This window comes from Flavobacterium sp. N1994, from assembly GCF_025947145.1.
In the GTDB taxonomy this organism is placed as follows: Bacteria; Bacteroidota; Bacteroidia; order Flavobacteriales; family Flavobacteriaceae; genus Flavobacterium.
This window is the reverse complement of sequence record NZ_CP109999.1, coordinates 1,902,111-2,132,796: the sequence shown is the minus strand read 5'-3', so window position 1 is coordinate 2,132,796 and position 230,686 is coordinate 1,902,111. Positions and strand designations below refer to the sequence as shown.

The following is a 230,686-nucleotide window of genomic DNA, read 5'->3' as shown; positions in this document are numbered from 1 at the left end:
CCTTTGATAACATCGTGCAGATAATTTTTATCGGCAGCCCAAGTAAAATCGTGCACGTTTGGAGCAATAAAATGCCAGGTTAGTGTTTTAGTATTTGGGTTCTTTTTTACTTCTTTTCCTTTTTCTTCATAACCAAAACCAATCTCATTCTTATTTTGTAGATAACCACTACCGCCAAGAATATAGTTTTTGTCGATAGTAATGTTTACATCAAAATCACCCCATACCCCATGAAATTCTCTTGCTATATATGGGTCAGCATGCCATCCTTCAAAATCAAATTCGGCCATTTTTGGATACCATTGCGCCATTGAAAGTTCGACCCCTTCAGAATTATTTCTACCAGAACGGCGAATTTGAACAGGAACTTGACCCTCAAAATCTAAAGTAAAAGTTGTTGATTTACCTGGAAGAATTGATTTTGCCAATGTCACTTCGAGAATAGTACTAACCTCTTTTGTAATAGCCGCAACGCCATCTTGTTTGAAGTTGGAAACTTTTAAATACCCAATTTCATTAGGTTGAAGCTTAGCAATTCTGCTTTCTTTTACATCTTTACCTTCGGCATTTTTTACTTTAACTGACATTCTAGCATCAGGATCGCTAATAGTTTGAACTCGGGCATCCATTTCGCTTCCAGGTTGAAAAGCATTATTGTATAAATGATAATACACACGGCGCAATGTGTCTGAAGAATTGTTAGTGTAAACTAGTTTTTGTTTTCCTTTATATTGATAAGTTTCAACGTTCATTGAAACGTCTATTTTGTAGTCTACTTTTTGTTGCCAATACCCCTTAGATTGGGCAAAAACACTAGAGATACTCATCAAAAGAAAACCAAATAAAATTCTGTTATTCATAGCTGTGATAAAATAAAAAGGAAGTTTTTAAACTTCCTTTTTGTGGTTATAATTTCGGATTATTTTTTATAGAGTTTGACATTTCCTCTGCCATTTTCAAAGCATTGTAAGCATTGACTATTCTTCCTGAAACACATGCATCAGTAAATGGAATTTTGATTTCTTTTTCATCTACCTTAACTTCAAGATTTAATGGTGTTCCTGATTGCATTAAAATTTGTTTTACTTGTGCTGCTTTCAAATTAGGGTAATACTCTCGAATTAAAACAGCAACGCCAGCAGCATTAGGTGAAGCCATTGATGTCCCTTGAAGGTATTTGTATTTGTTCCCCGGAACCGTTGCATAGATTTTCACTCCTGGTGCAAAAACATCCACATTTCTTTTTCCGTAGTTTGAGAAGCTGGCTACAACTTTTTCTCCATACTCGTAATTAAGTGCGCCAACTGTTAAAACATTGTCTGCAATTTCTTTTCCGTCAACATCATCCGTTGGAAAGTTAGGTTCAGTATCAATGTTTTTAGAATCATTTCCTGCAGCATGAACTATTAATACATCTTTGCTTGCAGCGTATTTTATAGCATCATAAACCCATTGTGCATGAGGAGAAAAATCTTTTCCAAAACTTCCATTGATAACTTTAGCACCATTATCCACCGCGTAACGAATGGCCAATGCAATATCTTTATCGTATTCATCACCATTTGGAACAGCACGAACGGGCATGATTTCCACATTATTTGCCACTCCATCACCACCAATTCCATTATTTCTGGTTTGGGCAATTATTCCAGCTACGTGAGTTCCGTGAAGGGAATCTTTTCTGTCTTTAGAGTAAACAATATTGTTTCCGTATTTTTTGTCATTAATGTCTTCTGGATTATCTCCTACTAGTTTTCTTGGGTTGAAATCTTTGTTTAAATTATAATCTATTTGGTCATAAACATAATCTTGATACGATTTTAAATCTTCGTGAAAAGAATCGCCTTTCTGGCTTGAATAGGACAACATAATTCTTTTGGCATCATACAATTCAAATTTAACCGAAGGCATGTCTTTAAGCTCTGAAATGGTATAATTGTCTTTTTTTAGAAACTCACGAACTTTTTTATCTGCATTCAGCAAAACATCTACATTTTCTTTGTATTCATTAGCTTCTTTCAACTTGGCATTGTAGTCGGATAAAGCTTTTTTATAGGTTTCTGAACCATCGTCTCCCTTTTTCAAAAGGCGGGTGAGCTCTAAGTTTTCATTGTTGGAGTTCCCTAAAAAATTCCAACCGTGAACATCATCTATAAATCCATTTTTATCATCATCTTTCCCGTTGTTTGGTATTTCTTTTTTATTTGTCCAGATGGAAGGTTTTAAATCTTCTTGATTGATATCTACTCCAGAATCGACAATACCTACAATTACTTTTACCCCTTTTTTGTTCTTCAATAATTCGGTATAAGCCTTGTCAACACTCATTCCGGGAATAGAATCTTTCTCTAAATCCAAATGACTCCAACGTTTAAGCTCTTGGTCTGTTAAAGGGGCCTTTTTGGTAAAATTTTGACTCGACTGTTGTGCGAAAACTGACAATGAAAACATTGACAACAGAATGATTTTTATGAATTTCATTTGTTTAAAATTTTAAGAATGTTTGTAAAAATAAACAGTTTTATTACGGAGACTGTTGTGATTAACACTATGTTAAGATTTCTTCGCAACTAAAAATTTCTTTTAGACGAATACCTTTCTCAGTATTTTCAACAGTTATAATTTGATTATGAGCTTCGTGTTCAAGCCACAAGTAATAATTATTGGCTACAGCTGCATTAAGAAATTTCGCTTTTTCAGGCATAGTCAATAGAGGTCGTGTGTCATAACCCATGATATATGGCAAAGGCAAATGACCCGCAGTTGGAATTAAATCAGCACAGAACACGATAGTTTTTTCTTGGTATTGAATGTGTGGTAACATCATTTTTTCGGTGTGACCATCAACATAAAAAATGCCAAATCCCAATTCTTCAGAAATGCCAAAATCACCTTCTGGTCTTTTGATGAAATTTAAATGTCCGCTTTCTTGCATAGGTAAAATGTTTTCCGAAAGGAATGACGCTTTTTCACGTACATTAGGTTTTGTCGCCCATTCCCAATGGTTATCATTAGTCCAGTATTTTGCATTTTTGAAAGCTACTTCATAACCAGTTTTGTCTTTGTTCCAATTCACACTTCCACCACAATGATCAAAATGTAAATGCGTCATAAAAACATCCGTAATATCATCACGATGAAAACCATATTTAGCTAAAGAACCGTCCAAAGAATGGGTTCCCCAAAGAGAATAAAACCCAAAAAACTTCTCAGATTGTTTGTTGCCCATTCCGGTATCAATTAAGATTAATCGGCTTCCATCTTCAATCAACATACATCTTGCAGCAATGTCAATCAAATTATTGTCATCTGCAGGATTGGTTTTGTTCCAAATGGTTTTGGGTACCACGCCAAACATAGCACCACCATCGAGTTTAAAATTTCCAGCTTCTATTGGGTATATTTTCATTTTCTAAATCTTTCTACAAATTTATAGAATTAAAAATCATTTTTTCCTATGCTCTTATTAGTTATAAAAATGTTACCAAGTGTAGCAAAAACAGATATTTGTGTTAACTTTGCCTGTTATTTAGACAAAATTAAAATAAGCTATGATCAAAGTTTCAGATACAGCAAGCAAAAAAATCATCGATATGATGAAAGATGACGGTTTTGACGCTGCCAAAGATTACGTTCGAGTGGGCGTGAAAAGTGGCGGTTGCTCTGGTTTGTCTTATGAATTAAAGTTCGACAAAGAACTAGGCGAAAACGACAAAGTTTTTGAAGATAACCATGTGAAAATTGCCGTTGAAAAAAAATCATTTTTATACTTAGCCGGAACTATTTTGGAATTTTCGGGAGGATTAAACGGAAAAGGATTTGTGTTTAATAATCCAAACGCTTCCAGAACTTGCGGATGCGGAGAGTCGTTTTCACTTTAATATTTAAACAAACAAAATGTCAAAATACACCGAAGACGATTTAAAAATTGAACTCGAAAACAAAGAATACGAGTACGGATTTTATACAAACATAGAGTCTGATACCTTTCCTATTGGCTTAAATGAAGATATTGTTCGAGCCATTTCTTTGAAAAAAGAAGAGCCACAATGGATGACCGATTGGCGAATTGAAGCCTTCCGCGCTTGGCAAGAAATGGTAGAGCCAAAATGGGCTAATGTGCATTATGAAAAACCAGACTTTCAAGCGATTTCGTATTATTCAGCTCCAAAAACAGTAGACCCTAATAAAACATTAGATGATGTTGATCCTGAGCTTTTAGTAATGTATAAAAAGTTGGGAATCTCCATCGATGAACAAAAAATGATGAATAATGTTGCCATGGACATCGTGGTCGATTCGGTTTCAGTGGCTACAACTTTCAAGAAAACATTAAATGAAAAAGGAATTATTTTTTGCCCAATATCGGAAGCTATAAAGGAGCATCCTGAATTAGTAAAAAAATATTTGGGAACCGTAGTGCCTCAAAAAGACAATTTTTATGCAGCATTGAACTCAGCGGTTTTCTCTGATGGCTCTTTCTGTTATATTCCAAAAGGGGTTCGTTGCCCAATGGAATTATCTACTTATTTCCGAATCAATCAAGCTGGGACAGGTCAATTTGAAAGAACACTTTTAATTGCCGATGAAGGAAGTTACGTTTCCTATCTGGAAGGATGTACAGCACCAAGTCGAGATGAAAATCAATTGCACGCAGCGGTTGTGGAATTGATAGCATTAGATAATGCAGAAATCAAATATTCAACAGTTCAGAACTGGTATCCTGGAAATAAAGAGGGTAAAGGAGGCGTTTTCAATTTTGTAACCAAAAGAGGATTGTGCGAAAAAAACGCAAAAATTTCATGGACACAAGTAGAAACAGGTTCGGCAATAACATGGAAATATCCATCAGTAATTTTAAAGGGAGATAATTCAATTGGTGAATTTTATTCAATAGCAGTGACCAATAATCATCAACAAGCTGATACAGGAACTAAGATGATTCACTTGGGAAAAAATTCTAAATCAACTATTATTTCAAAAGGAATATCTGCAGGAAAGTCACAAAATAGTTACCGAGGTTTGGTACAAATAAGTGCCCGAGCTGAAAATGCTAGAAATTTTTCGCAATGCGACTCTTTATTGATGGGCAACAATTGTGGTGCACATACGTTTCCGTATATAGAAAGCAAAAATTCATCAGCCATAATAGAACACGAAGCAACAACCTCAAAAATTGGAGAAGACCAAGTTTTCTATTGCAATCAAAGAGGAATTCCAACAGAAAAAGCCATTGCATTAATTGTTAACGGTTTCAGCAAAGATGTATTAAACAAACTACCAATGGAATTTGCTGTAGAAGCTCAAAAATTACTTGAAATCTCATTAGAAGGTTCAGTAGGATAATTATAATCAGAATAAAATACATTCAAAAAATGTTAAGCATAAAAAATTTACACGCAAGTGTTGAAGATAAAGGAATCTTAAAAGGAATCAATCTAGAAGTAAAAGCCGGAGAAGTTCATGCGATAATGGGACCGAACGGTGCTGGTAAAAGTACTTTGGCATCCATCATTGCTGGAAATGAAAATTATGAAGTCTCCGAAGGTCAAATTCTTTTGGACGGAGAAGATATTTCAGAATTAGCACCAGAAGAAAGAGCTCATAAAGGGGTTTTTCTTTCTTTTCAATATCCAGTGGAAATCCCAGGAGTTTCAGTTACCAATTTCATGAAAACGGCAATCAACGAAAGCAGAAAAGCTAACGGAAAAGAAGAGATGCCAGCTAACGAAATGCTGAAACTAATCCGTGAGAAATCAGAATTGTTAGAAATTGACAGAAAGTTTTTGTCACGTTCTTTAAATGAAGGTTTTTCTGGAGGAGAAAAGAAACGTAACGAAATCTTCCAAATGGCGATGTTAGAACCAAAATTAGCAATATTGGATGAAACAGATTCAGGTTTGGATATTGATGCCTTAAGAATTGTTGCCAATGGGGTTAATAAATTGAAAAGTAAAGACAATGCTGTGGTTGTTATCACACACTATCAAAGACTTTTAGATTATATCGTTCCTGATTTTGTTCACGTTTTGATGGATGGAAAAATCGTAAAATCGGGAGGAAAAGAATTGGCTTACGAGCTAGAAGAAAAAGGATACGACTGGATTAAAGCGGAATTAGAAGTTTAAAATGGAATTAAAAGAAAAATTAATCTCGTCTTTTATGGCGTTTGAAGAAAGCATCGATGTGCACAATGAACTGCATGACGTTCGTACTTCGGCTATAAAAAACTTTGAAAATAAAGGGTTCCCAACTAAAAAAGAGGAAGCTTGGAAATATACATCACTAAATGCCATTCTAAAAAATGATTATTCGGTGTTTCCAAAACATGAAAATGCCATTGAATTTAAAGAGGTAAAGAAATTTTTCTTGCATGAAATAGACACTCATAAAGTGATTTTTGTGGATGGAAAATTCGCTTCGTTTTTATCGGCAACCACTCATGATGGTTTAGATGTTTGTTTGATGTCTTCGGCTTTAACAAAACCAAAATACAAAATGGTAATTGATGAGTATTTCAATAAAATTGCCAGTAAAGACGAAACTTTGACCACTTTGAATACAGCTTTTGCCAATGAAGGAGCTTACATCAACATTCCTAAAAGCAAAGTGGTAGAAAAACCAATTGAAATAATTTATTTCTCCACTGGCGTTGAAAGCGCTTTGATGGTTCAGCCAAGAAATTTAGTAATTATTGGAGAAAATGCGCATGTTCAAATTATTGAAAGACATCAATCGTTAAATGAAAATCCAGTATTGACCAATTCGGTTACTGAAATTTTTGCTCAAAAACGCGCTATTGTTGATTACTATAAAATTCAAAATGATCTACAATCAGCCAACCTGATTGACAACACTTATATTTCTCAAAAACAAGAAAGTAGAGTATCCGTTCACACGTTTTCTTTTGGTGGCAACATCACAAGAAATAACCTGAATTTCTACCATTTTGGAGAAAGAATCGATTCTACTTTAAAAGGAATCACGATTATTGGAGACAAGCAACATGTTGATCATTATACTTTAGTAAATCATGCTACGCCTAATTGCGAAAGCCATCAGAATTACAAAACTATTCTGGCTGACAGCGCAACAGGAGTGTTTAATGGTAAAATTTATGTTGAAAAAGAAGCGCAAAAAACCGATGCTTTTCAACAGAACAACAATATTTTATTAGGAGACAAAGCAACAATCAATGCAAAACCACAACTAGAAATTTTTGCAGATGATGTAAAATGTTCACATGGTTGTACTATTGGTCAATTAGATGAAAGCGCTATGTTTTATATGCAACAACGAGGAATTCCAAAGAAAGAAGCCAAAGCGCTACTGATGTATGCCTTTTCTAATGAAGTCATTGAAAGCATTAAAATTCCAGAACTAAAAAAAAGAATTACCAAAATCATTGCCACAAAATTAGGAGTGAATTTAGGATTCGATTTATAATAACAAACCGCCTTTCTGGCGGTTTTTGTTTTTCTGTTATATTCTGTATATATTTGGTTATCATCAAAATATAACATCTTTGGAAAAACAATCGGAATTTTTCACGGAACAACTTGCCTCAAAAGGATTTGTTACTCCTGAACAACATAATGACATCAAGGAATACAGACAACGTGGAATTTTCTCTTTAAATAGCGAGTTGCTTTTTTTTGTTTATTTATCAGTACTTCTTTTTACGAGTGGTGTTGGGATATTTGTTTATAAAAACATAGACAGTATTGGACATCTTGCCATTTTGACTGCCAATTTTATATTGATGTTAGTCTGCTTTTATTTTAGTTTCAGAAAAGGCAAGGGATTTTCTAAAGAAGAAGTTTTTTTTGATAACCCGATGTATGATTATTTGGTTTTGACAGGAAGCATTTTAGCCTGCATTTTCGTTGGTTATATACAGTATCAATATGCTGTTTTTGGTAAAGATTACGGTCTTGTTTCATTATTTTCGGCAGTTTTGTGTTTTGGAGTGGCTTATTATTTTGATAATAAAAGTGTCCTTTCTATTGCTATTACTGCCTTGGCAACTTTTATAGGCATCACAATAACTCCTCAAACGCTATTACAAAACGAAATCTATTCTAATCCTAATCTTAGTTATTCCGGATTGGCATTAGGGGCGCTTTTAATTCTTTGGATGGAATATTCAGTAAGCCAAAATTTCAAAAAGCATTTTCAGCTTATCTATGTCACTTTTGCTCTGAATTTGGTTTGCATTTGTTGCATTGCAGGATTACTCGAAAATTATTGGTTCGTTTTTGTGCCTCTGATGGTAGCAGCAATATATTATTTCTATAAGTTGAGTTACCAAAAACATTCCACCTTTATCTTCGTTGTTTCACTGCTTTATGGGTACATTGGAATAAACATTTTCCTAGGAAGAGTAATCGGGTTACTTACTATTGGAGATCTTGTAAGCTTTCTGATTTTCTGTTCACCGTTTTACATTATTGGTTCTATAGTGTTGTTTATAAAGTTGGTTCAAAAATTTAATAAAGAAAAACATGCAAGCATACAATAGAGAAGTATTAGAAAACGGACTTCTTGTTATGGAAGCCAAGCGATTGTTTAAGATGAAATTTATTTCAAAGGAACAATTAACCAATGTAACTACAGCATTTTCACTTTTAAAATCAAGTAGCATTTTTATCCGATTTGGATTTTTTCTGTTGGGACTTTTTTTATTTTCATCCATAGGTGGTTTTTTGGCATTGGTTTTCGGACAACTTTTAAATGCCCATTATAGCATTATGTTTTATCTATATGCCATTATTGGTTTTAGTGGTTCCGAACTTTTAGCAAAAAGCGGTTATTACCGTCATGGTTTGGATGATGCTTTTATAATTTGCGCGCAAGCTACTTTTTGTGGTGCTATAGGCATGTCTTCCGAATCGTCTATTTTTGTTTTTTCGGTTATGTTTTTTATTGGTCTAGCGAGCTGTATCCGTTATGTCAATACTATTTCTGCTCTTATTTCTTGTGTTGGATTGGTTGGCTTTTTCTTTACTTTAATTACTGAATTGAAAGTCATCAGCAGCATGTATCTTCCTTTTATTGGACTAATTTTAGCGGTTACAATTTATTATGTTTTTTATAAATTAAACAACAGCGCTAAATGGTTAATCTATCAAAATCCATTACAAATCATAAAAATAGTTAGTCTTGTATTGGCTTATGCTTCTATAAATTATATGGTGGTTCGTGAACTTTCAGAAAGTTTGATGGGTATTGTGGTAGATAAAGAACATGATATTCCGCTGGCATTTTTGTTCTACGGATTGACTTTTCTTATTCCGTTGGGATATGTCTATTATTCCTTGCAAAGGAAAGACAGAACGATATTAATCGTTGGCTTGCTTTCTTTAAGTTACTCTTTTTTTACGATTCGGTTTTATTATAGTTTAATGCCTCTAGAAAGCGCCTTAGTATTGGCTGGGTTACTTTTGTTTGCGATATCTTTTTTTGCTATTAAGAAACTCCAAAATAAAACAACCGGTATTAATTTTCAACCTGATAGAGACACCAATAGCACTTTGATTTTAAATGCACAAGCATTGATTATTAATTCGCAAATAAGTACTAAACCTATTATAAATGACAGTAAAATGCCATTTGGTGGAGGCGGATTTAGCGGAGGTGGTTCTGGGGAAAGTTTTTAGTTATTTCTTAATACTTCCTATAACATTTTTTAAAAACCCATTAAAATCGAAGTCAGGTTCTTCGGTTAAACCCATCCGTACAATTACTAAATCTTGACTTGGGAATATAGCAACCATTTGTCCTTGATAGCCACTGCAATAAAACATGTCCTTTGGCACATCAGGGAAATAGTCTCCAGAGTTTAACCAAAACTGAGCCCCATATCTTCCATTGGAAGTATTAGTTGGAGTGGCTACATATTTAGCCCAACTTGGATCAAATATTTGCTCTCCGTTCCAATTTCCTTGATGTAAATACAGTAAGCCAAATTTTGCCCAATCTCTTGTTGTTGCCCAGCCATAAGAAGAGCCTACAAAATTCCCAGCCATATCGGTTTCAACCAAAGCGGAGTTCATACCAATCTTATCTAGTAAACTATTATACCAGAAATCAAGATATTCTTGGTGTGTTTTGAGCTGCTTTCTCAAAATACCGCTTAGTAAATTGGTTGTTCCAGAAGAGTAGTTCCAATGGGTATTTGGTTTAAATTGTGAGGGTTTTTCTAATTGAGAACGACTCATGTCTTCGGCTTGAAAGAGCATTTTAGTCACGTCGGAAATTTTGCCATAATCTTCTTCCCATGGTAAGCCTGAATTCATGTGAAGTAAATCATTGATGGTAATGTTTTTACGTTCATCATTTTTCCATTCCGCAATTGGAGCAGGTTTCATGATGTCTATTTTACCCTGTTTTTGAAGAATTCCGAAATAAGTTGCTGTTAAACTTTTGGTCATAGACCAGCCTAAAATTCTAGAGTTTTTGTTGAAACCATCAGCATATTTTTCAGCAATCAATTTTCCTTTGTATACAACAACAACGGAACGAGTGCGTTTTTTCTTTTCTCCTTTTCTATCAAAAGCATTAGCAACTGCCTCATTAAGTTTGGAGTAATCTATATTGGCAAAAACAGAATCTTTTGGCTCTAAATTTCCATATGGATAAGACAAATCGTTTTTTAGTTGCGTTCTTTTAGGAACTTCATAAGGCTTGTTTATATCAAAATCATCGTTGATTAATGTTGCCCCCAAACCTTCCCGATAAATAGCTTTGCGATCCTTTAGGCCGTGAACATTTGATGTAACCAATTTTTCAGTGTCATTTATTTCATTGGTTGCCCAATCCACCTTTGGAATATCATTATCGTTTTGTTGAATGGTTTCCAAATTCCGACCATCAATAAAATGCCCGGAAGCCACACTTTTTGCAGAAAACCCTGAAATCAAATCGAGTTGAGGATAAATAGCAATTCGTAAATACACTAATACAATCAGTAATAAGATAACAAGAACTTTAAGGGATTTTTTCATAGTAGCTAAGGAAATAAGTGGTTTAGTAAAAGTAAAAAAATAAAGTAATTATTAACAAGTGTTTGGTAAATTAACCGTTTCAATTTTATTACTTTTGTATTTAGAATTTTTCTAAATAATACAATGTTAGACATCCAAAAAATTAGAGCTGATTTCCCGATACTTTCCCAAAAAGTCAATGGCAAACCGCTCGTTTATTTTGATAACGGCGCTACTTCGCAAAAACCACAAGTGGTCATAGATGCAATATCGAAATATTACCAAGAAATCAATGCCAACATTCATCGTGGTGTGCATACGTTGAGTCAATTAGCAACAGACGCATATGAAGTTTCTAGAGTTAAAATTCAAAAACATATCAATGCTAAATACAGTCACGAAGTGATTTTCACTTCTGGAACCACTCACGGTGTTAATGCTGTCGCCAATGGATTTGCTTCTTTTTTAAAATCTGGAGATGAGGTTTTGGTTTCTGCCTTGGAACATCACAGTAATATTGTGCCTTGGCAAATGCTTTGTGAAAAAACAGGAGCTACTTTGAAAGTAATCCCAATGAACGAAGAAGGAGAGTTAATCATGTCTGAATTCGACAAATTACTTTCTACAAAAACAAAAATTGTAACAGTTAACCATATATCAAATGCTTTAGGAACCATCAATCCTATTAAGGAAATGATTGACAAAGCTCACGGAGTTGGTGCGGTGATTTTAATTGATGGCGCACAAGCAACTCCTCATCTGAAACCCGATGTTCAAGCATTAGATTGTGATTTTTATGTGTTTTCTGGACATAAAATTTGTGGGCCAACGGGTGTCGGAATTCTTTATGGTAAAGAAGAGTGGTTACGCAAATTACCACCTTATCAAGGAGGAGGAGAAATGATTGCCACGGTGACTTTCGAGAAAACCACTTATGCTGATTTGCCACATAAATTTGAAGCCGGAACACCCAACATTGAAGGAGGAATAGTTCTTGGAACAGCGATTGATTATTTGAATGAAGTTGGTTTTGACAATATTGCACAATACGAACACGAATTGTTAGAATATGCTACGTCAAAATTATTGGCTATAGATGGTTTAAAAATTTATGGAACGGCAAAAGCAAAAACTTCCGTAATTTCGTTTAATATTGGCACCATTCATCCGTATGACATTGGCACCATTATTGACAAACTGGGAATCGCAGTACGAACCGGACATCACTGTGCTCAACCTATAATGGATTTCTATAAAATACCAGGTACACTAAGAGCAAGTTTTGCTTTTTATAATACCAAAGAAGAAATCGACTTATTAGTTGAGGCATTAAAAAAAGCACAATTGATGTTATCTTAAATCTAAAGCATATGAAAGCAATCACAATGATTTTACTAACCCTTTTTTTAGGAAAAAGTTGTTCAAACCAAGCGCAAAATGATATTGCCAACTCGGTAATACAATACGTAGCCAATTCAAGAGGATATCATTTGAAGATTATAATAACGAATCAAGTAGCTACTATATCAAAAGGAAGAAGTATCGATAATCCATCGGAACAAATTAAAATTTCGGATACCGATTGGAAAGAATTAGTGGATGCCTTTGCTAATATTAAGTTGGAAGACATTCCCAACCTTAAAGACCCAACACAAAAGAGGTTTTATGATGGTGCAGCTATAGCTAATTTAAAGATTCGTTACCAAGATAAGAATTATGAAACCGTAGTTTTTGATCACGGATTTCCTCCAGCTGAAATAGAAAAACTAGTAAACAAAATGGTTTCCTTAGCGAAAGAAGAATAATGACAATACAAGAAATACAAGACGAAATCGTTGAAGAGTTTTCGATGTTTGACGATTGGATGGAACGTTACGAATATATTATTGAGCTAGGAAAAACTTTGCCGATAATTGACGAGCAGTATAAAACCGAAGACAATATTATCAAAGGCTGTCAATCAAAAGTTTGGGTTCATGCAGAACAGCAAGATGATCGAATTGTTTTCACCGCCGATAGCGATGCCATATTAACCAAAGGAATAATTGGAATTTTAATACGCGCGTTTTCCAATCAAAAGGCAAGTGACATTTTAGAGGCTAATACTGATTTTATTGACGAAATTGGTTTAAAAGAACATTTGTCTCCAACCAGAGCTAACGGCTTGGTTTCAATGATTAAAATGATTAAAATGTATGCTTTGGCATTCAATGCAAAAAATTAAAACTATGGAAGAATTTAAAGACGATATCAACTTAGGAGAGAATGTGGTGAAAACCTTAAAAGGTATTTACGACCCAGAGATTCCTGTAGATATTTATGAATTAGGATTAATCTACGATGTGATGATTAACGAAGACAACGAAGTAAAGGTCTTAATGACCTTGACGTCTCCAAACTGTCCTGTAGCAGAAACATTACCTCGCGAAGTAGAAGAAAAAATAACAAAAATAGACACCGTTAAATCCTGTGAAGTTGAAATCACTTTTGATCCGCCATGGAGTAAAGATTTGATGAGTGAAGAAGCCAAGTTAGAACTCGGAATGTTATAAAATGCAAGACGAAATTGTAAATAGAGTAGCCAATTCTGCCCTACAAGTGTTCGATTTGGAAGACTATTATCCCAATGGTATTAGGACACAAATTGACATTTCACAATGGCTGTTAGAAGGTTTTCTTTTGAAGGAAAAAGACTTTCGAGAGGCTTTGAAAAATCATGATTGGTCACAATATGAAAATCATTTTGTGGCGATTCATTGGTCAACAGATGCCATTGTTCCCGCTTGGGCAACGATTCTAGTTACTACTTATGTTGCTCCTTTTGCTAAAAAAGTGGTTTTAGGAGATTTAAATGATTTAGAAACTGCCTTATATCAGGAAATTTTACCCACTATAGATTACTCACTATACCATGATAAAGCGGTTATAATAAAAGGGTGTTCCAAAAAACCTGTTCCAGAAAGTGCTTATATTATTGCCGTTCAAAAGTTACAACCTTTTGCAAAAAGCATTATGTATGGTGAAGCTTGTTCCGCCGTTCCGCTATTTAAAAAGGCTAAGTAGTTAGTTTTCTAACTCTATTTGGATAAGCCAATAGTATTCTTACCTTTGCCCCCGAAAATTTTTAAATCTAAACAAAATGAAAAAAATTATTCTTACGATAGTTTTGGGATTTTCTATTAGTAGTGTTTTGGCTCAGGTAAATGAAAAAGAATTGCTAAAGAAAACCGAAGAAACAGTGGCTAAAATTAAAGAAGAGAAACCCAATGGATGGGAGAAAAAAGGCATGTTTACTTTCTTACTTAATCAAGCCAATTTTAATAACTGGTTAGCTGGAGGTCAAAGCAGTATCTCAGGGAATGCCGGGGTAAAATATGATTTCAATTATAAAAGTGATACTTGGACTTGGGATAACAAATTTTTTGCCAACTATGGTTTGACTAAACTACATGATCAAGCCCTTCAAAAAACGGATGACCGAATAGAATTCAATTCCCTTTTAGGTAAAAAAGCTTCAGGCGAATGGTATTATTCTGCCTTTTTCAACTTTAAAACGCAACTTGATTCAGGTTTTGATCCTGCAGATAATAGCGTTAAAATTTCTCATTTTTTCTCTCCGGCTTATTTCCAGTTTGGACCGGGTATGATGTGGAAGAAAAGTGATAATTTAAAAGTAAACATTGCTCCAGCAACCTCTAAATTGATTATGGTTCACAAACATTTTACAGATTTAGGCCCTTCTTTTGGTGTGGCACAAGGAGCAAGTTCGCGATATGAATTTGGAGCAGCATTAAATGCGTATTACAAATTTAATTTGATGGAAAATGTAACGGCTGAAAACATTTTTAATTCGTATACTAACTATCTACAAGATGCGCAAAATGTTGATATTGATTACACTTTGAATATCGTGATGAAAGTTAATAAATACATGTCGACCAATTTGTCATTTCAAACGATTTACGATGATAATGCTTTCGCTGGATTTCAAACGCGTGAGATTATTGGAATTGGCGTGAATTATGGTTTCTAACATAAATCAACATTAATAAAAAGAGCCGATTCATTGGGTTGAATCGGCTTTTTTATTAGTGTTAATTTTAAATCGGTATTCACATTTAAATACCAATTTTATCAGTTTGCTTTACTTCTTAAAGCGTTTACTCTTATACTCCATAGCATTTGTTTTAGATGCTTTAGAATACGAAGTAGAAGTTGTTTTCTGGTTTTTCTCCACTTTACTTGAACAGCCAAATTTGGATTCACTACTACCTAAACTTGATTCGTTTGGCAGTCTTGTGAAAGAAAAGGCTTTTGCGCTACATAATATTAGCAAAAAGAGGAACAGTTTAAGGGCGTCTTTTAGGGTAATTGTTTTCATAGGTTAAGTATTTGTTTTATACCATAAACCTACACAAACACAAATAAATAGTCGTCAAAACAATCAAAATAATCGACAAAAAGCATAAAAAACTTAAAAAAGCATAATTTTACTTACAAAATAAAATGTTTGTTTTTGTCGGATTTATAAAGAAACTCCGTCTTAAAATTTTAAGACGGAGTTTTTTGGTTTATCTAAAGGCTTGTTCTAAATCGGCTAATAAATCATCTATATCTTCTACGCCTACACTTAATCTAACTAAGTCATCGGTGATGCCAATTTCTTTTCTTTTTTCCTCTGGGATGGAAGCGTGTGTCATTAAGGCAGGATGATTCGCTAGTGATTCAACACCACCCAATGATTCTGCTAAGGTGAATACTTTTAAATTTTCTAGGAAGGCAATGGCGTCTTCTTTTTTTCCTGATTTGAAAGTGAAAGAAACCATACCACCAAAACCATTCATTTGTTTTTTGGCAATATCATGAAACGGATGACTTGGTAATCCAGGATAATATACTTTAGCAATTTTAGCATGATTCGCTAAAAAGGCAGCTACTTTTTCACCGTTCTCACAGTGACGTTGGACTCTTAAATGCAAGGTTTTGATCCCTCTTAATACTAAGAAACTGTCCATTGGGCCTAAGGTTCCTCCTGTGGCAAATTGCTTGAAATGTAGTTCATCGCCAAGTTCTTTGTCTTTTATGATCAATGCTCCAGCGATTACGTCAGAGTGACCTCCTAGATACTTGGTAGCTGAGTGCATTACGATATCTGCTCCTAAATCTAGAGGTTTTTGCAGGTAAGGTGTAGCAAAGGTGTTATCGACAGCAAAGAGGATGTTGTGTTTTTTGGTGATTTTAGCTATTTCGGCAATATCAGCTAATTTCATTAAGGGATTAGTTGGCGTTTCTACCCAAACCAACTTGGTATTTTCATTGATTAATGATTGAAATTTAGCGATATCATTCATGTCTACAAAGTGGAATTTGATACCACTATCTTTGTAAATACGAGTGAACATTCGGTACGTTCCCCCATACAAATCGTCCATGGCTATGATTTCGTCTCCAGCTTTGAACATACGAAGTAAACAATCGGTGGCGGCTAATCCTGAAGAGAATGCTAATCCGCGTGACCCATTTTCTATGGAGGCTAAAGCATCTTCTAAGGCTTGACGGGTTGGATTGGCAGCTCTAGAATATTCATAATCTCCAACTGGTTTTCCTGGAGAAACTTGAGCATAGGTTGAGGTTTGAAACACTGGGGGCATTACGGCTCCCGTAACTTCTTCATGGTGTTGATTACCATGTATGACTTTGGTATTGAATTTCATTTTAGAATAATTAGTCAGCAAATGTAGCAAGTTTATTTGAAACCCAATAGCGCATTTGATTGGATTTAACACTCTGTTGAGGGCGTTGTGAAAAGGGCTCTATTTAGGAAAAACCTAACTAGGTTTTGTTTGTTCCTAACACAATTTATGACGTTCCTAACTAGGTTTAGTTTGTTCCTAACACAATTTAGGATGTTCCTAACTGGGTTTTGTTTGTTCCTAACATAATTTAGGAGAAACCTAATAAAATTTAGGAAAAACCTAAATGATTTAAATAAACTTTCGGATTTGCATCATGATGCCGGTGTGTAGGGCTTCGTGGTAGTTGTTGAATTCCATGGCATCCATTGCGGTTTTCATGGTGTAGCCAGATAGGGTGGTGAACTCGGTGAAGTTTTTGAAGATGTTATTAGCGAAATCTTTTTTGGTTTGTTCTAGTGTAGCAAATAGCAAGGTTTTGATTTCATCTACTTCTTCTTGGGTAACGCTGTGTTCTGGTTTGGTACCGCGTTTGTATTTGGCTACCATATCGTCTGAAACCATTATGGGTAAGCCCGATAAGTTGTAGACTAACATTTGCTGCACCACGATAACGTGAGCGATGTTCCAAATAAGATTGTTGCTAAAGCCTTCTGGAATGGTGTTGAGTTGTTCTAAAGTATGGTTTTCTACAATTTTTGAAATGACGGTTCTGCTGGTTTGATTGATGTTGAAAGTTGTATCCATTGCGTTGATTTTTTTGATAAAATTACAGATTATAAGTGGAAATGGATTTCCTTTGTAAAAAGAAATTTCATGGTCAATACAATATACTATCTAGCCTCTTGCGATACTTGTCGTAAAATTATAAAATCACTTCCCAACTCCGATAAATTGCAATTTCACGACATTCGGCAAAATCCAATTACGGAACAAGAGTTGGAGGAACTGTATCAACTTTCAGGAAGTTATGAAGCTTTATTTAGCAAAAAAGCGCAGTTGTATAAGCAATTGGATTTGAAAAACAAAACGTTGACCGAAGTGGATTATAAGAAGTATTTGTTAGAACATTATACTTTTTTGAGTCGTCCTGTTTTCATTATTGATGAGAAAATCTACATTGGCAACAGCCAAAAAAATATCATTGAAGTTATAAAAGCATTGAGCTAATGTCAAAAAGAACTTGGGCACTCCTTGCCACCATGATGGTTTCGTTAATCTATGGTGTTTCGTTTACGATTGCTAAAGATGTGATGCCTACTTATGTGAAGCCTTTTGGGTTTATATTACTCCGAGTTTTTGGTGCTACGATTTTGTTTTGGTTGGTTTCCTTTTTGGGACCCAAAGAAAAGATTCAACTACAGGATTTTCCACGTATTATTGCGGCTGCTTTCTTTGGCGTGGCTTTGAATATGCTAACTTTTTTTAAAGGATTGAGTTTCACTTCTCCTATTTCGGCAGCGGTGATTATGGTGACGGCTCCTATTATTGTCATGATTTTATCGGCGATACTCATTAGAGAAAGAATAAAAACACGCAAGATTATTGGAATATTGCTGGGACTTTTCGGTACTGGTTTTTTAATTCTTTATGGTAAATCCGTGGGGAATGCTACTAATGCTTCTTTGGGCAATTTGTTGGTGTTTATTAATGCGGTTTCGTATGGTTTTTATTTGATTATTGTCAAAAAGTTGATGGATAAATACAATGCCTTTACTTTTGTGCCTTGGATTTACACTTTTGGGTTGTTGATGGTGTTGCCTTTTAGTTGGAGCGAATATCAGGCCATTCATTGGGAAACCATTCCAACGATGATACTATGGGAAATAGGTTTTGTAGTAGTGTTTACTACGTTTTTGACCTATCTGTTTAATTTAGTTTCGATGCGCGAATTGAATCCCACGACGGTAGCTGTTTTTATCTATCTGCAACCGCTTTTTGCCACTGTTTTTGCTATGAGTTTAGGGAAAGATCATTTGACATGGGTAAAAGTAGCTTCGGCTGTTTTGATATTTGTTGGGGTATTTCTCGTTACCAAAAAAGTGAAGAGTGACTAGTAACTAGTGATTAGTCTTGTTGAAGATGCTAATTACTATTCACTAATTACTAATTACTTTGCTTATATTTGAAGACTATTAAAATACACCAATGATACTATCGATGACTGGTTTTGGGAAAGCCACTTTGCAATTACCCACCAAAAAAATTACTGTAGAAATTAAATCGCTTAACAGCAAAGGATTGGATTTGAACACGCGTATGCCTTCTGTTTTTAGGGAAATGGAATTGGGATTACGCAACCAACTTTCGCAACGTTTAGAACGTGGAAAAATCGATTTTTCGTTATATGTTGAGGTTACTGGCGAAGAAACATCTTCTAAAATAAATGTGCCAATAGTCAAAGGTTATATCGCTCAAATGAAAGCGGTTATTCCGAATGCCGATGAAACCGAATTGATGAAAATGGCGGTTCGTATGCCCGATGCTTTAAAAACTGAGCGCGATGAAATTGACGAAAACGAATGGAAGCAAATCCAAACCGTGATTGATGAAGCTTTAGAGAATATGGTGCAGTTTCGTAAAGACGAAGGAGTTTCTTTGGAGAAAGAATTTTTGCATCGCATTGCCAATATTATGACGTTGATGAATAATGCGGTTTCGTATGATGCCGAAAGAGTGGAGACGGTAAAAACCCGTTTAAGAACTGCGCTTGATGAGTTAAAAGAAAATGTAGATGAGAATCGTTTTGAACAAGAATTGATTTTTTATTTGGAGAAATATGACATCACGGAAGAGAAAGTTCGTTTAGAAAATCACCTAAACTATTTCATAGAAACCTTAGCCGGAACAGAAGCCAACGGAAGAAAATTGGGTTTTATTACTCAGGAAATGGGAAGAGAAATTAATACTATGGGTTCGAAATCGAATCATTCAGAAATGCAGAAATTGGTGGTGATGATGAAGGATGAATTAGAGAAAATAAAAGAGCAGGTTTTAAATGTTTTGTAGATAATAATCATGAACAAAGGAAAATTATTAGTATTCTCAGCGCCGTCCGGCTCGGGAAAAACCACGATAGTACGGCATTTATTAGCACAACCAGAACTGAATTTAGAGTTTTCTATTTCGGCGGCTACGCGTGAACCTCGTGGAGAAGAAGTTCATGGGAAGGATTACTATTTTATCTCTATAGAAGAATTCAAAAAGCATATTAAAGCAGAGGATTTTATTGAATGGGAGGAAGTGTATCGCGATAACTTTTATGGCACTTTAAAGAGTGAAGTAGAGCGTATTTGGGCAAAAGGGAAGAACGTGATTTTTGATATTGATGTTGCGGGAGGTTTGCGTATAAAGTCTAAATTTCCTTTAGAGACTTTAGCGGTTTTTGTTAAGCCACCTAGCGTTGACGAACTGAAAAGACGTTTGAAAGAACGTTCCACCGAAAGTGATGATAAAATTAATATGCGTATTGCAAAAGCCCATGTTGAATTGGCTACAGCTCCTCAATTTGATATTATAATTAAGAATTATGATTTAGATGTGGCGAAGGCAGAGGCTTATGAGTTGGTGAAAGAGTTTGTTAAGAAATAGTAATTAGTAGTTACCAATAGAATGAAAATCGGATTGTATTTTGGCACTTTTAATCCCATTCATGTGGGGCATATGATTATTGCTAATCACATGGCAGAGCATTCCGATTTGAATCAGATTTGGATGGTGGTTACACCTCATAATCCGCACAAACAAAAGAGCACTTTATTGGATGATTATCAAAGGTTGCATATGGTCACTTTGGCTACGGATGCCTTTAACAAAATCAAAGCTTCTGATATTGAATTTAAGTTGCCACAGCCTAATTATACGGTGTCTACTTTGGCTCATTTGGAAGAAAAGTATCCTAAATACGAGTTTGCCTTAATCATGGGCGAAGACAATCTGAATTCGTTACACAAATGGAAAAACTACGAAGTGATTATAGCAAACCATGACATTTATGTTTATCCTAGACTTAATTCAGGAGAAATTGATGAGCAGTTTATCAATCACGATAAAATTCATCGTGTTGAAGCGCCAGTCATTGAGCTTTCTTCCACGTTTATTCGCGAAAGCATTAAAAACAAGAAGAATGTGATGCCAATGTTACCTCAAAAAGTTTGGGAATATATAGACAGCAGTGCGTTTTATAGAAAGTAATTTATTGCTTCAAAAAGCGAACCGTTTTCATGCCATTTCCGATAGTTATTTTAGCCAAATAACAACCTCTCTTTAATTCCGAAACCTCTACTTTAGCTTCTGAGGTTAAGTTGGTTTTTGAAAGCATTTCTTGTCCAAGAAGATTTACTATTTTAAGTTCAGTTATGTTTTCGGTAGTACTGATATTCAAAAATGATGTTACTGGATTTGGATAAATTTTTAAATCTGTACTAGTAAAATTTGACACACCAAGATCAGCAGTCACAGCAATATTTACAACATAAGAGCCTTCACCATCAAGATTAGAAGCCGTAACAGTATAATCAGTTGCAGGAGAGATGACACTTGGCGTTCCGCTAATCATTCCGGTTGTAGTATCAAAAGTTAATCCTGTTGGTAAAGCAGGAGCAATGGAGAAGCCATAGGTTTTGATTTTTCTAATCTTATGATTTCCATAATCACAAACAAAAATAGTATTGGAATGATCCACTGCGATTCCGGTTGACGAATTAAATTGCGCTACCGTTGCCACACCATCTGTAGCTCCAACGACCCCAGTTCCGGCGTAGGTTGAGACCATACCATCGGGAGTAATTTTTCTAATCTTATTGTTTTGTTCGTCGGTTATGAATAAATTATTGGCACTGTCAATCGCAACAATTGCGGGATAATAAAAAGTGGCAGCAGCACCCATTCCGTCATTAGAGCCAGCAGTTCCAGTTCCAGCCACAGTGGAAACCTCGCCAAGATTGTTGATTTTTCTAATTTTATTACTGTAATAATCGGCAACAAAAACATTTCCAGATGCATCTACACATACTCCAGTTGCACCATTAAATTGCGCTGTTAGTAGCGTTCCATCAGCCGAACCTGCCACACCAGTTCCTGCAAAAGTGGAAACGGTTCCATCAGTAGTAATTTTTCTGATTTTATTATTCCCATAATCGGCAACATAGATATTATCGTTAGCATCTACAGCCATTCCGGCAGGATAATAAAAGCGAGCGGTGTTTCCTGGCCCGTCAGTTGCTCCAATTACACCTGTTCCTGCAAAAGTAGAAACGGTTCCGTCGGGAGTTATTTTTCTAATTTTATGATTGCTTTGGTCGGATATAAAAAGATTGTCGTTAGAGTCAAAAACGGCACCATCAGGATATTTGAAGGTAGCGGCATTCCCAATTCCATCAGCAGACCCAATCGCACCAGAACCCGCAAAAGTAGTGACATCGCCTGCGGGGGTTATTTTTCTAATTTTATGATTGCTTCTGTCTACTACAAAAATATTTCCATGACTATCAATAGTAACCACCGTTGGTAAATTGAAACTTGCCGAGATTCCATTACCGTCTGCAGCTCCCACACTTCCAGAACCCGCAAAAGTGGAAACTAAAGTTTGAGCGATGATAGTTCCGCCACTATTTGTTGGAGTCAAAGCGCTTATACTTTGTCCAACAGTGAAAACATTTGGCGTTACATAGCTAATGTTTGGTGCTTGTGAATGCAGAAGATTTAGGGTAAGCAATAAACAAATTGTAATTTTATTCATGAGTTCTGATGGTTATTCTTGATACAAATGTAAATTAAAAAACACAAAAGATTGATTTATAAAGAGTAATAGATTTTGTTCGTGAAAAAGAGAATTATTTAGTTTAAAAATCAGTATTTTTGATAGCTATAAATGTGACTATTCATGAATAAATCTCCAAAATTTGCGGTGATTGGTGGCGGAAGTTGGGCTACAGCCATTGCAAAAATGCTTTGTGTCAATCTAGATGAAATTGCTTGGTATATGCGCAATGAATCAGCGATTGAACACATCAAAACCCACAAACACAATCCTAATTACTTGAGTTCTGTTGAGTTTGATATCAAGAAATTGAAGTTGACCAGCGATATTAATGAAGCAGTAGCTTATGCTGACTATATTATTTTTGCTATTCCATCGGCTTTCTTAAGTTCGGAATTGGAGAAGTTGACAGTGAGTTTAAAAGACAAAGTAATTTTCTCAGCCATCAAAGGAATTGTTCCTGAAACGTTCTTAATTGTTGGAGAACATTTCAATAAAAAATTTGATATTCCTTTTGAAAACATTGGCGTTATTACGGGTCCATGTCATGCGGAAGAAGTAGCATTGGAGCGACTTTCTTATTTAACTATTGCTTGTGGCGATTCTAATAAAGCAAGAGTAATGGCTGGTGTATTGGCGGGGAACTATATCAAAACCAAAATTTCTGACGACATTATTGGAACAGAATATGCAGCGATGCTCAAAAATATTTATGCTATTGCTGCTGGAATTGCACATGGTTTAGGTTATGGAGATAACTTCCAGTCGGTGATTATGAGTAATGCTATTCGCGAGATGAAAAAGTTTATCCGCAAAGTGCATAAGATGAAACGAAACATTAATAATTCTGCTTATTTGGGCGATTTATTAGTAACAGGATATTCTGTTTTTTCACGAAACCGGATGTTCGGGAATATGATTGGGAAAGGCTACACTGTAAAATCAGCCATGATGGAAATGAGTATGGTGGCTGAAGGCTATTATGCTGTAAAAAGTGCCTATAAATTAAATCAAGAATATAAAGCCAATACGCCTATCATTGATGCTGTCTATGAGATTTTGTACGAAGGGAAAGACGCCAAAAAAGTCTTTAAAAAGCTAACAGAAAAATTAGACTAGGATGAACGAAAGATGGACATATCAACTAAAAAAAGGGTTGCCATTTGGTATTATTATGCCGATTATTATCACTGCAATAGAAGGTTATGGGACTTCTTACACAGAAGCTTTTCTTTCTATAAAATTCCTAATAGAATTGGTTCTCTTTTTATTCGTTGGAATCTTTATAATAGGATATTCTAGTTGGAGAGAGAAAAGAAAAAATAATGAATACAATGACCAGAAGTAATTCGTTATCTCACAATAACACCATCTACAAATAAAATAGGCACTTCTTCAACATAATCAGGAGTGATTGATTGTGCTTTGAAGATGAATTTCTTATCGTATAAAGTACTTCCGATAAAGTAAGTTACCATAAACTCGTTGTTGAGCCTTAATACACTTTTTTCTACCATTTCTATTTTGACGACAGATACAGCAGGGACTTGCATAAATGCGTGGCGCAGGAGCGACGTTTTTTTCATTTCCCCATCAAGAGTACCAAAAGCTTGGGAAACGACCATTACCGAGTCTAAATCATAGTCAGAATCGTTTACTAAATAAACATACCAAACCTTTTCCATGAAGTCATCGCTCCATTCTTGCACAGCGGCTAGGAATACGTTTTCTACTTTTGGGATGGTAATGTCCGATTTCATTTTTAGATGCTAGATTTGAATTGCTCTAAGAAACGCACGTCGTTTTCATAGAACATTCTGATGTCACCAATTTGGTAAAGTAACATAGCAATACGTTCGATTCCCATACCGAAGGCAAAACCGTTGTATTCTTCAGGATTGATACCACAGTTTTTCAAAACGTTTGGGTCTACCATTCCGCAACCCATGATTTCTAACCAACCTGTACCTTTGGTGATACGATAATCCGTTTCGGTTTTTAAACCCCAGTAAATATCTACTTCAGCACTTGGCTCTGTAAAAGGGAAATAACTTGGTCTCAAGCGAATTTTAGATTTACCAAACATTTCTTTAGTGAAATATAAAAGGGTTTGCTTTAAGTCGGCAAAGGAAACGTCTTTATCAATATACAACCCTTCCACTTGATGGAAAATACAGTGAGAGCGCGAGGAAACGGCCTCGTTTCTAAAAACTCTTCCTGGAGAAATTGTTCTTATAGGCGGTTTGTTGTTTTCCATATAACGAACCTGGACGGATGAGGTGTGAGTTCTCAGCAAAACATCTGGATTGGTTTGGATGAAAAAGGTATCCTGCATATCTCTTGCCGGATGGTATTCTGGCAAGTTTAAGGCGGTGAAATTATGCCAATCGTCTTCTATTTCTGGACCTTCGGAAACGTTGAATCCGATGGTAGAAAAAATATCGATGATTTGATTTTTTACTAAGGAAATAGGGTGACGAGAACCAATAGTTACTGGTTCTGACGGACGAGATAAATCTCCATAAAAGCCTTTTACTTCTTCTTTGCTCTCGAGTTCTTCCTGAATGGCTCTAACTTTTTCTTCAGCCACCATTTTCAAAGTATTGATTACTTGCCCGAAGTCTTTTTTCTGGTCATTAGGAATGTTTTTGAACTCGGTAAAAAGCTCTTTTAGCAAGCCTTTACTGCCTAAATATTTGATACGGAAATTTTCTAAAGCTTCCTTATTTTTAGTGTTGAATGCTTTAGCTTCTTCTATGTGTTCTTTAATCTTGTCTATCATCGGTCTTTTATTTCATACAATTCGCCCAAAGGCTCGGGTCGTTGAAGGTGCAAATTTAGGGAAAAGTTGGAAGTTAGAAGTTGGAAGTTGGAAGTTTTTAATCAATCACTTCTCTTTCCACGAAATAATTCACAATGGCTTCTTTCATTAAGACTGATTGTTCTCCAGCTTTCAATGGAGGTAATTCTTCTTTGACTTTGTAATGAGGCCAACCTTCTTTGTCAAAAAAATCGAATTCATAGAAACCATAAGGTTCTAATAAACGGCAGATGGCAATGTGCATCAGATTGAGTTTTTCGTCTTTTTTGAAAGTTTGGTGTATTTTTCCTAACTCTTGAACTCCGATTAGATATATAATAGCGTCCAAATCCAATACATCTCCTTCAGCAAACTGATTAGAAAGGATTTCAACGACTTTGTCCCAGCGGTTTTTTAATTGTTCGTCTCTTGACATAATTTTGATAAAAGAAAAAAGAAGCAAGAGAAAAGACTTATGCTTCTTGATTTAAATTTTGGCAAAGATACTTTGTTATTTTGAAAGGCTAATTTTTAATTTCTTTAATTGTGCCATCCTCAATCCAACCTGTAGTTTCGTCGGTGAGTTCTACTTTTTTCCAGTTAGCAATGCTTTCTAGAATGTAGACTTTTGTTCCTTCGTGAAGTAAGGTTGCTTCTTGACCACTTGCTTTTGGTTCGCTTTTAAGGGGTGTGCTTTCAGCAAAAATTATAGCAGGTCTTTCGTTTTCATTTCTGCTTTTTTCATAGAATCCAGAAGCTGCACTCAGAAAAATCCCTAACAACCAAAAGAACATTCCAATAAAGAAAACACGTTTCAAAATGGTTTTCTGTGAAAAATAATAGCCCACAAAAAAGAGTAAAAACAAGAAAGCAAAAACAACTGCAATCCAAGCCCAAGTGTCGTAATGATACTTTGAAGTAAAGTCAGCTAGGAGTTTGTTGAAACCCACTTTTGGAATTACTTTGATATCGTCAATGGCCATTTTTCTAGCGAATTCTAGGTTGGTTTTTATTTCGTTGTCATTTGGACTCAACAATAAAGCTTTCTCATAATTGTATATCGCTGGAGCTACTTTGTGAATCTTATAATAACAATTTCCAAGATTAAAATACAATTCAGCCGATTGTTTGCCAGTATTTAAAACACTTTCAAAACTAGTAATGGCCGCTTGGTAATTTTCTTTTTGATAGAATTGATTTCCTTGATCAAAAGCAGATTGTGCCCAAAAAACTTGAGAAACGAACAATAATAAAATAAGTATCTTTTTCATCTCCGTTTTATTTTAATTGCTTTTCTAGTTCAGAAATAATTTCTACCGCCTTGTCATAATCTTGCTGAATAGCGGTTTCAGAAGATTGCGCATAACGGGCCAACTCACAGTTTTCGGTTAAGTGAATAAATTCAGCAACGGTTGTAACATTTGCTTTTCGCGAAAGCAATAATTCGCTTATTTTTTCTTTGCTCATCTCCGAAGTCTCGATGTTTAATTTGGCTTTTAAGAAGTTGTGCATGGCTTTTTCTAATGCAATATAAAATGGCTCTTTGTTACCCAAATGTTTTTTGGCGTCGCCCAAATATTTTTTAGCCAAAGCATTAGATTTTTTGATTTTGTTGCCAACAATGTCATTATCAGAAGCCTCTTTTCTCTTTTTACCCACTATAAAAAACGGGATGGCTAAAAACGGCAAAGCCATCAAGGAGTAAAACAATCCCGAGCCTAAGAAGCCGTCTTTTTTAATAGGTTCCAAATGAGCCACTTGTTTGTTGTAAGCAAACGTTTTAGCCACTTCTGGTTTGGATTTTGTTGTCTCGTTTGAATTTGTTTTTTCTGAATTGGCCACACCAGGACCATCTAAAACCGTAATAGTTATAGGTTTGGATGTTATGGTTTTATAACTTGAAGAACCCAAATCAAAATAGGTAAAACGCAGAGGTTTTATTTGATAGTTGCCTTTGTCTTGTGGAATTATAGTGTATTTATCAGAAATTCTTCCTGTCATTCCAGTAAGCGGAGTCGAAACATTTTCATCGTGAACAGGATCATACATTTCTAAAGCGGAAGGCATAACAGGTTTTGGTAGCGTGAATAGTTTTAGGTTTCCGGTACCAACCACACTAACATCCAAATCTAAAGATTCTCCGTTTTTCAATAGTGTTTTCGATGGTTTTACTTGAAAATCAAAATGACCCACAGCTCCCGAAAAATCCTCAGGTTTTCCAGATTCTGGTAAAGCTCTAACGTTGATTACTTTGCTTCCTGCAGAAACACGTTTACTGTCTTCAGTCATCAAGGGTTGTCCCCAAAAATTTCTTCTATTGGTTGGCACTTGACAATCAATATCAAGAGATAAAGGTTCGATTTCTAGTTTTCCTGATTTTTGTGGATATAATACCGTTTTTCTCAATACAACATAACGATAGCGTTCTCCTTTGAATGTGCCGTCTTGAGCAACTAATTGTTTGATGTCAATATTTTGGCTCCAAAAATCATTGTATTTTGGTTTGTTTAACTCGCGCCAGTTTGAGATACCGATGTTATAACTGAAGTATAATTTGTAAACAACTGTTATAGGTTCGTTGAGGTAAGGATTGGCTTTTGAAATATCGGCAACTAAATAAATATTGTCATCGGCGCTAATGGCTGGCGCTTCGTTGGGATCTTTGGGAATTTCAACAGCATTTGTCACATTGACTCTTACAGGAGATGTTTTATAAGTCTGACCATTAATTTCGATGGAAGCTTGTCTAATCGTTAATGCTCCTTTTTGCGTCGGTAGTAAAATGTAGATGTAGGATTTGTTAAACGAACTTCTCCCATTAATCCAGGATTGACTTACCGATTGACTTGGTCCGCCAACGACTTTAAAACCACAGGCTTCAAAATTAGGTGGCACAAAATTATCACCATCAGCATTCATCGTAAAATCAATACGAAGACGCTCATTTACTCCCAAAGAATTCTTGCTCACTTTTGCCTCAAATTGTACTTGGGCCAAAAGGGAATTTGTCACTAAAAACAATAATACTATGCTCCTTTTCATTTTTTCAAATTTTCAGTTAACTACCAATCTTTATCAGTTTTTTTAGGGTTGGCTTGTACTTTTTGTTTGTTTACTTTTTCCTGAATTTTTTTCTCCTCATTATTTACGGCATCCAATAAATTTTCTAAACGTTGTTTCGAAATTCCTCCTGGTTGAGGTTTAGGTTGACCATCGTTTTGATTTTTATCGTCTTTTTTGTCTTTATCCTTATCGCCTTCTTTTTTATCCTTGTCTTTATCTTTTCCGTCTTTCTTATCGTCGTCCTTTTTATCCTTGTCTTTGTCTTTACCGTCTTTTTTGTCGTCTTTCTTATCGTCCTTTTTGTCTTTATTTTTATTGCCGTCTTTTTTAGGCGGATTGTTTTTAAGATATTCTTTTGCTAAAGCGTAATTGTAACGCGTTTCTTCGTCAGCAGGATTATTGCGCAAAGCATTTTTATAAGCTTCAACAGCATTGGAATAATCTTTATCTTTCATAAAAGTGTTTCCTATATTATGAAATGCTTGATGTTTCTCTGCTCTTGTTTTGGCCATTTTCAATGCTTTGGCGTAATGATATTTAGCTTCGGCAGCTTGATTTTGGCGGTAAATGGCATTTCCTAGATTATAAGCAGCAATTGCTTTTTTTGGATTTTTAGCATCAGAAATTCTGTATTCTGCTTCAGCATCGGCATATTTTTTTTCTGCAAAAGAATCGTTTCCTTCAGGCAAATGGGTATCTTTTTCCTTGTCTTGGGCTTTTGCCAAAAAAGAAATCAGAACTAAACTATATAAAAACAACTTTTTCATTTATTCCTTTTCGTTAAATAAGTTCATCTTTTTCACCCATTTGGTTTTTTTATCCAACAAGAAAACATCTAAAAGCAATAAGAAAAATCCAAATCCTAAGAACCATTGAAATTGTGATTTAAAATCGGCCATTTGGGTGCTTTCAAATTCTGTTTTTTGAATATTATCTAATGCATTTTTCACATAACCTAGAACCTCTTTAGTAGAATTTCCATCAACATAGCCTCCTCCAGAGTTTTTAGCAATGGTTTTTAAAACTTCTGCATTTCGTTTGGTAATCACAACTTCCCCATTTTGGTCCCGTTGAAAACTCTCCACAACACCATTTCGTTTTAATGGAATAGTTCCTCCTTTTTCGGTTCCAACCCCAATTGTCAATATTTTCAACCCAACTTTTTTTGCTTCTTCAGCAGCATCTGCAGCGCTATCAGAATGATCTTCACCATCGGTAATGATGATTAAAAGTTTGTTAGTTTTATCCTTTTTATCCACGTACGTTGTGGCCAAATTTATCGCTTGATCAATGGATGTTCCTTGTGCCGAAATCATGCCGGGATTCATACTTTGCAAGAACATTTTAGCCACACCATAATCTGATGTAATAGGTAATACAGGGAAAGCACTACCAGAATAAGCAATAATTCCAATTCGGTCGCTACCTAAATTGTTGATGATTTGAGAAACCAATTGTTTGCTTTTTTCCAAACGACTTGGAGCCACATCTTCTGCCAACATACTTTTTGAAACGTCAACGGCAAAAATAATCTCTATTCCCTCACGTTTTACCGTTTCCATTTTGGTTCCCATTTTTGGATTTACCAAACCAATAATCAAACAAGTTAACGCTAATAAAATAACAACTAACTTCAATATTGGCTTAAAAACTGATTTTTCAGGACTTAGTTTTTTGATTAATTCTAAATCACCAAATTCGCGTTGTTTCTTTCTTTTCCAGAATTGGATATACAAGAAAAGCATTGCCATTACTGGAATGACAATCAAGAAATACAAATACCATTTTTCTTCTAACTCGTACATAATTCTTTAGATAAAACTTCTATAAATTGTGTTTCGTAAACCAAATTCAATCAAAACTAAAATTCCAGCAATCCAAACAAACGGTCTGTATTTTTCGTCGTAATCATAGAATTTCAACTCTTGAATTTCAGTGGTTTCTAGTTTGTTGATTTCGTTATAAATAGCTTCTAATTTACTATTACTACTAGCTCTAAAATATTTTCCACCAGTATTTTTAGCAATCGTTTGCAACAAATTCACATCAATTTCAACAGGCATCATTTTGAATAAAAAGCCACCACCAGGCGCATAAGCATAAGGGAACATCGCATTCCCATTGGTTCCAATTCCGATAGTGTACACTTTTATTCCATATTCACGTGCTATTTGAGAAGCGGTTTCTGGCTCTATAAATCCTGCATTGTTTACCCCATCGGTCAAAAGAATAATCACTTTACTTTTGGCTTTGCTATCCTTTAATCGATTAACCGCTGTGGTCAATCCCATCCCGATTCCCGTTCCATCTTGCAAAACATTATCATATTTGATACTTTGAATCGCTTGCTGAACTATGGCTTTATCACTTGTAACTGGAGTTTTGGTGTAAGCTTCAGAGGCATAAACCACAATTCCGATTCTATCATTAGGTCTTCCTTTAACAAAGTTTTCCGCCACACTTTTCAAAGCTTCCATTCGGTTTGGCTTTAAATCTTTAGCTAACATACTTCCCGAAACGTCAATCGCCATTACTATATCAATTCCTTTAGTGGATTTGGTTTGGCTACTGATATCTACCTTTCTTGGTCGAGCCATGGCAATAATCAAAGAGCTTAACGCTAATAATCTCAATACAAACAAAATGGGTTTCAATTTAGCTAACAAAGACTTTTGAGCTTTGAAACCTTTCACTGAGCTTATTTTTAAAGTAGCCGATTGCTGTTTTCTTTTCCAGATGTACCAAACAAGGGCAGCTGGAAGTACTAAAAACAACCAGAAAAATTCAGGATTTAAAAAGCTTACCTCTTTCATTATTTCGCTGTTTGTAATTCAACCGAGTTCAACATTCTCTCTGCAATTTGCTGACCGTATTTATCCTCTTCGCGATGCATTACTAGGATTTCTTGTAAACCATCATCTTGTCCGAATAGCAACAATTCATAATACATTTTGGTTGATTTCCCTTTTATTTTATTTAAAACAGTCATAGTTCCGTAGGCTTTTTTACCAGTAATTCCTTGTTGTGTATCAAAGTCTTCCGTCTTTACGATAATATTTTGAGCCCCTTGTGATTCCATTAGGTTCAGATAATTTTCGGCTGTTTTATCTAAATCCATTTTCATAGGTTGCTTGTAAGTTACGGTAGAAACCGTAATGCTAAAGTCTTCCAAAATACTACCGTAAACAAAAGTTTGCATCTCTTTTATAATAGCAGCGGCATCTTTTGGTAACATTTTCTCTGCATCAATTCTTTTCAAGACTTTTGGCGTTTCTACTTTAACTCCAGGATTTCCATATTCACTGTACACCCATTCTCCTTCTACTAAATCTTTGGTTGGATGTCCAAGAATATTATCCCTTAAGTATTCGGTTCCTTTGAAATATGCTACACCCAAGACAAAAATCAATAACATGCCCATTACAATTCCGATGGTGGTAATGATTCGAACTCGTTTTTGTTTTTTTAATTTTTGTAAACGCGCTAGTTCTTTTTGTTGTTCGTTCCATTGTGTCAACTCATCATCTTCTTCCACAATTTCTGGAATTGATTTGTGAATGGTTACTATAGAGCTAGAAATTCGTTTTTTGTCCTCTTCAATTTCAAAATCAAGCGGTTTAACTTTGGCAAATTTTACCAAATCGGCTTGTTTTAATACCTTTTCTAAATTCTCTACTGTTTCGTTGGAAAGCTTTAATTTCTTTTGTTTAGCAGCTTTTCGAAGCCCTTCAATAAGTTCGGAAGTAGTACTTTCCATGGCTGGAATATGAATTTCTTCTTCAATATAATTTCGAGCAATATCGGTGAGTTCCGAGTAATAATGTTTGATTTCTCCTTTTTGCCAAAGTTCTTTTCCTTCCAATTGCTGTAATAAAGTAGTAGCTTTTTCGATTGGAGATTTGAAAACAATTTCTTCTACTTTAGGTTGACTCTGTCTTTTTTTGATGAATTTGTAGATAAAAAATCCAATAACTCCAATAGCAATTAAAATCAAAAGATAAATCCACCAAGAGCCAAGAGGCTTATCTACAATCGCAATATCTTTAATGTCATACATTTTTTGTTTCAATGTATCGACTTTAACGTTGTTAACTTCTACTTTGATACTATCAGAAAACGATGGTTTACCATTTATCAACACAGGAATTCTTGGGATAACATATTTTCCTGAATCGAATTGTGTCAGTCCGTATTTTTTAATCAATTCATAACGTGCACCATTTTTAACGGTGTCAATTTTATAGGATTGAATTACTTCTAAAGCGCCAAAATTCTTAGCTTCTGGGAATTTAACTTTAGACAATGTATCGACATCCGTTTTCAAAGTTAATTTGAATTCGGCTCCGATTTTGTTTTTAGTAACATTGACAGAAGTTGTCACTTTAGGTTGTGCCCAAAGCGCCATCGACAATAAGAATAAAAATAAAGCAAATTTACTTTTCATGTTTCTTATCTCGATTTAAAATAACCTAATAATTTGGTAACATAACTTTCATCTACACGAGTATTCACAGTTCCAGAACCACATTTTGAAAAGATATCTTTGAAGTAACTCACTTTCTCGCGATACTGTTGTTCATAGCTCAATCGCGCTTTTTTAGAGCCAGTATTTACTACTAGAATTTCTCCAGTTTCCGCATCTTCCATTTCTACCATACCAATATTTGGCATCTTTTCTTCCCGGATGTCATAAACGCGAACGCCTGTTATATCGTGTTTTTTTCCAGCTATTTTCAAGGTTTTCTCGTAATCATCCTCTACCATGAAATCGGAAATAACAAATACAATGGCTTTCTTTTTTTGAGTTCCTGAAAGAAATTTCAAAGCTTGTGATAAATCGGTTTTTTTGCTTTTTGGCTGAAATTCTATTAGCTCGCGGATGATTCTTAATACGTGTGATTTTCCTTTTTTGGGCGGAATGTATAATTCGATTTGGTCTGAAAATAAAATCAGTCCAATTTTATCATTGTTTTGTGTCGCTGAAAAGGCCATTGTTGCTGCAATTTCCGTGACAATCTCGCTTTTCAATTGGTTTTTAGTTCCAAAACTTTCCGAACCCGAAATATCAACCATTAACATCATAGTCAATTCTCGTTCTTCTTCAAAAACTTTTACGTAAGGTTCGTTGTAACGCGCTGTTACATTCCAATCAATGGCACGAATATCATCGCCAAACTGGTATTGACGCACTTCCGAAAAAGTCATACCCCGTCCTTTAAACGACGTGTGGTATTCGCCCGAGAAGATATGATCACTCAATCTTCGGGTTTTGATTTCGATTTTACGAACTTTTTTGAGTAAGTCTTTAGTTTCCATTTCGCAAACAGTTTTCAGTTTCTACTAAGGAACTTCTATTTCGTTTACGATTTTGTTGATAATGTCAACCGATGTGATGTTTTCCGCTTCCGCTTCGTAGGTAACACCAATTCTGTGACGCAATACATCATGAACCACAGCTCTAACATCTTCCGGTATCACATAACCACGACGTTTGATGAAAGCATAACATTTGGCAGCAGTGGCTAAGTTGATACTTCCACGAGGAGAAGCTCCAAAACCGATAAGCGGTTTCAAACTTTCTAGTTTATATTTTTCAGGATAACGAGTAGCAAAGACAATGTCTAAAATATATTTTTCTATTTTTTCGTCCATGTATACCTCGCGAACGGCTTCTTGTGCTTTTAAAATTTGGTCAACAGTAACCACTGGATTCACTTTTTCAGTAGATCCTTTTAAATTTTGACGAATGACCATTCTTTCTTCATCCATTTTTGGATAATCAATTACGGTTTTTAGCATGAAACGATCTACTTGTGCTTCAGGCAAAGGATAAGTTCCTTCTTGTTCAATTGGATTTTGTGTTGCTAAAACTAAAAACGGTCTTTCTAATTTGAAGGTCGTGTCCCCAATAGTAACTTGTTTTTCCTGCATCGCTTCAAGCAAAGCGGATTGTACTTTGGCAGGAGCACGGTTTATCTCATCGGCCAAAATGAAGTTGGCGAAAATAGGGCCTTTTTTTATTGAAAACTCATTGGCTTTAATGTTATAAATCATGGTCCCTACAACATCAGCAGGTAATAAATCTGGCGTAAACTGAATACGGCTAAAGCTACCGTGAACTGCCTGTGACAAAGTATTTATGGCTAAGGTTTTTGCCAATCCAGGAACCCCTTCTAAAAGAATATGACCTTGTCCTAAAAGTCCAATTAACAATCTTTCTACCATGTGTTTTTGACCAACAATTACCTTGTTCATTTCCATGGTTAGTAAGTCGATAAAAGCACTTTCTCTTTCAATTTTTTCATTAATTGCTCTAATATCTAAAGCGGTACCATTTTCTTCCATAGTATTCTATTTAAACTAATGTTTGAGTGTTTTAATTTTAACATTTCAAAAGTGAAAATTTAATCCCTTACAAGATGTTAATAATGCGTTAAAACTTTTTAAAACATCCCTATTTTAAGGATGATTTATGATTTTCTTTTTATAATTTTAAGACCTAATCTGTTTTCAAGATTTTTCGGTTGGCAAAATAATAAAATTTTCAAAAACCCAAAAAAATCAAAAAGCAGATTTTAAATAAGTTTAATGATATACAAATGAAAACAAAACTCTCACCCATTATTGCCGGAACCATGAATTGGGGCATTTGGGACAAAAAATTGAACACTTCCGAAATGGAGCATCTGATACACCTTTGTATCGAAAATCAAATCACGACGTTTGACCATGCTGACATTTATGGAGATTATACTACAGAGGCTGATTTTGGAAAGGCTTTCGCCAAAAGTAAAATAGATCGAAAAAACTTCCAGTTAATTTCTAAGTGTGGGATTCAGCACACCAATGGGAGAAAAAACAAAATAAAACACTACGAATATTCCAAAGAATATATCATTTGGTCTGTCGAGAATTCATTAAAAAATCTAGAAACGGATTATTTGGATGTGTTGCTTCTACATCGTCCTAGCCCTTTAATGGTTGCCGACGAAATAGCTGAAGCAGTGGCAAAATTAAAAGCAGAAGGTAAAATTATTGATTTTGGAGTTTCCAATTTCACGCCTTCACAAACAGAATTAATTCGACAAAAAACAGAAATCAGTTATAACCAAGTTCAGTTTTCAGCCACACATCATGAAGCGATGTTAGACGGAAGTTTTGATTATATGCAGTTGCACAACATTCGTCCGATGTCTTGGAATCCTTTAGGAACCGTTTTTAGAGAAGATATTGAACAAACCAGACGACTGAAAAAACTATTAGTGCAATTGGTCGAAAAATATCGTTTTGGAGCTGATACCATTCTTTTGTCATGGATTTTAAAACATCCAGCAAAAGTAATCCCAGTGGCAGGAACAGTCAATATTGCCCGAATTCAAGCTTTGATGAAAGCTACAGAATTGCAATTAGAACAAGAAGATTGGTTTGCTATTTGGACAGAAAGCATGGGAAATAAAGTACCGTAAAACCAATGATCAACAAGCGTCTTCTTATCAAAAACCTTCTGGCTCACAACGATGAGTGTAGTTTTTATGATAAGAAGCGGCAGTTGAATTTGCATACCAAAGAAGGAAAAGCCAAGTTTTTGAAACACATTTGTGCCTTGTCTAATTCTAATCCTTCTAACAATTCCTATATAGTTGTTGGGGTTGAAGACCAAGATAACGAAATCATGGGCGATGATTTTTTTGACGATAGTAGGATTCAGAATTTAGTCAATGCTTATCTCGAGAATCCACCAAAAATTCAATATGAAAATGTACCGTTTCCTAATTTACCAAAAGACAGAGTGGTTGGTTTGGTAACCATAAAACCCAAACATAAAACATCTTTTTTTAAGAAAAACATTCATACTATTTTAGCCAACACTGTTTTTGTTAGAGTAGGCAGCAATTCGATGCCTACGGAAGAAAAGATTCCGTATTCTAAGCAAAATATAGAAACTGTAATTAGTATTGAAAACAGTTCGCGCAACAGTATAGCTTACACACTTGATGGGGTGATTGATTTTGTGAACAACCGGCACAAAGACATGACTTCAAAGTATCATGTTTTCAAAGAATTGTTTGTAATTTGCTGGGCTGGAATTCCCAAAAAGATTAGAGATACAACCTATCTTTCGAGAGTAGATATTGAGTTGATTAATGAACAAGTAAAGTTATTTTACTCTGCGCTTGATGTGGTTTCTATTCGTTTTGATGAGCAAACTTTTACCATTATAGAACACGTGGCTTTGGGGCTTAATGACAAAACTAGTTATTATCCTTTGGAACAAGTTACCATCCGTTTTTTTGATAACGGGTATTATAAAATGGAAACTCAAATGCTCTTTGAACCACCAGCGTACAACAAAAAAATGTTGCATCATATTTACAATGCAAATTCGGCGCTAATAAGTAAGTTGCAAAAAAACATTTTGCTCACAGATAGAGAAACCAAAGATTTGGAAAACCTATCTTCAACATTGATGATATGCTATTTGAATGGTTTTGAGGATGCAAAGCAAAAATTAATCGATGCCAAAGCCTTTTTGAAAATGCAAAAAAACCCTACGGTATATTTGAGTTTCAAAGAAGCTATGCGGATTTTAAGAAAAATGAAATACAACGAAAAGAATGAGTAGAACATTAGTAATTGGGGATATACACGGTGGATTAAGAGCGCTTCATCAAATTATGGAACGGGCCAAGGTCTCGACAAAAGACACCCTTATTTTCCTAGGCGATTATGTTGATGGCTGGAGTGAATCACCTCAAGTTTTAGATTATTTAATGAATTTGAGCACCAAACAACCCTGCATTTTTATACGGGGAAATCATGACGAATTATTGTTAGATTGGTTGATTGGAAATACCAAAAACTTTGATGAGAAAATGTGGTTCAAACACGGTGGGGAAGCCACAATTATTGCTTATGCTTCTGTTTCAGATAAAAAGAAGAAACAACATATAGATTTCTTAAAATCATTACAAGACTACTATTTAGACGAACAAAATAGGTTGTTTATTCATGCTGGATTTACCAATATGAATGGGGTTGATTATGAATATTTCCCCAAATTATTTTATTGGGACAGAACGCTATGGGAAGCAGCATTGGCTTTAGATGCATCCATTTCAAAAGACAGTTTTTTATATCCAAAACGATTGACATTATACAATGAAATTTATATTGGGCACACCCCAGTTACTCGAATAGAGCAAACCATTCCTGTCCAAAAAGCATGTGTTTGGAATGTGGATACTGGAGCAGCTTTTAAAGGACCATTAACCATCATGGATGTTGATACTAAAGAATTTTGGCAAAGTGAGCCTTTGAATACTTTGTATTTTAATGAAAAAGGAAGAAATTAATTTAATTACTTTTGCAACAAAATAAAATGATTTTAAAAAGAATTCGAAGATTCACGAATACAAAAAAATAAAACATGAGTAAAAAAATAATTACAGCGGTTGCTATTGTTATGGTAAGTTTAGTAAACGCACAAGCCTATAAAGGGAAAGGAGATATCAAAGCCCAAGTGGGAATGAATATTCAAAATCACGGAACAGGAATAAACATTTCTACCGATTTTGGAATTGGTGAAAACATGTCCTACGGATTTGTAGCGTCCTATCTGCTTTCAGTAGATGAAGCAGCAGGGATAAAACCAACATTTGGAGATAGAGCCGATTTCAAAGCTCGTTTCAATGCCAATTTAGGAAGTGTTTTTAAATTAGACAAAGCCATGGATATTTATCCAGGGTTGGATTTAGGGACAAGAAATTTTGGAGGACATTTAGGATTTAGATACTTCTTTACGGACGGTTTTGGAATATACACGGAAGCAGGAGTTCCCTTGGCAAGATACGATTCAAATACTGAAGGATTCAAGCAATATAATAACCAATTTGTATTTCAGATTGGAGCATCATTTAATTTATAAAAAAACAGTAAAACATGAGCGTTATCGAACAAAGATTAAATGAAAGAAGCGGTTCCCAATGTGAATTGTGTGGTTCAACGGAAGACTTAAGAATTCATCTAACCAAAGAAGAATCTATATCTCTTGACAACTCGGTATTGGTATGTACAACTTGCAAAAACCAAATCGAAAATACTACTACAACTGATCCAAATCATTGGAGATGTCTTAGTGATAGTATGTGGAATGAAAACAAACCAGTCCAAGTAGTAGCATGGCGAATGCTTAACAGATTACGAGGCGAGGGCTGGCCTCAGGACTTATTGGACATGATGTATCTTGATGAAGAAACTTTGGTTTGGGCAGCAGCTACAGGTGAAGGGGAAGATGAAGAAGGTAAAATTGTGCACAAAGACAGCAATGGAAATATACTTAAAGATGGCGACTCAGTAGTCTTAATCAAAGATTTAGATGTTAAAGGAGCGAATTTCACAGCAAAACGTGGAGCAGCAGTGCATAACATCAAATTAGTTTGGGATAATGCGGATCAAATAGAAGGAAGAGTAGAAGGACAGCATATTGTTATTTTAACCCAATTTGTTAAGAAAACGAAATAATTAGATTTCACCAAAAACGAAAATTGACTTAACGTACAATTAAATACTATTATGATAAAAAAACTAAGCCTAATTCTATTGCTATTATCTTCATATTGCTATAGCCAGGAAATAAATACTGATATTAGAGAGTATAAATCTTTTAAAGAAGGAACTACTTATTTTGTAATGTCTAGTGATAAAAAATACAATAAGATTGTTAATGACATTTTGACTAAATATTGGACAGTCAATAAATTTGAAATGATCAAATCAAATCAAATTGAAAATTTAAAAGGAGATGGTTCGTTTTTTGTGGATCAGGTTGAGTACAGTTTTTCGAGAACTGCTGGTACCACAGGAGCTTTAAATATGGCATATGGAGTGACGAAACTGGCAATGTTTAAAGATTTCAAAAAAAACACACCAAAAGACTTGATGTCGTTGGTACAAATAGATAAAATATCTCCATTGGAAATGCTTTTTTCAATACAGATGATGCAAAGCCAAATTAATTTTGTTTTTGATTTGAATAAAAAAAAGGATCTGGATATAAAAGATTATCTGGATGAAGTAAATGAAAGAAACAAGAAAAGGATACAAAGCAAAACACTTTATGTAACCCGTAATGGTATGAAAGATGAAATTGACCATGAAGAGGGTTTAAAAAAAATTTACAATTATAAATTTATTTTCACAACCCCTGAAGATATACAAAAAGCTATCGAAGATCAAAATGAAGATGTTGTGTTTACGAAAGTAATTAATTATAAAAATTTAAAGTTCGTACTTTTTATTTGTGCAAAAAATAGTGAGCTACTATATGGCAGAGTGATGACAGGATTTAATCAGCAGGAAATAGGGCCTAAATTTTTCAAAGATATCAATGATTAAGTAAGCAGTATTAGTAAACAAAAACTCCCAAGATGTCTTGGGAGTTTTTTGTTTAAAGTAATTTATCCTTCTTTACAAATCAAATTTAATTCCTTGTGCTAAAGGCAAACTTGTAGTGTAGTTGATAGTATTCGTTTGTCTTCTCATGTACACTTTCCATGCATCAGAACCCGATTCGCGTCCGCCACCGGTTTCTTTTTCACCACCAAAAGCACCGCCAATTTCAGCACCAGAAGTTCCAATGTTTACATTCGCAATTCCACAATCAGAACCTGCAACAGAAAGGAAGGCTTCTGCTTCACGCAAATTGTTAGTCATAATAGCTGATGATAATCCTTGAGCTACTCCATTTTGAACTTCAATAGCATTAGTTACATCGCCTGAATATTTTAATAAATATAAGACAGGAGCAAAAGTTTCATGTTGAACAATTTCAAAGGAATTATTAGCTTCGGCAATCGCTGGTTTTACATAGCAACCACTTTCATAACCTTCTCCTGAAAGAACGCCACCTTCTACTAATATTTTACCCCCTTCTGCAACTACTTTAGTTAAGGCGTTATTATACATTTCAACCGCATGTTTGTCAATAAGTGGTCCAACATGATTGTTTTGGTCTAATGGATTTCCGATTCTTAATTGACCGTAAGCACCCACAATAGCATCTCTTACCTTGTCATATATACTTTCGTGAATGATTAATCTACGAGTAGAAGTACAACGTTGTCCTGCTGTTCCAACTGCTCCAAAAACCGCTCCGATAACTGTCATTTTGATGTCAGCATCTGGAGTAACAATGATAGCATTGTTTCCACCTAATTCTAATAATGATTTTCCTAAACGAGCTGCACATGCTTGAGCAACAATTTTACCCATACGAGTTGAACCTGTTGCAGAAACTAGTGGAATTCTTTTGTCGTGAGTCATTAATTCCCCCACTTTATAATCCCCATTAATCAAACAAGAAATTCCTTCTGGAAGATTGTTTTCTTTCAATACTTCGGCAATGATATTTTGACAAGCGATTCCACATAGAGGTGTTTTTTCAGAAGGTTTCCAAACGCAAACATCTCCACATATCCAAGCTAGAGCTGTATTCCAAGCCCAAACAGCCACTGGAAAATTAAATGCAGAAATGATTCCGACAACTCCAAGGGGGTGATATTGCTCATACATTCTGTGACCAGGACGTTCTGAGTGCATCGTTAATCCGTGAAGTTGACGTGACAAACCTACTGCAAAGTCACAGATATCTATCATTTCTTGAACTTCTCCATAACCTTCTTGCAATGATTTTCCCATTTCATAAGAAACCAATTTCCCTAGAGCTTCTTTGTTTTTACGCAATTTTTCTCCAAACTGACGCACAATTTCTCCTCGTTGAGGCGCTGGCATTAGTCGGAATGTTTTGAAAGCTTCGGTTGCAGTTTGCATTACTTTTTCATAATCGGCAGCAGTAGAAGCTTTTACTTTTCCGATTAATTGGCCATCTACTGGCGAATGCGATTCAAATACTTCTCCGTTAGAAAACCAATTGTTTCCTGTGGAAGTTCCTTCGTTTATTTCTTTTACACCTAGTGCTTTAAGTGCTTCGGTCATGCCGAATTGTTGCGCAATTGTTGACATTATATTATAGTTTGTTTGTTTGTAAAATGTATTGACTGCAAAAGTAAATGATTATTTTGAATTTTAGCCCAGATAGGAACGGCATCCTTTTTATGATTGCTAAATCATAAAAAGATATAGTGGATAGCTGGAATAGCTTCTATAAATAAATTTTGATTGTTATTCTGGCGTAAATCTTGGGTCAGTTTCCATAATAGTACCACATTTAGAACAAGTTCTTAAGTGCTCAGAAGTATAGAAATGTTCAAAGTGCTGTAGAAAATCTTTTTCGATATCGGTCAATGGGAAATAGACTTCGTAGAGTTTGTGATTGCAACTATCACAGAACCAAAGCAAACCATCTTTTGCATCAGAGCCAACCCGTTTACGCTCTATGACTAATCCAATTGAACCTTCAGTTCTGCTAGGAGAATGTGGGGTTTTAGCAGGATGCAGATACATATCTCCTGCCGAAAGTGTCATAGCTTTCTTTTCACCATGGTCTTGAACATATACCGTAATGTCACCTTCCAACTGATAGAATAATTCTTCGGTTTCGTTGTAATGATAATCTTTTCGGGCATTAGGACCCGCAACCACCATAACGATATAATCTTCAGAATCAATATATAAATTTTTGTTCCCTACTGGCGGTTTTAGTAAGTGACGGTTTTCTTCAATCCATTTGTTGAGGTTGAACGGTTTTGCAATAGCCATGGTAAATTATTTTGACGAAATTACAAAATAAAAAAGTCCCAATATCATTGGGACTTTAAAAATTTATTTCGTTTCTTTTATCAGATAAATATAAGAAGGGAAGTGATCACTATATCCAACTTCTGTCATACTATGCCTTAGCGGATAGCCTTTATATTGACCGACGGTACTTATCATAAATGGCTTGTTGTAAATTCCAGCTTTCCAATAACGGAAACTTGAAAAATCTTTTTGAATTAAAGTTTCGGAAACCATAATTTGGTCAAAAATATCTCCAGCATCACGATAAAAAAGAGTCGCATTTCCTTTGTAGAACATTTCTTCAAACGGATTGTAAACACCAAATTGTTTCACCTCTTCTCTTTTACGCATAGCGCCAACACCTTCTTTTACACTTTTGTTGTATGTTCCGTCATTTAAATCTCCCATGTTGATGATTTTAGCATTTGGGTTGACTTTGTAAATGGAATCCATTATTTTTCGATCTAATCTACCAGCGGCCTCACGGAAAGGAGAACTTTTCTTTTCACCACCAGAACGAGAAGGCCAGTGGTTTACAATAATATTTATTTCATCTCCATCAAGTAAACCAGTTACCAATAATACATCTCTAGTAAAAACTCTATCTAAGTCTTTATCTACCTCAGATTTGTCATCGGCAGCATCGTCTTTGTCGTTTTTTTCTTTGACGTTATTCTTTAATTGGTTTTTGTATATCAACAAAGGAATGTTTTTATAACTAGTAGGCTTGAAATGTTTCTTTTGGTACAATAAAGCCACATCAATTCCTCTTTTATCAGGAGAATCAAAATGAACAATGCCATAATCTTTATTGATTAACAATGGTTCTTTTACCAAGTCCTCTAATACTCCACGGTTTTCAATTTCGGCACCACCAATCAATGTTGGAGAATTATTTGGATTCTCAGTGGTACCTATTTCAGATAAGACCCTAGCCAAATTTTGTAACTTTTGATGGTATTTTTTTGAAGTCCAGTTTTGAACGCCATTTGGTAACCACTCTTCATCCATGTTTGCTTCATTAATAGTGTCGAATAAGTTTTCAAAATTGTAGAAGGCAACTGTATGCACTATATACTTTTTTGCTTGGCCATTTGCGCCAAAAATTGCGAATAAAACAAAGAAAAGAGCTATAAACTTTTTAATTCTCATAAAATGTAGATTAATTAATTGTCAAGTTTTCTACAAACTTGATGCCAAATGTATATAATATTATTAAAAGATGTACATTTGTCAGCTTTAAGTTTTTATTAAGACTTAGGGTAAGGAAAAATTAATATAAATTTTATTTATGAAAAAACTTGTTATTAGTACTTTATTTGTAATGCAGGTGGTTTTTGTTTTTGCACAAACAACAACCGGAATTAAAGGGAAAGTTGTAGATACTAAGACCCAAAAAGCTCTACCAAATGTTGTTGCGACTATTCAAAACACAAATTTAACAACCTTAACAGATGCAACAGGTGCATTTACATTTAAAGAAGTACCGTCAGGTAGTCAATTAGTGCAAATTAAATCAGCAGGATACAAAGATCAGTTACTTTCAGTTGATGTTGAAGCAGGAAAAATGTTAGATTTAGGAGTTATAGTCTTAGAAGAAGATATTTCTGTAGATCAGCAAGTTGCATTAATAGCTATTACAGATAATGATTTAGGAGATGACAATAGTGGATCAGAAAGCACTTCTAGTTTATTACAAGCTTCTCGTGATGCCTTTCAACAAGCGGCCGCTTTTAATTGGGGGCAAGCTAGATACAGAATAAGAGGTCTTGATAGTGAATATGGAACTACCATGATAAATGGTATTATGATGAATAAAATTTATGACGGGAGACCACAATTTAGTAATTGGGGAGGTTTAAATGACGCTACTAGAAATCAGGAATATACTTTAGGTATGGCTCCATCTGATTATTCTTTTGGTGGAATTTTAGGAACCAATGAAATCAATACTAGAGCGTCATTGTATAGACCTGGGAATAGATTATCTGCAGGTGTTACCAATACAAATTACTCAGGTAGATTAATGGGAACTGTAGCTTCTGGTATGAGAAGAGACGGTTGGGCCTATGTAATTTCTGCTTCTAGACGTTTTACAAATGAAGGATTCTTTGAAGGAACTACCTACAATGCAAATTCCTTTTTTGCCAGTGTAGAAAAGAAAATAAACGACAAACACAGTTTGAACTTTACCTCAATTTTAGGACAAAATGTTAGAGGTAAAAATTCTCCAAACACACAAGAAGTTACCGATTTAAAAGGTGAAACATATAACTCTTATTGGGGTTGGCAAAATGGTCAACACAGAAATTCAAGAATTAAAACTGTTGAAGAACCAATATTAATATTAAGTCATTATTGGAAAGTAACTTCTAAAACTAATTTAAACACTAATATTTCGTATCAATTTGGTAAAGTTGGAAATACTAGACTTACATATCAAGGTGGTGATAATCCAGATCCAACCTATTATAAAAACTTACCGAGTTATGAAACTTCATACTATGATACCAATGGAAACTATTCTCCAGATTTCGCTGAAGCAGATTTAAAAAAGGCAGCTTTTTTAGCAGATGGACAAATCAATTGGGACGGTTTAGTATATGCTAATCAACATAGTGGAGACGGTCACAGTTACTACACCTTATATGAAGATAGAACGGATGACAAACAGTTTACAGCAAATACCGTTTTAAACTCTCAATTATCAGATCGTATTACCTTTAATGCAGGAGCAACTTATAGAAATTTGACTTCTCATAATTACCAAAAAATGCTTGACCTTTTAGGAGGTACGTATTTTAGAGATGTAACTCTTTTTGGGGTTGGGTTTAACCAACAACAATCAGATCTAAACAATCCAAATAGAACTGTTGTTGCTGGAGATACATTTGGTTACAATTACAATCTAACTTCAAACAATATAGACGCTTTCACGCAGTTCAAATTTGTTTACAAAAAAGTAGATTTCTTCTTAGCACAAACATACTCTCGCTCTGAATACCAAAGAGAAGGATTGTATAAAAACGGATATTATCCAACTAACTCATTTGGTACAAGTGACAAGGTTACTTTTGACAACTTCGGATTCAAAGGAGGTCTTACTTATAAAATTACTGGGAAACAATATTTTGTTGTTAACGCAGGGTACATGACAAAAGCGCCTAACTTGAGAAATACATTTAATAATGCAAGATTAAATAATAACACAACGCTTAATCTTAATAGCGAAACTATCACATCTGCAGACGCTAGCTACATTATTAATAGCCCAAAACTTAAAACAAGATTAACAGCTTATTACTCTTCTATTAAAAATCAAACGGAAACTTCTTTCTTCTTTGGAGATGGTGCCGGAATAGATGACCCAACTACAAATGCTAATGAAAGTAATGCATTCGTTGCCGAAACAGTTTCTAACATCAATAAAAGAAATATCGGTTTAGAGTTTGGTATGGAATATCCAATCCTTTCCATTTTAAAGGTAACAGCAAGTGCTGCTTATGGAGAGTTTATTTATGATAACAATCCAAATGTGTCTTTAAATATTGATGCATTAGCTTCGGGAACAAATACTTCTCCTGTTGTTAATTATGGTGAAGCAAAACTTAAAAACTACAAACAAGCTGGAACTCCACAAACTGCGGCTTCTGTAGGATTAGAATACAGAGACCCTAAATTCTGGTCTATTGGTGCTAATATAAATTATTTGGCAAACAACTATATTGATGTGGCTCCAATTACTAGAACAGCACGTTTATACGATGATCCAATTTTTTCTCCAGGAGTGCCAATCCCAGGGGCTTCAGAAACGATAGCAGCATCATTATTAAAACAAGAGAAATTTGATGATTTCGCTTTATTGAATCTTAATGGTGGAAAATCTTGGAAAGTGGGCAAAAACACTTTTGGATTTAATGCCAGCATAAGCAATGTATTAGATGTAAAATACAAAACAGGTGGTTTCGAACAAGCAAGAAACTCTAACTATACTCAATTAGTTCAAGACAATACGCCTCATGTTAATCCTAATAACCCAGGAGCTGGTGCAGTAGCTACTCCAGCTTTTGCTCCAAAATACTTTTATGGCTACGGAAGAACATTTTTCTTAAATTTATATATTAATTTTTAATAAAAAATACTATGAAAACAATGAAATGTAATGCAGTTCTTTTTGTTAGCATGATAGCTTTAGTGCTTTCAAGCTGTACAAAAGATAGTGATGTTGAAGTGCCATCTGCCAAAAAAACTATTTTTGCAGAAAACTTTGATGATAGTAATTTAGCAACTACTGGATGGAGTAGTTTTGCTCAAATAGGAACCAAACTTTGGTCACAAGGCTCATACAATAATGATGGATACGCTCAATTTAGCTCCTACCAATCAGGACAACCAGTTAACGTCTCTTGGTTAATTTCACCTCCTATCAATATGGATGCTCAAGAAGGAGAGAAATTATTTTTTCAATCATGTCAAGATGGTTTTGTTCGTAATATTGATAACTCAATTGAACTTTATGTTTCTACCGATTATGATGGAGTATCATTTAATAATGCAGGTTGGGAAAAAGTCTCTTTTACTTTTCCAACACAAAACACCAAAAAATATGTATATGTTGATTCAGGAATAATCGATTTGTCATCTTATAGAGGAACATTGTATTTTGCATTCAAAGTGAAAGGAACATCATCTCTAACAGGAGGTTATCAAGTTGATAACGTTAGAGTTTTTTATTAATAAATTATTTTAAATAAAATGAAAAAAAGCATATTAAAATTAAGCTTACTTGTTGTTCTTTTTGCAGCTTTTTCAAGTTGTACAAAAAGTGATACATTCGATAGTGTAAGCCAAGAGGTGCAAACGTATTCTTTTACACCAACAAAAACAGTTGCTCAAGTTATCGCTGCTGGTATATCTGCAACACCAACCGTATATACTGGTGATGATATTATTGAAGCTTATGTTACATCTACCGATGCTGCTGGAACTTTTTACAAGTCTATTTCTCTTCAAGATGTTCAAACTGCCGATGGAACTCCAATAGGATTTAGTGTAAGTGCTGACCAAACTATGCTTTTCCAAAGAGGTTTTTTTACGGGTAGAAAAATATATATCAAATTAAAAGGTCTTGCTATTGCAAAGGTAAATGGTTCAATGCAAATTGGTCTTGTTGATCCTGCTGATTCTACTCAGTTAACAGGAATTTCGGGAACAGTATTGGCCAACTATTTATTCCCTTCTGCTACTATTGTAGACGAAAGCAAATTGCTTAGACACATGTCATTAAGTGCAGCTGCCTCAGATGCAGTACAGAATACCTTAATTACTATAGATAATGTTCAGTTTGCAGATAATTCAATCGCAAGAACTTATTTCGATGTTGATTCAGGCGGCTATGCTACTAATCATGATATTGTTGATGCAACTTTAGGAGGAACTAGATATTTTTGTAGAATTAGTCAGTATGCCCCATTTTCAGTTAATAATGTTCCTACAGGTAGAGGAAGTATAACAGGAGTAATGACTAAATACTCATACGATTATCAATTCATTGTAAGAAGTGAAGCAGATTTTCATTTGACGAATCCAAGAACCTATAATTTTCCTGCAACTGTAAATGAAAATTTTTCTAGTTATCCAGCAACTTCCAACTATATTTATAAAACTTCTTTTTCCAATCCATTGGCAAGTTCATTGTCATTTGTATCCTTTCCAAAGTATATAAACTTTGCAAATGTTGGCACTACTAAGAAGTGGTTTGTTAAATCTGGAGGTTATTTAGAAATGTCCTCTTTTGGTGGTGAAGTTGAACAAAATAGAACCTATTTTATAGTTCCAGTTGATATGACAGCTGCCAGTACTTTTAAGTTTGACATCAAAGCAGGCTTTTATACAAATGGATTAGGACTTAAAATTTATCGAACTGTTGACTATGTGCTAGGAATGAAAATTTCTGATGCTACTCTTTATGATATTACAGGTAATTTTTCATTACCAACAGGTTCAACAACTACATTCTCTAGCTCAGGAGTTTATAACATTCCTGCTACTGTTACAGGAAACGGTTATTTTGTATTTGAATATACAGGGACTAACATTTCAACAGCACCCCCTGTTACCACAACTGTTGATATAGATAATATCGTTATTAATTAATCATATAGTACTTTAAATAAAAAAGAGTCCCGATCATTTCGGGACTCTTTTTTTATACACTTATTAGTGTTTAAAGCAAATGAATCACATAGCCAAAGACAAATCAAAATAACGCTAATTAAGAGCTTGTTTTATCACAACCCAACAATGTGACTTTATGTTCAATTTAACACATAAAAAAAGGCTTTAATTCGCCCGCAATCTCTTGCCTACAATAGTCGGACCCCCATTTCTTACATTCGCCTCCTGATTTGCTACATGCATCTCCTGACTTGCTACATTCACTTCCTGACTTGCTACATTCACTTCCTGATTAGCTACATTCACTTCCTGACTTGTTAAATTCACCTCCTGATTTACTACATTCACCTCCTGATCAGCTACATTCACTTCCTGACTTGTTAAATTCAACTCCTGATATAGTCATTTTAGTTCCTCACTTAACTCTTTCTTCTAAAAGAGCATCATCAATGCTTATAAACAAAAAAAATCCCGTTAAAATGAATTAACGGGACTTCTTGTTTTTTAATTATTTTGATCTTACTTCACAATCAAGAATTCAGAACGTCTGTTTTGTGCATGTTGTGCTTCAGTACAATCTTTTCCGCAATCTACTTTTGGTTCTAATTCACCCATTCCTTTTCCTGAAATTCTATCAGCAGCAATTCCTTTCGAAACAATGTATTGAACAGTAGATTTTGCTCTTCTATCAGAAAGTGATAAGTTGTATTTGTCGCTTCCTCTGTTATCGGTATGTGATTTTGCCATGATCACCATTTTATCATTGTTTTTCATCACCTGAACTAGTTTGTCTAACTCAAAAGCGCCTTCCTGTGTGATATTGCTTTTGTCAAATTCAAAGTAAATAGGCTTCAAAATAATTTCTGTTTCTGTTACAATAACGTCGATAGGTTGTAAAGCAGCAGCCACAGTAGCAGATGGCCCTTTACTTTTAGTCACTGCAAAAGTACTGCCTTCATACCCGTCTTTTGAAGCTTGCACTACATAAGCGCGGTCACATTCCACTCTATATTTTACTTCACCTTTAGCATTAGCCATTTCAGTAGCGATAACATTTTTCTTGTCATCCAATATAGAAACGCTAGCATTAGCTAAAATAGCCCCTGTTTTAGCGTCTGTAACTACAATTTGAACATCTACACCACAAATCGGACTTACAGCGAAGATATCGTCGTTTCCATTACGATTACTAGATAAGAAACCTGCTTTTTTACTTTCATTAAACGTGAAAGCAAAATCATCTTTCTCCGTATTTACTGGTTTACCCAAATTACTAGCTTCAGAACCATTAGATAAATCTATTTGATACACATCTAAGCCACCAAATCCTTGTTTACCACTCGAAGCAAAATATAATGTTTTGTTATCATCGGCTATAAAAGGAAAAGTCTCATTGCCTTCGGTATTTACTTTTACCCCTAAGTTTTGAGGTTCACCATACGTTCCGTCTGCATTAATAGCTACTTTCCAAATATCTGTTCCACCAACACTTGAAGGTCGGTTTGAAGAAAAGTACAATGTTTTACCATCACGACTTAAACTTGGATTACTGTTGGAAAAGGTTTTATCATTAAACGGTAAAGCCGTAATGTCTCCCCATTTATCTCCAGTTTTAACCGCTTTGAATAAGTACACTTGACTGAATTTAGCATTGGCTTTTTTATCTTTTTCCGATATTTTTTCTTTAAAACTCTCACTGGCAAAGTAAGCCGTATTTCCATCAGCACTAATAGTGATTGGACCATCATGCCATTTAGAATTTAAATCGGTTAGTGGAGAAGCATTGGTGATAGTGCCATCAGCATTGTAATCTGCTTTATAAATGTCTAAGAAAGGCTCATCTGTCCAACCATACGTTTTTCTAGCTCCGTTTCTAGCGCTAGCAAAATACAAACTGTTGTCGTAAAGCACCGCTCCAAAATCAGACTTATCGCTACTGATATCAGAAGGATTAACATTGTATAATTTGGTTTTATCCAATAATCTTGGAACGTAATTAGGATTTTCTTTAAATGCCTTAGCTCGAGAATCACTTGGAGCTGCAGCCGCAAACTTTTGCATTTGTTTGTTAGCATCCTCATATTTCCCATTAGCTTTTAGCATTTGAGCATAGCGGTAATATGTTTCGGCCTCTTGATTAGTCTCTGTAGCTTTGGCATACCATTTAACAGCTTCCGTAGAATTAAACATGTTGTAATAGGTATCGGCTAATTGTTTGTAAACGTAAGGGTCTGCTTTGCCGTTATCAACCAATTTTAGATATTCTTTGGCTGCATCAACATATTCAAATCTATTGAATAATTTATCAGCTGATTTAGTGTTTTTATTTTGCGCCGAAACAGTAAGACTGATGACCACAAAACTTAATGCTATATATAGATTTTTCATTTTTTAGAAGTACTTTAGGTTAGAAATATCTTGGTGAACGTGATACTTTTTTCGGGAAGTTCAAATCAAATAATAGCATGAACTCATGAGAAGCTGGTGCTACTACTTTTAAATCAGAGATGATGTGATCATAAGCATATCCGATTCTTAAACTTGGTGTAATGGCAAAATTCACCATAGCCCCAAAAGAGTCTTCCAATCTATAAGTTGCTCCTAACTCTAACTTATCATAAAACATAAAGTTTGTAGAAACATCAAAAGATGTTGGTGCGTTAACTGACGATTTTATCATGGCAAAAGGTTTGAATTTTAAATTCGGATTTAAATCAAACACATACCCTCCAGTTAAGAAATAATGTATGACATCCGTCCCGTATTGTCTTCCATTGAAATCTAAATATTTAGATCTTAACATGTTTGGAACAGAAAAAGCGATATAATATTTATTGGTATAGTAGAAAAGTCCTGAACCAATATTTAAAAACGTACTATTCGGATTTGATGCATAAAACGGATCACTCGTAGAAGGATTAGGCAACGTTGGGTAAATCGTTGCAAAATCAATTTTATGCATAGTAGCTCCCGCTTTTAAACCAAAGGCTAATCTATGTTCTCCTCCTAAATTTAGGGTGTATGAGAAATCACCATAAATGTTGTTTTCTTCAACAGGACCAATCTTATCTGAAATTACAGAAAGTCCCAAACCAACATTTCTACCCACAGGACTATGGAGAAAGAAGGTACCTGTTGTTGGCGCTCCTTCTATTCCAACCCATTGGGCTCTGTAAAGTAAACCTCCAGATAAACTTTCTTTTGAACCAGCATATGCCGGATTTATCACACTCATGTTATACATGTATTGCGTGTAATGCGGGTCTTGCTGTGCTTTTAACTCGGTAATCGCTAAAGCCAATATCGCAATGAAATATAGTTTCTTCATTTTGTGTTTGTTTTTATTTTGAATACAAATTATCTAATGTGTTATTGAGCTCTATTGATATAAATCCATCCCGTTTTGGTCTCGCCATTATTTCTGTCTATTACATAATAATACGTACCATCTGGAAGTTCATCACCATTGTCAGATTTACCACCCCATTCGTTTAAGTAGTTATCACGAGTGTAAACTTTCATACCTAATCGGTTAAAGATAGTAAGTTTTTTAACACCAAAACCAGTTAAATCAAAAGTGTCATTTAATCCATCATTGTTCACGGAAATACCTTTTTGTATAACACAAAATACGGTTTCTACATTAAAAGGTGGTGATTGGGTTGAACAACCGTCAACAGTAACGGTTACGGTATAGATACCAACGGTTAAAACAGTTATACTTTGTGTATTGCCAACGAGTGCACCATTGGAATCGTGCCAAGCATAAGTAGCTGTTAGAGGGTCAAAGGAACTATTTGTAGGATTAGCGGTTAAAACATAATTTATACTCTGACAACCACCAACAAGGTCAATCGTTACAGGAGGTATTATCATTACTTGTGCAGTATTACTTGAAGCCACTTGACAAGTTGATGTATTAGCAGGAACAGCGTAAGTTATAGTATATGTACCTGGTGTACTATTTGCAAGATCTATTACACCTGTAGTACTATCAATTGATAACCCTGTAGTTGAATTATATGTACCGCCAGTTGTAAATCCTGTTGTTAAAGAAGGTGATTGTAAATTAACACTATCATTAGAACAGAAAGGTGTGCTATAACTAAAACCAGTTACTGGAGTAATTACAGGATTGATTACAATATTAAATGTATTTGTACCACCAATCAAACAGGTCGGAGCATTTGGATTTGATGTATACGTTATTGTGTATGGACCAGGAGTACTAGTAGCTAAATTAATCACACCAGTAGTACCGTCTATTGATAATCCTGTTGATGAAGCAAATGTTCCTCCTGTCGTAAATCCAGCAACTAATGTTGGAGATAATGTAGCTTGTGCATTTGCACAAATAGGAGTTGTATAGGTAAACCCAAGTATTGGATTCACAATAGGATTTATAACAATTGTGAAACTTGAAGTACTAGCTAATTGACAAATTGTAGCATCCAATGGGACATTATACGTTATCACATAAGTTCCAGCAACTGTATTGACTAAATTAATCTCACCTGTAGTAGGATTTATATCAATGCCTGTTGCAGGATTAGAAGAGAATGTTCCACCAATAGTAAATCCTGTAGCAGAAGTATCTGGAATAGGATTAGTTGTTGCATTTTGACAAACAGGAGTTGTATAGCTAAATGTCGTAATTGGAGTTATCACAGGGTTGATAACTATATTAGAAGTAGCACTAGTAGCAAGAAGACAACTTGTTCCAGGAACTGTGTATGTAACGGTATATGCGCCCGCTGTGCTTGTGGATAAGTCTATCACACCAGTCGTTGTATCTATTGTCAAACCAGTTGTTGAACCAAAAGTTCCTCCAGTTGTAAATCCAGCATCTAATGTTGGAGATAAAGTGGCCTGAGCATTTTGACAAATAGGAGAAGTATAACTAAATCCTAACACAGGTGTTATAACATTAGTAATAACTACTGTAAATGTAGTAGTACTATACGATTGGCATGTTGTAGGATTAAATGCAAAAGTATAGGTAATATCATATGTTCCAGCCGTTGTATTAGCTAAATTGATTTCACCTGTTGTAGGATTAATATCGATTCCAGCTATTGGGTTAGAAGAAAATAGTCCACCAATAGTAAATCCTGTAGCAGAAGTATCTGGCAAAGGATTAGCAGTTGCGTTTTGGCAAATAGGTGTTGTATATGTAAACGTAGTTACTGATGGCGTAGCGTTAATAGCATCAATAAGTACATTAACAGGAGCTGATAAACAGCCAGTCACTAAATCCTTAACAATTAAAATGTGATTTCCAGCAGCTAAATTATTAAAAGTTAAACCAGCTTGAAAAGTTACTCCATTATCAATACTATATTGATAATTTGAAGTGGCTAAGGAATAAATTCCTACACCGCTATAATCTTCAGTAGTTGCTGTCCAATCGACAACCGTCCAATCTGCTGGATTAAATGTAGTACTAGGATGGGTTGACGAAGCTAATCTACTATAACTATATCCTGATTGATTCAATGGTGTAAATGCTACACCATCTGTTCTTCCCCAAACATCAATAACAGTATTGGATAAAGTTGTTAGTTTAATACAATCATCCTGATTTACTCCTGTACAACCTGCGAAAGTTTGATTAGGGACAACACCAGGTGCATTGGTGTTTCCACCAACAGCAACAACAAAAGTACTGTTGTTATTTACTATACCAGATAGTGTATTATCACAAACAGTAGTAACCGTAGACGAGCCATTATTAAATGTTCTTAATTTGTAATTACTCAAATTAACTGGTGCTCCTGTTCCATTGTAAATTTCAACATAGGTTAATGAACCAGTAGTGGCATCAGTAACTTGAGATATAAATAAATCCCCAGGAGTTGACCCAGTGGTTCCAATCGGGCTTAAAACAGTAACTGAACCAGTTGGAGTCGTACACGCGGATAGTGTAGGCGTTGAAAATGTAGGTGTTGGTACACTATTTATGGTCACTTGGAATGATTTTTCATTAATACAACCATTAGCTCCTTCAGCATAAATGAATACTGTTTGTGAACTTGTTAAAGGCACCGTAGGATCTATTGAACCTACTCCACCAGTTTGTGAAAAATAATTACCAACAGCCAATGCAGGAAGCGTGTAAGAATAACATGCCGCTACTGGCAAAGGTTGAACAATAGTAGGCAGTGCTAAAATTTCAACCTGAGTTGTTGGATCTCCTGTAGTACAAACAGAACCTGGAATACCATATTTTACAGTATATATACCAGGAGAACTCAAACTTGGATTAATGTCACCAGTTGTTGGATTAATACTTAAACCAATACTTGGTGTTGCAGAATAAGTTCCTCCTGGCGTTCCAGTTTGAGTAACAGTTTGAAGTGTTGTAATACTTTGACAATATGATGGAGCTGAATAGCTAATTGTAGCTGCTGTAGGTTCTACAATGCTAATAGAATAAGATTGTGATTTTGCTAAACAAGAACCTGATGCAGCAACAGTATTTGTAATCAAGTAGTTTCCTGGTGCACTTGCAGCTAAATCAACTTCCCCAGTAGCCGTATTAACAAATACTAAGCCAGGATTCAAAGTTGATGAGAAAACACCAGCTTGAGAACCAGCAGTAATTACTGCTATTGGATTAGAAGTTCCTGCTTGTTTACAATAGGAAACAGGAGAATAAGTAAAATACGCATTTGGACAACAGAAATAAACCCCTGCGCCAGGATCAGTAGAATTTGTTTGAGTTAAACTAACATAACCTGGATCATCAGAATAATTAGTAATTAAAATTACATAAACTTGTCCAGCAATGGCATTCACAATGTTTAAGTTTTCAATTGACGCAGCCGAAAAACTACAACCAGTTGTTAGACTTATAGGGACACCTATACCCGGTGCTAAAGTAGGAGGATTACCAATAGCCGCACAAGCAGTTGCGGTGTCAGTAAAAGGCCCCCATGCAGCATAATCAACATCAAGATTAGGAGTTCCACCTTGTGTAGTTGACTGTGTTAATAATAAATTAATTGGTCCACTCTGTTGAATGTTTATAGTATAATAAGTTGGGTTCGGTGAAGAGGATAAACAACCTATAGTTCCTTGACTAGTAATACCTGTTGTATTTTGATAACTTAAGTTCTGACATGCAGACTGAGAGGATATGCAGCTTGCAGGAGTAGAAATACACAAGTCAAATGTAGAGGTTTGAGGAGTATTTGCATTAGAATATACTCTTATATAATAAGTTTGGCCTATAGTCAATGCATTTACAACACCTGTAAGGTTATTGGCAGTGCTACAAAATATTCGTGTTAATGCACCACAACTACCTGAATATACTGCAAAGTTCAAATTGGTTGTTGATCCTTGAACATTCAGTAAAGAAACAGTTAAGAAAGGATTAGTAGCTACAAATTGGAACCAAGAGTCATCATCAGCAGTTCCAAGACATGGTGCAACTGCTCCAGCAGATGCAGTAGCCCCAGCAACTGTACCAGATGTAATTTGTTGACAAACAGAAGAAGAATTTACAGGAGCAAAAATAGCTCCAGCACACTCATCATTAATGATTAACGTCAAGAAATCTTTACCAGCAGACCAAGCACTATGGTCAGTAGAACTACATACGGCTCTAACATAAAATGTATATTTTGTCGCTGGATTTAAACCCGTTATTAAAGCTGGATTTGAAGAAACTATTATTCCTGTTGCTGTTGGCAAAGGTGCAGGTGAACCAAATGGTAAAACGAGAACTTCCCATTGAGAAGCAGGTACAATATTAGTATCAGACCAACCTAATAAGGCAGACGTAGCAGTGATATTTGAAGTAGTTAAAGTATTAGGTTTTAAACAAGTTGGCGGCGGTGCACAATTTACTGTAGAATTCCAACCTCCATTTTGTCCAAAACCATCACTTCTAAAAACAAAAGTTAAACAACCACTAGGGTTTGTTGCAGTAAATGGACCCGGTAAAGCACCTCCTGTTAAAGTACCCCAGTATGAACCAGCTAAACCTCCTGGAACATTTCCAGCCCCATTAGTACTTGGGAGTAAAGTTGCAGGATTCACAGTATTTCCATCATAAACATAAAGACCATCCCATGTTGCTTCAGTATCAAATAATGTAAATGTTACAGTAACGACATCTCCTGTGTTAGTAGGACATATAGTTGTTGTAATATTAGAATTGGCAGCATAAGGATTTGTTGTTCCACCAGCATCAACAAATGTACCTCCGCAAACAGGTGGAGCAATTAAAGTTGTTATAGTTTTAGGAGTACAAGGCCAAGCGCTAGTTGCTGAGCCACAATTAGCTCTTACATAAATATCATAACAAGTTGTTGGATTTAATCCAGTAAGAGTGTATGGTGGAGGTGTAGTAACATCAATATACCCAGTTGCTGCTGCTGTTGGTGCAGCTGAACCACAAGGTAATGCTAACACTTGCCAAGCAGAAGCTACAGAAGTATCAGGATTTACTGGTTGTGTCCAGTTTAGCACAACTGAATTGTGAGTAACTGTATTTGTGGTTATTGCAGTTGGTAGTCTACAAGGAGGAGGTGGTCCACAGGTTATATTGGATACCCATCCAGCATTTTGACCAGAACCATCACTTCTAAACACAAAAGTTAAACAACCATTAGGAGCCGAAGAAGTAAATGGACAAGGAATCGTTGTTCCCCAATATCCTCCAGCTAAGCCCCCTGGTACATTTCCAGCACCATTATTACTTGGAATTAAATTAGCTGGAACCACAGCATTTCCATTATAAACGTATAGGGCATCCCAAGTTGCTTCAGTATCAAATGATGTAAAAGTTACAGTTACAACATCTCCTGGATTAGTTGGACATATTGTCGTAGTAACATTTGAATTGGCAGCATAAGCATTAGTTGTTCCACCAGCATCTACAAAGTTACCACCACATATAGGTGGCGCAGCTAACGTTGTTATAGTTTTAGGAGTACAAGGCCAAGCGCTAGTTGCCGAACCACAATTAGCTCTAACATATATATCATAACACGTTGCAGGAGTTAACCCTGTAAGGTTGTATGGTGGAGGTGTAGTAACATCTATAAAACCAGTTGCTGCTGCTGTTGGAGCAGGTGAACCACAAGGCAATGCTAGTACTTGCCATGCAGAAGCTACCGAAGTATCCGGATTGGCTGGTTGTGTCCAGTTTAATGTAACCGAATTGAAAGTAAGTGCACTTGAAGCTATTGCAGTTGGTGTTCTACAAGGTGGAGGTGGCGCACAAGTAATATTGGCAATCCAACCATCACGTTGTCCAGAACCATCACTTCTAAAAACAAAAGTTAAACATCCGTTAGCATCTGAAGAAGTAAATGGACAAGGAATTGTTGTTCCCCAATAGCCACCAGCTAAACCACCTGGCACATTTCCAGCACCATTGCTACTAGGAATTAAATTTGCAGGCACAACAGCATTACCATTGTAAACGTATAAAGCATCCCATGTAGCTTCAGTATTAAATGCTGTAAAAGTTACCGTTACTACATCACCAGGATTAGTTGGGCATATGGTTGTAGTAACATTTGAATTGGCAGCATAAGGATTTGCTGCTCCACCAGCATCTACAAAATTACCTCCACAAACTGGAGGCGCAGTACCTGTGGTAAAAGGCGTTGATGCTGCAGACCATTCACTAGTGTAACCTGTAGAACATAATGCTCTAACATAATATTTATAGGTAGTGTTCGGAAGTAAACCAGTAACAATATAAGGTAATGTTCCATTGTAAATTGTACCCGTTCCAGTTGGAGCACCAGTACCTTGAACAATTTCTATTTCCCATGAAGTAGCACCACTTGGGTTAGCCCAGTTTAATGACGCCCCATTTTGTGTAATCCCAGTAGTAGCTGTAGGGGAAGGAACTAAACATTTTGAATTGATACTAACATTATCAACTAACCAACGATCACCGGCAGTAATGGTAGTTGGTTGAGTAATTATTTTTACAAAAGTCACATATACATTTTGACCAGCGAAAGCTGATAAATCAACTATTTTTTCTGTGTAAACATTAAAGTTAGTTACAGGTATAATTAAATCTGCTTCTGTCCATTGCTGGACTAAAGTTGTATAGGCAGCAGGATCTGAAGGAGTTGCTGTTGCTGGAGCCACTTTTATTTGATAAATAGTTCCCTGATCTCCACTAGTAAACATTCTAGTAAAAAAGTGCAACTCTCCATTGGTAGGAATGAGAACGGATGGAGTTGACAAATAATCTTCAGAAGTACTTCCTTGATTTATTTGTTCTCTATTTACATAAGCACAATTAGTTCCCTGATAAGGGAGTACTGTTGTAGAACCTGTGGGATTAAGACCCCAGCTTTGTCCAGAGCCGACATTGGTTGGCGTATTTTTTTCAAAAACAGACCATGTGCCTGTTCCTAATGCCCACGTTGTTGGGAGTGGTCCAGCGACTGGACCTGTTGTGTTTTCAAAACCTTCTAAAGCCAATTGGGAATAACCGCTAATAGAAATGAATAAAAACAATAATTGTAAAGTAAATTTTTTCATGAAATGAAAATTTTAGTTGTTTGTGGAAAAATTAAAATTTTGAAGTCCAAATTTAGCAAAATTTATGAAATAATTAGGAATATTAATTTTTTTGATAAAACAATTGGCATTTCAGCTCCAATTCTTATGGTATTAATATGATTTTTTAATTTTCAAATCCCTAATTTTGTCGGAGAATTAAATTAAAATGCTAGAAAAAGAAGTTATAAATTTTGAAAGAACTGTCGTTGTTGGTATCGTTACTCAAAATCAAAGTGAAGAAAAGTTAACGGAATATTTAGACGAACTAGAGTTCTTAACGTTTACTGCAGGAGGTGAGGTAATCAAAAGATTTTCTCAGAAATTAGAGAAACCTAATCCTAAAACTTTTTTAGGCACTGGTAAGATGGATGAAATTAGCCACTATATAAAAGAACATGCTATTTCAACCGTTATTTTTGACGATGAATTATCACCATCTCAACAAAAAAACATTTCCAAAATTTTAGACTGCAAAGTTCTTGACAGAACAAATTTGATTCTTGATATTTTTGCACAGCGAGCTGAAACTTCTTATGCCAGAACTCAGGTTGAATTGGCTCAATGCCAATATTTATTACCAAGACTTTCTGGAATGTGGACACACTTAGAGCGTCAAAAAGGAGGAATTGGACTAAGAGGTCCAGGAGAAACAGAAATCGAAACGGATAGAAGGATTGTTCGTGACCGAATTGCTTTGCTCAAAGAAAAAATAAAAACCATTGACAAACAAATGTCAGTTCAAAGAGGCAATCGTGGCGCCATGGTACGTGTTGCTCTTGTTGGTTATACCAATGTTGGAAAATCAACCTTAATGAATGTCATCAGTAAAAGTGAAGTTTTTGTTGAAAATAAATTATTTGCCACACTGGATACCACAGTTCGTAAAGTGGTTATCAAAAATCTTCCTTTTTTGCTTTCAGATACAGTTGGATTTATTAGAAAATTACCAACCCAATTAATCGAGTCTTTCAAAAGTACATTGGATGAAGTTCGAGAAGCGGATTTATTATTGCATGTTGTTGATATATCTCATCCCGATTTTGAAGAGCACATTGCTTCGGTTAATCAAATTTTGCAAGATATCAAAAGTAATGACAAGGCAACCATAATGGTTTTTAATAAAATTGATGCTTACAAGAATGAAGTGATTGAGGATGATGATTTAATTACAGAAAAAACAACAAAACATTACACGCTTGAGGAATGGAAAGCTACTTGGATGAGCAATGTTGGTAAAGAAAATGCCTTATTTATTTCTGCTACTAATAAAGAAAACTTCGAGGAATTCAGAGAAAAAGTATACGAAGCCGTAAGAAGCATTCATATTACAAGATTTCCGTATAATCAGTTTTTGTATCCAGATTACAAAGATGCCATTGAAAAAGGAGAGGAATAACTAACTACTAGTTAAGATAGTATATATATCCAAAATTAAGCCATACATTCCAATCGTTTGCTCTGTTTTCTGGATATCTAGTTGGGTCAGGATTCAAACCATCAACCCAATTCGAAAAGTAATATTGAAGTCTCATATCCAACATCAAATCGGATAATTCAGTCAATTTATATCGGCAACCAACACTCGAAACTATTGACCAAACAGTACCACCTTGATTAGTTGTAGCATTCATGTATTTAATAGGTGTAGATATCGGCGTGTTTAACGGACCTAATTCTGACCAAGCTTTAGGATCATAAAAACTGAATTGCCCTCCCAAACTTATAAATGGAGCTAACGAGCCAATTGTAGAGGTAAACTCTCTTACACTAAATGGGAAAAACTCTAATTGCATACCAATATTAGTTACCGCTGTACTTCCTCTCATCGCTCTCAATTGATCAGCAACTAAAGAGGTTCTACTTGGATCTACCCATTGACCATAGTGCTTAAGATTGGTTTTATTATAGGACAATTCACTTCTTAATTTAAAGTGGTCATTAAAATAAGTTTCAGGGGTATAACAATTACATTCTGCTCTATAAGAGAAATTCAAATAATGAATAATCCCAATACCATAACCGGTATTTCCCAAATTGGTTTTAAGATCATGTCTCTCCCCATAATCAGATTGAAAAGCAACAGGACCCACAATGGCGCCGATTTCATGAGAAAAGCCAAATTGAGCATTTGCGCTATTTGATAAACAAAATAACAACAATAAGGTTATGATAAATTTCTTGGGCATTTGCATACTAATTAGTTCAAATCTCGACAAATATATAAAAACATCAATCAGTTATAAAATAAAATAAAAAATACTTGATTTATATACGAAAAAATAATCAAATAGTTTTAAAGGTCATCAGTTTGATACCTTTATTTATGTTTTCATAACATAACCATAAAAACAAGTAGAATTTAAAAAAAATAACGCCTTTATTTGAATAAAATGTATATTTGTCCGATTTTACGAAATCGATTTCTTAAAAAACAGTAATAGTATAATTTATGTCACAAAGTATTAACGCATTTATGGAATTGGTTGCAAAAAGAAATGGTCATGAACCAGAATTTATGCAAGCAGTTATGGAAGTTGCTGAAACAGTAATTCCGTTTATTGAACAAAATAAAAAATACCAAAACAAAATGCTTTTGGAAAGAATGGTAGAGCCAGAAAGAGTAATCATGTTCCGCGTTTGTTGGATTGATGATGCTGGTACTACTCAAGTCAACCGTGGTTACAGAATTCAAATGAACTCGGCCATCGGACCTTACAAAGGAGGAATTCGTTTCCACCCTTCTGTAAACTTAAGCATCCTTAAATTCTTAGCTTTCGAGCAAACATTTAAAAACAGTTTAACTACATTACCAATGGGTGGTGGAAAAGGAGGTTCTGATTTTGATCCAAAAGGAAAATCGGATATCGAAATCATGAAATTCTGTCAAGCTTTTATGACGGAATTAGCTAAACACATCGGTGCTGACACTGACGTTCCTGCTGGAGATATTGGTGTTGGAGGAAGAGAAGTAGGTTACATGTTTGGTCAATATAAAAGATTAAGAAATGAATTCACCGGAGTATTAACCGGAAAAGGAATTACTTTTGGAGGTTCTTTGATTCGCCCAGAAGCAACAGGTTACGGAGATGTTTATTTCGCTCAAAATATGTTAGCCACAAAAGGAGAAAGCTTTGCAGGAAAAACAGTAGTAGTTTCAGGTTCTGGAAACGTAGCGCAATACGCTATAGAAAAAGCAACAGAATTAGGAGGTAAAGTAGTTACTGCTTCTGATTCTTCAGGATACATTTATGATGCAGATGGAATCAACGCTGAGAAATTGGCTTACATCATGGAAATCAAAAATGTAAACTACGGAAGAATCTCTGATTACGTTGCTAAATATCCTTCTGCAAAATTCGTAGCAGGAAAACGTCCTTGGGAAGTAAAATGTGATATCGCTTTACCATGTGCCACTCAAAACGAGTTAAACGGTGACGAAGCAAAAATGTTAATTGCTAACGGATGTACTTGTGTTGCGGAAGGAGCTAATATGCCTTCAACTCCAGAAGCAGTTACCGAATTCTTGAAAGCAAAAATACTTTTCGCTCCAGGAAAAGCTTCAAATGCTGGAGGTGTTGCCACATCTGGTCTTGAGATGTCTCAAAACTCTTTACGTTTAAGCTGGACTTCAGAAGAAGTAGATCAACGTTTAAAAGATATCATGAGTAACATTCATGCAGCTTGTGTAAAATACGGAACAGATGCTAACGGATATACTGATTACGTGAAAGGAGCTAATATTGCAGGTTTCGTAAAAGTAGCTGACGCAATGCTTGCTCAAGGAATCGTATAAAACCAAAAATAAAAACCAACCAAAACTAAAAAATGTCCTCAGCAATGAGGGCATTTTTTTATGCTCATACAACAAAAGGATAATTTTCCCGTTTATACTATATTTGTATGCAAATTGTTTTTTAATGAAAAAGTATTTTCTGTGGCTTCTGATACTCGCGTTTCAATTAGGCTTTTCCCAAAATCAAAATTGGAAAGGATACTTTTCCTATAATAAAATTAAGGATGTTTCCGAATCAACCACTAGAATTTATGCCGCCGCCGAAAATTCGCTGTTTTCCAAAAATTTAACTACCAATGAGCTTAAAACCACCAATACAATAGATGGTCTTTCTGGACAAACTATTTCTGCCATTTATCATAGTGAAACAACCAATAAAACAATTGTCGGCTATGAAAATGGGCTACTAATTGTTATCAATGATGCTGATGGAAGTATCTTAAAAGTAGTAGATATTATTAATAAAAACATTCCCGCTAATATCAAAAAAGTGAATCACTTTATGGAATACCAAGGGATTGTTTATGTGTCTTGTGATTTTGGAATCGTGCAATATAATCTAAACACTTTAGAGTTTGGAGACACTTATTTTATTGGGCCTAATGGATTGGAAATAAAGGTGTACCAAACTACTATTTTTAATGGTGATATTTATGCCAATACTCAATATTACGGCATTAGAAAAGCGGCGATAACCAACCCAAATTTGAATGATTTTGCACAATGGCAGGTTTTTGATAATGGCTATTTAACAGGAATTGTAACTTTTAACAATCAATTGATTGTGATGAGTACTAATAATAAACTTTACAAATATGTGGGCAATACCCAAGTTGAGATTGGTGATATGGGTCAGTCAGGTCTTGATATCAGAGTGTATGATAATTATTTGATTGTAACTACTGCCAACAATGTTTATGTTTACAACACTTCCTTAGCTCAAACGATACATATACAAACATCACAAATAACAAGCATTCCAGTAACATTTTCTTGTGCAACGGTCGTAAATAATACCCTGTACATAGGTACAAATGAAAACGGAATAGTTTCCAGTACCATTAGCAATCCAACCAATTTTGAATTTTTAATGCCTAATGGTCCAAAAATGAATAATATCTTCTCTTTAAATAGCTCTTCTTCAAATTTATGGGCCGTTTATGGAGGATATGATATAACCTACAACCCGTATACTTACATTGGATTTTCTCTTACTCAATTTGGAATAAGTAAATACAATGAGACCAATTTATGGACTTATATTCCCTATAGTGATCTTCCCAGCACTGAAGCATTAACAAGAATTACTGTAAACCCAAATGATGAAACAAAAGTATTTGCAAGTTCCTATAATAGAGGGTTATTAGAATTGGAATCAGACATTCCAACAACACTTTTTAATGAAAGTAATAGTAGCTTGAAATCGCTCGGCTCCCCTTCAACTACTGGTATAAGAATTTCGGCTTCGGCTTTTGATCGATCGGGGAATTTATGGGTTACCAATAGTCGTGTAAAAAATGGATTGAATGTCTTAAGACAAGGCGGTTCATGGCAAGCTTATGATATGTCAACTATTTTATCCGATTATAATAATGGTGATTTTTCTAGGATTGCGATTGATAAAAGTGGTACAAAATGGATGGCAACTTATCTTGATGGTGTTATTGCTTTTAATGAAAGTGATAATGTTTATAAAAAAATTACCGAAGGAGTAGACCTGGGGAACCTTCCCTCAGTTGACGTTAGAGCCTTAGCTATAGACAATCGAAGTCAAGTATGGATAGGAACAAACCGTGGATTAAGAGTTATTTCAAGTACCAGCAGTTATAATTCGACAGAACAAATAAAGGCTAATTCGATAATCATTTTAGAAAATGGTACCCCGAGTGAATTGTTAGGACAATTATATATAACCGATATTGCTGTAAATGGTTCCAATCAAAAATGGATAGCAACTGCCGATTCAGGAGTCTTTCTGGTTTCTTCCAATGGACAAGAAACGATTTATCATTTCACAACTGATAATTCGCCTTTACCCAGTGATATTGTAAATGATGTTGAAATCAATGCCACTACCGGAGAAGTTTTCTTTGCAACAGACAAAGGATTAGTTTCTTTTCAAGGAACTTCAACCAGACCAGCAGATAATCTGGATGCTGTTTATGTGTATCCAAATCCAGTCCGACCTGAATTTACAGGTACCGTTAAAATAGCTGGATTAATTTCAAAAGCCAATATCAAAATTGCTGATATCGAAGGGAATTTAGTATACGAAACCACTTCAGAAGGAGGAACCATTGAATGGGACACCACGGCTTTCGGAAAATACCAAGTAGCTTCGGGGGTTTACATGATTTTTATCGCAGCAGCGGATGGTTCAGAAACTGCCGTCAAAAAAGTGATGATTATCAGATAATGCTAGTCAAAACTAAAGCCATCGTCATTTCATCCATAAAATATCAGGAAAAAAGCTTGATTGTGAAATGCTTGACCCAATCTGATGGGCTAAAAAGTTATTTTGTACCCAATGCTTTTTCGGCTAAAAAATCAAACCAAAAGATTGCCTATTTTCAATCGCTGACCTTACTCGAAATAGAAGCCAATCATAAAAATAAAGGCACGCTTGAACATTTCAAAGAGATAAAATTGGCACATGCCTACCAAACTATCAGCAGCGATATTGTAAAAAGTACTATCGTTATGTTTCTCTCTGAAATCCTCCATCACAGTATCCACGAAGAAGAAAAAAACGAAAATCTCTATCTATTCTTAGAATCTGCTTTGCTTTGGCTTGACGCCCATGATGAAGTAGCCAATTTCCATTTAATATTGATGCTAGAGATGACTAAATTCCTCGGGTTTTACCCCGACGACACAGAAATTGATTTCAAGTTTTTTGACTTAAAAGAAGGCATATTTATTCCTTTTCAAGGAACAAGTTGCCTTAGCGAGCACGAAACTCATTTGTTCAAACGATTGCTTCAACTTAAATTTGATAGCAATCAAAAAGTCTTTGCTGGAATAGAAAGACAAATTCTTCTGAAAACACTTCTTTCCTATTATACCAATCATCTCGATGGCTTTAAAAACCCAAAATCACTAGAGGTTTTAAAAGAAATTTTTGCTTAAAGCTACCCAATTAATACCTTTCTAAAATCAACTTTTAGTAATTCTAAAAGGCCGTTTTCTTTTGAGCTAGTCCATACCTACTCCATAGCTACTCCATAGCTACTCCATAGTTTTTTAATTTTTTATGGACTCGATATGGATTTGCTATGGTATTGCTATGCTTTTACTAGGAAGCAAACGGTATTCAAAGGTTATGAATGTCAATTATTACAGATGTAAGCTAAGACAACTAACGCAAAAACTTATCACGCATCACGCATAACTCACAACTATTTATTACTTTCGCAAACTGATTAAAGAAAACGACAAAAATGAGTACTAAGTTTACTGAATACAAAGGACTTGACTTGCCTACTGTGGCTTCTGAAGTTCTTGATTTCTGGAAAAAAAATAATGTCTTTGAACAAAGCGTAACGTCTCGTGAAGGCGCTACACCATATGTGTTTTTTGAAGGACCACCATCAGCTAATGGTTTGCCTGGAATTCACCACGTGATGGCACGTGCGATTAAAGATATTTTTTGTCGTTATAAAACTCAAAAGGGATTCCAAGTGAAGCGTAAAGCGGGATGGGATACTCACGGATTGCCTGTTGAATTAGGTACCGAAAAAGAATTAGGCATCACCAAAGAAGATATCGGGAAAACCATTTCCATCGAAGAATACAACGAAGCTTGTAAACGAACCGTAATGCGTTATACTGACGTATGGAACGACCTTACCGAAAAAATGGGCTATTGGGTAGATATGGAAGATCCGTATGTGACCTACAAATCCAAATACATGGAAAGCGTTTGGTGGTTGTTGAAACAAATCTATGATAAAGGATTACTATACAAAGGGTACACCATCCAACCGTATTCTCCAAAAGCAGGAACTGGATTGTCTTCACACGAAGTAAACCAACCAGGAAGTTACAGAGATGTTACTGATACTACGGTGGTGGCACAATTCAAAACAAAACCAGAAACCTTACCAAGCTTTTTACAAGGCTTTGGTACTATTCATATTTTAGCTTGGACGACCACACCATGGACGCTGCCAAGTAATACCGCCTTGACGGTTGGTCCAAAAATAGAATACGTTTTAGTAAAGACTTTTAATCAATATACTTTTGAACCAGTCAATGTAATTTTGGCCAAAAACTTAGTGGGAAAACAATTTGCTGGAAAGTATTTTGTTGCCGAAAGTGATGCCGATTTTGCTAATTACAAAGCAGATGACAAGAAAATACCCTACCAAGTTTTAGCAGAAAGGAAAGGGACTGATTTAGTCGGAATCCGTTACGAGCAATTAATGCCTTTGGTATTACCTTATCAAAATCCTGAGAATGCTTTTAGAGTGATTTCGGGAGATTTTGTAACCACTGAAGACGGAACGGGAATTGTACATACGGCTCCAACGTTTGGTGCCGATGACGCTAAAGTAGCCAAAGAAGCTACACCTGAAGTTCCTCCAATGTTGGTTTTAGATGAAAATGGAAACCCAGTACCTTTAGTAGATTTACAAGGTAGATTTATCCAAGGATTAGGAGACTATTCAGGGAAATATGTAAAGAATGAATATTATGAGGCAAATGAAGCTCCAGAACGTTCAGCCGATGTAGAAATTGCTATTCAGTTAAAAGAAGAAAACAAAGCCTTCAAGGTAGAAAAATACGTTCACAGTTACCCACACAGTTGGAGAACAGATGAACCGTTGTTGTATTACCCATTAGATTCTTGGTTTATCAAAGTAACCGATGTCAAAGACCGCATGTTCGATTTGAATGACACCATCAACTGGAAGCCCAAAGCAACTGGTGAAGGACGTTTCGGAAACTGGTTGAAAAATGCTAACGATTGGAACTTATCCCGTTCAAGATATTGGGGAATTCCATTACCGATTTGGAGAACAGAAGACAAACAAGAAGAAGTGCTTATCGGTTCTGTTGAAGAATTGTATAACGCGATTGAAAAAGCCATCCAAGCTGGTGTAGAAACCGTAAATCCATTCAAAGGGTTTGAGGTTGGAAATATGAGTGAGGCCAATTATGATTTAGTAGATTTACACAAAAATGTAGTCGATACCATCACCTTAGTTTCTCCTTCAGGGAAACCGATGAAGCGGGAAACCGATTTGATTGACGTTTGGTTCGATAGTGGCGCCATGCCTTATGCACAATGGCATTATCCTTTTGAAAATAAAGATAAAATAGACGAAAACAAAGACTTCCCAGCCGATTTTATTGCGGAAGGAGTTGACCAAACAAGAGGTTGGTTTTATACCTTACATGCCATCGGAACCTTAGTTTTTGATAAAATCGCCTATAAAAATGTAGTGTCAAATGGATTGGTATTAGACAAAAACGGACAAAAAATGTCCAAACGTCTAGGTAACGCCGTTGACCCATTCACGACACTAGCAGAATACGGTCCTGATGCTACTCGTTGGTATATGATTTCCAATGCAAATCCTTGGGATAACTTAAAATTTGATATTGAAGGAGTTGCTGAAGTAAGACGTAAATTCTTTGGAACCTTATACAATACCTATTCGTTTTTTAGTTTGTATGCCAATATTGATGGATTCAAATACGCCGAAGCTGAAATTCCGTTAAACGAAAGACCAGAAATAGACCGTTGGATTCTATCGGAATTGCATACTTTGATAAAAACAGTAGATGAAGCTTACGCGGATTACGAACCCACTAGAGCAGCTCGAGCTATATCTGATTTTGTTCAGGAGAATTTAAGCAACTGGTACGTTCGTTTGTGCCGAAGAAGATTCTGGAAAGGCGAATATGGCACCGATAAAATTGCGGCTTACCAAACTTTATATACTTGTTTGTTAAACGTAGCAAAACTAGCAGCGCCTATCGCTCCGTTCTTTATGGACAAGTTATATCGTGATTTAGTTAATACCACTGGAAGCGAGGATTTTACTAGCGTTCACTTGGCCAAATTCCCTGTTTCGGTTGAAAACTTTGTTGATAAATCACTCGAGAGTAAAATGATGAAAGCACAGACGGTTTCGTCATTGGTTTTATCCCTTCGTAAAAAGGAAATGATTAAGGTGCGTCAACCTTTGCAAAAGGTAATGATTCCAATACTTGACGACAATCAACGTGCTGAAATCGAGGCGGTTTCTGACCTGATAAAAGCAGAAGTAAACGTTAAAGAAATTGAACTTTTAGACGATGCTTCAGGAGTATTAGTGAAACAAATTAAGCCTAATTTTAAGGCATTAGGTCCTCGTTTTGGTAAAGACATGGGATTGATTTCCAAAGAGATACAAAATTTAACTCCAGATCAGATAAATGAATTAGATACAAAAGGAGAACTATCGCTTGTTATTTCAGGAAAAAGTATAATTTTAACATCCGATGACGTTGAAATTTCTTCACAAGATATTCCAGGTTGGTTGGTAGCAAATGCTAATGGAATTACTGTAGCATTGGATATTACATTAACGGAGGAACTTATAAACGAAGGAATAGCTAGAGAATTGGTTAACCGAATTCAAAACCTTAGAAAAGACAGCGGATTTGAAGTGACCGATAAAATTAAAGTTCATTTACAGCATAATGCCGAATTAGAAACAGCGGTCAATGCTAATGAAAGTTATATCAAATCGGAAACTTTAACAGAAACATTGGCTTTTGTGGCTGATTTAGATAAAGGAACAGAAATAGAATTCGACAATATAAAAACAAGAATATTAATCTCAAAATAGCATAAAGATGGTAGAAGAAAAAATGAGATACTCAGATGCAGATTTAGCAGAGTTCAAAGAAATTATCATAAATAAAATGGAAAAGGCAAAAGCCGATTTGGAATTGATAAAAAGTGCCTATATGAATGACTTAAACAATGGAACGGATGATACCTCTCCAACATTTAAAGCATTTGAAGAAGGAAGCGAAACCATGTCAAAAGAAGCCAATTCGCAATTAGCGATTCGTCAAGAAAAGTTTATTCGTGATTTGAAAAATGCCCTTTTCCGTGTTGAAAACAAAACCTATGGTGTTTGTAAAGTAACTGGGAAACTTATTTCTAAAGAAAGATTAAAAATTGTTCCTCATGCTACTATGAGTATTGAGGCAAAAAACTTGCAACGATAAACACTTTACATGATATAAAATAACGCTCCAAACGGAGCGTTATTTTTTAGAAAAAAAGATTATTTTTGCGCCAATAAAACCCACAAAATGTCATTAAGAAATTCCATTTTAATCATAGCTATTATTTTATTAGTTGACCAATTTGTCAAAATATATATCAAAACCAATTTTATTTATGGAGAACCTGGACAGATAGATGTAGCCAGTTGGTTTAAAATACTATTGATTGAAAACGAAGGAATGGCATGGGGTGCAAAAATCCCAGGCACACATGGTAAATTGATTTTGACTGTATTCCGAGTTTTGGCAGTTGTAGGAATTGGATATTGGTTATATGATTCTAGTACCAAACACAGTTCTAATTATTTAATGATTGCGATTTCATTGATATTTGCTGGTGCTGTAGGTAATATTATTGATTCCGTTTTTTATGGCGTTATTTTTGACGATAGCTATGGTCATTTAGCCACATTATTCTCAGACAAACCTTCGGGAACTTGGTTTCATGGTAGAGTGGTTGATATGTTGTATTTTCCAATTTTAGAAGGTAATTTTCCAAAATGGTTACCTGTATATGGAGGACAACCGTTCAAATTCTTTAATGCTATTTTTAATATTGCCGATATGGCTATTTCAACAGGTGTTGGAATCCTGATTGTCTTTAACAAAAAAGCTTTCGCCAAAAGAACGGCTATTGAAAGTTATAAATAGTCATTGGCGTAACGCAATAATCTAATCGAATATCAGTTGGAATAACATCTTCAATTATTTCTTCAGGAGGATAGAAGGACAGCCCAATTTTGATAACATCCTCTTTGCATTCAGAAAGGAATTTATCATAGAATCCTTTGCCATACCCCACACGATTCCCTTTTTTATCATACGCCAAAAGCGGAACAAAAACTACGTCTATTTTTGAGGTTGGGACTTCAATGCCGTCAACGGGTTCGTAAATATTAAACTCATTTTTTTGAAATTTAGTGTTATCTGTCAACAGATAATGAGTCATTGTTAAAGTCTCAAAATTACTTTTGGCCACCACAATTTCTTTGTCTTTTCCGGCTAGAATTTGCAGGATGAATTCGGTGTCAATTTCTTTGTGTTCCTCTATTGTTAGAAATAAATGAAAATAAGTTTGTCCCCAAATATCTAATTGCAAAAGCCGATTAGCTATGGCCAAACTCTGGTCTTCAACTTCTTCTTCAGTGAGCCTTTTTCTTAATTCTTTGTACTTACTTCGCAGTTCTTTTTTAAGCATAAACGGTAGCTTTCAAATCTTGTATAAAAGTAGTTAAATGTTCTACTTCTACATGATCCATCAGCACAATTTTGTACCATTGGTTGTCTGCATTGTGTTGTTGAGGTACTAAACCATATTTTTCAGCCAAAGCTTCTGGAATGAATTTGGCTTTAATGGTAACAATATTCATATAAGGTTCCCTAAAATACTCAATGCTTAGCGATTCTAATTGGTTACACAAAAACTGCGTTCGCATTTGCAACACACTCACTTTTTCAAACCAGCCATTAGGGCCATAAGTAAATAAAATCATCCAAACCGCCACAGCATTGGCTCCACTCCGACTGCCACATAAGGTTAAATCCATTCCCTCTACATATGCAGCTTCTTTGGTTAGTACATTTTCGATATAGCCTTTTCTACAAATGAAAACTCCTGTTCCGTATGGAGCTTGCAACATTTTATGAGCGTCAATGGTAATAGAACTGATTTTAGGATTACTAAAATTAATAACTGATTCTTGATGGCTAAACGGATATACAAAACCACCATAAGCCCCATCAATATGAAGTTTATATACCAAATTATATTTTTCTAATACCTCAATATAATCTTCTGGATTGTCTACAGAACCAAACATGGTTGTGCCCATATTAGAAACAACGATAAAGTATTTCTTCCCATTCGTTTTAGCCTTCTTAATAATGGCTTCTAGTTGTACTTTGTCAATCGCCCTACTATTAAAATCAACTGGAATTTTTAACCAATCCAATTGCAATAAATTAGCTCCTTTTGGAATGGAATAATGCGTGTCCTCTGAAGCTATAATGGCAATTTCGTTACTTGAAGCCTCATAATGATTTCTAAAGTAATTCCGGAACATCCATATTGCTTGAATATTAGCTTCTGTTCCGCCAGGGGAAATATACCCATCAAAGGAATCAGGTTCGGCTTTAAAAATATCGACAGCAATTACGCTTAATACTTCCCGTTCAATTTCGTGAGTACCATCAAAAGCTTTTTCCGAAGTGCCAAAAGTATGACAACCGATGTTATTAGGATTAGCCACATAAGTTTGCAAAATGGGAGCATCTTTTAAAAAGGGAGCGTCATCATTGAATACCTTACTATCCAACTTGGAAGCGGGATACCCCAATGAAATATCTTTAGAGAAATTGACATTGTCGTGTAATGCCTTTTGAATCCTATCTTTTCGTTCTTCTTGTGTGAGTTTCTTCCAGTAAATCATACCTAAAATTTTCCCAAAACTAAGGCATTGGAAACCAAAAAAACATGACAAATGTTAGTCTTTCTGCCTCTTGTATTTACACAGATTTCAATTAACTTTGTTTTATGGAAAACCCTTCTCTAGAACTTCAAATACAAACGCTACCAGACCATCCTGGAGTGTATCAGTATTATGATAAGGAAGGTAAAATTCTGTATGTTGGTAAAGCCAAAAACCTAAAAAAAAGAGTCTCTTCCTATTTCAATAAACTTCATGATAACGCCAAAACCAATGTGTTGGTCAAGAAGATCGTTACTATTAAACACATTGTAGTTTCTTCTGAACAAGATGCCCTTTTGTTGGAAAACAATCTGATAAAAAAACTACAACCCCGTTATAATGTCTTGCTTCGGGATGATAAAACCTATCCTTGGATTTGCATCAAAAAAGAACCTTTCCCAAGGATATTTTCAACCCGTAGAATGAATAAAGATGGGTCAGAGTATTTTGGTCCATATACCAATTTTAAAACGGTTCATACTATTCTGGATTTAATCAAAGAGCTTTATCCGTTGCGCACTTGTAATTATGATTTGAGCGACAGTAATATTAAATCAGGGAAATACAAAGTCTGTTTGGAATACCATATTGGCAATTGCAAAGGACCTTGTGAAGGCTATGAAACTTTGGAACATTATCAAAAACAAGTGGACGCCATTCGTGAAATTTTGAAAGGCAATTTCAAAGACAGTTTACGCGATTTTAAAAAAATGATGCAGGATTTAGCCGCTGATATGAAATTTGAAGCCGCTCAAAAAATCAAAGAAAAAATAGAAGTACTCGAAAATTACCAATCGCGGTCCACTATTTTAAATCCAAAAATATCGAATGTTGATGTGTTCTCTATTGTTTCTGATGAATCGATGGCGTATGTCAATTTTTTACAAATAGCACACGGAGCCATTATCCGTTCCCACACTTTAGAGCTTAAAAAGAAATTGGATGAAACCGATGAAGAGTTGTTAGAACTTGCTGTGGTGGAATTAAGAGAGCGTTTTCATTTGACTACCAAAGAAATTATTTTGCCTTTCGATTTGGATTTTGGAGCTAACATAAAAGTCACGGTGCCACAATTGGGAGACAAAAAACAAATTTTAGAATTGTCACAACGCAATGCGAAATACCAACGATTAGAGCAGTTAAAACAAATTCAAATTGTTGACCCCGAAAGACATACTAATAGAATCATGTTGCAAATGCAGAAGGATTTACGACTTTCGGTTGAGCCAAGACATATTGAGTGCTTTGATAATTCCAATATTCAAGGAACCAATCCTGTTTCGGCTTGTGTAGTTTTTAAAGAGGGGAAACCGAGTAAAAAAGACTATCGCCATTTCAATATTAAAACTGTAGAAGGTCCCAATGATTTCGCCTCCATGGAAGAAGTGGTATACAGAAGATACAAACGACTTTTGGATGAAAACCAACCGTTGCCACAACTAATCATTATCGATGGTGGTAAAGGGCAATTATCTTCGGCTTTGAAAAGTATTGATGATTTGGGATTAAGAGGTAAAATCGCTATTATCGGTATTGCTAAACGATTGGAAGAGTTGTTTTATCCGGGAGATTCTGTTCCGTTGTACTTAGACAAAAAATCGGAAACCCTAAAAATAATTCAACAGCTCCGTAATGAAGCGCATCGTTTTGGGATTACGCACCATCGAGATAAAAGAAGTAAATCGGCATTAAATTCGACTATTGAAACCATTCCAGGGATTGGCGAAAAGACGATGTTAACCTTACTAAAACACTTTAAAAGTGTTAAAAGATTAAAATTAGCTACCGAAAAAGAAATTTCTGACGTCATAGGTGTATCAAAAGCCAAAAAAATTTCCGAATTTTACAACATTAGTAAATCCGAAAACCGTTTATGAAAAAAACAGTACTCGTACTCATTGGTCTTTTTTTACTTCAGACTGTTGTAGCGCAAGACACCATAAAAAAAACTAGACCAAAAATTGGCTTAGTTCTTAGCGGAGGAGGTGCGAAAGGATTTGCTCATATAGGTGTATTGAAGGTGTTGGAAAAAGCCGGAGTAAAGATAGACTACATAGGAGGAACTAGTATGGGAGCTGTTGTTGGGGGATTATATGCTTCTGGCTATAGTGCGACACAAATAGATTCTATTTTTTACAACACCAACTTTGACGAACTACTGCAAGATTATATTCCACGTTCCTCTAAAAGTTTTTATGAAAAACGAAATGATGAGATGTATCCTATTTCATTACCCTTTCACAAATTTAAATTAGGAATTCCAATTGCGCTTTCCAAAGGAATGTACAACTATAATTTGTTGTCAAAACTCACCCATAAAGTAAGACATATTACCGATTTTAGTAAACTTCCTATACCCTTTTTATGCGTGGCAACAGATATTGAAAAAGGAGAGCAAGTGCTTTTAAAAAACGGATATTTAGCACAAGCCATGTTAGCCAGTTCCGCCTTTCCATCCTTATTTGCACCAGTTGAAATCGACGGTAAATTATTAATAGACGGAGGGGTTGTTAATAATTATCCTGTGGAGGAAGTTCGGAAAATGGGCGCAGATATTATTATCGGAGTAGATGTTCAAGACGACTTAAAAGACAGGAGCTCTTTAAAAGATGCTACGCGAATTTTGGTTCAAATAACTAACTTGAGCATGATAAAAGTAATGAAAGACAAACAGAAATTAACTGATTTTTACATCAAACCAGATGTTTCAAACTATGGTGTAATTTCTTTTGACGAAGGGAAGGAAATAGTTAAGGCAGGTGAAGAGGCGGCAAATTTGATATTCGATAAACTAAAAAAACTAGAAGATACTTCTCAAGCCTATAAAGTCAATAATTTAAAAACGGTCAAAGATACTTTACAATTAAAAGATGTAGCAATAAACGACTTAGATAATTACACAAGAGCTTACGTTGTAGGGAAACTACATTTTAGAAACGGGAGCAAAATAAATTATGAAGACTTAAAAAACGGAATAAATAATATAAATGCTACTCAAAACTTCAGTAGAATTAGTTACACTATTTCTGGAAAGCAAAATGAGGATGTACTAAAATTAAACCTTACGGAAAACCCCACAAAGACTTTTCTAAAATTTGGACTTCATTATGACGGACTATACAAAAGTGCCGTTTTAGTCAATTTGACCCAAAAGAAAATGCTGTTTAAAAATGATGTTGTTTCTATAGATCTTGGGCTTGGAGATAATACGCGTTATAATCTAGATTATTACATTGACAATGGGTTTTATTGGAGTTTTGGACTTAAATCAAGATATAATACATTCAATAAAAATGTTCAGACGGATTTCAGGAATGGAGAATTATTAACGCAATTGGGCTTAAATAGTATTAATATTGATTTTTCTGACTTAACCAATCAAGCGTATTTGCAAACTGTTTTTATTCAGAAATTTTTAATTGGTGCTGGAGTTGAACATAAGTTTTTAAAAATAAAATCGGATAATCTTGGCAGTATTAATACCACATTTGAAAATAGTACTTATGCTAGTGTTTTTGGGTATATGAAATTCGACTCCTACGACAATAAACTATTTCCTCAAAGAGGATGGCTTTTTTCTGGAGATATACAATCCTATCTTTTTTCGTCTAATTACACACAAGAATTCAACAGGTTTTCTATTGCCAAAGGAGAAATCGGTTTTGTAAAATCGTTTACAAAAAAACTAACACTAAAAGTGCAATCTGAGGCGGGTTTTACCATTGGTAAACAAAGTGTCCATTTTTTCGATTTTATTTTAGGAGGTTATGGATTTAACACCATCAATAATTTCAAACATTTTTATGGCTATGATTTTTTAGGTATTGCTGCGGATAATTATATCAAGTCTTGTTTTACTTTGGATTATGAAATTTATAAAAAGAACCATATCAATTTTGCCGCTAATTATGCTAATGCTGAAGACAATTTGTTTGTCAGCGGGAATTGGTTTTCAAAACCAAAATTTAATGGTTATGCCGTTGGTTATTCTTTAGAATCTATACTTGGCCCTATCGAAGCTAAATATTCATGGTCACCAGAATTAAACAAAGGATATGTTTATATCAGTGTAGGATTTTGGTTTTAAACTAGTTTAGGAATTAGAATAAAATTTATTTTTGTTCGTAGTGAAACATAAAAAACTATATTTGAAAATCTATTATTAAAACTAACTTTTATGTCAATTTGGAAAAGAAAACCTTTGGATTTACTTCTTGCAGAAGCCTCAGAATCTGAAAAAGGATTAAAAAGAACTTTAACGGCTTGGTCACTAGTTGCCTTAGGGATAGGAGCTATTATAGGAGCTGGATTATTTGTTAGAACAGCAACAGCTGCAGCTCAAAATGCAGGTCCATCCGTAACAATTGGTTTTATTGTTGCAGCAATCGGTTGTGCTTTAGCAGGATTGTGTTATGCAGAATTATCATCATCCATTCCAATTTCTGGTAGTGCTTATACTTATACTTATGCTACCATGGGGGAATTGTTAGCTTGGATAATAGGTTGGGATTTAATTTTAGAATATGCCGTTGGAGCAGCTACAGTTGGAATTGCCTGGAGTGAATATCTCAATAATCTGCTGGTCAATGTGCTGCACGTTAGCCCAATTCCTTATGAATATTGTCATTCTCCTTTTCAGACTTCTACAGATGGGGTTAGTGGAATAATAAACATTCCCGCATTTTTTATAGTGGCTGTTATTAGTTTGCTTTTGATAAAAGGAACTCAAGAATCGGCATTTGTTAACGGAATTATAGTAGTTACCAAAGTATCTATTGTTATAATGATTATTGTTTTTGGTTGGCACTTTATCAATCCAGCTAATCACACACCTTATATTCCAGAAGCTTCAACTTATACAGACGACCAAGGAGTTGGTCATCATTTTGGAGGCATTATGGGAATACTCGGTGCTGCAGGAACTGTTTTCTTTGCCTTCATCGGGTTTGACGCTGTAAGTACTGCTGCACAAGAAACGAAGAATCCAAAGCGCGATATGCCTATTGGAATTTTAGGATCATTAGCTATTTGTACAGTATTATATATTCTTTTTGCTCATGTTCTAACAGGTGTTGCTACCGTTGAAGATTTTAGAACGGGAGGTAAAGAAGCTTCAGTAGCTTTTGCTATTGGAAAATATATGATAGGTTATAAATGGTTAGCTGACTTTGTTACTGTAGCTATTTTAGCAGGTTTCTCATCAGTAATATTAGTAATGTTATTGGGTCAATCTCGTGTTTTTTATGCTATGGGAAAAGATGGGTTACTACCTAAAGCGTTTAGTGATGTGCATCCTAAATTCAAAACCCCATACAAAGCTAATCTTGTAATTTTGGTTATTGTTGGAGCTTTTGCTGCATTTATACCTGGAGATATAGTAGGGGATATGACTAGTATCGGAACTTTATTCGCGTTTATTTTAGTTTGTATTTCAGTAATGGTTTTAAGAAAAACGGAACCAGATATGAAACGTGAATTCAAAACACCTTTTGTACCGGTTGTTCCTATTCTTGGAATTATTGTTTGTTTGGCTATGATTTATGGTTTAGGATGGACCAATTGGGCAAGACTTATAGGCTGGTTGGCTATAGGATTAGTAATTTACTTTGTTTATAGCAAAAAGAGAAGTAATTTAAACCATCCAAAATAATTATTTAATTCAAATACAAAAGGATTAAAGAGAAACCAAAATCTCCTTAATCCTTTTTTGTTTTTCAAAAAACTGATAATTATCATTTTTGTAATTTATATTTTTCCGACATTTGTTATATGAAAAAATGGGATAATTTATTAGCTCACTTAAAATTCCTCATCAAGAGAAATCCTGAATGAGTTTCATTTCTTTTTATCTGAAGAGTAGCCCATTAGACATCGTTTCAGTAGGTGTTAATTTAAAATTTCAAATTAAAAGAATATGCCACTATATCACAAATTAGGAACTATTCCTCCAAAACGACATACTATTTTCCGTAAACCTAACGGAGATTTATATTACGAACAATTGTTTGGAACAGTTGGTTTTGACGGGATGTCAACCAACTCCTATCACGAACACAGACCAACTCAAGTCAAAGAAATTAGAAGACAATATAGTGTTGCTCCCAAAATTTCTAAGGCTAATAATATTCAGTCCTACAGACTAAGAGGTTTTCAAGTAAATCCTGAAAATGATTATTTGGAAAGCCGAAAAATTGTCTTGACAAATTCGGATTGTCACATTGTATTGGCAGCTCCCAAAAAATCAACTGCTGACTATTTCTATAAAAACACCGATTCTGATGAAATGATTTTCATTCACAAAGGGTCGGGAAAATTAAGAACTATGTTGGGCAACCTTGATTTTAAATACGGGGACTATCTTATTATTCCTCGAGGAATCATTTATAAAATCGATTTTGATACTGAAGATAATCGCTTGTTCATTGTAGAATCGCATAGACCGATTTATACTCCAAAACGTTATCGAAATTGGTTTGGTCAGTTATTAGAACATTCCCCGTTTTGCGAACGAGATATTCGTCGACCTTACGAATTGGAAACCAATGACGAAAAGGGTGAATTCATCATCAAAGTAAAAAAGAAAGACGAGATTTTTGATATGGTTTATGCCACACATCCTTTTGATGTAATTGGATATGATGGTTACAATTATCCGTATGCTTTTTCAATACATGATTTTGAACCTATTACAGGAAGAATTCACCAGCCGCCACCAGTACATCAAACTTTTGAAACTGATGCGTTTGTAGTTTGCTCTTTCGTCCCACGTTTATATGATTATCATCCAGAAGCTATTCCAGCGCCATACAACCACAGTAACATCGATTCAGATGAAGTATTGTATTATGTTGATGGGGATTTTATGAGTAGAAATGATATAGAAGCGGGTCACATTTCCTTACATCCTGCTGGGATTCCTCATGGACCACACCCTGGAGCAGCTGAAAGAAGTATTGGAAAAAAAGACACTCAAGAATTGGCCGTTATGGTAGATACTTTCAAACCATTGATGGTAACAGAAGAAGCTATGAAAATTGCCGATGATAAGTATTTCCAATCTTGGTTAGAGTAAAAAATTAAATACAACTTAAGGTAATTGACATTACCTTTTAAAAAAGATTATAGTATGTCAAAAGAAATAAAATCCGTTGAATACGGACTAGAAAAAATATTTGAAGGAGCACAAGACTTTCTTCCTCTTTTAGGAACAGATTACGTTGAGTTTTATGTTGGTAACGCTAAACAAGCAGCTCATTTTTACAAAACAGCTTTTGGTTTTCAATCACACGCATATGCAGGATTGGAAACGGGAATGCGAGATAGAGCGTCTTATGTTTTAAAACAAGACAAAATCCGTTTGGTATTAACTACGGCATTGAATAGTAATTCTCCAATAGGAGAGCACGTAAAAAAACATGGAGATGGTGTGAAAGTGATTGCTTTGTGGGTTGAAGATGCTCGTGCAGCCTTTGAAGAGACTACAAAACGAGGTGCCAAAGTATATATGGAACCAACCGTAGAAAAAGACGAACACGGAGAAGTAGTTCGTGCTGGAATTTACACTTACGGTGAAACCATTCACATGTTTGTAGAGCGTAAAAACTATAAAGGGGCTTTTTTACCTGGATATAAAGAATGGAAATCTGACTACAATCCGACTTCTGTTGGTTTGAAATATGTTGACCATATGGTTGGAAATGTAGGTTGGAACGAAATGAATACATGGGTAAAATGGTATGAAGACGTTATGGGATTTGTAAATTTCTTATCCTTTGACGATAAACAAATCACTACGGAATATTCTGCTTTGATGTCTAAAGTAATGAGTAACGGTAATGGTAGAATTAAATTTCCAATCAACGAACCAGCTGAAGGAAAGAAAAAATCGCAAATTGAAGAATATTTAGATTTTTATGAAGGTTCTGGTGTACAACATATCGCAGTCGCAACCGACGACATTCTTAAAACTGTTGCCGAAATGCGCGCTAGAGGAATCGAATTCTTAACTACACCTCCTCAAGCTTATTATGATGCAATTCCCGAACGATTGAAAGATCATATGAGTAAGTTTAAGGAAGACATCAATGAACTTCAAAAATTAGGCATTATGATTGATGCTGATGACGAGGGATATCTGCTTCAAATTTTCACACGACCAGTCGAGGACAGACCAACTTTGTTTTTTGAAATTATTCAAAGAATGGGCGCTAGAGGTTTTGGTGCTGGAAATTTTAAAGCCTTATTTGAATCAATTGAAAGAGAGCAGATGTTGCGAGGGACATTATAAAAGAGGCTTTTAGTTAAACATTATTTAAAAAATAACCATTAAACAAACAGTTTTTTATTAATTAACTGTTAAAATTGACAAATAACTTGTAATTATGTAATCTTATGTATTACATTTGCATCATCAAAAAAACGAGGAGTGGTTTCCTCATATTTTTGGATAAATTTTCATAATTTATAGTTTTTTGGTTGGTTAATAGCATAAAAACCCAGTCATTAATTTGACTGGGTTTTTTTGTTTTAATACATTTGGAACGGTAATTGCAATAACAGTTTTTAAAAACAATCAAACATGAAAAATATCTTCTTCCTATTGTTGCTTTTAATGACTGTTAGTTTCGATTCTCAAAAACCTGAGGCCTATGATTCTGGGGAGTGGTTTAAGTTTAGAATTCACTATGGATTTATAAATGCTGGTTACGCCACACTCGAAGTTCAAGAGGCTGTAAAAAACAATAAAAAAGTATACCATGCTATTGGTAAAGGATATACTGTCGGAATGTCACGTCTTTTCTTTAAGGTTGATGACAACTATGAGAGTTACTTCGACAAAATAACGAACAAGCCTTATCAATTCGTTAGAAAAATTGACGAAGGAGGTTACACCAAAAACCAAGAAGGTTTTTTTAATCAAGATGTTAATAAAGTTCAGGTAAAAGATTATAAAAACAATACCGACAAAACATTTTCTGTTACTGAAAATGTTCAAGACATTATATCAACTTTTTATTTTTTGAGAAACCATCCCAAAGTAGATAAATTAAAAGTAGGTGAATCAATTGTTGTTGACATGTTTTTTGATGATGAAATTTTTAAGTTTAAGTTAAAATTTATGGGTAGAGAAGACATAGACACTAAATTTGGAACAGCTCCGGCTATGATTTTTAGACCTATCGTACAATCGGGAAGAGTTTTCAAAGAAGACGAGAGTTTAACGGTTTGGGTATCTGATGATGAAAATAAAATCCCTTTACGAATAAAAGCTAGTTTAGCTGTAGGTTCTATAAAAGCAGATTTAGAAGGGTTCAAAGGATTGAAAAATCCATTTATGGTTAAATTAAATGATTGATGAATAACAAAACAAATTACGACCAAATAATAAATGCTTTAGAACAAAAATTTGAAGCAATCAATCAAAAAACTGAAACGCATCTAGAAGGTTTGCTTTGGTCAAAACCTATTACTTATTGGGATTATATTCAAACAGATGCTTTACTGAATCTTCAAACACAAAGAACCATTTTGCCCGATGAAATGGTTTTTATTATGTATCATCAAGTCAATGAATTGTTATTCAAAATGATACTTTGGGAGATTAACCAATTATGTCACACTGATAAACCGGAAACCATTTTTTTTACAGAAAAGCTAAGAAGAATAAGTCGTTATTTCGATATGCTTACTACTTCATTTGATATTATGGGTGACGGAATGGAAGTAGAACAATATATGAAATTTAGAAACACGTTAACTCCAGCTAGCGGATTTCAAAGTGCCCAATATCGTTTAATAGAATTTTCCTCAACCGATTTGATAAATCTTATTGACTATAGATTCAGAGCTTCAATAGATAGAAACACACCCTATTCTCATGCTTTCGAACATTTGTATTGGCAGGCGGCTGGAAAAGATTATCATACAGGTGAAAAATCATTTTTAATTTTAGAATTCGAACGAAAATATAGAGAAGAATTTCTTCGCTATATGGAAGAATATAATACGATTAACATTTGGCAAAAGTTCAAACAATTACCCGAAGCGGATCAAAAAGACACAGAGCTAGTAAAAGCAATGCGTCATTATGACCACACAGTTAATATTACTTGGGTTATGGGACATTTAAATACTGCTAAAAAGTACATCGAAAGCGGTAAAGGAAGCAACGAAGCAACAGGAGGGAGTGATTGGAAAAAATACATGCATCCAAAATACCAACGAAGAATATTTTTCCCTGAACTTTGGAGTGAAGACGAATTAAAAAATTGGGGAGAAGGATATTAAGGGAACTATGGTGTCAAAAATCTTCCAAAAAGCGGTTGCAATTCTTCTGTTAGTTACTTTTATAAGTTCTTGTAATAAAGTCAATGAAGAAGAAATTATTGTCCAAAAATCGAAACCTAGAATGGTCGAGTTTGGATTCAATTTTCATGATTATAATGTTGTTCATGACACTATTGAATCAGGCGACACGTTTGGTAGTATTTTAGAACATCAAAATTTAAACGGAAGACAAGTTCATGAGATTGTTGCAACAGTTAAAGACACTTTTGACGTTAGAAGCATTAGAAAAGGCAAACCTTTTACCATCCTTCGAAGCAAAGACAGAACCAATAAAATTCAGGTTTTTATCTATCAACCAGATAGATTGAATTATTATGTGGTTGATTTTAGAGATTCTATAGTAGCCTATAAAAAAACAAGACCTTTAACTTTTAAAACAAGAACAATTGCTGGCGCTTTAAACGGTTCCTTGTCAGAAACACTTCAAAATTTAAAAGTAGATCCTTCCTTAGCTCCAAAAATTGCCAAAATATACGCTTGGTCCATTGACTTTTTCAAACTAAAAAAAGGAGATGAATTTGGCTTAAAGTTTACAGAAAGGTATATCAATGATACTGTTTATGATGGTGTTGATAGTTTGAAAGCCGCCTTTTTTGAATACAAAGGCAAGAAAATTTATGCTTTCCCTTTTGCTCCTGATGCTAACACCAAAAAACAGCAATATTACGATGAAGAAGGAAAAACATTGAAGAATTTTTTCCTAAAAGCACCATTAAAATTTGTGAATATAACTTCGCATTATTCAGCAAACAGATTTCATCCAGTGCAATTAATTTGGAAAGCCCACAAAGGAACAGATTATGCGGCTCCAACGGGCACTCCCATTATGACAACCGCTGCAGGAGTTGTTGAACAAGCCGGATTTACTACGGGTAATGGAAATTTTGTAAAAGTAAAACACGACAAAACCTTTTCAACGCAGTATTTGCATATGTCGAAGATATTGGTCAAACGAGGACAAAGAGTTACACAAGGTCAAATTATCGGAAAAGTAGGAAGCACAGGATTGGCTACTGGCCCACATGTATGCTATCGTTTTTGGAAAAATGGGGTGCAAGTAGATGCCTTAAAACTAAAACTACCAACATCTACCCCAATGGATTCAAAATACAGACAAATATTCATGGAATATATGAAGCCTATCAAAAGAGAATTGGATAGTGTAGCTTCAGCCAGTGCTTTAAAATAATTACTACTTTTTTTAGTACTACAACGTTAGCGTAAAATAGTATTGTATTTTATACCAATCATATTTGTAAATTTGGCATTCAAAATCTTAAAAATGGCTTTACCCAATATAAATCCAACCAGTACTTCTGCTTGGGAAAAACTGAACCAGCATTATGCTCAAATGAAAAATGTTTCTATGCAAGAAATGTTTTTGAAGGATACGACAAGAGCAGAAAAATTCCATATTCAATGGAACGATTTTTTAGTAGATTATTCTAAAAACATCATTAATCAGGAGACTTTAAATTTGCTACAAGAATTAGCACAAGAAGCAAATTTAAAATCTGCTATCAAAAGTTATTTCTCAGGAGAGAATATCAATCAAACAGAAGATAGAGCTGTACTTCATACCGCTTTACGTGCCCCTAGAAACGCAACCGTTTTGGTTGATGGTAAAAACGTAATACCGGAAGTTTTTGAAGTAAAAAATAAAATCAAAAAGTTTACAGCTGAGGTTATTTCAGGCACAAGAAAAGGCTATACAGGAAAACCTTTTACAGATGTAGTAAACATTGGTATTGGTGGTTCTGATCTTGGACCAGCTATGGTAGTTGAGGCGTTACAATTCTACAAAAATCATTTGAATCTTCATTTTGTTTCTAATGTCGATGGAGACCATGTGAATGAAGTGATGAAGAAATTAAATCCGGAAACTACTCTTTTTGTAATAGCTTCTAAAACATTCACTACACAGGAAACGCTTTCAAATGCAGAAACGATTCGGGAATGGTTTTTGAAATCAGCAAAACAAGAAGATGTAGCTAGACATTTCGTTGCGGTTTCAACAAACATTCAAAAAGTAACCCATTTTGGAATTGACCCGGAGAATATTTTCCCAATGTGGGATTGGGTAGGTGGACGATTTTCACTTTGGAGCGCTGTTGGTTTGTCGATTGCTTTAGCCGTTGGATTTGATAATTTTGACGAACTACTACTTGGTGCTCACGAAATGGATGAACATTTCAAATCAGCTGATTTTGATAAAAACATTCCAGTTGTTTTAGCACTACTTAGTATTTGGTACAACAACTTTTTTGGTGCCGAAAGCGAAGCATTAATTCCTTATACTCAATATCTTCAAAAGTTAGCACCTTATCTGCAACAAGGGATAATGGAAAGCAATGGGAAAAGTATTGGGCGTGACGGAAAACCAGTAAATTATCAAACAGGAACAATTATTTGGGGTGAACCAGGAACCAATTCACAACATGCCTTTTTTCAATTAATTCATCAAGGAACTAAATTAATCCCAACGGATTTTATAGGCTTTGTAAAACCACTTTACGGAAATCAAGATCACCATGACAAGTTAATGTCTAACTTTTTTGCCCAAACAGAAGCCTTATTAAACGGGAAAACAGATGCACAAGTCAAAGCTGAGTTTGAAAAACAAAATGTAACTGAAGAGAAAGCAACTTTCTTGTTGCCGTTTAAGGTTTTTACAGGCAATAAGCCAACCAATACGTTTTTAATAGAGCAACTCACTCCAAAATCTTTAGGCTCTTTAGTGGCGTTATATGAACACAAAATATTTGTACAAGGAATCATCTGGAATATTTTCAGTTATGATCAATGGGGCGTTGAATTAGGAAAACAATTAGCGAATTCTATTTTAGACGAAATAAATTCTGGTTCAGTAAACCAACACGATTCTTCTACAACGTTTTTACTGAAGCACTTTTTGAAAAACAAATAATTTTCAAAACGGCAATTTAAGTTGCCGTTTTTTTATGCCTTTTAGTTATATTTGTTACTCTAAAAAATAATCTATGTATCATTTTATTCAAAAATTTCACTCAGGCTGGGCATATTTAGCTTTGTTATTATTAGTATTTGCTATAATCAACTCATGGATAGGCATGTCTTCTAAAAAGGAGTTTACACCAAAAGACAGAAAAATAGCTTTGTTTGGATTAATTGCCACACACATACAATTAGTGGTAGGCTTGATACTCTATTTTGTTTCACCACTGGGTAAAGAAGCTTTAGATTTAATAAAAGACGCCGCTTTTCGTTTAACGGCTATAGAGCACCCTCTTGTAAATATTATCGCTATAGTTTTTATTACCATTGGTTGGTCAAAACACAAAAAAGCAACTACAAGTGAAGCCAAATTCAAATCCATTGCGATTTTTTACGCTTTGGGATTAGTATTTATTCTAAGTCGAATACCTTGGAATCTTTGGTTTTAAAAAAATAATAAGTCCTCTATAGGGCTTTTTTTATCAAGGTATCGTTTTGTAAAATACCATTCACATTAAAAGATTATTCATGAATACTAAAATTCTAATACTGTTTTTATCCTTGTTAACGTCATTAAATATGACAATTTCAAGTGGTAGCAGACACAAGCACAAACAAAAAGATAAAAACAAAGAAAAGGCAGTAAAAGTAAAAGCCAACGAAAATAAAGAACACGAAAAAGTAATGGCTACTACTAAAGTAGACACTGCAAAAATAAAGCTTAAAAGTGAGGTGACAGAATTAGATACTTTAGATGTCGCCAATTTAAAGCTTAAGTTCCTAAAAAAAAATGCCCACGCCTCATATTATGCTAGTAAATTCAACGGAAGAAGAACAGCTAGCGGGAAAAGATTTGATAACAACGGCTATTCTGCAGCGCATAAAAAACTACCGTTTGGGACTAAAGTAAAAGTGACTAATGAAGCCAATGGTAAATTCGTAATAGTTGAAGTTACTGACCGCGGACCGTTTTCAAAAGTGCGAGAAATTGATTTGAGTAAAAAAGCATTTATGGAGATTGCTTCTAACAAGAATTCAGGTGTGGTTATAGTTACTATAGAAGTTATTGAGCCCAAATAATCACCATTTTTTATAAGGGTTTTTACTCAAATAAGCATTGTAATACCGCTCGTCATTGGTTACTTCTTGCCCAAGCCAGTTAGGTTTTTCAAAAGGTTCGTTTTCATCTTCTAGTTCGATTTCAGCCATTACTAATCCTTCGTTTTCTCCCGAAAAAATATCGACCTCAAAAACATGTTGTCCCACTTTTACTTCATGTCGTACTTTTTCTATAATGCCGCTTTCGCAAATGGTAAGCAACGTTTCAGCATCTAATAAACCGATTTCTCTTTCCCATTCTAATCGAGTGGTGCCACTGTGATTTCCTTTTCCTTTGATGGTAATATACCCTTTGTCACCTTTTATTCTGATGCGAACCGTTCTATCCGGATTGGAACTGATATATGCCTGGACAATTCGTTTTTTAGAAAAAGCTTCTGCTACAAAACTATCAGAAAGCACCAAAAATTTACGTTCTATTTCTATCATTAGTAACAAATTTGTAGCTAAAGATATTATAAATTTGTGAGATGATGGAACCAATCTCATACAGAAAAATTATTCATATCGATATGGATGCTTTCTATGCTTCTGTAGAGCAAATGGACAATCCAGATTTAAAAGGAAAACCTTTAGCTGTTGGCGGAAGTGAAGTTCGTGGAGTAGTTTCAGCAGCCAGTTATGAAGCTAGAAAATTTGGAGTTCGTTCTGCTATGAGTGGTGTTCAAGCCAAAAGGAATTGCCCTGATTTGATTTTTGTTCGCCCAAGATTTGAACGCTACAAAGAGATCTCAAAACAAATTCGAAAAATATTCCATGAATATACCGATTTAGTAGAACCGTTATCGCTTGACGAAGCCTACCTTGATGTTACCCAAAATAAAAAAGGGAATCCCAGCGCTTCCTTAATTGCCCAAGAAATTAGAAAACGAATTTTTGAAGAAGTTGGGTTAACAGCCTCTGCAGGAATTTCAGTAAATAAATTCGTTGCCAAAGTTGCCAGCGATTATAACAAACCTAACGGCCAAAAAACCGTAAATCCTGAGGAAGTAGAAAGTTTTTTGGAAAACCTAGACATCAAAAAGTTCTACGGTATTGGTAAAGTTACCACGGATAAAATGTATCACTTAGGCATTTTTACAGGCAAAGACTTAAAATCAAAATCAAGAGAGTTTCTTGAAGAACACTTTAGCAAAAGTGGCTTGCATTTTTACAACATCGTGCGCGGCATTCACAACAGTCAAGTAAAACCCAATAGAATTACAAAATCAGTAGCAGCCGAACATACCTTTAATGAAAACTTGACTTCCGAAATCTTTATGATTGAAAAGCTAGAAAGGATAGCCAATGAATTAGAAAACCGCTTGAAGAAATATAACATTTCAGGAAAAACGGTAACGTTAAAAATCAAATACAGCGATTTTACGACACAAACGCGTAGCAAAACATTGCCTTACTTTATTTCCGACAAAGGATTGCTCTTAGAGGTGGCAAAAGAGCTCCTATTTCAAGAACGAATGAAAGAATCAGTCCGCTTGTTGGGTATTTCTTTAAATAACCTAAATACCGAAGTCAAAAAGACGGTAGTTGTGCAATTGAAGTTTGATTTTTAAACATAAAAAAACCAGCAATATAGCTGGTTCTTTTTTTTGTATCAGGGAAGATTATTTTCTGTTCAGTTTTGATAATAATCGTAAGAATTCAATGTATAACCATACTAAAGTAATCATTAATCCCATAGCGCCATACCATTCCATGTATTTTGGTAATTTGCTTTGGGCTCCTTTTTCTATTTGATCAAAGTCTAAAAATAAATTTAAGGCCGCAATAACAATTACAAAAGCACTGATTCCGATACTAATCATAGAGTTTCCATAATGAACCGGTTGGAAGCTAGTAAACATTGAAAACAACCAAGAAATCAAATAATAGGTTGCAATAGCCATGGTTGAAGCAAGAACAACCGATCTAAATTTATCGGTCACTTTTACAATTTCATATTTGTACAAGGCAAGACACACCATAAAAGTTACGAAAGTGCAACTAACCGCTTGAATCACAATTCCAGGATATTGGTATTCGAAAATAGCTGAGATTCCCCCAATAAAAAGACCTTCGAAAACTGCATAAGCTGGTGCTAAATAAGTCGAAAGTTGAGGTTTAAAAGTTGAAATTATCACTAGAACAAACCCTATAATAGCTCCAGCAATAGCAAACCCAATAGGATTAGGCATAGACCAAGTTATAGCAGCACTAGCAATTAGTAAAATGATCATTAGGAAACTCTTATTAACAGTTCCAGAAACGGTCATAGTTTGGTTGTAATCAATGATAACAGCATCATGAGTTACTTCGTTGTTTTCCTTAAAAGCGTTTGTTTTAAAAAACGGATTGTTTGAGTTCATAAGTAATTAATTTAAAAAGTAAATATAATTATTCTATTTCAGATACACGTAATGTATTCACCATCCCTTTATCAGCAACGGGCATAGCGGCAAGGTTGATAAGCATATCGCCTTTTTTTACATATCCTCTTTTTTTGGCAATATCATTTACATCTCCAACAGTATCATCAGTGCTTACAAATTTGTCATAAAAGAAAGCATTTACTCCCCAAAGTAAACTCAACTGGGTCAAGATTCTTTTGTTAGAAGTATACACTAAAATATGCGCAGAAGGTCTCCAAGCTGAAATCTGAAATGCTGTATAACCACTGTTTGTTAACGTTGAAATGGCTTTTGCTTTAATCTCATTAGCCATGATTGCCGCGTGATAACAAATCGATTTGGTAATAAAACGTTTCGTTCTAACGTGAGGTGGATTTTGTGGTACAGTAATTAAAGGAGAGTCTTCAACCGCTTCAATAATTTGAGTCATTTTTTCGATTACTTCGACAGGATAATTTCCAACCGAAGTTTCTCCAGATAACATTACGGCATCAGCACCATCCATTACCGAGTTGGCCACGTCATTTACTTCAGCACGCGTTGGCGTTAAACTAGTAATCATCGTTTCCATCATTTGAGTAGCCACGATTACTGGGATACGAGCTGTTTTAGCTCTTTGAATTAATTTCTTTTGAATTAAAGGCACTTCGTGAGCCGGAATTTCAACTCCTAGATCCCCACGAGCTACCATCAAACCATCGCAAAAAGCAACAATTTTATCAATGTTTTCAACGGCTTCTGGCTTTTCTATTTTAGCCACAATTGGAATTTTATAAGCCGAATGTTTGGCAATTAAATCTTGTAATTCTTCTAAATCAGCAGGAGTTCTAACAAAAGAAAGCGCAATCCAATCTACTTCTTGTTCAATTGCAAATAAAGCATCCTTGATGTCTTTTTTAGTCAAAGCTGGTAAAGATACTTTTGTATTAGGAAGGTTAACTCCTTTTTTTGATTTCAATGGACCGCCTTGTATTACTTTACAAACCACTTCGGTAGTACCATTTGTTTCTAAAGCTTCAAACATTAGTTTTCCATCATCTAACAATATTCTTTCTCCTGGATTAACGTCTCTAGGGAACTCTTTGTAGTTCATGTAAACACGATCTTTTGTTCCAGGAATATCTTCAGCCGTTTGAAATGTGATGATATCTCCTGGGTTGACAACGACATCTTCTTTCATCACCCCAACACGTAACTTTGGTCCTTGTAAATCGGCTAAAATGGAGGTGTTGTAACCAAATTCATCACTCAAACCTCTTATAATATCTATTCTCTCTTTTACATCAGTATAATCAGCATGAGAAAAATTAATACGAAAGACATTCACTCCTGCATCAATCATTTTTTTTATTACTTCTTTCGAACTACATGCAGGACCTAGTGTGGCTACAATCTTAGTTTTTTTTCTTGTTGGCATTTTAATTAAAAAATTAAATTATTTTTTGACTTTATTTTTTCTACATCAACCGGGTAAAGGGTGCTTATACGGTTAATTTTTTTTAGTTCATTGGTTATGTTGGCAACATTAATATAATCTTCCCCATTTTCAATTTTTAAAAAATAATCTACTTTTTTGAACTCAGGAATAAAGTAGGCTTTTGTTGAGAATTTGCTGTTGTTTTCAGCAAATAAACCTTGATTTACTCTTGCCTCGGAAAGTAAAATATCATTCTTATTTTGAATTAAATTCCATGCAACAGCCGTTTCTTTATCTTCAAAAATAAACCTTGTAAATTGAGTTTCTCCTTCTTTGTTACTGATGTGGATATCACAATCGCTTTTTTTGAGAATAACAGGTAATTTTTGATTAATCGAATAGGCTAGTAAATAATCTTCAAGCGATGTATGAATAGCTATTAATTGATAATCTATTTTGTCAAACTCATCCAAATGCAATTTGTGAACCGCCATAGTATTGCAAAATTTGTGGTAAATATAGTTTATCTGTCACAGATTTTCACAAACAACGGTTTAGGTTAACTTTATTTTATGAACGAAATCGTTGTAGTTTTTTGCGAATCTGATTTATTTTTTATCTATTTTTTCTTGAAATACAAAATAAGCCCTTTGTGACGCCTTTTCCTCTGCTTTCTTTTTTGAAGTAGCTCTTGCTTTGGCAATTACTTTATTGTCGATACTCAATTTTACGCCAAAATATTTTTGCCCGTCGTTTCCATTGTCATCAAAAACATCATAATAAAATGATTTTTTCTCTTTTTGACACCATTCTATCAACAAGCTTTTGTAGCTGATTACTTTTCCTTCCAACTTGGCAATATCAACATAAGGGATGATAACGCTTTTTTGAATAAATCGTTCACAATAGTCATAGCCTTTGTCTAAGAAAATAGCACCTACTAAAGCTTCAAAAATATTACCATGAATGTTTTCTCCAAAATGTTGTGTAGGGACTTTACTTTCCACAAATCGGATTAAGTTTAAATCTCTTCCTAACTCATTTAAATGTTCCCGACTAACAATTTTAGAACGCATTTTGGTCAAATAGCCTTCGTCACCAGCGGGTGCTTTGTTGTAAAGATGAGCTGCAATTACAGCACTTAGCATAGCATCACCTAAAAACTCTAAGCGTTCGTAATTCATGGGGTTGCCTTTGCCATCTATTTGATTAGTAGAGCGATGGGTAAAAGCTTTTTGGTAATAAATAATAGATTGGGGTTTAAATCCTATTATGTTTTGAATTTCTTTAAAAAAAATCCCGTCCTCTGAGGAACGGGAATTTTTAAATATATTTTTTAGAATTTTCATCTAGAGATTAAGCTTCAATTTTTTTGAATAAAACGCAAGCGTTGTGTCCACCAAAACCAAAAGTGTTACTCATCGCGACATTAATTTCTCTTTTTTGAGCTTTGTTCAGCGTTAAGTTTAAACTTGGGTCAATGTTTTCATCTACAACAGTATGGTTAATTGTTGGAGGTACAATACCATGTTTCATCGCTAATATAGAAGCAATAGCTTCAATCGCACCGGCAGCACCTAGTAAGTGGCCAGTCATCGATTTAGTTGAATTGATATTGATGTTTTTTGCATGGTCACCAAAAACAGCACTGATGGCTTTTAATTCGGCAACATCTCCAAGAGGTGTTGAAGTTCCGTGCGTATTGATATGGTCTACTTGGTCTGGAGACATTCCTGCATCACGTAAAGTGTTTTGCATTACGGCTATAACTCCAATTCCCTCTGGATGAGGAGCCGTTAAGTGATAAGCATCCGATGACATTCCACCACCACCAACTTCACAATAAATTTTTGCCCCACGAGCTTTGGCGTGTTCGTATTCTTCTAACACTAAAGCACCAGCACCTTCGCCAAGTACAAATCCATCACGAGTGGCATCAAAGGGTCTTGAAGCCGTTTCAGGAGAATCATTTCTTGTAGATAAGGCTTGCATCGAGTTAAATCCACCCATACCAGCAATAGTAACCGCTGCTTCTGAACCACCAGAGATAATAACATCACACATTCCTAAACGAATGTAGTTGAAAGCATCAATCAAAGCATTGGCTGATGAAGCACAGGCTGAAACGGTAGTATAATTAGGCCCCATAAAACCATTTCGCATAGAAATGTGAGCAGGAGCAATATCAGCAATCATTTTAGGGATAAAGAAAGGATTAAATCTTGGAGTTCCATCGCCTTGAGCGTAACTAATAACTTCTTCTTGAAAAGTTTCTAATCCGCCAATTCCGGCTCCCCAAATCACACCAACTCTTTGTTTGTTAACGTTAGAATCTGTAATTCCAGCATCTTTAATGGCTTCTTCACTAGCAGCAACAGCATACTGAGCAAATTTATCCATTCTTCGGGCTTCTTTACGATCCATGAAATCTTCGATATTGAAGTTTTTTACTTCGCAAGCGAATTTTGTTTTGTGTTTTTCAGTATCGTAATAAGTTATTGGAGCAGCGCCGCTTTTTCCGTTGACTAAGCCATTCCAATATTCTTCTATGGAATTCCCAATAGGTGTCAACGCACCTAAACCTGTTACTACTACTCGCTTTAACGTCATAATTTATTTTTTACAATTGTATTTAAACAAATAATACCCATGTTTTCTTCAAATGTAATCATTAAAGAGACAAGGGTATTTCAATATTTTGAGATTGAATGTCAATCAGTTTTTACTTTTTAGTAAAAATAATAAAAATCCGTGAAACTGGTTATAGTTTCACGGATTCGTAATTATTATTTTTTTGCTTCTTCGATGTAAGAAATAGCTTGACCTACAGTAGCAATGTTTTCAGCTTGGTCGTCTGGAATTTGGATGTCAAATTCTTTTTCGAACTCCATAATCAACTCAACAGTGTCTAATGAATCAGCTCCTAAATCATTGGTGAAGCTTGCTTCTGTTACAACTTCGTTTTCATCAACGCCTAATTTGTCTACAATAATAGCTTTAACTCTTGATGCAATGTCTGACATAATTTCTATTTTTTAATTTAAATTTGTTGGCAAAAATAAAAAACTTTATTTTAAAACAACCCTTTTGTTAGTAAATGTGGCAACGAAAATAAAAAATTTATTTCAAAATCTTGTAACATCAGGGTTTTAATTCAAGTATTTATTCTTTTTTTGTGCTGTAATTTTGTTTTACCTGAAATCGCCATAGCCAATTAACAATAATATGATGGCGATTACATATTCCTTTAAAAAACAATAGTGTATCCATATGAAAAAGATATTGCTTTTCGCTTCAGGCACGGGTTCCAATGTGGAGAATATTATCCAATACTTCAAAAACAACAAGGATATTGTAGTAGTTGGAGTTTTTACAAACAATCCGAATGCCAAAGTTTTAGAAAAAGCCCAACAGCATTATGTCCCAACAGTAATCTTTAACAGAGAAGAACTTAACGAAGGTTCTGTTTTAGCTAAAATCAACGAAATTAAACCTGATTTAATTGTTTTAGCTGGATTTCTTTGGAAAATGCCTGAATCAATTGTGGCGGCCTATACCAATAAAATAATCAACATTCATCCAGCGTTATTGCCAAAATATGGTGGAAAAGGAATGTACGGAATGAAGGTTCATCAATCGGTTTTGGAAAACAAAGAGATAGAAACAGGAATCACTATTCATTATGTAAACGAACATTATGATGAAGGGGAATTCATTTTTCAGGAAAAAGTAGCCATAGATGATTGCGCATTAGCAGATGATATTGCTGCAAAAATTCATAAATTAGAACACAAACATTTCCCTCAAATAATAGAAAAACTTCTAACATCTAAATTCTAACTTTGACACACCAAGTCCACATTTACACCGACGGCGCTGCTAAAGGAAACCCAGGAAACGGGGGTTATGGAGTCGTTATGGAATTAGTAGGAACGAATTACAAAAAAGAATTCTACGAAGGATTTAGGCATACTACCAATAACCGAATGGAATTATTAGCAGTAATTGTAGGTCTAGAGAAAATTAAAAACCCAAATACGAAAGTTCTTGTCATTTCTGATTCGAAATATGTGGTGGATGCAGTAGAGAAAAAATGGGTCTTCGGTTGGGAGAAAAAAGGCTTTAAAGACAAAAAAAATCCCGACCTATGGATGCGCTTCTTAAAGATTTACCGTCAGCATCAAGTCGATTTCAAATGGATAAAAGGACACAATAATCATCCGCAAAACGAGCGTTGTGATGAATTAGCTGTTTATGCTTCGGGTTTACCCAATTTATCTGTAGACGCTTTTTATGAAAAAGAAGAACAGAAGCTGTTGTAAATTGCTTTTTGATAATCATTGCAACTCTAAAACTTAAAACTTATCTTTGCGCCTTTAATTTGAAACTCAGATAATGAACAAACTTTTAATAGTAGGGACGGTGGCTTTTGACGCTATCGAAACCCCTTTCGGAAAAACAGATAAGATTTTAGGTGGCGCAGGAACATTTATTGGACTTTCTGCTTCGCATTTTAACTTACAATCAGCTATCGTTTCTGTAGTTGGAGATGATTTTCCACAAGAATATTTAGATTTATTGACCTCAAGAAACATTGACATTTCTGGACTTGAAGTAGTTAAAGGCGGAAAAACTTTCTTTTGGAGCGGTCGTTATCATAACGATATGAACTCAAGAGATACTTTGGCTACCGAATTAAATGTGTTGGCCGATTTTAATCCGATTGTTCCTGAAAACTTCAAAGATGCTGATGTTGTGATGTTAGGCAACTTACATCCGATAGTACAAACAGGCGTATTGAATCAAATGACCAAAAAACCAAAATTAGTAGTCTTAGACACTATGAACTTTTGGATGGATTGCGCTTTACCAGAATTGTTAGACGTAATACAACGTGTGGATGTTATTACTATCAATGATGAAGAAGCTCGTCAGTTATCGGGAGAATACTCTTTGGTAAAAGCAGCGGCTAAGATTCACACGATGGGTCCAAAGTATGTAGTGATTAAAAAAGGAGAACACGGAGCGTTGATTTTCCATGACGAGCATATTTTCTTTGCTCCAGCATTGCCTTTGGCCGATGTATTTGATCCAACAGGAGCAGGAGATACTTTTGCTGGTGGATTTGCAGGATTCATTACACAACAAGGAGACATCTCTTTTGAAACGATGAAAACCGCTATCATTCAAGGCTCTAATCTAGCGTCGTTCAGCGTAGAGAAATTTGGAACCGAAAGAATGGTAGAACTGAAAAAAGAAGAAGTGAATCAACGACTAAAACAATTCAAAGCGTTAACACAATTTGATATAGAATTGTCCTAAATTTATGCCTCGAATTTTCGGGGCATTTTTATTTTATACAACAACACAACTAACACACTACAACAATGAGCGACGCCATAAAACACGAATGTGGAATTGCACTTTTAAGATTAAAAAAACCATTAGAATTCTACAAAGAAAAATACGGTTCGGCTTTCTACGGCATTCAAAAAATGTATTTGCTAATGGAAAAGCAACACAACCGTGGACAAGATGGTGCTGGCTTTGCCTCCATAAAATTTGATGTAGAACCTGGAGATCGATATATTAGTAGAGTGCGTTCTAACAAAACACAAGCCATTCAAGATGTCTTTGCCCAAATTAATGAAAGAATTAATGAAGAACTCCAACTTCATCCGGAATACCAAGATAACATTGCATTGCAAAAAGAGCATATTCCTTATATAGGCGAATTGTTTTTAGGGCATGTTCGTTATGGTACTTTTGGCAAAAATAGTTTGGAAAGTGTTCATCCCTTTTTGCGTCAAAACAATTGGATGCATAGGAACCTGATTTTGGCGGGGAACTTTAATATGACAAATGTTACTGAGCTTTTTAATAGTTTGGTAGAATTAGGCCAACATCCCAAAGAAATGACGGATACCGTTACGGTCATGGAAAAAATAGGGCACTTTTTAGATGATGCTGTTACCGATTTGTACCAAGAATGTAAAAACAACGGCTTATCAAAAAGAGAAGCCTCGCCCGTTATTGCCGAAAAATTAAATTTAGGGACTATTCTAAAAAAAGCATCTCGTGGTTGGGATGGCGGTTATGCTATGGCTGGACTTTTAGGACATGGAGATGCCTTTGTATTTCGTGATCCTGCGGGAATTCGGCCTGCGTATTTTTATGAGGATGATGAAATTGTTGTAGTGGCTTCGGAAAGACCCGTCATACAAACGGTTTTTAATGTGCCTTTTGAAAAAGTACAGGAATTACAACCAGGGCACGCTTTAATTATCAAGAAAAACGGAATCATTACAGAAGAAGAAATTATCACGCCAACGATTAAAAAAGCATGCTCGTTTGAACGCATTTATTTTTCCAGAGGGAGTGATGCCGAGATTTATCAAGAACGAAAAGAGTTAGGTAAATTAATTCTGCCAGCGGTATTAGAAGCCATTGAAAACGACACCGATAATGCAGTGTTCTCTTATATTCCCAACACGGCTGAAACCTCTTTTTATGGAATGGTAGAAGCGGCTAATGATTTTCTGAATCAAAGAAAAAATCAATTTATTCTGGATAATAGAAAAACATTAACTAAAGAAAAACTAGAAGAAATCCTTTCAGTAAAAATTAGAACAGAAAAAATAGCCATTAAGGATGCTAAACTAAGAACGTTTATTACCGAAGATAGCAGTCGCGATGATTTAGTAGCTCACGTTTATGATGTTACTTACGGGGTAATTAAGCCAACGGATAATTTGGTAATTATTGACGACAGCATTGTTAGAGGTACAACCTTAAAAATGTCGATTATCAAAATGATGGATCGATTACATCCAAAACGAATTGTTGTAGTTTCCTCAGCACCCCAAATTCGTTTCCCTGATTGTTATGGTATTGATATGGCAAAACTAGAAGGGCTAGTAGCTTTTCAGGCTACCTTAGCCTTGTTGAAAGAGCGCAATTTATATCACATTGTAGATGAAGTTTATGCCAAATGCAAAGCTCAAGTTAATTATAAAGACACCGATGTTGTTAATTTTGTAACTGAAATCTACAAGCCTTTTACAGACCAAGAAATATCAGATAAGATAGCCGAACTATTGAAATCAGAAGATATTAAGGCGGAAGTAAAAATCATATTCCAAACCGTAGAAAATTTACACAGAGCGTGTCCAAAAAATCTAGGAGATTGGTACTTCACAGGAGACTATCCAACTCCAGGGGGAATCGGGTGGCCAACAAGGCCTTTATGAACTTTTACGAAGGGAAAAATGCACGAGCGTATTAAAATTTTAACATTTTTTGTCTTTTAACGATTATTGATGTAGTTCATCTAAATTATTTGTTTCTAGCATTCTATCCCCTATATATTTGTTCCACCATAGCATTAGTAGGTTAAGTTTATGGTAGATTTGGGGCAAAAAGGGTGAAAAGAAATTTTCACCTTTTTTATTTTCTACATGCTTCAAATTCCTCTCCAAAAAGAACAATATTGACTTCAACGACTATTAACGTCATTCATCTAAAATATTTTTTTCGGGCAATATATCTCCTATATATTTGTTGGACCATAGCATTAGTAGGTTAAGTTTATGGTAGATTTGGGGCAAAAAGGGTGAAAAGAAATTTTCACCTTTTTTATTTTCTACAAGCTGTAAATTCCTCTTAATAAACAATACTATTGACTTTAACGATTTTTGATGTAGTTCATCCGAAATATTTTTTTATAGCATTCTATCCCTTATATATTTGTTTCACCATAGCATTAGTAGGTTAAGTTTATGGTAGATTTGGGGCAAAAAGGGTGAAGTTTACTTCACCTTTTTTATTTTATTTAAGCGCTATAATCATTGAAAATTAGAGATTTCACTCTCATTTGCCTATCATCCCAATATATTTTTAACAAAAAACCTTGTTTTTTAACAAGTTGTGCTTAGTTTTGTGTTACCATAGTATTTAGTAGGTTAAGTTTATGGTAGATTTGGGGCAAACAGGTGGAAGAGATTCCGCCTGTTTATTTTTTAGGCCTATACCCAATAAAAAAACCGACTGCTCTCACAGTCGGTCTATTGATTCAGAATCTCTTTTTTATTTTTCTGTAGCGTACAATCTGGCTACTTCTGTCCAGTTAATTACATTAAAGAAAGCTTCAATATAATCAGGACGACGGTTTTGATAATTTAAATAGTAAGCATGTTCCCAAACATCCATACCTAAAATTGGGAAACTACCATTTGAAATTTCGGGCATCAAAGGATTATCTTGATTGGCAGTAGAAGTAACTTCTAACTTTCCTCCTTTGTGAACTGATAGCCAAGCCCAACCCGATCCAAAACGTGTCGCACCCGCTTTTGCAAATTGTGCTTTAAATTCGTCAAACGAACCAAAAGCAGCATCAATAGCATCTGCTAATTCTCCAGAAGGTTTTCCACCAGCATTAGGCGCCATCACTCTCCAAAACAAATTGTGATTATAAAACCCGCCACCGTTATTACGAACGGCTGCGTTTTTCATATCAAGATTTATTAAAATATTTTCGATTGTTTTTCCTTCCAAATCTGTTCCAGCTATAGCAGCATTTAGATTTGTAGTGTAGGCGTTGTGATGTTTAGAGTGGTGAATCTCCATTGTTCTAGCATCAATATAAGGTTCCAATGCATCGTAAGCATAAGGTAATTGCGGTAATTCAAAAGCCATGATATTTTTATATTTAGTTAGTATTAAAACGAATTCAAATTTATACATTTAACTTTGTATAAAGAAATACTATTTTTATATAATTCCATTGAAAAAACCAATATCAAAACTTTAATGAGCTTTCCCCTTCAGCCGGTCCATTTAAAAAACGAAATGATTCAATTAGTCCCTTTACAGGAAACTGATTTTGAGGAATTGTATGCAGTAGCTTCCGATCCTTTGGTTTGGGAACAGCACCCCAATAAATTGCGTTATCAACGGGATGTTTTTCAAAATTATTTTGAAGGAGCTATGCTTTCTAAAGGAGCCTTTTTAATTCGTGATACCAAAACCAATGGTGTCATCGGGAGTAGTAGATTTTATGATTACAATGAAGATGATCATTCAATTTTAATTGGCTATACTTTTATTGGAAAACCTTTTTGGGGAATAGGATACAACAAAGCCATAAAAAAGCTGATGCTTGATTACGCTTTTCAATATGTGGATAAAGTATATTTTCACATAGGGGCGTTCAATTATCGTTCACAAAAAGCGATTGAAAAAATAGGAGCTATAAAAGTAGACGAGTATGAAGTGGAATATTATGGCGAAGACTCAAAGTTGAACTTTGTTTATTTAATCCAAAAAAGCTAATGCAAAAACCAGCTTTCTCCATATACGACGCATCGGCGGGTTCAGGTAAGACTTATACTTTGGTTAAAGAATATTTGAAAATAATTTTGCTTTCCAAAAAGCCAGATGCTTATCGCAATATTCTAGCCATTACGTTTACCAATAAAGCAGTACACGAAATGAAAAGCCGTGTGGTCGAGAGTTTATCAGAGTTTGCCAAGGAAAAACCATCGGAGAAAGCCGTTCAATTAATGCAAGACATCCAAATAGAAACTGGGTTGTCATTGTCTAAAATCACCGAAAAGGCCAAAGCCATTATCAAAAACTTGATTCACAATTATGCCGCTTTTGATATTTCGACGATTGATAAATTTACTTTAAAAGTTATTCGCGCTTTTTCACACGATTTGAATTTGCCTATTACCTTCGAAACCACTACCGATACAGAAACCCTTTTGACCGAAGCAATTGATGCTATTATTGCGCAAGCCGGAGAAGATGAAACCTTGACTAATTTACTAGTAGATTTCACCATGGAGAAAACCGATGATGATAAATCTTGGGATGTGTCTCGCGATATTATGGAAACGGGGAGGTTGATTTTAAACGAAAACAATCGAGAGGAAATCACACATTTTCATAACAAGACCATTGCCGAGTTTATTGAAATCAAAAACAAATTGGCTGAATTGGCTGTGCAATTGGAATCAGAAACAGTTGATTTGGCAACAGAAGCTTTAGTATTGATTGATAATAACGGAATTGACTTAGCTTCATTTTCCAGACAAACGTTTTCGAATCATTTGAATAGCATTAAAAATAAAAATTTCAATCCCAATAATAAAATGTTTCATGCTTTTGAAGATATTCAAATCAATAGCAAAGCATCTGACAAAGGCATTATTGAAAATATCATTCCCAATCTGCTTGAAATATTGGCTTCTATCTATAAAAAATTTGAAAAGAAAAATTTCTATGAAGCGTTCTTAAAAAATATTACACCACTTTCTTTGTTGAATACGGTAAGTAATGAGTTGGCTAAGATTCAAAAAGAACAAAATGTCCTTTCTATAGCCGAGTTTAATAAATTAATTAACGACCAAATTCAAAACCAACCAGCGCCTTTTATTTATGAGCGTTTGGGTGAAAAATACCGCCATTTCTTTATTGACGAATTTCAAGATACTTCCGAAATGCAATGGCAAAACCTGATTCCGTTAATTGATAATTCGCTTTCGAGTGAAGATTTGAATGGCGAACAAGGGTCGTTGATGATTGTGGGAGATCCAAAGCAATCGATTTACCGCTGGCGAGGTGGAAAAGCAGAGCAGTTTATTGAGTTAAGTAAAACTAAAAATCCGTTTGTTAATCCTGATAAAAAACTCTTTTCTCTAGGAACCAATTATCGAAGTTATTCTGAAGTTATTGATTTCAATAATCAATTCTTTGGATTCTTATCGCAACAATTTTCGAATGAAGATTATAAAGACTTGTACCAAAATCATAGTCATCAAGAATTTAATTCAAAAACGGGAGGCTATGTTTCCATCTCTTTTACCCCAAAAATGGAAGCTTCGGATGATGAAAGTTTAGATAAAACTGCAATGTATTTAGAAGCTACTTTGCAAAAGATTGTTGAGGTAAAGCAAAAAGGATTTCGCTACAAAGACATTGTAATTCTAACCCGTAAAAAAACTCATGGCACGGAAGTAGCCAATTATTTAACCCAAAAAGGAATTCCGATTTTATCTTCTGAGAGCTTACTTCTTGGTGCATCTTCTGAAGTGCAAGGCATTGTGAATGTTTTACGTTACTTAAAAAACAACAACGACTTACAATCAAAAGCTAACTTCCTTTATTATTTAGCTTCACAACAAACTATTCTAGCCATTCATGATTTTATCGCTCAAGGGATGGCGCAAGTCAATGAAGTGGATTTTCAACAATGGTTGATTGGTTTTAGTATTGATTTTTCGTTTCAAAATATTAGAAAAAAATCTCTGTATGAGGCTACCGAAATCATTATTACCAAAGTGTTGCCTATTGAAAAGCGGAATGCTTATGTGCAGTACTTTTTGGATATTGTCTTAGAGCGTGATATAAAAAACCAAGCTGGGATTTCAGATTTCCTATATTATTGGGATAACAACTCCCAAAAATTAAGCATTCCGTCACCAGAAGGGAATGATGCGGTTAGAATAATGACGATTCACAAATCGAAAGGATTAGAATTTCCAGTAGTTATATTTCCTTTTGCAGAGGAAGATTACAGCAAAGGACCTCGCGAGAAAATGTGGCTCAACGCCGATGAAGAGATTATGGGTTTGCCGAAAGCTTTGGTAGATAAAAACAATAAAGTAGAAGGGTATGGGGAGGAAGCAAATGTAATTTACCAACAAAAAAAGCAAGAAGAATTATTAGACAATATTAATGTTCTATACGTCGCGTTAACTCGAGCAGAGGAGCAATTGTATATTATTTCGGGGATGCAGACTAGGAACAATAAAGGAGAATATCCCAATAATATGGCCACTTTTTTTATTCAATTTCTAGAAGGGAAAGGATTTGAAGAAGGAAAATTAGATTATTCTTTTGGCAAAGCCGAAAAGCTATCTGAAACTAAAGAATTGAAAGAGGAAACGGAAACCATTCCACAACTTTCAGAAACGCTGAATCCAAGAAGTATTAAAATTGCTCAGCGTGAAAGTTTGATGTGGAATACCAAACAACAGGAAGCTATAGCGTTTGGAAATGTTTTACACGAAATCTTGTCTTATGTCGAAACCAAAGAAGATATCGACTTAGCGCTAATCAAAGCTATTGAAAACGGATTGATTATAACGTCACAAAGAACAGAAGTTGAAACCACGATTCAGGAAATTGTCAACCATCCTGATTTACACTTCTACTTTTCAAATCAAAACAAGGTCTTAAATGAAAAGACCATTTTGCAGAAAGAAGGAAATTTGGTGAAGCCCGACAGAATGGTCATTAACAACAATAATGAAATCTATTTACTCGATTATAAAACAGGGGCACATCAAGCGAAATACACAAAGCAAATAGAAAACTACCAAAGCGCCATTGAAAAAATGGGATTCAAAGTCATTAAAAAGGCTTTAGTATATATTGGAGAAACTTTGGAAGTGGTAAATTTGTAAACTTAAACAACAACTAAAAATAAACATGTACGGAAAGATTCAACAACACCTACAAAATGAATTGAACACCATTGAGCAAAATGGGATCTTCAAAAAAGAGCGCATCATCACTTCACCACAAGGAGCTGAAATTATAGTCAATGGTAAGACCGTTTTAAATTTTTGTGCTAATAATTATTTGGGATTGTCTTCTCATCCAGAAGTGATTCAAGCAGCGAAAGATGCTTTGGATTCTCATGGTTTCGGAATGTCATCTGTACGTTTCATTTGCGGAACACAGGATATTCATAAAACATTAGAACAAAAAATAGCTAATTTTTATGGAACCGAAGACACTATATTATATGCCGCCGCTTTTGATGCTAATGGCGGTGTTTTCGAACCGTTATTAGGAGAAGAAGATTGTATTATTTCCGATAGTTTGAATCATGCTTCTATTATTGATGGGGTGCGTTTATGTAAAGCAGCGCGTTATCGGTACGAGAATTCCAATATGGAAGATTTACAAAATCAATTAAAAAAAGCAGTAGAAGCGGGTCATCGTTTCAAGTTAATAGTAACTGATGGGGTATTTTCTATGGACGGATTGGTAGCACCATTAGACAAAATCTGTGATTTAGCTGATAAATATGATGCGTTGGTAATGGTAGATGAATGTCATGCTGCAGGATTTATAGGCACTACAGGGAAAGGCACTTTAGAAGCGAAAGGAGTTATGGGCAGAGTTGATATCATTACTGGAACCTTAGGAAAAGCATTAGGAGGCGCCATGGGAGGTTACACCACTGCAAAAAAAGAAGTGATTGAAATATTACGTCAACGTTCTCGTCCTTATTTGTTTTCAAACTCTTTAGCTCCTGCTATTGTTGGAGCTTCTATCAAGGTCTTTGAATTATTGGAAAAGGATACCACTTTAAGAGATAAACTGGAATGGAATACTAACTATTTCAAAGCTGGAATGAAAAAAGCTGGTTTAGACATCATTGATGGTGATTCCGCCATAGTTCCAGTGATGTTGTATGATGCTAAATTATCGCAAATTATGGCTGATGAATTGCTTAAAAAAGGGATTTATGTAATCGGATTCTTTTATCCAGTGGTGCCAAAAGACAAAGCTCGTATCAGAGTGCAATTATCTGCAGCTCACACAAAAGAGCATCTTGATAAGGCAATTTTAGCCTTTACCGAGGTTGGAAATGCACTAAATATCATCTAATTAACCATATTTTAACAATAACATTTTGATATTATATTAATAGGTATTACTTTTGCCCATTATAACCATTTATAATCTAATCAAATTAAGTATGAAACATCTTAACAAATTATTCGTTGCTTTGGTAATGTTAGCTGGATTCAGCTCACAGGCTCAAGACAGTAACAACCCTTGGGCGATATCGTTTGGGGCTAACGCAGTAGATACAAGAGTAAGTGCTGCTTCTAAATTAGAGGATCAATTATCTCAGTTTTTTAATGCAAAAGACAATTGGAATATGATTTCTTCTGTCTCTTATTTAAACGTATCTAAATACGTTGGAAGTAATTTTTCTTTTGGAGTTACAGGTTCTGTTAACAAAATTTCTAAGTATGTATTACCAAGAGTTGCTGATGGTCCATATACAGTAGTTAATCCAGGAGATTTAAATTATTATGCTGTAGATGCAGTTATTAACTATAGTTTAATGAGCTTAATCAAATCTAAAACGATTGACCCATCTATTCATATTGGTGGAGGTTATACTTGGCTAGGTGATGATTTACATGCAGGAACATTAAACGGAGGTTTAGGTTTAACTTACTGGTTTACTGAAACTGTAGGTTTGTCTTGGCGTTCAACTTACAAACAATCATACGAAGATGTTCGTGAAGATATGCCATCTCACATGCAACATTTTGCAGGGATTACATTCAAATTTGGAGGGAAAGATACAGACGGAGACGGAATTTATGATAAAGATGATGCATGTCCAGATGTTGCAGGTTTAAAACAATTTAATGGTTGTCCTGACACAGATGCTGACGGAATTGCTGATAAAGATGATGCTTGTCCAGATGTTGCTGGTCCAGCTGAATTCAATGGTTGTCCTGATACTGATGGAGATGGAATTGCTGACAAAGATGACGCTTGTCCAGATGTTGCTGGTTTAAAATCTTTAGGTGGATGTCCAGATGCTGACGGTGACGGTGTTACTGACAAATCAGACAAATGTCCAGATGTTAAAGGTCCAAAAGAAAACGGTGGTTGTCCTTGGCCAGATAGAGATGGAGATAAAGTTTTAGATAAAGATGACAAATGTCCAGATGTTGCAGGAACTGTAGCTAATAATGGTTGTCCAGAAGTATCTGATGAGGTAGTAAAAAGATTAAATGACTATGCTAAAACAATCTTGTTTGATACTGCAAAAGCTTCATTTAAACAACAAACTTACCCAGTATTACAAGCTATTGTTGCTATCTTGAAAGAGTACCCATCTTCAAACTTCTCTATCGAAGGTCACACAGATAGCGATGGTAAAGATGCTACTAACCAAAAATTATCTGAAGACAGAGCTGCTGCGGTTAAAAATTACTTAATCGAAAACGGTATTGCAACTTCAAGATTATCTTCAGTTGGTTTCGGTGAATCTAAACCAATCGATACTAATAAAACTAAAGCTGGTAAAGCTAATAACAGAAGAGTAGAAGTGAAATTAGTAAAATAATTTCCTTTAAAATATTTTAAGAAAACGCTCCGATATTCGGGGCGTTTTTTTATTTTTATAGAATGTCAAAATCCACTTTTCTACATCAACTAGCTCAAGAAATTATAAAATTGCATTCTGATAATTTTTCAGAATTGACGATTGTTCTTCCCAATAAAAGAGCCAAAGTATTTCTGCTAGATGCCTTAAAGACATTAATTTCAAAGAATGTTTTTGCCCCTGAAATCATAAGCATTGAAGACTTTATTCAAGACATTGCTGGGATTCGTTCTATAGATAGTGTTGAACTATTATTCGATTTTTATGAAGTCTATCTTGAGATAACCCAAAATGAAGAGCCTGATTCTTTTGAAACTTTTGCCAATTGGGCCAAGACATTACTACAAGATTTCAACGAAATAGACCGATATCTTTTAAATCCCAATGATATTCTAAAATACCTTGAAAATATTAAGGAAATAGAACATTGGTCGGTGGATATAGACAAACGAACGGATCTTATAGAAAACTATTTAGCGTTCTGGAAAAAACTCCCAACCTATTATCATGCACTTTACGATTCTCTCCTCAATAAAGGAGTTGGTTATCAAGGATTGATTTATCGTGAAGCCGTTGGAAACCTTGACCATTTTTCGGAAAATAATTCCCAGCACTTTATTTTTGCGGGATTCAATGCACTTAACCAAGCAGAAGAAAAGATTATCCAACACCTTTTAGCTTTAGATGTGGCCAAAATCTATTGGGATATTGATGAATCGTTACTTCATGATTCTTTTCACGACGCAGGATTGTTTCAACGGAAGTTTAAATCAGAATGGATTCATTATAAAACACATCCTTATGAATGGATTGTAAACAATTTTAAGGAAGAAAAGAACATTCATGTTATCGCTACTTCCAAATCTATTGGTCAAGCCAAAATAGCCGGAAGTATTATTGAAAAGCACACTTTAGCATCTGATGCTAATCTTCAGAACGTGGCTTTGGTTCTTGGCGAAGAAAGTCTGTTGTTGCCTATTTTACATTCATTACCCGCAAGTGTGGATGCCTTGAATATTACTATGGGATTCTCAAGCAAAAATAATCCTGCCCAATTATTGATTAGCAAACTCTTCAAATTGCATACTAATGCGTTGTCAAGAAATGCCAACAATTATGTGATGTATTACAAAGATGTGTTGGATATATTGACGCATCCGTTGATTGAACCTTACGTCAATTGTTGGGAATTGGTTACCCGAATTAACAAAAACAATTACACTTTCATTACCCATAAGAAACTAGAAGAATTGCATCCCGAAAACAATGAATTGTTTCAATTGTTATTTCAAAAATGGGATACTACTTCTGTAAATGTCTTAGAAAATCTTTCGCAAATTCTGCTTAAAGTCAAAGGAAATCTGAGTTATGACAATGAAGAAGAAAAGATTACCAATGCCTTTGTATATTCAGTGTTTAAAGTCATTAATAAAATGATTTCGTATTTCTCAGAACACCAAAAAATTGATGATATTAAAACGCTCCAAGCCATCTATAAGCAAGTGATTGATGTAGCCGAAGTTTCTTTTGAAGGAGAACCACTAACCGGTTTGCAAATCATGGGAGTGCTTGAAAGCCGTGTACTCGATTTTGAAACGGTGATTATCACCTCGGTAAATGAAGGGAAATTTCCAGCAGGGAAAAGCACTAATTCCTTTATCCCGTATGATGTAAAACGCGAATATGGATTGCCAACTTTCAAAGAAAAGGACGCCATTTATACCTATCACTTTTACCATTTGTTACAACGCGCCAAAAATATTTATCTGATTTACAATTCGGATAGCGAAGGATTTGATGCGGGTGAAAAGAGTCGTTTCATTACACAATTGGAGGTAGAAAAACAAACTAATCACAATCTGACCTTTCAATACTACAATGCTAATGTGCCCAATATTGCACACCTACCTATTGTGGTTCCTAAAACAGAAAGTGTATTGACACGTTTAAGAGAAATAGCGGAAAAAGGATTTTCACCATCTTCGTTGACCACATATATTAGAAATCCGATACAGTTTTATTTTCAAAGGATTTTGCGTATTTCGGAAACAGATGAGGTCGAAGAAAACATAGCTGTGAATACTTTGGGAACGATTATTCACGGGGCTTTGGAGGAGCTGTATAAACCTTTCATTGGAAGATTGTTAACCGTCGATGATATTAAAAGTTGTTTTCAAAAGATAGATGATGAGGTGTTGAACCAATTCAAGCTGGTCTACAAAGAAGGAGAAATCAAAAAAGGACGAAACTTATTGGCTTATGAAGTAGCTAAAAGAAATGTGTCCAATTTCCTAAAACTCGAACAAGAAGCTCTTGAAAAGGGAGATGAAGTTCAGATCATAGCCTTAGAAGAAACCTTTGAAAGAACCCTAGAAGACCCTCGTTTGCCTTTTCCTGTGCTGATTAAAGGAAATGTGGACCGAATTGAAAAGCGAAACGGCAAAATCAGAATTATTGATTACAAGACAGGAAAAGTAGATAAACTAAGTGTTACTTTAAAAGATTGGAACGGTTTGACCGAAGACATCAAAAACGACAAAATCATTCAGGTGTTAGCATATGCTTTTATGTTTGAAGAACAAGCCAAAGGACTAGAAATAGAAGCCGGAATCATTTCGTTTAAAAACTTAAAATCAGGATTCTTGCCTTTCAATTTTAAACAAGATAAAGAGGCTATAGAAGTCGTTACTCCTGAGATCATGAATGATTATTTGGAACAAATAGTTATTTTACTTCAAGAAATTCTGAATATAGAAATTCCATTTGAGGAAAAGCTAAACTAAACCTTCTTCAAAAAATCTAGTAACACTTTCAATAATGCTTTTTCATTTTCAATATGCGACATGTGTCCGTCAGGAAATGTGGTTAAGGCTACTTTCGTGTCTTCTATTTGGTCGATGTTGTCTTCGTAAACAAGGACACCGTCTTTCTTTCCAAGCACTAACTGAATAGGATATGGCGCAAAATGCAGCAGGACTTCACGGTCTTTTCGAATTTTCATCCCTTCTAGAGCAGCTACAATACCTTGTAACGGAGTTTTGAGTGCTTCTTTTTTTACTTTTTCAATTTCCTTTGCCAATATTTCTCGATTGTCTTCGCTGAAGAGATTGGTAATAGACATGCGTACGAAGTTGGTATAATCTTGTTTCACACAAACGATAGCTCGGTCGCGATTGATTTTACGTTCGTCACTATCCGAGCGGGAAGTAGAATTCAAAAGAAACAATCCTTTCATATATTCAGGGTGTAATTCGGCGAAAGCCAAAGCCACATAACCTCCCATTGAATGCCCTACTAAAACCGCTTTTCTAATTTTAAGATGCATCAATAAAGCATGAAGCATATCCGCTTGGTCTTCCATCAGGTGCACGTAACCTAGGCACTCTGTTTCGCCATGGCCTAACAAATCAATAGTGATAACACGATGTTTTTTGGATAATTCGGGTACAAATGCCTTCCACATGGTTTTGTTTTCTAGGAAACCGTGCAATAACACCACAGCGGTGCCTTTACCTTCGTCGGTATAGGAGATTTTAGTGTTTTTGTATAACAAGGCTTCCATGATTACAAAAGTAGGGTTAAGTTATTTAACCACAAAGAATCGAATGAATTCAGAAGTCACGAATTGTGTTAGTCACAAGTTACTTTTTTTGTTTTTCTAATTCGGGCATAATCACTCCCTCTGGAGTAATTATAAACGTTAATCTGAAATAATCAATATTGGCTGCCAGCCAAGAGTCTTTTACTTTATACTCTCTAAAAGTGTCATTACTAATTAACAAACAGTGTTTTGATTTGACCATAGAAAGCAGAAAAGTATCTGCAGAAGTTTCGGCAGGAGCAACGAAATATGTGGCTTCTTTTTCTAGTTCTTCCAGCTTTTCTTTATCGGTCACTTTGTGTCTTAAAGAGGCATCGGCAATAACAACAATATCTGTAAAGCCTTTTGTCTTCAAGAATTTAACCATCGTTATAATGTTTTGTATAGTGGGTTTACTATCCTTATTGCCTTGACTGTTGTGGGCTACATTGCTAGCATCTATTACTACATTCCTGTCATTTAATGGTTTTATTTCAAAGTATTCTCCGTCGGCATCATAATCTCCTAGTTTGATGGCTTTTTCATTTTTGGTTAAAAACGCTATTAATGATTCAGTATCATTTAGTGTAGTTGTAAACCAAGAAGGTAACTTTTTTTCTTGATTTTGATAGGCTTTTAATTCTTCTTCAAAGAGCGTTTTTAATTTGTTTAGCCCCACTTTTTTGCCTTGATCAATTTTACTCAATAATAATAGCAGTACTTTTTGGTCGTGGATACAGTTCTCATCATTATTTTCTAAATGAAACTTTTGTTCATATTCATCAATGGTTGTAATACCCATATCTTGGGCTTCTTTATAGATTTCAAAATCTCTAAAACCATTATTCATCGCCTCTTTGTATTCAGATGCTACTGTAAATCCTCGCTCTTTAGCTATTTCAAATTCGTGTAAATTCGTAAATCCTTTTTGAAAAGCATTAAAAAATTGGTCAAAGTTTTCAAATTGATTTTCAGTGGCAAAAGTATAGAGTTCATAAGGATTTTTAAATGAGTGTGACTTGTCCTGAATTTGATCAAGATAAGCAACTACTTGCTGGTAGCCCTCCATGAATTTTTTACTATCCATAGTTTTGTAAAGTTCGGGATCTTGAACGCCACTAGTTTTCAATAATTCGAAATTTTCATAGGTTTTGATGTTGAGTAATTGTGCCTCATAATAGTCACTGGCCCGCTCAAAATTATAAATGGCGGCGTTGCGATAATCGTCTAGCGTTTTAAATTCTTTTCTGGGTATAGCTAGCAAAAAATTATGGTAAGCAATGGCAAAGTTGTCTAGATTACTATCCAAAAACACTTCTCTAACATGATGCTTTTCTATTAGTTGACAAAAATCATCTATGGCTTTGATTTCGATAGTGTTTGCTATTAGCGACAAATCGGCGGTAACATACTGTAAGTTTTGTGTTTTCATAAATTATAAGTTTAATCGATATCTAATGTTTTTCTGGTACTGGGCATTTTTGCCAATTCTTCTTCTCTTTTAATTTCTTTGATGCCTTCTTCTCTAAAAAAAACTACAGGCCATCGGCCATCATACTTTGGTGCCTGAGTCTCTTTTAGTTTCAACAGTTCTTGGTATTCTTCTTCTGTACAGTTGTCATTGGCTAACATTAGTTCCCAAATTTTTTCAACGGGCATTTCCCCAAATTGTAAAAACCCAAAGTTACCAGGCAAATTAACCTTTATGAGTTCTTTACCCACTTGAGTGTCTAGCGCTGTCTTTTTATATTCTTCAATAAGCGGTAGTACTTGCGCTCTAAAAAATGTTAACCCTTCGTTGGTGTTAGGATTGTCAAAACATAGTTTGGCCCATTGGTTTAGTTTTTCTTTAATGTCTTTCGTTTTTTTTGAAAATTCAGAAGCCAAAGATTTCATCATGGTAGCAGGAACTCTAACTACTGAGGGAAACTGAAATACATCGGTTACATAGCTGTTGATCAATGTTTCAGCAGCTTTCGATTTAGGCGAAAAGGTTTTCAATTTTAAATTAGGTTGACTATCAATATCTTCATTCGTCAAAAAAAGGATAGGAAATTCCCCTTCTTCTTCGGGCAGTTGTAATGACAAAACCGCTGTTAATGGGGTCACTTTGGGATTATTGTAAATGCTATCCAAATCCTTTAGATGATAAAAATTAACTTGTTCATACTCTATCAAATCTTTGAAATGTTCCAGATCAAAAGATTTATTTAAGTATTGATAATACTCGTTTATGGCAACTTCAAAATGATTATGAATCGCTTTTTTTAGAAGATTATACTGGATGATTACTTTGGAATCTTTGTTTTTTATTTGCTGATACCCTTTTATGCTTTTCATCGCATCCCGATACTGTTGCTTTGCCTCTTCGTCCACACTATTTATTAAATAACTTAGCATAAATAGTACGTTGTCTTCCTTATCATGTGCTTCAAGCATAAAATAATTATATTCGCTTATACCTGACAGATGTATTTTTTCGCCCAAAGCATAGAGCATTATTTTTCCAAGATTATAGGAATCTCCGGAAGACTTAGTGTTTAAATTTCTATGGATAATAAAACGCACGTTTCTAAAGTTTATGAGTTATTGTTTTATACCTAATCATTGTCAGAAAAATAAAAAGAAAAACTTGTTTACACAATCTTTTTTGCCCGTTTTTGCTTTTTTATAAGTAAAACGAAAATGCATAAAAAATTATATCCACAATGCGCTTTATTTTTATCAAAAACCACACCATAAAAAACTTAGATAGTATTTATGTCATAATACCTCATATACATATCATTATATGACAAATAAATTTATTAAAATGTTATATTTATTTAGTATTGTGTCATATACATATAATGAAATGATATATTTTTATAATGTAATGTCATATTTGTATAATACAAATACATATTTATGTATTATATTGACATATTTATATAATAGAATCACCTATTTATATATAATTTATTATTTTTATACTATAATTTCTTAAAAACCATCATACTATGTTAGACACCGGACAAATGTTACAAGAGTATATCACTAATAATCGGGTATCAAAATCAGCATTGGGAGAAAAAATTGGAAGAAACGGACTTTCTATTTTAAATTACACCCGAAGCACCAACATCAGAACCCATATTTTATGGAATATTTGCGAAGCCACAAAACACAATTTTTTTAAAGATATTGCCAACCTGCTTCCTGAAACCTACACCGAAACGAAACGTGATGACAAAACCTTGATTACCGAGAAAGACGCTCTAATAGCCCAGCTACAAGAAGAAAACAAAGTGCTGAAGATTCAGAATGAGATTTTGTTGAGAATAAAAGGAAGTTAAGAGAAAAGAAGAAAGAAGCAAGGAAAAAGATAACTTTCATACTTTGTGATGCTGACGCATGAAGCATTTCATTATCCTTGTGGAGATTCCTCCTTTGTCCGAATGACAATACTATTGGTAACAAAAAACGACCCACTTTCGTGAGCCGTCTATTATCTTTTTTCTAATTAAGAGTTCATAATTGATTCAATCTCTTCCACTTCAATAGGAATGTTTCGCATTAAGTTAAAAGGTTCGCCTTTCGCTTGGATCACCACATCATCTTCAATACGAATTCCGAAACCTTCTGTTGGAATATAGATACCTGGTTCTACTGTGAAGACCATATTGGCTTGCATCGGTTCGTGAAGTAAGCCATAATCATGGGTGTCTAATCCCATGTGGTGAGACGTGCCGTGCATGAAATATTTTTTATACGCTGGCCAGTCTGGGTTTTCGTTTTGAATATCAGCTTTGTCAATTAAACCTAAGCCTAGTAGTTCTGATGTCATTACTTTACCTACTTCTACATGGTATTGTTTCCATAAATTACCAACGGTCAACATTTTTGTTGCTTCGTTTTTCACTCTCAAGACAGCGTTGTAAACTTCTTTTTGTCTATCCGTAAATCTGCCTGATACGGGAACCATACGAGTCATGTCGCTAGAGTAATTGGCATATTCAGCACCTACATCCAGCAAGACTAAATCGCCAGCATGGCATTGTTGGTTGTTTTCAATATAGTGTAACACATTGGCATTGTTTCCTGACGCAATGATTGGTGTATACGCAAACCCTTTGGAACGATTGCGAAGAAATTCGTGAGCGAACTCGGCTTCAATTTCGTATTCCATTACGCTTGGTTTTACAAATTGCAATACTCTTCGGTATCCTTTTTCGGTAATGTCGCAGGCTGTTTGAATTAAATCTAGCTCTTCGCTTTCTTTTACAGAGCGCAATCTTTGTAGTATTGGATTCGACTTTTCTACTTTGTGTGCCGGATAATTTTCTTTCCACCATTTTACAAAACGGGCTTCACGAGTTTCCGTTTCTATAGCAGCTCTGTAATGTTCGTTGGTATTGATGTACATCGTTTCCGCGTAAGCCATAACTTCTTTCAAAGTCTTGTGGAAATCCTGTAGCCAAATGACAGATTTAATACCCGATACTTCAAAAGCACGGTCTTTAGTAAGTTTTTCTCCTTCCCAAATCGCGATGTGTTCGTTTGTTTCTTTTAGAAATAAAACTTCTTTCAAATGTTCATAAGGAGCATCTGGAAAAAGCAATAAGATGCTTTCTTCTTGGTCGACGCCACTTAAATAAAAGATGTCGCGGTGTTGTGCAAAAGGTAAAGTACTATCGGCAGAAACAGGGTAAATATCATTAGAATTAAAAACAGCAACGCTGTTAGGTTTCATTTGTGCTACAAACTTTGCTCTGTTTTTGATAAACAATTGGCGGTCTATTTGATGGTATTTCATTATAAGACTTCTTAGATAATTAGATTGTTGGATAAATTGATTCTTGATTTATTCTTTTCAAATGTAATAAAAATAGCTTTTTGCCGTTATCATTTAACATAAATCGATTATTTTCGTCCAAGCATCAAAGAAATTCAAAATGAAAAAATCCTATATCTTATTATTGTTAGTTATTACCATGGTCTCACTTTATTCCTGTACTAGTGAATCGGCAAGTGAGCCTATGTTGATTATCAAGTTTAAATTTGACCCCAATCAAGCCAGGTTAAATAACTTTGGGCAACCTTCAACCATTCCTGCTGGCAATGCTGCACAATCACCCATTTTTAATACACTTGGTTCACATTATATAGAATTAGCGCCGAATGCCAACACCCAATTAGGGCAAGGAACCATTGTTTACCACGGAGCTGAAACTACTATTGGTGGTGGCAATGCCATTGATTTTTCGAGAGAAAAAATTGTAGCTCAAGATGAAGTGTTCTTAAAAATTCCATTAAGCCAAGTAACGGCAGGAAGTTATGAATGGATTCGTGTGTCTTTAGCATATCAAAATTATCAGATAAATGTTCGTAGTGCTGGAGTAGATTATGCTGGAACCTTAGCTAGTTTTGTTGGATTTAATACTTATTTAACCACGTTTAACATCGGCAATAATATCTTTCCTGTAAATGGGAACAGAGCACAAGGGTATTGGGCTTTTGGTTTGAATGATCAGCCGTATTCTACTTCTGGGCAAGCACCAGCTGGTGCCACTACCGTTCCAAATCCAATCAATTCAACCTCGCCAATTCCACTTAATTCCTGCGTAGTTACTGGAAGATTTGCATCAAATTTAGTGATTGATGGTACTGAGACTAGAGATGTAACCGTTACACTATCCTTATCTATTAATCACAGTTTTGAATGGCATGAAGTTAATGCTGATGGGAAATATGAACCTGCAGCAGGAGAAAATGTGGTTGACATGGGGTTGCGAGGACTGATTCCGACCTATGTGAAATAGTTTTGTTTAACGATTTTGGCTCAAAAAACATCATTTAAATAGTTGTAAATCAACAACTGTTAAACTACTTTAAATTGATTATAAATTACTCCGAAAAGGTTGTAGTTAAGGTCAAATAGCTGTATTTTTGTTTGATTTTTTTAAATAAATTATTCATTCTTATGGCAAAATCTTCTATTTTGAGTTCGTCCATTGCAAAAAAAGTTGCCATGGCACTTTCTGGACTTTTCTTAGTATCTTTTTTAGCACTTCATTTCACTATTAATTTAACTTCGGTATTTAGCGCAGACACCTTCAATGCTTGTTCTCATTTTATGGGGTACAATCCGTTGATTCAGTTTGTCATGCAACCTATTTTAGCAGCAGGAGTTGTCTTTCACTTTGTGATGGGATTCGTTTTAGATTTTAAAAACAGAAGCGCAAGACCTATTGGCTATGCTAAAAACAATGGGGCAGCTAATTCTTCTTGGGCATCCAGAAATATGATTATTTCGGGTTCTGTAGTTTTAGCTTTCCTTGGATTACACTTCTATGATTTTTGGTTTCCTGAAATGGTTTACAAATACGTTGAAGCCAATCCGTTAGATGCTACAAGATATTATCCAGAATTAGTTCACAAATTTGAAAGTCCAATTCGTACAGGCTTGTATTGTTTGGCTTTCTTCTTATTGTTTTTACATTTATGGCATGGATTCAATTCTTCGTTCCAATCCGTTGGATTCAACAATAAATTTTCGAGAGCACTTCATAAACTAGGATATGCGTTTGCAATAATTGTCCCATTCGGATTTATTTTTATTGCATTGTTTCATCATTTTAATCAATAATTTCAAGTAAATGAAACTAGATTCAAAAATACCTGAAGGTCCAATTTCGGACAAATGGACCGATTATAAAGATCATTTAAAATTAGTGGCGCCTAACAACAGACCCAAAATCGATATTATCGTTGTGGGAACTGGTTTGGCTGGTGCTTCTGCTGCTGCTTCCTTGGGAGAAATGGGGTATAATGTTAAAGCATTCTGTTTCCAAGATTCACCAAGAAGAGCTCACTCTATTGCAGCTCAAGGAGGAATCAATGCCGCTAAGAATTACCAAAATGACGGTGATAGTACATATAGATTATTTTATGATACCATAAAAGGGGGTGATTACAGAGCACGTGAAGCGAACGTTCATCGTTTAGCTGAAGTGTCGGCTAATATCATTGACCAATGTGTGGCTCAAGGAGTTCCTTTTGCTCGTGATTATGGTGGAATGTTAGATAACCGTTCGTTTGGTGGAACTCAAGTTCAACGTACTTTTTATGCAGCAGGACAAACTGGACAACAATTATTATTAGGTGCTTATTCAGCTTTGTCAAGACAAATAGGATTAGGTAGAGTTCAGATGTTTCATCGTCATGAAATGCTAGACTTAGTAAAAGTTGATGGTAAAGCTCGTGGAATTATTGCTCGTAATTTAGTTACTGGAGAATTAGAGAGACACTCAGCTCATGCGGTAGTTATTGCTTCTGGAGGTTACGGAAATGTGTATTTCCTTTCTACAAATGCCATGGGAAGTAACGTAACTGCAGGTTGGAAAGTGCACAAAAGAGGGGCCTTATTTGCTAATCCTTGTTTTGTACAAATTCACCCCACTTGTATTCCAGTACATGGAACTAATCAGGCAAAATTGACTTTGATGTCAGAATCGTTGCGTAATTCTGGTCGTATATGGGTGCCAAAGAAAAAAGAAGATGCCGAAGCCATTCGCGAAGGAAAATTAAAACCTACACAATTAAGTGAAGATCAAAGGGATTATTTCCTAGAAAGAAGATATCCTGCTTTTGGTAACCTTGTGCCACGTGATGTAGCCTCCAGAGCTGCTAAAGAAATGTGTGACCAAGGTCATGGAATTGAAGCAAATGACACCAATGAAGGTGTTTATTTAGATTTCTCTACCGAGATTCAAAGCAAAGGGAAACAAGCAGCTTACGCACAAGGAAATCATAATCCAACTCCTGAAGAAACTACTCGTTTAGGAAAAGCTTGGTTGGAAGAAAAATATGGTAACCTTTTCGCGATGTATGAAAAAATCACCGACGAGAATCCATATGAAACGCCAATGAAAATTTATCCAGCCGTTCACTACACTATGGGTGGTGTTTGGGTAGATTATAATTTGCAATCCACCATTCCAGGTTGTTTCGTTGCTGGAGAAGCTAACTTTTCTGACCATGGAGCGAATAGATTGGGAGCTTCTGCCTTGATGCAAGGTTTGGCCGATGGTTATTTTGTATTGCCTTACACCGTATCGAATTATTTAGCGGATGAAATCAGAACTGGGAAAATTTCAACAGATTCACCTGAATTTGCTGAAGCTGAAAACAGTGTAAAAGAAACCATCAATAAATTCTTGAACAACAACGGTTCTAAATCGGTAGATCATTTCCACAAAAGATTAGGTTTGATTATGTGGAATAAAGTGGGGATGGCAAGAAACGAAAAAGGCTTGAAAGAAGCCATTTCTGAAATTGCCGCTTTAAAAGAAGAATTCTACAAAGACGTTTACGTGCCAGGAAGTGCGGATGAATTGAATCAAGAGTTAGAAAAAGCAATGCGAGTTGCCGACTTTATCGACTTAGGACAATTAATGGCTATGGATGCTTTGCAACGTAATGAATCTTGCGGAGGTCACTTCCGTGAAGAGTATCAGGATTCTGAAGGAGAAACACTTCGTGATGACGAAAACTTCTCATTTGTTAGTGCCTGGGAATATATGGGCTACGACATCAGCAAAGAGATTCTGAACAAAGAGGAATTGAAATACGAGTTTATAAAAATTGCAGCTAGAAATTACAAATAATATACATTATGTCTTCAGCAAAAAATATCAATATAAACCTTAAAATTTGGCGTCAGAAAGATGCTAAATCTAAAGGCAGCATGGAAACTTATAAATTAGATAATGTTTCAACTGCAAGTTCGTTTTTGGAAATGTTAGACCAACTGAACGAACAATTAATCAATGAAAAAAAATCGCCAGTAGCTTTCGACCATGATTGTCGTGAAGGAATCTGTGGAATGTGTTCATTGTATATCAATGGAAGAGCTCATGGACCAGAAACCGGAACTACAACGTGTCAATTGCACATGCGTAAGTTTAAAGACGGTGACACTATTTATATCGAACCATGGAGAAGTAAAGCGTTCCCTGTAGTAAAAGATTTAGTAGTTGATAGAAGTGCTTTCGATAGAATTCAACAAGCGGGAGGATTCGTATCGGTAAACACATCAGGTAGAACGATTGATGCTAATGCCACTCCAATTCCAAAACACGATGCGGATAGAGCTTTTGAAGCAGCGGCTTGTATTGGTTGTGGTGCTTGTGTGGCGACTTGTAAAAATGGTTCGGCTATGCTATTCGTTGGAGCCAAAGTTTCTCAATATGCATTATTACCACAAGGAAAAGTAGAAGCTACACAAAGAGTTTTAAATATGGTACGTCAAATGGACGAAGAAGGATTCGGAAATTGTACTAACACAGGAGCTTGTGAGGTGGAATGTCCAAAAGGAATCTCTCTCGAAAACATTGCTAGAATGAACAGAGAATATTTGGCAGCAAGTCTGAAATAATTCACTCTCGTTAAATTATACAAAGCGCACTCAATTTTGGGTGCGTTTTTTTATAGTATAAAATCTATTGAGTTATATTTACAGTAACTAATTATAGATTTTGATTCGTATGAAAAAAGGCTTCTTTTCATTGATGATACTTTTGCTATTTGCCACAATAACTTCAGGACAAAAGTTAAAAATGATGACCTATAACATTCGATTTGATACTCCGAATGATAAAGAGAATGCTTGGCCCAACAGGAAAGATTATTGGTGTTCTCAAATGGCTTTTTACGAACCAGATCTTTTCGGAATACAAGAAGCATTGCCCAATCAAGTGGAAGATATTGCTAACGCATTACCAAAATACAATCATATAGGAATAGCAAGAGACGGAGTCGGAAAAGGGGAATCCTCCAATATTTTTTTCAAAAAAGACCGATTTAAAGTACTTCAAGAAAATACGTTTTGGCTATCTGAAACGCCTGATAAAATTTCGAAAGGTTGGGATGCGGCACTGAACCGAGTTTGCACTTATGCCTTGTTGAAAGATGATGTAACCAAACAAACGTTTTGGGTTTTCAATACGCATTTAGACCATAAAGGAGAATTGGCTAGAACAAATTCAATTCTTTTAATTCTATCCAAAATAAAGGAACTCAACACCAACAATTATCCAGTATTTTTAATGGGCGATTTTAATTCGGAACCCAAAGAGGAGCGAATCATCAATTTAAAAAAAGAAATGAACGACAGCCGAGAGATATCTGAAGAGAACCCTTTTGGACCATCGGGAACCTTTAATGGGTTTAAACACAATGAAGTTGTAACGCCACTTATAGATTATATCTTTTTATCTAAAGGGAATCCTTTTAAAGTAACAAAATACGCAGTGCTGAGTGATTCTAAAGACTTGAAATATCCATCGGATCATTTGCCAGTTTATGTTGAATTGAAATATAATTAAGCTTTTTATTTACTACAATGAAACAAAAACTTTCAGGTTTACTATTACTATTATCTTTTTCCGTTTTCGGTCAAAAGTATCATCAATATGTAAATCCTATGATTGGAACAGGAGGTCATGGTCATACTTATCCTGGAGCAACAGTTCCGTTTGGGATGGTGCAATTGTCTCCTGATACCAGAATTGATGGTAGCTGGGATGGTTGTTCAGGATATCATTATGATGACACCATAATTTATGGCTTCTCTCACACGCATTTAAACGGAACGGGTTGTTCTGATTTTGGGGATATTATGTTGATGCCAACTATGGGTGAACCTACATTGAATCCTAAAGAATACAACTCTACTTTTTCTCATTCCAATGAAAAAGCATCTGCCGGATTTTACGCTGTGAAATTAGATAAACACAATATTGATGTCAGATTAACAACGTCAACTCGAGTAGGTTTTCACGAATATACCTTCAACAAAAGCGGTCAAGCCAATATTATTCTGGATTTAAATCACAGAGATAAATTGTTGGAAGGTGAAGTTAGAATCATTGATAGTAAAACGATAGAAGTTCTACGGAGAAGTGAAGCTTGGGCCAAAGACCAATATGTTTATGCCCGAATAGAATTCAACGTTCCTATGAAAATCAACAACGTTAGAAATAACGGATTTGCTCCTGCTAAAGCAACTGATACATTCTTTGCCGGAACTCAATTAGCCTTGAGTTTCTCTAAACAGGTCAAAAAAGGAGAAAAAATCTTAATTAAAGTTTCTCTTTCTCCAACCACTTATGATGGTGCCAAATTAAATAGTTCCGAAATCAAAGACTGGAATTTTGAAACAGTCAAAAAAGAAGCCGAGCAACTTTGGGACAAACAACTTTCCAAAATAGAAATAACAGAAACCAATAAAGACAAAAACACCATTTTCTACACCGCTTTATACCACACCATGGTGCAACCTAACATTGCTCAAGATTTAGATGGGAAATACCGCGGGAGAGACAACCAAATTCACCAAGCGATAGGATTTGATTACTATTCGGTTTTCTCGCTTTGGGACACCTTTAGAGCAGCGCATCCGTTGTATACTTTAATTGAAAAGAAACGCACTGCCGATTTTATCAATACATTTTTAGCTCAATATGAACAAAGCGGACGATTACCCGTTTGGGAATTGGCTTCCAATGAAACTGATTGTATGATAGGCTATCACTCGGTTTCTGTAATGGCAGATGCTATGGCAAAAGGGATCAAAGGATTTGATTATGAAAAAGCTTTTGAGGCGGCAAAACATTCGGCTATGCTAGACCATTTAGGTTTAGATGCCTATAAAAAGCAAGGTTTTATTTCAATGGATGACGAACATGAAAGTGTTTCTAAAACTTTGGAATATGCTTACGACGATTGGTGTATTGCGCAAATGGCAATGATTGTAAATAAAAAAGAGGATTACGACTACTTCATGCAACGTTCTCAAAGTTGGAAAAATGTCTTTGATTGGAATACAGGATTTATGCGACCTAAGAAAAATGGGGGTTGGGACAAACCTTTTGACCCAAAGGAAATCAACAATAACTTTACAGAAGGCAACAGCTGGCAATATTCATTCTTCGTTCCACAAGATATTCCTGGGATGATTGAAGCTTACGGCGGGGCAGCAAAATTTGAAGCCAAGTTAGACGAAATGTTCAACAGCGAAAGCAAAACAACAGGTCGCGAACAAGCTGATGTTACCGGATTAATAGGTCAATATGCTCACGGGAACGAGCCAAGTCATCATATTGCCTATTTGTATAATTATGTTGGTAAGCCAGAAAAGACAACCGAGAAAGTTCATTACATTTTAAATAATTTCTATAAAAATGCTCCCGATGGTTTGATTGGTGATGAAGACTGCGGACAAATGAGTGCTTGGTATGTGCTAAGCTCTATGGGATTTTATGATGTTACTCCCGGATTGCCATACTGGGACGATACTAAATCACTTTTTAAAAGTGTTAAGATTAATTATGAAAAAATAACAGGAGAAGAAACTAATAAAAAGGAAATACTGATTTGTGATAAATCAGAAAGTGGATTTAAAAGAGATAACAAATATTATGCTCCAAATATTGTTACTGTTCCAGTAATTCAGGCAGAAAGCAAAGCGTTTAAGGATAAAATGACTATTGAAATAATTTCTCAAAACCCAAATGCTAAAATCTACTATTTGATAAACGGAAATAATGATGCAGCAAAAGATAAAGTTTGGAGTTTATACACAAAACCAATAGTTGTTAATGAAACAATTGAAATACTCGCAAAAAGTATCAATGATAGGAAAGAAAGCAATATAGTAAAATCTACCTTCTTCAAAAAACCTAACAATTACACTATCGACATCAAATCAACCTACAATCCACAATATCATGCTGGTGGTCCAGAAGGGTTGATTGATGGGATATTTGGAACAGAAAACTGGAGAAAAGGCGATTGGCAGGGGTATCAAGGGCAGGATTTTGAAGCAGTGATTGATTTAAAAACAGAAAAGGAGATTGAAGAATTTAACTCCAGATTTCTTCAGGATTCGCGTTCTTGGATATTGATGCCAACTAGAGTGGATTATTATGTTTCGAATGATAATATCAATTTTACTTTAGCAGGAACCATTTTAAATGATATTGATCCAAAGGAAACAGAAAATCGTATCAAAACATTTATCTTTCACCCTAATAATAGCACCAAAGCTAAATACGTAAAAGTCAAAGCGTATAATTTTGGGAAACTACCCGAATGGCATCAGGGTTTTGGCGGTGATGCTTTTATTTTTGTTGACGAAATTTCAATCAAATAACCATGAAAATAGCCTTAGTTCAAACCTCGTTAGCTTGGGAAAACCCAATTGAAAACCGAAGCCATTTGGCACAAAAAATTACAGGCTTTATGGAAGACGTTGATTTGATTGTGCTTCCCGAAATGTTTTCATCAGGGTTTACTATGAATCCAAAACAAGTGGCAGAAACGATGGAAGGAGAAACGGTTTCCTGGCTCCAACATTTGGCAAAAGCCAAAAATTGCGCCATCACAGGGAGCTTAGTTATCGAAGAAAAAGGCAATTATTATAATCGGTTGGTTTTTGTTTTTCCTAATGGAGACATTAAAACCTATGATAAAAGACATTTGTTTTCACTGGCTGGCGAAAATGAATTTTATACCGCCGGAAAAGATAAATTGGTAATAGAATATAAGGGATATAAAATCTGTCCGTTGGTTTGTTACGATTTGCGTTTCCCAGTTTTTTCGCGAAATGTAGAAGATTATGATGTGTTGCTGTATGTTGCTAACTGGCCTAAAGTACGTGTCAATGCTTGGGATATTTTACTAAAAGCAAGAGCTGTCGAAAATATGTGTTATACTATTGGAGTAAACCGCATTGGTAAGGATGATAACCATCATGAGTATGTTGGACATTCTCAAGTGGTAGATTTTCTTGGCAACTATTTGTTGGAGCCACAAGAAGCAGATGCCGTTTTTATTGTAGAATTAAACAAGGCAAATTTGCTAGAAACACGAAACAAATTGGCTTTTCTGAATGATAAAGATGAGTTTAAAATAAGTTAGAAATATACTACTTCGGATTTTTTACATCAAATGATTGTTCCCAATCAAAATTGGCGTGAAGATCAATAGGATTAGGTAAATAAATGACTTCTTCGGACTGTCGTTTTTCTAGATAACTTCCAGTATCCCAGATTTTATTTTTATTATCGTCATAAATAATCCGCAATGTATAAGGGGCTGGTTCTAAAGCTTCAAAGTTAATGGTTGTTTCCTTTTCAGTATATTCTGTTGCTTTAACTTTGCCATCTTTATCCGTTAATTGCACAATGACTGGGAAACGTTTTAAGTTTTCCAATACTACTTTCATATTGGCATAATCTGAATCATTTTTGGTTGTGATATTGTATCTTAAGGTATCGCTTTTATGTTCGTAAAAATCTTCTAAAGCCCCTGGCATCATAGAGATTTTATATTTTTCCAAAGGTTCTTTTTTGAAATTCAAATAGAGTTTTTGATTCATTTCGTCATACTCGGTTTCAAAAGGAACTGCGATAGAATCTTTATTGAATACAGCTATTTTTGATTTATCAAATTTTATCAAAGGCGTAGCACTAGTAATATTAAATCTCTCCCGAAGTGGTAAATTTCCAGTAAATTCAGAACTTATAAATAAAGTATCTGCTTTTTGTTTTTTAAATTTCACCGTGAATTGTTTACTGTAATTCTCTTTTTGAACGGTTACATGCAAGGAATCCGATTTTACAGGTTTGAACCAAATTTGTAAAGAGTCTTTTTTCGGGTAATTTGTAACCAATGAAGGTATAATTTCTTCGCCATTTTTTAAGGTCACTTTTACCTCTTTAGCTTTGCCTTCATAGCCCATCAAAATTCTGTTTTTCGAGGCTTGAGTTGGTTTAATAGCTTTAAAAGGTAAAATTTCTTTGAACAATTCTACTTCAAAAATGGTATCATTAGGAATAGTAATATATTGTTTTTGAAACCCTATTTTATCTGATTCGGGATTGTATTTATTGTTCCCGTTGTCTTTCAATGCTACTAAAAGATATTTCCCAGCCTTTATATTTTCCAGTTTTACGATTTTTAGACTGTCCAAAGTATTGGTAACATATCTTGGAGTTTCTTTATAAATAGTAGAATCATTAAACTTTTCGTTGATTTCGTATAGCATTACAGAAACGAAATTATCAGTCTTTTTCTCCAATGCGTCTTTCACTTTCACACTAACCGCCAAAGAATCAATATAACTTCCGGTAGAAAAAATATATTTAAATTGTGGATAAGGGTTGCCTTCGTTATTGTCTTCTATACTTTGTCCAAAATTGAAACTATACGTTGTATTGGGTCTCAAAGTATCTTTAAGTTTTATAGTCAATAGTTTACTTGCAGTTTGTGGTAAAATATCTGGTTGATTTTTCATAGGTGGAGAAATAATCAACTGCTTATTGACATTTTTTAGTTTTACATATTCATCAAAAACCAATTTGATTTCTTTTCCATTAAAATTTGTTGTAAAATTCTTCGGATAACTAGCTTTCAAAACAGGGGCCAGAGTGTCTTTAGAGCCTCCAGTTATAGTGCCACGTTTAGCACAACTAATGATAAAAAGCAGCATCAGTAAAGAAAAATATTTTAAACTATTTTTTGGCATAAAGCATTTTTTCAAAGCACAAAATAACGATTATATTTAGTGTGAATGAAATCTTTTTGAGGAAACTTAACATTTAACTATGCGCCATCGCCATACAAACAATACTGATTTTGGCGTTAGGAATTTTTAACAAGGCTCGACTGCAAGCTTCGAGTGTTGAACCCGTAGTAATGACATCATCAATTAACATAAAATGTTTGCCGTGATGACTCTCGTTAAAATCAACATCAAAGACAGTGGCAATGACATCTGCTCTACCAAGAAGATCTTTTTTGGTCTGAGTCTTAGTATATAATTTTCGGAATAAAATCTTTTCATCAAAAGGAATTTTCAAATCAGCAGCTAAGGCATTTCCAAAACCTTCTACTTGATTATAACCTCGTTCGCGTAATCTTTTCTGGTGTAAAGGAACTGGGATGATGTAGTCAATATTTTTTAGTTGTTCTAAATCTTTTAATTCAGAAGCATACCAATGACCCACAGTTTCACTGATTTCTTCTTGCCCTTTGTATTTTAATTTGTGAATTATCTCTTGGACTATCCCTTTTTTGTGAAAATAAAACAACGCGGCACCAAACTCTAAAGGAATTCTTCCATAAAATTTTTGTATCACTTCATTATTTTCAATGGTGTGATGATTAGTCAACGGAATTTCATGCCGACATTGGGTACAAATTACCTTTTCATCGCTTAATAATATCGAATGACAACCCGCACAAGACTTTGGAAAAAATAAATTTAGAAGATGATTCCACATAAAAAGATAAATTTCTTACATAAAATTATAAAAAAAATGTATTCTAAGCGTTTTTAAATCATTTTTTTACATTCCGTTTTTATATTTTTGCACCATTATGGCAAAACAAGAAGATTTATTTAAGAATGTAGTTTCGCACGCAAAAGAGTACGGATTTATTTTTCCGTCAAGCGAAATATACGATGGGTTAAGCGCAGTATATGATTATGCGCAAAACGGAGTAGAATTAAAAAAGAACATTAGAGAATATTGGTGGAAAGCCATGGTGCAAATGCATGAAAACATTGTCGGTTTAGACGCCGCTATTTTGATGCATCCTACTACATGGAAGGCTTCTGGTCACGTTGATGCGTTTAACGACCCGTTGATTGACAACAAAGACTCTAAAAAAAGATACAGAGCTGATGTTTTAATTGAGGATTATGCCGAAAAATTAAACCTGAAAGCCAAAAAAGAAATTGAAAAAGCTCGTGAGCGTTTTGGGGATTCTTTTGATGAAGAGCAATACAAAACCACCAACCCACGTGTAATGGAATATCTTGGTAAAGAGCGAGAAATTCTAGAAAGAATGGGACGATCTTTAGGCTCTGGTGATTTAGAAGATGTAAAAGCTTTAATTGAAGAATTGGAAATTGCTGACCCAGAAACAGGTTCAAGAAACTGGACTGAAGTACGTCAATTCAATTTAATGTTTGGCACAAAACTAGGGGCTTCTGCTGAGAATGCTATGGATTTATACCTACGTCCAGAAACAGCACAAGGGATTTTCGTTAACTTCTTAAATGTTCAAAAAACAGGAAGAATGAAGATCCCTTTTGGAATTGCCCAAACTGGTAAAGCTTTTAGAAACGAAATCGTAGCGCGTCAGTTCATTTTCCGTATGAGAGAATTTGAACAAATGGAGATGCAATTCTTTGTTAAGCCTGGAGAAGAAATGAAATGGTATGAATACTGGAAAACTACTCGTTTAAACTGGCATTTATCTCTTGGTTTAGGAAAACAAAATTATCGTTTCCATGACCATGAAAAATTAGCACACTATGCTAATGCTGCCGCTGATATTGAGTTTAATTTCCCATTCGGATTCAAAGAATTGGAAGGAATTCACTCGAGAACCGATTTCGATTTGAAAGCGCACGAACAGTATTCAGGTAAAAAATTACAATATTTTGATAACGACACCAACTCAAGTTATGTGCCTTATGTGGTAGAGACTTCAGTTGGTTTAGATAGAATGTTCCTAGCCGTTTTTGCTACTTCTTTACAAGAAGAAACTTTAGAAGATGGTTCGACTAGAACAGTGTTGCGTTTGCCATCAGTTTTAGCACCAACTAAAGCAGCTGTTTTACCATTAGTTAAAAAAGATGGATTACCGGAAGTGGCTCAAAAAATCATTGAAGAACTAAAATGGGATTTCAATGTAGCTTACGATGAAAAAGATGCAGTAGGAAGACGTTACAGAAGACAAGATGCTTTAGGAACTCCATTTTGTATCACGGTAGATCACCAAACTTTGGAAGACGAAACAGTAACCATTCGTCACCGAGATTCAATGGCACAAGACCGTGTTAAAATAGCAGATTTAAAAACCATTATTGGTAACGAAGTCTCTATGAGAAACTGGTTGATGAAAATGTAAAAAAGTATTTTTCTATAAAATGCCCCAAACATTGAAAAGTGTTTGGGGCATTCGTTTTTGTAAGCATTTGTCCGAATAAATAACGACATATTAACAAGATGTAAGTATCTATTAACAATTTTGATAATCTAAAACTCAAAAATTTTACTTTCGTTATAACGAAAATACATACGTTTAGTCGTTTTTATTTTTGTGGTTAAATTTTATTTATAATCTTTAGCTAAACAGATAGTTTCCCCAAAACTACCCCTTTACCACCTGCAATGCTTTCCCTAAATCAAAGGAAAAGCTAAATGAGTCATACTTTTATCATTATTGATGATACCCAGGACGATGTCACGAAAACTCAGACCATTGCTGAGCGTTTTCGTAATTTGTCTTTTCTAGCATCCGCTAATACCTATGATGATGGGGTTAATTTAATATTGGAGCACCAACCGCATCTCGTTTTTTTAGAAATAGATCCATCCGACAAAAAAAGCAACCTTTCCCTTAGTTTAATTAACGAGTTATATCGCTACTTACCGGTGGTTCCTAAAATTATTGTTACCACAAGCAAAAAAGATTTGGCCTATGATGCTTTACAATATGAAGTAATAGACTATTTATTAAAACCGTTAAATATCAACGATTTTAGAAAAGCAATTCTAAAATTTGACCGAGCCATAAAATCGGATTTGCCACATATGGAGGTAAAAAATCCAGTAGCGACCTACGAAGTCTTAGACGAAACGGAAACTCTTGATGAAGAGAAAGTAGATGAAAATGTAAATGATATTGAGGTTAAAATCACGCCAATTACATTAGAAAAACCTACAGTAATTCAACAAGAAAAATCATTGGTGATTTGTGTTAAGTCTTATGGTGATTACCGATACATTGACTCGGAAGATATTCAGTATTTTGAAGCCGATAACAATTCTACCGATATTCATTTGAACAATGGGGAAATGATTACGGCATTCAAAACCTTAAAACATTTTGAAACGGTGTTACCGTCAACCCAATTCCTCCGTATTCACAACAGTTACATCATCAATGTCAACCAAGTTTCCCGAATCCATACGGGGAATACGGTGTGTTATATTAAGAATTCCACCACCAAACTTCCATTCTCAAAATCCTATAAAGAGAACGTTGATTTAATCATTAGCCGAATAGCTTCAGGAAATTATTTGGAGATATAATGGTGACAAGTTTACTTCCTTTTCTTTTGGTACTTAGTCTTTAAGAAGAGATGTCAAGTACTAAACACACTAGTCGTTGCCTATCATTACACTTTCAGTCTCAGGAAAAACCGCATCATTTTCAGAAAAATCTAGCACTTCCGCAGTGGGAGCATATTTCTTAATTTCATCAATACCCTTGGCCAACATAAGCGCTGTAGAATACTTTCTACTATTGGCTAGTACTAAACCATCTTTCGAAATTCTAAAAAAATGTTTGTCCGCCCCCTTTTTATATTGAGTGAGGGCAAATAAGGTTACATTTTCTTTAAAGGCGGCAATCATTTGCTCACAATCCGACTTATGCTTACAACCTATACTGGTGAAGATTGTTTTACCTTTTCGTGAAGCAAAAATAAACTTATAGTCACCATTAAGTCGCTTGCTTATTACAAACATACCCATTGTCTTTTTCAGGAATTTAGTCAAAAAACGTAAAAAGAAATCCAAAAATCTCTTTCAAATTTTTGCGGTTAGTCCCCAAAAATACACAAAATCCTGACAACTAAACTACCGTTTTAAAAAACCGATAAAGAGAAGATAGATTTACTATTAGCCGAATAGCTTCATAAAATTATTTGGATATTTAGAAGAAAAATAATACGTTTACTAAAAAATATGTATGGAAGTAAGTGTATTAATGATTGATGACCACCCACCTATTATAGAAGGATATAAGTCTATATTGGCTTTTAACCCTTATGGTTATTCCATTGCTACTACTTCGGCTTTTAGTTGTGAATCCGCATACAAAATAATAACAACTACCTCGATTTCCTATAACATTGTTTTTTTAGACGTCACTTTACCACCTTACACTGAAAAAAAAATTAATTCAGGACTTGATTTGGTTGCCATTGTTAGAAAGCATTTGCCAAACTCAAAAATTGTGATTTTAACTTCTCATTCAGAATCTCTTGTTCTTCATGGAATTATTAAAGAGCAGAATCCAGAAGGGTTATTAGTAAAAAGTGATATACTTCCCGATGATTTTTTATTTGCTTTTGATACTATAGTCAAAGGCTCTCGTTATTACAGTCCCTCTATAAAAACTATAAAACTTGATTCACAGATACCTACTAAACTTTTAGATAATTACAACCGTCAAATTATTATTTTAATTTCAAAAGGAAAAAAAACTAAAAGTATTCAAGAAGAATTGCATCTTTCTAAAAGTGCTATTGACAAAAGAAAAGCAATGATTAAAGATTATTTAGGCATTGATAAAGGGAATGATGAAGATATTTTAACTGAAGCAAGAAAGCAAGGCTTGATTTAAAAACTATTTAGATTTAAAAACAACCCCTAAATCAAAAAAATATTTAATTCATCAACATTTTAAAAATGTACACTTTTTGTGTACCTATATCTTTTCCCCACTATTTAATTTTACACATGTTAAACTGTAAATACAAACGGTTAAACAAGGAGGTATATCCTCTCTAAAATTGCTTCATTCATTAAGTGGTATTTTTGATTGGTAAAAGCAATAGAAATTTCTCTGTTTATTTTAAGATTTGTTGTTAAACAGATGCAAAGAAATAAACAAACAAAAGCAGCCCTCACTTTTTATTAAATAATATTAAGTAGGGTTGTTTTATTTAATAGCTTTTAGACATGAAGAATTTTGTATTTAGAATAATGGCCTTGCTTTTATTTTCATTTAATAGTTATCCTCAAGATAAAGATTACATAGAGAAAAAAGGAAGAATTGAATTGGTCTATTTATCGATTTCATCAGAAAATGAAGTTGTTAAATACAAATTCGATAGTATAAGAGACCTTCAAGAAAACTTAGAGGAATTATTAGAGGAATGCACTTTAAATGAAGAAAAAAACAAGAAGCTGAACAGTAAAATAGCTATTGAATTTTCTTTAACTATTTCTGATGAGTTTACTTCTGCAATCTATAAAGACAGCTTAACATCAGACTATGAAAGAATTGTAGAAGAAGCTATAAAATTACAGAATAGATTACTTTCTACCATTAAATAGGGTATAGAAAATGTACACTTTTTGACTACCAAAAGGGATGGCTAAATATATAATTTTATAACATCAAAAATAAGTTAATTAATTTAAAAACAAAGATTTGGTTAAAAAAGTGGCTTACCACCATAAAGTGACTCGATATAAAAACTTTATATTGAAAAAGAATTTAATTTTCTGTTTATTTTAGAGGTTTGTTATTAAACAGAAATCAAGACTAAACCAACCAAAAAAAATATAGTCCAGCCTTTATATGTTTTGGACGACACAAAGTTGGACTGAAATAATTAAAAATTATCTAGATAATTATGAAAGAATTAGTTTTAGGCATTATTGCTACAGTTTTTTTCAGTTTAAGTGCTAGTTCTCAAACTGAATATTTCAGGGGGGATTTTGAAGGATTAAAGGAGCTCAAAAGTAAAGGAGTTCATGGATGTCATAACATATTGATTAATGATTATACTAGGGATATAGTAGCAAATGAGATGTTAATTTCAAGCATAAAAAAATGAGAATAACTTTTATTTTACTTTTATTTTTCAATTTCAGTTTCGCACAGTCCGATCTTGAGAACGCCATCAAAGGAGGTGAAATGCTTTTGAGTGGTTTATCCATTCTCAAAATGTCAAAATCGGGTGCAAAAGCGAATAGTAAAGTGATTGAAAGTTTATGTGTGAAAAACAAACTTACCGATAAAATAACTTTCAAACTTGTAGGCAAAAACGAGGAGGGAGATGAAATTAGAAAAGAACTTGTTATCCCAAAAGATGGAAAAGAATGCCTTTTATTAGTGCCAAAAGGTATTTACACATACGAAATTACACTCTCCAACAAAGAAGTATACAAAAAAGGGGAATATAATTTCGATGAAGACATAGTAATGACAATAAAACAAGAATAGCAAAAGTGAGTTTTGACTTAAAAGTTAAGACTCACTTTTGTTTATAATTAATTTGACTTTATGATTAAAAAACTCCTTCCTACAAGTTTCCTTTTATTTATAATATTTTATAGCTGTACTCCAAAAACGCAAACAACAGCTTCAGATTCAAAAAATGATTCAATTAAGAAATACATCGATTTAGCTAGCAATGACACTTTGCCATTTGCTGATAGGATAAAATATAATGACAAAGCTTATTCGATAATTGATTTGAATAAGAATGATAGTATTATTAAAAATCAATTAAGTAAAATCGTTTGTGTGTATCTTACTAATTTAAGCTTGAACAAATCCAAAGCAGTTACAAACATTTATTTTAAAAAGAGCAAAATTACAAATGACACTTTAGGTATGGCTAGATGTTATAATTACTATGGCGGATATTATATAAAACGTGGTATTTATGATAGCTCATATTATTATTATTGTAAATCTGAAATGCTATATAAAAGGACTTCTGAAAAATTTAGTTTAGCCAAAATATATTTTAATAAAGGTTTAGCTCAATATTTTCAAGATGATTATTTAGGTGCTGAGTTATCAGAAATAAAAGCATTGATGTATTTCAAAAAAACTAATGATTATAAAAATATTTATAATTCATTAAATTCTTTAGGAAACATTTTTCATAATATGAGGAAATATGATGATGCAATAATTTATTTTAATGAAGCTCTTAAAATTTCAAAAAATCTTACTTTAAAGAGTGATAGAGAATGTTATGTTGGAATTTGTTTAAATAATATTGGAAATGTTCATAGAGAAAAAAAAGAATACATAAAAGCTATTTATTATTTTGAAAAGGCTTTAAAAGAAAAAGACTTGATAAAAAGGTCACCTGGACTGTATGGAATACTTTTGAATAACCTAGCATGCTGTATGTTAGCAGTAAAAAAACACAATGGATTTCCAAATAATTTATTTTTGGCTATAAAACTTTTAAAAAATGATATTGATAAAAAGGAAATTATTGTAAGTAATATTTATTTGTCTAATTATTATTTTGTCAAAAAAGATACTCTAAAAGCAATTACTTATTCTGAAAAGGCTCTAAAATTAGCCAAAGAGACTAAAGGTTCCTACTATTTCCTAACAGCATTGAGTAATGCAGGATTTATTAATAGCTGCAAAGCATCAGAATATATTAAAGAATACCATAAAAAAAATGACAGTATTGTTTTTGCAGAACGATTGTCTAGAAATCAATATTATAAAATTCAATTTCAAACTGATGAAATTTTGAAAGAAAAAGATAAAGCAATTAATCAAAAGTGGATTATAAGTGGAATATCAGCTGTAGTAATATTGATTGTTGTATTAATTCTTATTATTACTTGGCAACGTTCAAAGCAAAAAGAGTTAAGAATGCACCAAAAACAGCAAAAATCTGACCAAGAAATATACCATTTAATGTTTACTCAAAAAGCAAAAGAAGAACAAGTCAGACAAACTGAAAAAAAACGAATTGCACTTGAACTTCATGATGGGATAATGAATAAATTATCTAGTACCAGACTTAATTTAGCTGTATTGTCACATAAAGCAGATAAAGACACTATTCAAAAATGTCTTACTTATGTAAAAGATATTTATAAAATAGAGCAAGAAATAAGATCCGTATCACATGATTTAAATGATGAAATATTTCGCAAAGAAGATAGTTTTATCAGGATGCTGGAAGATTTTGTCATCGAACAAAATAAAACCAGTAAAACCCAATATAAATTAGAATTTGATCAGGAGATAGATTGGAATAATATCTCTAGTGAATTAAAAATGCATTTATATCGCATCATTCAAGAAGCAAGTCAAAACATTAATAAATATTCGCAAGCAAAAAATGCAATGATTAATTTGTTATTAGATTATCCGAATATCTGTATGTCTATTTCAGATGATGGAATTGGTTTTGATACCAAAGCTACACCAAAAGGCATAGGTATTCAAAATATGAAAATGCGAGTAAATTTGCTTAAAGGAAAAATCACCATCAATTCAATAAGACAAAAAAGCACTTCCATTAACATTGCTATTCCGTTAAATAATTTTTGGTTATCCTCATCATGACATTTCACATTTTTTGAAATCATATTACTTGCCCGCTACAAATTAAAACGGTAAGGAAACAATTTGTGTTTAATCCATCTTATCAACAATTGGATTCAATTATCAACATTTTGATAAAAATCACCAAAATCATCCACCCGGATTTGCCTATCATTCACTATCAAACGAGGTCATTCTACCATAAACACCAATATATATAGGGCTTCACAGAGACATCCTTTTTAGTTTTACATCGTGAAAGTGCAATAGCCTCAAATCACAACTAAGGCACACACCACAAAAAACGAAACAAAAACATTAAAATAAAAAGTCTCAAATTATGAAAAAATTAGCAACTACATTCGGTTTATTAGCATTAATGCTTATCGTGACGTCTTTTACAACTCCATCTGAAATTGGAGGAAGAAGTCAAGAGCCTGGTTTTGATATTGGAGGAAGAAGTCAAGAGCCTGGTTTAACAATTGGAGGGAGAAGTCAAGAACCTGGTTTTGATATCGGAGGAAGAAGTCAAGAGCCTGGTTTTGATATCGGAGGAAGAAGTCAAGAGCCTGGTTTAACAATTGGAGGGAGAAGTCAAGAACCTGGTTTGACAATTACACTTTAAATAGATATTAAATTTAATTTATAAAAAAAAGGCTGTCATTAATTTGACAGCCTTTTTTTTGTATTTTCGATTTTTAATTCTTTCTTAAATTGAAATTTAGTACTTTATTACTTTCATGTCTTATAATTTTCTCTTGTTCAAAAAACAAAAGCGCTAATACTATTAATAGTAAAAAGATTAATGCAAAAACATATTTTGAAACTTATAAACGAAACTTAAATAGTGGTAAAAATAATAATGATATATATCTAATAAAGGCTTTATCATCATTAAAATCTGAAGAAAACAATTTAAACAATCGAAATCTACTATCAGATATTGTGTTTGAATTTTATAAAAATGGAGATAAAATAAAGCTAGACCAGTCTTCAAAACTATTACTTGACCTTTCAATTTCTGGACATGATACATTAAACTTAGGAATGGCATACAGATCAAGAGGCAATTTTTACTTCAAAATTCAAAAACTTGATAGCTCATATTATTTTTGTATTAAAGCAGAAAAAATATATGCTAAGCTAAAAGACAGAAAAAATTATGCTAATATCCTAATGAATAAAGGAATTGTTCAATATTCAATAGGGGATTATTTAGGAGCTGAATATTCACTTAAAAAGGCTCATTCCATTTTTAAAGACACTAATGTTTATAATAGAATTTATGGGTCTTTAGATCAACTTGGTCTTGTTTCAACTGAATTAAAAGAATATGAAAAAGGGATTTTTTATTTCAAAGAAGCTTTAGAAGCAATTAAAGATTTGCCTTCAAAAGAAGATAGAGAATACTACACAACTGTTTGTCAAAACAATATTGGATACCTTTATTTAAAATCAAGAGAATTTGAAAAAGGAGCTTATTACTTTGAAGAAGCTTTAAAAAACAAACTTATTAAAAATGATGACCCATTACTATATTCAAATCTAATTGATAATTTAGCATATTGCAAATTATTTATCAATAAACTTGCAAATACTGATCTTTCACCTTTATTTTTTGAAGCATTAGAAATTAGAAAAAATTTAAATAATCCAACAGCCGTGGTTGGAAGTTATATTCATATTTCTGAATATTTTAATAAACGTGGGGATTCTAATCAGGCAATAAAATACTCCTTATTGTCTCTATCTGTTGCAAAGGAATCAAAAGTGCCTTTAAATGTTGTTTTAGCACTTAAACAATCTTCAATTGTTGATAAAAAGAAAGCTTTTCAATATACTGATGAATATATTAGAATAAATGATAGTCTTCAAATTGCTGAACGTAAATCGAGAGATCGGTTTAATCGTATGCAACTCGAAACAGATGAAATCATCAGTGAAAACAAAGGTCTAGCAGAGAGAAACAGAAAACTACTATACTTTTTTGTTATTTCAGTCATAATAGGAATACTTTTATTTGTAGTTCGTGCACAAAGAGCTAGAACAAGAGAATTATTATACAAGCAAGCACAACAAAAAGCCAATGAAGACATCTACAACCTGATGATGTCTCAACAATCTATTATAGACGAAAGTCGAAGCAAAGAAAAGAAACGTTTGGCACAAGACCTTCACGATGGTATTTTAGGAAGAATGTTTGGGCTACGATTAAATTTAGACAGTTTAAATTCAAGTACTGAGGAAGATGCCGTGCAAAAAAGGCATGAATTGTTAAACGAACTAAAAACAATTGAGCAAGATATTCGTGAAATTTCACATGACTTGAATAGAGAGAAATTAGTTTTAATTAATAACTTTGTTTCCATCGTTCATAATTTACTAGAAGAACAAAAATCGATGCATGATGCTAATGTAAATTATAATATTGATGATACTATTAATTGGGATAAAATAGGAAATGCCATCAAAATTAATTTGTATCGCATATTGCAAGAAGGTTTGCAAAACATCAATAAATACGCTAACGCCAAGAATATTAATGTAGAAATCAAAGGCGATGACGAAAATGTATATCTAAAAATTAAAGATGACGGAATCGGTTTCGATGTCAATAAGAAAAGCAAAGGAATAGGAATGCAAAATATGATATCAAGAACCAAAGAGTGTCAAGGTATCATAGATATTAATTCTAAAAAAGACAACGGAACCAAAATAGTAATCACAATACCTATACAAACTAAACAAATAACCGAACAAGAAGCATGACAAACCCAATCAATATTCTAATTGTAGATGATCACCCTTTTATAATTCAGGCCTATAAAAATGCACTTGATAAATACAGCCAACAAGGATTTGAGTTTGCAGTTACACAAGCCAATAGTTGCAAAACAGGTTATGAAAGTATTAAAGAAGCAAAAATTCCTTTTGATGTTGCTTTTTTTGACATCAGTATGCCAGAATATGCAGAAAAAGGAATTTACTCAGGCGAAGATTTAGCCGCATTGATCAAAACAGAAATGCCTAATTGCAAAATTATTTTGTTAACCATGCATTCTGAATTACTAAAAATCAACAACATCATTAAAAACATTAACCCAAGTGGATTAATTATTAAAAACGATTTGACTTTTGATGAATTGATTTTTGCCTTCGATAAGATTATAAACAATCAAAGCTACTATAGTCAAACGGTTATCAAATTAGTGGGTCAAGCACAATACACCAACATTGAATTAGATGCTTTTGATAAACAAATATTGTTTCATCTATCAAAAGGGGTTAAATCCAAAGATTTACCTCAATATATTCCAATTTCTTTAAATGCAGTTGAAAAACGCATACTAAACATCAGTGAAATATTAGAAGTAAAAGGCGGAACAGAAACCGATTTAATCAACGAGGCCAAAATAAAAGGGATTATATAAGATTTTAGTAAACCCTAAATCGTTTATGCTTCTAAAGCATCCCAGCCTCTTGCTTTTAATGGAATTTTGGTATTAGCTCTTGTAATCAAATGTATTCCTTCACTTTCTTGTGTTAAATGTCCGATTACAGTAAAATTGGGATTGGCTTTTATCTTATCAAAATCCTCTAAAGCAATCGTAAACAACAATTCATAATCTTCGCCACCATTGATAGCAACGGTTGTAGAATCAATATTAAATTCTTCGCAAACATTGATAAATTGCGGGTCTACCGGAATTTTTTCTTCGTATAAATTACAACCCACTTTCGATTGTTTGCAAATATGAATAATCTCAGAAGATAAACCATCAGAAATATCAATCATTGAGGTAGGTTTTACTTCCAATTTTGATAATAATTCCCTGATATCGTGACGAGCCTCAGGTTTTAATTGACGTTCTATTAAATATGTATAGGCATCTAAATCGGGTTGATTATTTGGATTTACTTGAAATACTTGTTTTTCTCTTTCCAAAACTTGTAATCCCATGTAAGCAGAACCTAAGTCTCCAGTAACAACCAATAAATCTCCGTTTTTTGCGCCATCTCTATATACAATATCCGACTCAGAAGCTTCACCAATAGCCGTAATCGAAATAATCAATCCTTTTTGAGACGAAGTTGTGTCTCCCCCAATAACATCTACATTATAGAATTTTGCTGCCAAAGTAATTCCATCAAACAATTCTTCCATAGCTTCTAAAGGGAAACGATTTGAAACCGCTACAGAAACGGTTATCTGAGTAGGCTTAGCATTCATCGCACAAATATCAGAGACATTTACAACAACAGCCTTGTAACCCAAGTGACGCAAAGGCATATAGGACAAATCAAAATGAACACCTTCAATCAATAAATCAGTCGAAACAATTACTTTTTTATCTTTAAAATCCAAAACAGCTCCATCATCTCCGATACTTTTCAAAGTCGAAGGTTGTTTTACATCAAAGTTTTTGGTCAAATGGTCAATTAAACCAAATTCTCCTAATTGCGATAACGAAGTGCGTTGTGGTGATTTATCTTCTAACATAATTGCTGAATTTTAGATTGCAAAGTTACAAAGTTTTTTAGCCATAGTTTGCGCATAGTTTCATTGATTATTCGCAACTTTATAGGAATAAATTTTTGACATGAAATCAAACCAAATTACCACCTTAACCATAAACCCTTCATTAGATAAAAGCACTCATTTTACAGGATTGATACCTGAGCAAAAAATACGTTGTGAAAAACCTCAGTATGATGCTGGCGGAGGAGGAATCAATGTTTCAAAAGCCATTGCAGCACTTGACGGAAACTCACTTTGTATATTCACTTCTGGGGGTTCTTCTGGTGAAATGCTTGAAGAATTAATCCAAAATAAGGATATCGAAACCAATGTCATTCGAACTAAAAACTGGACCAGAGAAAATTTTATTGCCTTTGACAATGAAACTAAAGCACAATATAGATTTGGTTTTCCTGGAAATGAATTGTCAGAGGATGAAAAAAAGGACATTATCAATACAGTAAAAGAAATTAAAACGGATTATTTAGTCATAAGTGGTAGCTTGAATGAAGGTTTACCAATTGATTTCTACCAACAAATTGCTCAAACTGCAAAATCCTCAGGAATAAAAGTAGTAGTAGATACATCAGGTGAGTCCTTGAAAAAAGTATTAGAAAGCGGTATTTATTTGGTCAAACCCAATATAGGAGAATTAGCGAAATTAATAGGTGTCCAACGTTTAGAACAAAACGACATTGAAAAAGCCGCTAAAACTTTAATTAATAATGGTAACGCAGAAATAGTTGTGGTGTCATTGGGAGCAGAAGGAGCTCTATTGGTTTCCAAAAGCCAAACCGAATTTGTTGCTGCACCAAAAGTCGAAAAGAAAAGTACAGTGGGAGCTGGAGATAGCATGGTTGGCGGCATGGTTTGGGCTTTGTCCCAAAATAAAACATTAAAAGAAGTTATTCAATGGGGAGTAGCCTGTGGTACTGCAGCAACTATGAACGAAGGAACGCAACTTTTTAAAAAGGAAGACGCTCTAAAATTGTTTGAAGCATTGCAATAAAAAACCCAACAACTTTCGCCATTGGGTTTCTATGTATTTGTTTGTCAAAAATTAATCGTTTAATTTCAATACCGCCATAAAAGCTTCTTGTGGAATTTCTACATTCCCCACTAAACGCATTCTTTTCTTTCCTTTTTTCTGTTTTTCCAATAATTTTCGTTTACGTGAAATATCACCACCATAACATTTAGCAGTAACGTCTTTTCGTAAGGCTTTTATAGTTTCACGGGCAATGATTTTAGCACCAATAGCCGCTTGTATCGGAATATCAAATTGTTGTCTAGGGATTAATTCACGCAACTTCTCACACATTTTTTTACCAATGTTATACGCATTACTTTCATGAATTAAAGCCGAAAGGGCATCTACTGATTGTGCGTTTAAAAGAACGTCTAATTTAACTAATTTAGAAGCTCGCATACCAATTGGCGAATAATCAAAAGAAGCATATCCTTTGGAAACCGTTTTCAATCTATCATAAAAATCGAATACAATTTCTGCCAAAGGCATATCAAAATTTAATTCTACTCTTTCAGTAGTTAAATAAGTTTGATTGGTAATAACTCCACGTTTTTCAATACACAAACTCATTACATTCCCTACGTAATCTGATTTGGTAATGATGGTTGCTTTTATAAAAGGTTCTTCAACGCGGTCTAACCTTGATGGTTCTGGTAAATCCGATGGATTGTTTACTACAAAACCAACCTCTGGATCTTTTTTGGTGTAAGCCAAATACGAAACGTTGGGAACCGTAGTAATTACAGTCATATCATATTCACGTTCCAAACGTTCCTGGATGATTTCTAAATGCAACATTCCTAGGAATCCACAACGGAAACCAAACCCTAATGCGGCTGAACTTTCAGGAGTAAAAACTAACGAAGCATCATTTAATTGCAGTTTCTCCATCGAAGCACGCAAATCTTCATAATCTTCCGTGTCAACAGGATAAATTCCGGCGAAAACCATCGGTTTTACATCTTCAAATCCCGTAATCATATTAGTTGTTGGCGTTTTAGCATCTGTTAAGGTATCACCAACCTTTACTTCTTTCGCTTCTTTAATTCCAGAAATCAAATACCCAACATCTCCAGTAGAAATCACATTTTTTGGAACTTGATTTAACTTTAATGTTCCTACTTCATCAGCAAAATATTCATTCCCAGTAGCCATGAATTTAATTTTCTGCCCTTTTCTGATTTCTCCATTTTTTACACGGAAAATAACTTCAATTCCTCGGAACGGATTATAATGAGAATCAAAAATCAAAGCTTGTAAAGGTTCGTCTTTATTTCCTTTTGGAGCTGGAATTTTTTCAATAATGGCTGCCAAAATATTCTCTACACCAAATCCAGTTTTACCAGAAGCGTGTATAATATCTTCTAATTTGCAACCTAATAAATCAATAATATCGTCACTAACTTCCTCTGGATTGGCACTAGGTAAATCAACTTTATTCAATACTGGAATAATTTCCAAATCATTCTCTAAAGCCAAATATAAATTTGAAATCGTTTGTGCTTGAATGCTTTGTGCTGCATCTACAATCAATAAAGCACCTTCACAAGCAGCAATCGAACGGGAAACTTCATAGGAGAAATCCACGTGTCCAGGAGTATCAATAAGGTTTAGGATATAATCTTCCCCTTTATATTTGTATTCCATTTGAATAGCGTGACTCTTAATCGTAATACCACGCTCACGCTCTAAGTCCATGTTGTCTAACAACTGAGCTTTTTCTTCTCGAGCCGTAACAGTTTGAGTAGCCCCTAGAAGTCGGTCCGCAAGCGTACTTTTTCCGTGGTCAATGTGTGCAATAATGCAAAAATTTCTAATATGTTTCATGTAAACTTAATATTGTCTTTTTGGAAACATGTAATGCTTCGCATTTCATCTTCTGTATCTGTCAATTTTTGGGCAAAAACGCTCTCGTATTTAATCGGCAAATATAACGCAAAGTTTTGATTTAAAAGTCTTGGAAGCCGAAACCAACAAAAATTAGTATTTTTGCCAAAAATTATAGCTAATGCCCAAAATAGGCAACATCATATTACCGGATTTTCCTTTGTTACTTGCACCTATGGAAGACGTGAGCGATCCGCCATTTCGTAGACTGTGTAAATTACATGGTGCTGACTTGATGTACTCGGAATTTATTTCATCAGAAGGACTAATTCGCGATGCGATGAAAAGCCGAATGAAGTTGGATATTTTCGATTACGAAAGGCCTGTCGGAATTCAAATTTTTGGTGGTGATGAAGAAGCAATGGAGATGTCTTCTCGAATAGTTGATGCCGTTCAGCCTGACTTAGTTGATATTAATTTTGGTTGCCCCGTAAAAAAAGTGGTTTGTAAAGGAGCCGGCGCTGGAGTTTTGAAAGATGTAGATTTGATGGTTCGATTGACCAAAGCCGTTATCAAAGGAACTAATCTTCCAGTAACTGTAAAAACGCGATTGGGTTGGGATGAAAATTCCATCAATGTTGATGAGGTTGCCGAAAGATTACAAGATATAGGAGTACAAGCGTTAACCGTTCATGCTAGAACTCGCGCCCAAATGTATAAAGGTCATTCGGATTGGTCACACATTGCCCGAGTAAAAAATAATCCCAGAATTACAATGCCTATTTTTGGAAACGGAGATATTGATTCTCCAGAAAAAGCATTGGAATACAAGAATAAATTCGGTTTAGACGGAATGATGATTGGTCGTGCTGCCATTGGCTATCCGTGGATTTTTAACGAAATCAAACATTACTTCAAAACGGGGGAACATTTACCTGCACCTACAATGCTTGACCGAGTGGAAGCGGCAAGAAATCATTTAACTTGGTCAATGGATTGGAAAGGAGAACGTGTTGGAATTGTAGAAATGCGCCGTCATTATACCAATTATTTCAAAAATGTGCATTCCTTTAAAGAATACAAACAAAGATTAGTAACCACGGATGACGCAGAAGGGTTATTCAAAATTTTGAATGAAATTCAAGAAGTGTACGCAGATTATCAGTTTGTTTAATCCAACAGTTTTTTGGTCACTCTAGAACTAGCAATCCAGCTAGAAATAAAGCCAAGTGTTACTATCGTTCCGAAAACTATCAACACATTCTGAATACTAAAAACAACCGGATAAGCTAATGATGGCGTAATCATAACTAGTTTGTAATGTTGTTGTAGTAACACGATGATTATTCCCAAAAACAACCCAATAACTCCACCAATTACGGTCAATAAACTACCTTGTAAAAGGAATATTTTCTTTAAATCTTTGATTTCAGAACCTAAATTGAACAGCGTTTTTAAATTGCTTTTTTTATCCAAAACCATCATAATCAAAGCGCCAATTAAGTTGAAAAGCGCAATGATAATCACCAAAGTAAAAATTAAATACACAGCAATATTCTCAGTGTTCAACATCTTATAAAGCGTAGCATTTAATTGGGCTCGTGTTTTAACTTCAACTTTATTTTGGAAAATAGTATTCAGTTTCGAAATGATTTGGGATTCATCTGAATTAGGTTTTAACTTAATTTCGATACCAGAAAGTTGATTAGGTTTCAGTTCTAGTAATTCTTGTGCCAATGATAAGTCTGCAAACACATATTTACTATCCAAATCCTCACTGATGGCATAAATCCCAATCGGAATCAAATCTGATTTATAAAAAGCTTCCGCTTCACTTTCAATAACACCTTTGCCTTTTCTAGGAACATATACTTCGAAAGGATTGTTAAAGTCAAAAAGACCCATGGATAATTTATCTGCAATCCCATAGCCTACAACAACCTGATAACTATTGGGTTTCAACCATTGGCCATTGTAAATATTCTTTACAACCACATTAGTTTTAGTGAAATTACTATCGACACCTTTTAAATAAGTAACCAATTCTTTTCCTTTAAAAAAGAAAAGTGCACGTTCTTCAACAACTTTACTGTAGGAAGCAATACCAACTGTATTTTTGATTTCTTTTTCCTGATTAGGAGAGATGAAGAATGTTTTTCCAGATACAGGATTGATTTTTAAATCGGGATCAAAGTCATTAGAGAAAGACAAACTAAAATCACGTAAGCCGCTAAAAACGGACAATACCACAAACAAAGCCATGGCGCCAACAATTATACCAACCGAAGCAATACCCGTAATAATATTGATAGCATTGTTTTTACTTTTGCTAAAAAGGTATCGTTTGGCTATATAAAGCGGGAAGTTCAACTTTAAAATTTCTTGCGTTTGTCTAAAAGGTCACGATTCTCAATTGGGTTTTCTTTACCTGCTAAGGCATTATCAATCTTTTCTATATAATCCAAAGAGTCATCAATATAGAAAGCTAAATTCGGCACTTTACGCAATTGCAATTTAACACGTTGAGATAAATCGTGCTTAATCAAGGGCATATTCGATTTAACTGCGGCTAAAATTTCGGCAGCTTTTTCTTGTGGAAAGACACTCAAATAAACGCGAGCCACACCCAAATCAGTAGTAACACTCACTTTAGAAACGGAAATTACCAAGTTTGTCAATCCGTTTTTGCGTATTTCTCCTTGAAGAATATCTACTAAATCCTTTTGCAATACACTGCCAATTTTTTTCTGTCTGTTCGTTTCCATGCTGCAAAAATACAATTTTAAATTTTTATAATGCTTAGTAGCGAAAGTTTTGGCACTTCAGTAATCCATATTCCTGCTGTCCGCTCTACTTCGGTGCCGCTCCCATCAGGGCTAAAGGAGAAACCATTTGAATTTTTGTTACCTTTGTAGTTCAATTGAAAGTCATGAGAAAAATAGAACATATTGGCATTGCTGTAAAAAATTTAAAGGATTCAAATTTACTTTTTGAAAAACTATTTGGAAACCCACCCTACAAAGAAGAAGAAGTGGCTAGCGAAGGAGTAAAAACATCTTTTTTTATTAATGGTCCAAACAAAATCGAGCTCCTTGAAGCAACGAATCCAGAAAGTCCTATTGCAAAATTCCTTGAAAAGAAAGGTGAAGGCATTCACCACATCGCTTTTGATGTTGAGAATATTTTAGAAGAAATGGACAGGTTAAAAAAAGAAGGCTTTATTATTTTAAACGAAACTCCTAAAAAAGGAGCAGACAATAAACTAGTTGCTTTTTTACATCCAAAAGGGACAAATGGCGTTTTGATTGAACTTTGTCAAGAAATCCCATCAAAATAGTTGCAATGAACAAAAAATAGTGCTAATATTGCAACCTCAAAACTGGTCCTATAGCTCAGTTGGTTAGAGCACCTGACTCATAATCAGGTGGTCCTTGGTTCGAGCCCAAGTGGGACCACATTACAAAGACCTCTCTTTTGAGGTCTTTGTTGTTTTTGAAAATAAAAACCAAAGAATTAAAAACACCGTTAATAGGATAAAGTTTGTTTTTTAATAAATGGGCAATACCACTTTAGGAATAGTGCTTTTAATCATTAATTTTGAGTTAAGTTGTCGATTATATTTATATTTAGTTTTGACGATTAGTTTTTTTTTATACTTTTACGCACTATGAAAATTGTCCCGAATAGAATTATTATTATTCTGGTTGTGTTTTTCTTGCAACAAACTAATGTTTTTGCAGCTTCAGGACCGCCGCCACCATCATCACCACCGCCTCCTCCAGGATTACCGTTGGACGCAGGTTTGTTTTTGTTGGTGATAGCTTCGTTGTGCTATGGCATTTACAAATTAAACAGAATAAAAAACATAAAAAAAGCTTCAAATTAATTTGAAGCTTTTCCTTTTTATAAACGTTATCTAATCCTTTATTGTTTCAAAGCATAGAGTCTAGCAACGTATTTTCCCACAACGTCAAATTCTAAATTAATTTTTGTGCCTTTACTAAAAGTGCTGAAGTTTGTGTGTTCGTATGTATATGGAATGATGGCAACACTAAACTCATTTGCTTTAGAATTGACAACTGTCAAGCTTACACCATTTACTGTTATAGAACCTTTTTCAATAGTAATGTTATTTAATTTACTGTCGTATTCAAAAGTAAAGTACCAACTTCCGTTAGCTTCCTCAATAGATTTGCAAATACCAAATTGATCTACATGACCTTGAACAATGTGTCCGTCAAGACGGTCGCCAAGTTTCATAGCACGTTCTAAATTAACAATGTCACCAATTTTCCAATCGGCTAAATTTGTTTTTTCAATAGTTTCTCGGATCGCAGTTACCGTATATTCGTCATTATTTATGGCGACTACAGTAAGACAAACTCCATTATGTGCCACACTTTGGTCAATTTTTAATTCGTTGGTTATAGTTGAAGAGAGTGTTATATGTAGATTATCATTGTCCTTTTTTAAATCTTTTATTATTCCAAGGGTTTCGATTATTCCTGTAAACATTGTGGTTTTATTTTACTAAATTTGCACTTCAAAATTAGCAATAAATAACTTGTTCTTCTTATGAAAAAAGCAGAAAATATCATTGTCGGAATTTCTATCGGTGATTTGAACGGAATTGGCAGTGAAGTAGTTCTAAAGACTTTTAATGACTCTAGAATGTTAGAACTTTGTACGCCTGTTATTTTTGCTAACGTTAAAGTAATGTCTTTTATAAAAAAGACTTTGGAATTTGAAACTCCGTTACATGGTATTGACCAACTCGACCAAGTGGTTCTTGGTAAAGTCAACGTGCTTAATATTTGGAAAGAAGGAGTAGATTTAAATTTCGGAAAGAACGATGATGCTGTTGGTAAATACGCCATTAAATCATTTGTGGCAGCAACAAAAGCATTGAAAGAAAATAAAATAGATGTTTTAGTTACGGCTCCTATTAATAAATATAATATTCAATCAGAAGAATTTAAATTTCCTGGGCATACTGATTATTTGGACAAAGAACTTGAAGGAAATGCTTTGATGCTAATGGTTCAGGATAATTTAAGAATTGGACTTTTAACGGATCATGTTCCTGTGAATGAAGTAGCCAAACATTTGACAGAAAAGTTAATCTTCCAAAAAATAGAAACCATTAAACATAGTTTGATTCAGGATTTTGGCATTAACAAACCCAAAATTGCCGTTTTATCTTTGAATCCACATGCTGGAGACAATGGTATTATTGGCAAGGAAGATGATGAAATAGTAAAACCAGCATTAAAGAAATTATTTGAAAAGGGAACCTTAGTTTTTGGCCCTTATGCCGCGGATGGATTTTTTGGTAGTGGGCAATATGAAAAATATGACGCGGTTATTGCCACTTATCATGATCAAGGATTAATTCCGTTTAAGACCTTATCTTTTGGAAATGGTGTAAACTACACGGCGGGATTAAATAAAATAAGAACTTCACCAGATCATGGAACTGCTTATGAAATTGCTGGAAAAGGAATTGCTGATTATAATTCGTTTAAAGAAGCGGTTTACTTAGCGATTGATATTTATAATTCAAGAAATGAGTATCAAGAAATAAGCAAAAACCCACTGAAAACCAAAGAAAAACAGTTATAAACAAAAAAATGTTTATAACGCTTTTGGAATTGCAATAATTTTATATCTTTGCACACCCTAATTGGGGCTCAAATTGTTGTTTAGATGAAAAGTATGAATGAATATTTAATTCCTTTTATAGGATTAAAATTAGGAAAGCATCAGTTTGAATTTAAAATAAGCAAAAAGTTCTTTGACGAATTTAGTTTTGATGAATTCGAAAGTTGTGATGTAACAGTTAATGTTGTCTTGGAAAAGAAGACTACCATGTTGGAAATCAACTTTAAACATACTGGAACAGTGAACGTTCCGTGTGATTTAACTGGAGAGCCATTTGATTTGCCAATTAAAGGTAAAATAAAATTGGTGGTTCAGTTTGGTGACGAATTCAATAATGATAATGACGAATTATTGATACTGCCACATGGTGAACATCAAATTGATTTGTCTCAATACATTTATGAAATGATTGTATTATCAGTTCCACATAAAAGAGTTCATCCTGGCGTGAAAGACGGAACTTTACAAACAGAAGCATTGAAAAAACTGAATGAGTTACAAGTCAAAGAAATAAAAGAAGAAGAAAAAAAAGAAGATGATATTGACCCACGTTGGGACAAATTAAAACAACTATTAACGGATAAATAATATAGTAAAATGGCACATCCTAAGAGAAAAATCTCCAAAACAAGAAGAGATAAAAGAAGAACTCATTATAAAGCAACTGTTGCTCAAATTGCGACTTGTCCTGTAACAGGTGAAGCGCATTTATACCACAGAGCTTACTGGCATGAAGGTAAAATGTATTACAGAGGACAAGTAGTTATTGATAAATCAGTAGCTGTTGCCTAATTAAAGTTTTTTTACAAAACAAACTCTCACTTTGTGGGAGTTTTTTGTTTTAAGAAATTTAATAAATATCCCCTCCTAATTAAGTTAGGTTTAAATTTTTTTTGTAATTTCCACAACTTTTCGTTTTGAAAAAAACGACTAGAAAAATACCACTTTTATGACTACAATTACAGCCGCAATAACCGCAGTTGGAGCCTATGTTCCAGAATTTGTACTCTCAAATCAAGTACTGGAAACCATGGTTGATACCAATGACGAATGGATTACCACTCGTACAGGAATCAAAGAAAGAAGACTTTTAAAAGAAAAAGGAAAAGGCACTTCTTTTATGGCTATCAAAGCCGCTCAAGATTTAATTTCTAAAGCCAATATCAACCCTGCTGAAATAGACTTAGTCATTATGGCCACTGCTACGCCAGATATGCCTGTAGCTGCTACGGGAGTTTATGTGGCTTCTCAAATAGGTGCAGTAAATGCTTTTGCCTATGACTTGCAAGCTGCTTGTTCTAGTTTTCTTTACGGAATGTCAAATGCTGCTGCTTATATTCAATCTGGGAGATACAAAAAAGTATTGTTGATTGGGGCTGATAAAATGTCTTCTATTATCGATTATACGGATAGAGCTACTTGTATCATCTTTGGAGATGGAGCAGGAGCTGTTTTATTTGAGCCTAATACTGAAGGTCTTGGATTGCAAGATGAGTTTTTAAGAAGTGACGGAATTGGTAGAGAGTATCTTAAAATAGATGCTGGTGGATCGATACTTCCTCCTTCTGCTGAAACGGTTGCTAATGGGCAACACTTTGTTTTTCAAGATGGTAAAACCGTTTTTAAATATGCAGTTTCAGGAATGGCTGATGTGAGTGAGAAAATCATGGAACGTAACAATCTTACTAAAGATGATGTGAATTGGTTAATTGCCCACCAAGCAAATAAAAGAATCATTGATGCTACTGCCAGTAGAATGGGACTGGATGAAAATAAAGTATTGGTAAACATCCATAGATATGGAAATACTACCTCAGCAACATTGCCTTTGTTGTTGAGTGATTTTGAAGATAAACTTAAAAAAGGAGATAATTTAATTTTTGCAGCATTTGGTGGTGGATTCACGTGGGGTTCTATCTACTTGAAATGGGCATACAACAAACAATAAAACTAATCTAAAACTAACTAATTATGGATTTAAAAGAAATTCAAAACCTAATCAAATTTGTATCCAATTCTGGAGTTGCAGAAGTGAAATTAGAAACGGGCGATATAAAGATTACCATCAGAACTACATTAGAAGGTAACTCTCACGATATAACTTATGTACAACAAGCACCAATGCAACAAGCTATAGCTGCTCCTGCTGCTGCTCCAGTTGCTGCCGCTCCGGTTACTGCTGCTCCTACTGCTGATGATAATTCAAAATATGTTACTATAAAATCACCGATGATTGGAACGTTCTATCGTAAACCATCACCAGACAAACCTGTTTTTGTTGAAGTGGGTAGTACTATTGGTAAAGGAGATGTTCTTTGTGTGGTTGAGGCTATGAAATTATTTAACGAAATTGAAGCTGAAATTTCCGGAAAAATCGTTAAAATTTTGGTTGATGATATGTCACCAGTAGAGTTTGATCAACCTTTATTCTTAGTTGACCCTTCATAATTATTTTAAATTTTAAATTTTGAATTATGAATTTCTTCATAATTCAATTAAATCATTTAAAATTTATAATTTATAATTTAAAATAATCATAAGATGTTTAAAAAAATATTAATTGCCAATAGAGGAGAAATAGCGCTTCGCGTTATTAGAACTTGTCGTGAAATGGGCATTAAAACCGTAGCGGTTTATTCTACAGCGGATGCTGAGAGTTTGCACGTTAAATTTGCTGACGAAGCGGTTTGTATTGGTCCTCCTCCAAGTAATCTTTCTTATTTAAAGATGTCAAATATCATAGCGGCTGCTGAAATTACTAATGCAGATGCTATTCATCCTGGCTATGGTTTTCTATCTGAAAATGCTAAGTTTTCTAAAATTTGTCAAGAGCATGGTATCAAATTTATTGGTGCTTCGCCTGAGATGATTGATAGAATGGGAGATAAAGCTTCGGCAAAAGCTACTATGAAAGCTGCTGGAGTTCCGTGTGTTCCTGGTTCTGAAGGTTTATTAGAATCATTTGAAGAAGCCCAAAGACTTTCTAAAGAGATGGGTTATCCTGTGATGTTGAAAGCAACAGCTGGTGGTGGTGGAAAAGGAATGCGTGCGGTTTGGAAAGAAGAGGATTTACTCAAAGCTTGGGAAGGTGCTCGTCAAGAATCGGCGGCTGCTTTTGGGAATGATGGGATGTATTTAGAGAAATTGATTGAAGAGCCTCGTCATATTGAAATACAAGTAGTGGGTGATTCTTATGGAAAAGCTTGTCACTTATCAGAAAGAGATTGTTCTGTTCAACGTCGTCATCAAAAATTGACTGAGGAGACTCCGTCTCCTTTTATGACTGATGAATTGCGTCACAAGATGGGTGAAGCTGCAGTTAAAGCGGCAGAATTTATTAAATATGAAGGCGCTGGAACGGTGGAGTTCTTAGTGGATAAGCATAGAAATTTCTATTTTATGGAGATGAATACGCGTATCCAAGTGGAGCATCCTATTACGGAGCAAGTTATTGATTATGATTTGATTCGCGAGCAGATATTAGTGGCGGCTGGAGTGCCTATTTCGGGTAAAAATTATTTACCACAGTTGCACTCGATTGAATGTCGTATTAATGCTGAGGATCCTTATAATGATTTTCGTCCTTCGCCAGGTAAGATTACGGTTTTGCATGCGCCAGGAGGTCATGGAGTGCGTTTAGATACTCACGTTTACGCGGGTTATACGATTCCGCCAAACTATGACTCTATGATTGCTAAGTTGATTACTACAGCACAAACTAGAGAAGAAGCTATCAATAAGATGAAGCGTGCTTTGGATGAGTTTTACATTGAAGGTGTTAAAACTACGATTCCGTTTCACAGACAGTTGATGGATGAACCAGATTATGTGGCTGGAAATTATACTACGAAATTTATGGAGAGTTTTAAGATGAACGATCCGGAATAAATAGGAAGCCCTGCTGAGAAGCGGGGCTTTTTTTATATAGGTTCTCGATACCATTTGTACTTCGTAAAAACCACTCGAACTGACGGTTTTACTTTATTCTTCTTTGGAGTTTTTAACAGACTCTGCAAATTCTTTTAGTTTTTCGAGCGGTATTGTTTTGAGCAGTTGCTGTAAATTGACATCGTTAGTTTTTTGGATTAGTTTATTTAGCGGATGGTTTTTGGCTAGTTTGTTAGTGTTGTCTGGTTTGTATGCAAATAGGTCGCTAGGTTCACAGTGCAGTGCTTCGCATATCTTCTCAATGTGGTCCATTCGGATGGATCGCGAATACCCTTTTACAATATCACTGGCAGTGTGTGGAGATATACCCACTTTGACTAAAAAGGAATATGGTCTTTCGATTTGGCGGACCTTACATACTTCGGTAATGTTTAGGAATAGCATGATGATTAGTTTTAGTGTTATTTGATTGTTTGAGAAATATCAAATTGTGTGCCAAATTGTTGAAAGGCTTTTATAAAGAGGGAATAAAGTTGTATTAACTAACATTAATTATTTAAAAAAACGTACTGTTTTTGAATAAATTAGTAGTGAGCTTGTATACTATAGTAATTTTTATTTACAAACTAGTAGTGAGGAGTAACAGTTATGAAATTTTTTATAATGAACTAGAATTTGTTGTATTAAAACTTGAAATTAAATTGTATAAACTCGAATGTAAATTAGCAAAATAAGAATGATTGAAGGTTCTTGATTCCATTTTGACTTTGTCAAAATCACTCGAACTGAAGGATATACTTATAATAGAAACAAAAAGCCCAACTTATGATTGAGTTGGGCTTTTTGTAGTTTATTTTATATCATCCCTACGGGATTTTTGTGATTTGATGGATTGTTTTTCTACCGATATTTAATCCCTAACGGGATTTTAAAACCGAATGTCCACCGGACATTACCTCTTACTATCAAATCTAACGGGATTGTAAAACCGAATTTCCGTTATCCTCTTACTATCAAAACTAATGGGATTGCTTATTATAAAGTTTCTTTCAACCATTTGTAAAACTCGCGTTGCCACACTATGGCGTTTTGAGGTTTTAGTACCCAGTGGTTTTCTTCGGGTAAGTAAAGTAGACGACTTTTTATGCCGCGTAGTTGAGCTGCTTGGAAGGCTTCTTGCGCTTGTCCTATTGGCACACGGTAATCTTTACCTCCTTGTACGATAAGGATTGGCGTGTTCCATTTGTCTACGAAGTTGATAGGATTGAATTGGTTGTATGCTTTTTGGGCCACCGTATTATTTTTATCCCAATAATTGCCACCGAAATCCCAGTTGTTGAAGAACACTTCTTCTGTAGTTCCGAACATGCTTTGTGTGTTGAATACACCGTCATGAGCGATAAAAGTTTTGAAACGGTTGTTGTGGATTCCGGCAAGATAGAATACAGAATATCCACCATAGCTTGCGCCAACACATCCTAAACGAGCTTTATCTACATAGTTTTCTTTGGCCACATCATCAATAGCGGAAAGGTAATCGTTCATTACTTGTCCGCCCCAGTCTTTAGAGATTTGTTCGTTCCATTCTTGACCATGTCCGTACATTCCTCTTCTGTTAGGAGCTACTACAATATAGCCTTGAGAAGCCATTAAAGAGAAATTCCAACGGAAAGAGTAGAACTGTGTTAAAGGAGATTGAGGTCCGCCTTGGCAATATAATAGGGTTGGATATTTTTTGGTTTTATCAAAATTAGGAGGTAGAATGACCCACACTAACATTTTTTTACCATCGGTAGTGTTTACGTATCTTCTCTCGAATTTTGGTAAGTTTAATTTGGCGTAGAACTCGTCATTGGTTTTGGTTAATTGCGTGAATGCTTTTTTCTTTTGGTTATAGGCATAAATTTCTGCGGCATGATTCATATCGGTTCTTGAAATGATGATATTATCTCCAGAGAAACCTACTATATCATGTGCATCAAAATCACCATTGGTTACTTGTTTTACGGTAACGGCTATTTTGGTTAGGCCTGGGAAATTTACTTCAAATACTTGTAGCGTTCCGTCAACGGCTGCCGTAAAATATACTTTTTTACCGTCGGGACTCCATTTAAAACTTTCTACAGAACCATCCCAGTTAGCAGTTAGATTCATGTTCATTCCTTTGAAACTAACGATGATGTCGTTTTTATCCGCTTCGTAGCCATCGCGTTTCATTTGTAACCAGGTTAAATCGCCATTTGGAGAAAAGGCAGGATTAGTATCATAACCAGGATTGTTTTCGGTTAGATTTTTTGTGGTTTTTGTTTCGATATTGTATTCATACAAATCGGTATTCGTAGAGATTGCATAGGCAGTACCGAATTTCTTTTTGGAAACATAGATTATGCTTTTACTGTTGGGAGACCAAATATAATCTTCATCGCCGCCAAAAGGTTTTTGAGGAGCATCGTATGGTTCCCCTTTCATGATGTCTACAGGCTCAGCATTCTGTTTGTTGATAGCGAAGAAAACATGGTTATGCGTTCCGTTATTCCAGGTATCCCAGTGGCGGTAATCTAGTCCGTCGTAGATTTGAGCTTCTGATTTGTCTAATTCGGGATAAAAATCTTTTCCTAATACGTTTTCGGTTTTCACTTCTTGATTGGAAAGGATATATTTTCCGTCAGGGGAAACGTTTTTATCGTTTAGTAATTCTTTGGTTTGTTCTTCTTTAACTTCTACTGCAGTTCCGCCAGTTACGGGTATAGTATAGAATTTGGAATTCGATTTATTTTCTTCTACGGAAGGAGATGCTACTTTGTAGACAATAGATTTTCCGTCTTTAGAAATTCCGAGAGGAGATACTCTGCCAATTTTCCATAATCCTTCTGGAGATAAAACTTGTTGTGCTGATGCGGTTATGCTCATTGTACTAATGATTAATAAAAGGAGTTTTTTCATTTTGGTATGATAATTTATTGAAGGTCTAAAAGTAGCAAAATTAATTAACAAAAAAAGCCATACTGAAAAGTATGGCTTTTAAGTTTTTATAAAAAATTATTCTTTGATAAAACGTTTTGTTGTAGATGAAGATCCGTTAGATACTTCGATTAAGAACGTTCCTGTTTTTAATCCACCCACGTAAATTGCATCATTTTCAATTTTACCATTTCCTAATTCTTGCCCCATCATATTGAAGATTCTGTAAGTTGAAGGAGCTTCAAGATTAGAGATGTTTAACATATCTCCTTTTACAGGATTAGGATAAAGATTGAATGAAATTCCAGTGTTAGCAGTTTCATCAATTCTAGCAGTAGCTGTGATGTTTACTGTATAATCTTCTACTTGACCGTAAGTGATAGACTGACAAGAAGAAGTAGGAGTGGCATTGTAACTCATTTGTACTCTCATTCTTGTTGCCCCTAAAGTAGCGGTAGTTGGAATAGTAAATGTTCCGCTTACAGGAGTTGTTGTAGAAGCCGCTTTTGTCCAAACTTTTTCTCCAGCATCAGTGAATACACCATTTCCGTTGTAGTCAATCCAAACAGCATATCCTTCTTTGTATACTGTGCTAGTCCATGTTGGTGTAATTGTGATAGTGTAAGCAGTACCTCTAACGGCATTTGTTGAAAGCGCTGTGAAATTTTCATAACCTGCAGTTCCTGTTGAAGTATTGCTAATGGTTCCGAAAACCACTTTTCCGATTCTTTCATCCGTAGTGATACTTGATGTAGAAGCACAATAGGTTACTGTATTAGCAAGAGTTGTTACACTTACTGAGTTACTATCTGGAGAAGCATTTCCTGCAGCATCTTTAGCTCTTACTGTGAAAGTGTAAGCTGTAGAAGCAGTTAAGCCAGTTACAGCATAAGAAGCCGTTGTAGTTGAAGCTAAGAAAACGCCACCTTTATATACGTCATATCCAGTTACGGCTACGTTATCAGTAGCACCAGTCCAAGAAAGATTAGTTGTAGTTGCAGTAGTTCCAGAAGCTGATAATGTTGGTGTCGTTGGTACCGTTGTATCAGGAGTTAAGGTGGTTACTGTAACGGTATTACTTGCTAGAGAAATATTTCCAGCAGCATCTTTAGCTTGTACATAGAATGTATAAGCTGTAGAAGATGACAATCCAGTTACTGTAAGTGTAGTTGAAGTAGTTGAAGTTTTTAATACTCCACCTTGGTATACGTCATATCCAGTTACTGCAACGTTATCCGTAGCACCTGACCAAGATAAAACGGTAGAAGTTAAAGTAGTTCCAGAAGCTGATAATGTAGGAGCTGTTGGAGCTGTTGTATCAGGAGCAGGAGCTAATGTAGTTACACTAACTGCGTTACTTGCAGCTGAAGCATTACCTGCAGCATCTTTAGCTTTAACTGTGAAAACATAAGTAGTAGTATTAGCTAAACCAGAGACAACAAAAGATGTTGAAGCAGTTGATCCTAATAAAACACCATCTTTATATACATCATAACTTGTAACGGCTACGTTATCAGTAGCACCAGACCAAGATAAATTTGTTGTAGTTTGAGTAGTTCCTGAAGCAGATAAAGTTGGAGCAGTTGGAGCTACTGTATCAGTTGAACCAGCTGTAATTGTGAAGTTAGCATTAGAAACGTCAAAGAAAATATGATTTGTTCCTTTTACCATGATTCTGTTTGTTGTTCCAGGAGTATTTGGAATAGTAACTGCTTCTGTTCCGTCATTTGGAGTAGCCGCTAATAAAGTAGACCAAGTATTTCCTGCATCAGTAGATAAAAGAATATCAACATTAGCGCAGTTTACGCCGTTTGCCGTTGTCCCTGCTACAGCCCAAGTTACTGTTTGAGAACTTCCTCCAGCATAAGAAACAGCAGTATTTGGAGAAGTTACGCTAAAAGGTCCAGCAGTTGCATTAACAGTAACAATCATATCGTCACTATTATTAGCAGGTCCACCAGCGTGATTATCACGAACGGTTACTCTAAAGTTTAATGTTCTAGCTACAGATGGTAGAGCTTCTACAGTAAGTTCAGTTCCAGCTGTTGTTGTTGCTCCTGTTAAAACGGAAGCCATTCTTGGGAAATATCTCGTTGGAGAAGCTGAAGAATTATAAGATCTGAAATCTACTCCAGTTGTTTTAGTAGCACTTGGTGCAGCAGAAGTAGTTTGGTTGTCCATTTCTTCCCAGTTATAGGTAAGAGCGTCTCCATTAGCATCAGTAGCAGAAGCTGTTAGCATGAATGGAGTACTTTTAGGGATAGTATAATCTAAACCTGCGTTTGCTGTTGGAATAGCATTTCCAGTAGCAATGTTTATCGAGCAAGTTTTGGCTTTAATGTTGTTAGTTACTTGTTGGATACTAACGGCGTGGAAAAATGGATCCGAGTGAGGTTGAACGTCTAATGAAGTAATACCAGCATATCCCATGATAGTTGATCCTGAGCCTGGTTCCATTTGAACACCACTTCCTTCATTACTGTGAGTGAAAGTATGGTTAGCACCCATTTGGTGACCCATTTCGTGCGCTACGTAATCAATATCGAAATTATCTCCAGAAGGGATTCCATCTGCAGGAGAAGTGATCCCACTTCCTTTTGAACCGTTTACACAGATACAACCGATACAGCCTGCATTTCCACCACCACCAGAAGCACCGAATAAGTGACCGATATCGTAGTTAGCTTCTCCAATGACAGAAGTTAGTGTTGATTGTAATTGTGAATTCCAACTTGACATACTAGCTGCTGCTGAATATGGATCTGTTGAGGCATTAGTATAAATCACTAAATCGGTATTTGCTATAAGAACCAAACGTGCTCCGAAATCATTTTCAAAAACGCCATTACATCTTGTTAGGGAATTATTGATTGCTGCTAAGGCTAATGCTTTAGTTCCACCAAAATAAGTAGTGTATTCTCCAGTACAAGACATCGCTAAACGGAATGTTCTCATTAATGCATCGTCAGCATTTGGTCTTGCAGTACTAGCATTTACTTGTGGAGTAGCTACGTCTATAACGCTACACTCAAAACGAGTAAGTGATTGTGCTTTATCTGATTTTCTATAAACAGTGTAAGTTCCTAAATCAGCAGAAATAGGCTCGATAAAAACAGCAGATTTATCACCAGAAATTACCATAGATTTGAAACCTAATGGAGAAACACTAAAATAAGCTTTAGCTGTTGGGTTATCAATTCCGATTCCGATGTAAGATTTAATTTCAGGATATCTTGCAGCTAACGCAGGATCCATATTGGAATTTTCATAAACACGATAATTTTCTAAAACACCTTCAGCATTTGGAATAGAAAAGATGGTGTTTGATTTGGAGGTTGCCATTCTAGATGGTACATTACTTAAGCTTGCCTTTAAGCTTAGAAGGTCTAAGTTAAAAAGGTTTTTTTCTGGAAGTTGCATTCTTGATTCAAGAGCAACCATGTTACTCTTTTTTGTAGTAGCAGTCCACACTGAGCTTTTGTTCTGTGCAAAAGAAAAACTTGAGGCCACTAACAAAGTAACAATGAGTAATTTAAATTTCATAATAATTATTGGTTTTGTTAAAAATAGTGCACCAAAAATAAAATTATTTTTGTCATTTCATCAAGTTATTTGCTAAAACTATCAACAAATAAACAAACAATGGTGTTAGACATTATAATATCAATATAAAATAAGTATAATTCGTATTAAAATAATAAATATTTTAAATTTTGTTCTAAGTATTATCTGAAAAAAATTAATTTTAAAAAAAATAACAGCATGAATCTTAGTTATTGGGAACTCAAAAATTGGTTTACGAATATTGATTTTACTATTGTTGGAAGTGGAATTGTAGGGTTACATTGTGCTTTGGCATTAAGAGAGCGTTTCCCAAATAGTAAAATACTGGTTTTAGAAAGAGGAATGTTGCCTCAAGGGGCTAGTACAAAAAATGCCGGTTTTGCTTGTTTTGGAAGTATTTCGGAAATACTAGATGATTTAAAATCGCACAGCGAAGAAGAGGTTGTTCAACTAATCCAAAAGCGTTGGGATGGTTTGCAATTGTTGCGTAAAAATCTTGGGGATCATGCTATCGATTTAAAGCCTTATGGTGGTTATGAATTGTTTCTAAAGAATGATGAAAGTACTTACACAGATTGTTTACAAAAGCTACCTTATATTAATGACTTACTAAGACCACTTTTTAAGAATGATGTTTTTGCTAAAAAAGCAGATAGTTTTGGCTTTCAAGGCCTACAGGAATATACTATTTTTAATCCTTTTGAAGCCCATATTGATACTGGAAAAATGATGAATGCTTTGTTGCAAAAAGCCTTTGCAAACGATATTCTAATTCTGAATCAAGTTGAAGTTACTGCCTTTCATGACAAAAATGAGAGCGTAGAAGTTGGGTTTTCTGATTTTAGTTTTGATACAAAAAAACTATTCTTTGCTACCAATGGTTTTGCAGAGGAGCTTACCAAAAATAGAGTAAAACCAGCAAGAGCTCAAGTATTGATTACAGAGCCCATACTAGATCTGAAGATTAAGGGAACTTTCCACATAGACAAAGGGTATTATTATTTTAGGAATATTGATGATAGAATTTTATTAGGTGGTGGAAGAAACTTAGCCTTTGAAACGGAAACTACTACAGAACTTGGTCAAACAGAATTAATTCAAAATCGTTTGGAGGAATTGTTAAAAGAAGTAATTTTACCCAATACCGAATTTAAAATTGCTCACCGTTGGAGTGGTATTATGGGGTTAGGTTCGACAAAAAAACCTATCGTTGAACAATTATCTAAAAATGTTTATTGTGGCGTTAGATTAGGGGGATGGGGGTTGCTATAGGCAGTTTAATAGGTCAAGAACTAGCAGATTTAGTTAAATAAATTATGATAAGAAAAATTTTTCGTTGGATTTGGAAAGCGATGCTTTGGTTTTTTGGACTTTCCATTTTATCGGTGATTCTATTCAAATGGGTTCCCATTCCGTTTACACCTTTGATGATTACAAGGATTATTGAATTTAAACTAGATGGTGATGTTGCTATTTATAGTCACAAGTGGGTTCCGCTTGAAGAAATCTCTCCGAATTTGCAAAAAGCAGTGATTGCTAGTGAAGATGGAAACTTTTTAAAACACAGTGGTTTTGATTTTAAAGCCATGCAAAAAGCATTTAAAAATAATAGTAAAGGGAAGAAGCTTAAAGGAGGAAGTACCATTTCGCAGCAAACTGCCAAAAATGTTTTCTTGTGGCAAGGCAGAAGTTACATCCGTAAAGGATTAGAAGCCTACTTTACTGTTTTGATCGAACTAATATGGGGCAAAGAACGCATTATGGAAGTGTATCTTAATAGCATAGAAATGGGGAATGGAGTTTATGGTGCACAGGAAGCGTCAAGGCATTGGTATAGTAAAACGGCAATAGATTTAACGCCAAGAGAGGCGGCTGGTATTGCGGCTATTTTACCAAATCCAAGAAAATTTCAGGCATCCAACTCTTCTCCTTATATAAATAATAGGAAAGATAAAATCATGAAAGTGATGCGGCATCTAGGAAAAATAAAATATTAAAAAAAAGCCGTCTCAATAATTGGGACGGCTTTTTTATTTTAAAAAATATTTTTAATAAAATAAAGGCTTGTATTGTTGCCAATGTTTAAATATTAAAATAGTATTAAAGACCATTACCAAAAGGGCAACCGATAATCCAGGGATGTCTAAAAATAAATGGAATAGTAAAATATTAATGGATATTGGCGCTAATAATATTAAAGCAAAAGCAACCCATTTTTTTAATAATAACATTACACCAATAAGGACTTCTAATGCCCCAACAACTGGAAAAATGTAACCAGTTGCACCAAGTGAATTCATGAATTGTCCAGCAGCAGTAGTGCCATCTGGTTGATCCATTGGGATAAAATGATGAATCATATTAGCTCCAAAAACAACTAAAGCTAATCCTAAAGCTAATCTAACGATTTTCGTAAACATTGAATTCATATAAGTTGATTTTTAATTAGTAATAACGTAAAAATAGGACAAATTATTTACATTAAAAACACTTTATTGTTTAAAATTTTGTTGTAATTATAAACAATGAATAAATTTTTTAGAAATTAATCAATTTTAGATAGTAAAGGTTACCCCCAAAACAATATTCCTACCAATATTAGGAATTCCATCCGATTTTAATCTAGATAAGTGAGAAACATAGGTTTTATCAAATAAATTATTGGTATTCAAATTAATGTTGAATGTTGTTTTGTTGATCGTAATTTTTCCGCCTAAACCTATATTAATTATAGTGTAATCATTAGTTCGAGTTTCAAATTCACTGTTGTTGTTTTGAGCAAAAGTGCTTTCGATGTTAAGTGTAGCAAAACCTTCTTTCCACCAATTTTTGATGTTGAACTCACCCCGTAAATTGTTGTTCCATTTATTGGCAGGAATTAAAGGTAAATTACTGCCATCATCTTTTTTACCAATGACAGTTTCAAAACTACTAGTTAAATGCAACCAATCTAATGGATGAGGATGAAAATGAATGCCTGCTTCGCCACCATATAATTTTGCATTGGCTTGAACATAATCGTATACATTGTTGCCATCAATGATATTTCCATTGGGAGATATAAAAATGTAATTGTTGATGTGATTATAAAAACCATTGGCAAATAATTCAAAATGAGAACTTTTGTATTCCAAATTCAAATCGGTTTGTAAATTCTGTTCGTTTTTTAAGTTGGAATTTCCAATTTCGTAACGATTACTACCTTCATGAACTCCGTTGGAAGTTAATTCAGCTAAATTCGGCGCTCTAAAACCAGAAGCGATATTCAAGCGGAGAGTAAAATCATCTGCCAAATTGGTTTTGTAACCTAACGAAGCATTAAAACTATTAAAACTTTTATCAATGGCTTCAAAATAACCTTCTTGACCAACTATTCCATAGGTTTCAGAAGCAACTTTTCTATTGTCAAAACGCAATCCCGCTTGTAAAACATTTTTTCCGAATTCATAATTGGCTGTCCCAAAAACTCCGAAATCATTTGTAGTAGCGTCAGGAATAAGTAATTCTTCTCCCGAATTAGTGTTGGTTTGATGCATTCCTTGAAGACCAACGATAGTTTCTATTTTTCCCAATTTTGGCAAATAGTATTTCAAATCATAGTTTACTGTTCTTAATTTCATGTGTAAAGAAGCTACATTGCTGTCTTCAAATTCACTTCGATCATTAAAAATATAACCTAAGTCGGCATCGAGTTTTGAGTTTTTGAAATAAAAATTATTGTGCAGACTTAAAATATGATTGTTCACTGCTTGTTTAGGATAAACCGTAGAATGGTTTGTAGATTGTTCACCTATTCCGTTTTCTGGAATTCCTAAATCTAATCGATTAAAATTGTATCGCAACACACTAGAAAAACTAGAGTTGCTATACCCAATCCCAGTTTTCAAATCGGTTTCATTGTAGCGTGTATTGGTCACTCTGTCACCATCGGGTATTTGATAATCAGCATGAGTGTTGAAGCTTCCTCGCGCTAAAAATTTCCAGTTTTCGGTTGATGTTTTTAATCCTAACGAGGTATTGCTTCCTAGAGTATTAGAAAAAACACGTTGACTGAAATCAGCTTTAAATTCTTGCGGATTAGCAAATTTTTCTGGATTGAAATACAAAACACCACCGAGAGCATCAGAGCCATAAAGTAAAGAAGCTGGCCCTTTAATCACTTCTACACTTTCTACACCAGCATCATTCAACCCTAATCCGTGTTCTTCACCAAATTGTTGGTTTTCCAATCGCACCCCTTGTGAATAGACCAATACACGGTTGCCACTTAATCCCCGAATTACTGGTTTCCCAATGGATGTTCCAGTAGAAACTTGAGAAACTCCTGGAATTGTTGCTAAGCCTTCAATTAGTGTTGCTGCTCCTTTTTGTTGCAGCGATTTGACGCTTTGGTGTTCCACTTTCATGACGTTTTGCGATTGCAATTTGTTGAAAGCAGTCGAAACTATCACTTCATCCATGTGGACAATATTGTCTTCTAACGTAATGTTTTGGGTACTTTCTTTTTCTGAAATAGCGATAGAAAGTATTTTGGTGGAATAGCCTACTAACGAATAGACAGTTTTAAAAGAACCATTCGGTAAATTGTCTAAAGTATATTTTCCATCCGAATCTGAGATAGTTTCTTTATGAATTTCGGGGATGACAATTATAACATTTGATAAGGGTTTGTTCTCTTTATCAGAAATAATTCCAGAGATTTTGTTTTGTGCTGTCATAAAGCAGGAGCACCCTAATACTAAGGCGACATAAAATAATTTCATGTTTTTCGATTTTAATTATTGTAAAAATTTTTAGCCAAAAGATTGGCAAAACAGTTAAACAATAATCTTGGGAGGAGCTCGAAGTGCAAAGAGGGCACCACGAAACGATTGGGTTATTTCTTTAGAATAGCAAAAAGTATACGAAGAAAGAACTTCTGTTTTACTGAAATCAAAAGAGTAAAAATGGGTAGGAGTATAATTGCTTAGCGCAAATTCGCAAACGAAACAATGATCAAAATCGTGATGTTGATGATTGATTTCGGATTGGTTTAAAGTGTATTTATGATGACACTTTTTTTCGGCAATATGTTTTTCTAGGTGATGAAAGGAGTGCAAGGATTGCAATAAAAGAGCTCCCATTACCATGATGGTAAAGGATATACTTATTATGGAGATTTTGTTTTTCATCGCATACAAATGTAAGGGATGCTCAAAGAAAAACCGTTTGATTTTAACAAATTTTAGGATTTGCAAAAACCAAACGGATTTCTATTTTGTCATTTCCGCGTAGGCGGAAATCTATTACACTAATTTATTTGCTACTAAATATTCAGCAATTTGAATCGTATTTGTAGCAGCACCTTTTCTCAAGTTGTCAGATACAATCCACATGTTTAATGAATTGGGTTGACTTTCATCACGACGAATTCTACCTACAAACACATCGTCTTTTCCTTGAGCATATAATGGCATAGGATAAGTATAAGAATCATTATTATCCTGAACAACAACGCCATCGGTATGATGTAGAATATTGCGAACTTCATTCACATCAAAATCATTGGAGAACTCTACGTTCACCGCTTCACTATGACCGCCCACAACAGGGATTCGGATAGCTGTAGCAGTAACGGCTATGGATTTGTCGCCAATAATTTTTTGAGTTTCACGAACCAATTTCATTTCTTCTTTGGTGTATCCGTTTTCTTCAAAGCTGTCGCATTGTGGAATAGCATTGCGATGAATTTGATATTTATACGCCATTTCTCCTTGAACACCAGCGTATTCGTTTTCTAATTGTTGTACTGCTTTTACACCAGTTCCAGTAATGGATTGGTAAGTGGAAACAATGACACGTTTGATATTGTATTTTTTGTGCAAAGGCGCTAAAACCATTACCATTTGAATCGTAGAACAGTTAGGATTGGCTATGATTTTGTCTTCTTTCGTTAATTCAGAAGCATTGATCTCTGGGACTATTAGTTTTTTTGTTGGATCCATTCTCCATGCAGAAGAATTATCGATAACGGTGGTTCCAGCAGCGGCAAATTTTGGTGCCCAATCAAGTGATGTTTGTCCACCAGCTGAAAACAAAGCAATATCAGCTTTCATATCTACTGCGGTTTGTAGCCCCACTACTTTGTATTTTTTTCCTTTGAATTCAATTTCTTTTCCTACTGATTTTTCAGAAGCCACAGGAATTAATTCGGTAACTGGAAAATTTCTTTCAGCTAAAACGTTAAGCATTACTTCGCCAACCATTCCGGTTGCGCCAACAACAGCAACTTTCATATTTATATCGATTTATATTTTTGAAGTACAAAAGTATGTAGAAAAAAGAAAATAGAGCAAAGAAGAAAGAAAAAAGAAAAAATCTGAAAATGCAGATAACGTTGTCGTTAGCCCCGATAATTTGATATTAAGAGGAGGACTGCCGGTGGCAGTCAGGTATTTTTATCGAACTAAAGAAACATAAACGTCCTCTTTAGCCCCGATAGAAGCGGCACCGAAGTAAAGCGGATAGCGGGAGGGATTATCCTAAATAAAATAAACGTTGTGCTCCTAAAAAAGAAAAACCGCCTCAAGTATGAAGCGGTTTGGTTAAGAATATATAATGTAGCGGTATTATTTTTTCAACAAATCTCTAATTTGAGTAAGTAATTCTTCTTGTGAAGGTCCAGCTGGAGCAGCAGGTGCCGCTTCTTCTTTCTTTTTAGCTTTTTCAGCAGCTCTTAAAACCACAAAAATAAAGAAAGCAATAATGATAAAATTAATGACTGCTTGAACAAAATTTCCATAAGTCATAACGGAAGCCCCCGCTTTTTTGGCAGCTTCTAAATTCTCATAACTCTGTCCATTTAAAGAGATAAATTTCGAGGTAAAATCAATGCCTCCAGTAATTAAACCCACAAGTGGCATAATCAAATCATCCACTGCAGAACCTACAATTTTTCCGAAAGCACCACCGATTACTACCGCTGTTGCTAAACTTAATACGTCGCCTTTCATTAGTGACGCTTTGAAATCGCTAAAAAATCCCATAATTATTTTGTTTTATTTGGTTAATTGATAACTAAATTATAGAAAATTTTAACATTTGAAAACAATTTTTAAATTATTCTCTAAAAAATACACGTTTAACCCGTTGCGATATACTGGTTATGATTTCGTAAGGAATAGTATTCAATTGTTTTGCCATGAAGTTTACGGTTGGGTTTTCACCAAAAATGATAACGGTGTTACCTTCTTTGCAATCAATGTCAGTTACGTTAACCATTAGCATGTCCATACAGACACTTCCTACAATTTTGGCAGGTTTATTGTTAATCAAAACATAGCCAACACCATTGCCCCAAGCTCTACTGATACCGTCTGCATAACCAATAGGGATGGTGGCAATTTTTGTGGCTTCAGTAGCCATGTACCTTCTGCCATAGCCTACACTTTCATTAGCATCGATAGTTCTAATTTGGGAAATCACCGATTTTAAGGTGCCGACAATTTGCAATTCTTTTTGTTCTTCGGAATCGTTGGAAATTCCGTAAAGTCCAATACCTAAACGGACCATATCGTATTGTGCTTCGGTATAATTGGTAATGCCCGATGTATTTAAAATATGGCGAATAGGTTTTATGTTGAGTTCAGCCATCAATTTGGAAGACAGTTTTTCGAATAAGGCAATTTGAGATTTTGAAAAAGAATCGTGTTTTAAATCATCACTCGTTGCCATGTGTGACAAGATGCTTTTGATTTGTACCGTTTCGTTGCCTTTTAGAATTTGGATTAAATCGGTTATATTTTCTTCTTCAAATCCTAGGCGGTGCATGCCTGTATCTATTTTGATATGGATTGGGAAATGTTTTAGTTTCTTTTGTTCGGCAATTTTTAAAAAGCTTTTTAATCCTTTGATTGAATAAATCTCGGGTTCTAAACGATGTTGAATAATAGCTGCAAAACTCGTCGTCTCTGGATTTAACACCATAATGGGCACAGAGATTCCAGCATTTTTCAGTGAAATTCCTTCATCGGCGAAAGCCACACCAAGATAATCTACTTTATGATGTTCAAGCAATTTGGCAATTTCAAAACCACCATTTCCGTAACCAAAGGCTTTAACCATGACCATCATTTTGGTTTTAGGTTTTAACTTTGATTTGAAAAAATTCAGGTTATGACTGATAGCATTTAGGTTAATTTCTAGAACGGTTTCATGTGTTTTCTCTTCGAGGATGGAAACAATTTCTTCAAAATGAAAATCACGAGCGCCTTTAATTAAAATGGTTTCGTTTTCAAAATTCAGATTATCAAAAGCATTTTTAAATTCGGAAACATTTTTAAAAGAGACACTGTTGATGAATTTATTTTTATACTGAGAAATGGTTTCTCCAATGCCAATCACACGGGTAATTTTATTGGAAATAATCAATTGAGAAACTTGAGAATATAACTCGTCGTTACTTAAACCACTTTGAAAAATATCAGAAAGAATTAAGGTCTTCTTTTTGTGTTGTTTTTGATTTTCTAGAAAGTCTAGCGCAATTTTCAACGATTGGAAATCAGAGCTATAACTGTCGTCTATAAGCGTACAATTGTAGATTCCGTTTTTTACTTTAAGTCGCATTTCAACGGGATACAATTGGGCCATTCTAGTTTGAATTACTTTTTGATTGTATCCAAAATAGAGCATGACCATCATACAGTGAATGGCATTTTCTACTGAGGCTTGATCTTGAAAAGGAATCGTAATCGGGAAAGTATCTTCTCTGTAAGTAACTTGTAATTCGGTAAGTTCCCCTATGTTTTTTTTGGTGATAAAGACATCTGCACTTTTATCATCGGAACACCAACTGAAGAGTTTTATTTTGGGGTTCACGAAAGCGCAAATGGTTTTGTTTTTATTTAAAATCAGTACGTTGACTGAAATAAAAAGTTTGAGTTTTTCTTTTATTTTATCGGCAACGCTTGAAAACCCTTCATCATGTGCCGAACCAATATTAGAGAGTATCCCAATGGTGGGTTGGATAATCCTTTGCAGTTTTTCCATTTCGTGCATTTGCGAAATTCCAGCTTCAAAAATGCCGAGATTGTGCTTTTCATTGATGCCTAAAATAGACAGCGGAACACCCACTTGTGAGTTGTAACTTTTCGGACTTCGAATTATATTGAAATCGGGGCTTAACAGAAAATTTAGCCATTCTTTGATGATGGTTTTTCCGTTGCTTCCTGTAATTCCGATAACGGGGAAATCAAATTGACTGCGGTAAAAGGCAGCAAACTTCTGAAGCGCTTCGAGTGTGTTTTCTACTAGTAAAAAATTGGCTTTGCCTTTAACGTTTTCAGGAATTTGGGTTACTACAAAATGGTGAACGCCTTTCTGAATCAATTCTTCTATGTATAGATGACCGTCATGATTAGGTCCGGAAAGTGCAAAGAATAAGGTGTTTTCATCGTTCTGTAATGAGCGGCTATCGATGGAAATATAATCGATTACCGCCACATCATTTAAACCAACCCAATTGGCTTTGATGATGGGAATAATATTTCGGATGGTTAGTGTCACGATGAGAGGTTATTTTCCGTCTTTGGACAGATGTTCAGGGTCTTTGACTTCCATGTTTTGGCGCATGGCGTTGAAATAGGCGGCACGGCTTAACGGTTCGTATTCTTCGGTTTCGCCTAACATAACGAGTTTGTCATTATCGTTTTTTCGGAAACTGTAATGCGCTAAATTTCCGGTTCTTGTACACACAGCGTGTACTTTGGTTACATATTCGGCAGTAGCCATTAAAGCAGGCATGGGTCCGAAAGGATTTCCTTTAAAATCCATGTCTAAACCAGCGATGATTACTCGAATTCCAGAATTGGCTAAGTCATTACAAACGGCTACAATTTCGTCATCAAAAAACTGTGCTTCATCAATACCCACCACATCACAACCTTGGGCTAAAATTCTAATATTAGCGGCGGCAGGAACTGGAGTAGAACGAATTTCATTTTTGTTGTGCGAAACAACCATTTCTTCATCGTAACGCGTATCGATAGAAGGTTTGAAAATTTCTACCTTTTGTTTGGCAAATTGGGCTCTTTTTAATCGTCTGATTAGCTCTTCGGTTTTACCCGAAAACATCGAACCGCAGATGACTTCAATCCAACCAAATTGCTCTTTATGATTTACTGTATTTTCGAGAAACATTTTGTATTTTTCTTGCGCTAAAAATGAATAGTTTTTATTACTTTGTGACGGAAACCAAACGACTTAAATTTTTCCTATTTTTACGTCGATTCAAATGTAGAAAATTTTTAATTAAGGTAACTTCTTCCCATGATTAAATAAATGGCTAAGGAGAAAATTAACTAAAGCATAGCAATTTCAAAACAAGATGAAAAAAAGATTAGAATCCGAATTAATCAGCATTGCGCACCGAATTTTAAAGCTAAAAAACAAGTCGGAAGTCGACCAATTGTATAAAGAAACTCAAAAATTATACGAAACCTTGTCTGTTTTAAAATTTTATCAAGACAATTTTGAATCGGTAAAATCAGATGTGACTGAAGACGTTTTAGAAGAAAAACTAGAACAATCTCTTGAAGCGGAAGAAGCTCCAGCTCCAGTGGTGGAAGTGAAGGAAGAGATAATAGAACCAATAGTGGAAGTGGAAGCAGCACCAGAAGTAGTTTTAGAAGCTGAAGCAGCACCAGAACCTGAGACGGAAGAAGAAGTAATTGTTTCAGAAGAACCAGAAGCCACCATAGAAGAAGAGGAAGTTTTAACTGAGGAAGAACCTGCAGTAGAAGAAGAACCAGTTGCTGAAGAAGAAGAACCAGTTGTTGTTCCTGAACCCTCTTTCAAGCCTATTTTTGAATTAGAGGTTGAAGAAGAAGAAGAAATAGAACCAGCAGAAACAGCTTCTGAAGTAAAACCAGAAGATAAACCAGTAGCTCTTGAAGATTTTTTAGGAGATTATAAAGACCCTGTTTTTGTAAAACCTAATGAAGTTTCTTTATTTGGAACAGAATCAACAGAAAGTGAAAAAGTAAGTGAGATTAAAGAAGAACCAAAAGCAACTACTATAAACGAAGGGCACTCAAAATCAATCGCCATTGGATTGAACGACAGAATTGGTTTTGTGCAACATCTTTTTAACGATAGCAATGAAGATTTTAATAGAGTGATTTCTCAATTGAATACATTTGATACGTTTGAAGAAGCCAAAAATTTCATCAACGAAATGGTGATTCCTGATTACAACTATTGGGTGGGTGAAGAAGATTACATCGAACGCTTTATGGAAATTGTGGAGAAAAAATTCCAATAAATGGCCAAACTTTATATAGTTCCAACGCCTATTGGCAACCTTGAAGACATGACTTTCAGAGCGATTAAAGTTTTGAAAGAAGCGGATTTAATTTTGGCAGAAGACACAAGAACTAGTGGCAAACTCCTCAAACATTACGATATCGCCACGCACATGCACAGCCATCACATGCACAACGAACACAAAACCGTTGAAAATCTGATTAAGCGTTTGCAAGCTGGCGAAACCATAGCATTAATTTCAGACGCAGGAACTCCAGCCATTTCTGACCCCGGATTTTTATTAACCCGAGCCTGTGTAGAAAACAATATTGAAGTCGATTGTTTACCTGGTGCAACTGCATTTGTACCCGCTTTAGTGAATAGCGGTTTACCTAATGACCGATTTGTATTCGAAGGATTTTTACCCGAAAAGAAAGGAAGACAGACCAGATATTTGGCTTTAGCCGAAGAAAACAGAACCATGATTTTCTATGTTTCTCCTCATAAATTAGTAAAGACTTTAGCCGAATTTGTTCAGTATTTTGGTGCTGACAGACCTGTCTCTGTTTCTAGAGAATTATCCAAATTACACGAAGAAACCATACGAGGAACAGCACAAGAAGTGCTCAATCATTTTGAAGCTAAACCTCCAAAAGGAGAAATTGTAGCTGTAGTTGGGGGAAAGATTTTAGAAGCAAGAAACAAGAAGCAAGAAGCAAGAGAAGAATAATTATTTTTCTTTGAGCGAAGCGGTCTTGCCTCTTTCAGTAAAGCGGTCTTTTTTCTATTTCACTTCCAAATCCACAAACGAAAACGAATTCCCGCTGAACAAGCCTTTGTCCGATAATTTCAAATCAGGAATAACGAGTAAAGCCATAAACGAAAGCGTCATAAACGGAGCTTTTAAACCAGAACCTAATTCTTTCGCCATCCCATCAATTTCTTGATACAAACGCCCAGCTTCCCAGCCATTTTGATCACTCATGATTCCGGCAACGGGTAATGCTAATGATTTTTTATCGGAACCATTAACGGCACAAATTCCACCAGTATTGGCAATTAGTAAATTTACAGCACTTAAAATCTCTTCATCCGAAGTGCCCACTACCACAATATTATGACAATCATGCGCGACGGAACTGGCAATGGCTCCTTTTTTTAATCCAAAGTTTTTGATAAAAGCAATTGCTGGTTTTGCATCTTGATAACGATTCACCACCGCCATTTTCAAAATGTCATTTTCGGTATCAGCGACTAATTTCCCATTAATCAATAAAGAACTATGATGAATTTCATTAGTAATTAATTGCCCTTCCAAAGCTTCAATCACACGAATAGTTTTGGCGGCACTTGGTACTTCAAAATCACTTAAGGTTTTGGGAGAAGTATTGAAGTTATTAGGCTTCTCAAACTCGACATGTTTTACAAAAGATTGTCCGTTTTCGGCAACCAATGCTCCGTTGATGTAAGTTTGTTTTACTTTGAAATTTGTCAAATCTTCCACAACTATAAAATCAGCATCATCATTGGGTCTCAATAATCCAACGTTCATTTTATAATGATGCACCGGATTAACACAAGCCACTTGCAACACTTTAAAAATATCCATGCCTTTAGCAATAGCTCTAGCACAAAGCAAATTAATATGGCCCACAATCAAATCATCAGGATGCTTATCATCGGAACAAAACATCATGTTTTCATAATGTTCTGGGAGCAAATCAATCAAGGCTTCAAAGTTTTTAGCAGCGCTTCCTTCCCGAATAAGAACTTTCATTCCCAGCGATAATTTCTCAGCGGCTTCATCATAGGTAAAACATTCATGATCGGTTGAAATTCCGGCAGAGATGTATTTTTTGATCGGTTCGCCTCGCAATCCAGGAGCATGACCATCAACTGGTTTATCGAAATGTTTCGCCCAAGCGATTTTTTTCAATACTTCTTCATCATCAAACAAAACGCCCGGATAATTCATCATTTCCGATAAGTAATAAATATCCGGAGAACCCATTAATTCCTTAATTTGTTCTGAATCAATCACCGCTCCAGCTGTTTCAAAAAACGTAGCAGGAACACAAGAAGGGGCGCCAAAATGAAACTTCAACGGCACTTTTTTCCCGTTATCAATCATATAATGCACACCTTCTTTCCCTAAAACATTTGCAATTTCATGGGGGTCAGAAATAGTGCCAACGGTGCCATGAAGTACGGCCAATTTTGCAAATTCAGAAGGAACCAACATCGAGCTTTCAATATGAATATGGGAATCAATAAAACCAGGAAGAATATAGGTTTTGACGTTATGTTCTTTCTCTATTATGGAAGTGATTTTACCATTTGCCACAGTAACTTCGCCCGAATAAATGCGTTTGTTTTGAATATCTACAATCTGACCTTGAATTTGCATTTTGAATTTCTTTGATACTCCAAAAGTAACAAATATTATTTTGGTTTTTATGTATAAAATATACACAAAAAGTAGCCTATTTTTAAGCACCTTTCCCGTATTTTTGTTTGCAATCATTCGTAATTCATCATGCGCTGGAATTTAAAACCAAAACCTTCTTCGGATAAAGTAAAAGCCTTAGCTTCTCAACTCAATGTTGACGAGTTAGTTGCTACTCTTTTGGTACAAAGGGGGATTGAAACGTTTGATGAAGCGCGCCAGTTTTTCCGTCCCAGTTTAGCCGATTTGCACGACCCTTATCTTATGAAAGACATGGATAAAGCGGTGACCCGAATAGAAACTGCGATTGCGAATGGTGAAAACATTTTAGTTTTTGGAGATTATGATGTCGACGGGACTACTGCTGTTTCCTTGGTGTCGAGTTATTTGAGAAGTTTTTATCCTAATGTCGCCACTTATATTCCCGACCGTTACGATGAAGGCTATGGCATCTCTTATAAAGGAATCGACTTTGCCGAAGACAACGAATTTACTTTGATTATAGCCTTAGACTGCGGTATAAAATCTATTGAACACATCGCTTACGCCAATGATAGAAATATCGACTTTATTATTTGCGATCATCACAGACCTGGTGATATGTTGCCCGAAGCAGTAGCTGTACTCGACCCAAAACGGGAAGATTGCCATTATCCTTACGACGAATTATGCGGATGTGGCGTCGGATTTAAATTAGTCCAAGCCTTAGCGCAAAACCTAGACCAAACCATAGATGATTTACTAATTTATCTCGATTTAGTTGCCACTGCCATCGCCGCAGATATTGTTCCAATGACAGGAGAAAATAGAGTGTTGGCTAAGTTTGGATTAGAAGTTATTAATTCAAAACCACGCCCAGGCATCAAAGCTTTGATTCAAAATGTGAAGAAAAAAGTATTAACGATTACAGATGTGGTATTCATCATCGCTCCCAGAATTAACGCAGCAGGAAGAATCAAACACGGCAACGAAGCGGTAGCCTTATTAACCGAATACAATCTAGACCAAGCCGAACAATTCGCTTCCGAAATTGAACAATACAACACGGATAGAAAAGATTTAGACAAACAAATTACCGTAGAAGCACTGTCGCAAATACAAGAAAATGGAGAACAGGAAAAGTTCACTACAGTAGTTTACAATGAAAACTGGCACAAAGGAGTTATTGGAATTGTTGCTTCAAGATTAACCGAAACGCATTACCGACCAACGATTGTTTTTACCAAAAGTGGTGATACATTAGCAGCCTCAGCCCGCTCGGTAAAAGATTTTGATATTTACAACGCTCTCGAAGCGTGTGCGGAACATCTGGAACAATTTGGCGGACACATGTATGCTGCAGGAATGACTTTAAAAGAAGAAAATTACGCTGCCTTCAAAGAAGCTTTTGAAAGAGTAGTCCAAGAAACCATTCATCCTGATTTACTCATACCAGAAATTTCGATAGATGCCGAAATAAGTCTTAAAGACATCAACGAAAAACTGATTCGGATTTTAAATCAATTTGAGCCTTTTGGGCCACAGAATATGACTCCCGTTTTTATGACTAAAGAACTAAAAGATTCAGGTTATGCCAAAGGTATAGGTGCCAATGAAGATCATTTGAAATTATTCGTCAAACAAAATGGAAGCGAAGGTTTTGGTGCTATTGGCTTCGGACTAGGCGATAAACTTTCTTTAGTAAAAAATCAAAACTCCTTCGATGCTGTGTATTGCATTGACGAAAACGAATTCAATGGTACTACAACTGTACAGTTACGTTTGAAGGATTTAAAGTAAATACTTTCGCTTTTTATCGAGTTACTTTCGTATTCATGCAAATTACATTCGAGTTTATTCAAATTACATTCGACTTTATCCAAAACACTTACTAGTTTATACAAAAAACTTACTATAGTATTACTGCTCACTACTAGTTTATATAATATTGTTTCTAGTTTTGATAAGTTTATTACTTTTTTTGAAAATAGTGTTACTACTTTATCCAAACATTGAGTACAATTGGATAGAATAGAAAGTAAAGAATAATAGAAAAGGATTAGTACTTCTTTAACTCGAATTGAGTACCATCAAAAACACCATAAGTAAAGTAGCCTATCCAGTCCCCTAGGTTGACATACTCAGCGTTATCTCCCACAGATACTACCATCGGAAGATGACGATGACCAAAAATAAGGTAATTGTAATGTTTGGTTTCGAGTTTGCGTTTCGCATATAAGATGAGCCATTCATTATCTTCGCCAAGGAACTTCACATCAGCATCGCCCGAGATTAATTTGTTTTTTACCGATAAGTATTGTGCCAATCGCATCCCAACATCAGGATGCAGCCATCGGTACAACCATTTTGAAAACGGATTGGTAAATACTTTCTTCATGCGTTTGTAGCCTTTGTCTCCAGGACCTTTGCCATCACCATGACCAATTAAGAAGGTCTTGCCATTAAATTCAAATTCTTGATTGTCTCTGTAAACAGGAATATTCAATTCTTTTTCGAAATAATCGCTCATCCACAAATCATGATTCCCAACAAAGAAATAAATAGGAATGCCGCTGTCTCTGATTTCTGCTAGCTTCCCTAAAACTCTTACGAAGCCTTTAGGAACTACTGTTTTGTATTCAAACCAAAAATCAAATAAATCGCCTAAGAGGAAAATACATTCAGCATCCTTTTTTACTTCATCTAGCCAAGCTACAAACTTTTGTTCTCTAGGAAAACTAAGCTCAGGCGTAGGCGCACCAAAGTGTTGGTCAGAAGCAAAGTATATTTTTTTGTTAGGAGATATTGTCATCAAGATTGAGGTTATTCGTTATCCGAAGCATACCATTCGGCAAACGAGGTATCGGTTTCTTGTAGTTTTAAAGAATGTAATTTGATCTCAAAAGGCAAACGACTTTTTATTTTTTGAGCAAAATCGGTCACCATGTTCTCACTTGTAGGTTGATAATCTACCAAAATTACGTGATGTCCTCGGCTTTTTAATTCGTTAGCCAATTCAATATGAGGAGTATTTTGATTAAAAACAGTAGCATGATCAAAAATATCGACAATTTCTTCTTTAACAATTTTCTTCAAATCGGAAAAGTCAATCACCATGCCATATTTCACATTCGAAGTATCCGTAATCGGTTTCCCAATAACAGTCACCGATAATTTATAGCTGTGTCCGTGTACATTTTTGCATTTGCCGTCGTACCCATACAGAGCATGACCCGTTTCGAATGAAAATTGTTTAGTGATTCTGATGTTACTCATGAAAGAAGTTTTTACTGGGCAAATTTACTAAAATATTACTATAGGTCGTTTTCTCTTTTTTTGGCTCGAGTATACATTAAATAAGCAAGACCAACCAATACTATAAATGGGAGAATATACCCAATCCATACCCCAATTAAATACCCATTATCAGGAGCATTTTTTATCTTTTCATTGATGTTAGCTTGTTGCAAAAGCAAAATCAGTTTCATGAGGTTTATTTTTTAAATTCGTTTAAGGCTTTTTTTGTAAAATCAGAAAGCACTAATTTACCTGAAATAGCGGCTCTTTCATATAAAAGCTCGTCCCAGTTTCCAGTATTTTTCCAAAAGACTTTTTTCATTTCTGCTAAAGCTTCAGGATTATAAGAGGCTAATTTTGTTGCCAAATGATCTACCGCTTCGCTAACTTCTGCCTGACTATCAAAAAGATCTACATATAAACCTTTTTCTTTTGCCCAATCTGCCGATTGCCAATTAGTAGGTTGTAAAGTCAGTTCTGTCATTGCGGTTTTCCCAATTTTTCTAGAAACAGCAGGTTCAATTACAAACGGACCAATTCCAATAGCAATTTCAGATAATTTAACGGCAGCATCTTGATAAGCATAAGCAAAATCGCATGCTGATATTAAACCAACACCCCCGCCAACAGCTTTTCCTTGTACTTTTCCGATGATGATTTTAGAGCATTTCCGCATGGCGTTAATCACATTCGCAAATCCTGAGAAGAATTTCTTTCCTGTTTCAAAATCGGATATCGAAAGTAATTCATCAAAAGAAGCACCTGCACAAAACGTTTTGCCTTCGCTTTGTAAAATCACAACATTTACATCAGCATTGAGAGAAATTTGATTTAATTCGGAAGTAAGTTTGTGTAATAAATCACTAGGAAACGAATTGCTAGCAGAATGACTAAAGGTTATGGTAGCAATTTTATTTTCAATAGTAATGGAAAGGGAACCAGTATCAGCCATAATAGTTGTATTTGAATGTAAAGATAAGAAATCTTAAAACGCTTTCAAATGGATTACTATTGTTTAAATAAAAAAGCCTCCAATAATGAAGGCTTTACTTTATTGTGGAGAATATCGGATTCGAACCGACCACCTCTTGCCTGCCAGGCAAGCGCTCTAGCCAAATGAGCTAATCCCCCATAAATGTTGCACAAATATATAATTTTATAGAAATAAAAGTCAATAAGAAAGCATCTTTATTTTTCTTTAAATTTTAATCACTTCCCATTCTTCAAATCTTCGGCTACTTTTTCTAGTTCGGCATACCAATCTTGTCCAAATCGGCGGATTAAAGCTTCTTTTACAAATTTATAAACAGGAACTTCCAACTCTTTTCCTAAAGAACAAGCAGGATTGCAAATATCCCAACGGTCGTAATTGACGGCAGCAAATTCGCTAAAATCTTTAACACGGATTGGATATAAATGACAAGAAACTGGTTTTTTCCAATCTACAATGCCTTGGTTGTAGGCTTGTTCTATGCCGCAAAGAGCAGTTTTGCCATCGAAAATAACGTAAGCACAATCTTTGTTGTCAATAAGAGGGGTTTCCAAATCTTGATCGGTTCCCACTACCCAAGTGCCTAATCTTTCAATAGCTTCAATACCTTCTTTACGGAGGAAAGGTTTCACTTTAGGGTAAATAGCTTCTAAGATTTTAGTTTCTTCTTGTGTTAAAGGAGCCCCCGCATCACCATCTACACAGCAAGCGCCATGACAAGTTGAAAGATTACAAACAAAATCTTTTTCGAGAATATCTTCTGAAACGATGGTTTTTCCTAGTTGAAACATTTGATAGTAAGAGGAGGAACCCCAGTGGGCTTCACGGATTTTTAAAAATGAATTATAATTTTTTTGCTATGATCAAAAGCCAAAAAGCTCAATTTTCAATGCAAAGGTAAAATCTAAAATCATTATAAACGATTAAAAACCTAATTTTGTAAAAAAATAAAGGAATGAACATTAATTTTAGAGAAATAGCCACTGCTACCATGGTTCTTTTTGCCGTGATTGATATCGTCGGAAGCATTCCTGTGATTATTAGTTTGAGAGCTAAATTTGGCCATATTCAATCGGGAAAAGCTTCTTTAGTTTCGGCTGGAATTATGATTGCCTTTCTTTTTGTTGGTGAAGAAATACTGAAATTAATCGGCATTGATGCTAATTCGTTTGCTGTAGCTGGTTCATTCGTTTTGTTCTTTTTAGCTTTAGAAATGATTCTAGGTATCCGACTCTATAAAGAAGATAAAGCCACTTCTGCCTCTATTGTTCCAATAGCATTCCCGCTAGTTGCTGGGGCTGGAACGATGACAACTTTACTTTCTTTGCGAGCAGAATTTTATTCCATCAACATTATCATAGCGATATTTCTGAATATTATTTTGGTGTATTTAGTTTTAAAATCTTCTGCAAAAATTGAGAAAATGCTTGGTGAGAATGGGTTGAACATCATTAGAAAAGTTTTTGGAATTGTCCTTTTAGCCATTGCCGTTAAATTATTTGCAGCTAATGTTAAAGGACTCTTTGTGTAAGACCAAATTTTAGTATTTTTGTCCTCTAAATACACTTCATGAAAATTTTCACTACTATATTGATGGTTATTGCTTTTGGGTTAGTTGTTTTCAATTTTACCATGTTAGATTATAAGGATCCAATGAAAGGCGATAGTATGGTGGCATTAATTGGCATTGTTGCTTCTTTATGCGCTTTATTTATTCTACTGATTTTTAGAATGTCTAAAAAAATTGAAGAAAAACTTAAAAACTAAACCATGTTTGATGTTCTGATAATCGGTGGCGGCGTTTCGGGCATGTCATGTGCTTTGGTTTTGGGTTCGGCTCATAAAAAACCGTTTGTTCAAGATAAAAAAATTGGGATTATCACACACCAAAAAACATCTTCACTTCAAGAAGCTATCTTTTACAATGCTTATGGAGTATCCCCAGGAAAACTAGGTTCAGATTTGTTAGCAGAAAGCACAGAACAACTACAAGAATTATATCCTCATGTAACCCAAATTGAAGGAGAAAAAGTCATGAAAGTGACGGGGACATTTCCAAATTTTACGGTTACAACCAATAAAAACTCTTATCAAACGAAAAATATTGTAGTTGCAATAGGGTATTCTAACACTTTTGATGTAGAAGGATTAGTACACTATGTTGAACCACACAAAAAAGCATTAGCTGAGAAACAACGGATTCAGTTAAAAAACGAAGACCACAAAGTCACGGATGGCATTTATGTAGTTGGGACATTGGCTGGATGGAGAAGTCAATTGGCTATTGCAGCAGGAAGTGGAGCAGCAGTTGCAACCGATATTCTAACGTTGTGGAATAATGGTATTTCTTCTCAAAGCCACGATTCCATAAAAAAATAGTTTATTTCAATACTGCTTTTAACATGGCATCCTCTTTTAGAATGATGTTGTAATAGTAGTTTTCGCCAAATAATTGTCGTGCAAACTCAGCAGTAATGTATTTTTTAACTAGCGTTTTATTATCCGCCAATTTCATTTCTAATCCGGCACCTTTCAGATAGCTTTCAAATTTTGGGATACAACTATCATCCTTTTGCATTTTAGTCATGAATTGTTCAAATTTTAATCCTTTAAAGGCTTTTCTATCTTTGTCTAATTGCTCAAAAACAAAATGACCCACAAGCCCTGAATTCAAGATATATGCTAAACTTTCTTCTCCTTTTTTAACTTCTAGAGGCACAAAAATATCAGGAACAATTCCGCCACCTCCATAAACAGTTCGACCTTTTTTGGTTTTAAATTTTAATGAGTCGGCAATTTTCATTTTGTCTTTTTCATAGAGTTCGCCACTTTCAAAACGAGTTTCTGCATCCTGACTGTATTTTTCTCCTTCCCCTTTTACATAAGGTTTTTGAATAGAACGACCACTTGGAGTATAATACCTTGAAGTAGTTAACCTAACGGCGGAACCATCATCAAAGTTCATTTCGCGTTGAACCAATCCTTTTCCAAAAGAACGACGACCCACAATAATTCCTCGGTCATTATCTTGAATAGCACCCGCCAAAATTTCGCTTGCTGAAGCAGAGTTTTCATCGATTAAAACAAATACTTTCCCATTCTCAAAAATGCCCCCTTCCGTTGCAAAGGTTTTATCAACAGTTCCTTTGCGGTTTTTTGTAAATACAATTAGCTCTTTGTCTTTTAAAAGTTCATCTATGACTTCGACAGCCTTTTCTAAATAACCACCTCCATTATCGCGTAAATCAATAACTAACGTCGTCATTCCCTTCTTTTTTAATTCTTCTAGACCAACTCGGAATTCATCATAGGTATTCTCAGCAAAACGATTGATTTTGATGTAGCCCGAAGTTTTGTTAAGCATCAAATAAGTATCAACGCTCTTTATTGGAACTACTTCTCGTTCTACGGTAAGTTTTAGTTTTTTGTTGGTACTTTTTCTGAAAATAGTGAGCGTTACTTTTGAACCTTCCTCTCCTTTGAGATTATTGTACAAGCTATCAGTTGGTAATTTTCTACCGAAGAGTTTGGTTTTGTCGGCGTATAAAATTCGGTCTCCAGAGAGGACTCCTGCTTTTTCAGCTGGGCCATTTTCTAGAGGTTTTACAACAGTAACCGTGTCATTAAACATATAGAAGTTAACTCCAATACCAACAAAATCACCTTTCATGATTTCCGCTTCAGAGGATTGTTCACTGGGAGGAAGATAGATGGAATGTGGATCAAGATTAGCCAAAATACTATTGACCGTCATGTCAACAATAGAATCGGAATTGACATCATCCACATATTCTTCGTTGATAAAATCAATCAATCTTTCGATTTTTATTTTGCGAGCATTTTGTTTTGAAATCGATGGTTTAGGGAAATTAATCATTCCGCCAATAACCACTCCCAAAGCTATGCATGAGAAGAGGAGTAATGGCAAGTATTTTTCCTTTGATTTCATTTAGTCTAAATCTTCAATTTGATCAACAGCAACGCCTGCTTTTTGTAGAAATTCCAGTCCAGTAGTATCACGATAGCCATGTTGATACACTACTCTTTTGATGCCTGATTGATGAATGAGTTTGCTACATTCTTTGCAAGGAGAAAGCGTGATATATAAGGTCGCATTTTCGCAAGTTTGAGTGGAACGGGCTACTTTTGAAATCGCATTGGCCTCGGCGTGTAGTACAAACCATTGGGTTAATCCTTCTTCGTCTTCACAACAGTTTTCAAATCCAGTTGGTGTTCCGTTATACCCATCAGAAATAATCATTCGGTCGCGTACTATTATGGCACCCACTTGTTTGCGTTTGCAATAAGAAAGTTTGCTCCATTCGGCAGCAATTCTTAAGTAGGCAATGTCGTATTTGAGTTGTTTTTTTTCTTTCATCACAAAAAATCAAATGGTTTTTCTTCTAGCCCCGATCGTAGCGGCACCGAAGTAGAGCGTAGAGCGGGAATAAGGATAACAAAGATACCCAAACCTTTCGCTTCTAAACAATTATTTATACCAAATTTCAGTTCGAATAATCATTGGGATAACAATTCCTATGATGAAAGCAGAAACGATTAATATCCAATCTCGCTTAGTGAATTTGAAAAGGGTTTGAATAACATAAGCAATTAGTAATCCAATGGTCACCACAATAAATTGCGATATTTCAAAACCAATTGCTGATTCAAAAAGAGGTAATAATTTGTCAGTTGGTTTGTTCGGAACTAAACTATTAAAATAGGAAGCATAACCTAATCCGTGAATAATTCCGAAAACAGAGCTGACCACTGCAATAAAGGTAATGGATTCTTTTTTGGTTGACTTCCCTGCGATTATAATGTTGTAAAATGCAGCAATTAAAACCATTACTGGAACTAAAAAAACCACATATGTTGCTTTGATGCTTACAATATTAAATACGGAAAGTAGCAATGCTAAAACATGTCCAGCGGTGAATAAAGAAACAAGAATTAAAATTCTTTTCCACGATTTAAATTCATAAGGGACTGTAAGAGCTAGAAGGAATAAAACATCTAAATAAACATGAAAATGTAAAAAATGTTTTAGTCCAGAATTGAAGTAAATCCAGAAATCTGACATGGCATTAGTTTAGTTTAGGAACGTAAACTTACAATTTATTTTGTTTTGCTTTAAAAAATAACCTCTAAAATCTACCAAACATTTTTGGTTTGCATTTCCAAAAAAGGTTTTATTGAATTATATTTGCAGTATAAAAACAATTACTATATGTCATTTTCAGAATTATTTGATAGCGAATTCAAAGCCAGAAATAAAGGGCATTTTTCTGCCATTGTTCGTGTTGCTACTGCAGATGGAGCTATGAGCAAAGAAGAAAAAGAATTTTTAGATAAACTTGCGGTTCGTTTAGAAATTTCGCCAGCAGAATATGAAGAGATTTTGGAAAATCCTTTAAAATACCCAATTAATCCACCATATTTACATGCCCAAAGATTAGAGCGTTTGTATGATTTGTCAAGAATGGTTTATGCCGATCATATTCTTGGACCAAAACAAAAAGAAATCCTTACTAAATTTGCTCTAGCATTAGGTTTTACACCAGGCAACGTTAAGTTTATTGTAGAAAAAGCAATGTCTTTATTAATGCTCAATGTAGATTTAGATACTTTCGTTTACGAGATGACTCACATGAATAAATAAAAAAAGTCCCGAGAAATCGGGACTTTTTTTTAACTGTATTTTGCCATAAACTCTTCCGCTTTTTCAACCATGTTATAACTTCCACAAAAGAAAGGAACTCTTTGATGTAATTCTGTAGGTTGAATTTCCATGATTCTTCCGAAACCATCTGATGCTTTTGCTCCAGCTTGTTCCGCTATAAATGCCATGGGATTGCATTCGTAAAGTAAACGCAATTTCCCTTTTGGAGCTTTTAAACTTGTTGGGTATATATAAATGCCTCCTTTAATCATATTTCTGTGAATGTCTGAAACCAAACTTCCTATGTAGCGTGAAGTATAAGGTCTGTCTTCTTCTTCCAATTGGCAATATTTTAAATAATCTTTTACGCCTTGTGGGAAATGAACATAGTTTCCTTCATTGATAGAATAGATAGTTCCATCTTTTGAAAACTGCATATTGGGATGCGATAGATAGAAAGTTCCTATGGCCGGATTCAAAGTAAATCCATTTACTCCATGACCTGTGGTATAAACTAACATTGTTGAAGTTCCATAAATTACATAACCTGCGGCTACTTGATTGGTGCCAGGCTGTAAAAAATCTTCTAAAGTAACAGGACTTCCAACAGGAGTTATTCGTCTGTAAACCGAAAAAATAGTTCCAACTGAAACATTCACATCAATATTAGAGGAGCCATCCAAAGGATCCATTAATACCACATATTTGTTATTATGACTTTTATCCGAACCGGCTACTGTTATATAATCATCACTTTCTTCTGAAGCAATGCCACATACAATTTCACGGTTGATTAAAGTTTGAATAAAGACTTCATTGGCATATACATCCAATTTTTGCTGGTCTTCCCCTTGGATGTTTTGTTCTCCAACAGCACCCACAATATCTACTAATCCAGCTTTGTTTACTTTGTAGTTTACGACTTTGGCTGCAAGCCTAATCGAATTGATAATTCTTGATAATTCTCCAGACGAAAATTGAAATTCCTCTTGTTTTTCGATGATAAATTCACCTAATGTTTTATTGCGTTCTTCCATTAAGAAATCGTTGTAGTTGTTTGTGCAAATATCGATAAATTTGGCAAAGAAAAAATCTATTTCGCCAAGAAATTATTAATTGTATTTTTGTTGAAATTTCGACCCAAATGAACATCCGAAAAGGAGAAAAAAAAGACATGAAAGCGGTTCTGGAACTGATTCAAGAATTAGCCACTTTCGAAAAAGAACCCGATGCTGTTGTGGTAACTGTTGCTGATTTAGAGCGAGACGGTTTTGGAAATTATCCCTTATTTCATACTTTCGTTGCAGAGGTTGCAGATGAGATTGTTGGGATTGCCTTGTATTATTATCGATATTCTACTTGGAAAGGGAAAACCATCCATTTAGAAGATTTAATTGTCAAAGAAAAAATGCGTGGTGCAGGTTTGGGATTTGCTTTGTATTCCAAAATTATTGAGCAAGGAAAAATAGATCAAGTGCGACGCATAGAATGGGCAGTTCTCGATTGGAACACACCAGCCATAGATTTCTACATAAAATCGGGAGCCAAAGTATTAAACGACTGGCGTGTGGCGCAAATGGACGAAAACGGAATAAATGAATTTTTAAGTAAGTTGTAATGAGAATATTTAAATTTGGTGGTGCATCCGTAAAAGATGCTGAAGGTATTAAAAATGTATTTAGTGTTTTGGAAAAAGTAGGTCATGAAGACACACTTTTGGTAATTTCTGCTATGGGAAAAACCACGAATGCCTTAGAATTGGTAATCAAAAATTATTTTGACAAGTCCAATGAGTTACATTCTTCATTGCAAGATGTTAAGAAATACCACAACCAAATTTTATTAGATTTATTCGATGACGAAGAGCACGATGTTTTTTATGCCGTGAATAGTCATTTTGCCGATTTGGAGTATTTTATCAGAAGTAATAAATCTCCGAATTATAATTTTGTGTATGACCAAGTGGTGAGTTATGGAGAAATTGTTTCTACTACAATTGTTAGTCATTATTTCAATCATGCAGGTTTGAAAAATAATTGGATTGATGTTAGAAATTTTATCAAAACCAACAATAATTACCGCGACGCCGATGTGGATTGGGAAAAAACACAACAGTTCATTTCAAAAGGCGTAAAGAAAAAAGCACTCAACATTACGCAAGGGTTCTTAGGTTCGGATGAAAATAATTTCACAACAACTCTTGGTCGAGAAGGGTCGGATTATACAGCAGCCATTTTTGCCTATTGCTTAAATGCAGAAAGTGTAACAATTTGGAAAGACGTTCCTGGAGTTTTGAATGCGGATCCGCGTTACTTTGAAAATGCTGTTTTGCTAAACCAAATTTCCTATCGGGAAGCTATCGAGTTGGCGTTTTACGGAGCGTCTGTTATTCATCCAAAAACATTACAACCTCTTCAAAAAAAAGAGATTCCGTTGTATGTTAAATCGTTCATTAACCCATTATTGCCTGGCACTAGTGTTTCAAAAGGAAAAGATTTAGAACCTTTAACGCCTTGTTTTATAGTTAAAAAAGAGCAATTATTATTGTCGCTTTCATCTATTGATTTCTCTTTCATTATGGAAGAAAACATCAGTGAAATTTTTGCTTTGCTTCATCAATACAAAATCAAAACAAGCTTAATTCAGAATTCGGCCATAAGTTTTTCCGTTTGTTTAGAAGATAAATTTGGCAATTTTAATGAGGTTAAAAATATACTTTCTAAAAAGTTCAAAATTGCTTACAACGAAAATGTGTCGCTTTATACTATTCGCCATTTTGATGAAAAAGCAGCCAAAATAGTGGAGAAAGACAAAACGGTTTTGGTTAAACAAATCTCAAGAGACACGATGCAGATTGTGACAAAGGAGTAATTTCACAAAAATAGAAATACTACATTTATACTTTTCTCGTTATTATATGTATGCTGAAAAGACTTCTTTTATTGTTGGTACTCCTCAGTTTTTCTAAGCTTTCGGCTCAGGAAATCAAATCATTGTATCAAAATAAAAAAGTTGCTGTTTCTCAAGACACTATCGAAATTGAAAAAGTAAGCATTAGCCCCAGTTTTTTCAAATTACTAAATAAAGATGGAGTCGCTGTAGATTCTACATTCTACACAGTTGATTTCAAAAAAGGCAAGTTGGTCTTTAAAAATGGTTTCACTTCTCAAGATAGTTTGACCATTCGCTACTTTAAATATCCGGAACAATTAACGAAAACCTACAGCATTTACGACCAAGACAGAGTTGTAGCACAAGGCGAAAGTAATTTGTACAAAGTCAATCGCTCAGTAAAAAAGTTTGTGCCCTTTGATGGACTGAATACTTCGGGAAGTATTACACGCGGTGTCACTATTGGGAACAATCAAAATGCTTCCGTGACGTCCAATCTCGATTTGCAAATCACAGGAAAAATTTCAGATAAAGTATCGCTTCGTGCTTCCATTCAAGATTCTAATATTCCCCTACAAGATGGAGGTTATTCTCAAAAACTAGATCAATTTGACCAAATTTTCATCGAGCTTTTTACAGATAAATGGAATATTAGGGCTGGAGATTTATTTCTTGAAAACCGACAATCTCGATTTCTGAATTTCAATAAAAAAGTACAGGGACTTTCTACTCATTTTACTTTTGGTGGTGAGGAAAACAAAACGGATATTTTTGCTTCCGCTGCTTTAGTTCGAGGGCAATATGCTAAAAGTTCGTTCACAGGACAGGAAGGAAATCAAGGGCCTTATAAGTTGCGTGGCAATAATGGCGAATTGTATGTTTTGGTAATTTCGGGTTCAGAGCGAGTTTATGTCAATGGGATTTTGAGAAAACGCGGAGAAAACAACGATTATGTCATTGATTATAATGCGGGAGAAATAAAATTTACTTCACTGTTTCCCATCACTTCCGAAATGAGAATTGTGATTGAATACCAATATTCAGACCGAAATTACACTCGTTTTGTAACTTATGGTGGAGTGAATCATGAAGCTAAGACATGGAGTTTGGGAGGATATTTGTATTCAGAAAGTGATGTAAAGAATCAACCTTTGCAGCAAAATTTATCATCAGAACAAGTGGCCATTTTAAGCAATGCAGGAGACAATGTTAACTTGATGAATGCGCCATCAGCCTATTTAGATACCTATTCAGAAAATAAAATTTTGTACAAAAAAATCATCGTAAATGGCATTCAAGTTTTTCAATATTCTAATGTTTCAACGGATGAATTGTATAATGTGAAATTTACTTTAGTGGGAAATAATTTAGGGAATTATGTATTGACAAATTCCTCCGCCATTGGTAAAATTTATCAATATGTTGACCCGATAGGTGGCATTCCACAAGGGAATTACGAACCCATAATTCGGTTAGTTGCCCCTACAAAAATCCAAATAGCGACGGTTTTAGGAAAATTCAAACCCAATGAAAAAACGGCAATAGATTTTGAAGTCGGTGTAAGCAATAACGATTTGAATTTGTATTCTTCAATAGACGATGGAGACAATAATGGAGTTGCGGGAAAACTGAATTTTAAACAACGATTGTTTTCTAAAAAATGGCAAATTGATGCTTTTGGGAATTATCAATATGTACAAGAAAATTTTAAAACGATAGAACGTTTATTTACCATCGAGTTCAATCGGGATTGGAATTTAACTAGTTTTAAAGGCAATCAAAGTTTATTGATAAATGGATTAGATTTTGTTTTGCCTGAAAAAGGAAAACTTACGTATCAATTTGAAAAGCTAGATTTCACACAAAGTTTTTCTGGCAGTCGTCATATTATAAATGGAAATTTTAAACTCAAAAACTGGAACATCCTCCAAAGCAGTAGTTATTTAAACAGCAATGGTAGTTATGCTAGTTCTACCTTTATTAGGAATCAGTCTCAAGTTCGTTACAATTTTAAAAAGAATTGGATTGGCGGTAGTTTGAGATTAGAAAACAACAAAGAAAAATTAGTAGCAACGCAACAATTATCTACTTTAAGTCAACGTTTTACTGAGTATGGTGCTTTTGTTGGTCGAGGCGATAGCACTAAAGTCTTTGTAGAATTAGGATACTTACAACGGTTAAATGATAGTTTGCAAAATGGGTTTTTACAAAAAGTAAACACCTCACAATCTTATTATTTAAAATCGAAACTAATTCAAACCAAAAAAAGTGATTTGTCATTGTTTGTCAATTATAGAAACTTAAAGTATGTTGATAACACTCGTCAAAATGAACCTTCATTAAACTCTAGATTGTTGTACAATGATCAATATTTTAATCAATTAATGCAAGTCACAACGGCTTATGAAACTACTTCAGGAACCATCGCGCAACAAGAATATACCTATCTTGAGGTGAATCCAGGTCTAGGTGTTTATACTTGGATTGACTATAATGGCAACGGAATTCAGGAGTTACAAGAATTTGAAATAGCTCCATTTCCTGATCAAGCGAAGTATATTAGGGTGTTTTTGCCAAACCAAATTTTTATAAAAACACACCAAAATAAATTTTCACAATCGCTGACTTTAAATCCAAGTCAATGGCAAAACACAACTGGGTACAAAAAAGTCTTATCGCATTTTTACAACCAAACTTCCTTTATAATCGTACGAAAAATAAAACGAGACGGAGATAATTTTGATTTAAATCCGTTCTCCACTTCTGATGCTAATATGTTAGGATTGAACACCAGTTTTAGAAATAGTTTGTTCTATAATCGGGGAAAACAAAAGCATTCGGTTACGTATACATTTATCAGTAATCAATTGAAAAGCTTACTTTCTGTCGGGACACAACAAAGTGATAATAGTACACATCAATTGCAATATGCTCATTTGCTGCACAAGACATGGTTATTTACATTGGGAACAAAATCCTCTCAAACCGATTTATCTTCAGATAACTATAGCAGCAAGAATTACAAAGTAATTGCATTTGAAATCAATCCAAAAATCGCTTATTTATTCAATAAAAATGCTAGTTGGGATATCTTCTACGAACATCAAAACAAGGACAATAAGATTGGAGGTTTTGAAAAATTGGTTCAAGACCGATTTGGCACATCCTTCTCTTATGCAAGTGAAAAGAAATTCACTATGAATGGAGAATTCTCTTTGTATCAAAATGAATTTATTGGTGATGCTCAATCTCCGGTAGCTTTTCAAATGCTCGAAGGTTTGCAGCCAGGAAAAAACATGACTTGGCGATTATTGTTGCAGAATAAATTGACAGATTTTCTAGATATTAATTTTAGCTACCAAGGTCGAAAAACAGAGACCAGTCAAGTCATTCATACAGGTAACATTCAGCTAAGAGCATATTTTTAAATGGAATACTTTTTATGTTAAAAAAATCACTAATTTTAATTCAATAAACAAAATTTTAATAAACATGAAAAAACTAATTTTATTATGCATGGTATTTGTTTTCTCAAATACATTTTTTGCTCAATCTGTAAAAGAAAAAGCAACCAAAGCCAAAGCTAAAACTGAAAAAGCAGCTGCAAAAAAAGAAAAAGATGCGGCAAAAGATGCAGCAAAAGCTAAAAAAGAAGCAGCAAAAGAAGCCAAAAAAGCTAAGAAAGAAACGGAAGAAAAAGCGGCTAAGACAGAAAAGAAAGCCAAGGCTACTAAAGAAAAAGCAACTAAAGAAGTAGAGAAAGCATCAAAAACTAAGAAAGATGGAACACCAGATAAGCGTTTCAAAGATACAAAAGCTTCAGGACCATTAAAAAAAGATGGAACGCCAGACAAACGTTTTAAAGACGCAGCTACCAAAGAAACCAAAGAGGTTAAAACAAAAACTGAAAAAGCAGCAACAGGAGTAAAAGACAATGCGAAAGCAAAAGTTAAAAAAACGGCGGCAGAAGAAAAAGAAGACATGAAAGAAACAGCCGCTTCAAAAGCTGCTGAGAAGAAAGTCGCTGACAAAGTAACAGGTACTTATAAAGGCAAAAAAGTATTCACAGGGCCAAGAGGTGGTAAATACTACATCAATAAAAATGGTAACAAAACCTATATAGATAGAGACGCAGAAGAATAAAAACGCAAAGCTAAAATTTAGAGCCGTTTTCAATTAGAAAACGGCTCTTTTTTTATGTTCAAAAATGATGTTTTCAGAAGATAATAAATGTTAAAATTTTACTATCAGTAAATTCTTAATCTCCTTTGTTTTAGGGCTTTTTAAAAAAAATAAAACTTTTAAATTGTTGTAAATCAAATAGTTGAACAAAACAGAAAAAAGCGCTCAAAACAGCAGTTTTGTTAAAAACTAAAGCTGATTGTGAATAAGTTTGGCTTTCTTTTTACGTTTCGTTTGACAATCTTTGTAACAGACAGAATGCAATAAAAATCTCCTCAAAATAATAAAAAACACAAACTCAAAATGGCTAGTATAGAACCAATTTTACAAGAAAACAAAAATCGTTTTGTGATTTTTCCAATAAAACATCATGATATTTGGGATTGGTACAAAAAAATGGAAGCTAGTTTTTGGACCGCAGAAGAAATTGATTTGCACCAAGATTTATCCGATTGGAATAATAAATTAAATGCAGATGAGAAATATTTCATCAAACACATCTTGGCTTTCTTCGCCGCTTCTGATGGAATTGTAAATGAAAATTTAGCTGAGAATTTTGTAAATGAAGTGCAATATCCAGAAGCAAAATTCTTCTATGGTTTCCAAATCATGATGGAAAACATTCATAGCGAAACCTATTCGCTTTTGATTGATACTTATGTTAAAGACGAAGTAGAAAAAGACAAACTTTTCAACGCTTTGGAAGTATTTCCTGCCATCAGAAAAAAAGCCGATTGGGCTTTAAAATGGATTGGCTCTGATTCATTCGCCGAAAGATTAATAGCTTTTGCAGCAGTAGAAGGAATCTTTTTCTCTGGTGCATTTTGTTCCATTTATTGGTTAAAAAAACGCGGATTAATGCCGGGTCTTACTTTCTCCAACGAGTTGATTTCTCGTGACGAAGGGGTTCACTGCGATTTTGCGGTGCATTTACACAACCATCATTTGGTTCACAAAGTATCAAAATCTAGAATTACAGAAATCATTACCGATGCTTTAGATATTGAGCGTGAGTTTATTACCGAGTCACTTCCTGTGAGCTTAATTGGAATGAATGCCACGTTGATGACTCAATATTTAGAATTTGTGGCCGATAGATTATTGGTAGAATTAGGTTGTAAACGAGTTTACAATTCAAGTAATCCTTTTGATTTCATGGACATGATTTCGTTACAAGGGAAAACCAATTTCTTTGAAAAACGTGTTGCCGAGTATCAAAAAGCGGGTGTAATGAACACCGATTCAGAAGCAGGGAAAATCAGTTTCGACGCAGACTTTTAGGAGCGAATCGTTCGGGCATTCTTGGAAACCATTTTCCTGCTGTCCGCTCTACTTCGTGCCACTTCCATCAGGGCTAGGAAGTAAACCATAGCACTTAACAAAACAATTTACAAATAACCAGAAAATAGGTAAAGGGATTTTCTATTTTCAAAAACTGACAAGCGTATGTATGTAGTAAAAAGAGACGGTCACAAAGAGCCGGTAATGTTCGATAAAATCACGGACAGAATTAAAAAATTATGTTACGGATTAAACGATTTAGTGGATGCTGTAAAAGTAACCATGCGTGTAATCGAAGGATTGTATGACGGTGTAACTACTTCAGAACTTGACAACTTAGCAGCAGAAACTGCCGCTTCCATGACCATTGCTCACCCAGATTATGCTCAATTAGCAGCGCGTATCGCGATTTCTAACTTGCATAAAAACACCAATAAATCCTTCTCGGAAACCATGAAAGAAATGTACTTTTATGTGAATCCAAGAACCAATCAAAAAGCGCCGTTACTGTCCCAAGAAGTACACGAAGCTATTCAGGCCAATGCTGAATTTTTAAATTCTCACATCATTTACAACCGTGATTTTAACTACGATTACTTTGGTTTCAAAACCTTAGAGCGTTCGTATTTGCTAAAAATCAATGGTAAGATTGTAGAGCGTCCTCAACACATGTTAATGCGTGTAGCGGTTGGAATTCACTTAAACGACATGGAATCGGTAATCGAAACTTACGATTTGATGTCAAAAAAATTCTTCACACACGCTACGCCAACGTTGTTCAACGCAGGTACGCCAAAACCACAAATGTCTTCGTGCTTTTTATTAACCATGAAAGACGACAGCATCGACGGAATTTACGACACCCTAAAACAAACCGCAAAAATCTCGCAATCAGCAGGTGGAATTGGATTATCAATCCACAACGTTCGTGCAACAGGTTCTTATATTCGCGGAACTAACGGAACTTCAAATGGAATTGTTCCGATGTTGAGAGTTTTCAATGACACAGCACGTTATGTAGATCAAGGCGGCGGAAAACGTAAAGGAAGTTTCGCTATTTACTTAGAAACTTGGCATGCTGACATCTTCGAATTTTTAGATTTGAAAAAGAATACCGGAAAAGAAGAAATGCGTGCGCGTGATTTATTCTTCGCCATGTGGACCTCCGATTTATTCATGAAACGTGTTCAAGAAGACACGCACTGGACCTTAATGTGTCCAAATGAATGTCCAGGATTATGCGATGTTTACGGTGACGAATTCGAAGCATTATATACTTCTTATGAAGAGCAAGGCAAAGGAAGAAAAACGGTGAAGGCACGTGAACTTTGGGAGAAAATCTTAGAGTCACAAATCGAAACCGGAACGCCATACATGTTGTATAAAGACGCCGCGAACAGAAAATCAAACCAAAAGAATTTGGGTGTTATTCGTTCATCAAACCTATGTACCGAAATCATGGAGTACACTTCTGCAGACGAAATTGCAGTGTGTAACTTGGCTTCAATATCATTACCTATGTTTGTGGAAAATGGTGAATTCAATCACCAATTGTTATACAACGTTACCAAACGAGTAACACGCAACTTGAATAAGGTAATCGACAGAAATTACTATCCTGTAAAAGAAGCTGAAAACTCTAACCTTCGTCACCGTCCTGTTGGATTGGGTGTACAAGGTTTAGCCGATGCTTTCATTTTATTGAGAATGCCTTTCACCAGCGATGAAGCTAAGAAATTGAATCAGGAAATCTTCGAAACGATGTATTTCGCTGCCGTTACTGCTTCCATGGAAGAAGCCAAAACAGAAGGACCCTATTCTTCATTCAAAGGATCACCAATCTCTGAAGGATTGTTTCAACACAATCTTTGGAACATCAAAGACGAAGAATTATCAGGAAGATGGGATTGGGCAGCGTTAAGAAAAGAAGTGATGAAACACGGGGTGCGTAACTCTTTGTTAATGGCGCCAATGCCAACCGCTTCAACGTCACAAATTTTAGGAAACAACGAAGCTTTCGAACCGTATACTTCAAATATTTACACTCGTCGTGTATTATCAGGTGAATTCATTGTAGTAAACAAACACTTACTAGAAGACCTAGTAAAACGTGGACTTTGGAACGAAGATTTGAAACAACAATTAATGCGTAACAACGGTTCAGTTCAAGATTTAGATATTCCGGAAGACTTGAAAGAGTTGTACAAAACCGTTTGGGAAATGTCTATGAAAGACATCATCGATATGTCAAGACACAGAGGGTATTTCATTGACCAATCGCAATCGTTGAACTTGTTTATGCAGGATGCGAATTATGCGAAACTTACGTCAATGCATTTCTACGCTTGGCAAAGTGGTTTGAAAACAGGAATGTACTATTTGAGAACTAAAGCGGCGGTAGATGCCATCAAGTTCACTTTAAATAACGATAAAAAAGCAGAACCCACAGCGCAAGTTCCCGAGCCAGTAGCCGTTGAAGTTGTAAAGCCAACTGAAAACGGTGAAATGACAGCAGAAGATTTTGCCGCAATGGTAGAACGCGCAAGAAATGCAGGTCCAGATGATTGCGAAATGTGTGGGTCTTAGAAGGAAATGCAATAAAAATATAATAATTCGAAACAGCTGTCTACATGATAGCTGTTTTGATTTTTAAATAAAAAATACTATGTCAAAAGAAAAAGGAGTTTACACCGGAATTATAGAAAAAGACAAAGACGGTAATTATTTCTGCGGAGAATATTTGTTAGATTACAAATACACGGAAGCAAGTTTTAAAATTGGTGACGAAATCAACATCAAAACCGTAATCGCAAACCCAAGCGATAAGAGTTACAACCAATACCCTAAGAAGTCGCGCAACTTCTTTTTAGCCAATCAAAAAGAATAAAAAGGATGAGCCTAAGCAATAAAAAGCAATACCAAGTAACCGATGAGGTTTTGGCGTCTATAGGACAACGATTTTTGAATTATCTTTTAGATATGATTATGCAGCTACTTTTAATAATGGTATTTGCAATAATAGCTTCTATAGTAGCTGGTTTATTTGGCAATAAAAGTGTAGTAACTTTTTTTGCTACTATAGATAAAAATACTATTGCGCTTTATACTATTTGCTATGCTATCGCCTTAATATATTATAATTTCTTTGAAATTGTATTCGCCAGAACCATTGGTAAATTCATAACTCAAACCGTAGTCGTTGATGCTAATGGCGAAAAACCCCATCAGGAAACGATTTTAATACGGTCTTTATGCCGCTTAATTCCTTTTGATCCCTTGTCATTATTGGTTTCGCAAACAAGAGCTTGGCACGATACCCTCTCTAAAACCTATGTAGTGGATAAAAAAGCGCTAGAACAAGCTAAACGAAAGTTTTACACAGCACAAGAAACAACAACCGAAGAATAAACCATGTTTACGCTTATAAGAACTACCTCTGATAACGAAGATTTTGGCCATTTGGTGGTTCAATTGGATGCCTATTTAGCAGTTCTTGACGGTGAAGATCATGCTTTTTATGCCCAATTCAATAAAAGCAATTTGTTGAAAAACGCTCTAGTTTGCTATGAAGATGGCAAAGTAGTGGGTATTGGTGCATACAAAGAATTTGAACCCAAAGTTGCTGAAATGAAACGCATGTATACCTTGCCAGAACACAGAGGCAAAGGAATTGCGAAAGCCATTTTAACCGAATTAGAACATTGGGCGAGAGAAGAAGGCTATACTAAAGCCATTCTGGAAACGGGCTTCATGCAAATAGACGCCATTGGTTTGTACCAAAAATTAGGATACATCGTGATTGAAAACTTTGGACAATACAAAGGTGTAGCCAATAGTGTTTGTATGGAGAAACATTTAAAATAACTGTATATTTGAGTTTTAAACTCGGAACCCAAAAACCACCAAACGATTATGACCTGGGAACAACTTTTATCTCTAAAACGCCAAGGCGACACCAGCAAAAGATTACGAATAGAGCAAGATGATACGCGTCTCGGTTTCGAAGTCGATTATGACCGTATTATTTTTTCCTCAGCTTTTAGAAGTTTACAAGATAAAACCCAAGTTATCCCGCTTTCTAAAACCGATTTTGTCCATACGCGACTAACTCACAGTTTAGAAGTTTCCGTAGTAGGACGCTCCATCGGAAGATTAGTCGGGAAAAAAATCATTGAAAAATACCCTCATTTAAAAGAAGTTCACGGCTATCACATGAATGATTTCGGGGCAATTGTTGCAGCAGCAGCATTGGCGCATGATATTGGGAATCCACCTTTTGGACATTCTGGAGAAAAAGCAATTGGGGAATATTTCTCTATTGGGAAAGGACAACAATACAAAGACAAGTTAACCGATAAACAATGGCAGGATTTAATTGATTTTGAAGGGAATGCTAATGGGTTTTCGGTACTGACAAGTTCACGCCCTGGTATAGAAGGCAGTTTGCGTTTGTCTTATGCTACTTTGGGAGCGTTTACTAAATATCCTAAAGAAAGTTTACCCAAAAAGCCAACCAAGAATATAGCCGATAAAAAATACGGATTCTTCCAATCGGATAAGGAATTCTTCAAAGAAGTGGCTGAAGAGTTGGGAATGATTTCCAATAAAACAGGAGAAGATATTGGTTACGAGCGTCATCCCTTGGCATTTTTAGTCGAAGCGGCAGATGATATTTGTTACACAATAATCGATTTTGAAGACGGTATCAATCTAGGCTTAGTCTCGGAAGATTTTGCTTTGGAATACTTAATCAAATTAGTCAAAGACACCATTGATGCTGGGAAATACCAAACATTAATCACCAAAGAAGACCGCATCAGTTATTTGCGTGCGTTGGCTATTGGAAACCTGATTAACGATGCTGTTCGAATCTTCATAGAAAACGAAGAAGCTATTCTGCAAGGAAAATTCCATTTTGCTCTAACGGATAAAAGCAAGTACAAAGCCCAAATGGACGATATCATCAAGTTGAGCGTAAAGAACATTTACCAAAGTCGGGAAGTGATTGAAAAAGAATTGTCGGGCTACCAAATCATCAATAATTTATTAGACAAATTTATCACGGCTTACAACAATAACCACGAAGGGAAAGCTACGAATTACGACAAATTACTTCTGAAAATTTTACCCGAGAAACATCATCTAGAAAAAGAAAGTTTGTACGAACGTTTGCTTCACATTTGTCATTTCATCTCCATGCTAACCGATGGAAAAGCGGTCCAGTTGAACCAAATCGTAACGGCTTAATCTTCTTCTTCCTCTTCTTCCAGTAAGCCAGAAAATAGCGATTTTAAGCCATCCACATCGATGTTGCAGAATTGTTGGAGTTCATCTACCGTGCCGTGCTCTATAAAATAATCGGGAACGCCGCAAAGGAAGATTTCATTCACATAATCATTCTTAGCAGCAAACTCAAGGACAGCGCTACCAAAACCTCCTGTGGTTACCCCATCTTCTACGGTGATTAAGGTCGAGAATTTGTCGCAGATTTTATGCAATTTCTTTTCGTCTAAAGGTTTTACGAAACCAAAATGATAGTGTGCAAAATGGTTTTCTGAGTCTTCCATCTCGTTTAAGGCAGCAGTGACATTATCGGCAATAGTTCCCGTAGATAAGATGGCTACGTTTTTGCCTTTTTTCAGTTTTTGGGACTTCCCAATTTCTATTTTTTGGAAGTCGGTAGGCAATTTCCAATCGGCATTTTTACCTCGACCTCTTGGATAACGGATGGCAATAGGATGTTTCAAACCTAAAGAAGCGGTGTACAAGATATTTTGCAACTCCATTTCATCTTTTGGTGCATAAATAATCATATTCGGAATGCATCGCAAATAAGCCAAGTCAAAAACACCGTGATGTGTAGCGCCATCTTCCCCTACTAATCCTGCTCTGTCTAAACAGAAAATCACAGGCAAGTTTTGCAAAGCCACATCGTGTATTACTTGGTCGTAAGCGCGTTGTAAAAAGGTAGAATAAATGTTGCAAAACACCACCATCCCTTGTGTGGCCATTCCGGCTGAAAGGGTTACAGCATGTTGTTCCGCAATTCCCACATCAAAAGCCCTTTTCGGAAAAGCTTCCATCATAAATTTCATTGAACTTCCGCTAGGCATAGCTGGAGTAATACCAATAATCTTTTCGTTATTTTTAGCCAATTCCACTAAGGTCAATCCAAACACATCCTGAAACTTTGGCGGTAAATTTTCCTCTGATTTCTTGTGAATTTCTCCAGTAGTGGCATCAAATTTTCCTGGGGCATGGTATTTTACTTGGTCTTCTTCAGCCTGTTGTAATCCTTTGCCCTTAGTGGTTATGATATGAAGGAACTTGGGTCCTTTTACCTTTTTTAATCGCTCTAATTCTTTAATCAAAAGAGGCAAATCATGTCCGTCAATGGGTCCTGAATAATCAAAGTTCAGCGACTTCATCATGTTGTTGTCTTTGGGGTTTTTGCCTTCTTTGACTGCCGTCAAATAATTCTTCAAAGCACCAACGCTAGGGTCAATTCCTATAGCGTTATCATTTAAAATTACTAACAAATCGGCATCCGTAACACCAGCATGATTCAAGCCTTCAAAAGCCATTCCGCTAGCAATAGAAGCATCGCCAATCACGGCAATATGGTGTTTGTTTTCGCCTTTCAACTGAGAAGCAATCGCCATCCCCAAAGCTGCTGAAATAGCAGTAGAGGAATGCCCCACTCCAAAAGTATCATAGACACTTTCACTACGACGAGGAAAACCTGAAATTCCACCTAATTGACGGTTAGTGTCAAATTTAGTGCGGCGTTCGGTCAAGATTTTATGACCATAGGCTTGATGTCCTACATCCCAAACTAGTAAATCGTTGGGCGTATCAAAAACATAATGCAAAGCAATCGTTAATTCAACGACTCCCAGAGAAGCACCAAGATGGCCTTCTTTTACCGAAACGATATCGATGATAAACTCACGTAACTCTTTAGCCAATTTAGCCAATTGAGCCACGTCAAGTTTTCGTAAATCTTTTGGATTATGGATATGTTCTAGCAATTTTTTTGACATGCGACAAAGGTAACGAATTGAAATTGTATTTTTGTTTTATGGAAAACCCTTTCACCGACGAGTATTTTATGAAGAAAGCTTTGCAAGAAGCGGAAGTAGCTTTTGATAAAGGGGAAATTCCTGTTGGTGCCGTGATTGTAATCGATAATAAAATCATTGCCAGAACCCATAATCTTACCGAAATGCTCAACGATGTTACTGCTCATGCCGAGATGCAAGCGATTACTTCGGCAGCAAATTTCATAGGAGGGAAATATCTAAAAGGCTGTACTTTATATGTCACTTTAGAACCTTGCCAAATGTGTGCAGGAGCTTTGTATTGGAGTCAGATTTCTAAAATTGTTTTTGGAGCATCTGATGAGCAAAGAGGCTTTGAAACTTTGGGGACTACCATTCACCCAAAAACCCAAGTAATTAAAGGGGTTTTAGCGCAAGAAGCATCGGATTTAATGGTGCGATTTTTTGCCTCTAAACGCAAATAATTTTACAGGAAAATATTCCCAAATAATATTTTTTGTTTGATATAATATTATGTTACTTTTATCGTTATATAGCTAATTGGGAAAAATTTCCAAGGAATAAGTTCTAACAAATAACTCTATTACATCCATGAAAACCAGCAAGATTTTCGGCTTGTTCGTTGCAATTCTTTTGTTGCAATCCTGTTCAAAAAAATCGGCTTCCGATTTTGATTCAGACCCATCTCTTTACAAAGATTACATTACAAGTTTTTCTTCTGGTTTCGTCTCGGTCCACTCGGATTTTAGGGTGCAATTGGCTTTCAATAAAACAGATTGGAAACCCAATCAGGAATTGGATGAGGATTTGTTTGATATTTCTCCTAGCGTTAGCGGAAAAGTAGTGGCTTTATCCAGTAATACCATTGCTTTCATTCCTAAAGATAAATTGGAACAAAACACCTTGTACCAAATCACCTTACACCTTTCTGATATTACTAATAAAGTACCCAAAGAACTGGCCAATTTCAATTTTTCGGTTAAGACGATTAAACAGGATTTCATTGTCAATACGCAAGATTTACAATCCTACAGCAAAGATTGGTATTACTTGAATGGTACTTTGAAAACAGCAGACAACTTGAGTTTTGAAGACGCCCAAAAGATTATTAAATCCACACAAAACGATAAAGACTTAAAAATTAAATTCGATAAAGCAACCAGCACTGCAACCGAATTTAAATTCATGATTGACAGTATCCAACGTTTTGATAATGATAGCGAAATCAATATTAATTGGGATGGTGATGATGTTGATATTGACCAAAAAGGGAGCGTCAAATTCCCCATACCTGGAAAAAATCAGTTTAAAGTTTTGACTATTCAAGTGGGCGATGTTAACAATCAATCGGTTTTAATTAACTTCTCCGATCCTTTAAAGAAAGACCAAGATTTCAAAGGATTGGTAGCGATTGAAGGTACCAGCAATTTAAAGTTTAGCACTATGGGGAACGTGTTGAAAGTATTTTACAACAAAGAACCCGAAAAGTCTGTGGTAGACAAAGGAGCCTCCGCTAAAGCCGTTAATGTAGCTGCTGTTGACACTACTGCAATAGCTGTTGACACTACTGAAGTTGTCGATACGGAAGAAGTAGCAGCAGTAGTAAGTGCCGTAGAGCAGTCTTTTACAGGAAGTAAATTAGTCGAAGTTTTTCAAGGTATTGAAAACATAGACGGTTATAAAATGAAGAATAATTATTCGCAAAAATTATTATTTGAGCAAATCAAACCTGGAGTAAAATTGGTTAAAAGCGGTACCATTTTGCCAAGTTCTAATAATTTGAAGATTAATTTTCAAGCGGCTAATTTGAATGCTGTTGATGTAAAAGTGTATAAAATTTACAAAAACAATATCATGCAGTTTTTGCAGGATAATGAATTGAACGGGACTGAAAACCTTAGACAAGTTAGTCAGGCGATAGCCAAAACTACCATCCCTTTAAAGCAAAACAATTTGTTGGATTACACTAAGTGGAATACGTATGCTTTAGATATTTCCAAAATTATCAAACCAGAACCAGGAGCTATTTACCGTGTGGAGTTTTCATATAAAAAGAAATACTCTATGTATAAATGCAGTACGACTACTTCAAGCGATGAAGAAGAAGATGAAAGCAGTAACAATGACGATGAGGAGGAAGTGGATGAAAACGATGTGAATTACAGTAATAGTGGCTACAATTACTATTACGAGCAGGATTATGATTGGCGTCAACAACAAGATCCATGCTCTAGCGATTATTTTTATAACACTAAAATTGGAACTAATATTTTAGCCACTGATTTAGGAGTTATTGCCAAAAGAGGAACAGATAAATCGATAGTGGTGGCAGTTAGTAATATCGTCTCAACAGAACCAGTTTCGGGAGCTAAAGTAGATTTATACAATTACCAACAACAAAAAATTGCCTCTTGTAGCACCGATGGTGATGGGATGGCTTCGTTTCAATTGGAAAAATATGCCTATTTCGCTATTGTTTCGGATGGTGACCAAAGCACTTACGTAAAATTAGATGATGAGCTTTCGTTATCAGTAAGTAATTTTGATGTGGCTGGGGAAACGTTGCAAAAAGGCTTGAAGGGATACATCTACGGAGAAAGAGGAGTTTGGCGTCCGGGGGATACCATTTATTTGTCCTTCATCTTAAATGATAATGCCAATAAATTGCCTTCGAAACATCCGATTAAATTAAAAATGAACGACCCTAGCGGAAAAACTGTGTACGAGTGTGTTCAAAAAATGAATGAACTCAATCATTATAAATTTATCATTCCAACCGAAGATGTTGATCCAACAGGGAATTGGGAAGCTGTGATAAGTATTGGTGGCGCTCGTTTTTATAAAAACATCAAGATAGAAACCATTAAGCCCAATCGGTTAAAAATCAAAAACAGTTTTAATGAGCCTGTACTTTCGGCTAGTAAAGAGAATGTGAATAATATTCAAGTGTTATGGTTGCATGGCGCTGTGGCTAAAGATTTAAAGACTGAAGTACAAGCGAAGTTTTCGCAACAAGTAACTACATTCAAAGGATTTGACAAATATGTTTTTGATGACCCAACTAGAAGTTTTTCTACAGAAGAGGTGAATATTTTCTCAGGAAAAGTAGATGCTAACGGCAAAGCTTCTATTCCAATAAAACCAACTATTCAAGGGCAAGCTCCAGGGATGTTACGCGCGGCATTCATTACTAAAGTATATGAAAACGGAGGAGATGTAAGTACCGATGTGGCATCCACCTCTTATTCACCATACAAAACCTATGTGGGAGTAAAATCGCCTGAGCCTAATAAATATGGTATGATTGAAACCGGAAAAAACAACCGTTTTGATTTCGTAACGGTGGGTGAAAATGGTCGTCCAAAAGCGGTTAAAAATTTAGATGTTCGCGTTTATAAACTACAAACACGTTGGTGGTGGGATGCTTCACACGATGATTTGTCAAGTTATAATACGGCGAATTCAACCATTGCTTATAAAAATTTCACTATCAATACGGATGCATCTGGTAGAGGAAGTATTGCGTTTTCAGTTAGAGATGAAGAATGGGGGAATTATTTAATTAGAGCTTCCGACCCAACAGATGGCCATGCTACTGGTGTTAGAGTTTACATCGATATGCCTTGGTGGTCTGCTAAATCCAGAAATACGGATGGTGAATCGGCTACCATGTTGCGATTTTCAACGGATAAAACCAATTACGCTGTTGGCGATAAAGCCAAGATTTTCTTTCCGTCAAGCGAAGGAGGAAGAGCTTTGATTTCTATTGAAAACGGAACTAAAGTGTTGAAAACCCTTTGGGCTAAAACCCAAAAAGGAGAAACAAAAGTAGAGCTTCCTATTACTGGAGATATGGCACCTAATGTGTACATCAACATCTCGCTTTTACAACCGCACGCTTCTACTAAAAATGATTCCCCTATCAGAATGTATGGTATCGTTCCGATAGAAGTAGTGGATAAAAATACGGTATTGGAACCACAATTAACTATGCCAGATGTGCTACGACCAGAGCAAAATGTAAACGTAAAAGTTTCTGAAAAACACGGAAAAAGAATGACGTATACTATCGCCGTGGTGGATGAAGGATTATTAGATTTAACCCGATTCAAAACACCTAACGCATGGGATAGTTTCTATACTCGTGAAGCTTTGGGCGTAAGAACTTGGGATATTTATGATGATGTCATCGGAGCTTATGGTGGAAAAGTAAATCAGGTATTTAGTATAGGCGGGGATGCTGATTCAGGTGGTGGTAAAGCCAAAAAAGCCAATCGTTTTCAACCAGTAGTAATGTATTTTGGTCCATTTGAATTAGAAAAAGGAGCTTCCAAAGTGCACAAAATTAAACTCCCTAAATACATTGGTTCTGTTCGAACTATGGTTGTGGCTGCTGATGCAACTACTAGTGCTTATGGTATGGCTGAAAAAGCAACACAAGTTAGAAGTCCGTTAATGGTTTTAGCTTCGTTGCCAAGAAAAATATCACCATCAGAAAAAGTAACCATCCCAGTGACGCTTTTTGCTACTGAGAAACAAATTAAAAATGTAACGGTTCAAATTAAAACCAATAGTAGCGTAAAAGTTATTGGAAGCAACATTCAAAAAGTAACCTTCACTGAAACAGATGAAAAAATGGCTTACTTCAATTTAGAAGTAGGAAGCGTTACAGGTATTGGAAAAATAGATATTATCGCAACCTCTGGAAAAGAAAAATCAACCTACTTTGTAGAGATTGATGTGACTAATCCGAATCCGGTAACGAATGCTTATAGTGATATTGTTATTGAGTCTAATAGTTCTAAAACCATTCCTTGGAAAACCTTTGGAGTCGTTGGAAGCAATAAAGCTAAAGTCGAAATTTCGTCTATGCCAACGATTGACTTTAGTCGAAGATTGGATTATTTGATTCAATATCCTCACGGTTGTGTTGAACAAACGACTTCTTCTGTTTTCCCACAATTGTATTTGACAGATGTTATGGATTTAGATGCCGTTCGCAAACAGAATATCCAACAAAATGTAACAGCTGCCATTCAAAAACTAGGAAACTTCCAAGTCCCTAGTGGTGGATTTGCCTATTGGCCAGGCGAAAGTGAAGCGGATGATTGGGGAAGTTCTTATGCGGGACATTTTTTGATTGAAGCAGAAAAAAAAGGGTATGTTTTACCAATCGCCTTCAAACAAAAATGGATTTCCTACCAACAAAAAGAAGCCAAACAATGGCGTTTTGAAAAACGATATGGAAATGATATGGCACAAGCGTATCGCTTATATACATTGGCTATTGCTGGTTCTGCCGATTTAGCTTCTATGAATCGCTTACGAGAAACGGTGGGCATCTCTAATGAAAGTAAATTGCGTTTGGCAGCTACTTATGCTATTGTAAAACAAAATGCGGCAGGTTTAGCTTTATTAAGCAAATCTTTTATCGATGAGCAAACCGATGAGTACTATTATTACTATTATGGTTCGGCAGAAAGAAATCGTGCTATGGCTTTAGAGACGCTAATTCTATTAGGACAAAAACAAAAAGCCTTTGCAATGGCCACGAAATTAGCCAAAAATCTTTCAAGCGAACAATGGATGAGCACGCAAACTACCGCTTATGGATTGTATGCGATGGCAAAATTTGCCAAATCCAACGGAAGTAAAGGAGTTGCTGCACAGTTTACCAACGGTACTAAACCAGAAATCATCAATACAGCAAAATCAGTAGCACAACGGAACTTGGTGGTAAAAACAGGCGCTAATTCGATTACTATTAAAAACAATAAAAAGAACACCTTGTTTGTTCGGGTATTGAATAGTGGGATTTTGCCAGTGGGCAGCGAGAAAGTGATCCAAAATAATGTATCGGCCAATGTGGTTTTCAAAGACCGAAAAGGCAAAGCTATTAACGTTTCCAAAATAGCACAAGGAACCGAATTCTATGCAGAAGTGACCTTGACAAATCGTAAAAATGAACGAGTAGAGAACATTGCACTATCACAAATATTGCCATCCGGATTTGAAATTGTTAACACACGATACACCGATTTTGGGGACGCTACTAGTAATGTAGCGGATTATATTGATATTCGAGATGACCGAGCCAATTACTATTTCAGTTTAAAAGGGGCCGAGACTCGTAAGTTCAAAATACTATTGAACGCTTCCTATTTAGGGAAATATTATTTGCCTGGCTTACAATGCGAAGCCATGTATGATAACGATTTTTTGGCAAGAACTAAAGGGCAATGGGTCGAAGTAGTGAAGTAAATTTAGACCTGACAGGTTTTTAAAACTTGTCAGGTTTACTAATTCATCGGAATCAATCGTGAAAGCTAAACTAAAAGCGTTATACCAACGCATTCTTAATTATATAAAACGGAACCCAAAGAAATCTGCATTAGTTTTTGTGCTATTGGTGGTCTACTACTTTTCGTTGCCAAGAACCCTCTTTGAAGAACCTTACGCCACCGTTATTGAAAGCAGTGATGGCGAACTATTAGCAGCCAAAATTGCACGCGATGGGCAATGGCGTTTTCCAGCTCAAGACAGCGTTCCTTACAAGTTCAAGAAATGTATTGTGTACTTTGAAGATGAACATTTTTATTATCATCCGGGATTCAACTCTGTAGCGATGGTCAAGGCTTTTCAACAAAATAGAAACGCTGGTAAAGTGGTTCGCGGAGGAAGTACCTTAACCCAACAGGTCATTCGGTTATCACGCAAAAACAAAAAGCGAACCTATTTCGAAAAAGGAATTGAAATGATTTTGGCAACAAGATTAGAATTACGTTGCTCGAAAGAAAAAATCCTTGAACTCTATGCTGCTCATGCTCCTTATGGTGGGAATGTAGTAGGTTTAGAAATGGCTTCCTGGAGGTATTTCGGTGTGCAATCCCATCAATTATCTTGGGCAGAAAGTGCTACATTGGCAGTGTTACCCAATGCTCCAAGTTTGATTTATCCTGGAAAAAATCAGGTTAAGTTGCTCAAAAAGCGAAATGGTCTGTTGCTAAAATTATATCATGAAAAGATCATTGATAAAATGACTTATGACCTATCCATTCAAGAGCCACTTCCGCAAAAGCCTTATAATCTTCCCCAAATCGCTCCTCATTTATTACAAAGAGTTGCCAAAACAGAGGAAGGGAAACGAATTAAAACCACGATTGATATTTCGTTACAAAACCGTGTAAACCAAATCGCTAAGCAATATTACAATCAGTACAAACAAAACGAAGTACACAACATGGCGATACTTGTAATTGATATTCAAAACAGAAATATCATCAGCTACGTTGGCAATTCACCCACCGATAAAGACCACGATAAAGATGTAGATATAATAGCAGCCCCAAGAAGTACAGGGAGTATCTTAAAACCGCTTCTCTATGCCTCGATGTTGGATGATGGAGAGATTTTGCCCAATACTTTAGTAGCCGATATTCCCACCCAAATCTCAGGCTATTCGCCACAGAATTTCAATCTAACTTTTGATGGAGCCGTTCCAGCACAACGAGCCTTATCCCGTTCGTTAAATATTCCTGCGGTGCTTCTTTTGCAAGAGCATGGAGTGAATAATTTCTATGAATTATTACAAAAGTTCAAGCTCAAAAATATTAACCAACATCCTGATCATTATGGTTTATCGTTAATTTTAGGGGGAGCCGAAAGCAACCTCTGGGACTTGTGTCATACTTATGCTAACCTGTCTTCTACCATCAACTATTTCGATGCTTCCGATGGGAAATACAGAACTAAAGAATTTGCCGAACTCAATTATATCTATGGCTTTCAACAGGATTATGGAGCGGACAGTTATCAGAAAACGATATTGGGAGCAGGTTCCATTTATCTGACTTATAACGCCATGAAAGAAGTCAATCGTCCAGAAGGCGATGAAGCGTGGAAGTTTTATGACTCTTCGTTAGAATTAGCTTGGAAAACGGGAACTAGTTTCGGAAACCGTGATGCCTGGGCTATTGGTACTAATTCGCGCTATGTGGTAGGCGTTTGGGTAGGCAATGCTAGTGGAGAAGGAAGACCTGAGCTAACCGGAGTAGGAAGCGCAGCGCCTATATTGTTTGATGTATTCAATTTGTTGCCCAGAAAACGTTGGTTTCAAGCACCCTTAAACGATTTAGAATATGCTGAGGTGTGTACGTTAAGCGGCCATTTAGCACAAGACGATTGTCCAAAAACCAAACAATTAATTCCGAGAAACGGCAAGAAAACAGCCGTATGTCCTTATCACAAATTAGTACATTTAGACCCAACAGAACAATACCGAGTAAATAGTAGTTGTGAAGATGTGGATAAAATTGTAACCAAAAAATGGTTTGTGCTACCACCGGTAATGGAATGGTATTATAAGAGTTTGCATATTGATTACAAACCTCTACCGCCGTTTCGGGAGGATTGCCAGCAAGATCAAAAAGCAGCGATGGATTTTATCTACCCCAAAACCAACAGCAAAATCTACCTAGCCAAAGATTTCAATAGTAAGATTCAGCCTGTGATTCTCAAAGTAGCACACTCTAATAAGGAAGCGAAGTTGTATTGGTATGTAGATAACGTCTATAAAGGCACCACACAAACCTTCCACGAAATGCAGATAGAAGCCGAAACGGGAATTCATTATATAACCGTTGAAGATGACTATGGGAATGAGATTAAAAGAAGGATTGAGATTATTAGGGATTAAAAAAGGCCTTGTCTATTCGGTTTTTTTATTCTTTTATAAACTTCGAACTAACCGTTCCTTTATCGCTTATAATTTTAATAAAATAGCTTCCTGTTTTCAGCACTGAAACATCAATAGTTTTATTTGAACTTAAATGCTCCTGCACTATTTGTCCTAAGGTATTATAAATACTAACTGATTTTATTTCCGCGTCTAGCTTAATATTCAACACAGTAGTGGCAGGATTCGGATAAATAGAAATGACTGAATTTCGAACTTGATTTAAAGTAGTCAATAAACTAGAACAGTTTGTCGTATCACAATCAGAACTATAAGTTAGAGTGTTAGTTGTAGTTGTTGAGAAATAACCATAAACTTCTGCCATTTCAGCAGCATCAGCACAAATGTATTGGAGCGATGGTAAGTTCCAAACAAAAAATGGTGGAAATGGCGGTTCCTGCCAGGCAGTTTGTGAAATTACATTGTTTTTCAGGTTTATTGTTGTCAAATTGGGAGCATTATCACAAAAAAGGTAAAAAACAGAAGTTCCGCAAAGGTTTAATTCACTCATAAGATTATCGGAACATCTTAATACGGTTAGATTTGAAAAGTTTTGAATGCCTTCAAAGGAACTTATGTTACAAGAATCTAAATTAAGATCTTCCACACCCAATACTTCATTGAGTTGTATTTCACCATCATCGTTAATGTCAATTTTAATCGAATTATTAGAGAAATCGGTAGCAATATAATTAGTGGTACTTGCCTGTAATAGCTTTGCTTTAAAATTGGTATCGGGAATGGTAATGGTTTGAGCAGAACTTACAAGTCCGGTAAATGCAAAAGCAATAAAAAAGTAAAGTTTGCTCATAATGAATGATTTAGAACTCAAATATATGAAATTTAATGCAAAGCCCTAGCCCAGATAGCAGTGGAAATCCTTTTATTTTTATTAAAAATAAAAGATTGCAACGTATAGCTGGAAATAGCTACTAATAAAAAAACCGCCAGTCTTTCGAAAGGCGGTCTTTTCTTTATTCTTTAATTTCCTTTCCTTCTTTATCATTTGATATTAAGAGGAGGAAGCCCAGTGGGCTTCAGGTATTTTTGCTTTAGCAAAAAATCATAAAAAAACCATCCGTGTTATTAAAACAGGATGGTCTTTTCTTTATTCCTTGATTTCCTTTCCTTCTTTATCGAAGAATCGGTACTCTAAATACGTGTAAGCGTCACGAGATTTGATATTAAGAGGAGGAAGCCCAGTGGGCTTCAGGTATTTTTGCTTTAGCAAAAAATCATAAAAAAACCATCCGTGTTATTAAAACAGGATGGTCTTTTCTTTATTCCTTGATTTCCTTTCCTTCTTTATCGAAGAATCGGTATTCTAAATACGTGTAAGCGTCACGAGGTATGATTTTCACCCACTTTTTATGTTCAAAAAACCATTTTGAACGTAATGATGGAAAACCTTTTTTAAGGTATGCTGCCACAAATGGATGAACGTTTAATTTCACTCCGCTGTGGTCTTTGGCAATCTTTTCAAGAGAAAAGTTAATTTTATCAATAATTTGAATAGGAGCATCTACATCTCCACTCAAGTTATTCGGATTTTCTTCCCTTGTTTCAATATTTACTTCTGGTCTTACTCTTTGTCTTGTAATTTGAACTAGTCCAAACTTACTTGGCGGTAAGATCTTATGTTTGGCTTTATCATCGCTCATCTCATCTCTTAAGAAATTAAATAAGACTTGACGATTTTCAGGATCTTTCATATCGATAAAATCGACTACGATAATCCCACCCATATCTCGCAAACGTAATTGTCTTGCAATTTCTACTGCAGCAATCATGTTTACTTCCATGGCCGTATCTTCTTGATTATTGGCTTTGTTAGAACGGTTCCCACTATTCACGTCAATAACGTGTAAAGCTTCGGTATGTTCAATAATCAGATAAGCGCCTTTACTCATCGATACGGTTCGTCCAAAAGAGGTTTTTATTTGTCTTTCAATATGATATTTCTCAAATAAAGGGGTGTCTTTCGATTGATAAAACTTAACAATTTTTTGTTTGTCTGGAGCTATTTCGGCTAAATAGTCCTTTGTTTCTTGGTACAACTCTTCATCATCTATTTGAATACTAGTAAAAGTATCATTGAATACATCTCTAAGAATAGAAGAAGCTTTGTTAAGCTCTCCTAAAACTTTTGACGGATGATGTGCGGTTGGTAATTTTTTACTCATTGCAGTCCATCTATTCATTAAGTTCTGCAAGTCTTTTTCTAATTCGGCTATGTTTTTGCCTTCGGCTACTGTTCTCACAATAACCCCAAAACCTTTTTGTTTGATGGATTGTACTAGTTTTTTAAGACGGTCTTTTTCTTCTTTCGATTCTATTTTTTGCGAAACAGAAACTCTATCGGAAAAAGGTACTAAAACTAAAAATCGTCCGGCGAAAGAAAGCTCACAGCTTATTCTCGGACCTTTTGTAGAAATAGGTTCTTTGACTACTTGTACTAATATTGATTGATTGGCGTTGAGGATATCTGCAACGGCACCATCTTTATCAATTTCTTTCTCAAACTGAAAGTTTTTTAGGGAGAAATCTTTTAATTTACCTGCGCTTACAAGTTTTATGAATTTCAAATAAGAAGCGAAATTGGGACCTAAATCATGATAATGTAAAAAGGCATCTTTTTCATAGCCTACATTTACAAAAGCAGCATTCAATCCAGCAACAGGTTTCCTTATTTTGGCAATAAAAATATCACCAACTTGGAAATTGCTTGTCTCTTCTTCTTTGTGTAATTCAATTAGTTTTCCATCTTTTAATAAGGCAAAATCTACAGCGTCAGCACTAGATCTAATGATTAGTTCTTTATTCACTTTGTAAATTTTTATCCAAACTTTTTAGTTTCGAGTTATGTAACACGGAACTGAATTGTTAGGATGGATTAAACATTTTAAACAGGTATTGTTACCCGGCGAGATAAAGAAGATAGAATAAAGAAGCAAGAAGAAAGACATTTCGTCTCGGCTCTTTGCTCTTGGTTCTTGTTTCTTTTCTCAATTTCAATGAACGTTTTCTAAAAAAAGAAAAGTAGTTATAAACTACTTTTTCTTTTTGTGTCGGTTAGCTCTCGCACGTTTTTTACGTTTGTGCGTTGCTACCTTATGTCTTTTTCTTTTTTTACCACTTGGCATACAATCTGGTTTTTGGTTATTAATAAATAAGTTTTATACTGCTACTTCAGTATTTGTTTTTATTGCTTCTACGAATACTTTTGCAGGTTTAAATGCAGGAATATTATGTGCAGGTATTTTGATAGTTGTATTTTTTGAAATGTTTCTTCCAGTTTTTTCAGCTCTTGTTTTGATGATGAAACTACCAAAACCTCTTAAATAAACATTGTCACCAGTTTCTAACGAAGTTTTCACTTCTTCCATAAACGCTTCAACTGTTGCTTGAACATCTCCTTTTTCAAGTCCTAATTTTTCTGAAATCTTTGCTACGATATCTGCTTTCGTCATTTTCTTTCGTATTTAATATTATTATGTAATTTTTTTGAGGTTGCAAATATATGAATTAAAAAAACAATATTTCAAGCATAATCTATTAAAATTTAATCACATAAAGAATTATTTTTGTGAACCACATTTTAGCTATGAAGTTCTCTAAAATTCTAATACAATGGTATTTACAAAACAAACGCGATTTGCCTTGGCGAAACAGCACTAATCCGTATACCATTTGGCTCTCAGAAATCATGCTCCAACAAACGAGAGTCGCGCAAGGATTACCCTATTTTTTACGTTTTACTGAAGCATTTCCCACAGTTTTTGACTTAGCTAATGCTACTGAAGAAGAAGTTTTAAAATTCTGGCAAGGACTTGGCTATTATTCACGGGCTCGAAATTTACACAAAACAGCCAAAGAAGTAGCTTTTGAACGTAACGGAGAATTCCCAAAAAACTATGCCGATTTATTAAAGCTAAAAGGAGTTGGCGAGTACACTGCAGCTGCTATAGCTTCATTTGCCTACAACGAGAATGTTCCTGTAGTTGACGGGAATGTTTTTAGAGTATTGTCTCGTTATTTTGATGTTGAAACCGATATCGCTTCGACAGGAGCCAAAAAAGAATTCACAGCTTTAGCTCAGGAATTAATGCCAAAAGGGAAAGCCAATATATTCAATCAGGCTATAATGGAATTCGGCGCCCTGCAATGTGTGCCTAAAAATCCAGATTGTCAAAACTGTGTTTTTAATGATAGCTGCCTGGCTCTGCAAAAGAAAAAAGTAGCACAACTTCCAGTGAAATCAAAGAAATTAAAAGTGAGACCTCGCTTTTTTAATTATTTAGTCTTTTCAGATGAGGATAACAACACGCTACTTCACAAACGAACTCAAAAAGGAATTTGGCATAACTTATATGAGTTTCCCTTATTAGAAACGGAACTGGAAGAAAATGAACAAGCTATTTTGGAATTAATTCAAAATCAAAAGTTCGTTACCAATGACATAGAAGAAATTATTTTATACAATCCACAAACTATCATCCACAAACTTTCGCATCAACATTTGAATATCAAATTCTGGAAAATTAAGACACAAGGGAAACTTGAAAACGGAATTAACTGGGAATCAGCTAAGAAAATGCCTTTTCCAATTGTTATTTATAATTTTATTGAAAAAGATTGGTTTTAAATTTCAAAAAAAGTAGTAAATTTGAGGAACGTGAGGTCAAGCCGAATTGTAGGTAGAGCAACGGAATAAAAACAAACACTTGAAAACATGAACGGGACATTAAATAAAGTTATGTTGATTGGTCATCTTGGTGATGATGTCAAAATGCATTATTTCGAAGGCGGAAATTGCATTGGTCGTTTTCCTTTGGCTACAAACGAAGTGTATATCAATAAACAAACTAACGAAAAGATTGCTTCTACTGAATGGCACAACTTAGTAGTAAGAAACAAAGCCGCTGAAATATGTGAACGTTACCTTTCTAAAGGCGACAAAATATTCGTGGAAGGCAGAATAAAATCACGCCAGTGGCAAGCTGAAGATGGCACTACAAAATACACTACCGAAATACAAGTGACAGAATTTACCTTTTTGACCACCAAAAAAGAAGTGGATGGTTTAAAAACACCCCAAAATTTAGAAACAAAAAACACTAATTTTGAAGCATCAAATTCTGGAACGCCTGAAAACGATTTGCCGTTTTGATATTGTTTAACTAACCTTGACTCCATTGGACTCTGAGCCCAGTTTAAATTCTTTTGCCAGTATTGATACCCATTTACTTTTCGGGAGTTTAGCCATTGCTTTCTTCTTGTTCTGTTCTGCAATGGTTTCAGCAGCAGAAGTGGCCCTTTTTTCGCTTTCGCAAAAAGACATCAGCACATTAGCCGAAGAAGATGCATCAAAGGCCAACTTAATCTCAAAATTACTCCAACGCCCTAAAAAACTATTAGCCACTATATTAGTAGCCAATAATTTTAGTCATATAGGAGTAGTAATTATCTTCTCTTTTGTTGGAAACAATCTTTTTTCATCAATAGAATCTCCTATTCTAAAATTTATTGTTGAGGTTATACTAATCACTTTTCTCATCCTTTTATTTGGTGAAGTATTACCAAAAATTTACGCCAGCCGAAATAATATCAAATTTTCAAAATTTATCGCAACTCCGATAACGCTTTTAGATAAGTTACTCTCTCCAATTAGTTTGCCGATGAGAGCCGTAACAGTCTTTCTTCATGAAAAATTAGGAAAACAAAAATCAAATATATCGGTCGACCAATTATCACAAGCCTTAGAATTGACTTCTACTGATGACACTTCTTCTGAAGAACAAAAAATTTTAGAAGGTATTGTTTCTTTTGGGAATACTGATACAAAGCAAGTCATGAGCCCAAGAATTGATGTTTTTGCTATCGAAGTTAACGAGACTTTTGCTGAAATTTATCCGAAAATAGTTGATAAAGGTTATTCCAGAATACCAGTATACAGAGAAAGTATCGATCATATTGAAGGGATTTTGTTTATCAAAGATTTGATTCCCCACATTCACAAAAAAGAATTTGATTGGAACAAACTCGTAAGAGAACCATTCTTTGTGCCAGAGAATAAGAAGTTGGATGATTTACTTAAAGACTTTCAACGTTTAAAAAGTCACTTAGCTGTCGTAGTGGATGAATATGGCGGGACTTCAGGATTGGTTTCGTTAGAAGATGTGATTGAAGAAATTGTTGGCGATATATCGGATGAATTTGATGATGAAAACATTAATTTTTCTCAGATAGACGATAAAAACTTCCTTTTCGAAGGCAAGATCAACTTAAAAGATTTTTACCGAATTGTAGATGTAGATGAAAACACTTTTGAAAGTAGCAAAGGAGAAGCCGAAACACTAGCTGGTTTTATTTTAGAAATTCTAGGCAATTTTCCGAAGAAAGGACAAAAAATCCATTTTTCAAATGTACATTTCACCATTGAAACAGTAGACAAAAAAAGAATAAAACAACTAAAAGTAACTCTTGAATAAATTAATGATGAGCAAAAAAATAATCAGTGGTCTTTCAATTGTATTCCTTTTAGTAGTTACTATCAGTTGTAAAAAAGATCCAATACCTAAACCAGCAAGCCAATTGCGATTGGATTATCCTGTGGCTAAATATGCCAACTTTAGTAATCACTGTCCATTTGAATTTGAAATGAATGAAGAAGCAGTTATTAAAGAGGATAAGAATTGTGGGTTTATGATACAATATCCAAAAATGAAAGCTACTATTTACCTAAACTACAAAACGGTAGATAACAACTTGAATGACTTGTTGAAAGACGCGCAAACGCTAACCTATAAACACGTGATAAAAGCAGATGATATTTTGGAACAACCCTATATTAACAAAGAGAAAAAGGTATACGGAATGTTCTATCGTGTAGACGGAAATGCAGCCACCAACTCCCTTTTTTATGCTACAGACAGCATCAAACATTTTGTTACAGGTTCGATTTATTTTTATGCTAAGCCTAATTTTGATTCAATAATGCCAGCAGCTAGTTATGTAAAAAATGACATGCAGCGAATTATAGAAACGTTAAAATGGAAATAAAAAAAGGAACTCATTGAGTTCCTTTTTTGTTATAATTAAGTAAGATTGCATTATCCTTTTGTTTTCATTTCCGAAACTTTATAGGTTTCTCCATCGCCAGTGCTTTCAACTGCTTTAGTCAACTTTTCTGCATTTAAAACCGCTCCGTCAAATTCTACTGTAGCTTCTTTTTTATCAAAATCAACGGTGGCTTTTTGAACACCATCCATTTTAGATAATTTAGTTTCAATGGTTTTGGCACACCCAATGGCGCAAGTCATACCATCAATTTTAAAACTGGCTGTTTCTGGTTTTGAAGCTACCGCAGGAGCTTTAGTTGTTGTTGCAGTGGCTTCTGCTGAAGTTCCTGTTGCAGGTTTGCTTGCCGTATCTTTACAACTAAATAGCAATGATGAAGCAAGTCCGAAGGTTAATATTGATTTGGTGAAATTCATAATGCTGTATTTTATATTTAAATGGTTTGTTGTATTGTCCTCAAAAATTCAAGAACAAAATAATGAAAAATAAAAGTGATAATTCTTAAAATAATTACAAAATTTGAACTATTCAAAAAACGAGTATGAAATCACAAACTTTAAAATGGGTCATTCTTATAGCGCTAGCTCTCATTTGGGGCAGTTCTTTTATACTAATTAAGAAAGGATTGATTGGGTTAAATCCCTTCCAGTTAGGTTCTTTGCGAATCATATTTTGTGCGGTCTTTCTTTTACTAATTGGATTTAAAAGTTTAACCGCTATCGCCCAACATCAATGGAAATATATTGCTCTAACCTCATTGTTTGGAACTTTTATTCCCGCTTATCTGTTTGCCATTGCCGAAACGAAAGTAAGTAGTTCCATTTGTTCTATTCTAAATTCATTAACACCCCTGAACACATTGATTCTAGGTTCCATTGTTTTTGGATTGAATTTTAAACGAAGTCAATTCATGGGAATTTTGATTGGACTAATAGGCACTGCTATTTTAATCTTTAATGGAAACAACTCGGAAGGAACAGAAAATTATTCTTATGCGGTTTTGGTCTTAATCGCCACCATTTGTTATGCTACGAATGTAAACTTGATAAAAAAATATTTATCCGATGTGAAACCTTTGAGTATTACCACCGGGAATTTCACAGTAATGCTGATTCCAGCCATTGTGATTTTGTTGTGTACTGATTTTTCTAGTAAAGTGAACTTACCCGTTACCCATCATGCGATGTTATTCGTAATGATTTTAGGGATAGTAGGAACGGGAGTAGCCAATGTTATTTTTTATAAATTAATTCAAATCTCTTCTCCAGTCTTTGCTTCATCGGTTACTTACTTGATTCCGATTGTGGCTTTTATGTGGGGGATTTTAGATAATGAAATGCTCACGCCTTTACAATTTTTCGGGGCCTTTATTATTTTGGTTGGAGTTTATATGGCCAACAAGAAATAAAAAAAGACCGCTGTAAAGCGGTCTTTCTATATCAAATACTTTGATTTAATTATTGGAAGTCAGCATCAGAAACACCTTCGTTTACTTTTACTTCCGACATTTTGATATCAAGCTCAAAACCTACATTCATAATGGTATTGAATGGGAATTTAACTCCTTTTACATCTCTATAGTCATTAAAGTTAGTAACTCTGGTTGCTTTTTTACCACCCATATCTTCTGTGGTAGCTTCCGCTGTTTTTAAACCTGATTTTACATCGAAGTAGTAAGTAGTATCACCATCAACAACGGCATAAGCATCAGAACCATTGATTGGCTCGATGGCAGTAGCAGTAACTCCTGCTTTAGTGCTTAACAAAGTTTCATTAAATAGTACTGCATTCTCTTTCATTTTCTTTAAATCATCTCCTTCTAATACTTTTTTCTGACCTTGTTGCATAGCGTAACCCGTGTTACCGTTTACCACTTGCTTCATTATAGATCCCATACCAGCCATAGAAAGCTCAACCATCATTCTTCCTTTTGAATCAGTTTTTGAATTGTATGATAATGGCATTGGCGCTTGTGGGATTTTAGTAGAACCTACATAAGATACCGATTTCACTGCTTTTATCGCTTTATCACCACCAATTGCTTTTACATAGCTTTCAATGATTGTTTTTACAGTAACTCCAGCTGGAATTGCTTTTTTCATCGCTGGTTTTTCAGTAGGATTTCCAAATTTATCAAAGTAGAACATTGGGATTTTTAATTTCTCCAATCCTGCAATAACTTCTGAACCTTTACCAGTAATAACAATTCTTAAATTGTCAGCTAAGAAATATTTATTAGCCACTCTCATGATATCATCCGGAGTAACCGCATTGATATTTTTGATATAGTTTTCATAAAAATCAGCAGGTAATCCTTCTGTTTCAATGTTCAAAGCATAACGAGCAACGGTAGCTGGTTTCTCCACTTGCATTACAAAACGTCCAATGTATCCAGCTTTTACACTGTTCAACATTTCGTCAGTTACTTTTTCAGTTCTGATTTTGTTTAATTCTTTTAAAGATTCTACCACAGAACTATCCGTAACAGCGTTTCTTACTTGTGCATTTGCTTTGAATTTACTGTACATAAATTTGTCAAAACCTACACTAGAACGTGCTCCATAAGTCCAACCGTGTTTCTCTCTTAAGTTCATATTCAAATAACTGTTGAAATCACCACCAAAAACTTGGTTAGCCAAAATCACAGGAAAAAAGTCAGCATCTGACATTTTTAAGTTTACCGTGTTAATCAACGAAATCTCAGATTGAACAGCGTTTGGCATATCCACAAAATTGATTTGTGTGTATTGCGCATTGCTTGGATTAGAATACGTTAATCTTGGTGCAGTAGCTTTCGTCCATGAACTAAATAGTTTTTCTACCATTTTTTTCACGTCTTTAGTTTTCACATCCCCAACAATTACTAAGTAAGCGTGTTCTGGAACGAAATATGTTCTGTAGTTTTCTTTTACATCAGCAAGTGAAACATTTTTAATCGTTTCTTCTGATAAATATTCTCCAGCAGGATGATCTTTACCATAAGCCAATACGTTTTCAACTCTTCCCGCTACTACAGTAACACTTTTTTCTTGAGCTTTTAAACCGTCAATTAACTTGTCTTTTTCTTTGTCAAATTCTTCTTGAGTGAAGTTGGGAGTTAAAGCTCCTTCTGCCATTAATTCAAGAATTCTTCCTGAATATTTTGACAATCCACTAGCAGAAGCTCCTGAAGAACTGAAGTTAATATCAGCCCCCATAAAATCGATTTCTTCGTTGTAAGTATCTTTCGAAGTTTTGGTAGAACCGTTTCCGATCAAGCTACTCGTTAAATCATCGGTTCCTTTTTTTGCACCTTCTGCAAACGGAGCGTTGTCAATTGATAAACTGAAAGCAACTCTTGGTAGTTTGTGGTTCTCTACTACTAAAACTTTTAATCCGTTTGGTAACGAAAAAGTTTCAGGTTTTTTAATATTGATTGTTGGTGAAGGACCTGGTTTCGGTTGTTTTCTGTCTTGTGCTTGCATAGTAATAGTTAAAAACAAGCTTGATAATATGATTATTTTTTTCATCGTAGTAATTTTATTTGTTTTCAGCTTTGTCTTTTGCAGGTACATAATCCAAAATCAAACGTTGGTTTGGATTTAAATATTTCTTAGCAGCCGTTCTAATTTCTTCACGAGTGATAGAACGATAGATATCGATATTGGTGTTGATTAAATTCACATCACCATATAATAAATAGTATGTAGCTAAGTTTTCAGCAACTCCTTCGATACCTGAGTTTTCTTCCACATAATTACTTTCATTGATGTTTTGTAATTTTTGGAAATCTTTTTCTGAAATCAAATCGGTTTGTAACTTCACGATTTCTTCATCAATTTCTTTGATTAAGTCGTTTGAAGTAAAATCCCCTTGTGGCATTCCGTAAAGAATGTATTGTCCGTAATCTTCTTGAGCGTAATTGAAGGCTCCAATTTGTAAAGCCATTTTCTTATCGTCAACAATCTTTTTGTACAATTTAGAACTTTTACCATTACTTAAATAAGTAGAAATCATATCCAAGATTCTAGCATCACGAGTTTTCATAGATGGGATTCTGTAAGCAGCCACCACCATTGGTTTTTGGATGTTTGGATCTTCGTAAGTAGCATGAATCGTTTCTGTGATAGGCGCTTCTACAAAAGTTTGTTTTTTCAATTCCACTCCTCTTGGGATTGGAGCAAAATATTTTTCAACCCAAGCCTTAGTCGCTGCAATGTCGATTTGACCCGCTACTACTAAAACCGCATTGTTAGGTGAATAGAATTTTTTGTTGAACGCTTGAAACTCTTCCAATTTCGCAGCGTCTAAGTGTGCCATAGAACCAATAGTTGCCCAACGGTAAGGGTGCACTTTAAACATATTCTTTTTCACTTCTGCAATCAACTGACCGTAAGGTTGGTTGTCTACACGAAGTCTTTTTTCTTCTTTTACTACTTCGTTTTGCGTGTCAACACCAATTTGGTTAATAACTGGGTGCATTAATCTTTCTGATTCCATCCACAAACCTAGTTCGGTGTTATTTGATGGGAATACTTCAAAATAGTACGTTCTGTCTTCCGAAGTGTTGGCGTTGTTCGTTCCTCCGTTAGAAGTTACGGTTTTCATCCATTCTCCTCTTTTGATGTTTTCTGTTCCTTCGAACAATAAGTGTTCAAAGAAGTGTGCAAATCCAGTTCTGTCTGGTTGTTCGTCTTTTGAACCTACGTGATACATTACTGAGGTAACTACAACTGGTGCAGACGGATCGTTGTGTAAAATTACATGAAGACCATTTGGCAAATCGTACTCCTCAAAAGCTACCTTTTGGGCATGAGCTGTTCCTCCAAGCATAAGCATTGAACTTAAAGCGATTAGTGATTTTTTCATAAAAAATTGAAATTTTTTCGTTGATTGCCTTGTTAGTAAACAAGGGTTAAATTTTGTTACACCAAAAATACTTTTTTTTATTTAATTTCCTTGGGATTCTAAAACTTTATCTAAGGGTCTTTAAAGGGTTGAACAACAATGGTAAACTTTTTTGCCGATAGTGTTGTGTGTAAAATAAATAGTAGTATATTTGCACACTTAAAAAATTAACTAAACAATATTGTTATGTACGCAATCGTAGAGATAGCAGGGCAACAGTTCAAAGTAAGCAAAGACTTAAAGGTTTATGTTCACCGTTTGGCTAATGAAGAAGGTTCAAAAGTTTCTTTTGACAAAGTTCTTCTATTAGACGATAATGGAAACATTACTTTAGGCGCCCCAGCTATAGAAGGTGCTTCAGTAGAAGCCAAAGTGTTATCACACTTAAAAGGAGATAAAGTGATCGTTTTCAAAAAGAAAAGAAGAAAAGGATACAAAAAAAGAAACGGACACAGACAGTCTTTAACACAAATCGTGATTGAAGGAATCTCTGCTACCGGTGGTAAAAAAGCAGCTAAAGCTGAAAAAGCAGTAGCAGAACCTAAAGCTGAGAAAGCAGTTGCAGCAGAGCCAAAAGCTCCTAAAGCACCAAAAGCAAAAAAAGCTGATACAGAAACCACAACTGAAGAAAACAATTAATATTTAAAACTTATACGTCATGGCTCACAAGAAAGGTGTCGGTAGTTCTAAGAATGGTAGAGAATCAGAATCAAAACGTTTAGGCGTTAAGATTTATGGTGGTCAAGCGGCTATTGCTGGAAATATCATCGTTAGACAAAGAGGTTCAAAACATAATCCAGGAGAAAACGTTTACATGGGTAAAGATCATACCTTACATGCAAAAGTAGATGGGATTGTGAAATTTCAGAAAAAAGGAGAAAACAAATCATATGTTTCTATCCTTCCTTTTGAAGCATAAGAATAACTCTTACTATATACAAAACCCGCTCAGTGATGAGCGGGTTTTTTGTTTTTAGAATAATTTCCCCATCCAGTTTGTCATTCCGTAGGAATCTCATGTGTTGGTCTTGGGATATGACAATACAATGGTTTTTATATCATCCCTAACGGGATTTTTTCTTTTGTGCTAATTTATTTGCTACCCATATTGCATCCCTAAAGGGATTAAATAGTTTCTGATGAATATTCTATTTTTAATGTTATATCGAATAGGATGTCAAATACAAAATCCCAAAAGTATTGTCATCTTTTTTATATTATCCCGTTAGGGATATAATATGGGTTGAAAAAGGTATTACAAGGATGAAATCCCTTTAGGGATGGTATAATAAAAAACCCCCACATTTCTGTGAGGGTTAGTGTTTAGAAAGATTCTTCCTTCGTCAGAATGACAAGATGGTTTAGATTACCAATCCTTTTACAAGGTTGTATTCGCTGGAGTCTTGACCGTATTGTGATAATACCATGTCTTTGATTCGGCGGGCGGTTGCAGATAATTGTTTGAAACCGTCTCTTCTTGATGCGATTACGGGTTTGTAGACTGCTAGTTTTTAGATACTAAGGCTGTGGTATTGATGTTTTCCAAGCATCTATTTCGTTTGGTTATGACATTTTATATCCAAATTAATTGATATCCTACTATTACTTTGACAGAAAAGTAAAAGTTGAATTATTCCTTTTGCTTAGTAATTCTTCTTCTTACGTTATCATTAAGTAGAAAATAACCAACACAAATTGTCAATATCAAAATTGAAATACCCAATTCAGTTTTAAATTCTATATGTTTAACATCCATAATAATAACTTTTCTAGATATTGCCGTTAATGCGATAAGCAGAATTAGTTTGACTTTACGCAAGACATTTTCATTAGCCCCTTTGAAGGTTTCCAAAATTTCTAATGCAATGATAATGTTAAAAAATAACGGAACACCAGTAAGCGCTATTGATTTATTACCCAAAATGGAAGCATCACAAACCTCAACGTAGAATAAATGAATAAGGTCAAGTATCTCATAAATAACAAACAAAAATAGTAGAATGGAAAGGGTATAATAAATTGTTTTTTCTGCTATGTGAAGGGCTTTATCTATAATATTCATTTTTTTAATTTAATTAGGGAACTAAAGGGGTTACTTTTTTTTTGTCTTCCTTGGATGTGGTGTTACATCTTTTACAGAGTTTTCCTTGTTAACGTCATCATCAATGATTTGCTCTTTAATTTCAGAAAAATCAATCGACTTCAAGTCTATTTTCCGTATCTCCCTATTCCACATGGTATGGTAATAATATACTTTTTCCTTTAAATCACAAGAGGAAGTAACTTGTGTTGCGCTAACAATATCGCTTGGCATTTTATCCGAAGGAACTTGAGCTCCAAGCGGGATGTTAAAATTATCTAGAATTCTAAACGATTCAAATACAGCTTCTGTAGAGGTTGATAAGGGTCGACATGATGCCGTAAATGCAGCTGCTCTGACAAATCTTGATGGAGGTGTAAAGTCACCTGGGATGCCTAAAAAACCAGACCCACCACCTGTTGGATTTAATTCATAGTTTCCAAACTTTTGCTGTTGGTTCGGTGAAGTAGACAGATTCAGATAGTTTCTCTGATTAATAATGTGCCAATCATAAGTAGGCGAATTTGTAATAACATCCAAATAAGGGTCGTAAATTTTCACTTCACCTTTATTTACTATTTCAATGACTCTACTGTTTCCACTAGGATCAACTATTTTAAAATGGAAAGGAAGTTCTGCTCCACCAAAGTCTTTGTTTTCAACACTCACAACAACAACATCATTTAAGTGCGCTAAAACTTCGTCTACAGTTTTAAAAGAAGATAGCATCCACTGCATCAAATCACCAACACTCATTGATTTCGAGGCTTTAGTTTTGTCGTATACAGAATATTCCGCATATCCAGGCAAATAATAAACCCCTACATATAAACCTTCTTCATTTAGCCCATCTGGTCCATAAGGCTGACCATAAGCAGTAAGGGTAACAAAACCGTATTTACCCTTCCAATTCTTGCCATTAAATCCCATAGGGGTCTGTGCTTTAAACTCCTTGTTTCTTGGAACAACTAATAGTTGGTTATGTTGAGCATCATTTAATGCCCATTCTACAGTTCTAGCAACAATGACGCCACCATCTTTTGATTTCAAAGTAATGCCTGTACAAGCATAAAGAGGTGAGGAAATTAGTGAAAAAATAAGGATAGTAATAATGCTATTTCGAAGTAAGTAATTTTGTTTCATCTTTTTTTGTTAGGTTTTGTATTGCAATCTGTATTCTTTTAGATTTTTACTAAACTTCCATGTAAATACCCATATTTCATGTACCGACAAAAGTTTATTTTAGTTGTATGTGTTCAAAAATAAATAAAAAAGATTACAAAATAAAAATTACTTTACTGACAACACCCCACTCCGCAATGTCACCAGACTATGAAGACGCCTGCTGAACGCTTTAACACACCTGCTGACCGTTATAATACACTTGCTGAACGTGTTAATGAGGTCGCTCACCTTTTAAATGCACTTGCTGAGTTTGTAAATACACCTGCTTAGTGCATTAACGCACCTGCTGAACGTTTAAATACACTCGCTCACTTTATTAATGCATCTCCTGAAGACTTAAATACACTTCCACCCCTTATAAACACGGCTCCTATAACCATAATACGCTAATCTTCAAGAGTTAAAGTTTTCTTAAAAACGGTATTTCCTACATTTTTGGCATACAATTTGATTTTCAGAAAATACTATTAATCAATAAAAGTAGAAATCATGAGTTCAAGTTCCAGAGCTTCCTTTAGCTCACGTTTAACAGAAGGGGAAAAACTAATTGAGTACCTAAACACGTTCACCGCTTATGCACCTGGTGATGATGCCCTTACCGCATCAGCTTTTCAAGCCCAAACTTCCGCACTACATGTAGTGCAAGAAGAACACACTTCAAAACATTTCGAGTATTCAAAAGCAGCTCTAGACCGCCGCAAGTTCTTTGACAACGAAAACAATTCCATCTCAAAACTCCTCTCACCAATTGGAGCCAATGTTCGGGCCAAACTAGGAAATGATTCCCAACAATACCACGACATCAGCGCTCTAGTAAAAAAGATACGAGGACAAAGAAGAATCACAGTCACAGAGAATTCTCAAGAAGAAACCATCAGCCGTTGTGAAAACTCTTTCGGTAGCCGCCTAATCTATTTCGGAGACATGATTACGCTCCTAACAAAGTTCGACACAGATTATGCCCCTATCAACGATAGAATTAAAATAACAACGATGCAAGAATTGCTAAGCAAAGCAACAGCAGCGACCAACATAGTCTCTCAAAAACTCGCTGTTTACAAACCATTAATAGCAACACGAAGAGATGGCTTCAAACAACTCTCCGCCACCGCCAAAAGGATCAAAGACATGGTCTTATCACAATACGGACAAGACTCCACAGAATACAACCTAGTAAAAGGATTGGTAATCTAAACAATCTTGTCATTCTGACGAAGGAAGAATCTCTTCCAAAAACGAAAAAACCCTCACAGTAATGCGAGGGTTTTTTAATATGCTAATAATCTAACAATCTAATAATAAAAAGTCTGATTAATATCTGTAATACTCTGGTTTAAATGGTCCTTGAACTTCAACCCCAATGTAAGCCGCTTGCTCATCATTTAAAGTCTCTAATTCAACACCCAATTTAGCCAAGTGTAAAGCCGCTACTTTTTCATCTAAGTGTTTTGGTAACATATACACTTCGTTTTTGTAGGCCGCACTGTTATTCCATAACTCTAATTGTGCTAAAGTTTGGTTAGTAAATGAGTTACTCATTACAAAACTTGGGTGACCTGTAGCACAACCTAAGTTTACCAAACGACCTTCTGCCAAGATAAGAATGTCTTTTCCAGCGATAGTGTATTTGTCAACTTGTGGTTTGATTTCTACTTTAGAAGCACCGTGGTTTTTGTTTAACCAAGCCATGTCGATTTCGTTATCAAAGTGACCAATGTTACAAACGATAGTTTTGTCTTTCATTTGCTCGAAGTGGCTTCCCATTACGATATCTTTATTTCCTGTAGTTGTGATGATGATATCAGCATTTCCTACTACAGTGTTTAATTTTTTAACTTCAAATCCGTCCATAGCTGCTTGTAAAGCACAGATAGGATCGATTTCAGTTACAGTAACGATAGAACCTGCACCTCTGAAAGAAGCAGCAGTACCTTTACCTACGTCACCATATCCACAAACTACTACTCTTTTACCAGCCAACATAATGTCAGTAGCTCTTCTGATAGCATCTACAGCTGATTCTTTACAACCGTATTTGTTATCAAATTTAGATTTAGTAACCGAGTCATTAACGTTGATAGCTGGCATGAATAACGTTCCGTTTTTCATTCTTTCGTACAAACGGTGAACACCAGTCGTAGTTTCTTCTGATAATCCTTTGATACCAGGAATCAATTCTGGGTAACGGTCGAATACCATGTTAGTCAAATCACCACCGTCGTCTAATATCATGTTCAATGGTTTTCTGTCTTCACCAAAAAATAAAGTTTGCTCAATACACCAGTCAAAAGACTCTTCGTCAAGACCTTTCCAAGCATATACTTGAATACCAGCAGCAGCAATAGCCGCAGCCGCTTGATCTTGTGTAGAGAAGATGTTACAAGAAGACCAAGTAACTTCAGCTCCCAAAGCGATTAATGTTTCAATAAGAACCGCAGTTTGAATTGTCATGTGAAGACATCCTGCAATACGAGCTCCTTTTAAAGGTTGGCTTGCACCATATTCAGCACGAAGTGCCATTAATCCTGGCATTTCAGCTTCTGCCAATTCAATCTCTTTTCTTCCCCAAGCTGCCAAGTTAATGTCTTTAACTTTGTAAGCTACAAAAGGTAATGTTTGTGTACTCATCTATTATGTATATTTGTTTTTTAATTTCGGTGCAAAGCTACATAATAGGATAGAATTAAAAAAACGTTTTTTGCTTTTTTATGATTTGTTAAAGTACTTAATTTTCTGAAAAACAAACAGATAATTTAAAAATCACTATGCCACTACTCAAAGTCAAAGATTTAAATGCCACCACACAAGTATGGGTTTGGGAAATCACCGAGACCTTTGATGAACTGTTTCAGAGCGTTGCCTTAAAGGATGTTTCTTTGGCCAGAGTAGAAAACATGAAATCCGAAGGGCATCAAAAAGGTTTCCTAAGCGTAAGAAGGTTGTTAATGGAGGCCGGCTACACCGATTTTGATTTGTACTACGATGAATTTGGGAAACCGCATTTGAGGGAAGAAGCAAGAAGCAAGAAACAAGAATCAAGAGAGAATACAGGAGCTAAACATATCTCTATTTCGCATTCACATGACTTTTCAGTAATTGTCTTAAGCGATGTAAACATAGGTGCCGACTTAGAAATCCTAAAAGATAAAACCTTGAAATTAGCCCCAAGATTTATGGATGTTTCGCATTTGGCAAACCTTACTGCCGAAGATCAATTGATAAAAGCTACTGTGGTTTGGGGGATAAAAGAATCTGTCTTTAAAATCAAAAATGAGATTGGCATTAGTTTTAAAGATGATATTTTCGAAAGCGAATTTAACTTATCTGATAAAAAATGTAGTGTAGAACTGCGTTTTAATAACAAAGTCGAACACTTCGATATTGTATTCGACTTTATTAAAAACTATGTTTTTGTTTGTGCTTTTGAAGCTAGTTAAATGAAAAACACATTTAGTGTAATAGCAATAACACTAAGGATTACACTAAAAATAGTCATGTTAAAAACGGTCTTTGGAGATAGCTGCGCCAAGATACCTACATTAACTACAGTGCAAGTAATAGCTACAAAAGCTAACTGAATCATTTGTACCAATGAGTTTCCGTTTTCCAAAATATACATAGCGGCAGCTCCGCCTAAACAACTTTGACCGATAATAATCAAAGCGGCAAATCCAACATAACTTTGCTGGAAATCATGAAGTGTTTTTTGATAAAGTGTCATAATCGTGCGATTTTATGAGTTATAAGAGCAAAGCTATCGCACTTAGCGTTCCAAAAAAATGACATAAATCATATTTTGAATTTTTTTTCGGAGGTTTAAAAAAGGGTTACCTTTACCCACCTATAAAAAAAGACTGCAGATGTTGCATAACCAAATGGTATCGGCCAAAAAAGAAAACCAAAAATTATTAGCCATTTTAATCGATCCCGATAAAGTGATGATAACTGATATTTCCCTTTTAGCAGAAAAAATTAATCAATCGCCAGCGACTCATATTTTTGTGGGAGGAAGTTCGTTTGAAGGCTATCATTTGGATGACATTATAGTAGCTTTAAAACAACATACAAAGTTGCCCATTTTACTTTTCCCAGGAAATCCATCCCAGATTTCAGGTGAAGCCGACGGCATTTTATTCTTGATGTTGCTTTCAGGAAGAAATCCAGATTATTTAGTAGAACACCAAATCAATGCGGTACCTATTTTGGAAAAGACCCAACTCGAAATCATTTCAACAGGCTATATTTTAATAGAAAGCGGCAGTGAAACGGCTGTGGAAAGAGTGAGTCAAACTAAACCGTTGTCAAGAAACAATCCCGAGTACATTGCGCAAACAGCAAAAGCAGGAGAACTCATAGGCAACAAACTTATTTATCTGGAAGCAGGAAGTGGAGCAGCCAATGCCGTTCCTTTAGAAGTAATAGAAATGGTTTCAAAAAGTATTGCGGTTCCTTTGATTGTTGGAGGCGGTATTCGTTCCAAAAAGCAAATAGACGAAGCCTACGCAGCAGGAGCTGATATGGTAGTGATTGGGACAGCCTTTGAAAATGATATAAACTTTTTTGACTAATGCTGGAGTTCCTCTTCTCACAATACAAAGACTATCCGATGCATGAAATTGTATTGGAAGTGGGTGCCATACTCTTTGGATTGTTGAGTGTTTGGTTTGCTAAGAAAGATAACATTTGGGTTTTCCCCACAGGGATTATTAATACCGCGATTTATACTTATTTGCTTTGGAAATGGTCTTTGCTAGGCGACATGATGATTAATTTTTATTATGTAGTGATGAGCATTTATGGTTGGTATCACTGGACGCGTAAGCAAGGAGATGTAGTGGAATTCCCAATTTCTAGAATGACTTTGTCAGAAAAGAAATGGTCGCTTGTGATTTTTGTGTTAACAGTGCTATTTGTGGTGGCGGTTTATACATTTTTTGATAAATTTACCCACTGGACATCTTACGTTGATACGATAGTTACTGGAATTTTCTTTGTCGGAATGTGGTTAATGGCAAGACGGAAAATAGAGAACTGGATTTTATGGATTGTGGGGGATATCATTTCTATCCCAATGTATTTTGTCAAAGGGTATTCGTTTACGAGTATCCAATATTTAATTTTTACAATCATTGCCATTTATGGCTATATAGAATGGAAGAAAACACTACAACAAAAGATAGTTTAGCGAAAAAGCACGGTTTTACAGAATCAGATTTTGAGCAAATAAAAGCTATAGGGATTCCTTTGGATAAAATCGAAGGAGAACTTTTGTTGTACAAATTAGGCATTCCAAAAATCACACTCGAAAGACCAGCCACCATTAATGATGGTATTGTAAAATTATCGAACGAAGACTTTCAAAGCTATTCGGATTATTTTGACGCCAAGAAAGACAGATTAAAACTTAAAAAATTTGTTCCAGCTTCTGGAGCTGCTAGTAGAATGTTTAAGTTTTTAAGTGAGTTCCTGAATGATTTTGACCATGAAAACGAAACCATAAACGCTTACATCAATAGAAAAAGAGACAAAAACCTTCCCACGTTCTTAGCTGGAATCGAAAAGTTTCCTTTTTATGATGAAGTAAAAGCGAAACTAAAATCACTCCATGAGAATTACTATAAGATGGAAACTCATGAAAAAAGTTATCATTTCATTAAAACGATGTTGGCTTCAGAGCATTTTGATTTTGCCAACAAACCCAAAGGGGTTTTAGATTTTCATAAATACAAAACAGAAATTGTAACTCCAGTAGAGGAACATCTCAATGAATGTGCTTATTATGCTAGTTCTAACTCGGTTTCTCATTTGCATTTTACCGTTTCAGATCACCATGAAAATTTATTTGAAACCATTATTGAAAAAGTAAAGCAAAAGATTGAAGATAAGACTAAAACCAAAGTTCATATTAGTTATTCTCATCAAGATAAAAGAACAGATACGATTGCCGTTACACCCAACAATGAGCCTTTTCGCAGTGAAAATGGGCAATTAGTTTTTAGACCAGGCGGGCATGGCGCATTGATCAATAATTTGAATGACCTTGAAGCAGATATACTATTCATTAAGAATATTGATAATGTAATTCAGAATCACATTCAGGAAATTACCTTATATAAAAAGGCATTGGCGGGATTGTTACTCGACTTACAACAGCAGATTTTCAAAATTTTGAGAGCAGTTGAAAACAATACCATTTTAGAAAACGATATTCCAGACATCATTGTTTTCATGAAACAAAAGTTGAATATTGATGTATTAGAAGATTTCTATAAATATACTATTGAGAATAAAATAGCTTTTATAAAAGACAAGTTGAATCGTCCTATCAGAGTTTGTGGCATGGTGAAAAATGAAGGAGAACCTGGAGGTGGCCCATTTTGGGTGAGAAGTTATCAGGGCAATGTTTCCTTGCAAATAGTAGAAAGCTCACAGGTTGAAACCAACAATATAGAGCAAGCTCAGATTTTAGCCAAAGCCACTCATTTTAACCCAGTAGATTTAGTATGTGCGACCAAAAATTATCAAGGCGATAAATTCGATTTGATAAAGTTTATAGACCATAGTACTGGGTTTATAGTACAAAAAAATAATAAAGGGAAAGACTTAAAAGGCTATGAATTACCCGGACTTTGGAATGGAGCCATGGCCAAATGGATTACTGTTTTTGTTGAAGTACCCTTGGTTACTTTTAATCCAGTGAAAACCGTGAACGACTTACTTAAACCCGCACATCAACCTCAATATGGAAACTGAAAAGATACTAACGGAAATAAGCTTCAAAGCCGTTAGAAGTTCGGGACCAGGAGGACAAAACGTAAATAAAGTGGCTTCCAAAGTGGTGCTGACTTTTGATTTAGTGAATTCTGCAGCACTTGACGAAGAGGAAAAGGAACGAGCCATAAAAAAATTAAAATCGAAACTTACTTTAGAAGGCATTTTAATATTAAACTGCGATGAAGATAGAAGTCAGTTAAAGAATAAAACTATCGTAACCAAACGATTTTTAGACCTAATAGAAAAAGCTTTACTAGTTCCAAAGAAAAGAAAACCTACTAAGATTCCAAAGTCGGTTGTAGAAAAGCGATTAAAAGACAAATCCACCCTTTCGGAAATAAAACAAAACCGGAAAAAGCCGGAACTGTAAAATCTAACAGTCTAAAAATCCAATAATCTAAAAATCTTTTTTACTTTTGTCCCGTCTCAAAAGGGGTGCTCTAAATAACGAGCTGAGATTATACCCAATGAACTTAGAACAGGTAATGCTGTTTAAGGATTTGACGAAAAGCTAAAGTGCACGTTAGTCGTACGTCAGGAGTATCAATTTAATTTTTAACAAAGAATAATTACCTCTTTTTATTTGTAAACTATTTTACGAATGAAAACTTTATTCAAATTTAGAAGCAAGAAGCAAGAAGCAAGAAACAAGATTGTAACTGGTTTTTTTCTTTACTCTTGTCTCTTTCCACTTTTCTCTTTCTCTCAAGAAAAAGTAAAAGATTCTGCCAAAGTCAACCAACTCGATGAAGTATTGGTTTCCGCAGTTCGGGTTACTTCAAAAACACCAGTTTCGTTCAGCAATCTGGACAAAAAGGAAATCAAATTCCGAAATCTAGGACAAGACATTCCAATTTTAATGAACTACATGCCTTCAGTTGTTACCACTTCAGATGCTGGGAATGGTGTGGGGTATACAGGAATACGTGTCCGCGGAAGCGATGCTACTCGGGTGAATATAACTATTAACGGAATTCCATACAACGATGCCGAAAGTAGTGGAACCTATTGGGTAAATATGCCCGATTTTGCTTCATCAGTGCAAAGTATGCAATTGCAACGTGGCGTAGGGACTTCAACTAATGGTGCTGGAGCTTTTGGCGCGAGTTTGATCTTATTGACCGATAGCTATTCCAAAGAAAGCAGTGGCGAGATTTCAAATTCTTTCGGAAGTTTTAATACCCGAAAACATACTGTTAAATTTAGTTCGGGCTTATTGAACGACCATTTTGAATTGGCAGGAAGATTGTCCAATATTGATTCGCATGGTTATATTGACCGAGCTACATCAAGTTTGAAATCGTATTTCTTGCAAGGAACTTATGTTGGAAAAACCACTTTAATTAAAACCTTAGTTTTTGGCGGAAACGAAAAAACCTATCAGTCCTGGTATGGTATAGATGCTCAAACGATGGCCGATGACAGAACTTTCAATTATGCTGGAATGTATTCAGATGCTCTTGGCAACACGCGTTTTTATGATAATCAAACCGATAATTATCAGCAAGATCATTATCAATTGCACTGGAGTGAAAGAGTTTCTGAAAACTGGAGTACGAATGTCGCTTTGCACTATACCAAAGGGAAAGGCTATTATGAAGAATATCAAAACGCACAAAACTTTGCCGATTATAATCTAACACCAATAGTTATTGACGGAACTACTATCAACACCACCGATTTAGTGCGTCAAAAATGGTTGGATAATGATTTCTATGGCACTACATATTCTATCAATTACAAAAAAGACAAACTTGATTTAATTGCGGGTGGTGGTTGGAATAAATATGAAGGCAAACATTTTGGAAAAGTGATTTGGGCTCGATATGCCTCAAATTCTGAATTGGGTGATCATTACTATGATGACAATGCGACCAAAACAGACAATAACATTTTTGTTAAAGCCAATTATCAATTGACCAAAGAGTTGAGCTTGTATGGTGATTTACAATATAGAATGGTCAATTATCGTGCTGATGGAGTTCAACCTGTTTTGGTTGACGATACTTTCCGTTTTTTCAATCCAAAAGCAGGATTGAATTATAGTTTTAATGATAAGAACACGTTGTATTTCTCTTATGCCAAAGCTAATCGGGAGCCTAATAGAACCGATTATGAAGGAGGAAATGTAAAACCCGAAAAGTTGGATGATTATGAATTAGGTTGGAGATATGCTTCTGAAAAAATAAAATGGAATACCAACCTCTATTACATGGCCTATAAAGACCAATTAATTTTGACTGGAAATCTGGATAATGTTGGCAATCCAATTCGTTCCAATAGTGAAAAAAGCTACCGACTAGGTTTAGAAATAGATGCCACAATAGCCGTCTCAAAACAAGTAATTATTCGTCCGAATTTCACTTTAAGTCAAAATAAAAATCTGGATTTGAATGTGTTAGGAAATGATGTTGGCACCAAAAACATTGCCTATTCCCCTTCAGTAATTGCTGGAAATATTTTAGTTTATAAACCTTTAGAAAGTTTGCAGCTATCTTGGCTTTCAAAATTTGTAGGGGAGCAATACCTAAATAACATTGAATTACCAGCAGCAAAATTACCAGACTATTTTGTAAACGATTTTAATGTGGCTTATGAAATTAAACCCAAATCCATTTTTAAATCTATTGTATTAACAGGTTTAGTGAATAATATTTTGGACAAACGCTATGTTTCCAATGGCTATATGTATGATGTTACTCCTTATTATTATCCGCAAGCGGGAATTCATTTTTTAGCTGGACTAACATTGAAATTTTAGAATAAAAAAAAGGCCCATATTTTGGGCCTTTTTTAATTGTATATGATTAAATTATCACCACTTATTTCAACCTGATAAGGTTTCATGGTATATTGCTTACCTGGACTTTGTCCTGAGAATAGACTATATACGGCATTATCACAAGCACATTTTGCATCGATACCATTAATATTCATTGGAGAAGTACAACTAGAAAAAGTTTGATTCGGACAAGCTAAATCAAAGGCGTTAAAACTACTACCCGTATTAAAAACCACAATTCCACGAGCCCCTTGAGAATAATCAACGATATGATTGCTTGGAAATTTAAGATTGTTATATTGAGGCAGATTTAAATTCAGTTGTAAATTAACGGGATAGTTTGGAATATTAGGATTGTTGTAATTAATCCTACTTCCGTCACAACAAAAGATAAAAGGAGAAAACACCAACAAGATTAAAATCCTTTTACTCACAAGTAGTAGTTTGTTTTTCGGGAGTTCGTGAATCTTCGATTTCATAGTAAAATTATTTGAAATACATAGCGAAACAAATTTAATTTAATTAACTTTGACAAGCGTTACTAAACGTAATTAAATTTAAAATAAAATTAAAATAATATCTTTGCAAAAAGAAATCCCGTTCCGATGGGATTTTTTCTATTTATATAAAACAGGATAACATGAGCACAGTATCGTATTACACAGCAGAAGGATTAAAAAAATTAAGAGAAGAATTAGACCAACTTAAAAGTATAGAAAGACCAAAAGCGTCGCAAGCCATTGCTGAAGCTAGAGATAAAGGAGACTTGTCTGAAAATGCAGAATATGATGCTGCAAAAGAAGCTCAAGGAATGCTTGAAATGAGAATCGCCAAACTGGAAGAAATTCATTCCAATGCTAGATTGATTGACGAAACACATCTTGATGTTTCTAAAGTTTTGGTTTTATCTAATGTTAAAATCAAAAATCAGCAAAACGGAATGGAAATGAAATATACCTTAGTAGCTGAAAGCGAAGCAGATTTGAAAACAGGAAAAATTTCTGTTACTTCTCCAATTGGGAAAGGATTATTAGGGAAATCTGTTGGGCAAATAGCTGAAATTACTGTTCCAAATGGAAAATTAAACTTCGAAGTTTTAGAGATTTCTAGAGACTAATATGGCTAGTAT

201 protein-coding genes, 2 tRNA genes, 2 pseudogenes and 1 riboswitch (2 of these 206 only partly in view) are annotated in these 230,686 nt (G+C 35.0%); of the genes and pseudogenes, 123 read left to right on the top strand and 82 right to left on the bottom strand.

Features of this window, described 5'->3' with window-relative positions; genetic code table 11:
* From OLM53_RS09470 to OLM53_RS09460, 3 genes are all read right to left on the bottom strand, one after another.
* Window positions 1–860: the beginning of a M1 family metallopeptidase gene (locus OLM53_RS09470; protein WP_264519990.1), read on the bottom strand. Its footprint begins 1,027 nt before the window's first position; 860 of the gene's 1,887 nt are visible here — the first part of the coding sequence; it begins with the start codon at window positions 858–860; the stop codon falls past the left edge of the window.
* Between the two features lie 46 nt (window positions 861–906).
* Entirely contained in the window at window positions 907–2,481 is a 1,575-nt protein-coding gene (locus tag OLM53_RS09465; RefSeq protein ID WP_264519989.1) for a S8 family peptidase, read from the bottom strand.
* 67 nt (window positions 2,482–2,548) lie between these two features.
* Entirely contained in the window at window positions 2,549–3,409 is an 861-nt protein-coding gene (locus OLM53_RS09460) for an MBL fold metallo-hydrolase (protein WP_264519988.1), read from the bottom strand.
* A gap of 142 nt (window positions 3,410–3,551) precedes the next feature.
* Between OLM53_RS09460 and OLM53_RS09455 the strand changes: the two genes are divergently transcribed.
* The 6 genes from OLM53_RS09455 to OLM53_RS09430 all read left to right on the top strand — a co-directional run bounded on the left by OLM53_RS09455 (window position 3,552) and on the right by OLM53_RS09430 (window position 9,659).
* The gene (locus OLM53_RS09455; RefSeq protein WP_264519987.1) at window positions 3,552–3,881 is read left to right on the top strand and encodes a HesB/IscA family protein; all 330 of its coding nucleotides are present in this window, start codon (window positions 3,552–3,554) and stop codon (window positions 3,879–3,881) included.
* Window positions 3,882–3,897: 16 nt separating this feature from the next.
* Complete coding sequence (gene sufB, locus OLM53_RS09450; RefSeq protein WP_264519986.1) at window positions 3,898–5,346, top strand: Fe-S cluster assembly protein SufB; 1,449 nt, start codon at window positions 3,898–3,900, stop codon at window positions 5,344–5,346.
* 29 nt (window positions 5,347–5,375) lie between these two features.
* Complete coding sequence (gene sufC, locus OLM53_RS09445; RefSeq protein WP_264519985.1) at window positions 5,376–6,128, top strand: Fe-S cluster assembly ATPase SufC; 753 nt, start codon at window positions 5,376–5,378, stop codon at window positions 6,126–6,128.
* Window position 6,129: 1 nt separating this feature from the next.
* The gene (sufD, locus tag OLM53_RS09440) at window positions 6,130–7,446 is read left to right on the top strand and encodes a Fe-S cluster assembly protein SufD (RefSeq protein ID WP_264519984.1); all 1,317 of its coding nucleotides are present in this window, start codon (window positions 6,130–6,132) and stop codon (window positions 7,444–7,446) included.
* A gap of 79 nt (window positions 7,447–7,525) precedes the next feature.
* Window positions 7,526–8,521, top strand: a complete 996-nt coding sequence (locus OLM53_RS09435; protein WP_264519983.1) for a DUF2157 domain-containing protein — start codon at window positions 7,526–7,528, stop codon at window positions 8,519–8,521.
* Window positions 8,505–9,659 carry a hypothetical protein gene (locus OLM53_RS09430; protein WP_264519982.1) on the top strand — a complete coding sequence of 385 codons (1,155 nt, stop codon included), beginning with the start codon at window positions 8,505–8,507 and terminating at the stop codon, window positions 9,657–9,659. The genes OLM53_RS09435 and OLM53_RS09430 overlap by 17 nt, the downstream gene beginning before the upstream one ends.
* On the opposite strand, the gene OLM53_RS09425 is transcribed toward OLM53_RS09430, so the two are convergent.
* Window positions 9,660–11,006 (bottom strand): serine hydrolase domain-containing protein, encoded by a 1,347-nt coding sequence (locus OLM53_RS09425; protein ID WP_264519981.1) that lies wholly within the window; start codon window positions 11,004–11,006, stop codon window positions 9,660–9,662.
* A 123-nt stretch (window positions 11,007–11,129) separates the two neighbouring features.
* Between OLM53_RS09425 and OLM53_RS09420 the strand changes: the two genes are divergently transcribed.
* From OLM53_RS09420 to OLM53_RS09395, 6 genes are all read left to right on the top strand, one after another.
* Window positions 11,130–12,344: an aminotransferase class V-fold PLP-dependent enzyme gene (locus OLM53_RS09420; RefSeq protein WP_264519980.1), complete on the top strand. Its 1,215-nt coding sequence runs from the start codon at window positions 11,130–11,132 to the stop codon at window positions 12,342–12,344.
* 11 nt (window positions 12,345–12,355) lie between these two features.
* The gene (locus OLM53_RS09415) at window positions 12,356–12,790 is read left to right on the top strand and encodes a hypothetical protein (RefSeq protein ID WP_264519979.1); all 435 of its coding nucleotides are present in this window, start codon (window positions 12,356–12,358) and stop codon (window positions 12,788–12,790) included.
* On the top strand, window positions 12,790–13,209 hold the full coding sequence (locus OLM53_RS09410) for a SufE family protein (protein ID WP_264519978.1): 420 nt from the start codon (window positions 12,790–12,792) through the stop codon (window positions 13,207–13,209). The genes OLM53_RS09415 and OLM53_RS09410 overlap by 1 nt, the downstream gene beginning before the upstream one ends.
* 4 nt (window positions 13,210–13,213) lie before the next feature.
* The gene (locus OLM53_RS09405) at window positions 13,214–13,537 is read left to right on the top strand and encodes an SUF system Fe-S cluster assembly protein (RefSeq protein ID WP_264519977.1); all 324 of its coding nucleotides are present in this window, start codon (window positions 13,214–13,216) and stop codon (window positions 13,535–13,537) included.
* Between the two features lies 1 nt (window position 13,538).
* The gene (locus OLM53_RS09400) at window positions 13,539–14,048 is read left to right on the top strand and encodes a DUF2480 family protein (RefSeq protein WP_264519976.1); all 510 of its coding nucleotides are present in this window, start codon (window positions 13,539–13,541) and stop codon (window positions 14,046–14,048) included.
* 76 nt (window positions 14,049–14,124) lie between these two features.
* A complete protein-coding gene (locus OLM53_RS09395) occupies window positions 14,125–15,018 on the top strand; it encodes a DUF3078 domain-containing protein (RefSeq protein WP_264519975.1) in 894 nt (297 codons plus the stop codon).
* Window positions 15,019–15,129: 111 nt separating this feature from the next.
* Here the strand turns inward: OLM53_RS09395 and OLM53_RS09390 are convergent, their stop codons facing one another.
* The 3 genes from OLM53_RS09390 to OLM53_RS09380 all read right to left on the bottom strand — a co-directional run bounded on the left by OLM53_RS09390 (window position 15,130) and on the right by OLM53_RS09380 (window position 17,425).
* On the bottom strand, window positions 15,130–15,366 hold the full coding sequence (locus OLM53_RS09390) for a hypothetical protein (RefSeq protein ID WP_264519974.1): 237 nt from the start codon (window positions 15,364–15,366) through the stop codon (window positions 15,130–15,132).
* A 190-nt stretch (window positions 15,367–15,556) separates the two neighbouring features.
* Window positions 15,557–16,699, bottom strand: coding sequence for a cystathionine gamma-synthase (locus OLM53_RS09385; protein ID WP_264519973.1), 1,143 nt, complete (start codon window positions 16,697–16,699; stop codon window positions 15,557–15,559).
* A gap of 270 nt (window positions 16,700–16,969) precedes the next feature.
* Complete coding sequence (locus OLM53_RS09380) at window positions 16,970–17,425, bottom strand: DinB family protein (RefSeq protein WP_264519972.1); 456 nt, start codon at window positions 17,423–17,425, stop codon at window positions 16,970–16,972.
* 69 nt (window positions 17,426–17,494) lie between these two features.
* On the opposite strand from OLM53_RS09380, the gene OLM53_RS09375 reads away from it, so the two are divergent.
* The 5 genes from OLM53_RS09375 to nadD all read left to right on the top strand — a co-directional run bounded on the left by OLM53_RS09375 (window position 17,495) and on the right by nadD (window position 20,872).
* Window positions 17,495–17,848 (top strand): arsenate reductase family protein, encoded by a 354-nt coding sequence (locus OLM53_RS09375; protein WP_264519971.1) that lies wholly within the window; start codon window positions 17,495–17,497, stop codon window positions 17,846–17,848.
* Window positions 17,848–18,735 (top strand): DMT family transporter, encoded by an 888-nt coding sequence (locus OLM53_RS09370; protein ID WP_264519970.1) that lies wholly within the window; start codon window positions 17,848–17,850, stop codon window positions 18,733–18,735. The genes OLM53_RS09375 and OLM53_RS09370 overlap by 1 nt, the downstream gene beginning before the upstream one ends.
* Before the next feature lie 91 nt (window positions 18,736–18,826).
* Window positions 18,827–19,687, top strand: coding sequence for a YicC/YloC family endoribonuclease (locus tag OLM53_RS09365; protein ID WP_264519969.1), 861 nt, complete (start codon window positions 18,827–18,829; stop codon window positions 19,685–19,687).
* A gap of 9 nt (window positions 19,688–19,696) precedes the next feature.
* Window positions 19,697–20,269 (top strand): guanylate kinase, encoded by a 573-nt coding sequence (gmk, locus tag OLM53_RS09360; RefSeq protein WP_264519968.1) that lies wholly within the window; start codon window positions 19,697–19,699, stop codon window positions 20,267–20,269.
* A 21-nt stretch (window positions 20,270–20,290) separates the two neighbouring features.
* Entirely contained in the window at window positions 20,291–20,872 is a 582-nt protein-coding gene (gene nadD / locus OLM53_RS09355) for a nicotinate (nicotinamide) nucleotide adenylyltransferase (RefSeq protein ID WP_264519967.1), read from the top strand.
* Window position 20,873: 1 nt separating this feature from the next.
* On the opposite strand, the gene OLM53_RS09350 is transcribed toward nadD, so the two are convergent.
* Window positions 20,874–22,418 (bottom strand): T9SS type A sorting domain-containing protein, encoded by a 1,545-nt coding sequence (locus OLM53_RS09350; RefSeq protein WP_264519966.1) that lies wholly within the window; start codon window positions 22,416–22,418, stop codon window positions 20,874–20,876.
* A gap of 144 nt (window positions 22,419–22,562) precedes the next feature.
* Between OLM53_RS09350 and OLM53_RS09345 the strand changes: the two genes are divergently transcribed.
* The gene (locus tag OLM53_RS09345) at window positions 22,563–23,558 is read left to right on the top strand and encodes an NAD(P)H-dependent glycerol-3-phosphate dehydrogenase (RefSeq protein ID WP_264519965.1); all 996 of its coding nucleotides are present in this window, start codon (window positions 22,563–22,565) and stop codon (window positions 23,556–23,558) included.
* A gap of 1 nt (window position 23,559) precedes the next feature.
* Window positions 23,560–23,787 carry a hypothetical protein gene (locus OLM53_RS09340; protein WP_264519964.1) on the top strand — a complete coding sequence of 76 codons (228 nt, stop codon included), beginning with the start codon at window positions 23,560–23,562 and terminating at the stop codon, window positions 23,785–23,787.
* A gap of 4 nt (window positions 23,788–23,791) precedes the next feature.
* Here the strand turns inward: OLM53_RS09340 and OLM53_RS09335 are convergent, their stop codons facing one another.
* The 11 genes from OLM53_RS09335 to OLM53_RS09285 all read right to left on the bottom strand — a co-directional run bounded on the left by OLM53_RS09335 (window position 23,792) and on the right by OLM53_RS09285 (window position 34,647).
* Window positions 23,792–24,199, bottom strand: a complete 408-nt coding sequence (locus OLM53_RS09335; RefSeq protein WP_264519963.1) for a hypothetical protein — start codon at window positions 24,197–24,199, stop codon at window positions 23,792–23,794.
* A 2-nt stretch (window positions 24,200–24,201) separates the two neighbouring features.
* Entirely contained in the window at window positions 24,202–25,221 is a 1,020-nt protein-coding gene (locus tag OLM53_RS09330; RefSeq protein WP_264519962.1) for a phenylalanine--tRNA ligase subunit alpha, read from the bottom strand.
* 97 nt (window positions 25,222–25,318) lie between these two features.
* Window positions 25,319–25,675 (bottom strand): hypothetical protein, encoded by a 357-nt coding sequence (locus OLM53_RS09325; RefSeq protein WP_264519961.1) that lies wholly within the window; start codon window positions 25,673–25,675, stop codon window positions 25,319–25,321.
* 88 nt (window positions 25,676–25,763) lie between these two features.
* Window positions 25,764–26,510, bottom strand: coding sequence for a tetratricopeptide repeat protein (locus OLM53_RS09320; RefSeq protein ID WP_264519960.1), 747 nt, complete (start codon window positions 26,508–26,510; stop codon window positions 25,764–25,766).
* Window positions 26,511–26,517: 7 nt separating this feature from the next.
* The gene (locus tag OLM53_RS09315; protein WP_264519959.1) at window positions 26,518–28,281 is read right to left on the bottom strand and encodes a BatD family protein; all 1,764 of its coding nucleotides are present in this window, start codon (window positions 28,279–28,281) and stop codon (window positions 26,518–26,520) included.
* 20 nt (window positions 28,282–28,301) lie between these two features.
* Window positions 28,302–29,069, bottom strand: a complete 768-nt coding sequence (locus tag OLM53_RS09310; protein ID WP_264519958.1) for a tetratricopeptide repeat protein — start codon at window positions 29,067–29,069, stop codon at window positions 28,302–28,304.
* Window positions 29,070–30,107 carry a vWA domain-containing protein gene (locus OLM53_RS09305; RefSeq protein WP_264519957.1) on the bottom strand — a complete coding sequence of 346 codons (1,038 nt, stop codon included), beginning with the start codon at window positions 30,105–30,107 and terminating at the stop codon, window positions 29,070–29,072.
* 6 nt (window positions 30,108–30,113) lie between these two features.
* Window positions 30,114–31,115 (bottom strand): vWA domain-containing protein, encoded by a 1,002-nt coding sequence (locus tag OLM53_RS09300; RefSeq protein ID WP_264519956.1) that lies wholly within the window; start codon window positions 31,113–31,115, stop codon window positions 30,114–30,116.
* Window positions 31,115–32,746: a BatD family protein gene (locus OLM53_RS09295; protein ID WP_264519955.1), complete on the bottom strand. Its 1,632-nt coding sequence runs from the start codon at window positions 32,744–32,746 to the stop codon at window positions 31,115–31,117. Before OLM53_RS09295 ends, OLM53_RS09300 begins: the two co-directional genes overlap by 1 nt.
* Window positions 32,747–32,751: 5 nt before the next feature.
* Window positions 32,752–33,618, bottom strand: coding sequence for a DUF58 domain-containing protein (locus OLM53_RS09290; RefSeq protein WP_264519954.1), 867 nt, complete (start codon window positions 33,616–33,618; stop codon window positions 32,752–32,754).
* Window positions 33,619–33,642: 24 nt separating this feature from the next.
* Window positions 33,643–34,647 carry an AAA family ATPase gene (locus OLM53_RS09285; protein WP_264519953.1) on the bottom strand — a complete coding sequence of 335 codons (1,005 nt, stop codon included), beginning with the start codon at window positions 34,645–34,647 and terminating at the stop codon, window positions 33,643–33,645.
* A 254-nt stretch (window positions 34,648–34,901) separates the two neighbouring features.
* Here OLM53_RS09285 and OLM53_RS09280 point away from each other — a divergent pair, with 254 nt between their 5' ends.
* The 6 genes from OLM53_RS09280 (at window position 34,902) to OLM53_RS09255 (ending at window position 39,696) form a co-directional block, all read left to right on the top strand.
* Window positions 34,902–35,768, top strand: coding sequence for an aldo/keto reductase (locus OLM53_RS09280; RefSeq protein ID WP_264519952.1), 867 nt, complete (start codon window positions 34,902–34,904; stop codon window positions 35,766–35,768).
* A gap of 5 nt (window positions 35,769–35,773) precedes the next feature.
* On the top strand, window positions 35,774–36,925 hold the full coding sequence (locus tag OLM53_RS09275) for an ATP-binding protein (protein ID WP_264519951.1): 1,152 nt from the start codon (window positions 35,774–35,776) through the stop codon (window positions 36,923–36,925).
* Window positions 36,918–37,655 carry a metallophosphoesterase family protein gene (locus OLM53_RS09270; RefSeq protein WP_264519950.1) on the top strand — a complete coding sequence of 246 codons (738 nt, stop codon included), beginning with the start codon at window positions 36,918–36,920 and terminating at the stop codon, window positions 37,653–37,655. The genes OLM53_RS09275 and OLM53_RS09270 overlap by 8 nt, the downstream gene beginning before the upstream one ends.
* 74 nt (window positions 37,656–37,729) lie before the next feature.
* Window positions 37,730–38,227 carry a DUF6646 family protein gene (locus OLM53_RS09265; RefSeq protein WP_264519949.1) on the top strand — a complete coding sequence of 166 codons (498 nt, stop codon included), beginning with the start codon at window positions 37,730–37,732 and terminating at the stop codon, window positions 38,225–38,227.
* Window positions 38,228–38,241: 14 nt separating this feature from the next.
* Window positions 38,242–38,823 (top strand): PhnA domain-containing protein, encoded by a 582-nt coding sequence (locus OLM53_RS09260; RefSeq protein ID WP_264519948.1) that lies wholly within the window; start codon window positions 38,242–38,244, stop codon window positions 38,821–38,823.
* A 51-nt stretch (window positions 38,824–38,874) separates the two neighbouring features.
* Entirely contained in the window at window positions 38,875–39,696 is an 822-nt protein-coding gene (locus OLM53_RS09255; RefSeq protein WP_264519947.1) for a hypothetical protein, read from the top strand.
* Window positions 39,697–39,768: 72 nt separating this feature from the next.
* On the opposite strand, the gene OLM53_RS09250 is transcribed toward OLM53_RS09255, so the two are convergent.
* The 3 genes from OLM53_RS09250 to OLM53_RS09240 form a co-directional block, all read right to left on the bottom strand.
* The gene (locus OLM53_RS09250) at window positions 39,769–41,322 is read right to left on the bottom strand and encodes an aldehyde dehydrogenase family protein (RefSeq protein WP_264519946.1); all 1,554 of its coding nucleotides are present in this window, start codon (window positions 41,320–41,322) and stop codon (window positions 39,769–39,771) included.
* Between the two features lie 159 nt (window positions 41,323–41,481).
* Window positions 41,482–42,018 (bottom strand): 3-hydroxyanthranilate 3,4-dioxygenase, encoded by a 537-nt coding sequence (locus tag OLM53_RS09245; RefSeq protein ID WP_264519945.1) that lies wholly within the window; start codon window positions 42,016–42,018, stop codon window positions 41,482–41,484.
* A 63-nt stretch (window positions 42,019–42,081) separates the two neighbouring features.
* Window positions 42,082–43,191 carry an endonuclease/exonuclease/phosphatase family protein gene (locus tag OLM53_RS09240; protein ID WP_264519944.1) on the bottom strand — a complete coding sequence of 370 codons (1,110 nt, stop codon included), beginning with the start codon at window positions 43,189–43,191 and terminating at the stop codon, window positions 42,082–42,084.
* Window positions 43,192–43,330: 139 nt separating this feature from the next.
* On the opposite strand from OLM53_RS09240, the gene OLM53_RS09235 reads away from it, so the two are divergent.
* Genes OLM53_RS09235 through OLM53_RS09225 form a run of 3 tightly spaced genes read left to right on the top strand, consistent with a single transcriptional unit; the run spans window position 43,331 to window position 48,195 of the window.
* On the top strand, window positions 43,331–46,171 hold the full coding sequence (locus tag OLM53_RS09235) for a TonB-dependent receptor (RefSeq protein WP_264519943.1): 2,841 nt from the start codon (window positions 43,331–43,333) through the stop codon (window positions 46,169–46,171).
* 11 nt (window positions 46,172–46,182) lie between these two features.
* Window positions 46,183–46,776 (top strand): DUF5017 domain-containing protein, encoded by a 594-nt coding sequence (locus OLM53_RS09230; protein WP_264519942.1) that lies wholly within the window; start codon window positions 46,183–46,185, stop codon window positions 46,774–46,776.
* Between the two features lie 18 nt (window positions 46,777–46,794).
* Window positions 46,795–48,195, top strand: a complete 1,401-nt coding sequence (locus tag OLM53_RS09225; RefSeq protein WP_264519941.1) for a DUF5689 domain-containing protein — start codon at window positions 46,795–46,797, stop codon at window positions 48,193–48,195.
* A 186-nt stretch (window positions 48,196–48,381) separates the two neighbouring features.
* Here OLM53_RS09225 and OLM53_RS09220 read toward each other — a convergent pair whose 3' ends face one another.
* The 4 genes from OLM53_RS09220 to OLM53_RS09205 form a co-directional block, all read right to left on the bottom strand.
* Window positions 48,382–48,606, bottom strand: a complete 225-nt coding sequence (locus OLM53_RS09220) for a hypothetical protein (RefSeq protein ID WP_264519940.1) — start codon at window positions 48,604–48,606, stop codon at window positions 48,382–48,384.
* A 129-nt stretch (window positions 48,607–48,735) separates the two neighbouring features.
* A complete protein-coding gene (locus tag OLM53_RS09215; RefSeq protein WP_264519939.1) occupies window positions 48,736–50,604 on the bottom strand; it encodes an OmpA family protein in 1,869 nt (622 codons plus the stop codon).
* 19 nt (window positions 50,605–50,623) lie between these two features.
* Window positions 50,624–51,544, bottom strand: coding sequence for a type IX secretion system membrane protein PorP/SprF (locus tag OLM53_RS09210; RefSeq protein ID WP_264519938.1), 921 nt, complete (start codon window positions 51,542–51,544; stop codon window positions 50,624–50,626).
* A 41-nt stretch (window positions 51,545–51,585) separates the two neighbouring features.
* A complete protein-coding gene (locus OLM53_RS09205) occupies window positions 51,586–58,737 on the bottom strand; it encodes a fibronectin type III domain-containing protein (protein ID WP_264519937.1) in 7,152 nt (2,383 codons plus the stop codon).
* A gap of 187 nt (window positions 58,738–58,924) precedes the next feature.
* Between OLM53_RS09205 and hflX the strand changes: the two genes are divergently transcribed.
* Window positions 58,925–60,154, top strand: coding sequence for a GTPase HflX (gene hflX, locus OLM53_RS09200; RefSeq protein WP_264519936.1), 1,230 nt, complete (start codon window positions 58,925–58,927; stop codon window positions 60,152–60,154).
* Between the two features lie 7 nt (window positions 60,155–60,161).
* Here the strand turns inward: hflX and OLM53_RS09195 are convergent, their stop codons facing one another.
* The gene (locus OLM53_RS09195) at window positions 60,162–60,944 is read right to left on the bottom strand and encodes a THC0290_0291 family protein (protein ID WP_264519935.1); all 783 of its coding nucleotides are present in this window, start codon (window positions 60,942–60,944) and stop codon (window positions 60,162–60,164) included.
* A gap of 263 nt (window positions 60,945–61,207) precedes the next feature.
* Between OLM53_RS09195 and gdhA the strand changes: the two genes are divergently transcribed.
* The 6 genes from gdhA (at window position 61,208) to OLM53_RS09165 (ending at window position 70,492) form a co-directional block, all read left to right on the top strand.
* A complete protein-coding gene (gene gdhA, locus OLM53_RS09190) occupies window positions 61,208–62,551 on the top strand; it encodes an NADP-specific glutamate dehydrogenase (protein ID WP_264519934.1) in 1,344 nt (447 codons plus the stop codon).
* A gap of 124 nt (window positions 62,552–62,675) precedes the next feature.
* Window positions 62,676–64,967 carry a T9SS type A sorting domain-containing protein gene (locus tag OLM53_RS09185; protein ID WP_264519933.1) on the top strand — a complete coding sequence of 764 codons (2,292 nt, stop codon included), beginning with the start codon at window positions 62,676–62,678 and terminating at the stop codon, window positions 64,965–64,967.
* Window positions 64,967–65,680, top strand: a complete 714-nt coding sequence (gene recO, locus OLM53_RS09180) for a DNA repair protein RecO (protein WP_264519932.1) — start codon at window positions 64,967–64,969, stop codon at window positions 65,678–65,680. Before OLM53_RS09185 ends, recO begins: the two co-directional genes overlap by 1 nt.
* 311 nt (window positions 65,681–65,991) lie before the next feature.
* A complete protein-coding gene (gene ileS, locus OLM53_RS09175; RefSeq protein ID WP_264519931.1) occupies window positions 65,992–69,393 on the top strand; it encodes an isoleucine--tRNA ligase in 3,402 nt (1,133 codons plus the stop codon).
* A gap of 7 nt (window positions 69,394–69,400) precedes the next feature.
* Window positions 69,401–69,781 carry a TraR/DksA family transcriptional regulator gene (locus tag OLM53_RS09170; RefSeq protein WP_264519930.1) on the top strand — a complete coding sequence of 127 codons (381 nt, stop codon included), beginning with the start codon at window positions 69,401–69,403 and terminating at the stop codon, window positions 69,779–69,781.
* 87 nt (window positions 69,782–69,868) lie between these two features.
* A complete protein-coding gene (locus OLM53_RS09165; protein WP_264519929.1) occupies window positions 69,869–70,492 on the top strand; it encodes a lipoprotein signal peptidase in 624 nt (207 codons plus the stop codon).
* Here OLM53_RS09165 and OLM53_RS09160 read toward each other — a convergent pair.
* Together OLM53_RS09160 and OLM53_RS09155 are read right to left on the bottom strand one after the other, a co-directional pair.
* The gene (locus OLM53_RS09160; RefSeq protein ID WP_264519928.1) at window positions 70,473–71,039 is read right to left on the bottom strand and encodes a 5-formyltetrahydrofolate cyclo-ligase; all 567 of its coding nucleotides are present in this window, start codon (window positions 71,037–71,039) and stop codon (window positions 70,473–70,475) included. The two genes, OLM53_RS09165 and OLM53_RS09160, sit on opposite strands and share 20 nt — an antisense overlap.
* Window positions 71,032–72,270, bottom strand: coding sequence for an aminotransferase class I/II-fold pyridoxal phosphate-dependent enzyme (locus OLM53_RS09155; RefSeq protein WP_264519927.1), 1,239 nt, complete (start codon window positions 72,268–72,270; stop codon window positions 71,032–71,034). The genes OLM53_RS09160 and OLM53_RS09155 overlap by 8 nt, the downstream gene beginning before the upstream one ends.
* A gap of 104 nt (window positions 72,271–72,374) precedes the next feature.
* Between OLM53_RS09155 and uvrC the strand changes: the two genes are divergently transcribed.
* From uvrC to OLM53_RS09100, 11 genes are all read left to right on the top strand, one after another.
* Window positions 72,375–74,186, top strand: coding sequence for an excinuclease ABC subunit UvrC (uvrC, locus tag OLM53_RS09150; protein WP_264519926.1), 1,812 nt, complete (start codon window positions 72,375–72,377; stop codon window positions 74,184–74,186).
* The gene (locus OLM53_RS09145; RefSeq protein ID WP_264519925.1) at window positions 74,183–76,396 is read left to right on the top strand and encodes a patatin-like phospholipase family protein; all 2,214 of its coding nucleotides are present in this window, start codon (window positions 74,183–74,185) and stop codon (window positions 76,394–76,396) included. The genes uvrC and OLM53_RS09145 overlap by 4 nt, the downstream gene beginning before the upstream one ends.
* Window positions 76,397–76,486: 90 nt before the next feature.
* Window positions 76,487–77,959 (top strand): amino acid permease, encoded by a 1,473-nt coding sequence (locus OLM53_RS09140; RefSeq protein WP_264519924.1) that lies wholly within the window; start codon window positions 76,487–76,489, stop codon window positions 77,957–77,959.
* A 264-nt stretch (window positions 77,960–78,223) separates the two neighbouring features.
* A complete protein-coding gene (locus OLM53_RS09135) occupies window positions 78,224–79,381 on the top strand; it encodes a homogentisate 1,2-dioxygenase (protein WP_264519923.1) in 1,158 nt (385 codons plus the stop codon).
* A gap of 54 nt (window positions 79,382–79,435) precedes the next feature.
* Window positions 79,436–80,596 carry a 4-hydroxyphenylpyruvate dioxygenase gene (gene hppD, locus OLM53_RS09130; protein WP_264519922.1) on the top strand — a complete coding sequence of 387 codons (1,161 nt, stop codon included), beginning with the start codon at window positions 79,436–79,438 and terminating at the stop codon, window positions 80,594–80,596.
* A 291-nt stretch (window positions 80,597–80,887) separates the two neighbouring features.
* Window positions 80,888–81,664, top strand: a complete 777-nt coding sequence (locus OLM53_RS09125; RefSeq protein ID WP_264519921.1) for a DUF3108 domain-containing protein — start codon at window positions 80,888–80,890, stop codon at window positions 81,662–81,664.
* Window positions 81,664–82,596 carry a tryptophan 2,3-dioxygenase family protein gene (locus OLM53_RS09120; RefSeq protein WP_264519920.1) on the top strand — a complete coding sequence of 311 codons (933 nt, stop codon included), beginning with the start codon at window positions 81,664–81,666 and terminating at the stop codon, window positions 82,594–82,596. Before OLM53_RS09125 ends, OLM53_RS09120 begins: the two co-directional genes overlap by 1 nt.
* A 7-nt stretch (window positions 82,597–82,603) precedes the next feature.
* Window positions 82,604–83,845: a M23 family metallopeptidase gene (locus OLM53_RS09115; RefSeq protein ID WP_264519919.1), complete on the top strand. Its 1,242-nt coding sequence runs from the start codon at window positions 82,604–82,606 to the stop codon at window positions 83,843–83,845.
* A 93-nt stretch (window positions 83,846–83,938) separates the two neighbouring features.
* Complete coding sequence (pgi, locus tag OLM53_RS09110) at window positions 83,939–85,582, top strand: glucose-6-phosphate isomerase (RefSeq protein WP_264519918.1); 1,644 nt, start codon at window positions 83,939–83,941, stop codon at window positions 85,580–85,582.
* Between the two features lie 73 nt (window positions 85,583–85,655).
* Window positions 85,656–86,078 (top strand): hypothetical protein, encoded by a 423-nt coding sequence (locus OLM53_RS09105; RefSeq protein ID WP_264519917.1) that lies wholly within the window; start codon window positions 85,656–85,658, stop codon window positions 86,076–86,078.
* A 235-nt stretch (window positions 86,079–86,313) separates the two neighbouring features.
* The gene (locus tag OLM53_RS09100) at window positions 86,314–86,709 is read left to right on the top strand and encodes a septal ring lytic transglycosylase RlpA family protein (protein WP_264522441.1); all 396 of its coding nucleotides are present in this window, start codon (window positions 86,314–86,316) and stop codon (window positions 86,707–86,709) included.
* Here the strand turns inward: OLM53_RS09100 and OLM53_RS09095 are convergent, their stop codons facing one another.
* The gene (locus OLM53_RS09095) at window positions 86,710–87,177 is read right to left on the bottom strand and encodes a CYTH domain-containing protein (RefSeq protein ID WP_264519916.1); all 468 of its coding nucleotides are present in this window, start codon (window positions 87,175–87,177) and stop codon (window positions 86,710–86,712) included.
* 41 nt (window positions 87,178–87,218) lie between these two features.
* On the opposite strand from OLM53_RS09095, the gene dinB reads away from it, so the two are divergent.
* A complete protein-coding gene (gene dinB, locus OLM53_RS09090) occupies window positions 87,219–88,301 on the top strand; it encodes a DNA polymerase IV (protein WP_264519915.1) in 1,083 nt (360 codons plus the stop codon).
* Window positions 88,302–88,352: 51 nt separating this feature from the next.
* Here dinB and OLM53_RS09085 read toward each other — a convergent pair whose 3' ends face one another.
* From OLM53_RS09085 to OLM53_RS09060, 6 genes are all read right to left on the bottom strand, one after another.
* Window positions 88,353–89,093, bottom strand: a complete 741-nt coding sequence (locus tag OLM53_RS09085) for a Bax inhibitor-1/YccA family protein (protein WP_264519914.1) — start codon at window positions 89,091–89,093, stop codon at window positions 88,353–88,355.
* Between the two features lie 28 nt (window positions 89,094–89,121).
* Window positions 89,122–90,552 (bottom strand): pyruvate kinase, encoded by a 1,431-nt coding sequence (pyk, locus tag OLM53_RS09080; RefSeq protein WP_264519913.1) that lies wholly within the window; start codon window positions 90,550–90,552, stop codon window positions 89,122–89,124.
* Between the two features lie 5 nt (window positions 90,553–90,557).
* Window positions 90,558–91,046 carry an IPExxxVDY family protein gene (locus OLM53_RS09075; protein ID WP_264519912.1) on the bottom strand — a complete coding sequence of 163 codons (489 nt, stop codon included), beginning with the start codon at window positions 91,044–91,046 and terminating at the stop codon, window positions 90,558–90,560.
* Window positions 91,047–91,160: 114 nt separating this feature from the next.
* Window positions 91,161–91,901: a ribonuclease III gene (rnc, locus tag OLM53_RS09070; protein ID WP_264519911.1), complete on the bottom strand. Its 741-nt coding sequence runs from the start codon at window positions 91,899–91,901 to the stop codon at window positions 91,161–91,163.
* Window positions 91,902–91,908: 7 nt separating this feature from the next.
* The gene (fabF, locus tag OLM53_RS09065) at window positions 91,909–93,162 is read right to left on the bottom strand and encodes a beta-ketoacyl-ACP synthase II (RefSeq protein WP_264519910.1); all 1,254 of its coding nucleotides are present in this window, start codon (window positions 93,160–93,162) and stop codon (window positions 91,909–91,911) included.
* A 176-nt stretch (window positions 93,163–93,338) separates the two neighbouring features.
* Window positions 93,339–93,575, bottom strand: coding sequence for an acyl carrier protein (locus OLM53_RS09060; protein ID WP_007137004.1), 237 nt, complete (start codon window positions 93,573–93,575; stop codon window positions 93,339–93,341).
* A gap of 247 nt (window positions 93,576–93,822) precedes the next feature.
* On the opposite strand from OLM53_RS09060, the gene OLM53_RS09055 reads away from it, so the two are divergent.
* From OLM53_RS09055 to OLM53_RS09040, 4 genes and pseudogenes are all read left to right on the top strand, one after another.
* Window positions 93,823–94,392 (top strand): phosphoribosylglycinamide formyltransferase, encoded by a 570-nt coding sequence (locus OLM53_RS09055; protein WP_264519909.1) that lies wholly within the window; start codon window positions 93,823–93,825, stop codon window positions 94,390–94,392.
* Window positions 94,393–94,394: 2 nt separating this feature from the next.
* Window positions 94,395–94,874, top strand: a complete 480-nt coding sequence (gene rnhA, locus OLM53_RS09050; RefSeq protein WP_264519908.1) for a ribonuclease HI — start codon at window positions 94,395–94,397, stop codon at window positions 94,872–94,874.
* Window positions 94,875–94,947: 73 nt separating this feature from the next.
* Window positions 94,948–95,874 carry a PfkB family carbohydrate kinase gene (locus OLM53_RS09045; RefSeq protein WP_264519907.1) on the top strand — a complete coding sequence of 309 codons (927 nt, stop codon included), beginning with the start codon at window positions 94,948–94,950 and terminating at the stop codon, window positions 95,872–95,874.
* Window positions 95,875–95,939: 65 nt separating this feature from the next.
* Window positions 95,940–97,837, top strand: a pseudogene (locus OLM53_RS09040) (amidophosphoribosyltransferase).
* Window positions 97,838–98,637: 800 nt separating this feature from the next.
* On the opposite strand, the gene OLM53_RS09035 reads toward OLM53_RS09040, so the two are convergent.
* Window positions 98,638–99,246 (bottom strand): superoxide dismutase, encoded by a 609-nt coding sequence (locus OLM53_RS09035; protein WP_264519906.1) that lies wholly within the window; start codon window positions 99,244–99,246, stop codon window positions 98,638–98,640.
* 153 nt (window positions 99,247–99,399) lie between these two features.
* On the opposite strand from OLM53_RS09035, the gene OLM53_RS09030 reads away from it, so the two are divergent.
* From OLM53_RS09030 to OLM53_RS09010, 5 genes are all read left to right on the top strand, one after another.
* A complete protein-coding gene (locus OLM53_RS09030) occupies window positions 99,400–99,882 on the top strand; it encodes a GNAT family N-acetyltransferase (RefSeq protein ID WP_319799849.1) in 483 nt (160 codons plus the stop codon).
* The gene (locus OLM53_RS09025; RefSeq protein ID WP_264519904.1) at window positions 99,882–103,022 is read left to right on the top strand and encodes a UvrD-helicase domain-containing protein; all 3,141 of its coding nucleotides are present in this window, start codon (window positions 99,882–99,884) and stop codon (window positions 103,020–103,022) included. Before OLM53_RS09030 ends, OLM53_RS09025 begins: the two co-directional genes overlap by 1 nt.
* 25 nt (window positions 103,023–103,047) lie before the next feature.
* Window positions 103,048–104,238, top strand: coding sequence for a glycine C-acetyltransferase (gene kbl / locus OLM53_RS09020; protein ID WP_264519903.1), 1,191 nt, complete (start codon window positions 103,048–103,050; stop codon window positions 104,236–104,238).
* A gap of 91 nt (window positions 104,239–104,329) precedes the next feature.
* The gene (locus OLM53_RS09015) at window positions 104,330–105,724 is read left to right on the top strand and encodes an OmpA family protein (protein WP_264519902.1); all 1,395 of its coding nucleotides are present in this window, start codon (window positions 104,330–104,332) and stop codon (window positions 105,722–105,724) included.
* A 62-nt stretch (window positions 105,725–105,786) separates the two neighbouring features.
* Window positions 105,787–108,546, top strand: coding sequence for a PD-(D/E)XK nuclease family protein (locus tag OLM53_RS09010; protein ID WP_264519901.1), 2,760 nt, complete (start codon window positions 105,787–105,789; stop codon window positions 108,544–108,546).
* On the opposite strand, the gene OLM53_RS09005 is transcribed toward OLM53_RS09010, so the two are convergent.
* The 3 genes from OLM53_RS09005 to OLM53_RS08995 form a co-directional block, all read right to left on the bottom strand.
* Entirely contained in the window at window positions 108,543–109,325 is a 783-nt protein-coding gene (locus OLM53_RS09005) for an alpha/beta fold hydrolase (protein WP_264519900.1), read from the bottom strand. The genes OLM53_RS09010 and OLM53_RS09005 overlap by 4 nt on opposite strands.
* A gap of 79 nt (window positions 109,326–109,404) precedes the next feature.
* Window positions 109,405–110,775 carry an NYN domain-containing protein gene (locus OLM53_RS09000; protein ID WP_264519899.1) on the bottom strand — a complete coding sequence of 457 codons (1,371 nt, stop codon included), beginning with the start codon at window positions 110,773–110,775 and terminating at the stop codon, window positions 109,405–109,407.
* 11 nt (window positions 110,776–110,786) lie between these two features.
* Window positions 110,787–111,911 (bottom strand): hypothetical protein, encoded by a 1,125-nt coding sequence (locus OLM53_RS08995; protein WP_264519898.1) that lies wholly within the window; start codon window positions 111,909–111,911, stop codon window positions 110,787–110,789.
* A gap of 431 nt (window positions 111,912–112,342) precedes the next feature.
* Between OLM53_RS08995 and OLM53_RS08990 the strand changes: the two genes are divergently transcribed.
* A complete protein-coding gene (locus OLM53_RS08990; RefSeq protein WP_264519897.1) occupies window positions 112,343–112,678 on the top strand; it encodes a hypothetical protein in 336 nt (111 codons plus the stop codon).
* 167 nt (window positions 112,679–112,845) lie between these two features.
* Here OLM53_RS08990 and OLM53_RS08985 read toward each other — a convergent pair whose 3' ends face one another.
* A complete protein-coding gene (locus OLM53_RS08985) occupies window positions 112,846–114,138 on the bottom strand; it encodes an aminopeptidase P family protein (protein WP_264519896.1) in 1,293 nt (430 codons plus the stop codon).
* A 139-nt stretch (window positions 114,139–114,277) separates the two neighbouring features.
* Between OLM53_RS08985 and OLM53_RS08980 the strand changes: the two genes are divergently transcribed.
* From OLM53_RS08980 to OLM53_RS08950, 7 genes are all read left to right on the top strand, one after another.
* On the top strand, window positions 114,278–115,144 hold the full coding sequence (locus OLM53_RS08980) for a hypothetical protein (protein ID WP_264519895.1): 867 nt from the start codon (window positions 114,278–114,280) through the stop codon (window positions 115,142–115,144).
* Between the two features lie 161 nt (window positions 115,145–115,305).
* The gene (locus OLM53_RS08975) at window positions 115,306–115,971 is read left to right on the top strand and encodes a succinate dehydrogenase cytochrome b subunit (RefSeq protein ID WP_264519894.1); all 666 of its coding nucleotides are present in this window, start codon (window positions 115,306–115,308) and stop codon (window positions 115,969–115,971) included.
* Between the two features lie 10 nt (window positions 115,972–115,981).
* Window positions 115,982–117,991 (top strand): fumarate reductase/succinate dehydrogenase flavoprotein subunit, encoded by a 2,010-nt coding sequence (locus OLM53_RS08970; protein ID WP_264519893.1) that lies wholly within the window; start codon window positions 115,982–115,984, stop codon window positions 117,989–117,991.
* A gap of 8 nt (window positions 117,992–117,999) precedes the next feature.
* Window positions 118,000–118,761 carry a succinate dehydrogenase/fumarate reductase iron-sulfur subunit gene (locus OLM53_RS08965; protein WP_264519892.1) on the top strand — a complete coding sequence of 254 codons (762 nt, stop codon included), beginning with the start codon at window positions 118,000–118,002 and terminating at the stop codon, window positions 118,759–118,761.
* A gap of 109 nt (window positions 118,762–118,870) precedes the next feature.
* Window positions 118,871–119,710, top strand: coding sequence for an endonuclease/exonuclease/phosphatase family protein (locus OLM53_RS08960; RefSeq protein WP_264519891.1), 840 nt, complete (start codon window positions 118,871–118,873; stop codon window positions 119,708–119,710).
* 17 nt (window positions 119,711–119,727) lie between these two features.
* A complete protein-coding gene (locus tag OLM53_RS08955; protein WP_264519890.1) occupies window positions 119,728–122,538 on the top strand; it encodes a GH92 family glycosyl hydrolase in 2,811 nt (936 codons plus the stop codon).
* A 2-nt stretch (window positions 122,539–122,540) separates the two neighbouring features.
* Window positions 122,541–123,305, top strand: coding sequence for an amidohydrolase (locus OLM53_RS08950; protein WP_264519889.1), 765 nt, complete (start codon window positions 122,541–122,543; stop codon window positions 123,303–123,305).
* Window positions 123,306–123,312: 7 nt separating this feature from the next.
* Here OLM53_RS08950 and OLM53_RS08945 read toward each other — a convergent pair whose 3' ends face one another.
* Both OLM53_RS08945 and OLM53_RS08940 read right to left on the bottom strand, forming a co-directional pair.
* The gene (locus tag OLM53_RS08945) at window positions 123,313–124,914 is read right to left on the bottom strand and encodes an Ig-like domain-containing protein (RefSeq protein ID WP_264519888.1); all 1,602 of its coding nucleotides are present in this window, start codon (window positions 124,912–124,914) and stop codon (window positions 123,313–123,315) included.
* Between the two features lie 73 nt (window positions 124,915–124,987).
* Complete coding sequence (locus OLM53_RS08940; RefSeq protein WP_264519887.1) at window positions 124,988–125,671, bottom strand: ComF family protein; 684 nt, start codon at window positions 125,669–125,671, stop codon at window positions 124,988–124,990.
* 97 nt (window positions 125,672–125,768) lie between these two features.
* Between OLM53_RS08940 and OLM53_RS08935 the strand changes: the two genes are divergently transcribed.
* On the top strand, window positions 125,769–127,310 hold the full coding sequence (locus OLM53_RS08935) for a glycine--tRNA ligase (RefSeq protein WP_264519886.1): 1,542 nt from the start codon (window positions 125,769–125,771) through the stop codon (window positions 127,308–127,310).
* 293 nt (window positions 127,311–127,603) lie between these two features.
* Window positions 127,604–128,497, top strand: a complete 894-nt coding sequence (locus tag OLM53_RS08930; RefSeq protein WP_264519885.1) for a LytR/AlgR family response regulator transcription factor — start codon at window positions 127,604–127,606, stop codon at window positions 128,495–128,497.
* 69 nt (window positions 128,498–128,566) lie between these two features.
* On the opposite strand, the gene OLM53_RS08925 is transcribed toward OLM53_RS08930, so the two are convergent.
* A complete protein-coding gene (locus OLM53_RS08925) occupies window positions 128,567–128,986 on the bottom strand; it encodes a YegP family protein (RefSeq protein ID WP_264519884.1) in 420 nt (139 codons plus the stop codon).
* A 172-nt stretch (window positions 128,987–129,158) separates the two neighbouring features.
* Between OLM53_RS08925 and OLM53_RS08920 the strand changes: the two genes are divergently transcribed.
* The 8 genes from OLM53_RS08920 (at window position 129,159) to OLM53_RS08885 (ending at window position 136,945) form a co-directional block, all read left to right on the top strand.
* Entirely contained in the window at window positions 129,159–129,815 is a 657-nt protein-coding gene (locus OLM53_RS08920) for a response regulator (protein ID WP_264519883.1), read from the top strand.
* 338 nt (window positions 129,816–130,153) lie between these two features.
* Window positions 130,154–130,531 (top strand): hypothetical protein, encoded by a 378-nt coding sequence (locus tag OLM53_RS08915; RefSeq protein ID WP_264519882.1) that lies wholly within the window; start codon window positions 130,154–130,156, stop codon window positions 130,529–130,531.
* Window positions 130,532–130,833: 302 nt separating this feature from the next.
* Complete coding sequence (locus OLM53_RS08910) at window positions 130,834–131,037, top strand: hypothetical protein (protein WP_264519881.1); 204 nt, start codon at window positions 130,834–130,836, stop codon at window positions 131,035–131,037.
* Window positions 131,034–131,426 (top strand): hypothetical protein, encoded by a 393-nt coding sequence (locus OLM53_RS08905; protein WP_264519880.1) that lies wholly within the window; start codon window positions 131,034–131,036, stop codon window positions 131,424–131,426. Before OLM53_RS08910 ends, OLM53_RS08905 begins: the two co-directional genes overlap by 4 nt.
* A 60-nt stretch (window positions 131,427–131,486) precedes the next feature.
* Entirely contained in the window at window positions 131,487–133,535 is a 2,049-nt protein-coding gene (locus OLM53_RS08900) for a tetratricopeptide repeat-containing sensor histidine kinase (RefSeq protein WP_264519879.1), read from the top strand.
* Window positions 133,536–133,854: 319 nt separating this feature from the next.
* The gene (locus OLM53_RS08895; RefSeq protein ID WP_264519878.1) at window positions 133,855–134,139 is read left to right on the top strand and encodes a hypothetical protein; all 285 of its coding nucleotides are present in this window, start codon (window positions 133,855–133,857) and stop codon (window positions 134,137–134,139) included.
* 89 nt (window positions 134,140–134,228) lie between these two features.
* Entirely contained in the window at window positions 134,229–136,283 is a 2,055-nt protein-coding gene (locus OLM53_RS08890) for a tetratricopeptide repeat-containing sensor histidine kinase (protein ID WP_264519877.1), read from the top strand.
* Entirely contained in the window at window positions 136,280–136,945 is a 666-nt protein-coding gene (locus tag OLM53_RS08885) for a response regulator (RefSeq protein WP_264519876.1), read from the top strand. The genes OLM53_RS08890 and OLM53_RS08885 overlap by 4 nt, the downstream gene beginning before the upstream one ends.
* Window positions 136,946–136,968: 23 nt before the next feature.
* Here the strand turns inward: OLM53_RS08885 and thiL are convergent, their stop codons facing one another.
* Window positions 136,969–138,015 (bottom strand): thiamine-phosphate kinase, encoded by a 1,047-nt coding sequence (thiL, locus tag OLM53_RS08880; protein ID WP_264519875.1) that lies wholly within the window; start codon window positions 138,013–138,015, stop codon window positions 136,969–136,971.
* 100 nt (window positions 138,016–138,115) lie between these two features.
* On the opposite strand from thiL, the gene OLM53_RS08875 reads away from it, so the two are divergent.
* Window positions 138,116–139,042, top strand: coding sequence for a 1-phosphofructokinase family hexose kinase (locus tag OLM53_RS08875; RefSeq protein WP_264519874.1), 927 nt, complete (start codon window positions 138,116–138,118; stop codon window positions 139,040–139,042).
* A gap of 51 nt (window positions 139,043–139,093) precedes the next feature.
* Here the strand turns inward: OLM53_RS08875 and lepA are convergent, their stop codons facing one another.
* Complete coding sequence (gene lepA, locus OLM53_RS08870) at window positions 139,094–140,890, bottom strand: translation elongation factor 4 (RefSeq protein ID WP_264519873.1); 1,797 nt, start codon at window positions 140,888–140,890, stop codon at window positions 139,094–139,096.
* Between the two features lie 181 nt (window positions 140,891–141,071).
* Here lepA and dusB point away from each other — a divergent pair, with 181 nt between their 5' ends.
* On the top strand, window positions 141,072–142,064 hold the full coding sequence (dusB, locus tag OLM53_RS08865; RefSeq protein ID WP_264519872.1) for a tRNA dihydrouridine synthase DusB: 993 nt from the start codon (window positions 141,072–141,074) through the stop codon (window positions 142,062–142,064).
* Here the strand turns inward: dusB and OLM53_RS08860 are convergent.
* Together OLM53_RS08860 and rbfA are read right to left on the bottom strand one after the other, a co-directional pair.
* Window positions 142,061–143,260 (bottom strand): ABC transporter permease, encoded by a 1,200-nt coding sequence (locus OLM53_RS08860; protein ID WP_264519871.1) that lies wholly within the window; start codon window positions 143,258–143,260, stop codon window positions 142,061–142,063. The genes dusB and OLM53_RS08860 overlap by 4 nt on opposite strands.
* Window positions 143,261–143,262: 2 nt before the next feature.
* Entirely contained in the window at window positions 143,263–143,655 is a 393-nt protein-coding gene (gene rbfA, locus OLM53_RS08855; RefSeq protein WP_264519870.1) for a 30S ribosome-binding factor RbfA, read from the bottom strand.
* Window positions 143,656–143,819: 164 nt separating this feature from the next.
* Between rbfA and mce the strand changes: the two genes are divergently transcribed.
* From mce to OLM53_RS08840, 3 genes are all read left to right on the top strand, one after another.
* Window positions 143,820–144,227: a methylmalonyl-CoA epimerase gene (mce, locus tag OLM53_RS08850; RefSeq protein WP_264519869.1), complete on the top strand. Its 408-nt coding sequence runs from the start codon at window positions 143,820–143,822 to the stop codon at window positions 144,225–144,227.
* Between the two features lie 44 nt (window positions 144,228–144,271).
* Window positions 144,272–144,345, top strand: a tRNA-Ile gene (locus OLM53_RS08845).
* A 212-nt stretch (window positions 144,346–144,557) separates the two neighbouring features.
* Complete coding sequence (locus OLM53_RS08840; protein WP_264519868.1) at window positions 144,558–144,776, top strand: hypothetical protein; 219 nt, start codon at window positions 144,558–144,560, stop codon at window positions 144,774–144,776.
* Window positions 144,777–144,814: 38 nt separating this feature from the next.
* Here the strand turns inward: OLM53_RS08840 and OLM53_RS08835 are convergent, their stop codons facing one another.
* A complete protein-coding gene (locus tag OLM53_RS08835) occupies window positions 144,815–145,405 on the bottom strand; it encodes a riboflavin synthase (protein WP_264519867.1) in 591 nt (196 codons plus the stop codon).
* Between the two features lie 60 nt (window positions 145,406–145,465).
* Between OLM53_RS08835 and pdxA the strand changes: the two genes are divergently transcribed.
* From pdxA to accC, 6 genes are all read left to right on the top strand, one after another.
* On the top strand, window positions 145,466–146,512 hold the full coding sequence (gene pdxA, locus OLM53_RS08830; protein ID WP_264519866.1) for a 4-hydroxythreonine-4-phosphate dehydrogenase PdxA: 1,047 nt from the start codon (window positions 145,466–145,468) through the stop codon (window positions 146,510–146,512).
* An 84-nt stretch (window positions 146,513–146,596) separates the two neighbouring features.
* Window positions 146,597–147,139 carry a YceD family protein gene (locus OLM53_RS08825; RefSeq protein WP_264519865.1) on the top strand — a complete coding sequence of 181 codons (543 nt, stop codon included), beginning with the start codon at window positions 146,597–146,599 and terminating at the stop codon, window positions 147,137–147,139.
* Between the two features lie 9 nt (window positions 147,140–147,148).
* Window positions 147,149–147,343 (top strand): 50S ribosomal protein L32, encoded by a 195-nt coding sequence (rpmF, locus tag OLM53_RS08820; RefSeq protein ID WP_121312109.1) that lies wholly within the window; start codon window positions 147,149–147,151, stop codon window positions 147,341–147,343.
* 157 nt (window positions 147,344–147,500) lie between these two features.
* Window positions 147,501–148,499, top strand: coding sequence for a beta-ketoacyl-ACP synthase III (locus tag OLM53_RS08815; protein WP_264519864.1), 999 nt, complete (start codon window positions 147,501–147,503; stop codon window positions 148,497–148,499).
* Between the two features lie 23 nt (window positions 148,500–148,522).
* The gene (gene accB / locus OLM53_RS08810) at window positions 148,523–148,999 is read left to right on the top strand and encodes an acetyl-CoA carboxylase biotin carboxyl carrier protein (RefSeq protein WP_264519863.1); all 477 of its coding nucleotides are present in this window, start codon (window positions 148,523–148,525) and stop codon (window positions 148,997–148,999) included.
* 93 nt (window positions 149,000–149,092) lie between these two features.
* Window positions 149,093–150,439 (top strand): acetyl-CoA carboxylase biotin carboxylase subunit, encoded by a 1,347-nt coding sequence (accC, locus tag OLM53_RS08805; protein ID WP_264519862.1) that lies wholly within the window; start codon window positions 149,093–149,095, stop codon window positions 150,437–150,439.
* A 93-nt stretch (window positions 150,440–150,532) separates the two neighbouring features.
* Here the strand turns inward: accC and OLM53_RS08800 are convergent, their stop codons facing one another.
* The 3 genes from OLM53_RS08800 to OLM53_RS08790 all read right to left on the bottom strand — a co-directional run bounded on the left by OLM53_RS08800 (window position 150,533) and on the right by OLM53_RS08790 (window position 156,943).
* Complete coding sequence (locus tag OLM53_RS08800; RefSeq protein WP_264519861.1) at window positions 150,533–150,883, bottom strand: helix-turn-helix domain-containing protein; 351 nt, start codon at window positions 150,881–150,883, stop codon at window positions 150,533–150,535.
* 591 nt (window positions 150,884–151,474) lie between these two features.
* Window positions 151,475–153,382 carry an alpha/beta hydrolase family protein gene (locus OLM53_RS08795; protein ID WP_264519860.1) on the bottom strand — a complete coding sequence of 636 codons (1,908 nt, stop codon included), beginning with the start codon at window positions 153,380–153,382 and terminating at the stop codon, window positions 151,475–151,477.
* A gap of 96 nt (window positions 153,383–153,478) precedes the next feature.
* Window positions 153,479–156,943 (bottom strand): reprolysin-like metallopeptidase, encoded by a 3,465-nt coding sequence (locus OLM53_RS08790; protein WP_264519859.1) that lies wholly within the window; start codon window positions 156,941–156,943, stop codon window positions 153,479–153,481.
* 219 nt (window positions 156,944–157,162) lie between these two features.
* Between OLM53_RS08790 and OLM53_RS08785 the strand changes: the two are divergent.
* Window positions 157,163–158,277 (top strand): annotated as a pseudogene (locus tag OLM53_RS08785) (NAD(P)/FAD-dependent oxidoreductase).
* 3 nt (window positions 158,278–158,280) lie between these two features.
* Window positions 158,281–158,961: a monofunctional biosynthetic peptidoglycan transglycosylase gene (gene mtgA / locus OLM53_RS08780; protein ID WP_264519858.1), complete on the top strand. Its 681-nt coding sequence runs from the start codon at window positions 158,281–158,283 to the stop codon at window positions 158,959–158,961.
* Between the two features lie 51 nt (window positions 158,962–159,012).
* Here the strand turns inward: mtgA and OLM53_RS08775 are convergent, their stop codons facing one another.
* From OLM53_RS08775 to OLM53_RS08745, 7 genes are all read right to left on the bottom strand, one after another.
* Window positions 159,013–159,393: a DoxX protein gene (locus tag OLM53_RS08775; protein WP_264519857.1), complete on the bottom strand. Its 381-nt coding sequence runs from the start codon at window positions 159,391–159,393 to the stop codon at window positions 159,013–159,015.
* A 126-nt stretch (window positions 159,394–159,519) separates the two neighbouring features.
* Window positions 159,520–161,727 (bottom strand): TonB-dependent receptor, encoded by a 2,208-nt coding sequence (locus tag OLM53_RS08770; RefSeq protein WP_264519856.1) that lies wholly within the window; start codon window positions 161,725–161,727, stop codon window positions 159,520–159,522.
* 54 nt (window positions 161,728–161,781) lie between these two features.
* Window positions 161,782–162,135: a hypothetical protein gene (locus OLM53_RS08765; protein ID WP_264519855.1), complete on the bottom strand. Its 354-nt coding sequence runs from the start codon at window positions 162,133–162,135 to the stop codon at window positions 161,782–161,784.
* 114 nt (window positions 162,136–162,249) lie between these two features.
* Entirely contained in the window at window positions 162,250–163,239 is a 990-nt protein-coding gene (locus OLM53_RS08760) for an aspartate-semialdehyde dehydrogenase (RefSeq protein WP_264519854.1), read from the bottom strand.
* 333 nt (window positions 163,240–163,572) lie between these two features.
* Window positions 163,573–163,989: a large conductance mechanosensitive channel protein MscL gene (gene mscL / locus OLM53_RS08755; RefSeq protein WP_264519853.1), complete on the bottom strand. Its 417-nt coding sequence runs from the start codon at window positions 163,987–163,989 to the stop codon at window positions 163,573–163,575.
* Between the two features lie 73 nt (window positions 163,990–164,062).
* Entirely contained in the window at window positions 164,063–166,507 is a 2,445-nt protein-coding gene (locus OLM53_RS08750; RefSeq protein ID WP_264519852.1) for a bifunctional UDP-N-acetylmuramoyl-tripeptide:D-alanyl-D-alanine ligase/alanine racemase, read from the bottom strand.
* Between the two features lie 9 nt (window positions 166,508–166,516).
* The gene (locus OLM53_RS08745; protein ID WP_264519851.1) at window positions 166,517–167,140 is read right to left on the bottom strand and encodes a thymidine kinase; all 624 of its coding nucleotides are present in this window, start codon (window positions 167,138–167,140) and stop codon (window positions 166,517–166,519) included.
* A 187-nt stretch (window positions 167,141–167,327) separates the two neighbouring features.
* Here OLM53_RS08745 and OLM53_RS08740 point away from each other — a divergent pair, with 187 nt between their 5' ends.
* Together OLM53_RS08740 and rsmI are read left to right on the top strand one after the other, a co-directional pair.
* Window positions 167,328–168,263, top strand: coding sequence for a hypothetical protein (locus OLM53_RS08740; RefSeq protein ID WP_264519850.1), 936 nt, complete (start codon window positions 167,328–167,330; stop codon window positions 168,261–168,263).
* Window positions 168,264–168,974, top strand: a complete 711-nt coding sequence (rsmI, locus tag OLM53_RS08735) for a 16S rRNA (cytidine(1402)-2'-O)-methyltransferase (protein WP_264519849.1) — start codon at window positions 168,264–168,266, stop codon at window positions 168,972–168,974.
* 54 nt (window positions 168,975–169,028) lie between these two features.
* Here rsmI and ade read toward each other — a convergent pair whose 3' ends face one another.
* Window positions 169,029–170,651 (bottom strand): adenine deaminase, encoded by a 1,623-nt coding sequence (gene ade / locus OLM53_RS08730; protein ID WP_264519848.1) that lies wholly within the window; start codon window positions 170,649–170,651, stop codon window positions 169,029–169,031.
* Between the two features lie 129 nt (window positions 170,652–170,780).
* Here ade and recJ point away from each other — a divergent pair, with 129 nt between their 5' ends.
* Window positions 170,781–172,469 (top strand): single-stranded-DNA-specific exonuclease RecJ, encoded by a 1,689-nt coding sequence (gene recJ, locus OLM53_RS08725; RefSeq protein WP_264519847.1) that lies wholly within the window; start codon window positions 170,781–170,783, stop codon window positions 172,467–172,469.
* 259 nt (window positions 172,470–172,728) lie between these two features.
* Here the strand turns inward: recJ and OLM53_RS08720 are convergent, their stop codons facing one another.
* The 6 genes from OLM53_RS08720 to OLM53_RS08695 all read right to left on the bottom strand — a co-directional run bounded on the left by OLM53_RS08720 (window position 172,729) and on the right by OLM53_RS08695 (window position 175,748).
* On the bottom strand, window positions 172,729–173,481 hold the full coding sequence (locus tag OLM53_RS08720) for a UDP-2,3-diacylglucosamine diphosphatase (RefSeq protein ID WP_264519846.1): 753 nt from the start codon (window positions 173,479–173,481) through the stop codon (window positions 172,729–172,731).
* An 11-nt stretch (window positions 173,482–173,492) separates the two neighbouring features.
* The gene (locus tag OLM53_RS08715; protein ID WP_264519845.1) at window positions 173,493–173,945 is read right to left on the bottom strand and encodes a 6-pyruvoyl trahydropterin synthase family protein; all 453 of its coding nucleotides are present in this window, start codon (window positions 173,943–173,945) and stop codon (window positions 173,493–173,495) included.
* 38 nt (window positions 173,946–173,983) lie between these two features.
* On the bottom strand, window positions 173,984–174,157 hold the full coding sequence (locus OLM53_RS08710; protein WP_264519844.1) for a hypothetical protein: 174 nt from the start codon (window positions 174,155–174,157) through the stop codon (window positions 173,984–173,986).
* Between the two features lie 5 nt (window positions 174,158–174,162).
* Window positions 174,163–174,918 (bottom strand): enoyl-CoA hydratase/isomerase family protein, encoded by a 756-nt coding sequence (locus tag OLM53_RS08705; protein WP_264519843.1) that lies wholly within the window; start codon window positions 174,916–174,918, stop codon window positions 174,163–174,165.
* Between the two features lie 105 nt (window positions 174,919–175,023).
* Window positions 175,024–175,097: transfer RNA gene (locus OLM53_RS08700), tRNA-Ala, on the bottom strand.
* 78 nt (window positions 175,098–175,175) lie between these two features.
* Complete coding sequence (locus OLM53_RS08695) at window positions 175,176–175,748, bottom strand: DUF3109 family protein (protein ID WP_264519842.1); 573 nt, start codon at window positions 175,746–175,748, stop codon at window positions 175,176–175,178.
* A 164-nt stretch (window positions 175,749–175,912) separates the two neighbouring features.
* On the opposite strand from OLM53_RS08695, the gene OLM53_RS08690 reads away from it, so the two are divergent.
* From OLM53_RS08690 to OLM53_RS08680, 3 genes are read left to right on the top strand one after another with little or no spacing between them, the layout of a single operon-like run.
* A complete protein-coding gene (locus tag OLM53_RS08690; protein ID WP_264519841.1) occupies window positions 175,913–176,488 on the top strand; it encodes a MarC family protein in 576 nt (191 codons plus the stop codon).
* Window positions 176,489–176,526: 38 nt separating this feature from the next.
* Complete coding sequence (locus tag OLM53_RS08685) at window positions 176,527–176,724, top strand: hypothetical protein (protein ID WP_264519840.1); 198 nt, start codon at window positions 176,527–176,529, stop codon at window positions 176,722–176,724.
* Between the two features lie 3 nt (window positions 176,725–176,727).
* On the top strand, window positions 176,728–177,336 hold the full coding sequence (locus tag OLM53_RS08680) for an NAD(P)/FAD-dependent oxidoreductase (protein WP_264519839.1): 609 nt from the start codon (window positions 176,728–176,730) through the stop codon (window positions 177,334–177,336).
* Between the two features lies 1 nt (window position 177,337).
* Here the strand turns inward: OLM53_RS08680 and OLM53_RS08675 are convergent, their stop codons facing one another.
* The 3 genes from OLM53_RS08675 to OLM53_RS08665 form a co-directional block, all read right to left on the bottom strand.
* On the bottom strand, window positions 177,338–178,906 hold the full coding sequence (locus OLM53_RS08675; protein WP_264519838.1) for a S41 family peptidase: 1,569 nt from the start codon (window positions 178,904–178,906) through the stop codon (window positions 177,338–177,340).
* A complete protein-coding gene (locus tag OLM53_RS08670; RefSeq protein WP_264522440.1) occupies window positions 178,907–179,335 on the bottom strand; it encodes a deoxycytidylate deaminase in 429 nt (142 codons plus the stop codon).
* Window positions 179,336–179,446: 111 nt separating this feature from the next.
* Window positions 179,447–180,040: a HupE/UreJ family protein gene (locus tag OLM53_RS08665; protein WP_264519837.1), complete on the bottom strand. Its 594-nt coding sequence runs from the start codon at window positions 180,038–180,040 to the stop codon at window positions 179,447–179,449.
* Window positions 180,041–180,187: 147 nt separating this feature from the next.
* Between OLM53_RS08665 and OLM53_RS08660 the strand changes: the two genes are divergently transcribed.
* Window positions 180,188–180,619: a TerB family tellurite resistance protein gene (locus OLM53_RS08660; protein WP_264519836.1), complete on the top strand. Its 432-nt coding sequence runs from the start codon at window positions 180,188–180,190 to the stop codon at window positions 180,617–180,619.
* Window positions 180,620–180,648: 29 nt separating this feature from the next.
* Here OLM53_RS08660 and fbp read toward each other — a convergent pair whose 3' ends face one another.
* Entirely contained in the window at window positions 180,649–181,656 is a 1,008-nt protein-coding gene (fbp, locus tag OLM53_RS08655; RefSeq protein WP_264519835.1) for a class 1 fructose-bisphosphatase, read from the bottom strand.
* A 107-nt stretch (window positions 181,657–181,763) separates the two neighbouring features.
* Here fbp and OLM53_RS08650 point away from each other — a divergent pair, with 107 nt between their 5' ends.
* From OLM53_RS08650 to OLM53_RS08605, 10 genes are all read left to right on the top strand, one after another.
* Window positions 181,764–182,237 (top strand): GNAT family N-acetyltransferase, encoded by a 474-nt coding sequence (locus OLM53_RS08650; protein WP_264519834.1) that lies wholly within the window; start codon window positions 181,764–181,766, stop codon window positions 182,235–182,237.
* Window positions 182,237–183,490: an aspartate kinase gene (locus tag OLM53_RS08645; RefSeq protein ID WP_264519833.1), complete on the top strand. Its 1,254-nt coding sequence runs from the start codon at window positions 182,237–182,239 to the stop codon at window positions 183,488–183,490. The genes OLM53_RS08650 and OLM53_RS08645 overlap by 1 nt, the downstream gene beginning before the upstream one ends.
* Before the next feature lie 50 nt (window positions 183,491–183,540).
* Window positions 183,541–186,939 carry a hypothetical protein gene (locus OLM53_RS08640; protein WP_264519832.1) on the top strand — a complete coding sequence of 1,133 codons (3,399 nt, stop codon included), beginning with the start codon at window positions 183,541–183,543 and terminating at the stop codon, window positions 186,937–186,939.
* Between the two features lie 64 nt (window positions 186,940–187,003).
* On the top strand, window positions 187,004–187,654 hold the full coding sequence (locus tag OLM53_RS08635) for a hypothetical protein (protein WP_264519831.1): 651 nt from the start codon (window positions 187,004–187,006) through the stop codon (window positions 187,652–187,654).
* Window positions 187,655–187,996: 342 nt separating this feature from the next.
* Window positions 187,997–188,974 carry a ribonucleotide-diphosphate reductase subunit beta gene (locus tag OLM53_RS08630; protein WP_264519830.1) on the top strand — a complete coding sequence of 326 codons (978 nt, stop codon included), beginning with the start codon at window positions 187,997–187,999 and terminating at the stop codon, window positions 188,972–188,974.
* Between the two features lie 165 nt (window positions 188,975–189,139).
* Entirely contained in the window at window positions 189,140–191,560 is a 2,421-nt protein-coding gene (locus OLM53_RS08625) for a ribonucleoside-diphosphate reductase subunit alpha (protein WP_264519829.1), read from the top strand.
* Between the two features lie 79 nt (window positions 191,561–191,639).
* Window positions 191,640–191,861 carry a hypothetical protein gene (locus OLM53_RS08620; RefSeq protein WP_264519828.1) on the top strand — a complete coding sequence of 74 codons (222 nt, stop codon included), beginning with the start codon at window positions 191,640–191,642 and terminating at the stop codon, window positions 191,859–191,861.
* Window positions 191,862–191,866: 5 nt separating this feature from the next.
* The gene (locus OLM53_RS08615) at window positions 191,867–192,382 is read left to right on the top strand and encodes an RDD family protein (protein WP_264519827.1); all 516 of its coding nucleotides are present in this window, start codon (window positions 191,867–191,869) and stop codon (window positions 192,380–192,382) included.
* A gap of 3 nt (window positions 192,383–192,385) precedes the next feature.
* Window positions 192,386–192,838 (top strand): GNAT family N-acetyltransferase, encoded by a 453-nt coding sequence (locus OLM53_RS08610; protein WP_264519826.1) that lies wholly within the window; start codon window positions 192,386–192,388, stop codon window positions 192,836–192,838.
* Window positions 192,839–192,886: 48 nt separating this feature from the next.
* Window positions 192,887–194,221: a deoxyguanosinetriphosphate triphosphohydrolase gene (locus tag OLM53_RS08605; protein WP_264519825.1), complete on the top strand. Its 1,335-nt coding sequence runs from the start codon at window positions 192,887–192,889 to the stop codon at window positions 194,219–194,221.
* On the opposite strand, the gene OLM53_RS08600 is transcribed toward OLM53_RS08605, so the two are convergent.
* The gene (locus tag OLM53_RS08600; protein ID WP_264519824.1) at window positions 194,218–196,017 is read right to left on the bottom strand and encodes a 1-deoxy-D-xylulose-5-phosphate synthase; all 1,800 of its coding nucleotides are present in this window, start codon (window positions 196,015–196,017) and stop codon (window positions 194,218–194,220) included. The genes OLM53_RS08605 and OLM53_RS08600 overlap by 4 nt on opposite strands.
* A 38-nt stretch (window positions 196,018–196,055) precedes the next feature.
* Here OLM53_RS08600 and OLM53_RS08595 point away from each other — a divergent pair, with 38 nt between their 5' ends.
* From OLM53_RS08595 to pbpC, 3 genes are all read left to right on the top strand, one after another.
* Entirely contained in the window at window positions 196,056–196,499 is a 444-nt protein-coding gene (locus OLM53_RS08595) for a nucleoside deaminase (protein WP_264519823.1), read from the top strand.
* 127 nt (window positions 196,500–196,626) lie between these two features.
* A complete protein-coding gene (locus tag OLM53_RS08590) occupies window positions 196,627–202,296 on the top strand; it encodes an alpha-2-macroglobulin family protein (protein WP_264519822.1) in 5,670 nt (1,889 codons plus the stop codon).
* 58 nt (window positions 202,297–202,354) lie between these two features.
* Window positions 202,355–204,730 (top strand): penicillin-binding protein 1C, encoded by a 2,376-nt coding sequence (gene pbpC, locus OLM53_RS08585; RefSeq protein WP_264519821.1) that lies wholly within the window; start codon window positions 202,355–202,357, stop codon window positions 204,728–204,730.
* A gap of 25 nt (window positions 204,731–204,755) precedes the next feature.
* Here the strand turns inward: pbpC and OLM53_RS08580 are convergent, their stop codons facing one another.
* The 3 genes from OLM53_RS08580 to OLM53_RS08570 form a co-directional block, all read right to left on the bottom strand.
* The gene (locus tag OLM53_RS08580; RefSeq protein ID WP_264519820.1) at window positions 204,756–205,580 is read right to left on the bottom strand and encodes a T9SS type A sorting domain-containing protein; all 825 of its coding nucleotides are present in this window, start codon (window positions 205,578–205,580) and stop codon (window positions 204,756–204,758) included.
* A gap of 469 nt (window positions 205,581–206,049) precedes the next feature.
* Window positions 206,050–207,594 (bottom strand): ribonuclease E/G, encoded by a 1,545-nt coding sequence (locus OLM53_RS08575; RefSeq protein WP_264519819.1) that lies wholly within the window; start codon window positions 207,592–207,594, stop codon window positions 206,050–206,052.
* Window positions 207,595–207,945: 351 nt separating this feature from the next.
* Window positions 207,946–208,239, bottom strand: a complete 294-nt coding sequence (locus OLM53_RS08570; protein ID WP_264519818.1) for an HU family DNA-binding protein — start codon at window positions 208,237–208,239, stop codon at window positions 207,946–207,948.
* Between the two features lie 134 nt (window positions 208,240–208,373).
* Here OLM53_RS08570 and mutY point away from each other — a divergent pair, with 134 nt between their 5' ends.
* The 4 genes from mutY to gldD all read left to right on the top strand — a co-directional run bounded on the left by mutY (window position 208,374) and on the right by gldD (window position 211,831).
* On the top strand, window positions 208,374–209,414 hold the full coding sequence (gene mutY / locus OLM53_RS08565; RefSeq protein ID WP_264522439.1) for an A/G-specific adenine glycosylase: 1,041 nt from the start codon (window positions 208,374–208,376) through the stop codon (window positions 209,412–209,414).
* Between the two features lie 87 nt (window positions 209,415–209,501).
* The gene (locus OLM53_RS08560) at window positions 209,502–209,939 is read left to right on the top strand and encodes a single-stranded DNA-binding protein (protein ID WP_264519817.1); all 438 of its coding nucleotides are present in this window, start codon (window positions 209,502–209,504) and stop codon (window positions 209,937–209,939) included.
* 25 nt (window positions 209,940–209,964) lie between these two features.
* On the top strand, window positions 209,965–211,260 hold the full coding sequence (locus OLM53_RS08555; RefSeq protein ID WP_264522438.1) for a gliding motility-associated protein GldE: 1,296 nt from the start codon (window positions 209,965–209,967) through the stop codon (window positions 211,258–211,260).
* 7 nt (window positions 211,261–211,267) lie between these two features.
* Window positions 211,268–211,831 carry a gliding motility lipoprotein GldD gene (gene gldD / locus OLM53_RS08550; RefSeq protein WP_264519816.1) on the top strand — a complete coding sequence of 188 codons (564 nt, stop codon included), beginning with the start codon at window positions 211,268–211,270 and terminating at the stop codon, window positions 211,829–211,831.
* A gap of 50 nt (window positions 211,832–211,881) precedes the next feature.
* Here the strand turns inward: gldD and OLM53_RS08545 are convergent, their stop codons facing one another.
* A complete protein-coding gene (locus OLM53_RS08545) occupies window positions 211,882–212,265 on the bottom strand; it encodes a heavy-metal-associated domain-containing protein (RefSeq protein WP_264519815.1) in 384 nt (127 codons plus the stop codon).
* 125 nt (window positions 212,266–212,390) lie between these two features.
* On the opposite strand from OLM53_RS08545, the gene OLM53_RS08540 reads away from it, so the two are divergent.
* The gene (locus OLM53_RS08540) at window positions 212,391–213,257 is read left to right on the top strand and encodes a DMT family transporter (protein ID WP_264519814.1); all 867 of its coding nucleotides are present in this window, start codon (window positions 212,391–212,393) and stop codon (window positions 213,255–213,257) included.
* A gap of 49 nt (window positions 213,258–213,306) precedes the next feature.
* Here OLM53_RS08540 and OLM53_RS08535 read toward each other — a convergent pair whose 3' ends face one another.
* Both OLM53_RS08535 and OLM53_RS08530 read right to left on the bottom strand, forming a co-directional pair.
* Window positions 213,307–215,358, bottom strand: a complete 2,052-nt coding sequence (locus OLM53_RS08535) for a M16 family metallopeptidase (RefSeq protein ID WP_264519813.1) — start codon at window positions 215,356–215,358, stop codon at window positions 213,307–213,309.
* A 10-nt stretch (window positions 215,359–215,368) separates the two neighbouring features.
* Window positions 215,369–216,697 (bottom strand): M16 family metallopeptidase, encoded by a 1,329-nt coding sequence (locus OLM53_RS08530; RefSeq protein WP_264519812.1) that lies wholly within the window; start codon window positions 216,695–216,697, stop codon window positions 215,369–215,371.
* Between the two features lie 225 nt (window positions 216,698–216,922).
* Between OLM53_RS08530 and rplU the strand changes: the two genes are divergently transcribed.
* Window positions 216,923–217,375: a 50S ribosomal protein L21 gene (gene rplU / locus OLM53_RS08525; protein ID WP_264519811.1), complete on the top strand. Its 453-nt coding sequence runs from the start codon at window positions 216,923–216,925 to the stop codon at window positions 217,373–217,375.
* A 19-nt stretch (window positions 217,376–217,394) separates the two neighbouring features.
* Complete coding sequence (gene rpmA, locus OLM53_RS08520) at window positions 217,395–217,655, top strand: 50S ribosomal protein L27 (RefSeq protein WP_264519810.1); 261 nt, start codon at window positions 217,395–217,397, stop codon at window positions 217,653–217,655.
* A gap of 711 nt (window positions 217,656–218,366) precedes the next feature.
* On the opposite strand, the gene OLM53_RS08515 is transcribed toward rpmA, so the two are convergent.
* Together OLM53_RS08515 and OLM53_RS08510 are read right to left on the bottom strand one after the other, a co-directional pair.
* Window positions 218,367–218,798, bottom strand: coding sequence for a phosphate-starvation-inducible PsiE family protein (locus tag OLM53_RS08515; protein WP_264519809.1), 432 nt, complete (start codon window positions 218,796–218,798; stop codon window positions 218,367–218,369).
* Between the two features lie 30 nt (window positions 218,799–218,828).
* Window positions 218,829–219,959 carry a linear amide C-N hydrolase gene (locus OLM53_RS08510; RefSeq protein ID WP_264519808.1) on the bottom strand — a complete coding sequence of 377 codons (1,131 nt, stop codon included), beginning with the start codon at window positions 219,957–219,959 and terminating at the stop codon, window positions 218,829–218,831.
* Between the two features lie 531 nt (window positions 219,960–220,490).
* On the opposite strand from OLM53_RS08510, the gene OLM53_RS08505 reads away from it, so the two are divergent.
* Window positions 220,491–221,195 (top strand): hypothetical protein, encoded by a 705-nt coding sequence (locus OLM53_RS08505; protein ID WP_264519807.1) that lies wholly within the window; start codon window positions 220,491–220,493, stop codon window positions 221,193–221,195.
* A gap of 117 nt (window positions 221,196–221,312) precedes the next feature.
* Here OLM53_RS08505 and ahcY read toward each other — a convergent pair whose 3' ends face one another.
* Window positions 221,313–222,629: an adenosylhomocysteinase gene (gene ahcY, locus OLM53_RS08500; protein WP_264519806.1), complete on the bottom strand. Its 1,317-nt coding sequence runs from the start codon at window positions 222,627–222,629 to the stop codon at window positions 221,313–221,315.
* A 137-nt stretch (window positions 222,630–222,766) separates the two neighbouring features.
* Between ahcY and OLM53_RS08495 the strand changes: the two genes are divergently transcribed.
* Window positions 222,767–223,438, top strand: coding sequence for a 4'-phosphopantetheinyl transferase family protein (locus OLM53_RS08495; RefSeq protein ID WP_264519805.1), 672 nt, complete (start codon window positions 222,767–222,769; stop codon window positions 223,436–223,438).
* Here the strand turns inward: OLM53_RS08495 and OLM53_RS08490 are convergent.
* Complete coding sequence (locus tag OLM53_RS08490) at window positions 223,435–223,722, bottom strand: hypothetical protein (RefSeq protein WP_264519804.1); 288 nt, start codon at window positions 223,720–223,722, stop codon at window positions 223,435–223,437. The two genes, OLM53_RS08495 and OLM53_RS08490, sit on opposite strands and share 4 nt — an antisense overlap.
* A 133-nt stretch (window positions 223,723–223,855) precedes the next feature.
* Between OLM53_RS08490 and OLM53_RS08485 the strand changes: the two genes are divergently transcribed.
* The 5 genes from OLM53_RS08485 to OLM53_RS08465 all read left to right on the top strand — a co-directional run bounded on the left by OLM53_RS08485 (window position 223,856) and on the right by OLM53_RS08465 (window position 229,536).
* The gene (locus OLM53_RS08485) at window positions 223,856–224,569 is read left to right on the top strand and encodes a geranylgeranylglyceryl/heptaprenylglyceryl phosphate synthase (protein WP_264522437.1); all 714 of its coding nucleotides are present in this window, start codon (window positions 223,856–223,858) and stop codon (window positions 224,567–224,569) included.
* Window positions 224,569–225,186, top strand: coding sequence for a nicotinamide riboside transporter PnuC (gene pnuC / locus OLM53_RS08480; RefSeq protein ID WP_264519803.1), 618 nt, complete (start codon window positions 224,569–224,571; stop codon window positions 225,184–225,186). Before OLM53_RS08485 ends, pnuC begins: the two co-directional genes overlap by 1 nt.
* Window positions 225,153–226,754: a DUF4301 family protein gene (locus OLM53_RS08475; RefSeq protein WP_264519802.1), complete on the top strand. Its 1,602-nt coding sequence runs from the start codon at window positions 225,153–225,155 to the stop codon at window positions 226,752–226,754. Before pnuC ends, OLM53_RS08475 begins: the two co-directional genes overlap by 34 nt.
* Window positions 226,744–227,145, top strand: coding sequence for an alternative ribosome rescue aminoacyl-tRNA hydrolase ArfB (gene arfB, locus OLM53_RS08470; RefSeq protein ID WP_264519801.1), 402 nt, complete (start codon window positions 226,744–226,746; stop codon window positions 227,143–227,145). Before OLM53_RS08475 ends, arfB begins: the two co-directional genes overlap by 11 nt.
* A gap of 51 nt (window positions 227,146–227,196) precedes the next feature.
* Window positions 227,197–227,291, top strand: a riboswitch (TPP riboswitch).
* A gap of 85 nt (window positions 227,292–227,376) precedes the next feature.
* Window positions 227,377–229,536 (top strand): TonB-dependent receptor, encoded by a 2,160-nt coding sequence (locus OLM53_RS08465; RefSeq protein ID WP_264519800.1) that lies wholly within the window; start codon window positions 227,377–227,379, stop codon window positions 229,534–229,536.
* 32 nt (window positions 229,537–229,568) lie between these two features.
* Here the strand turns inward: OLM53_RS08465 and OLM53_RS08460 are convergent, their stop codons facing one another.
* On the bottom strand, window positions 229,569–230,036 hold the full coding sequence (locus OLM53_RS08460; RefSeq protein ID WP_264519799.1) for a hypothetical protein: 468 nt from the start codon (window positions 230,034–230,036) through the stop codon (window positions 229,569–229,571).
* 161 nt (window positions 230,037–230,197) lie between these two features.
* On the opposite strand from OLM53_RS08460, the gene greA reads away from it, so the two are divergent.
* Together greA and OLM53_RS08450 are read left to right on the top strand one after the other, a co-directional pair.
* Window positions 230,198–230,674 carry a transcription elongation factor GreA gene (gene greA / locus OLM53_RS08455; RefSeq protein ID WP_264519798.1) on the top strand — a complete coding sequence of 159 codons (477 nt, stop codon included), beginning with the start codon at window positions 230,198–230,200 and terminating at the stop codon, window positions 230,672–230,674.
* Between the two features lies 1 nt (window position 230,675).
* Window positions 230,676–230,686, top strand: partial view of an HIT family protein gene (locus OLM53_RS08450; RefSeq protein ID WP_264519797.1) — the 5' end (the start) only. The gene runs 379 nt beyond the window's last position; only the first 11 of its 390 coding nucleotides appear in the window; it begins with the start codon at window positions 230,676–230,678; the stop codon falls past the right edge of the window.

Excerpts from the sequence above, each read along its gene's own strand:
- OLM53_RS08790 (WP_264519859.1), bottom strand. The coding sequence starts at position 156,943 with ATGAAATTTAAATTACTCATTGTTACTTTGTTAGTGGCCTCAAGTTTT.
- OLM53_RS08920 (WP_264519883.1), top strand. The coding sequence starts at position 129,159 with ATGGAAGTAAGTGTATTAATGATTGATGACCACCCACCTATTATAGAA.
- OLM53_RS08990 (WP_264519897.1), top strand. The coding sequence starts at position 112,343 with ATGTTAGACACCGGACAAATGTTACAAGAGTATATCACTAATAATCGG.
- OLM53_RS08885 (WP_264519876.1), top strand. The coding sequence starts at position 136,280 with ATGACAAACCCAATCAATATTCTAATTGTAGATGATCACCCTTTTATA.
- OLM53_RS09430 (WP_264519982.1), top strand. The coding sequence starts at position 8,505 with ATGCAAGCATACAATAGAGAAGTATTAGAAAACGGACTTCTTGTTATG.
- OLM53_RS08495 (WP_264519805.1), top strand. The coding sequence starts at position 222,767 with ATGCCACTACTCAAAGTCAAAGATTTAAATGCCACCACACAAGTATGG.
- OLM53_RS08795 (WP_264519860.1), bottom strand. The coding sequence starts at position 153,382 with ATGAAAAAACTCCTTTTATTAATCATTAGTACAATGAGCATAACCGCA.
- OLM53_RS08490 (WP_264519804.1), bottom strand. The coding sequence starts at position 223,722 with ATGACACTTTATCAAAAAACACTTCATGATTTCCAGCAAAGTTATGTT.
- OLM53_RS09420 (WP_264519980.1), top strand. The coding sequence starts at position 11,130 with ATGTTAGACATCCAAAAAATTAGAGCTGATTTCCCGATACTTTCCCAA.
- OLM53_RS08985 (WP_264519896.1), bottom strand. The coding sequence starts at position 114,138 with ATGAAATACCATCAAATAGACCGCCAATTGTTTATCAAAAACAGAGCA.
- OLM53_RS08970 (WP_264519893.1), top strand. The coding sequence starts at position 115,982 with ATGAAACTAGATTCAAAAATACCTGAAGGTCCAATTTCGGACAAATGG.
- OLM53_RS09325 (WP_264519961.1), bottom strand. The coding sequence starts at position 25,675 with ATGTCAAGAGACGAACAATTAAAAAACCGCTGGGACAAAGTCGTTGAA.
- OLM53_RS08465 (WP_264519800.1), top strand. The coding sequence starts at position 227,377 with ATGAAAACTTTATTCAAATTTAGAAGCAAGAAGCAAGAAGCAAGAAAC.
- OLM53_RS08950 (WP_264519889.1), top strand. The coding sequence starts at position 122,541 with ATGAAAATAGCCTTAGTTCAAACCTCGTTAGCTTGGGAAAACCCAATT.
- OLM53_RS08515 (WP_264519809.1), bottom strand. The coding sequence starts at position 218,798 with ATGAATATTATAGATAAAGCCCTTCACATAGCAGAAAAAACAATTTAT.
- OLM53_RS08570 (WP_264519818.1), bottom strand. The coding sequence starts at position 208,239 with ATGACGAAAGCAGATATCGTAGCAAAGATTTCAGAAAAATTAGGACTT.
- greA (WP_264519798.1), top strand. The coding sequence starts at position 230,198 with ATGAGCACAGTATCGTATTACACAGCAGAAGGATTAAAAAAATTAAGA.
- OLM53_RS09335 (WP_264519963.1), bottom strand. The coding sequence starts at position 24,199 with ATGAAATCGGACATTACCATCCCAAAAGTAGAAAACGTATTCCTAGCC.
- recJ (WP_264519847.1), top strand. The coding sequence starts at position 170,781 with ATGCGCTGGAATTTAAAACCAAAACCTTCTTCGGATAAAGTAAAAGCC.
- OLM53_RS09465 (WP_264519989.1), bottom strand. The coding sequence starts at position 2,481 with ATGAAATTCATAAAAATCATTCTGTTGTCAATGTTTTCATTGTCAGTT.
- accB (WP_264519863.1), top strand. The coding sequence starts at position 148,523 with ATGGATTTAAAAGAAATTCAAAACCTAATCAAATTTGTATCCAATTCT.
- OLM53_RS08680 (WP_264519839.1), top strand. The coding sequence starts at position 176,728 with ATGTTTGATGTTCTGATAATCGGTGGCGGCGTTTCGGGCATGTCATGT.
- OLM53_RS09215 (WP_264519939.1), bottom strand. The coding sequence starts at position 50,604 with ATGAAAAATCTATATATAGCATTAAGTTTTGTGGTCATCAGTCTTACT.
- OLM53_RS08615 (WP_264519827.1), top strand. The coding sequence starts at position 191,867 with ATGAGCCTAAGCAATAAAAAGCAATACCAAGTAACCGATGAGGTTTTG.
- OLM53_RS09230 (WP_264519942.1), top strand. The coding sequence starts at position 46,183 with ATGAAAACAATGAAATGTAATGCAGTTCTTTTTGTTAGCATGATAGCT.
- OLM53_RS08530 (WP_264519812.1), bottom strand. The coding sequence starts at position 216,697 with ATGAAAAAATCACTAATCGCTTTAAGTTCAATGCTTATGCTTGGAGGA.
- OLM53_RS09045 (WP_264519907.1), top strand. The coding sequence starts at position 94,948 with ATGAACAAACTTTTAATAGTAGGGACGGTGGCTTTTGACGCTATCGAA.
- OLM53_RS08765 (WP_264519855.1), bottom strand. The coding sequence starts at position 162,135 with ATGAAAAACAAAATCTCCATAATAAGTATATCCTTTACCATCATGGTA.
- OLM53_RS09315 (WP_264519959.1), bottom strand. The coding sequence starts at position 28,281 with ATGAAAAGGAGCATAGTATTATTGTTTTTAGTGACAAATTCCCTTTTG.
- OLM53_RS09100 (WP_264522441.1), top strand. The coding sequence starts at position 86,314 with ATGGCTACTACTAAAGTAGACACTGCAAAAATAAAGCTTAAAAGTGAG.
- OLM53_RS09025 (WP_264519904.1), top strand. The coding sequence starts at position 99,882 with ATGCAAAAACCAGCTTTCTCCATATACGACGCATCGGCGGGTTCAGGT.
- recO (WP_264519932.1), top strand. The coding sequence starts at position 64,967 with ATGCTAGTCAAAACTAAAGCCATCGTCATTTCATCCATAAAATATCAG.
- mscL (WP_264519853.1), bottom strand. The coding sequence starts at position 163,989 with ATGGGATTTTTTAGCGATTTCAAAGCGTCACTAATGAAAGGCGACGTA.
- OLM53_RS08905 (WP_264519880.1), top strand. The coding sequence starts at position 131,034 with ATGAGAATAACTTTTATTTTACTTTTATTTTTCAATTTCAGTTTCGCA.
- OLM53_RS08460 (WP_264519799.1), bottom strand. The coding sequence starts at position 230,036 with ATGAAATCGAAGATTCACGAACTCCCGAAAAACAAACTACTACTTGTG.
- mce (WP_264519869.1), top strand. The coding sequence starts at position 143,820 with ATGAGAAAAATAGAACATATTGGCATTGCTGTAAAAAATTTAAAGGAT.
- OLM53_RS08740 (WP_264519850.1), top strand. The coding sequence starts at position 167,328 with ATGAAAAAAAGATTAGAATCCGAATTAATCAGCATTGCGCACCGAATT.
- OLM53_RS09170 (WP_264519930.1), top strand. The coding sequence starts at position 69,401 with ATGGTAGAAGAAAAAATGAGATACTCAGATGCAGATTTAGCAGAGTTC.
- OLM53_RS08535 (WP_264519813.1), bottom strand. The coding sequence starts at position 215,358 with ATGAAAAAAATAATCATATTATCAAGCTTGTTTTTAACTATTACTATG.
- fabF (WP_264519910.1), bottom strand. The coding sequence starts at position 93,162 with ATGACGTTAAAGCGAGTAGTAGTAACAGGTTTAGGTGCGTTGACACCT.
- OLM53_RS08875 (WP_264519874.1), top strand. The coding sequence starts at position 138,116 with ATGAAATCAAACCAAATTACCACCTTAACCATAAACCCTTCATTAGAT.
- nadD (WP_264519967.1), top strand. The coding sequence starts at position 20,291 with ATGAAAATCGGATTGTATTTTGGCACTTTTAATCCCATTCATGTGGGG.
- OLM53_RS08505 (WP_264519807.1), top strand. The coding sequence starts at position 220,491 with ATGAGTTCAAGTTCCAGAGCTTCCTTTAGCTCACGTTTAACAGAAGGG.
- OLM53_RS09225 (WP_264519941.1), top strand. The coding sequence starts at position 46,795 with ATGAAAAAAAGCATATTAAAATTAAGCTTACTTGTTGTTCTTTTTGCA.
- OLM53_RS08665 (WP_264519837.1), bottom strand. The coding sequence starts at position 180,040 with ATGTCAGATTTCTGGATTTACTTCAATTCTGGACTAAAACATTTTTTA.
- OLM53_RS09060 (WP_007137004.1), bottom strand. The coding sequence starts at position 93,575 with ATGTCAGACATTGCATCAAGAGTTAAAGCTATTATTGTAGACAAATTA.
- OLM53_RS09105 (WP_264519917.1), top strand. The coding sequence starts at position 85,656 with ATGTATCATTTTATTCAAAAATTTCACTCAGGCTGGGCATATTTAGCT.
- hflX (WP_264519936.1), top strand. The coding sequence starts at position 58,925 with ATGCTAGAAAAAGAAGTTATAAATTTTGAAAGAACTGTCGTTGTTGGT.
- accC (WP_264519862.1), top strand. The coding sequence starts at position 149,093 with ATGTTTAAAAAAATATTAATTGCCAATAGAGGAGAAATAGCGCTTCGC.
- OLM53_RS09000 (WP_264519899.1), bottom strand. The coding sequence starts at position 110,775 with ATGAAAACACAAAACTTACAGTATGTTACCGCCGATTTGTCGCTAATA.
- OLM53_RS09410 (WP_264519978.1), top strand. The coding sequence starts at position 12,790 with ATGACAATACAAGAAATACAAGACGAAATCGTTGAAGAGTTTTCGATG.
- thiL (WP_264519875.1), bottom strand. The coding sequence starts at position 138,015 with ATGTTAGAAGATAAATCACCACAACGCACTTCGTTATCGCAATTAGGA.
- OLM53_RS08900 (WP_264519879.1), top strand. The coding sequence starts at position 131,487 with ATGATTAAAAAACTCCTTCCTACAAGTTTCCTTTTATTTATAATATTT.
- OLM53_RS08660 (WP_264519836.1), top strand. The coding sequence starts at position 180,188 with ATGTCATTTTCAGAATTATTTGATAGCGAATTCAAAGCCAGAAATAAA.
- OLM53_RS09330 (WP_264519962.1), bottom strand. The coding sequence starts at position 25,221 with ATGATAGACAAGATTAAAGAACACATAGAAGAAGCTAAAGCATTCAAC.
- OLM53_RS09265 (WP_264519949.1), top strand. The coding sequence starts at position 37,730 with ATGAGTAAAAAAATAATTACAGCGGTTGCTATTGTTATGGTAAGTTTA.
- OLM53_RS09415 (WP_264519979.1), top strand. The coding sequence starts at position 12,356 with ATGAAAGCAATCACAATGATTTTACTAACCCTTTTTTTAGGAAAAAGT.
- OLM53_RS09305 (WP_264519957.1), bottom strand. The coding sequence starts at position 30,107 with ATGTACGAGTTAGAAGAAAAATGGTATTTGTATTTCTTGATTGTCATT.
- rplU (WP_264519811.1), top strand. The coding sequence starts at position 216,923 with ATGTACGCAATCGTAGAGATAGCAGGGCAACAGTTCAAAGTAAGCAAA.
- OLM53_RS09455 (WP_264519987.1), top strand. The coding sequence starts at position 3,552 with ATGATCAAAGTTTCAGATACAGCAAGCAAAAAAATCATCGATATGATG.
- pdxA (WP_264519866.1), top strand. The coding sequence starts at position 145,466 with ATGAAAAAAGCAGAAAATATCATTGTCGGAATTTCTATCGGTGATTTG.
- OLM53_RS09345 (WP_264519965.1), top strand. The coding sequence starts at position 22,563 with ATGAATAAATCTCCAAAATTTGCGGTGATTGGTGGCGGAAGTTGGGCT.
- OLM53_RS09245 (WP_264519945.1), bottom strand. The coding sequence starts at position 42,018 with ATGGCTATTGCAAAACCGTTCAACCTCAACAAATGGATTGAAGAAAAC.
- arfB (WP_264519801.1), top strand. The coding sequence starts at position 226,744 with ATGGAAACTGAAAAGATACTAACGGAAATAAGCTTCAAAGCCGTTAGA.
- uvrC (WP_264519926.1), top strand. The coding sequence starts at position 72,375 with ATGGAAAACCCTTCTCTAGAACTTCAAATACAAACGCTACCAGACCAT.
- mtgA (WP_264519858.1), top strand. The coding sequence starts at position 158,281 with ATGATAAGAAAAATTTTTCGTTGGATTTGGAAAGCGATGCTTTGGTTT.
- rsmI (WP_264519849.1), top strand. The coding sequence starts at position 168,264 with ATGGCCAAACTTTATATAGTTCCAACGCCTATTGGCAACCTTGAAGAC.
- OLM53_RS08705 (WP_264519843.1), bottom strand. The coding sequence starts at position 174,918 with ATGGCTGATACTGGTTCCCTTTCCATTACTATTGAAAATAAAATTGCT.
- OLM53_RS09205 (WP_264519937.1), bottom strand. The coding sequence starts at position 58,737 with ATGAAAAAATTTACTTTACAATTATTGTTTTTATTCATTTCTATTAGC.
- OLM53_RS08475 (WP_264519802.1), top strand. The coding sequence starts at position 225,153 with ATGGAAGAAAACACTACAACAAAAGATAGTTTAGCGAAAAAGCACGGT.
- OLM53_RS09010 (WP_264519901.1), top strand. The coding sequence starts at position 105,787 with ATGTCAAAATCCACTTTTCTACATCAACTAGCTCAAGAAATTATAAAA.
- OLM53_RS08910 (WP_264519881.1), top strand. The coding sequence starts at position 130,834 with ATGAAAGAATTAGTTTTAGGCATTATTGCTACAGTTTTTTTCAGTTTA.
- OLM53_RS09260 (WP_264519948.1), top strand. The coding sequence starts at position 38,242 with ATGAGCGTTATCGAACAAAGATTAAATGAAAGAAGCGGTTCCCAATGT.
- OLM53_RS09275 (WP_264519951.1), top strand. The coding sequence starts at position 35,774 with ATGATCAACAAGCGTCTTCTTATCAAAAACCTTCTGGCTCACAACGAT.
- OLM53_RS08685 (WP_264519840.1), top strand. The coding sequence starts at position 176,527 with ATGAAAATTTTCACTACTATATTGATGGTTATTGCTTTTGGGTTAGTT.
- OLM53_RS09320 (WP_264519960.1), bottom strand. The coding sequence starts at position 26,510 with ATGAAAAAGATACTTATTTTATTATTGTTCGTTTCTCAAGTTTTTTGG.
- OLM53_RS08600 (WP_264519824.1), bottom strand. The coding sequence starts at position 196,017 with ATGTCAAAAAAATTGCTAGAACATATCCATAATCCAAAAGATTTACGA.
- OLM53_RS08635 (WP_264519831.1), top strand. The coding sequence starts at position 187,004 with ATGAAAAAACTAATTTTATTATGCATGGTATTTGTTTTCTCAAATACA.
- OLM53_RS09365 (WP_264519969.1), top strand. The coding sequence starts at position 18,827 with ATGATACTATCGATGACTGGTTTTGGGAAAGCCACTTTGCAATTACCC.
- OLM53_RS09140 (WP_264519924.1), top strand. The coding sequence starts at position 76,487 with ATGTCAATTTGGAAAAGAAAACCTTTGGATTTACTTCTTGCAGAAGCC.
- pnuC (WP_264519803.1), top strand. The coding sequence starts at position 224,569 with ATGCTGGAGTTCCTCTTCTCACAATACAAAGACTATCCGATGCATGAA.
- OLM53_RS09250 (WP_264519946.1), bottom strand. The coding sequence starts at position 41,322 with ATGTCAACAATTGCGCAACAATTCGGCATGACCGAAGCACTTAAAGCA.
- OLM53_RS08690 (WP_264519841.1), top strand. The coding sequence starts at position 175,913 with ATGAACATTAATTTTAGAGAAATAGCCACTGCTACCATGGTTCTTTTT.
- OLM53_RS08825 (WP_264519865.1), top strand. The coding sequence starts at position 146,597 with ATGAAAAGTATGAATGAATATTTAATTCCTTTTATAGGATTAAAATTA.
- OLM53_RS09375 (WP_264519971.1), top strand. The coding sequence starts at position 17,495 with ATGGTCAATACAATATACTATCTAGCCTCTTGCGATACTTGTCGTAAA.
- OLM53_RS08760 (WP_264519854.1), bottom strand. The coding sequence starts at position 163,239 with ATGAAAGTTGCTGTTGTTGGCGCAACCGGAATGGTTGGCGAAGTAATG.
- OLM53_RS08935 (WP_264519886.1), top strand. The coding sequence starts at position 125,769 with ATGGCAAAACAAGAAGATTTATTTAAGAATGTAGTTTCGCACGCAAAA.
- OLM53_RS09280 (WP_264519952.1), top strand. The coding sequence starts at position 34,902 with ATGAAAACAAAACTCTCACCCATTATTGCCGGAACCATGAATTGGGGC.
- sufB (WP_264519986.1), top strand. The coding sequence starts at position 3,898 with ATGTCAAAATACACCGAAGACGATTTAAAAATTGAACTCGAAAACAAA.
- OLM53_RS08595 (WP_264519823.1), top strand. The coding sequence starts at position 196,056 with ATGGAAAACCCTTTCACCGACGAGTATTTTATGAAGAAAGCTTTGCAA.
- OLM53_RS09145 (WP_264519925.1), top strand. The coding sequence starts at position 74,183 with ATGAAAAAAACAGTACTCGTACTCATTGGTCTTTTTTTACTTCAGACT.
- OLM53_RS08540 (WP_264519814.1), top strand. The coding sequence starts at position 212,391 with ATGAAATCACAAACTTTAAAATGGGTCATTCTTATAGCGCTAGCTCTC.
- OLM53_RS09285 (WP_264519953.1), bottom strand. The coding sequence starts at position 34,647 with ATGGAAGAAAATGGTACCGCTTTAGATATTAGAGCAATTAATGAAAAA.
- OLM53_RS08955 (WP_264519890.1), top strand. The coding sequence starts at position 119,728 with ATGAAACAAAAACTTTCAGGTTTACTATTACTATTATCTTTTTCCGTT.
- OLM53_RS08745 (WP_264519851.1), bottom strand. The coding sequence starts at position 167,140 with ATGTTTCTCGAAAATACAGTAAATCATAAAGAGCAATTTGGTTGGATT.
- ahcY (WP_264519806.1), bottom strand. The coding sequence starts at position 222,629 with ATGAGTACACAAACATTACCTTTTGTAGCTTACAAAGTTAAAGACATT.
- OLM53_RS09385 (WP_264519973.1), bottom strand. The coding sequence starts at position 16,699 with ATGAAATTCAATACCAAAGTCATACATGGTAATCAACACCATGAAGAA.
- OLM53_RS09405 (WP_264519977.1), top strand. The coding sequence starts at position 13,214 with ATGGAAGAATTTAAAGACGATATCAACTTAGGAGAGAATGTGGTGAAA.
- OLM53_RS08800 (WP_264519861.1), bottom strand. The coding sequence starts at position 150,883 with ATGCTATTCCTAAACATTACCGAAGTATGTAAGGTCCGCCAAATCGAA.
- OLM53_RS09350 (WP_264519966.1), bottom strand. The coding sequence starts at position 22,418 with ATGAATAAAATTACAATTTGTTTATTGCTTACCCTAAATCTTCTGCAT.
- OLM53_RS09400 (WP_264519976.1), top strand. The coding sequence starts at position 13,539 with ATGCAAGACGAAATTGTAAATAGAGTAGCCAATTCTGCCCTACAAGTG.
- OLM53_RS09210 (WP_264519938.1), bottom strand. The coding sequence starts at position 51,544 with ATGAAGAAACTATATTTCATTGCGATATTGGCTTTAGCGATTACCGAG.
- OLM53_RS09120 (WP_264519920.1), top strand. The coding sequence starts at position 81,664 with ATGAATAACAAAACAAATTACGACCAAATAATAAATGCTTTAGAACAA.
- OLM53_RS08645 (WP_264519833.1), top strand. The coding sequence starts at position 182,237 with ATGAGAATATTTAAATTTGGTGGTGCATCCGTAAAAGATGCTGAAGGT.
- OLM53_RS09055 (WP_264519909.1), top strand. The coding sequence starts at position 93,823 with ATGAAAAAGATATTGCTTTTCGCTTCAGGCACGGGTTCCAATGTGGAG.
- OLM53_RS09460 (WP_264519988.1), bottom strand. The coding sequence starts at position 3,409 with ATGAAAATATACCCAATAGAAGCTGGAAATTTTAAACTCGATGGTGGT.
- OLM53_RS09185 (WP_264519933.1), top strand. The coding sequence starts at position 62,676 with ATGAAAAAGTATTTTCTGTGGCTTCTGATACTCGCGTTTCAATTAGGC.
- OLM53_RS09395 (WP_264519975.1), top strand. The coding sequence starts at position 14,125 with ATGAAAAAAATTATTCTTACGATAGTTTTGGGATTTTCTATTAGTAGT.
- OLM53_RS09425 (WP_264519981.1), bottom strand. The coding sequence starts at position 11,006 with ATGAAAAAATCCCTTAAAGTTCTTGTTATCTTATTACTGATTGTATTA.
- OLM53_RS09235 (WP_264519943.1), top strand. The coding sequence starts at position 43,331 with ATGAAAAAACTTGTTATTAGTACTTTATTTGTAATGCAGGTGGTTTTT.
- OLM53_RS08510 (WP_264519808.1), bottom strand. The coding sequence starts at position 219,959 with ATGAAACAAAATTACTTACTTCGAAATAGCATTATTACTATCCTTATT.
- OLM53_RS09310 (WP_264519958.1), bottom strand. The coding sequence starts at position 29,069 with ATGAAAAAGTTGTTTTTATATAGTTTAGTTCTGATTTCTTTTTTGGCA.
- OLM53_RS09115 (WP_264519919.1), top strand. The coding sequence starts at position 82,604 with ATGGTGTCAAAAATCTTCCAAAAAGCGGTTGCAATTCTTCTGTTAGTT.
- OLM53_RS08775 (WP_264519857.1), bottom strand. The coding sequence starts at position 159,393 with ATGAATTCAATGTTTACGAAAATCGTTAGATTAGCTTTAGGATTAGCT.
- OLM53_RS08940 (WP_264519887.1), bottom strand. The coding sequence starts at position 125,671 with ATGTGGAATCATCTTCTAAATTTATTTTTTCCAAAGTCTTGTGCGGGT.
- sufD (WP_264519984.1), top strand. The coding sequence starts at position 6,130 with ATGGAATTAAAAGAAAAATTAATCTCGTCTTTTATGGCGTTTGAAGAA.
- pyk (WP_264519913.1), bottom strand. The coding sequence starts at position 90,552 with ATGCCAACAAGAAAAAAAACTAAGATTGTAGCCACACTAGGTCCTGCA.
- OLM53_RS08840 (WP_264519868.1), top strand. The coding sequence starts at position 144,558 with ATGAAAATTGTCCCGAATAGAATTATTATTATTCTGGTTGTGTTTTTC.
- OLM53_RS08710 (WP_264519844.1), bottom strand. The coding sequence starts at position 174,157 with ATGAAACTGATTTTGCTTTTGCAACAAGCTAACATCAATGAAAAGATA.
- OLM53_RS08945 (WP_264519888.1), bottom strand. The coding sequence starts at position 124,914 with ATGCCAAAAAATAGTTTAAAATATTTTTCTTTACTGATGCTGCTTTTT.
- OLM53_RS09240 (WP_264519944.1), bottom strand. The coding sequence starts at position 43,191 with ATGAGAATTAAAAAGTTTATAGCTCTTTTCTTTGTTTTATTCGCAATT.
- pgi (WP_264519918.1), top strand. The coding sequence starts at position 83,939 with ATGGCTTTACCCAATATAAATCCAACCAGTACTTCTGCTTGGGAAAAA.
- hppD (WP_264519922.1), top strand. The coding sequence starts at position 79,436 with ATGTCAAAAGAAATAAAATCCGTTGAATACGGACTAGAAAAAATATTT.
- OLM53_RS08975 (WP_264519894.1), top strand. The coding sequence starts at position 115,306 with ATGGCAAAATCTTCTATTTTGAGTTCGTCCATTGCAAAAAAAGTTGCC.
- OLM53_RS08620 (WP_264519828.1), top strand. The coding sequence starts at position 191,640 with ATGTCAAAAGAAAAAGGAGTTTACACCGGAATTATAGAAAAAGACAAA.
- OLM53_RS09005 (WP_264519900.1), bottom strand. The coding sequence starts at position 109,325 with ATGGAAGCCTTGTTATACAAAAACACTAAAATCTCCTATACCGACGAA.
- mutY (WP_264522439.1), top strand. The coding sequence starts at position 208,374 with ATGAAGTTCTCTAAAATTCTAATACAATGGTATTTACAAAACAAACGC.
- lepA (WP_264519873.1), bottom strand. The coding sequence starts at position 140,890 with ATGAAACATATTAGAAATTTTTGCATTATTGCACACATTGACCACGGA.
- OLM53_RS09035 (WP_264519906.1), bottom strand. The coding sequence starts at position 99,246 with ATGGCTTTTGAATTACCGCAATTACCTTATGCTTACGATGCATTGGAA.
- OLM53_RS09290 (WP_264519954.1), bottom strand. The coding sequence starts at position 33,618 with ATGGAAACTAAAGACTTACTCAAAAAAGTTCGTAAAATCGAAATCAAA.
- OLM53_RS08630 (WP_264519830.1), top strand. The coding sequence starts at position 187,997 with ATGGCTAGTATAGAACCAATTTTACAAGAAAACAAAAATCGTTTTGTG.
- ade (WP_264519848.1), bottom strand. The coding sequence starts at position 170,651 with ATGCAAATTCAAGGTCAGATTGTAGATATTCAAAACAAACGCATTTAT.
- OLM53_RS09095 (WP_264519916.1), bottom strand. The coding sequence starts at position 87,177 with ATGATAGAAATAGAACGTAAATTTTTGGTGCTTTCTGATAGTTTTGTA.
- kbl (WP_264519903.1), top strand. The coding sequence starts at position 103,048 with ATGTACGGAAAGATTCAACAACACCTACAAAATGAATTGAACACCATT.
- ileS (WP_264519931.1), top strand. The coding sequence starts at position 65,992 with ATGAGTACTAAGTTTACTGAATACAAAGGACTTGACTTGCCTACTGTG.
- OLM53_RS09390 (WP_264519974.1), bottom strand. The coding sequence starts at position 15,366 with ATGAAAACAATTACCCTAAAAGACGCCCTTAAACTGTTCCTCTTTTTG.
- OLM53_RS09195 (WP_264519935.1), bottom strand. The coding sequence starts at position 60,944 with ATGCCCAAGAAATTTATCATAACCTTATTGTTGTTATTTTGTTTATCA.
- OLM53_RS09155 (WP_264519927.1), bottom strand. The coding sequence starts at position 72,270 with ATGATTTACTGGAAGAAACTCACACAAGAAGAACGAAAAGATAGGATT.
- OLM53_RS08715 (WP_264519845.1), bottom strand. The coding sequence starts at position 173,945 with ATGAGTAACATCAGAATCACTAAACAATTTTCATTCGAAACGGGTCAT.
- OLM53_RS08545 (WP_264519815.1), bottom strand. The coding sequence starts at position 212,265 with ATGAATTTCACCAAATCAATATTAACCTTCGGACTTGCTTCATCATTG.
- OLM53_RS08675 (WP_264519838.1), bottom strand. The coding sequence starts at position 178,906 with ATGAAATCAAAGGAAAAATACTTGCCATTACTCCTCTTCTCATGCATA.
- OLM53_RS08560 (WP_264519817.1), top strand. The coding sequence starts at position 209,502 with ATGAACGGGACATTAAATAAAGTTATGTTGATTGGTCATCTTGGTGAT.
- OLM53_RS09015 (WP_264519902.1), top strand. The coding sequence starts at position 104,330 with ATGAAACATCTTAACAAATTATTCGTTGCTTTGGTAATGTTAGCTGGA.
- OLM53_RS08915 (WP_264519882.1), top strand. The coding sequence starts at position 130,154 with ATGAAGAATTTTGTATTTAGAATAATGGCCTTGCTTTTATTTTCATTT.
- rnc (WP_264519911.1), bottom strand. The coding sequence starts at position 91,901 with ATGAAAATTCTAAAAAATATATTTAAAAATTCCCGTTCCTCAGAGGAC.
- OLM53_RS08610 (WP_264519826.1), top strand. The coding sequence starts at position 192,386 with ATGTTTACGCTTATAAGAACTACCTCTGATAACGAAGATTTTGGCCAT.
- rpmF (WP_121312109.1), top strand. The coding sequence starts at position 147,149 with ATGGCACATCCTAAGAGAAAAATCTCCAAAACAAGAAGAGATAAAAGA.
- OLM53_RS09030 (WP_319799849.1), top strand. The coding sequence starts at position 99,400 with ATGATTCAATTAGTCCCTTTACAGGAAACTGATTTTGAGGAATTGTAT.
- OLM53_RS08835 (WP_264519867.1), bottom strand. The coding sequence starts at position 145,405 with ATGTTTACAGGAATAATCGAAACCCTTGGAATAATAAAAGATTTAAAA.
- OLM53_RS08770 (WP_264519856.1), bottom strand. The coding sequence starts at position 161,727 with ATGAAATTATTTTATGTCGCCTTAGTATTAGGGTGCTCCTGCTTTATG.
- OLM53_RS09300 (WP_264519956.1), bottom strand. The coding sequence starts at position 31,115 with ATGAAAGAGGTAAGCTTTTTAAATCCTGAATTTTTCTGGTTGTTTTTA.
- OLM53_RS08960 (WP_264519891.1), top strand. The coding sequence starts at position 118,871 with ATGAAAAAAGGCTTCTTTTCATTGATGATACTTTTGCTATTTGCCACA.
- OLM53_RS08590 (WP_264519822.1), top strand. The coding sequence starts at position 196,627 with ATGAAAACCAGCAAGATTTTCGGCTTGTTCGTTGCAATTCTTTTGTTG.
- OLM53_RS09160 (WP_264519928.1), bottom strand. The coding sequence starts at position 71,039 with ATGCTTAAAAAAGAACTGCGAAGTAAGTACAAAGAATTAAGAAAAAGG.
- OLM53_RS09085 (WP_264519914.1), bottom strand. The coding sequence starts at position 89,093 with ATGAACTCAAACAATCCGTTTTTTAAAACAAACGCTTTTAAGGAAAAC.
- OLM53_RS08895 (WP_264519878.1), top strand. The coding sequence starts at position 133,855 with ATGAAAAAATTAGCAACTACATTCGGTTTATTAGCATTAATGCTTATC.
- OLM53_RS09295 (WP_264519955.1), bottom strand. The coding sequence starts at position 32,746 with ATGAAAAGTAAATTTGCTTTATTTTTATTCTTATTGTCGATGGCGCTT.
- dusB (WP_264519872.1), top strand. The coding sequence starts at position 141,072 with ATGCCCAAAATAGGCAACATCATATTACCGGATTTTCCTTTGTTACTT.
- OLM53_RS08605 (WP_264519825.1), top strand. The coding sequence starts at position 192,887 with ATGACCTGGGAACAACTTTTATCTCTAAAACGCCAAGGCGACACCAGC.
- OLM53_RS08650 (WP_264519834.1), top strand. The coding sequence starts at position 181,764 with ATGAACATCCGAAAAGGAGAAAAAAAAGACATGAAAGCGGTTCTGGAA.
- gdhA (WP_264519934.1), top strand. The coding sequence starts at position 61,208 with ATGTCACAAAGTATTAACGCATTTATGGAATTGGTTGCAAAAAGAAAT.
- OLM53_RS09270 (WP_264519950.1), top strand. The coding sequence starts at position 36,918 with ATGAGTAGAACATTAGTAATTGGGGATATACACGGTGGATTAAGAGCG.
- gmk (WP_264519968.1), top strand. The coding sequence starts at position 19,697 with ATGAACAAAGGAAAATTATTAGTATTCTCAGCGCCGTCCGGCTCGGGA.
- OLM53_RS08980 (WP_264519895.1), top strand. The coding sequence starts at position 114,278 with ATGAAAAAATCCTATATCTTATTATTGTTAGTTATTACCATGGTCTCA.
- OLM53_RS09370 (WP_264519970.1), top strand. The coding sequence starts at position 17,848 with ATGTCAAAAAGAACTTGGGCACTCCTTGCCACCATGATGGTTTCGTTA.
- OLM53_RS09340 (WP_264519964.1), top strand. The coding sequence starts at position 23,560 with ATGAACGAAAGATGGACATATCAACTAAAAAAAGGGTTGCCATTTGGT.
- OLM53_RS08625 (WP_264519829.1), top strand. The coding sequence starts at position 189,140 with ATGTATGTAGTAAAAAGAGACGGTCACAAAGAGCCGGTAATGTTCGAT.
- OLM53_RS08965 (WP_264519892.1), top strand. The coding sequence starts at position 118,000 with ATGTCTTCAGCAAAAAATATCAATATAAACCTTAAAATTTGGCGTCAG.
- OLM53_RS08695 (WP_264519842.1), bottom strand. The coding sequence starts at position 175,748 with ATGTTTCAACTAGGAAAAACCATCGTTTCAGAAGATATTCTCGAAAAA.
- OLM53_RS08720 (WP_264519846.1), bottom strand. The coding sequence starts at position 173,481 with ATGACAATATCTCCTAACAAAAAAATATACTTTGCTTCTGACCAACAC.
- fbp (WP_264519835.1), bottom strand. The coding sequence starts at position 181,656 with ATGGAAGAACGCAATAAAACATTAGGTGAATTTATCATCGAAAAACAA.
- OLM53_RS09165 (WP_264519929.1), top strand. The coding sequence starts at position 69,869 with ATGTCATTAAGAAATTCCATTTTAATCATAGCTATTATTTTATTAGTT.
- sufC (WP_264519985.1), top strand. The coding sequence starts at position 5,376 with ATGTTAAGCATAAAAAATTTACACGCAAGTGTTGAAGATAAAGGAATC.
- OLM53_RS09125 (WP_264519921.1), top strand. The coding sequence starts at position 80,888 with ATGAAAAATATCTTCTTCCTATTGTTGCTTTTAATGACTGTTAGTTTC.
- OLM53_RS09255 (WP_264519947.1), top strand. The coding sequence starts at position 38,875 with ATGATAAAAAAACTAAGCCTAATTCTATTGCTATTATCTTCATATTGC.
- OLM53_RS08815 (WP_264519864.1), top strand. The coding sequence starts at position 147,501 with ATGACTACAATTACAGCCGCAATAACCGCAGTTGGAGCCTATGTTCCA.
- gldD (WP_264519816.1), top strand. The coding sequence starts at position 211,268 with ATGAGCAAAAAAATAATCAGTGGTCTTTCAATTGTATTCCTTTTAGTA.
- OLM53_RS09135 (WP_264519923.1), top strand. The coding sequence starts at position 78,224 with ATGCCACTATATCACAAATTAGGAACTATTCCTCCAAAACGACATACT.
- dinB (WP_264519915.1), top strand. The coding sequence starts at position 87,219 with ATGATGGAACCAATCTCATACAGAAAAATTATTCATATCGATATGGAT.
- rpmA (WP_264519810.1), top strand. The coding sequence starts at position 217,395 with ATGGCTCACAAGAAAGGTGTCGGTAGTTCTAAGAATGGTAGAGAATCA.
- OLM53_RS09380 (WP_264519972.1), bottom strand. The coding sequence starts at position 17,425 with ATGGATACAACTTTCAACATCAATCAAACCAGCAGAACCGTCATTTCA.
- OLM53_RS09075 (WP_264519912.1), bottom strand. The coding sequence starts at position 91,046 with ATGGCGGTTCACAAATTGCATTTGGATGAGTTTGACAAAATAGATTAT.
- rbfA (WP_264519870.1), bottom strand. The coding sequence starts at position 143,655 with ATGGAAACGAACAGACAGAAAAAAATTGGCAGTGTATTGCAAAAGGAT.
- OLM53_RS08640 (WP_264519832.1), top strand. The coding sequence starts at position 183,541 with ATGCTGAAAAGACTTCTTTTATTGTTGGTACTCCTCAGTTTTTCTAAG.
- OLM53_RS08670 (WP_264522440.1), bottom strand. The coding sequence starts at position 179,335 with ATGAAAGAAAAAAAACAACTCAAATACGACATTGCCTACTTAAGAATT.
- OLM53_RS08580 (WP_264519820.1), bottom strand. The coding sequence starts at position 205,580 with ATGAGCAAACTTTACTTTTTTATTGCTTTTGCATTTACCGGACTTGTA.
- OLM53_RS08930 (WP_264519885.1), top strand. The coding sequence starts at position 127,604 with ATGAGTCATACTTTTATCATTATTGATGATACCCAGGACGATGTCACG.